211 protein-coding genes (2 of these 211 only partly in view) are annotated in these 228,835 nt (G+C 60.4%); 99 read left to right on the top strand and 112 right to left on the bottom strand.

The features are described from left to right. The 3 genes from clpB to rluD all read right to left on the bottom strand — a co-directional run. Positions 1-157, bottom strand: partial view of an ATP-dependent chaperone ClpB gene (gene clpB / locus BK667_RS02405; RefSeq protein WP_123404908.1) — the beginning only. Its footprint begins 2,408 nt before the window's first position; only the first 157 of its 2,565 coding nucleotides appear in the window; it begins with the start codon at positions 155-157; its stop codon lies off the left edge, out of view. A gap of 131 nt (positions 158-288) precedes the next feature. Then, positions 289-1,014 (bottom strand): peptidoglycan editing factor PgeF, encoded by a 726-nt coding sequence (pgeF, locus tag BK667_RS02410; protein WP_123596702.1) that lies wholly within the window; start codon positions 1,012-1,014, stop codon positions 289-291. After that, positions 1,011-1,973, bottom strand: a complete 963-nt coding sequence (rluD, locus tag BK667_RS02415) for a 23S rRNA pseudouridine(1911/1915/1917) synthase RluD (RefSeq protein WP_007942311.1) — start codon at positions 1,971-1,973, stop codon at positions 1,011-1,013. Before rluD ends, pgeF begins: the two co-directional genes overlap by 4 nt. Positions 1,974-2,124: 151 nt before the next feature. Here rluD and BK667_RS02420 point away from each other — a divergent pair, with 151 nt between their 5' ends. The 4 genes from BK667_RS02420 to BK667_RS02435 all read left to right on the top strand — a co-directional run bounded on the left by BK667_RS02420 (position 2,125) and on the right by BK667_RS02435 (position 6,428). After that, a complete protein-coding gene (locus tag BK667_RS02420; protein ID WP_123514562.1) occupies positions 2,125-3,147 on the top strand; it encodes an outer membrane protein assembly factor BamD in 1,023 nt (340 codons plus the stop codon). A gap of 125 nt (positions 3,148-3,272) precedes the next feature. After that, positions 3,273-3,506, top strand: a complete 234-nt coding sequence (locus BK667_RS02425; RefSeq protein ID WP_123514560.1) for a PP0621 family protein — start codon at positions 3,273-3,275, stop codon at positions 3,504-3,506. After that, positions 3,496-5,085, top strand: coding sequence for a sensor histidine kinase (locus BK667_RS02430; protein WP_123596703.1), 1,590 nt, complete (start codon positions 3,496-3,498; stop codon positions 5,083-5,085). Before BK667_RS02425 ends, BK667_RS02430 begins: the two co-directional genes overlap by 11 nt. A 2-nt stretch (positions 5,086-5,087) precedes the next feature. Next, the gene (locus BK667_RS02435; protein WP_123596704.1) at positions 5,088-6,428 is read left to right on the top strand and encodes a sigma-54-dependent transcriptional regulator; all 1,341 of its coding nucleotides are present in this window, start codon (positions 5,088-5,090) and stop codon (positions 6,426-6,428) included. A gap of 130 nt (positions 6,429-6,558) precedes the next feature. Here BK667_RS02435 and thiO read toward each other — a convergent pair whose 3' ends face one another. Genes thiO through BK667_RS02470 form a run of 7 tightly spaced genes read right to left on the bottom strand, consistent with a single transcriptional unit; the run spans position 6,559 to position 13,350 of the window. Continuing rightward, positions 6,559-7,659 (bottom strand): glycine oxidase ThiO, encoded by a 1,101-nt coding sequence (gene thiO, locus BK667_RS02440; protein WP_123596705.1) that lies wholly within the window; start codon positions 7,657-7,659, stop codon positions 6,559-6,561. A gap of 56 nt (positions 7,660-7,715) precedes the next feature. Next, a complete protein-coding gene (locus BK667_RS02445; RefSeq protein WP_123514552.1) occupies positions 7,716-8,117 on the bottom strand; it encodes a type IV pilin protein in 402 nt (133 codons plus the stop codon). Positions 8,118-8,132: 15 nt separating this feature from the next. Further along, positions 8,133-11,240 carry a pilus assembly protein gene (locus BK667_RS02450; protein ID WP_123596706.1) on the bottom strand — a complete coding sequence of 1,036 codons (3,108 nt, stop codon included), beginning with the start codon at positions 11,238-11,240 and terminating at the stop codon, positions 8,133-8,135. Then, positions 11,227-11,709 (bottom strand): pilus assembly PilX family protein, encoded by a 483-nt coding sequence (locus tag BK667_RS02455; RefSeq protein WP_123514548.1) that lies wholly within the window; start codon positions 11,707-11,709, stop codon positions 11,227-11,229. The genes BK667_RS02450 and BK667_RS02455 overlap by 14 nt, the downstream gene beginning before the upstream one ends. Before the next feature lie 11 nt (positions 11,710-11,720). Then, the gene (locus BK667_RS02460; protein ID WP_123514546.1) at positions 11,721-12,434 is read right to left on the bottom strand and encodes a PilW family protein; all 714 of its coding nucleotides are present in this window, start codon (positions 12,432-12,434) and stop codon (positions 11,721-11,723) included. Beyond that, positions 12,431-12,880: a type IV pilus modification protein PilV gene (gene pilV, locus BK667_RS02465; protein ID WP_123514544.1), complete on the bottom strand. Its 450-nt coding sequence runs from the start codon at positions 12,878-12,880 to the stop codon at positions 12,431-12,433. Before pilV ends, BK667_RS02460 begins: the two co-directional genes overlap by 4 nt. Continuing rightward, positions 12,877-13,350 carry a GspH/FimT family pseudopilin gene (locus BK667_RS02470; RefSeq protein WP_123596707.1) on the bottom strand — a complete coding sequence of 158 codons (474 nt, stop codon included), beginning with the start codon at positions 13,348-13,350 and terminating at the stop codon, positions 12,877-12,879. The genes pilV and BK667_RS02470 overlap by 4 nt, the downstream gene beginning before the upstream one ends. A gap of 130 nt (positions 13,351-13,480) precedes the next feature. On the opposite strand from BK667_RS02470, the gene BK667_RS02475 reads away from it, so the two are divergent. Beyond that, complete coding sequence (locus BK667_RS02475; protein ID WP_123596708.1) at positions 13,481-14,038, top strand: GspH/FimT family pseudopilin; 558 nt, start codon at positions 13,481-13,483, stop codon at positions 14,036-14,038. Here the strand turns inward: BK667_RS02475 and ispH are convergent. The 6 genes from ispH to murJ form a co-directional block, all read right to left on the bottom strand. Beyond that, positions 14,007-14,954 (bottom strand): 4-hydroxy-3-methylbut-2-enyl diphosphate reductase, encoded by a 948-nt coding sequence (gene ispH, locus BK667_RS02480; RefSeq protein WP_123514538.1) that lies wholly within the window; start codon positions 14,952-14,954, stop codon positions 14,007-14,009. The two genes, BK667_RS02475 and ispH, sit on opposite strands and share 32 nt — an antisense overlap. A 140-nt stretch (positions 14,955-15,094) precedes the next feature. Then, the gene (gene fkpB / locus BK667_RS02485; protein ID WP_185058169.1) at positions 15,095-15,532 is read right to left on the bottom strand and encodes an FKBP-type peptidyl-prolyl cis-trans isomerase; all 438 of its coding nucleotides are present in this window, start codon (positions 15,530-15,532) and stop codon (positions 15,095-15,097) included. 7 nt (positions 15,533-15,539) lie between these two features. Then, a complete protein-coding gene (gene lspA, locus BK667_RS02490) occupies positions 15,540-16,052 on the bottom strand; it encodes a signal peptidase II (protein WP_054051366.1) in 513 nt (170 codons plus the stop codon). Further along, positions 16,045-18,876 (bottom strand): isoleucine--tRNA ligase, encoded by a 2,832-nt coding sequence (gene ileS / locus BK667_RS02495; RefSeq protein WP_123596709.1) that lies wholly within the window; start codon positions 18,874-18,876, stop codon positions 16,045-16,047. Before ileS ends, lspA begins: the two co-directional genes overlap by 8 nt. Next, positions 18,877-19,827, bottom strand: coding sequence for a bifunctional riboflavin kinase/FAD synthetase (gene ribF / locus BK667_RS02500; protein WP_123596710.1), 951 nt, complete (start codon positions 19,825-19,827; stop codon positions 18,877-18,879). Positions 19,828-19,956: 129 nt separating this feature from the next. Beyond that, a complete protein-coding gene (gene murJ / locus BK667_RS02505; RefSeq protein WP_123596711.1) occupies positions 19,957-21,495 on the bottom strand; it encodes a murein biosynthesis integral membrane protein MurJ in 1,539 nt (512 codons plus the stop codon). 252 nt (positions 21,496-21,747) lie between these two features. Here murJ and rpsT point away from each other — a divergent pair, with 252 nt between their 5' ends. Further along, positions 21,748-22,026 (top strand): 30S ribosomal protein S20, encoded by a 279-nt coding sequence (gene rpsT / locus BK667_RS02510; RefSeq protein WP_008154937.1) that lies wholly within the window; start codon positions 21,748-21,750, stop codon positions 22,024-22,026. A 178-nt stretch (positions 22,027-22,204) separates the two neighbouring features. On the opposite strand, the gene BK667_RS02515 is transcribed toward rpsT, so the two are convergent. From BK667_RS02515 to rplU, 5 genes are all read right to left on the bottom strand, one after another. Beyond that, a complete protein-coding gene (locus BK667_RS02515) occupies positions 22,205-22,666 on the bottom strand; it encodes a CreA family protein (RefSeq protein WP_123514528.1) in 462 nt (153 codons plus the stop codon). A 12-nt stretch (positions 22,667-22,678) separates the two neighbouring features. Further along, entirely contained in the window at positions 22,679-23,797 is a 1,119-nt protein-coding gene (proB, locus tag BK667_RS02520; RefSeq protein ID WP_123514526.1) for a glutamate 5-kinase, read from the bottom strand. A gap of 137 nt (positions 23,798-23,934) precedes the next feature. Continuing rightward, positions 23,935-25,158, bottom strand: a complete 1,224-nt coding sequence (cgtA, locus tag BK667_RS02525; RefSeq protein WP_123514524.1) for an Obg family GTPase CgtA — start codon at positions 25,156-25,158, stop codon at positions 23,935-23,937. Positions 25,159-25,352: 194 nt separating this feature from the next. After that, entirely contained in the window at positions 25,353-25,628 is a 276-nt protein-coding gene (gene rpmA / locus BK667_RS02530; RefSeq protein ID WP_046048788.1) for a 50S ribosomal protein L27, read from the bottom strand. A 34-nt stretch (positions 25,629-25,662) separates the two neighbouring features. Then, positions 25,663-25,977 carry a 50S ribosomal protein L21 gene (gene rplU / locus BK667_RS02535; protein ID WP_003176051.1) on the bottom strand — a complete coding sequence of 105 codons (315 nt, stop codon included), beginning with the start codon at positions 25,975-25,977 and terminating at the stop codon, positions 25,663-25,665. 240 nt (positions 25,978-26,217) lie between these two features. Between rplU and BK667_RS02540 the strand changes: the two genes are divergently transcribed. The 3 genes from BK667_RS02540 (at position 26,218) to BK667_RS02550 (ending at position 28,171) form a co-directional block, all read left to right on the top strand. Next, positions 26,218-27,186, top strand: coding sequence for a polyprenyl synthetase family protein (locus tag BK667_RS02540; RefSeq protein WP_123514522.1), 969 nt, complete (start codon positions 26,218-26,220; stop codon positions 27,184-27,186). Positions 27,187-27,365: 179 nt separating this feature from the next. Continuing rightward, entirely contained in the window at positions 27,366-27,707 is a 342-nt protein-coding gene (locus tag BK667_RS02545; RefSeq protein WP_010467527.1) for a zinc ribbon domain-containing protein YjdM, read from the top strand. A gap of 206 nt (positions 27,708-27,913) precedes the next feature. After that, positions 27,914-28,171: a PA4570 family protein gene (locus BK667_RS02550; RefSeq protein WP_123514520.1), complete on the top strand. Its 258-nt coding sequence runs from the start codon at positions 27,914-27,916 to the stop codon at positions 28,169-28,171. Positions 28,172-28,296: 125 nt separating this feature from the next. Here the strand turns inward: BK667_RS02550 and bamJ are convergent, their stop codons facing one another. The 3 genes from bamJ to BK667_RS02565 all read right to left on the bottom strand — a co-directional run bounded on the left by bamJ (position 28,297) and on the right by BK667_RS02565 (position 30,046). Then, positions 28,297-28,914, bottom strand: a complete 618-nt coding sequence (gene bamJ, locus BK667_RS02555; RefSeq protein ID WP_123514518.1) for a BamJ family beta-barrel-assembly machinery protein — start codon at positions 28,912-28,914, stop codon at positions 28,297-28,299. Between the two features lie 120 nt (positions 28,915-29,034). Next, positions 29,035-29,346: a DUF6482 family protein gene (locus BK667_RS02560; protein ID WP_123514515.1), complete on the bottom strand. Its 312-nt coding sequence runs from the start codon at positions 29,344-29,346 to the stop codon at positions 29,035-29,037. A gap of 211 nt (positions 29,347-29,557) precedes the next feature. Continuing rightward, positions 29,558-30,046, bottom strand: a complete 489-nt coding sequence (locus BK667_RS02565) for a TIGR00645 family protein (protein WP_020296439.1) — start codon at positions 30,044-30,046, stop codon at positions 29,558-29,560. 160 nt (positions 30,047-30,206) lie between these two features. Here BK667_RS02565 and BK667_RS02570 point away from each other — a divergent pair, with 160 nt between their 5' ends. Beyond that, positions 30,207-32,036 carry a hypothetical protein gene (locus BK667_RS02570; RefSeq protein WP_123596712.1) on the top strand — a complete coding sequence of 610 codons (1,830 nt, stop codon included), beginning with the start codon at positions 30,207-30,209 and terminating at the stop codon, positions 32,034-32,036. Here the strand turns inward: BK667_RS02570 and BK667_RS02575 are convergent. Then, a complete protein-coding gene (locus BK667_RS02575; protein WP_123509165.1) occupies positions 32,030-32,371 on the bottom strand; it encodes a PA4575 family protein in 342 nt (113 codons plus the stop codon). The genes BK667_RS02570 and BK667_RS02575 overlap by 7 nt on opposite strands. Positions 32,372-32,788: 417 nt before the next feature. Then, the gene (locus BK667_RS02585) at positions 32,789-35,227 is read right to left on the bottom strand and encodes a Lon protease family protein (RefSeq protein WP_123596714.1); all 2,439 of its coding nucleotides are present in this window, start codon (positions 35,225-35,227) and stop codon (positions 32,789-32,791) included. A gap of 280 nt (positions 35,228-35,507) precedes the next feature. Between BK667_RS02585 and BK667_RS02590 the strand changes: the two genes are divergently transcribed. The 4 genes from BK667_RS02590 (at position 35,508) to BK667_RS02605 (ending at position 39,054) form a co-directional block, all read left to right on the top strand. Beyond that, complete coding sequence (locus BK667_RS02590) at positions 35,508-35,996, top strand: DUF3015 domain-containing protein (protein WP_054051400.1); 489 nt, start codon at positions 35,508-35,510, stop codon at positions 35,994-35,996. A gap of 93 nt (positions 35,997-36,089) precedes the next feature. After that, entirely contained in the window at positions 36,090-37,943 is a 1,854-nt protein-coding gene (locus BK667_RS02595; RefSeq protein ID WP_123596715.1) for an Lnb N-terminal periplasmic domain-containing protein, read from the top strand. A gap of 189 nt (positions 37,944-38,132) precedes the next feature. After that, entirely contained in the window at positions 38,133-38,489 is a 357-nt protein-coding gene (locus BK667_RS02600; protein ID WP_123596716.1) for a hypothetical protein, read from the top strand. 70 nt (positions 38,490-38,559) lie between these two features. Beyond that, complete coding sequence (locus BK667_RS02605) at positions 38,560-39,054, top strand: GreA/GreB family elongation factor (protein WP_123596717.1); 495 nt, start codon at positions 38,560-38,562, stop codon at positions 39,052-39,054. Positions 39,055-39,243: 189 nt separating this feature from the next. Here BK667_RS02605 and ettA read toward each other — a convergent pair whose 3' ends face one another. Then, complete coding sequence (ettA, locus tag BK667_RS02610) at positions 39,244-40,908, bottom strand: energy-dependent translational throttle protein EttA (RefSeq protein WP_123509171.1); 1,665 nt, start codon at positions 40,906-40,908, stop codon at positions 39,244-39,246. A 286-nt stretch (positions 40,909-41,194) separates the two neighbouring features. On the opposite strand from ettA, the gene BK667_RS02615 reads away from it, so the two are divergent. The 5 genes from BK667_RS02615 (at position 41,195) to BK667_RS02635 (ending at position 49,698) form a co-directional block, all read left to right on the top strand. Beyond that, positions 41,195-45,043 (top strand): bifunctional diguanylate cyclase/phosphodiesterase, encoded by a 3,849-nt coding sequence (locus tag BK667_RS02615; protein ID WP_123596718.1) that lies wholly within the window; start codon positions 41,195-41,197, stop codon positions 45,041-45,043. Positions 45,044-45,383: 340 nt separating this feature from the next. Further along, positions 45,384-46,637 (top strand): serine hydroxymethyltransferase, encoded by a 1,254-nt coding sequence (glyA, locus tag BK667_RS02620; RefSeq protein ID WP_123509173.1) that lies wholly within the window; start codon positions 45,384-45,386, stop codon positions 46,635-46,637. Positions 46,638-46,914: 277 nt separating this feature from the next. Then, positions 46,915-48,228 carry a C4-dicarboxylate transporter DctA gene (locus BK667_RS02625; RefSeq protein ID WP_123509174.1) on the top strand — a complete coding sequence of 438 codons (1,314 nt, stop codon included), beginning with the start codon at positions 46,915-46,917 and terminating at the stop codon, positions 48,226-48,228. Positions 48,229-48,282: 54 nt separating this feature from the next. Next, complete coding sequence (locus tag BK667_RS02630; RefSeq protein ID WP_123509187.1) at positions 48,283-48,987, top strand: FadR/GntR family transcriptional regulator; 705 nt, start codon at positions 48,283-48,285, stop codon at positions 48,985-48,987. 24 nt (positions 48,988-49,011) lie between these two features. Next, positions 49,012-49,698 (top strand): GntR family transcriptional regulator, encoded by a 687-nt coding sequence (locus BK667_RS02635; protein ID WP_123596719.1) that lies wholly within the window; start codon positions 49,012-49,014, stop codon positions 49,696-49,698. A 99-nt stretch (positions 49,699-49,797) separates the two neighbouring features. Here BK667_RS02635 and yjiA read toward each other — a convergent pair whose 3' ends face one another. The 3 genes from yjiA to BK667_RS02655 all read right to left on the bottom strand — a co-directional run bounded on the left by yjiA (position 49,798) and on the right by BK667_RS02655 (position 53,213). Then, positions 49,798-50,769 (bottom strand): GTPase, encoded by a 972-nt coding sequence (gene yjiA / locus BK667_RS02640; RefSeq protein WP_123596720.1) that lies wholly within the window; start codon positions 50,767-50,769, stop codon positions 49,798-49,800. A gap of 164 nt (positions 50,770-50,933) precedes the next feature. Next, on the bottom strand, positions 50,934-51,131 hold the full coding sequence (locus BK667_RS02650; RefSeq protein ID WP_010467494.1) for a YbdD/YjiX family protein: 198 nt from the start codon (positions 51,129-51,131) through the stop codon (positions 50,934-50,936). A 15-nt stretch (positions 51,132-51,146) separates the two neighbouring features. Continuing rightward, positions 51,147-53,213, bottom strand: coding sequence for a carbon starvation CstA family protein (locus BK667_RS02655; RefSeq protein ID WP_123509177.1), 2,067 nt, complete (start codon positions 53,211-53,213; stop codon positions 51,147-51,149). A gap of 160 nt (positions 53,214-53,373) precedes the next feature. On the opposite strand from BK667_RS02655, the gene BK667_RS02660 reads away from it, so the two are divergent. Then, positions 53,374-53,742: a PilZ domain-containing protein gene (locus BK667_RS02660; RefSeq protein WP_123596721.1), complete on the top strand. Its 369-nt coding sequence runs from the start codon at positions 53,374-53,376 to the stop codon at positions 53,740-53,742. A gap of 121 nt (positions 53,743-53,863) precedes the next feature. Here the strand turns inward: BK667_RS02660 and radA are convergent, their stop codons facing one another. From radA to BK667_RS02675, 3 genes are read right to left on the bottom strand one after another with little or no spacing between them, the layout of a single operon-like run. Then, on the bottom strand, positions 53,864-55,231 hold the full coding sequence (gene radA / locus BK667_RS02665) for a DNA repair protein RadA (RefSeq protein ID WP_123404825.1): 1,368 nt from the start codon (positions 55,229-55,231) through the stop codon (positions 53,864-53,866). Positions 55,232-55,276: 45 nt separating this feature from the next. Further along, the gene (locus BK667_RS02670; protein WP_123509179.1) at positions 55,277-55,831 is read right to left on the bottom strand and encodes an ankyrin repeat domain-containing protein; all 555 of its coding nucleotides are present in this window, start codon (positions 55,829-55,831) and stop codon (positions 55,277-55,279) included. A gap of 60 nt (positions 55,832-55,891) precedes the next feature. Beyond that, on the bottom strand, positions 55,892-57,433 hold the full coding sequence (locus BK667_RS02675) for a catalase (protein WP_123596722.1): 1,542 nt from the start codon (positions 57,431-57,433) through the stop codon (positions 55,892-55,894). Between the two features lie 285 nt (positions 57,434-57,718). On the opposite strand from BK667_RS02675, the gene mscL reads away from it, so the two are divergent. Further along, positions 57,719-58,132 carry a large-conductance mechanosensitive channel protein MscL gene (gene mscL, locus BK667_RS02680; protein ID WP_123404819.1) on the top strand — a complete coding sequence of 138 codons (414 nt, stop codon included), beginning with the start codon at positions 57,719-57,721 and terminating at the stop codon, positions 58,130-58,132. 45 nt (positions 58,133-58,177) lie between these two features. Here the strand turns inward: mscL and BK667_RS02685 are convergent, their stop codons facing one another. Then, a complete protein-coding gene (locus BK667_RS02685) occupies positions 58,178-58,954 on the bottom strand; it encodes a ferredoxin--NADP reductase (protein ID WP_123596723.1) in 777 nt (258 codons plus the stop codon). A 335-nt stretch (positions 58,955-59,289) separates the two neighbouring features. Here BK667_RS02685 and BK667_RS02690 point away from each other — a divergent pair, with 335 nt between their 5' ends. Beyond that, positions 59,290-60,003 (top strand): autoinducer binding domain-containing protein, encoded by a 714-nt coding sequence (locus BK667_RS02690; protein WP_123596724.1) that lies wholly within the window; start codon positions 59,290-59,292, stop codon positions 60,001-60,003. Positions 60,004-60,176: 173 nt separating this feature from the next. Then, a complete protein-coding gene (locus BK667_RS02695; RefSeq protein WP_123596725.1) occupies positions 60,177-61,301 on the top strand; it encodes a methyltransferase in 1,125 nt (374 codons plus the stop codon). Positions 61,302-61,376: 75 nt separating this feature from the next. Here BK667_RS02695 and BK667_RS02700 read toward each other — a convergent pair whose 3' ends face one another. The 3 genes from BK667_RS02700 to BK667_RS02710 all read right to left on the bottom strand — a co-directional run bounded on the left by BK667_RS02700 (position 61,377) and on the right by BK667_RS02710 (position 64,068). After that, on the bottom strand, positions 61,377-61,544 hold the full coding sequence (locus BK667_RS02700; protein WP_123404812.1) for a DUF2474 domain-containing protein: 168 nt from the start codon (positions 61,542-61,544) through the stop codon (positions 61,377-61,379). A gap of 76 nt (positions 61,545-61,620) precedes the next feature. Continuing rightward, positions 61,621-62,628, bottom strand: coding sequence for a cytochrome d ubiquinol oxidase subunit II (cydB, locus tag BK667_RS02705; protein ID WP_123509185.1), 1,008 nt, complete (start codon positions 62,626-62,628; stop codon positions 61,621-61,623). Positions 62,629-62,631: 3 nt separating this feature from the next. Continuing rightward, positions 62,632-64,068, bottom strand: a complete 1,437-nt coding sequence (locus BK667_RS02710; protein WP_123509186.1) for a cytochrome ubiquinol oxidase subunit I — start codon at positions 64,066-64,068, stop codon at positions 62,632-62,634. Positions 64,069-64,557: 489 nt separating this feature from the next. On the opposite strand from BK667_RS02710, the gene BK667_RS02715 reads away from it, so the two are divergent. Then, complete coding sequence (locus tag BK667_RS02715) at positions 64,558-65,796, top strand: MFS transporter (RefSeq protein WP_123509830.1); 1,239 nt, start codon at positions 64,558-64,560, stop codon at positions 65,794-65,796. Here BK667_RS02715 and BK667_RS02720 read toward each other — a convergent pair. From BK667_RS02720 to BK667_RS02730, 3 genes are read right to left on the bottom strand one after another with little or no spacing between them, the layout of a single operon-like run. Next, entirely contained in the window at positions 65,793-67,994 is a 2,202-nt protein-coding gene (locus tag BK667_RS02720; RefSeq protein WP_123596726.1) for a xanthine dehydrogenase family protein molybdopterin-binding subunit, read from the bottom strand. The genes BK667_RS02715 and BK667_RS02720 overlap by 4 nt on opposite strands. Continuing rightward, a complete protein-coding gene (locus BK667_RS02725; RefSeq protein ID WP_123596727.1) occupies positions 67,994-68,980 on the bottom strand; it encodes an FAD binding domain-containing protein in 987 nt (328 codons plus the stop codon). The genes BK667_RS02720 and BK667_RS02725 overlap by 1 nt, the downstream gene beginning before the upstream one ends. Continuing rightward, entirely contained in the window at positions 68,977-69,498 is a 522-nt protein-coding gene (locus BK667_RS02730) for a (2Fe-2S)-binding protein (RefSeq protein ID WP_123596728.1), read from the bottom strand. The genes BK667_RS02725 and BK667_RS02730 overlap by 4 nt, the downstream gene beginning before the upstream one ends. 225 nt (positions 69,499-69,723) lie before the next feature. Here BK667_RS02730 and BK667_RS02735 point away from each other — a divergent pair, with 225 nt between their 5' ends. Then, complete coding sequence (locus BK667_RS02735) at positions 69,724-70,011, top strand: HigA family addiction module antitoxin (protein ID WP_123596729.1); 288 nt, start codon at positions 69,724-69,726, stop codon at positions 70,009-70,011. 6 nt (positions 70,012-70,017) lie between these two features. Here BK667_RS02735 and BK667_RS02740 read toward each other — a convergent pair whose 3' ends face one another. Together BK667_RS02740 and BK667_RS02745 are read right to left on the bottom strand one after the other, a co-directional pair. After that, positions 70,018-70,569: a DJ-1 family glyoxalase III gene (locus BK667_RS02740; protein ID WP_123596730.1), complete on the bottom strand. Its 552-nt coding sequence runs from the start codon at positions 70,567-70,569 to the stop codon at positions 70,018-70,020. 66 nt (positions 70,570-70,635) lie between these two features. Continuing rightward, a complete protein-coding gene (locus tag BK667_RS02745) occupies positions 70,636-71,019 on the bottom strand; it encodes a DUF4879 domain-containing protein (protein WP_259697845.1) in 384 nt (127 codons plus the stop codon). Positions 71,020-71,299: 280 nt separating this feature from the next. Here BK667_RS02745 and BK667_RS02750 point away from each other — a divergent pair, with 280 nt between their 5' ends. After that, positions 71,300-72,595: an NCS2 family permease gene (locus tag BK667_RS02750; protein ID WP_123596732.1), complete on the top strand. Its 1,296-nt coding sequence runs from the start codon at positions 71,300-71,302 to the stop codon at positions 72,593-72,595. Then, positions 72,592-73,671, top strand: coding sequence for a tRNA (uridine(54)-C5)-methyltransferase TrmA (gene trmA / locus BK667_RS02755; RefSeq protein WP_123509838.1), 1,080 nt, complete (start codon positions 72,592-72,594; stop codon positions 73,669-73,671). The genes BK667_RS02750 and trmA overlap by 4 nt, the downstream gene beginning before the upstream one ends. 57 nt (positions 73,672-73,728) lie before the next feature. Here the strand turns inward: trmA and BK667_RS02760 are convergent, their stop codons facing one another. Both BK667_RS02760 and BK667_RS02765 read right to left on the bottom strand, forming a co-directional pair. Then, a complete protein-coding gene (locus BK667_RS02760; RefSeq protein WP_123596733.1) occupies positions 73,729-74,175 on the bottom strand; it encodes a DUF2442 domain-containing protein in 447 nt (148 codons plus the stop codon). Beyond that, positions 74,172-74,600 (bottom strand): DUF4160 domain-containing protein, encoded by a 429-nt coding sequence (locus BK667_RS02765; RefSeq protein ID WP_123509840.1) that lies wholly within the window; start codon positions 74,598-74,600, stop codon positions 74,172-74,174. The genes BK667_RS02760 and BK667_RS02765 overlap by 4 nt, the downstream gene beginning before the upstream one ends. A gap of 241 nt (positions 74,601-74,841) precedes the next feature. On the opposite strand from BK667_RS02765, the gene BK667_RS02770 reads away from it, so the two are divergent. From BK667_RS02770 to BK667_RS02780, 3 genes are all read left to right on the top strand, one after another. After that, positions 74,842-75,753, top strand: coding sequence for a LysR family transcriptional regulator (locus BK667_RS02770; RefSeq protein ID WP_123509841.1), 912 nt, complete (start codon positions 74,842-74,844; stop codon positions 75,751-75,753). Positions 75,754-75,893: 140 nt separating this feature from the next. Then, complete coding sequence (gene aroQ, locus BK667_RS02775) at positions 75,894-76,334, top strand: type II 3-dehydroquinate dehydratase (RefSeq protein ID WP_123509842.1); 441 nt, start codon at positions 75,894-75,896, stop codon at positions 76,332-76,334. Between the two features lie 5 nt (positions 76,335-76,339). Then, on the top strand, positions 76,340-77,194 hold the full coding sequence (locus BK667_RS02780; protein ID WP_123596734.1) for a shikimate dehydrogenase: 855 nt from the start codon (positions 76,340-76,342) through the stop codon (positions 77,192-77,194). Positions 77,195-77,294: 100 nt separating this feature from the next. Here the strand turns inward: BK667_RS02780 and BK667_RS02785 are convergent, their stop codons facing one another. Next, positions 77,295-77,972, bottom strand: coding sequence for a TetR/AcrR family transcriptional regulator (locus BK667_RS02785; RefSeq protein WP_123509844.1), 678 nt, complete (start codon positions 77,970-77,972; stop codon positions 77,295-77,297). A gap of 102 nt (positions 77,973-78,074) precedes the next feature. Further along, positions 78,075-79,973, bottom strand: a complete 1,899-nt coding sequence (quiC, locus tag BK667_RS02790) for a 3-dehydroshikimate dehydratase QuiC (RefSeq protein WP_123596735.1) — start codon at positions 79,971-79,973, stop codon at positions 78,075-78,077. Positions 79,974-80,337: 364 nt separating this feature from the next. Between quiC and BK667_RS02800 the strand changes: the two genes are divergently transcribed. Next, entirely contained in the window at positions 80,338-81,654 is a 1,317-nt protein-coding gene (locus BK667_RS02800; protein ID WP_259697820.1) for an MFS transporter, read from the top strand. Between the two features lie 122 nt (positions 81,655-81,776). Here the strand turns inward: BK667_RS02800 and BK667_RS02805 are convergent, their stop codons facing one another. Then, positions 81,777-82,655 carry a DMT family transporter gene (locus BK667_RS02805; protein ID WP_123509848.1) on the bottom strand — a complete coding sequence of 293 codons (879 nt, stop codon included), beginning with the start codon at positions 82,653-82,655 and terminating at the stop codon, positions 81,777-81,779. Between the two features lie 273 nt (positions 82,656-82,928). Here BK667_RS02805 and ypfJ point away from each other — a divergent pair, with 273 nt between their 5' ends. Further along, positions 82,929-83,822, top strand: a complete 894-nt coding sequence (gene ypfJ, locus BK667_RS02810; RefSeq protein WP_123596738.1) for a KPN_02809 family neutral zinc metallopeptidase — start codon at positions 82,929-82,931, stop codon at positions 83,820-83,822. Next, the gene (locus tag BK667_RS02815) at positions 83,823-84,782 is read left to right on the top strand and encodes an alpha/beta hydrolase (RefSeq protein WP_123509850.1); all 960 of its coding nucleotides are present in this window, start codon (positions 83,823-83,825) and stop codon (positions 84,780-84,782) included. It abuts the gene before it with no gap. 104 nt (positions 84,783-84,886) lie between these two features. On the opposite strand, the gene BK667_RS02820 is transcribed toward BK667_RS02815, so the two are convergent. The 3 genes from BK667_RS02820 to BK667_RS02830 form a co-directional block, all read right to left on the bottom strand. Continuing rightward, positions 84,887-85,480 carry an HAD family hydrolase gene (locus BK667_RS02820; protein ID WP_123596739.1) on the bottom strand — a complete coding sequence of 198 codons (594 nt, stop codon included), beginning with the start codon at positions 85,478-85,480 and terminating at the stop codon, positions 84,887-84,889. Further along, complete coding sequence (tesB, locus tag BK667_RS02825) at positions 85,477-86,346, bottom strand: acyl-CoA thioesterase II (protein ID WP_123509852.1); 870 nt, start codon at positions 86,344-86,346, stop codon at positions 85,477-85,479. Before tesB ends, BK667_RS02820 begins: the two co-directional genes overlap by 4 nt. A 106-nt stretch (positions 86,347-86,452) precedes the next feature. After that, positions 86,453-87,022, bottom strand: a complete 570-nt coding sequence (locus BK667_RS02830) for a GNAT family N-acetyltransferase (RefSeq protein ID WP_123596740.1) — start codon at positions 87,020-87,022, stop codon at positions 86,453-86,455. A gap of 85 nt (positions 87,023-87,107) precedes the next feature. Here BK667_RS02830 and BK667_RS02835 point away from each other — a divergent pair, with 85 nt between their 5' ends. Further along, on the top strand, positions 87,108-88,028 hold the full coding sequence (locus BK667_RS02835) for a histone deacetylase family protein (protein WP_123596741.1): 921 nt from the start codon (positions 87,108-87,110) through the stop codon (positions 88,026-88,028). Positions 88,029-88,307: 279 nt separating this feature from the next. Further along, a complete protein-coding gene (locus BK667_RS02840; RefSeq protein ID WP_185058170.1) occupies positions 88,308-89,549 on the top strand; it encodes a TIGR03862 family flavoprotein in 1,242 nt (413 codons plus the stop codon). A 111-nt stretch (positions 89,550-89,660) separates the two neighbouring features. On the opposite strand, the gene rhlE1 is transcribed toward BK667_RS02840, so the two are convergent. The 6 genes from rhlE1 to BK667_RS02875 form a co-directional block, all read right to left on the bottom strand. Beyond that, positions 89,661-90,995 (bottom strand): RNA helicase RhlE1, encoded by a 1,335-nt coding sequence (gene rhlE1 / locus BK667_RS02850; protein ID WP_123404696.1) that lies wholly within the window; start codon positions 90,993-90,995, stop codon positions 89,661-89,663. A gap of 52 nt (positions 90,996-91,047) precedes the next feature. Beyond that, positions 91,048-91,974, bottom strand: coding sequence for a drug/metabolite exporter YedA (gene yedA / locus BK667_RS02855; RefSeq protein WP_123596744.1), 927 nt, complete (start codon positions 91,972-91,974; stop codon positions 91,048-91,050). Between the two features lie 354 nt (positions 91,975-92,328). Then, entirely contained in the window at positions 92,329-92,823 is a 495-nt protein-coding gene (locus BK667_RS02860; RefSeq protein ID WP_123596745.1) for a BRO-N domain-containing protein, read from the bottom strand. A 471-nt stretch (positions 92,824-93,294) separates the two neighbouring features. Next, a complete protein-coding gene (locus BK667_RS02865; protein WP_054052626.1) occupies positions 93,295-93,906 on the bottom strand; it encodes a 3'-5' exonuclease in 612 nt (203 codons plus the stop codon). A gap of 22 nt (positions 93,907-93,928) precedes the next feature. Then, a complete protein-coding gene (locus BK667_RS02870; RefSeq protein ID WP_054052625.1) occupies positions 93,929-94,408 on the bottom strand; it encodes a LabA-like NYN domain-containing protein in 480 nt (159 codons plus the stop codon). A 136-nt stretch (positions 94,409-94,544) separates the two neighbouring features. Beyond that, positions 94,545-95,321, bottom strand: coding sequence for a DUF2076 domain-containing protein (locus BK667_RS02875; RefSeq protein ID WP_123596746.1), 777 nt, complete (start codon positions 95,319-95,321; stop codon positions 94,545-94,547). A gap of 177 nt (positions 95,322-95,498) precedes the next feature. On the opposite strand from BK667_RS02875, the gene BK667_RS02880 reads away from it, so the two are divergent. Both BK667_RS02880 and BK667_RS02885 read left to right on the top strand, forming a co-directional pair. Beyond that, a complete protein-coding gene (locus BK667_RS02880) occupies positions 95,499-96,173 on the top strand; it encodes a YciC family protein (protein ID WP_123509860.1) in 675 nt (224 codons plus the stop codon). A gap of 75 nt (positions 96,174-96,248) precedes the next feature. After that, entirely contained in the window at positions 96,249-97,328 is a 1,080-nt protein-coding gene (locus BK667_RS02885; RefSeq protein WP_123596747.1) for an endonuclease/exonuclease/phosphatase family protein, read from the top strand. Between the two features lie 139 nt (positions 97,329-97,467). On the opposite strand, the gene hrpB is transcribed toward BK667_RS02885, so the two are convergent. Beyond that, complete coding sequence (gene hrpB / locus BK667_RS02890) at positions 97,468-99,984, bottom strand: ATP-dependent helicase HrpB (protein WP_123596748.1); 2,517 nt, start codon at positions 99,982-99,984, stop codon at positions 97,468-97,470. Positions 99,985-100,345: 361 nt separating this feature from the next. Between hrpB and pmcY the strand changes: the two genes are divergently transcribed. Continuing rightward, a complete protein-coding gene (gene pmcY / locus BK667_RS02895) occupies positions 100,346-100,765 on the top strand; it encodes a periplasmic Zn2+ metallochaperone PmcY (RefSeq protein WP_123596749.1) in 420 nt (139 codons plus the stop codon). 30 nt (positions 100,766-100,795) lie between these two features. Continuing rightward, on the top strand, positions 100,796-101,689 hold the full coding sequence (locus BK667_RS02900) for a cation diffusion facilitator family transporter (RefSeq protein WP_123509864.1): 894 nt from the start codon (positions 100,796-100,798) through the stop codon (positions 101,687-101,689). 42 nt (positions 101,690-101,731) lie between these two features. Here the strand turns inward: BK667_RS02900 and BK667_RS02905 are convergent, their stop codons facing one another. Next, positions 101,732-102,817 (bottom strand): DUF6515 family protein, encoded by a 1,086-nt coding sequence (locus BK667_RS02905; protein ID WP_123509865.1) that lies wholly within the window; start codon positions 102,815-102,817, stop codon positions 101,732-101,734. A 415-nt stretch (positions 102,818-103,232) separates the two neighbouring features. Between BK667_RS02905 and BK667_RS02910 the strand changes: the two genes are divergently transcribed. Both BK667_RS02910 and BK667_RS02920 read left to right on the top strand, forming a co-directional pair. Next, positions 103,233-103,712 (top strand): Lrp/AsnC family transcriptional regulator, encoded by a 480-nt coding sequence (locus BK667_RS02910; RefSeq protein ID WP_007937367.1) that lies wholly within the window; start codon positions 103,233-103,235, stop codon positions 103,710-103,712. Positions 103,713-103,948: 236 nt separating this feature from the next. Continuing rightward, positions 103,949-104,155 (top strand): DUF2788 domain-containing protein, encoded by a 207-nt coding sequence (locus tag BK667_RS02920; RefSeq protein ID WP_123404607.1) that lies wholly within the window; start codon positions 103,949-103,951, stop codon positions 104,153-104,155. Here the strand turns inward: BK667_RS02920 and BK667_RS02925 are convergent. From BK667_RS02925 to BK667_RS02940, 4 genes are all read right to left on the bottom strand, one after another. Continuing rightward, positions 104,150-104,785: a pseudouridine synthase gene (locus BK667_RS02925; RefSeq protein WP_123509866.1), complete on the bottom strand. Its 636-nt coding sequence runs from the start codon at positions 104,783-104,785 to the stop codon at positions 104,150-104,152. The two genes, BK667_RS02920 and BK667_RS02925, sit on opposite strands and share 6 nt — an antisense overlap. A gap of 69 nt (positions 104,786-104,854) precedes the next feature. Further along, positions 104,855-106,354: an AMP nucleosidase gene (gene amn, locus BK667_RS02930; RefSeq protein WP_185058164.1), complete on the bottom strand. Its 1,500-nt coding sequence runs from the start codon at positions 106,352-106,354 to the stop codon at positions 104,855-104,857. 177 nt (positions 106,355-106,531) lie between these two features. Continuing rightward, complete coding sequence (locus BK667_RS02935) at positions 106,532-108,178, bottom strand: acyl-CoA dehydrogenase family protein (protein WP_123596751.1); 1,647 nt, start codon at positions 108,176-108,178, stop codon at positions 106,532-106,534. 72 nt (positions 108,179-108,250) lie between these two features. After that, the gene (locus BK667_RS02940) at positions 108,251-110,635 is read right to left on the bottom strand and encodes a hybrid sensor histidine kinase/response regulator (protein WP_123596752.1); all 2,385 of its coding nucleotides are present in this window, start codon (positions 110,633-110,635) and stop codon (positions 108,251-108,253) included. A 428-nt stretch (positions 110,636-111,063) separates the two neighbouring features. Here BK667_RS02940 and BK667_RS02950 point away from each other — a divergent pair, with 428 nt between their 5' ends. The 4 genes from BK667_RS02950 to BK667_RS02965 all read left to right on the top strand — a co-directional run bounded on the left by BK667_RS02950 (position 111,064) and on the right by BK667_RS02965 (position 114,610). After that, positions 111,064-111,861, top strand: a complete 798-nt coding sequence (locus BK667_RS02950) for a hydroxymethylpyrimidine/phosphomethylpyrimidine kinase (protein WP_027924276.1) — start codon at positions 111,064-111,066, stop codon at positions 111,859-111,861. Positions 111,862-111,893: 32 nt separating this feature from the next. Further along, positions 111,894-112,520, top strand: coding sequence for a thiamine phosphate synthase (gene thiE, locus BK667_RS02955; RefSeq protein ID WP_123596754.1), 627 nt, complete (start codon positions 111,894-111,896; stop codon positions 112,518-112,520). 27 nt (positions 112,521-112,547) lie between these two features. Continuing rightward, positions 112,548-113,831, top strand: coding sequence for a glutamate-1-semialdehyde 2,1-aminomutase (gene hemL, locus BK667_RS02960; RefSeq protein WP_123509872.1), 1,284 nt, complete (start codon positions 112,548-112,550; stop codon positions 113,829-113,831). Between the two features lie 224 nt (positions 113,832-114,055). After that, positions 114,056-114,610: a tetratricopeptide repeat protein gene (locus BK667_RS02965; RefSeq protein ID WP_123596755.1), complete on the top strand. Its 555-nt coding sequence runs from the start codon at positions 114,056-114,058 to the stop codon at positions 114,608-114,610. 122 nt (positions 114,611-114,732) lie between these two features. Here BK667_RS02965 and BK667_RS02970 read toward each other — a convergent pair whose 3' ends face one another. Continuing rightward, positions 114,733-115,062, bottom strand: a complete 330-nt coding sequence (locus BK667_RS02970) for a DUF1820 family protein (RefSeq protein ID WP_045062075.1) — start codon at positions 115,060-115,062, stop codon at positions 114,733-114,735. A gap of 134 nt (positions 115,063-115,196) precedes the next feature. On the opposite strand from BK667_RS02970, the gene miaB reads away from it, so the two are divergent. The 5 genes from miaB to lnt all read left to right on the top strand — a co-directional run bounded on the left by miaB (position 115,197) and on the right by lnt (position 120,599). After that, complete coding sequence (gene miaB, locus BK667_RS02975; protein ID WP_185058165.1) at positions 115,197-116,525, top strand: tRNA (N6-isopentenyl adenosine(37)-C2)-methylthiotransferase MiaB; 1,329 nt, start codon at positions 115,197-115,199, stop codon at positions 116,523-116,525. Between the two features lie 205 nt (positions 116,526-116,730). Then, the gene (locus BK667_RS02980; RefSeq protein WP_123596757.1) at positions 116,731-117,735 is read left to right on the top strand and encodes a PhoH family protein; all 1,005 of its coding nucleotides are present in this window, start codon (positions 116,731-116,733) and stop codon (positions 117,733-117,735) included. Beyond that, positions 117,728-118,222, top strand: coding sequence for an rRNA maturation RNase YbeY (gene ybeY, locus BK667_RS02985; RefSeq protein ID WP_123596758.1), 495 nt, complete (start codon positions 117,728-117,730; stop codon positions 118,220-118,222). The genes BK667_RS02980 and ybeY overlap by 8 nt, the downstream gene beginning before the upstream one ends. A 5-nt stretch (positions 118,223-118,227) precedes the next feature. Continuing rightward, positions 118,228-119,067, top strand: a complete 840-nt coding sequence (locus BK667_RS02990; RefSeq protein ID WP_123404581.1) for a CorC family transporter — start codon at positions 118,228-118,230, stop codon at positions 119,065-119,067. A gap of 8 nt (positions 119,068-119,075) precedes the next feature. Next, a complete protein-coding gene (gene lnt, locus BK667_RS02995) occupies positions 119,076-120,599 on the top strand; it encodes an apolipoprotein N-acyltransferase (protein WP_123596759.1) in 1,524 nt (507 codons plus the stop codon). Positions 120,600-120,716: 117 nt separating this feature from the next. On the opposite strand, the gene BK667_RS03000 is transcribed toward lnt, so the two are convergent. Both BK667_RS03000 and BK667_RS03005 read right to left on the bottom strand, forming a co-directional pair. Continuing rightward, positions 120,717-121,478, bottom strand: coding sequence for a YdcF family protein (locus tag BK667_RS03000; RefSeq protein WP_123596760.1), 762 nt, complete (start codon positions 121,476-121,478; stop codon positions 120,717-120,719). Between the two features lie 106 nt (positions 121,479-121,584). Continuing rightward, complete coding sequence (locus BK667_RS03005) at positions 121,585-121,905, bottom strand: hypothetical protein (protein WP_123596761.1); 321 nt, start codon at positions 121,903-121,905, stop codon at positions 121,585-121,587. A gap of 281 nt (positions 121,906-122,186) precedes the next feature. On the opposite strand from BK667_RS03005, the gene leuS reads away from it, so the two are divergent. The 5 genes from leuS (at position 122,187) to BK667_RS03030 (ending at position 128,297) form a co-directional block, all read left to right on the top strand. Then, entirely contained in the window at positions 122,187-124,793 is a 2,607-nt protein-coding gene (leuS, locus tag BK667_RS03010) for a leucine--tRNA ligase (RefSeq protein WP_123596762.1), read from the top strand. An 87-nt stretch (positions 124,794-124,880) separates the two neighbouring features. Beyond that, the gene (locus tag BK667_RS03015) at positions 124,881-125,480 is read left to right on the top strand and encodes an LPS-assembly lipoprotein LptE (RefSeq protein WP_123596820.1); all 600 of its coding nucleotides are present in this window, start codon (positions 124,881-124,883) and stop codon (positions 125,478-125,480) included. 45 nt (positions 125,481-125,525) lie between these two features. Then, on the top strand, positions 125,526-126,563 hold the full coding sequence (gene holA / locus BK667_RS03020; RefSeq protein WP_123596763.1) for a DNA polymerase III subunit delta: 1,038 nt from the start codon (positions 125,526-125,528) through the stop codon (positions 126,561-126,563). 185 nt (positions 126,564-126,748) lie between these two features. Continuing rightward, a complete protein-coding gene (gene arfA / locus BK667_RS03025; protein ID WP_090179482.1) occupies positions 126,749-126,913 on the top strand; it encodes an alternative ribosome rescue factor ArfA in 165 nt (54 codons plus the stop codon). Between the two features lie 61 nt (positions 126,914-126,974). Further along, entirely contained in the window at positions 126,975-128,297 is a 1,323-nt protein-coding gene (locus BK667_RS03030) for a lytic murein transglycosylase (RefSeq protein ID WP_123596764.1), read from the top strand. Between the two features lie 89 nt (positions 128,298-128,386). Here BK667_RS03030 and BK667_RS03035 read toward each other — a convergent pair whose 3' ends face one another. The 13 genes from BK667_RS03035 to BK667_RS03095 form a co-directional block, all read right to left on the bottom strand. Next, positions 128,387-129,337: a S66 peptidase family protein gene (locus BK667_RS03035; RefSeq protein WP_123596765.1), complete on the bottom strand. Its 951-nt coding sequence runs from the start codon at positions 129,335-129,337 to the stop codon at positions 128,387-128,389. A gap of 173 nt (positions 129,338-129,510) precedes the next feature. Next, on the bottom strand, positions 129,511-130,536 hold the full coding sequence (lipA, locus tag BK667_RS03040; RefSeq protein ID WP_123404565.1) for a lipoyl synthase: 1,026 nt from the start codon (positions 130,534-130,536) through the stop codon (positions 129,511-129,513). Position 130,537: 1 nt separating this feature from the next. After that, positions 130,538-131,185 (bottom strand): lipoyl(octanoyl) transferase LipB, encoded by a 648-nt coding sequence (lipB, locus tag BK667_RS03045; RefSeq protein ID WP_123509884.1) that lies wholly within the window; start codon positions 131,183-131,185, stop codon positions 130,538-130,540. After that, the gene (locus BK667_RS03050) at positions 131,185-131,460 is read right to left on the bottom strand and encodes a DUF493 domain-containing protein (protein WP_123509885.1); all 276 of its coding nucleotides are present in this window, start codon (positions 131,458-131,460) and stop codon (positions 131,185-131,187) included. Before BK667_RS03050 ends, lipB begins: the two co-directional genes overlap by 1 nt. An 80-nt stretch (positions 131,461-131,540) precedes the next feature. Beyond that, positions 131,541-132,698: a D-alanyl-D-alanine carboxypeptidase family protein gene (locus tag BK667_RS03055; protein ID WP_123404559.1), complete on the bottom strand. Its 1,158-nt coding sequence runs from the start codon at positions 132,696-132,698 to the stop codon at positions 131,541-131,543. Positions 132,699-132,879: 181 nt separating this feature from the next. After that, on the bottom strand, positions 132,880-133,890 hold the full coding sequence (locus BK667_RS03060; RefSeq protein ID WP_123509886.1) for a septal ring lytic transglycosylase RlpA family protein: 1,011 nt from the start codon (positions 133,888-133,890) through the stop codon (positions 132,880-132,882). Next, the gene (mltB, locus tag BK667_RS03065; RefSeq protein WP_123509887.1) at positions 133,890-134,897 is read right to left on the bottom strand and encodes a lytic murein transglycosylase B; all 1,008 of its coding nucleotides are present in this window, start codon (positions 134,895-134,897) and stop codon (positions 133,890-133,892) included. Before mltB ends, BK667_RS03060 begins: the two co-directional genes overlap by 1 nt. 17 nt (positions 134,898-134,914) lie before the next feature. Beyond that, positions 134,915-136,018: a rod shape-determining protein RodA gene (rodA, locus tag BK667_RS03070; protein ID WP_054052418.1), complete on the bottom strand. Its 1,104-nt coding sequence runs from the start codon at positions 136,016-136,018 to the stop codon at positions 134,915-134,917. Positions 136,019-136,049: 31 nt separating this feature from the next. Continuing rightward, entirely contained in the window at positions 136,050-137,945 is a 1,896-nt protein-coding gene (mrdA, locus tag BK667_RS03075) for a penicillin-binding protein 2 (protein WP_123509889.1), read from the bottom strand. Positions 137,946-137,955: 10 nt separating this feature from the next. Next, the gene (gene rlmH, locus BK667_RS03080) at positions 137,956-138,423 is read right to left on the bottom strand and encodes a 23S rRNA (pseudouridine(1915)-N(3))-methyltransferase RlmH (protein WP_007937439.1); all 468 of its coding nucleotides are present in this window, start codon (positions 138,421-138,423) and stop codon (positions 137,956-137,958) included. A 9-nt stretch (positions 138,424-138,432) separates the two neighbouring features. After that, positions 138,433-138,927 (bottom strand): ribosome silencing factor, encoded by a 495-nt coding sequence (gene rsfS, locus BK667_RS03085; RefSeq protein ID WP_123596766.1) that lies wholly within the window; start codon positions 138,925-138,927, stop codon positions 138,433-138,435. A 74-nt stretch (positions 138,928-139,001) separates the two neighbouring features. After that, positions 139,002-139,724 (bottom strand): nicotinate-nucleotide adenylyltransferase, encoded by a 723-nt coding sequence (gene nadD / locus BK667_RS03090; protein ID WP_123596767.1) that lies wholly within the window; start codon positions 139,722-139,724, stop codon positions 139,002-139,004. Further along, the gene (locus BK667_RS03095; protein ID WP_123596768.1) at positions 139,693-140,964 is read right to left on the bottom strand and encodes a glutamate-5-semialdehyde dehydrogenase; all 1,272 of its coding nucleotides are present in this window, start codon (positions 140,962-140,964) and stop codon (positions 139,693-139,695) included. Before BK667_RS03095 ends, nadD begins: the two co-directional genes overlap by 32 nt. Before the next feature lie 176 nt (positions 140,965-141,140). Between BK667_RS03095 and BK667_RS03100 the strand changes: the two genes are divergently transcribed. Together BK667_RS03100 and BK667_RS03110 are read left to right on the top strand one after the other, a co-directional pair. Next, positions 141,141-141,839, top strand: coding sequence for a DNA-3-methyladenine glycosylase (locus BK667_RS03100; RefSeq protein WP_123596769.1), 699 nt, complete (start codon positions 141,141-141,143; stop codon positions 141,837-141,839). 161 nt (positions 141,840-142,000) lie between these two features. Beyond that, positions 142,001-143,317 (top strand): bifunctional DedA family/phosphatase PAP2 family protein, encoded by a 1,317-nt coding sequence (locus tag BK667_RS03110; protein WP_123596770.1) that lies wholly within the window; start codon positions 142,001-142,003, stop codon positions 143,315-143,317. A gap of 88 nt (positions 143,318-143,405) precedes the next feature. Here BK667_RS03110 and BK667_RS03115 read toward each other — a convergent pair whose 3' ends face one another. Genes BK667_RS03115 through BK667_RS03125 form a run of 3 tightly spaced genes read right to left on the bottom strand, consistent with a single transcriptional unit; the run spans position 143,406 to position 145,082 of the window. Then, complete coding sequence (locus BK667_RS03115) at positions 143,406-143,996, bottom strand: LON peptidase substrate-binding domain-containing protein (RefSeq protein WP_123596771.1); 591 nt, start codon at positions 143,994-143,996, stop codon at positions 143,406-143,408. A 10-nt stretch (positions 143,997-144,006) separates the two neighbouring features. Then, on the bottom strand, positions 144,007-144,723 hold the full coding sequence (locus tag BK667_RS03120) for an LrgB family protein (protein WP_123509895.1): 717 nt from the start codon (positions 144,721-144,723) through the stop codon (positions 144,007-144,009). After that, entirely contained in the window at positions 144,720-145,082 is a 363-nt protein-coding gene (locus BK667_RS03125; protein WP_123509896.1) for a CidA/LrgA family protein, read from the bottom strand. Before BK667_RS03125 ends, BK667_RS03120 begins: the two co-directional genes overlap by 4 nt. A gap of 208 nt (positions 145,083-145,290) precedes the next feature. Here BK667_RS03125 and BK667_RS03130 point away from each other — a divergent pair, with 208 nt between their 5' ends. The 3 genes from BK667_RS03130 to BK667_RS03140 all read left to right on the top strand — a co-directional run bounded on the left by BK667_RS03130 (position 145,291) and on the right by BK667_RS03140 (position 148,236). Then, positions 145,291-145,746, top strand: coding sequence for a MaoC family dehydratase (locus tag BK667_RS03130; RefSeq protein WP_008035756.1), 456 nt, complete (start codon positions 145,291-145,293; stop codon positions 145,744-145,746). Between the two features lie 102 nt (positions 145,747-145,848). Beyond that, complete coding sequence (locus tag BK667_RS03135; RefSeq protein WP_123596772.1) at positions 145,849-147,567, top strand: C13 family peptidase; 1,719 nt, start codon at positions 145,849-145,851, stop codon at positions 147,565-147,567. A 27-nt stretch (positions 147,568-147,594) separates the two neighbouring features. Further along, positions 147,595-148,236, top strand: a complete 642-nt coding sequence (locus BK667_RS03140; protein ID WP_123509898.1) for an oxidoreductase — start codon at positions 147,595-147,597, stop codon at positions 148,234-148,236. A 116-nt stretch (positions 148,237-148,352) separates the two neighbouring features. Here the strand turns inward: BK667_RS03140 and BK667_RS03145 are convergent, their stop codons facing one another. From BK667_RS03145 to BK667_RS03160, 4 genes are all read right to left on the bottom strand, one after another. Beyond that, on the bottom strand, positions 148,353-148,637 hold the full coding sequence (locus tag BK667_RS03145; protein WP_123596773.1) for a YceK/YidQ family lipoprotein: 285 nt from the start codon (positions 148,635-148,637) through the stop codon (positions 148,353-148,355). Continuing rightward, entirely contained in the window at positions 148,630-149,277 is a 648-nt protein-coding gene (gene ubiX / locus BK667_RS03150; RefSeq protein ID WP_123404523.1) for a flavin prenyltransferase UbiX, read from the bottom strand. Before ubiX ends, BK667_RS03145 begins: the two co-directional genes overlap by 8 nt. Then, a complete protein-coding gene (gene mpl / locus BK667_RS03155; RefSeq protein WP_123509962.1) occupies positions 149,274-150,623 on the bottom strand; it encodes a UDP-N-acetylmuramate:L-alanyl-gamma-D-glutamyl-meso-diaminopimelate ligase in 1,350 nt (449 codons plus the stop codon). The genes ubiX and mpl overlap by 4 nt, the downstream gene beginning before the upstream one ends. Before the next feature lie 190 nt (positions 150,624-150,813). Next, the gene (locus tag BK667_RS03160) at positions 150,814-152,733 is read right to left on the bottom strand and encodes a sigma-54-dependent Fis family transcriptional regulator (RefSeq protein ID WP_123596774.1); all 1,920 of its coding nucleotides are present in this window, start codon (positions 152,731-152,733) and stop codon (positions 150,814-150,816) included. Positions 152,734-153,169: 436 nt separating this feature from the next. Here BK667_RS03160 and exaC point away from each other — a divergent pair, with 436 nt between their 5' ends. From exaC to BK667_RS03210, 9 genes are all read left to right on the top strand, one after another. Then, positions 153,170-154,690: an acetaldehyde dehydrogenase ExaC gene (exaC, locus tag BK667_RS03165; RefSeq protein WP_054052388.1), complete on the top strand. Its 1,521-nt coding sequence runs from the start codon at positions 153,170-153,172 to the stop codon at positions 154,688-154,690. Positions 154,691-154,882: 192 nt separating this feature from the next. Further along, positions 154,883-156,253: an ethanolamine permease gene (gene eat, locus BK667_RS03170; RefSeq protein ID WP_123596775.1), complete on the top strand. Its 1,371-nt coding sequence runs from the start codon at positions 154,883-154,885 to the stop codon at positions 156,251-156,253. Between the two features lie 169 nt (positions 156,254-156,422). Continuing rightward, positions 156,423-157,817, top strand: coding sequence for an ethanolamine ammonia-lyase subunit EutB (locus tag BK667_RS03175; protein WP_123596776.1), 1,395 nt, complete (start codon positions 156,423-156,425; stop codon positions 157,815-157,817). 8 nt (positions 157,818-157,825) lie between these two features. Beyond that, complete coding sequence (gene eutC / locus BK667_RS03180; protein WP_185058167.1) at positions 157,826-158,650, top strand: ethanolamine ammonia-lyase subunit EutC; 825 nt, start codon at positions 157,826-157,828, stop codon at positions 158,648-158,650. A gap of 113 nt (positions 158,651-158,763) precedes the next feature. Continuing rightward, positions 158,764-159,225, top strand: a complete 462-nt coding sequence (locus tag BK667_RS03185) for a GNAT family N-acetyltransferase (RefSeq protein WP_034148104.1) — start codon at positions 158,764-158,766, stop codon at positions 159,223-159,225. A gap of 364 nt (positions 159,226-159,589) precedes the next feature. Then, positions 159,590-160,246 (top strand): DedA family protein, encoded by a 657-nt coding sequence (locus BK667_RS03195; RefSeq protein WP_123509904.1) that lies wholly within the window; start codon positions 159,590-159,592, stop codon positions 160,244-160,246. 4 nt (positions 160,247-160,250) lie between these two features. Then, positions 160,251-161,063, top strand: coding sequence for a M90 family metallopeptidase (locus tag BK667_RS03200; RefSeq protein ID WP_123509905.1), 813 nt, complete (start codon positions 160,251-160,253; stop codon positions 161,061-161,063). 113 nt (positions 161,064-161,176) lie between these two features. Then, positions 161,177-161,704 carry an inorganic diphosphatase gene (gene ppa / locus BK667_RS03205; protein WP_054052377.1) on the top strand — a complete coding sequence of 176 codons (528 nt, stop codon included), beginning with the start codon at positions 161,177-161,179 and terminating at the stop codon, positions 161,702-161,704. A 228-nt stretch (positions 161,705-161,932) separates the two neighbouring features. Continuing rightward, positions 161,933-162,679: a S24 family peptidase gene (locus tag BK667_RS03210; RefSeq protein WP_123509906.1), complete on the top strand. Its 747-nt coding sequence runs from the start codon at positions 161,933-161,935 to the stop codon at positions 162,677-162,679. Between the two features lie 703 nt (positions 162,680-163,382). Here the strand turns inward: BK667_RS03210 and BK667_RS03215 are convergent. The 6 genes from BK667_RS03215 to BK667_RS03240 are packed head-to-tail and all read right to left on the bottom strand — an operon-like array spanning position 163,383 to position 173,581. Continuing rightward, a complete protein-coding gene (locus BK667_RS03215; RefSeq protein ID WP_123596778.1) occupies positions 163,383-164,192 on the bottom strand; it encodes a YfaP family protein in 810 nt (269 codons plus the stop codon). A 3-nt stretch (positions 164,193-164,195) separates the two neighbouring features. Continuing rightward, a complete protein-coding gene (locus BK667_RS03220; protein WP_123596779.1) occupies positions 164,196-165,815 on the bottom strand; it encodes a DUF2300 domain-containing protein in 1,620 nt (539 codons plus the stop codon). 1 nt (position 165,816) lies between these two features. Then, positions 165,817-170,382: an alpha-2-macroglobulin family protein gene (locus tag BK667_RS03225; protein ID WP_123596780.1), complete on the bottom strand. Its 4,566-nt coding sequence runs from the start codon at positions 170,380-170,382 to the stop codon at positions 165,817-165,819. Next, a complete protein-coding gene (locus tag BK667_RS03230) occupies positions 170,379-171,017 on the bottom strand; it encodes a DUF1175 domain-containing protein (protein WP_185058168.1) in 639 nt (212 codons plus the stop codon). Before BK667_RS03230 ends, BK667_RS03225 begins: the two co-directional genes overlap by 4 nt. Further along, a complete protein-coding gene (locus BK667_RS03235; protein ID WP_123596782.1) occupies positions 171,014-172,738 on the bottom strand; it encodes a DUF2138 domain-containing protein in 1,725 nt (574 codons plus the stop codon). Before BK667_RS03235 ends, BK667_RS03230 begins: the two co-directional genes overlap by 4 nt. Positions 172,739-172,789: 51 nt before the next feature. After that, positions 172,790-173,581, bottom strand: coding sequence for a YfaP family protein (locus tag BK667_RS03240; RefSeq protein ID WP_123509912.1), 792 nt, complete (start codon positions 173,579-173,581; stop codon positions 172,790-172,792). Positions 173,582-173,858: 277 nt separating this feature from the next. Between BK667_RS03240 and BK667_RS03245 the strand changes: the two genes are divergently transcribed. The 5 genes from BK667_RS03245 to BK667_RS03265 all read left to right on the top strand — a co-directional run bounded on the left by BK667_RS03245 (position 173,859) and on the right by BK667_RS03265 (position 180,361). After that, positions 173,859-174,998 (top strand): Fic family protein, encoded by a 1,140-nt coding sequence (locus tag BK667_RS03245; protein WP_123596783.1) that lies wholly within the window; start codon positions 173,859-173,861, stop codon positions 174,996-174,998. Between the two features lie 223 nt (positions 174,999-175,221). Beyond that, positions 175,222-175,464, top strand: a complete 243-nt coding sequence (locus BK667_RS03250) for an exodeoxyribonuclease VII small subunit (RefSeq protein WP_007894317.1) — start codon at positions 175,222-175,224, stop codon at positions 175,462-175,464. Next, entirely contained in the window at positions 175,461-176,348 is an 888-nt protein-coding gene (gene ispA, locus BK667_RS03255; RefSeq protein WP_123509914.1) for a (2E,6E)-farnesyl diphosphate synthase, read from the top strand. The genes BK667_RS03250 and ispA overlap by 4 nt, the downstream gene beginning before the upstream one ends. A 91-nt stretch (positions 176,349-176,439) precedes the next feature. Next, positions 176,440-178,338, top strand: a complete 1,899-nt coding sequence (gene dxs, locus BK667_RS03260; RefSeq protein ID WP_123596784.1) for a 1-deoxy-D-xylulose-5-phosphate synthase — start codon at positions 176,440-176,442, stop codon at positions 178,336-178,338. 139 nt (positions 178,339-178,477) lie between these two features. After that, a complete protein-coding gene (locus tag BK667_RS03265) occupies positions 178,478-180,361 on the top strand; it encodes a TonB-dependent receptor domain-containing protein (protein ID WP_123596785.1) in 1,884 nt (627 codons plus the stop codon). A 112-nt stretch (positions 180,362-180,473) separates the two neighbouring features. On the opposite strand, the gene BK667_RS03270 is transcribed toward BK667_RS03265, so the two are convergent. From BK667_RS03270 to nrdR, 12 genes are all read right to left on the bottom strand, one after another. Further along, a complete protein-coding gene (locus BK667_RS03270; protein WP_123596786.1) occupies positions 180,474-181,274 on the bottom strand; it encodes a cobalamin-binding protein in 801 nt (266 codons plus the stop codon). After that, positions 181,274-181,693 carry an MFS transporter gene (locus BK667_RS03275; protein ID WP_123509918.1) on the bottom strand — a complete coding sequence of 140 codons (420 nt, stop codon included), beginning with the start codon at positions 181,691-181,693 and terminating at the stop codon, positions 181,274-181,276. The genes BK667_RS03270 and BK667_RS03275 overlap by 1 nt, the downstream gene beginning before the upstream one ends. Then, positions 181,690-182,307 carry a GTP cyclohydrolase II gene (gene ribA / locus BK667_RS03280; RefSeq protein ID WP_054052350.1) on the bottom strand — a complete coding sequence of 206 codons (618 nt, stop codon included), beginning with the start codon at positions 182,305-182,307 and terminating at the stop codon, positions 181,690-181,692. The genes BK667_RS03275 and ribA overlap by 4 nt, the downstream gene beginning before the upstream one ends. 256 nt (positions 182,308-182,563) lie before the next feature. Then, entirely contained in the window at positions 182,564-183,298 is a 735-nt protein-coding gene (locus BK667_RS03285) for a substrate-binding periplasmic protein (protein WP_123596787.1), read from the bottom strand. 22 nt (positions 183,299-183,320) lie between these two features. Then, complete coding sequence (locus BK667_RS03290; RefSeq protein WP_008153532.1) at positions 183,321-183,824, bottom strand: phosphatidylglycerophosphatase A family protein; 504 nt, start codon at positions 183,822-183,824, stop codon at positions 183,321-183,323. Continuing rightward, the gene (gene thiL, locus BK667_RS03295; RefSeq protein WP_123509920.1) at positions 183,821-184,786 is read right to left on the bottom strand and encodes a thiamine-phosphate kinase; all 966 of its coding nucleotides are present in this window, start codon (positions 184,784-184,786) and stop codon (positions 183,821-183,823) included. The genes BK667_RS03290 and thiL overlap by 4 nt, the downstream gene beginning before the upstream one ends. Positions 184,787-184,804: 18 nt before the next feature. Further along, positions 184,805-185,305 carry a transcription antitermination factor NusB gene (nusB, locus tag BK667_RS03300; protein ID WP_123509921.1) on the bottom strand — a complete coding sequence of 167 codons (501 nt, stop codon included), beginning with the start codon at positions 185,303-185,305 and terminating at the stop codon, positions 184,805-184,807. Then, entirely contained in the window at positions 185,302-185,778 is a 477-nt protein-coding gene (gene ribH / locus BK667_RS03305) for a 6,7-dimethyl-8-ribityllumazine synthase (RefSeq protein ID WP_003185938.1), read from the bottom strand. The genes nusB and ribH overlap by 4 nt, the downstream gene beginning before the upstream one ends. Positions 185,779-185,869: 91 nt before the next feature. After that, positions 185,870-186,961: a bifunctional 3,4-dihydroxy-2-butanone-4-phosphate synthase/GTP cyclohydrolase II gene (gene ribBA, locus BK667_RS03310; protein WP_123596788.1), complete on the bottom strand. Its 1,092-nt coding sequence runs from the start codon at positions 186,959-186,961 to the stop codon at positions 185,870-185,872. A gap of 16 nt (positions 186,962-186,977) precedes the next feature. Next, positions 186,978-187,640 carry a riboflavin synthase gene (locus BK667_RS03315; RefSeq protein WP_123596789.1) on the bottom strand — a complete coding sequence of 221 codons (663 nt, stop codon included), beginning with the start codon at positions 187,638-187,640 and terminating at the stop codon, positions 186,978-186,980. A 46-nt stretch (positions 187,641-187,686) separates the two neighbouring features. Next, positions 187,687-188,820, bottom strand: coding sequence for a bifunctional diaminohydroxyphosphoribosylaminopyrimidine deaminase/5-amino-6-(5-phosphoribosylamino)uracil reductase RibD (gene ribD, locus BK667_RS03320; RefSeq protein WP_123596790.1), 1,134 nt, complete (start codon positions 188,818-188,820; stop codon positions 187,687-187,689). After that, positions 188,817-189,281 carry a transcriptional regulator NrdR gene (gene nrdR / locus BK667_RS03325; RefSeq protein ID WP_003228656.1) on the bottom strand — a complete coding sequence of 155 codons (465 nt, stop codon included), beginning with the start codon at positions 189,279-189,281 and terminating at the stop codon, positions 188,817-188,819. The genes ribD and nrdR overlap by 4 nt, the downstream gene beginning before the upstream one ends. A gap of 277 nt (positions 189,282-189,558) precedes the next feature. Between nrdR and BK667_RS03335 the strand changes: the two genes are divergently transcribed. The 3 genes from BK667_RS03335 (at position 189,559) to trxA (ending at position 191,841) form a co-directional block, all read left to right on the top strand. Further along, positions 189,559-190,023, top strand: coding sequence for a hypothetical protein (locus BK667_RS03335; protein ID WP_123509963.1), 465 nt, complete (start codon positions 189,559-189,561; stop codon positions 190,021-190,023). Beyond that, positions 190,020-190,676, top strand: a complete 657-nt coding sequence (locus tag BK667_RS03340) for a class I SAM-dependent methyltransferase (protein WP_123596791.1) — start codon at positions 190,020-190,022, stop codon at positions 190,674-190,676. Before BK667_RS03335 ends, BK667_RS03340 begins: the two co-directional genes overlap by 4 nt. Before the next feature lie 292 nt (positions 190,677-190,968). Then, positions 190,969-191,841 (top strand): thioredoxin, encoded by an 873-nt coding sequence (gene trxA / locus BK667_RS03350; protein ID WP_123596792.1) that lies wholly within the window; start codon positions 190,969-190,971, stop codon positions 191,839-191,841. Positions 191,842-192,156: 315 nt separating this feature from the next. Here trxA and BK667_RS03355 read toward each other — a convergent pair whose 3' ends face one another. Then, entirely contained in the window at positions 192,157-192,507 is a 351-nt protein-coding gene (locus BK667_RS03355) for a hypothetical protein (protein ID WP_123596793.1), read from the bottom strand. Positions 192,508-192,642: 135 nt separating this feature from the next. Here BK667_RS03355 and BK667_RS03360 point away from each other — a divergent pair, with 135 nt between their 5' ends. The 5 genes from BK667_RS03360 to BK667_RS03380 all read left to right on the top strand — a co-directional run bounded on the left by BK667_RS03360 (position 192,643) and on the right by BK667_RS03380 (position 196,802). After that, positions 192,643-193,221, top strand: coding sequence for a DUF2796 domain-containing protein (locus BK667_RS03360; protein ID WP_123596794.1), 579 nt, complete (start codon positions 192,643-192,645; stop codon positions 193,219-193,221). Between the two features lie 135 nt (positions 193,222-193,356). Continuing rightward, positions 193,357-194,067 carry an ABC transporter ATP-binding protein gene (locus BK667_RS03365; RefSeq protein WP_123404426.1) on the top strand — a complete coding sequence of 237 codons (711 nt, stop codon included), beginning with the start codon at positions 193,357-193,359 and terminating at the stop codon, positions 194,065-194,067. 1 nt (position 194,068) lies between these two features. Beyond that, positions 194,069-195,334, top strand: a complete 1,266-nt coding sequence (locus BK667_RS03370; protein ID WP_123404424.1) for an ABC transporter permease — start codon at positions 194,069-194,071, stop codon at positions 195,332-195,334. Between the two features lie 11 nt (positions 195,335-195,345). Continuing rightward, complete coding sequence (locus BK667_RS03375) at positions 195,346-195,858, top strand: DUF3299 domain-containing protein (protein ID WP_123596795.1); 513 nt, start codon at positions 195,346-195,348, stop codon at positions 195,856-195,858. A gap of 245 nt (positions 195,859-196,103) precedes the next feature. Further along, positions 196,104-196,802, top strand: coding sequence for an OmpW/AlkL family protein (locus BK667_RS03380; RefSeq protein WP_123596796.1), 699 nt, complete (start codon positions 196,104-196,106; stop codon positions 196,800-196,802). 147 nt (positions 196,803-196,949) lie between these two features. Here the strand turns inward: BK667_RS03380 and pgnE are convergent, their stop codons facing one another. Beyond that, the gene (pgnE, locus tag BK667_RS03385) at positions 196,950-197,879 is read right to left on the bottom strand and encodes a UDP-N-acetylglucosamine epimerase PgnE (RefSeq protein ID WP_123596797.1); all 930 of its coding nucleotides are present in this window, start codon (positions 197,877-197,879) and stop codon (positions 196,950-196,952) included. Continuing rightward, a complete protein-coding gene (locus BK667_RS03390; RefSeq protein ID WP_123509932.1) occupies positions 197,872-198,756 on the bottom strand; it encodes a sugar nucleotide-binding protein in 885 nt (294 codons plus the stop codon). Before BK667_RS03390 ends, pgnE begins: the two co-directional genes overlap by 8 nt. Before the next feature lie 301 nt (positions 198,757-199,057). Here BK667_RS03390 and BK667_RS03395 point away from each other — a divergent pair, with 301 nt between their 5' ends. Beyond that, the gene (locus tag BK667_RS03395) at positions 199,058-203,383 is read left to right on the top strand and encodes a DEAD/DEAH box helicase (protein WP_123596798.1); all 4,326 of its coding nucleotides are present in this window, start codon (positions 199,058-199,060) and stop codon (positions 203,381-203,383) included. A gap of 218 nt (positions 203,384-203,601) precedes the next feature. Here the strand turns inward: BK667_RS03395 and BK667_RS03400 are convergent, their stop codons facing one another. Then, on the bottom strand, positions 203,602-205,722 hold the full coding sequence (locus BK667_RS03400) for a mechanosensitive ion channel family protein (RefSeq protein ID WP_123596822.1): 2,121 nt from the start codon (positions 205,720-205,722) through the stop codon (positions 203,602-203,604). A 297-nt stretch (positions 205,723-206,019) separates the two neighbouring features. On the opposite strand from BK667_RS03400, the gene BK667_RS03405 reads away from it, so the two are divergent. The 5 genes from BK667_RS03405 to BK667_RS03425 all read left to right on the top strand — a co-directional run bounded on the left by BK667_RS03405 (position 206,020) and on the right by BK667_RS03425 (position 211,402). Continuing rightward, a complete protein-coding gene (locus BK667_RS03405; RefSeq protein ID WP_123596799.1) occupies positions 206,020-207,222 on the top strand; it encodes an MFS transporter in 1,203 nt (400 codons plus the stop codon). 197 nt (positions 207,223-207,419) lie between these two features. Continuing rightward, the gene (locus BK667_RS03410) at positions 207,420-208,346 is read left to right on the top strand and encodes a DUF72 domain-containing protein (protein ID WP_123596800.1); all 927 of its coding nucleotides are present in this window, start codon (positions 207,420-207,422) and stop codon (positions 208,344-208,346) included. Beyond that, positions 208,343-209,140, top strand: a complete 798-nt coding sequence (locus BK667_RS03415) for an endonuclease/exonuclease/phosphatase family protein (RefSeq protein WP_123596801.1) — start codon at positions 208,343-208,345, stop codon at positions 209,138-209,140. The genes BK667_RS03410 and BK667_RS03415 overlap by 4 nt, the downstream gene beginning before the upstream one ends. Beyond that, on the top strand, positions 209,137-210,429 hold the full coding sequence (clsB, locus tag BK667_RS03420) for a cardiolipin synthase ClsB (protein WP_123596802.1): 1,293 nt from the start codon (positions 209,137-209,139) through the stop codon (positions 210,427-210,429). Before BK667_RS03415 ends, clsB begins: the two co-directional genes overlap by 4 nt. Then, positions 210,416-211,402, top strand: a complete 987-nt coding sequence (locus BK667_RS03425; protein WP_123596803.1) for a lysylphosphatidylglycerol synthase domain-containing protein — start codon at positions 210,416-210,418, stop codon at positions 211,400-211,402. The genes clsB and BK667_RS03425 overlap by 14 nt, the downstream gene beginning before the upstream one ends. A gap of 113 nt (positions 211,403-211,515) precedes the next feature. On the opposite strand, the gene BK667_RS03435 is transcribed toward BK667_RS03425, so the two are convergent. From BK667_RS03435 to BK667_RS03445, 3 genes are all read right to left on the bottom strand, one after another. Continuing rightward, on the bottom strand, positions 211,516-212,274 hold the full coding sequence (locus tag BK667_RS03435; protein WP_123509938.1) for an alpha/beta hydrolase family protein: 759 nt from the start codon (positions 212,272-212,274) through the stop codon (positions 211,516-211,518). Next, complete coding sequence (locus BK667_RS03440) at positions 212,264-213,373, bottom strand: DUF3182 family protein (protein ID WP_123596804.1); 1,110 nt, start codon at positions 213,371-213,373, stop codon at positions 212,264-212,266. The genes BK667_RS03435 and BK667_RS03440 overlap by 11 nt, the downstream gene beginning before the upstream one ends. Before the next feature lie 304 nt (positions 213,374-213,677). After that, positions 213,678-214,673, bottom strand: a complete 996-nt coding sequence (locus tag BK667_RS03445; protein WP_123596805.1) for a GlxA family transcriptional regulator — start codon at positions 214,671-214,673, stop codon at positions 213,678-213,680. 101 nt (positions 214,674-214,774) lie between these two features. Here BK667_RS03445 and BK667_RS03450 point away from each other — a divergent pair, with 101 nt between their 5' ends. The 10 genes from BK667_RS03450 to BK667_RS03500 all read left to right on the top strand — a co-directional run bounded on the left by BK667_RS03450 (position 214,775) and on the right by BK667_RS03500 (position 224,156). Next, positions 214,775-215,329, top strand: coding sequence for a cysteine hydrolase family protein (locus BK667_RS03450; protein ID WP_123596806.1), 555 nt, complete (start codon positions 214,775-214,777; stop codon positions 215,327-215,329). Between the two features lie 310 nt (positions 215,330-215,639). Then, positions 215,640-216,221 (top strand): YjfI family protein, encoded by a 582-nt coding sequence (locus BK667_RS03455; RefSeq protein ID WP_123509942.1) that lies wholly within the window; start codon positions 215,640-215,642, stop codon positions 216,219-216,221. 24 nt (positions 216,222-216,245) lie between these two features. Further along, positions 216,246-216,944, top strand: coding sequence for a PspA/IM30 family protein (locus BK667_RS03460; RefSeq protein ID WP_123509943.1), 699 nt, complete (start codon positions 216,246-216,248; stop codon positions 216,942-216,944). A gap of 175 nt (positions 216,945-217,119) precedes the next feature. Next, positions 217,120-217,683, top strand: coding sequence for a rhomboid family intramembrane serine protease (locus tag BK667_RS03470; RefSeq protein ID WP_123596808.1), 564 nt, complete (start codon positions 217,120-217,122; stop codon positions 217,681-217,683). Positions 217,684-217,742: 59 nt separating this feature from the next. Further along, positions 217,743-218,777 (top strand): potassium channel family protein, encoded by a 1,035-nt coding sequence (locus BK667_RS03475; protein ID WP_123596809.1) that lies wholly within the window; start codon positions 217,743-217,745, stop codon positions 218,775-218,777. Then, positions 218,764-219,450, top strand: a complete 687-nt coding sequence (locus tag BK667_RS03480; protein WP_123596810.1) for a DUF2491 family protein — start codon at positions 218,764-218,766, stop codon at positions 219,448-219,450. The genes BK667_RS03475 and BK667_RS03480 overlap by 14 nt, the downstream gene beginning before the upstream one ends. 14 nt (positions 219,451-219,464) lie before the next feature. Then, the gene (locus tag BK667_RS03485; RefSeq protein WP_123509948.1) at positions 219,465-219,893 is read left to right on the top strand and encodes a DUF350 domain-containing protein; all 429 of its coding nucleotides are present in this window, start codon (positions 219,465-219,467) and stop codon (positions 219,891-219,893) included. 19 nt (positions 219,894-219,912) lie between these two features. Then, positions 219,913-220,638 (top strand): DUF1190 domain-containing protein, encoded by a 726-nt coding sequence (locus BK667_RS03490; RefSeq protein ID WP_123509949.1) that lies wholly within the window; start codon positions 219,913-219,915, stop codon positions 220,636-220,638. Positions 220,639-220,649: 11 nt separating this feature from the next. After that, positions 220,650-221,807 carry a glutathionylspermidine synthase family protein gene (locus BK667_RS03495; protein WP_123509950.1) on the top strand — a complete coding sequence of 386 codons (1,158 nt, stop codon included), beginning with the start codon at positions 220,650-220,652 and terminating at the stop codon, positions 221,805-221,807. Between the two features lie 144 nt (positions 221,808-221,951). Continuing rightward, the gene (locus BK667_RS03500) at positions 221,952-224,156 is read left to right on the top strand and encodes an OsmC domain/YcaO domain-containing protein (RefSeq protein ID WP_123596811.1); all 2,205 of its coding nucleotides are present in this window, start codon (positions 221,952-221,954) and stop codon (positions 224,154-224,156) included. 69 nt (positions 224,157-224,225) lie between these two features. On the opposite strand, the gene BK667_RS03505 is transcribed toward BK667_RS03500, so the two are convergent. Next, on the bottom strand, positions 224,226-224,759 hold the full coding sequence (locus BK667_RS03505; protein ID WP_123596812.1) for a single-stranded DNA-binding protein: 534 nt from the start codon (positions 224,757-224,759) through the stop codon (positions 224,226-224,228). A gap of 9 nt (positions 224,760-224,768) precedes the next feature. Next, positions 224,769-226,166 (bottom strand): MFS transporter, encoded by a 1,398-nt coding sequence (locus BK667_RS03510; protein WP_123596813.1) that lies wholly within the window; start codon positions 226,164-226,166, stop codon positions 224,769-224,771. A gap of 191 nt (positions 226,167-226,357) precedes the next feature. On the opposite strand from BK667_RS03510, the gene uvrA reads away from it, so the two are divergent. Further along, positions 226,358-228,835: the 5' portion of an excinuclease ABC subunit UvrA gene (uvrA, locus tag BK667_RS03515; protein ID WP_123509954.1), read on the top strand. Its footprint extends 357 nt past the window's final position; only the first 2,478 of its 2,835 coding nucleotides appear in the window; the start codon lies at positions 226,358-226,360; its stop codon lies off the right edge, out of view.

Below are 228,835 nucleotides of genomic sequence, written 5' to 3' on the forward strand. Positions count from 1 at the left end.
CTTGCATCAACAGGGGTTTGATCGAACCACCCTGTTGTTCAAGCATGGCTTGCATCAAGTGCGCCGGTTCAATGCCCGGATGATCGAGGCCGACAGCCAGAGATTGGGCGTCGGATAGAGCTAACTGCAATTTGCTGGTTAAACGGTCTATACGCATGGGTCACCTTCCTTTTGAGCAGGCCGGACCTAAAAAACCATCCTGAGTGAAGAAACCTGCCAGATACCTCACTAGATGCGGTCGATTCTGGGAGTTTCAAGCGGCAAACAGTTGATGTAGATCAGGCAAGTCTAGCGTTCGAGCCAGACAAGGGAGGCAAACCGACCCGTGCGCGGACTGCGGCGGTAAGAAAAGAAGCGCGGATCGGTCACGGTACAGAAACCGCCACCATAAACAGCGGTGACACCGCGCGCAGCCAGACGCAAACGCGCCAGCTCATAAATGTCGGCCATGAACTTGCCGGCATTCTGACTCGGGACAAAGGCTTTTGCCGCTTCAGGCAGTTGCTGGATAAAGACTTCCCGAACTTCCGGGCCGACTTCGAAGGCTTGCGGGCCAATGGCCGGACCGAGCCAGACCAGCACTTCTTGCGGTGGCACCGCCAGGCTGTCGAGCGTCGCTTCGAGTACCCCCGCGGCCAACCCTCGCCAACCGGCATGGGCGGCGGCCACGCGAGTGCCGGCACGGTCGCAAAACAACGCGGGCAGGCAGTCGGCCGTCATCGCCGCGCAGGCGATACCGGGTGTTTGCGTCCAACTGGCGTCGGCAGTGGCTACCTGACTGGGGTCTGCGTGGGCCACGACAATGCCGTGAACCTGTTGCAGCCAGGCCGGTTGAATAGAGAAATGATCGGTGAGGCGACGGCGATTTTCGGCCACAGCTTCGGGACTGTCGTCGACGTGATCGCCGAGATTGAGGCTGTCGAACGGCGCCAGACTGACGCCGCCCGCACGGGTGGTAACGCAGGCTTTCACCCCGGCAGGCGCAGGCCAGTCGGGAATCAGCCAGTCACTCATCCGATGAACGCCTCACGGTCTTGCTTGAGCAGGGTCAGCAACCAGACGAAATCGTCCGGAAGTGGTGATTCCCAGCTCATGCGTTTACCGGTGGTCGGATGATCCAGCTCCAGGAACCGCGCATGCAGGGCCTGACGCGGGAAAGCCTTCAACGATTCGACCATGGTCACACTGGCTGCCGGCGGGATGCGGAAACGACCGCCGTAGGCAGGATCTCCGACCAACGGGTAGTTGATGTGGGCCATGTGCACACGAATCTGGTGCGTACGACCGGTTTCCAGCTTCACCCGCACATGCGTGTGGGAGCGGAAACGTTCGAGCACGCGGTAGTGGCTGACGGCTTGCTTGCCGCCTTCCATCACCGCCATGCGCTGGCGTTGCTGGCCGTGACGACCGATCGGCGCGTTGATCTTGCCACCGGCCGTTACCACGCCGATCACGATGCACTCGTAGATCCGGCTGACGCTGCGGCTCTGCAACTGTGTAACCAGCTGCGTCTGCGCTTGAATGGTCTTGGCCACCACCATCAGACCGGTGGTGTCCTTGTCCAGGCGATGCACGATACCGGCGCGGGGCACATTGATAATGTCCGGCACATGGTGCAGCAAGGCGTTGAGCAAGGTGCCGTCAGCGTGACCGGCAGCCGGATGCACCACCAGGCCCGCTGGCTTGTTGATGACCAGGATGTCGTCATCTTCGTAGACGATGTCCAGCTCAATGTCCTGAGCGATCCATTCGCCCTGAGCTTCCTGCTCGGCAGTGAGTTCAAGAATGGCACCACCATGAACAATGTCTCGCGGGCGGATAACCGCCCCATCCACAGTCAGGCGGCCGTCTTTGATCCAGGCGGAAAGGCGCGAGCGCGAGTGCTCAGCGAATAATTGTGCGGCGACTTGATCGAGGCGTTGGCCGCCCAATTCGGACGGCACCTCTGCGCGAAGTTCAATTTTATCGGACATGCTCAGACTAGGCGTCGGCACAGCCTTTGGTTTCGGCTGCGCGCTTGTGGTTAAATACGGCGTCTTTTGCCCCGAGGCTATTCAACGGGGCGCTCATCATAACAGGACGGCCCCGCCCAAGACAGCGGCCGTCATAGGGACGCAAGCCGCCATGCAAGTGAAACACCTGCTGCTGATCGCCATCCTCGCATTGACCGCTGCTTGCTCATCGAAGGAAGTCGTAGACGAAAACCTGAGCGAAGTCGAGCTGTACCAGCAGGCTCAGCACGATCTGGACAACAATAGCTACACCGCCGCCACAGCCAAGCTGAAGGCGCTGGAGTCGCGTTATCCGTTCGGGCGCTATGCTGATCAGGCTCAACTCGAGCTCATCTACGCCAACTACAAGAACGCCGAGCCTGAGGCTGCGAAGTCTGCCGCCGAGCGTTTCATTCGTTTGCACCCACAGCATCCGAACGTGGATTACGCGTATTACCTCAAGGGTCTGACTTCCTTTGACCAGGACGTCGGCCTGCTGGCGCGCTTCCTGCCGCTGGACATGACCAAGCGTGACCCGGGCGCTGCCCGCGACTCGTACAACGAGTTCGCCCAGCTCACCAGCCGCTACCCGAACAGCCGCTACTCGCCGGATGCCAAGCAGCGCATGATTTACCTGCGCAACCTACTGGCCTCCTACGAGATTCACGTTGCCGACTACTACCTGACCCGTCAGGCCTATGTCGCCGCCGCGAACCGTGGTCGTTATGTGGTGGAAAACTTCCAGGAAACCCCATCGGTCGGTGACGGTCTGGCGGTGATGGTCGAGGCCTACCAGCGCCTGCACCTGGACGAACTGGCCAACACCAGCCTCGAAACCCTGAAGCTCAACTACCCGAACCACCCAAGCCTGGTGGACGGTCAGTTCAAGCCATCGGTCGACGAAGCGGACAACCGTTCGTGGCTGAGCAAGGCCACCTTGGGCCTGATCGAATCCCGTCCGCCGCTGCCGCCGGGTGAAACCCGCGCCAACCAGGACGTGCAGAAGCAATTCCAGGACGCCAAAGACGCGATTCCGAACGATCTCAAGCCTAGAGACAGCAACGGCGACGTGATCGAAGAAGAGCAACACGAAGCGGAAGGCAACAACAGCGACCGTTCGTGGTTCAGCTACATGACCTTCGGTGTGTTCGACTGACACCACAGGCTGTGCAAAAAGGGAGACTCTCGAGTCTCCCTTTTTTATTGTCGCGATTTATTACGCTGTGCGCCTGACATGTCCTTGGCTAAACTGCCTGATCATCATTCGAAAAGCAGCCCACCATGGTTCGTTTACTGTTCTGGATCGCCCTGATTGCCGCAGCGGTATGGTTTTGGCGCAAGTTCAAGGGTTCGGCTTCCGTCTCCCGGCCCAATGCCGAACTGGAAGCGGCGCCAATGGTTCGCTGTGCCCACTGCGGCGTGCACCTGCCCCGTGATCGTGCGCTGAGCCTTCAACAACAGTGGTATTGCAGCCAGGCTCACCTTGAGCAAGGCCCGGGCTCCAGTGATCGCTGAGGCTTCCAGCCCCGGCAGCAAACAGGCCCAGCGACTGCTGCGCCTCTATCATCTTTACCGTTTAAGCGTCGGCATCACCTTGGTGCTGTTGATCTCCAGCAACATGGACAACCAGCTGCTGACGTTCGCCAATAACGACCTGCTGCGCAGCGGCAGTTGGTTGTACCTGGTGCTGAACATCTTGTTGGTGGTGTTCCTGGAGAACACCCGGCGTCCGGCGCAATTGTTCAGCCTGACGCTGGTCGACGTCTTGCTGCTATGCGGTCTGTTCTACGCCGCTGGCGGTGTGGCCAGCGCCATTGGCAATTTATTGATCGTGTCGGTGGCCATCGGCAACACCCTGTTGCGCGGGCGGATCGGCCTGTTGATTGCCGCGGTCGCAGCCCTGGGCATCGTCGGTTTGAGTTTCCTGCAGAGCTTCTCCCGCCCCACCAGCCCCAGCGACTACCTGCAAGCCGGCACCCTTGGCGCCCTGTGTTTTGCTGCGGCGTTGCTGGTGCAGGGGTTGATCCGGCGCCTGGAAGTCAGCGAACACCTGGCCGAGCAGCGGGCCAGTGAAGTCATCGGCCTGGAGGCGCTCAACGCACTGATCCTGCAACGCATGCGCACCGGCATTCTGGTACTCGACGACCAGCGGCGGGTGCAACTGGCCAACCACAGCGCCCTGTCCCTGCTGGGTCAGGAACGTCTCGACGGCGAGTTGATCGATGATTACTCACCGACCTTGGTTGAACGCCTGCAACTGTGGCTCAACAACCCGACCTTGCGACCGCAAAGCCTGAAAATCGCCCGTTCCGGCCTGGAGCTGCAACCGAGCTTCATTGCCCTGGACCAAAGCCCGCACCATCAGACCCTGATCTTTCTTGAAGACCTCGCCCAGATCGCCCAGCAGGCGCAGCAACTGAAACTCGCTGCCCTGGGTCGCTTGACCGCCGGTATCGCCCACGAGATCCGCAATCCGCTGGGCGCCGTTAGTCATGCCGCGCAGTTGCTGCAGGAATCCGAGGAACTGAACGGCGCGGATCGGCGTCTGACCCAGATTATCCAAGACCACTCTCAGAGAATGAATCGGGTTATCGAAAACGTCCTGCAACTGTCCCGCCGCCAGCAAACCACCCCGCAACGACTCGATCTGAAGCCGTGGCTCGAGCAGTTCGTCGCCGAAACCCGTGAGGCCGCGACCGAACGCCAGCAGATTCACCTGCGCATCGGCATGGGCTACTTCAAAACGCTGATGGACCCGAATCAGTTGACGCAGGTTCTCGACAACTTATTGCGCAATGCCTGGCGTCACAGCGGCTTGACCCATGAAACCGCCGAGGTCTGGCTGGAGCTGTTTGTCGACGCTGACAGCCAGCTGCCGGTCCTCGAAGTGCTGGACAACGGCCCCGGTGTGGCGCCGGACCAGCAGGCCCATTTGTTCGAACCCTTCTTCACCACCAGTAGCCAAGGCACTGGCCTGGGGCTTTATCTGTCCCGTGAGCTGTGCGAAAGCAACCAGGCCCGCCTAGACTTCAAACCACGCCAAGGCGGCGGCTGCTTTCGCATCACCTTTGCACACGGACGGAAACAAAGTTGAACATGAGCCCACGGCAAAAAGTCCTGATCGTCGACGACGAACCGGATATCCGCGAACTCCTGGAAATCACCCTGGGACGGATGAAACTCGACACTTTCAGTGCCCGCAACCTCGGCGAAGCCCAGGCCCTGCTGGGCCGGGAAACATTCGATCTGTGCCTGACCGACATGCGCCTGCCCGATGGCACGGGTCTGGAACTGGTGCAACACATCCAGCAACGTTATCCCCAAGTGCCGGTGGCCATGATCACGGCCTATGGCAGCCTGGAAACCGCCATCAACGCCCTCAAGGCCGGCGCCTTCGATTTCCTGACCAAACCGGTGGACCTCGCCCGCTTGCGGGAGCTGGTCACCAGCGCCTTGCGCCTGCCTGCTCCGGGTGGCGCCGGTACCGCCATCGATCGCCGGTTGCTGGGCGATTCACTGCCGATGCGCAGCCTGCGCAAGCAAATAGACAAACTGGCCCGCAGCCAGGCCCCGGTGTACATCAGTGGCGAATCCGGCAGCGGCAAGGAGTTGGTCGCCCGCCTGATCCACGAACAAGGCCCACGCGCCAACCGGCCTTTCGTACCGGTCAACTGCGGGGCGATACCGTCGGAATTGATGGAAAGCGAATTCTTCGGCCATCGCAAGGGCAGTTTCAGCGGTGCCATCGAAGACAAACCCGGATTGTTCCAGGCAGCCCATGGCGGCACGTTATTCCTCGACGAAGTAGCGGATTTGCCGCTGGCGATGCAGGTCAAACTGCTGCGGGCGATTCAGGAAAAAGCCGTGCGTAGCGTCGGCGGCCAGCAGGAAATCGTGGTCGATGTGCGCATCCTCTGCGCCACCCACAAAGACCTCGACGCGGAAGTCAGCGCCGAACGTTTTCGCCAGGATTTGTACTACCGGCTCAACGTGATCGAGCTGCGTGTCCCGCCCTTGCGCGAACGCCGGGACGATATCGAGACACTGGCCAGTCATGTGCTCAAGCGACTGGCGGCCGGCACTGGCCACCCCGCCACCAAACTGCACCCGCAAGCCCTTGAAGCGCTGAAAGGCTACCGCTTCCCGGGCAATGTGCGGGAACTGGAGAACATGCTCGAGCGTGCTCACACCTTGTGCGAGAACAAACAAATCGAAGCTGGCGACTTGCGCCTGGCCGAAGGCAACTGCGCCGCTGAAACGGGCGTGCCGGACCTGACGCGGATCGACAATCTGGAAGATTATCTGGAAAACGTCGAGCGCAAACTCATCCTCCAGGCTTTGGAGGAAACCCGCTGGAACCGCACGGCAGCGGCACAGCGGTTGAATTTGTCGTTTCGATCGATGCGCTACAGGCTCAAGAAGTTAGGCCTGGATTGAAGGCCCCTTCGCGAGCAGGCTCGCTCCCACAGTTGATCTGAGGTGTTCTCAGATTATGTGTTCATCGCTGAACCCTGTGGGAGCGAGCCTGCTCGCGAAGACAATCTGACAGGCGCGGAAAACTCTGCGGTTAAATCCGCCCCTCTGGCGCATACGGCGCCGGATCAATAATCGGCGCCCTGCCCAGCATCACATCCGCAAACAACTGACACGACGCCGGCGCCAGCACCAGCCCATTGCGGTAATGCCCGCAGTTGAGCCAGAGACCGGCGAAACCCGGCACCCGGCCGATATACGGGATGCCTTCCGGCGAACCCGGCCGCAAACCGGCCCAGTGCCCCACCACCTCGGCATCGGCCAACGCCGGAATCAACTCCACGGCCGAGGCTTTCAGGCTTTCCAGCGCCGACTCGGTCGGGGTCTTGTCGAATCCTTCGTGCTCCAGCGTACTGCCGATCAGGATATGCCCGTCACGCCGCGGGATCGCATAGCGCCCCTTGGCCAGCACCATGCTCGGCAAAAAGTCCGCCGCGCACTTGTAGAGAATCATCTGCCCTTTGACCGGTTCGACTGGCAGCTCCAACCCGAGACTCTTGAGCAGATCACCGCTCCAGGCGCCCGCCGTCAGGACCACCTGATCGCCGTGAATAGCGCCCGTAGACGTCTGCACTCCGACCACCGTGTCGCCTTCACGGATAAACCCGCTGACTTCACACTGCTCATGGATCGTCACGTTCGGCAGGGCCAACAGCGCCGCTTTCAGGGACTTGACCAGCCGCGGATTCCGCACATTGGCCACATCGGCCATGTAGATCGCCCGGGAAAAACCACCACCCAGCACGGGCACCGCGTCATGGGCCGCCGAGATATCCACAGCCCGCAACGGACGGTTTTCCCGTTTGGCCCAGGCAAGCGCTTCGGCCTCGTCATCCAGATCCAGCCAGTACAGCCCAGTGGTATGCACTTCAGGGTCGACACCGGTGGCAGCAAACAGCCGCGCGCCCAGCTGTGGATAAAAATCCTGGGACCAGTGAGCCAGCGCCGTGACCGCCGGGCTGTAACGCCACGGGTAAAGCGGCGAAACAATGCCTCCGCCGGCCCAGGAGGACTCCTGGCCAACGTTCGAGCGATCCAGCAACACAACGCTCTGCACTTCGGACGCGAGATTGAACGCGGTCAGCAGGCCAATCACCCCGCCGCCGACAATCACCACTTGCTGTTGCCTGCTCATGTTCTGATCCAACCGTTCAATAGACAGAGGGCGCAAAAGGCGCCCGAAAAAGAAACTCAGCGGCCCCAGCAATCCTTGGTGGTGGCCGTGGCGTTAACCATGTTTCTGACGCCGGTGTTGGTAATGGTGAAATCCCCGCACTTGTCAGTCGCCATGGAGGAACCGGGCTTGCGCACTGCCGTCAGCAGGAAGGTCTGATCGGTGATGGTCGGGGTGAGGGTGTAGAAATCGGTACCCGTACTCAAGACGGCTGGGATGGCGGCGGTATACGCATTGTTCTTGGAATAGAACCGCTCAAGAATCTGCGCCTGCTCGGTAAGCAGCCCGGCGACTTCGGTGCGCCGGCCTTTTTTCACATATTCGGTGAGGCTCGGATAGCCAATGGTGATGATGATCCCGATGATCGCAATCACGATCATGATTTCGATCAGGGTAAAACCTCGGTTGGATCTGCGCATTGCCTCAACTCTCACTTACTGTATTTGTCGCCACATGATGCGACGGCTGCCGCCACCGCCGGTTTTTCCCACCAGGGAACTGACATTGCCACTGGAGTCGTTCACGATCAGACGAGCCCCATTGTTGACGATTGCATTCAGCGTCGGAATCCCCCCGGTGAAAATCACCCCGCTGGAGATCGAATCCGCGCTATCGACCACCCCGTCGCCAGTGGTGTCGAGCAGCGCATAGTTGAGCATCTTACCGTTGAACGCATCCAGTTCGACCAGTTTGCCGGTGCCGAAACTGGCGCACGGGTCGGTGGTGTCGACGCTGGCAGTGGTAAACAAGACCCGTCCGGCCAGCAGGTTTGCCTGATTGATCACCCGCTCACCGGTCAGCACGTTGTTGTACACCAGCGGCAGGTACCAGCCCTTCTCGGTCGGGTAGGTCGTGTCATTCTGGCTCGTGGTGATGAACTGCCCGCCGGCACTGCCGGTGGTCACCCCCGTCACCGACTGGGCCTGCAAACTCGCCACGGTAATCTGGCCGGCCCCACCATCGGCATCCCACACTGAGTAAAACGCCTGAAGGTCCTTGTTGGTCTTATCCGCCGTCTCATTGAATTTCCCGGTGCCGAAAAACACTTGCTTGCCGCCCAGGGAATTGTCCGCCAGCAGTGGTTGCGCGGTAATCGGTTGCGTGGCGCCACCCGGGGTCGTGAACAACGGTTTGCCTGAAAACGCTACACCCCAGGTGTCGGTCGTGGCACCGCTCAGGTCAAACTTCCACAGACGTCCCTTCAAGTCGCCACCATAAGCGGCCTGCACTACGTTCTGCGAGTTGACCTTAAGCTTTACCGAGGACAGACCATTGGTGGTTTCCGTACTGTCGACGACAATTTTCTTGATCAACGAGCCGTCACGAATATCCACCACATACAACGCCGCCACACCCGAATTGCTTCCGTAGCCATTGGAAATGAACGCCGCCCAGCGCCCATCGGCCAAGCGTGCCACTTCGGGGCGAGCGTAGGCATAACCCAGATCATTGAAAACGTTCGCCGTGTTTGCCGTGGCCGGTGCGCTGAATTCCCACAACGCCTTGAAAACATTACCCGCCGATGCGTCGAACAATTGCACCGCGTAAAAAGTTCTGCCGCCCGCCCCTACCCCGCCCAGCGCCAGGGTTTTCCACGCAGTACCGAGTTGGGCATCGAACACACCGACCTGACCGTCCACCAAAAACTTGTGGCTCACGCCGTTGATGTAGGTGGGATCGGCAATGTAGCGCAACGACGGCAACACGCTGGACGGCATGTAGGCATAACGCCGGGCACCGTTGGCAGCGTTGATGACATTAAGGAAGCCGTCGTTGGCGTTGACCACCAGGCTGGCGCTCATGTTGGCGGCTTTGGTCGCCAGATAGGTGGTGTAGGTGGAATCGCCCACCAGGTCCGACGCAGTCTGGTCCGCCGGAGAGGCCGACGCGAGGGGCGAGTTGATGATGTCGCCCAGCAACACCGTACGCACTTTTAGCCCGGCCTTGTTGGTGCCCTTGCTCCACTCCACCAGATCATTGCCGACAATCCCGGTGGGCAGACTCAGGCCGAGGGATGTTTGCTGGGCCGGAGAAAAGTTGCTGTAGGCCAGGGTTATCGCAGCGTTGGTCAGGGTGTTCCAGGACTGATAGATCGGCGCGGTGGCGCCGGGCACGATGGCCGTGTCGGTAGTCCATAACACCGCCGCAGTGTTGACCGCGCCGCTGCTCGTGAAACCGAAGGCCTTGATTGTCCCGCGCCAGTCCTTGGGGTCGTAAGTGGTCTGGAAGTAACTCGACCCGCTGCTCAACGTACTGCTGCTGGTGACACCGCCACCGCCCGAGCCAGCCTTGGAGGTAATGTTGCTCAATGCCGAAGACAGCGCCGTGTTCAGGCCGGCGGCGTCGTTCGCCTGGTAATACAGGCCCTGGCCGTAGGCGGCGGCATCCGACAACATCTGGTTGGCCGAGGTAAAGCCCACGGTGTAAGTGTTCATGTACTGCTTGGGGAAATCCGCGGCGCTCCAGTTTTTGCCCGCCAGATCCGTACCGGTCGAACGCATGTCGATGTCGAAGGCGAACTTGGCGATGTCGTCCAGGTAGAGGGTGTCACCCTCGTCATCGCCACCGAGATTATTACCGTCGTTATTGATGCCGTCCCAGTTGGGCAAATGCGAGCCGCCCAGCGGATCGTTGGTCGGAAACGTTCGGTCGTAGGTCGGCAAGCCGTCGGTGATCGCCACGCCGTAGTTCTTCTGGCAGCGGTATTGGATCGGGCTGGTGTAGGTCGTCGGCGTCGAGTTGTAGTACGGCGCCATGCCGCGAAAGTACCGGGTGATTTCGTAGTAGGTTTCGGCCAGCGGCGTGTTGGCCACCGCGCCAAGCCCGTTAATTGCGCTGATCAGGGCGTTGTAGTTGGTGTCCGCCTGGGCTTGGGTCACGCTGCCCGTGACGACCGCCAGGTCGCTGACGGAACGCGCGATATAGCCGCCATTGGCGGAGTTGTTGCTGGTAGGCGGATTGAACGTCGCCAGACCGATCCGCAAGCCGCGGTTGCTGGCGACCAATGAGGTAGAGACGTTGCGCGCCACGTTGATGCGGTAATCGTTGGGAATCGAGCCGTTTGTAAAATCCCGGTTACTGCCGTTTGCCAATCCCACCAGGTACGAGAGGTAGTCGTCGGTGTAGCGGGTATTTTCATTGCCGACAGGATCCGGGAGCTTGATGCATTGCGGGGTCAGGCTGTTGTTGTAGAACGCGTAGGCGCCACCGGAGCAACCGGACGTCGGCAGGCTGGAGAGGAAGATCGAACTGCCGACGATGTCCGAAGAACTCAGGCACAGGCCGATAAAGGCGTTGCACTGCCGGGCCGGCGTGCGATTGACCGTCGGATCGAATCCCGCCGCGTAGATGATGGTGTTCATGCTGCCCGAGTCGTCGATCAGCAGCATCACATTCGGCGGCACTGCGGCGGCGCTCAGCAACGGTGAGTCCGATGGCGCGAAGGCATAGGCCGGCGCCATCAGGTACAGGCTCAGCAACGCGCCGAAAAGCATCTGCGCCCATCGTCGGCGCCAGCCACCGCGAGCATCAATACTTGGCATAGATGCTCTCCACCACACTACGAACGTTGTTGCCGACGATGCCGACTGCCGTGATCCGGTACAGCGTTGCCGAAGTGTTGCTTGGCACATTCACGGCAGTCAGCGTGGTGCCGATGTTCTGCACCCCGTAAAACCCGCCACCGGCAGCGACCCAGTTGACCCCCGACGAGGAATTGAGCCCCGCGCCGGACACCGTTGCCGATTCCACTGGCGGCGCGCATTGAGCCGTGGTGCCGCACACCGCCAGCGTGTAGGCCGGCAGTTGCACGGCACTTTCACCCATGCGCAAAGTCGCCTCGGCCAATTGGAAGGATTGATTACGCAGTGTCACGCTGCCAGCCATTTTTTCCTGGAGGGTCGCGTTCTGCATGGATGAAATGCCAATCAGGGTCAGCAGCAATAGAAACACCAGGCTGATCAACAAGGCCATTCCCTGTTGGTTTTTTGGTTTGTTTGTCTGGGTTCTCATCCGGCACTCACCTACTGAAGCCGGTTGCGCAAAGCGGCAACGACGGTGAAGGTTTGGTTGCGCACGCGATTGTTTGGATCGAATAGCGTCAGGGTCAGGCGCACACTGCGTATCAACGCGGGATTGGCTGGATTGGCGGTGTAACTGGACGCCACCACATCACTGGTGCTCGTGGCCACGCCGAACAACACCCCGAATGCGCTGACGTTATTGACCAGCACCGCCTGAGTTGGCGTGCCATGTCCGGATCCCATCAACAGCTGGTTGTTGCTGAAGCTGTAAATCAACCGACGAATCGGAAAAGCCATTTGCCCGGAGGCCGGGGTCCGTAAGTCCGTATAGGCCGTCGCGCTGTTTCGACAGTCGGAAAGCACGGTCCAGGTGGGCGTACCGCCGTTGCTGCCTACGTCCGCCGTCACCAGGGTGAGTTTGAGATTGGCGTTATCCCAACTGATCGGCGCGATCTGACTGGCATTGAAGTCGCTGGTAGAACTGGCATCCGTCACCGTCCCCAAACAACCAAACATGCCCACCATACGAATTTCCTGAATCATCTTGCTCAACACGAACCGCGCATCTTCCTGCATCCCGGCGGCGGTGTTCTGGCTGACGTAGGTGTTCTTGGCCGAGATGAACACCTGCGCCACACCCAGCACAACGATCAGGCTCAATGCCAGGGCGATCAGCAATTCGATCAGGCCGAAACCTCGGTTGGAGTGCTTCATGGTGTCGCCACCGGATCGACGGCGGCACGACTGGTCAGGACAAAGCTGCGGCGTGAATTGGCAGCCTTGGCGGCTCGAGAATCATCCCAGTTGATGGTGATGGTGTAGACCCGCTGATTCAGCGCCACGCTACCGGTGGCGGTGGCACCGCCGAAGTTGATGATATTGGTGGTGAAATCGTAGAGGTCCTGGTCCCGGGCGACGCTCAGGTTAGGTGACGTTGGAGGCGTGACGGTGTAATCGGCACCGGAGTTGGCGCGGATGCGATCCATCATGTCGTAGGCGATAAAACTCGCCTGGCTGGTCATCCGCGCGCTGTCGGTGTACTTGAGCGCATTGAGCTGAATCGCCGCCGCCCCCAACAGCCCCACGGTCAGAATCAACAACGCGACCAATACCTCGATCAGCGTCATGCCCTCCTGTGCTCGCCTGCTCCGTTCCCTCATCCGCAATTTCCACCCAATAGAATCCGTCCGTTCAAACACACATTCAGCGTCCTGCTTTGCGCCCCCAGGCTATACGTGATCACCACCGCCGTGGACGGGGACGACAAACCACCCAGATTGTTGAAATCGATGGCGGTCACTCCTGAGGTTAGCGCTAGAGTCGCACCGGTGCTCAGCGCTGGAACAACCCGCAATACATTGGCTGGATTGCCAGTACCGTCGTAGACCGTCAACTCCCCGGTCCAGACGCTGCCGCCGGCGGTCGGCCGCAGTCGCGTGGTAATGCCCCGGTCGATGGCCTCCAGCCGGGCGAAATTAAGCGCGCGTTGCAGGTCGCCAATCTCGGTATCGGCCCGGGTGCCTTGCACCGAACGGGTAAACATCGGCACCGCCATCGTGATCAAAACCAGAAAAACCGCGAGCGTGATCAGCACCTCGACCAGCGTGAAACCTTTTGTACGATGATCCATCGGTGCCCTCCGTTGCCGTCGGCTATACCTGCTTCTACACGCTAGAACATTCGACCGGCAGATGTACGGTTGTTTTGCCATTACTCGCGCATGGATTGCGCGAACCGCACCGTTCCACGGAGGGAAAAACATGCATCAGCGAGGCTTCAGCCTGATCGAACTGCTTGTGGGACTGGCAATTACCGGGATTGTTCTGCTGTTGGTCAGTCCGGCGTTCGTCGCGCTGACTGAATCGAACCATCGGGAGGTGGCAGCGCAGTCGCTGATCAGTGGCATACGTAATGCCCGGACCGCAGCGCTTACGCATAACCAGAACGTGGTCATTCACGGCATTGACGGGGACTGGAGCCAGGGTTGGCGGATTATTCTGGATATCAGTGGCAAAGGACCGGAGGACAGCACTAATCCGCTGCTGGTCGAGCGCGCGAGTGGTGCTCGAGTACCGATTGTCGGCAATTGGCATGTTCAGCGGTATGTACGCTTCAGCCATCTAGGCCAACCGTTGACGCCGGGGGGAGCCTTTCAAGCGGGAACATTGCACCTCTGCGCGGCTCGCGAACCGGTCAGCCATCTACAAGTGGTACTGGCCCGGTCCGGCCGTGTGCGCCTGCAAAACCAGAAGGTCGAACAGGCGCTGTGTGCGCAGGAGAAAAGATTTAAAGCAAAGAGCGCACGCGCAATTCTTTAGGCATGGAGAACGTGATGTTCTCCTCGCGACCGGACAGTTCATCGGCACCGGTAGCGCCCCAGGCCTGCAACTGCTGGATCACACCACGCACCAGTACTTCAGGTGCGGAGGCGCCAGCGGTGATGCCGATACGCTCGACGCCATCGAACCAGCTCTTTTGCAGGTCTTCGGCACCGTCGATCAGGTAGGCCGGGGTAGCCATGCGTTCGGCCAGTTCCCGCAGGCGATTGGAGTTGGAGCTGTTCGGGCTGCCGACCACCAGCACCACGTCGCATTCGTCGGCCAGTTGCTTGACCGCGTCCTGGCGGTTTTGCGTGGCGTAGCAGATGTCGTCCTTGCGCGGACCACCGATGGCCGGGAAGCGCGCACGCAGGGCGTCAATAACGCGGCTGGTGTCGTCCATGGACAGGGTGGTCTGGGTCACGAACGCCAGTTTGTCGGGGTTGTGCACTTGCAGCGTGGCGACGTCTTTTTCGTCCTCAACCAGGTAAATCGCGCCGCCATTGGTGCCATCGTACTGGCCCATGGTGCCTTCGACTTCCGGGTGACCGGCGTGGCCGATCAGGATGCATTCACGACCGTCACGGCTGTAGCGCGCGACTTCGATGTGCACTTTGGTCACCAGCGGGCAGGTGGCGTCGAACACCTTCAGGCCTCGGCCAGCCGCTTCGGTGCGCACGGCCTGGGAAACGCCGTGGGCACTGAAGATCACGATGACGTCGTCCGGCACCTGATCCAGTTCCTCAACGAAGATCGCCCCGCGGGAACGCAGGTCTTCGACGACGAATTTGTTGTGGACCACTTCGTGGCGCACATAGATCGGCGGCCCGAAGACTTCCAGGGCGCGGTTGACGATTTCGATCGCCCGGTCCACGCCGGCGCAGAAGCCACGGGGGTTGGCGAGTTTGATTTGCATGCTGTGCCTCGTGTCTTGCGCGCAAGAAGTTAGATCATTACAACCTTGTAGGAGCAAAGCTTGCTCGCGATGGCGGTGTGTCAGTCAACATTGATGTTGAATGTGATGACGCCATCGCGAGCAAGCTATGCTCCTACGAGTTAAAGCCCTACGACGCTGATGATCTCGACGTCAAAGGTCAATGTCTTGCCAGCCAGCGGGTGATTGAAGTCGATGGTGACCTGGTCGTCATCGAATTCTTTCACGATACCGGGCAATTCAGTATTGGCCGCATCGTTGAAGATCACCAGCAAACCCGGCGACAGGTCCATGTCCTTGAACTGCGAACGCGGGATGATCTGCACGTTTTGCGGGTTGGGCTGGCCAAAAGCGTTTTCCGGCGCAATGGTCAGCGTACGTTTGTCGCCCGCCTTGAAGCCGAACAGCGCCGCTTCGAAACCTGGCAACAGGTTGCCGTCGCCGACCTTGAAGGTCGCCGGGGCTTTGTCGAAGGTGCTGTCGACCGTGTCGCCGTTCTCCAGGCGCAATGCAAAGTGCAAGGTGACTTCCGTGTTCTGGCGGATGCGTTGCTCAGCCAATACCTGTTCAGTCATGAACGGTTTCTCCGGTTTTCTTACTTTTGAACATATCCAGCGCAAGCATTACAGCACCGACGGAAATCGCACTGTCGGCAAAGTTGAACGCCGGGAAATACCAGCGGTTCTGCCAATGCACCAGAATGAAATCGATCACATGGCCCAGGGCTATGCGGTCATACAGATTGCCCAGCGCACCACCCAGCACCAGCGCCAATGCGATGGCCAGCCAGGTTTCGTTGCGGCCCAGGCGTTTAAGCCAGACCACCAGCACCGCACTGACCACCACCGCGATCAGGGCAAACAACCAGCGCTGCCAGCCAGAGCTGTCGGCCAGGAAGCTGAACGCCGCACCGGTGTTGTAGGCCAGGGTCCAGCTGAACAAATCGGGGATCACCACGATTTGCTGGTACATCTCGAGCTTGCCTTCGAAGTAGAACTTGCTGGCCTGGTCAATGACCAGGACCAGCAGGCTCAACCAAAGCCAGCTCAGCCGTCCAAAACGGCCAGCCGCGTTAGGCATAGTGACGAACCTCGCCCGCGCCGCTGATGTTGTCGACGCAACGACCGCAGATTTCCGGATGCTCCGGGTTCACGCCGACGTCTTCACGGCAGTGCCAGCAACGGGCGCACTTGGCGAAGGCCGACTTGACGATCTTCAGCTTCAGGCCGCTGACTTCGGTAACGACTGCGTCGGCCGGAGCCTGCACGAATGGTGCAACGCTGGCGGTAGAAGTGATTAATACAAAGCGCAGCTCGTTGCTCAGTTTGGCCAGGTCGGCGCTCAGCGCCTCTTCGGCAAACAGCGTCACTTCGGCTTGCAGGTTGCCACCGACAGCCTTGGCCGCGCGCTGGATTTCCATTTCCTTGTTGACCGCGACCTTCACCGCCATGATCCGCTCCCAGTAGGCGCGGCCCAGTTCGACGTTTTCCGGCAGTTCGGTCAGGCCTTCGTACCAGGTGTTGAGCATCACCGATTCGTTACGCTCGCCCGGCAGGTATTCCCACAATTCGTCGGCGGTGAACGCCAGGATCGGCGCGATCCAGCGCACCAGCGCTTCGCTGATGTGGTACAGCGCGGTTTGCGCCGAACGACGGGCCTTGCTGTTGGCGCCAGTGGTGTACTGGCGGTCCTTGATGATGTCGAGATAGAAACCGCCCAGCTCCTGCACGCAGAAGTTGTGGATCTTGGAGTAGACGTTCCAGAAGCGGTATTCACCGTAGTGCTCTTGCAGCTCGCGTTGCAGCAGCAGGGTGCGATCCACGGCCCAACGGTCCAGCGCGAGCATCTCTTCGGCCGGCAGGATGTCGGTGGCCGGGTTGAAACCGGTCAGGTTGGAGAGCAGGAAACGCGCGGTGTTACGGATGCGCCGGTAGGCGTCCGCACTGCGTTGCAGGATCTGCTCGGAAACCGCCATTTCACCCGAGTAATCGGTGGAAGCCACCCACAGGCGCATGATGTCGGCGCCCAAGGTGTCGTTGACCTTTTGCGGCGCGATCACGTTGCCCAACGATTTGGACATCTTGCGACCGGACTCATCCACGGTGAAGCCGTGGGTCAGCAGCTCGCGGTACGGCGCGTGATTGTCGATGGCGCAACCGGTCAGCAGCGACGAGTGGAACCAGCCACGGTGTTGGTCCGAGCCTTCCAGGTACAGGTCGGCGCGTGGGCCGGTCTCGTGACCCATCGGGTGCGAACCGCGCAGGACGTGCCAGTGCGTGGTGCCCGAATCGAACCAGACGTCCAGGGTGTCGCTGATCTTGTCGTACAGCGGCGCTTCGTCACCGAGCAGTTCGGCGGCGTCCATCTTGAACCAGGCTTCGATGCCTTCGACTTCGACGCGCTTGGCAACGATTTCCATCAGTTCGGTGGTACGTGGGTGCAGCTCGCCGCTTTCCTTGTTTAGGAAGAACGGGATTGGCACGCCCCAGTTGCGCTGGCGAGAGATGCACCAGTCCGGACGGTTGGCGATCATCGAATGCAGACGCGCCTGGCCCCAGGCCGGGACGAACTTGGTTTCTTCGATGGCTTTGATCGCGCGCTTGCGCAGGGTTTCGCCCGACGTCGGCTCTTTGTCCATGCCGATGAACCACTGCGCGGTAGCGCGGTAGATCAGCGGGGTCTTGTGACGCCAGCAGTGCATGTAGCTGTGTTCGATGATGGCGGTGTGCAGCAGCGCACCGACTTCGGTCAGTTTGTCGACGATGGCCGGGTTGGCTTTCCAGATGAACTGGCCGCCAAAGAATTCCAGCGATGGCACGTAAACGCCATTGCTCTGGACCGGGTTGAGGATGTCATCGTTGACCATGCCATAAGCTTTGCAGGTCACGAAGTCGTCCACGCCGTAGGCCGGGGCGGAGTGAACCACGCCAGTGCCAGCGCCCAGTTCCACGTACTCGGCCAGGTAAACCGGCGACAGGCGATCATAGAACGGGTGACGGAAATTGATCAGCTCCAGCTCTTTACCGGTGGTGGTCGCGATGACCGAACCTTCCAGGTTGTAACGGGCCAGGCACGACTCGACCAGCTCTTCAGCCAATACCAGCAGTTTGTCGCCGACATCGACCAGGGCGTAGTTGAATTCCGGGTGAACGTTCAGCGCCTGGTTGGCCGGGATGGTCCACGGGGTGGTGGTCCAGATCACGATCGAAGCAGGTTTGGCCAGCGATGCCAGACCGAAAGCGGCAGCCAGTTTGGCTTCATCGGCAATCGGGAAGGCGACGTCGATGGTCGAGGATTTTTTGTTCTCGTACTCGACTTCCGCTTCAGCCAGGGCCGAACCGCAGTCAAAGCACCAGTTCACAGGCTTGAGGCCCTTGAACACGAAACCGCCCTTGACGATTTCGGCCAAGGCGCGGATTTCACCGGCCTCGTTTTTGAAGTCCATGGTCTTGTACGGGTTGGCGAAGTCGCCCAACACGCCCAGACGGATGAATTCGGATTTCTGGCCTTCGATCTGCTCGGTGGCGTAGGCACGGCACAGTTCGCGGGTTTTGTCCGCGCCCAGGTTCTTGCCGTGGGTCACTTCGACTTTGTGCTCGATCGGCAGGCCATGGCAGTCCCAGCCCGGAACATAAGGCGCGTCGAAGCCCGACAGGGTCTTCGAGCGGATGATCATGTCCTTGAGAATCTTGTTCAGTGCGTGACCGATGTGAATCGTGCCGTTGGCGTACGGAGGGCCGTCGTGCAGAACGAACTTCGGACGATCCTTGCCAATTTCGCGCAACTTACCGTACAGGCCAATACTGTCCCAGCGCTGCAGAATCTGCGGTTCGCGCTGTGGCAGGCCGGCCTTCATTGGGAAGGCGGTGTCCGGAAGGTTTAGCGTGGCTTTATAGTCGGTCATTTAAGGCTCTTCATTAGCGATTGGCGCTAGGTGCGACAGGGCACGGGCGGCGGCGACATCCGCATTGATCGCCGTCTTAAGCGCCTCCAGAGAGGCGAAACGCTGCTCTTCACGCAGCTTGTGGTGGAAAACCACCGTCAAACGCCGGTCATACAGATCGCCGGCAAAATCTAAAAGATGGACTTCGAGGTGGGCTTTGCCATCCCCTTGGACCGTGGGGCGCACGCCGATATTAGCGACGCCGGGCCAGGTCTTGCCGTCGATGTCGACGTTGACCAGGAAAACCCCGGACAACGGCACCCGACGACGCTTGAGCTGGATGTTGGCGGTCGGCGTTCCGAGCTGGCGCGCCAGCTTCTGGCCATGCAGCACCCGCCCGGTAATCTGGAACGGCCGCCCGAGCAAGCGTTCGGCCAAGGCAAAGTCGGCAGCGGCCAATGCATTACGCACTTGGGTGCTGCTGACGCGAATACCATCCAGTTCGACGGTTTGCGCCGCTTCGACGGTAAAGCCTTGCAGGACGCCGGCCTGTTGCAGGAAATCGAAATCCCCGACCCGGTCGCAACCGAAACGGAAGTCGTCACCGACCTCCAGATGCTGCACGCCCAGGCCGTCCACCAGAATCGTATCGACGAATTCGGCGGCGCTGAGTTTGCTCAGTCGCTGGTTGAACGCCAGGCACAAGACCCGGTCGACGCCCTCTTCGGCCAGCAGTTGCAGTTTGTCCCGCAGCCGGGCCAGACGCGCCGGCGCGGTGTCGGGGGCAAAGAATTCCCGCGGCTGTGGCTCGAAAATCACCACGCAGCTGGGCACGCCCAACTCGAGCGCACGCTCACGCAGCCTGACCAGGATTGCCTGGTGACCACGGTGAACACCGTCAAAGTTGCCAATAGTGGCGACACAGCCCCGATGCTGGGGGCGCAGATTGTGGAGGCCTCGAACCAGCTGCATAACGCGCTTCTTGCTCATAAAGTGGTCGATTATAACCACACCCGGCGGCCGACGACAGGCAACACCGTAACCCAAAGTGATCGAGCCGACAAAACTGCCGACCCGCCCGTGTTTATCCAGGCAAACGCCTCAGCTCAACGCCTTGCGATTGAAGTCGCGCAAACGGAAGCCCATCAACAGCAACATGCCGAAATAAGCGACGACACCGGCCACCACCAAGGCGCCCAGACGCAGGAATCGCTCAAGCATATGCCCCTGATCCCAGGCCGGCATGAAATGCATCCCCGCCAACAACACCGCCGACATCACCAACACGGCAATCACCAGTTTGAGCCCAAACTTCGCCCAGCCCGGTTGCGGCTGGTACATCTGCTGTTTGCGCAGTTGGTAGAACAGCAAACTGGCGTTAATGCAGGCTCCAATGCTGATGGCCAGCGCCAGGCCGGCGTGGGCCAGCGGACCGATAAGCACCAGGTTGAACAGCTGAGTAACAATCAGGGTGAAAATCGCGATTTTCACCGGCGTGCGGATGTTTTGTTGCGCATAAAAGCCCGGCGCCAGCACTTTGATCACGATAATCCCGAGCAAACCGACCGAATAAGCGATCAGCGCCCGTTGAGTCATCGAGGCATCAAACGCGCTGAACTGGCCGTACTGAAACAGCGAAACCGTCAGCGGCTCGGCCAGAATCCCCAGCGCCAGGGAGCACGGCAACACCAGCACGAAGCACAGGCGCAGGCCCCAATCGAGGATTCGCGAATATTCCTGGCGATCCTTGCTGGCGTAGGTCTTGGCCAGGGTTGGCAGCAAAATCGTGCCCAGCGCCACGCCCAGCACACCGGATGGCAATTCCATCAAACGGTCGGCGTAATACATCCAGGACACAGAGCCGGCCACCAGGAATGAAGCGAAAATCGTATTGATGATCAGGGAAATCTGACTCACCGAAACCCCGAGAATCGCTGGCAGCATCTGCTTCATCACGCGCCAGACGCCGGTGTCCCGCAGGTTCAGCCGTGGCAACACCAGCATGCCGATCTTTTTCAGATGCGGCAGCTGATACAGCAATTGCGCCAGGCCACCGACCAGCACGGCCCAGCCCAGGGCCATGACCGGCGGATTGAAATACGGCGTCAGGAACAATGAAAAGATGATCATGCTGACGTTGAGCAGCGTCGGCACGAACGCCGGCACCGAGAAGCGGTTATAGGTGTTGAGGATCGCCCCGGCCAATGAAGACAGGGAGATCAGCAATATATAAGGGAACGTCACCCGCAACAGACTGGACGTCAGCTCGAATTTCTCCGGGGTATCGGTGAAACCCGGCGCCGTGGCCCAGATCACCCAGGGCGCGGCAATCATCCCCAGCGTTGTGACCAGCGCCAGCACCAATGTGAGCAGGCCCGAGACGTAGGCAATGAAGGTTTGCGTCGCCTCCTCGCCCTTCTGGCTTTTATATTCGGCAAGAATCGGCACAAAGGCTTGGGAAAAAGCCCCTTCGGCAAAGATCCGCCGCAGCAGATTGGGCAGTTTGAAGGCGATAAAGAAGGCGTCGGTCGCCATCCCTGCGCCAAATGTACGTGCGATAAGCGTGTCACGAACGAACCCCAAAATGCGGGAAAGCATCGTGATAGAGCTGACGGCGGCCAACGATTTGAGCAGATTCATTAAAAGAGTTTGTGCCTGTCGATAAACAGCAGGCGAACAAAGCGCCTACTTATGCGATACTCCGCGCCGCAGCAGCACAGAGCCAAAGCTCGCGAGTTTACAGGTCAAGCGCCGGAAATAAATATCCCGCCTCTTTATACCTACCACTTAGCGGAACGTCTCAACCGCCCTTGACAAGACATCAACTCATCGGCATGATTCGCGGCCTATTTTGTTTGCTATTTCCTAAAAAGTCTTTCGAGGAGCTCGACGGTGGCCAACACACCTTCCGCCAAAAAACGTGCAAAACAGGCTGAGAAGCGTCGCAGCCACAACGCCAGCCTGCGTTCCATGGTTCGTACCTACATCAAGAATGTAGTTAAGGCCATCGACGCAAAAGACGCTGAAAAAGCTCAAGCTGCTTACGTTCTGGCCGTGCCAGTTATCGACCGTATGGCCGATAAAGGCATCATCCACAAGAACAAGGCTGCTCGTCATAAGAGCCGCCTGAACGGTCACGTCAAGGCTCTGAACCTTGCTGTTGCCGCTTAAGCGATAAGCTTGTTGAAAAACCGACCTCAGGGTCGGTTTTTTATTGCCTGCGATTTGGCTTTATTTCAGTGAGCACGGTAGTGCCTGACCCGACGCTTTCGCGGGCAAGCCTCGCTCCTACGGGATATACGACACAACCCTGTAGGAGCGAGGCTTGCCCGCGAAAGCGATCTTCAAATCACTGATGAGTCCACGGCAAAATCGGAATCGCCGTCACCGCATTCTGCGGACTACCCTCGATCAAGCGATCGCTGTAGACCAGATAAACCAGCGTATTGCGCTTCTTGTCGAGGAACCGCACCACCTGCATGGTCTTGAACACCAGCGATGTGCGTTCCTTGAATACCTCATCACCATCCTTCAATTCACCCTTGAAGCTGATCGGCCCGACCTGACGACAGGCAATGGACGCCTCGGCGCGGTCTTCAGCCAGGCCCAAACCACCCTTCACGCCACCAGTCTTGGCGCGCGACAGGTAGCAGGTCACACCCTCAACTTTGGGATCGTCGAACGCCTCCACCACAATGCGGTCATTCGGCCCGACGAATTTGAACACCGTCGACACCTGGCCAATTTCCTCGGCCGAGGCCAGCAGCGGCATCGCCAGCAACAAGCCCAATAATCCCTTTGCTACGCGCATTCCAGTTTTCCTTCAGACCAGGATCAGGTTATCGCGGTGAACCAGTTCCGGCTCCGCCATGTAACCCAACAGACCGACAATCGCCTCAGACGACTGACCAATGATTTTTTGCGCCTCAAGCGCGCTGTAGTTAGCCAGGCCGCGGGCGATTTCTCGACCGTCCGGTGCCACGCAAACCACCATTTCGCCACGACGGAAACTGCCCTGGACCAGTTTGACACCCACCGGCAGCAAACTTTTATTGCCCTTGGACAATGCCGTCACCGCCCCCGCATCCAGCACTAGGGTGCCGCGGGTTTGCAGGTGCCCCGCCAGCCATTGCTTGCGTGCAGCCAGCAGGCCACGCTCAGGCGATAGCAACGTACCGATGCGTTCGCCAGCCTTGAGGCGATCCAGCACGCGCTCAATGCGCCCACCGACGATGATGGTGTGCGCACCCGAACGCGCGGCCAGTCGCGCCGCACGCAACTTGGTCTGCATCCCGCCACGACCCAGCGCGCCACCGGTGCCGCCCGCCACCGCATCCAGCGCCGGATCATCGGCGCGAGCTTCGTAAATCAGGTTGGCGTCAGGGTTGTTGCGCGGATCGGCATCGAACATGCCATCGCGATCGGTCAGGATCACCAGCAAATCAGCTTCGACCAGATTGGCCACCAGCGCTGCCAGGGTATCGTTGTCGCCGAAACGGATTTCATCGGTGACCACGGTGTCGTTTTCGTTGATCACCGGAATGACCTTGAGCTCGACCAGCGCGCGCAAGGTGCTGCGGGCGTTCAGGTAGCGCTTGCGGTCAGACAGGTCGTCGTGGGTCAGGAGAATCTGCGCGGTATGCCGACCATGCTCGGCAAAGCTCGACTCCCAGGCCTGCACCAGCCCCATCTGACCGATGGCGGCAGCCGCCTGCAATTCGTGCATGGCACTGGGTCGCACGGTCCAGCCCAAACGGCTCATGCCGGCCGCCACCGCCCCAGAGGACACCAGCACCAGCTCGACGCCCGCCTCATGCAAGGCCACCATCTGTTCAACCCAGACACCCATTGCCGCGCGATCCAGGCCCTTGCCGTCCGCCGTCAGCAAAGCGCTGCCGATCTTCACGACCCAACGCTGCGCACCTGTCACCTTGCTCCGCATCATCTTCAACCTTAGTTTGAGGGCAGCGCGACCTGGCACTGCCCGTAACGTTATTCGTGGTTATTCGTGACCAACTATCGATTTCCAGATACTAAAACGCCGCTCTTGTGAGCGGCGCTTAAGTTTATCGCAACGAATCAGTCACGCACGTAAATGATTTCCGGACCGTCTTCGTCATCCACATCTTCTTCGTCCCAATCATCGTCACCGATGTCGTGGACCGACTTCACGCCGCTACGGCGCAAGGCACGCTGGTCATCCAGGGCCTGCAACTGAGCACGGGCTTCGTCTTCGATGCGCTGATCGAGTTCGGCCAGTTCTTCCTTGTAGGCCGGGTCGGCAGCCAGACGATCAGCACGATCTTCCAGATAACGCATGATGTCGTGGCAAAGGCGCTCGGTGCCCAGCTTGGAGATCGCAGAGATCACGTAGACCGGACCGGTCCATTCCAGGCGATCAACGATTTCCTTGACGCGCTCATCGTGCTCTTCTTCAAGGATCTGGTCGCACTTGTTCAGCACCAACCAACGATCACGCTCAGCCAGGGACGGGCTGAATTTGGTCAGCTCGCTGACGATCACTTCCGCAGCATCCGGGGCACTGGTGTCATCCAGCGGTGCCATGTCCACGAGGTGCAGCAGCAGACGGGTACGCGACAAGTGCTTGAGGAAGCGAATCCCCAGGCCCGCGCCGTCGGAAGCACCTTCGATCAGACCAGGAATGTCCGCAACCACGAAGCTTTTCCAGCGATCGACGCTGACCACACCCAGGTTCGGCACCAGCGTGGTGAACGGGTAGTCAGCGACTTTCGGCTTGGCGGCCGATACTGCGCGGATCAGGGTACTTTTACCGGCGTTCGGCAAACCGAGCAGGCCGACGTCAGCCAATACTTTCATTTCCAGCTTGAGATCGCGCGCCTCACCCGGCTTGCCCGGAGTGGTCTGGCGTGGAGCCCGGTTGGTACTGGATTTGAAACGGGTGTTGCCCAGACCGTGCCAGCCGCCATGCGCCACCAGCAAACGCTGGCCAGCCTTGGTCAGGTCGCCGATGATTTCCTGGGTCGCAGAGTCGATAACAGTCGTACCGACTGGAACGCGCAGCACCAGCTCTTCACCTTTCTTGCCGGTGCAGTCGGTGCTGCCGCCGTTGGAGCCACGCTCGGCATCGAAGTGCCGGGTGTAACGGTAGTCCACCAGAGTGTTGAGGTTTTCGTCGGCGACCATGTAGACCGAGCCGCCATCACCACCATCACCGCCGTTCGGGCCACCGTTTTCAATAAACTTTTCGCGACGGAAGCTCATGCAACCGTTGCCGCCGTCACCGGCCTTTACTCGAATCGATACTTCATCAACAAACTTCATAACAAAACGCCTCTCGTCATACGGACGAGCCGAAAAACACTAAGACATAAGACTCTTGCAAAAATGAGCGCAGCGACCTCAATCAACGACCGCAAATACAGCGCCGGAGCCCATCACAAACAGCTTTGCAAGAGACTCACCCCACAAACGAAAAAGCCCCGTCGCGAGACAGGGCTTTTCCAGCAACTACGTAATTATGCCGCGACGACTGCAGTCTTCGGAACAATGCTTACGTAACGGCGATTGAAAGCGCCTTTTACTTCGAACTTGATCACGCCGTCGATTTTAGCGAACAGAGTGTGATCTTTACCCATGCCAACACCGTAACCGGCGTGGAATTGGGTGCCGCGCTGACGCACGATGATGTTGCCCGGAATGATAACCTGGCCGCCATACATCTTCACGCCAAGGCGTTTGGCTTCTGAGTCGCGACCGTTACGGGTACTACCACCAGCTTTTTTGTGTGCCATGAGTCAATTCTCCTAGTGAGGAATTAGGCTGAAATTAAGCCTGAATACCGGTGATTTTGATCTCGGTGTACCACTGGCGGTGGCCCATACGCTTCATGTGGTGCTTACGACGACGGAACTTGATGATGCGGACTTTATCGTGACGACCTTGGGAGATCACTTCAGCCACAACGGTAGCGCCTGCAACAACTGGAGCGCCGATGTTCACGTCATCGCCATTGGCGACCAACAGAACGCGATCAAAAGTAACGGATTCGCCAGTAGCGATTTCCAGTTTTTCGATCTTCAGGTATTCACCTGGGGCGACCTTGTATTGCTTGCCACCAGTAACAATTACTGCGTACGACATGGTATTTCTCCGATAATCCTGCTCACCCAGCTCTTTATAAGAAGAGGTATTGGCTGGCATGGCTGCATAAGGCTGGAAGGCCTGATTGCAATTGCGTAAGGCAGGTGCTGCCCAGGAAGTTCAGGGTGCGCGATTGTACGCAAGCTGACTTGGCGATGCAAGAGGCCGTCCATCGTACCTTGACACCTGCGGACGTGGGTCCTAGCATGCCGCGCAACCCTTCTGGAGCAACTGTCGCTGATGCAACCCCAAGCTTTCTACCGCGCGGTGGCGGACGATTTTAACGCCGTCGACGGCATCATCAAGAAGCAGCTGACTTCCCGAGTGCCGCTGGTATCGAAAATCGGCGACTACATTACCTCGGCCGGCGGTAAACGCCTGCGTCCTCTATTGGTGCTGCTGTGCGGCAAGGCACTGGGTCGCGAAGGCGATGACCTGCGCCTGCTGGCCGCCACGATCGAGTTCCTGCACACCGCCACCCTGCTGCATGACGACGTGGTCGACATGTCCGGCATGCGCCGTGGCCGCTCGACTGCCAATGCCATGTGGGGCAATGCGCCAAGCGTGCTGGTGGGCGATTTCCTGTATTCGCGCTCTTTCGAAATGATGGTCGAACTCGGCTCCATGCCAGTGATGAAGATCCTTTCTCAGGCCACGCGAATCATCGCCGAAGGTGAAGTGCTGCAGCTGTCGAAGATCCGTGACGCCAGCACCACCGAGGAAACCTACATGGAAGTCATCCGCGGCAAGACCGCGATGCTCTTCGAAGCCTCGACCCACAGCGCCGCCGCCCTGTGCGAAGCCACAGCGGAACAGTCTGAAGCCTTGCGCACGTTTGGCGATCATCTGGGCGTGGCCTTCCAACTGGTCGACGACCTGCTGGACTACAAAGGCGACGCGCAAACCCTGGGCAAGAACGTCGGCGACGATCTGGCCGAAGGCAAACCGACCCTGCCGCTGATCTACACCATGCGCGAAGGCACCCCGGAACAGGCCGCTCTGGTACGCCAGGCGATCCAGAAAGGTGGCATCGAAGACCTGGAAAGCATCCGCGGCGCCGTGGAAGCTTCCGGTTCGCTGGACTACACCGCGCAATTGGCCCGTGATTACGTGGCCCGCGCGATCAAATGCCTCGACGTTTTGCCGGCCAGCGAGTATCGCGATGCGCTGGTTGAGTTGAGTGAGTTTGCAGTAGCCCGCACGCACTAAAACGCTACCTGTAGGAGCGAGGCTTGCCCGCGAAGGCGTCGTGTCAGGCGACATTTATTTCGACTGACACACCGCCTTCGCGGGCAAGCCTCGCTCCTACAAAATCATGCGCTGTCCCCTCCCCGGATAAACCCTATACAATGTGCGACTTTTAGCGATCCTCAATCCAAGGAGCCTTAGTGAGCACGTTGCCACCCTGCCCGAAATGCAATTCCGAATACACCTACGAAGACGGCGCACAGCTGATCTGCCCGGAGTGCGCCCACGAATGGTCCGCCAGCGGCGAAGCTGAAGCGGCGTCCGATGACACCGTGAAAAAGGATTCGGTAGGCAACGTCCTGCAGGACGGCGACACCATCACCGTGATCAAGGACCTGAAGGTCAAGGGCACTTCCCTGGTGGTCAAGGTCGGTACCAAGGTCAAGAACATCCGCCTGTGCGACGGCGATCACGACATCGACTGCAAGATCGACGGCATCGGCCCGATGAAGCTCAAATCCGAGTTCGTCAGAAAAGTCTGAACCTGCTGTCATCCATCCCGCGCCCGGCGTGGGATGGTGCTTACCCTCCCCCCGCTTCACCCAGCAATTCCTCGCAGTAGCCAAACGCCAGCCGTTTTGACTTCACGCAACCTTCACCCTGAAAAAAACACAAAGTGCCAATAGGCCCTTGCTATTTGATGAATAAGAATTATTCTCATTGAAACCCATCAATGGAGATGAGACCCATGACTTATTTGATCGATGCCTGGCTGGACCGCCCACACCCTTACCTCAGGATCCTGCATCGGGAAACCGGGGAAGTCTGTGCGGTGCTTGAAGAAGAAGCCTTGAACGAATTGCAGGATCAGGGGGATCTGGACGTCAACGGCTTGAGTTCCAGCGAGCCGGTGGTGCTCAAGGAACTGGTGCGCAATCTGTTTCTATTCTGCTATGCCCGGGCGTTGCGCCCGTCGCATGAACTGCATCATAAGATCGAACTATGAAACACGCCGCAAAACCTTGTAGGAGCAAAGCTTGCTCGCGATGGCGATGTATCAGTGACATCAAAGTGACTGACACACCGCCATCGCGGGCAAGCCTTGCTCCTACAGGTTTACAGGGCCAGGTTTTACAGAACGTCGAGCAGCTCGACGTCGAACACCAGTACGCTGTGCGGCGCAATGCTGCCAACGCCTTGGGCGCCGTAAGCCAGTTCGCTCGGCACGTACAGGCGCCATTTGCTGCCGGCATTCATCAGTTGCAGGGCTTCGGTCCAGCCAGCGATCACGCCGCCAACCGGGAATTCAGCAGGCTCGCCGCGCTCGTAGGAGCTGTCGAACACAGTGCCGTCGATCAGGGTGCCGTGGTAGTGGGTGCGCACTTGATCTTCACGGGTCGGCTTGGCGCCTTCACCTTGAGTCAGTACTTCGAATTGCAGGCCGGAAGCCAGGGTGGTGATGCCGTCACGCTTGGCGTTTTCAGCCAGGAAGGCCAGGCCTTCGCCAGCAGCGGCTTCAGCTTTGGCAGCCGCTTCGGCTTGCATGATCTCGCGGATCACTTTGAAGCTGGCGGACATTTCTTCCTGACCCACACGGCTTGGCTTGCCGGCGAACGCGTCGGTCAGGCCAGCCAGGATGGCGTCCAGGTTAACGCCTGGTGGTGGATTGTCGCGCAGTTGGTCGCCCAACTGACGGCCGATACCGTAGCTGACGCGGGTTTCGTCGGTGGACAGATTTACTTCGGACATGACACTGCTCCGCTGTGCGGACAGCCCTGGAACTTGCCGTGCGAGCACAGCGCATCCCGGAGCGCCCGGAACCAAAAGGGCGAGCAGACTAGCACAGATGCCGTGGCGTTGATCAGGGGGTCAGCTCTGCCAGGTTGACCGGAAGGCAATCGGCACCTTCAGGCTTTCTTCGACACTGGCGCCGAGCCCGCACATTTCGTCATGCACCGAGGTGTGCACCAGGTTGAATTGCAGCTTGGGAAACGCATGCAGCACTTCCCGGGCATGTTCGACTGAGCGCAGATGAAACATCTGACCGCGGGTATCGCTCAACGGATACGCCGCACCGTGCATCCGCGCTTCCAGCAGATAGATCCCGCCTTCCAGCGAAATCAGATTCAGCTCATCGATCTTCCCGGCGATGGCGTAAGCATTCAGTTCTTGCAGGTTCATGAGCGCACCTCAGAGTAGTGGCGAACCAAGACCCTTACAGGCATATGCCTCGACGCCTTAAAGCACAACCCACAAACCACACCGCCCGTCTGTTTCACATCAACCCTGTAGGAGCGAGGCTTGCCCGCGAAAGCGTCGTGTCAGGCGATATATGTTTCGACTGACACACCGCCTTCGCGGGCAAGCCTCGCTCCTACAGGGATCGTGCAAATCAGTGCTTGGTCAGCTTATCCAGGTACCCCATCGCAAACGCCGAGATCACGAAGGTCATGTGAATGATCACATACCACTTCAAATGCTCGGGATCGACGTTCTTGGCGTCCATGAAAATCCGCAGCAGGTGGATCGAAGAAATCGCCACGATCGAGGCCGCCACTTTCATCTTCAGCGAAGACGAATCCATGGTACCCAGCCAGTTGAGCTTCTCTTTGCTCTCATCGATGTCCAGTTGCGACACGAAGTTCTCGTAACCGGAGATCATCACCATCACCAGCAGGCCGCCCACCAGCGCCATGTCGATCAGCGACAGCAACACCAGAATCAGGTCCGATTCCGCCATCGAGAAGACGTTGGGGATGACATGGAAGACTTCCTGGAAAAATTTCAGCGCCAGTGCCAGCAAGCCCAGGGACAAGCCAAAGTAGATCGGCGCCAGCAGCCAGCGGGAGGCGTACATTGCATTTTCGATAAAGCGTTCCATTGAATCTCACACAAGGGCTGGTAAATGGCGGCGAGTATACCAGCCGCTTGTAACACCCAGAAACCGCCCGGAAATCCGCAACCTGCGCGTATGTGACAAAGTTTTTCTGCTAGTGTCCAAACCATTGACAGGTTAGCGACACCGGACAGGAAGACAGGAAATGGATGTGCGATTGCCTTTAACGAGTGCCGGACTGTGCCTCGCGCTACTGCTCGGCGGTTGTTCACCCAGCGATGAGAAGCGCACGGTCAGCCTCGAAGAAAAAACCGCGCAGTTCGAGAAGTCCCTGGATGCCATTACCGACCCGAAACTCAAGGATGCCGTCGCCGAGCTCGGCGGTTCGCTGCTGTTGCTGGAACGGGCGCAACTCAAGCTCGACAGCAAACCGCTGCAAACCGAGTACAGCGAAGATGCCCTGGCCGTGCTCAAGCACTACCCCACGCCCCAGGCGTTGGTGGACACCTACATCAATGGCCTGTTCGTGCTGCACAAAGACTCCAGCTCCGATTACCTGACGGATCTGCAACCGGTGTTCCCCTTCAACTTCAGCATCCCGGCAGCGTTCCTCTTCCCCCATGGCCTGGAATGGCAATCGGTGACCCTGAGCAACAAACGCGTCATCCCCTTCCAGCCGGAATGGTCGGAAACCGATCCCGGCATCCAGTTGAGCCCTTCCAGCTCGAACCTGACCAACCCCGACGACCTGACGGTGACCTACCCGTTCATCGACGGCCTGGACGTGGAAAACAAAAACCAGCCGCAACCGGTGAGTTTGCAAGGCAAGGTCGAGGTCATCGCGCCGCGCCGGCTCTATAGCTTCAACCTGACGAAAAAGGACGTCGGCCAGACGCGTACCAACGACAACCTCAGCGTCACCCTGCTGAACCTCGCGAACAACTATGCCGAAGTCGAATTCACCAACAACTTGCCGCTGGCACCCGAAGTCAGCGAAACGCCGCTCAACCCGCTGATCGTGCAAGCCAAGGACAGCACCGGGCAATTTCTCTCCCGCTCAGGCTCGATCAACGAAACCGCCGCGCAAATCGCCTTCTACCAAAAACAACTGGCGCAAATGCAACTGCAGAAAGCCTGGAGCGAGACATTCGAAAAGCAACTGGATGAAGACCAGCGAGCATTTGAAAAGCAACAGACCCGGCATTACACCAAGGTGTATTTCAACGGCCCGATTGAAACGCTTGAAGTCAGCGTGCTGGATTTCTCCACCGCCACCGTGACCCGCAAGGACTTGAACTTGCCGGTACGCCGCTTTGATCACGACACCACCGAGAAAACCATCCAGCCGCTGAATCTGCCGGTGGTGGTCTACGACGATCAGGCCCCGATCTGGCTTAAAGGCGCGACGCTGACCGAGGAACAACTGAAAAAAAGCGTCAGCATCACCCAAGCGGTGGACGACCCGAGCGCCGCGCGCATCGAGTTCGATCACCCGCACAGCTTCAATGATGAACTGCTCGGCACCTCTTTCAGCCCCGGCGACAGCCCGGTCACGTTCTTTACTGCGGATGACAGCGGCAAGCGCGATGAACCGATCGAACTGCCGCCCGAGGCTTATCAGGTCGATCCGTTGCGCGGAGTCATCACGTACGATTTGAACCTGTTCCCGGAAACCCCGGCCTTCGCGGTGGGCTCGATGCCGCTGTTCCTGGCCACGGTCGAGCAGAAAACCCTCGACGCACACCAACTGCCCAAGGGCCTGGAACTCAAAGGCAATGCGCTGGTGGTGGATCTGAAGCTGTTTCCCGCCCAGGACTGGCGCTTTTTCGCCACGGACGACAGCGGCAACTATCTGAAGGAGATTCTTTCGGTCACCCATGACGCGAGCGCAGAAGGTCCCGCGCTATTTGGCGTGCATTACTTCTACGGCCAGCCGACCCGACTGGAAACCTACCAGCGAACCGACCTCTCCACCGTGCAATATGGTTTTGAGGTCAAACTCGATAAAACCGAGATGCCCAATGCTGATCAGTGATCAGGACGAAACTCGAAGCCACCCAGGCTTCGACAACGACCACCATTGATTTCCCGCAGTTGGGCTTGCAGGTGCAGGCTCCAGATTTGCGGATCATCGGCCAGCTCATAGCCATGCAGGGTCAGGCTTTCAACGATGGTATCGAGAATGGATTCAGCCACGAACGGGCCATGGAACGGGCCTTGCGCCTTGATGGCGGAAGGTTGTTCACCGGCCATTCCGGCGGCGAAGAGCAAGGTCCACATGCCCGTATCTCCCGCCAAAGGGCGGATGGCGCACTCGATACGGGTCACAAGACCCAAGCATTGACGGGTGAGGCAGAGGTTGCGCGACATGGCGGCGACCCTCGGTAGATCCGGTATTCAGCCCCCATGGGAAGGCTGTTTCGATCCAGTGATTACTGTCCTTATCCTTGAGCTGAGAATAGAAGAAAAGTTCGCCCCGCAAGCAAAGCGAGACCAGAAGGCGCCGAGCGGTCATTGTGTGAATATTGACGTCAGAGTGATGGCACTGATCGTTCCCACGCTCTGCGTGGGAATGCAGCCCCAGGACGCTCCTCGTCCCTTAAAAGCGTGACGCGGAGCGTCACAGGAGGCATTCCCACGCGGAGCGTGGGAACGATCAAAAAACGCACAAAACCCTGTAGGAGCGAGGCTTGCCCGCGAAGGCGGTGTATCAGCCAACATCAATGTCGGCTGATAGATTGCCTTCGCGGGCAAGCCTCGCTCCTACAGGGGTTGTGTGGCTTCAGGTTAAGCCGGTTTGGCTTCGACCAACGCCTCCAGTGCGATTTCCTTCTCGGCTTCCTTGAGATCTTCTTCGCTGATCATTTCCGCGATCACCCGCAGGCGCTCCACCACCCGTGCATTGACGCTGCCTTCAGGGAATTCGCCGTTCTCGTCCGGTGCACCCGCCGGCTCGCCCACCAACAGGCTCAGGGCCTCGTCAGCCTGGCGCACGGCGTAAACATGGAACTGCCCCGCCCGCACCGCCGACAGCACCTTCTCATCGAGCATCAGCGTCGCGACGTTGGCCTGGGGAATGATCGCCCCCTGCTCACCGGTCAGCCCACGGGCTTCACAGAGCCGGAAGAAGCCTTCGATCTTCTCGTTGACCCCGCCCACCGCCTGCACTTCACCGAACTGGTTGATCGAACCGGTAATCGCAAAACACTGCTTGAGCGGCGTTTTCGACAAAGCCGAGATCAGCGTGCACGCCTCGCCCAGCGACGCACTGTCGCCATCAACGTAACCGTAGGATTGCTCCAACGCGATGCTCGCCGAGATCGCCAACGGGAATTCCTGCGCATAACGACTGCCCAGATACCCGGTCAGGATCATCACGCCTTTGGAGTGAATCGGCTGGCCAAGGTTGACCTCGCGCTCGATGTCGACAATCCCGCTGCCGCCCGGATACACCGTGGCGGAAATCCGCGCCGGCACACCGAACGCCGAGTCGCCGACTTCCAGCACCGTCAGCCCGTTGCACTTGCCGACCGCCGCGCCATCGGTGTCGATCAGGATGATCCCCGCCAGCATGTCATCGAGAATCCGCGCCGAGACGCGCCCGGTGCGAGTCGCTTTGGCTTTCAGCGCACGCTCGATGTGCCCGGCGTCGGTCATCTCGTCGCCGGCCAGGTGACGAATGAAATCCGCCTCGCTGACCAGCTGGAACAGGTCGCCGATCCGCGCCGACAAACGCCCCTGATGTTCCGCCAGACGCGCGCTGTAGGTTGCCAGACGCGCTACCGCGTCGGCAGTCAGCGGTGCCATGCCTTCTTCCGAGGTGCGGGTTTTGAGCAACTGGGCGAACTGCTCCAGGCTCTCATCGACCATCGGGATGTCTTCGTCGAAATCCACCAGGACGCGGAACATCTCCTGGAAGTCCGGATCGAGGTCTTGCAGCGTGTAGTAGAGCTGCCGGGCGCCGATGATGATGACTTTGACCTGCAACGGAATGTGTTGCGGGGTCAGGGTCACGGTGGCCAGTCGGCCGAGCTCACCGAGGGGCGATTCCATTTTCAGTTTGCGCGATTGCAGGGCGCGCTTGAGCGCATCCCACACGAACGGCTCGCTGAGCATTTTTTCCGCTTCAAGAATCAGGAAGCCGCCGTTGGCACGGTGCAACGCACCCGGGCGCAGTTGCCGATACGTCGTGTAGAGCGCGCCCTGATCGGTGCTGTATTCGATACGACCAAACAGGTTTTCGTAAGTCGGGTGCGGCTCAAATACCACCGGTGCACCGCCGCTGGCCGAATGACCGACCACCAGGCTTGGCGCGTATTGTTCTTCGAGCATCTTGCGCGCAACGGCGTCGACCTTGCTGTCATCGACCAATTGCTCGACCACGGTTTTCAGCAGGTACACCTGCATCGCTTGCAAATAACCGCACACCGCGGCGTTCTCGGCGTATTTCTCCGACAACGGTGACAGCAACGGCTGCAAGGCCAGGGTGATGGTTTCTTCGTTGAGCTGGCGCAGTTGATTGCTCGACTCGCGCTTCCATTGCGGCAGGCTGGCGAGTTCTTCGTTCAGGCGCTCTTCCAGACCCGAGATGTCCTCGTGAAAACGCTCGCGATCAGCTTCCGGCAACTGGGCGAATTCCGCTTCGTCCAGCGCCTTGCCTTCGCTCATCGGGGTGAACGCGATGTTGCTGGCGTCACGGTACAGCGCGACTTCCTTCTCCAGCGCCAGGCGCTCGATGATGTCCAGTGCCTTGTCGTAGCGCTGGTTGAAGGCGCGGTCGATCGCACTTTTCTTTTGTTGGTAGGACGGGTGCTCGAACACCGCTGGAAACGTTGCCAGCAGATTGTCGATCAAGCCGTTGATGTCACCGATGAACGCACCGGCGGTGCCCGATGGCAATTCCAGGGCGCGGGGTTCGCGTGGCTCATCGAAATTATTGACGTAGACCCAGTCCGCCGGGGTCTGCAGGCGCTTGCCTTCGGCTTTCAGGTAGCGTTTGACGAACGAGAACCGGCCAGTGCCGGGCTCACCCATGACAAATACGTTGTAACCGGGGCGTGGCATGGCCACACCGAATTGCAGGGCTTCAACAGCACGTTCCTGGCCAAGCACACCGCGGAAGGGCTCCAGATCATTGGTGGTAGAGAAGCTGAACTGTTCAGCGGAAAACGGACGGGTCAGCGCTTCGGGCGCTAGACGCAAGCTGGCAGCAACAGGATCAGGCATCGGGCTTCCTTACATCAGGCGGGGCAGATAGCGGCATTCTGGCGCTGCCCATACCCGACTGGCAAGGCGCGCCTCAAGCCAAAGCATAGACAAACCGCCATCCCCACGCGGGGCGGGGCCAAATCAATGTTTTACAGCGAATGTTTTGCAAAAAAACACGGAACCCTTGGAACGTGCCTAAACTCCAAACTGCGCGGCTGGAACTAATAACCGGCCCACTGGTGTCGAGATGGCACCAGAACCCCTTGTCCATTGGTATGCACACAAAGAGAACAAAGCTATGAAACGGATTCTTCTCGGTACTCTCTTCACCGTTGTATCCCTCAATGCTATGGCTCAAGCGCCAGGCGGCCCGGATTGTGGTTGGGGCAACATGCTGTTCGAAGGGCAGCGTGGCACCCCGGCTCACTTCCTGGCATCCACCACCAACGGCACCTCCGGCAACGCAACATTTGGTATGACTTCCGGCACCAACGGTTGCTCGACCAATGCAGCGCTGACTTATGGCGGTAAATCCTGGATTGCCATGAATGGCATGATGAACGAGTTGTCCGAAGACATGGCCAAAGGTAACGGCGAAGCGCTGACTACCTATGCCGTGGTACTGGGCGTGGCGCCGGAAGACCGTGCGCACTTCGCCGCCGTGACTCACGAGCACTTTCAGCAGATCTTCAGCAAGGCTGATGTGACCGCTGACGACGTGCATACCAACACCCTGGCCGTCCTGAAGAGCGATCCTCGTCTGGCCAAGTACGCCACTCAAGCTTAAGCTCGACCCAACCGCTCCTTTCGGGGAGCGGCTTTTGTTTTTTGGACCTGCCCCTCTTTGGGTCTTTGTTTCTTTCGACTTAAGTTGCCCACTATGCTCAAACGCCTTGCCTGGCTGGCGCTCTGTGTCTGCGCCCCGCTGTCCGCCGCGCCACACATCGACAATCAACGTTTGCAGCAACTGGCCAACGACCCTTTCTGGATTTCCCTGGGCCATTACGAAACCGCCAAGCTCGGCGGCTGGCGCAGCTATGTCAGCGACAAGAAATTCTTCCTCGCCCCTGATGGCAATGAACACCCGGACCGCGAACTGGCCGCGACGGTACAGGCGCTGTACGCCCCGGCCAGCGCCGGCGAAAAACATGCGCAATGCGTCTATCCGGCGCGCACTCGCTGGCTCAAGGCACAACTCAACCTGACCGACCTGCCGAAGCTGGACTGCGCCGAATTCACCCAATGGTTCAAGGATGTCGCGCCCCACAGCGCGGTGATGATTTTCCCGGCGGCGTACCTCAACAGTCCCTCATCGATGTTCGGCCACACCCTGCTGCGCATCGACCAGGCCAATGTGCAGAGCGACCAAACCGCCCTGCTCAGTTATGCGATCAACTTCGGCGCCTACATCGAAGGCTCGGACAACAGCATTCTGTATGCCTGGAAAGGTTTGATGGGCGGCTATCCGGGTTTGTTTGCGCTGGTGCCTTATCAGGAAAAACTCTCGGAATACCGCAGCCTGGAAAACCGTGACCTATGGGAATACCGGTTAAACCTGACCCAGCAAGAAACCGAGCGCATGGTCGAGCACGTCTGGGAGCTCAAGCAGATCCAGTTCGACTATTTCTTCTTCGACGAAAATTGCTCCTATCGCCTGCTCGAACTGCTGCAAGTGGCTCGGCCAAGCCTGCGCCTGACCGAACAATTCCCGCTCACGGCGATCCCCACCGATACCGTCAAAGCCGTGAAAGAGGCCGGGTTAGTGGAATCGATCCAGTATCGCCCCTCCCGTGAGCGTGAATTGCTGAGCCGCGCCCAGCCGTTGAATCCTGAAGAACAGCAATGGGTACTGAAAGTCAGCGCCGATCAGAAGCAATTGCAGGCACCTGAATTCAAAGCCCAGCCGCGCGACCGGCAAGCACTGATCGTCGACGCCGCTTACCGCTTGGAACGCTACCGCGCCAACGGCCAGGAGCGCGACCCGGCGCGGGCCCAGCGCAGTTTCGAGCTGTTGCGGGCGATCAACCAGAACCCGCCGCCAGAACTGGACATCCCCCGCCCAGGTTTGCCTGAAGACGGCCACGAATCCCGCACCTGGCAGGCCGGTCTCGGCACCCGGGGCGATAAGGCGTTTGGCGAGTACGGCTTGCGCATGGCCTATCACGACCTCAATGACAACGCCGAGAGCTTCCCGCTGGGCGCGCAGATCGAAATCCTGCAGATGAAACTGCGCCAGTACGAAGGCAATCACTGGCAATTGCAGCAACTGGATTTGGCGACCATTCGCTCCCTGACCCCGCGCAATGAGCTGTTGCAGCCGTTGTCATGGCAGGTTACCGGGGGGTTGGAACGGGTGCCGGGCAAACATGACGATGAAACCCTGGTCAGCCACGTCAACGGTGGTGCCGGCGGGACCTGGCAACTGGGCGAGGACATGCTCGGCTTTGCCCTGGGCACGGTGCGCATCGAACATAACAACGACTTCGCCGGGTTCGTCGCTCCGGCGGCGGGTTTCAACAGCGGTGTGCTGTGGAAAAACCCGCTGGGCAATTTCAGCCTGGAAACCAAGGGTGATTTCTTCACCAATGGCGAAGTGCGACGCAGCGTGAGCCTGAACCAGCAGTGGGAATTGTCGCGCAACCTGGGCCTGCGCCTGAGCGCCCAGCGCGAATTCAGCCACCTCGCCTCCCCCGAGAACGAAGTGATGCTTGAAGTGAAGTGGTATCACTACTGACCAACACCCGCCCCTGTAGGAGCAAAGCTTGCTCGCGAAGGCATCACCTCGGTCTTCCTGAATAACCGCGGTGATGCCATCGCGAGCAAGCTTTGCTCCTACGGATCTTTTGATCTTTCTTTCACATCCCGCTGACGAATCGACTTCTAGACTTCCCTGTATAGGCCGTCAACCGGCCAGGAGTCTGAGATGTGGCGTTGCGTGGGTGTATTGGGATTGCTGCTGTTGTGCGCGGGTTGCCAGTCGACCCACGAAGATCTGATTGCCAAGGGTTACCCGCCGGCCTTCGCCGATGGATTCGATGACGGTTGCGTCAGTGGTCGTCAGGCGGCCGGGGCGATGACCGGTGAATTCCGCAAAAACGTGCCGCGCTATCTCAAGGACAAGCAGTACGCCGAGGGTTGGAGCGATGGCTTTCGCCAGTGCCAGGCAATGCTGGAAAACCACGATCGCGAGGACTACCGCAGCCACCATTGGGACGACCGCGAAAGAGCCTGGCAGCAGCAGAAAGATCAGGACGCCGCCCGGGCGTTTCGCTCGCCATAAGTCGCTGGCAGACATTCATCGAAACTTAAACCCTGCAAGCATGGCCCAAACCCTATAACGGGAGAAAACCATGAGCCGTGCCTTCGTCAATGAAGATAACGCCGCCGCGCAAGCCGACCAGCCAGTGGAACGGCAGGTCAGCACGCAGCCCAACTACGTCACCCCCGCCGGGCTCGCCCAGCTTCAGGTGAAACTCGCCGAGGTGCAAAACCTGCTCAATGAGCAAAGTGCGAAAGGTGAACTGGCCGACAAACAGCGCCAGGCCGACCTTGAGCGTGACTGGCGGTATTTCAATCAGCGGCTGCAAAGTGCGCAGTTAGTGGTCCCCGCTTCTTCCACCGACAAAGTGCAGATTGGCGCTTGGGTGACCTTTGCCGATGAGCAGGGCAATGAGCAGCGGGTGCAACTGGTGGGTGAGGATCAGGCGGATGCCGCTAGCGGGTTGATTAACTGGGGGTCGCCGTTAGGCCGGGCGTTGCTCGGGGCGCAGGTTGGGGATGAGGTGCTGTGGAAGCGGCCGGCGGGGGATTTGGTGATTGAGGTGTTGGGCATCGATATTCAGTAACCATTCGGCCGCCTTCGCGAGCAGGCTCGCTCCCACAATTGATTTTCAGTGAACTTAAGATTTTGAGCCAATGCAAATCCCCTGTGGGAGCGAGCCTGCTCGCGAAGGCCGCGCCGCGATTTACCTGAATCACACCCATAAAAAAACGGAGCCCCTGAAGGCTCCGTTTTTTATGCAACCAACCCGATATCAGGCCAGTTTCTTATGCCGTACACGGTGCGGCTGGGCCGCCGCTTCGCCAAGGCGCTTCTTGCGATCGGCTTCGTACTCGGAGTAATTGCCTTCGAAGAAGATCGCTTGCGAGTCGTCTTCGTACGCCAGGATGTGCGTCGCGACGCGGTCAAGGAACCACCGATCGTGAGAGATCACAATCGCGGCGCCCGGGAAGTCCAGCAGGGCTTCTTCCAGGGAACGCAGGGTTTCAACGTCGAGGTCGTTGGACGGTTCGTCGAGCAGGAGGACGTTGCCACCCTCCTTCAGGGTCAGGGCCAGGTGCAAGCGACCACGCTCACCACCGGACAGGTCCTTGACGAACTTCTGCTGATCGCCGCCCTTGAAGTTGAAGCGACCGACGTAGGTACGCGACGGGATCTCGTAGTTGCCGATGCGGATCTGATCGGAACCGTCGGAGATTTGCTGGAACACAGTCTTGCTGCCGTCCAGGTCATCGCGGCTCTGGTCGACGCAGGCCAGTTGCACGGTTTCGCCGACTTCGATGCTGCCCGAATCCGGTTGTTCCTTGCCCATCAACATGCGGAACAGCGTGGATTTACCCGCACCGTTACCGCCGATCACGCCAACGATGGCGCCTTTCGGCATGGAGAACGACAGGTTGTCGATCAACACGCGATCGCCGTAGCCCTTGGAAACGTTCTTGAACTCGATGACCTTGTCGCCCAGGCGTGGACCGGCCGGGATGTAGATCTCGTTGGTTTCGCTGCGCTTCTGGAATTCCTGCGATTGCATTTCTTCGAAGCGTTGCAGACGAGCCTTGGATTTGGACTGGCGGGCCTTGGCGCCTTTGCGCACCCACTCCAGTTCTTCCTTCATGGCTTTTTCGTGGGCCGACTGCTGCTTGGATTCGGCAGCCAGACGATCGGACTTGGCTTCAAGCCAACCCGAATAGTTGCCCTCGTACGGGATACCCGCGCCGCGGTCGAGTTCGAGGATCCAGCCAGCGACGTTGTCCAGGAAGTAACGGTCGTGCGTGATCGCTACCACAGTGCCCGGGAAGTCGTGCAGGAAGTGCTCCAGCCACGCGACGGAATCGGCGTCCAAGTGGTTGGTCGGTTCGTCGAGCAGCAGCATGTCAGGGGCGGACAGCAGCAGGCGGCACAGGGCCACACGACGCTTTTCACCACCGGACAGGAATTCGACCTTGGCGTCCCACGCCGGCAGACGCAGCGCATCGGCGGCGACTTCCAGTTGGCGATCCAGGTTGTGACCGTCGCTGGCTTGCAGGATGGCTTCGAGCTTGGCTTGTTCAGCGGCCAGTTTGTCGAAGTCGGCGTCTTCATCAGCGTAAGCCGCATAGACCTCGTCCAGGCGCGCCTGGGCGTTCTTGATCACGCTGACCGCTTCCTCGACCACTTCACGCACGGTCTTGGTCGGATCCAGGATCGGTTCCTGCGGCAGGTAGCCGATGTTCAGCTCCGGCATCGGACGGGCTTCGCCCTCGAACTCGGTGTCGACGCCGGCCATGATTTTCAGCAGCGTGGACTTACCCGAACCGTTGAGGCCGAGTACGCCGATCTTGGCGCCGGGGAAGAACGACAGCGAAATGTTTTTCAGGATTTCCCGCTTCGGCGGAACAACTTTGCCCAGCCGATGCATGGTGAAGACGTATTGAGCCATGGAGAACCTTGGGTCAGTGACAGATGAATGATTGGAGCGCAGGCGAAGCCCGGGCCAGACTGTGCGCGTCTTCCGATTGATAACTATCAATAGGTGCACGCTGAAAAAGTCTGATTCTAGGAGCTGGAACGCCCCCACGTAACCGGCAAAGCTACCTGAATGACCGATGGCAGTCCAGCCGGGAGGGGCTGGCACTTCGCCACAACTCAAGGCATGCTAGCCGCCCTCCGGGCGTCCGGCTTATAGTGCACGTCGCGCCAGTCCAGCCAAACCGCAGGATTTCAGTTTGTCTAATGTCACGCCGCCTCTTTCTACCCGTGCACCGGCTGCCGCGCTCGGCTCCCCCCTGCGCGGAACCCTGAAGGGCGCACTGGCGACACTCGTGCTGTTGCTGCTCGCGCTGCTGTTTTGGCAGCTGCTGGATCAACTGAGCGAAACCCAGAAAAACCAGCGCCAGTACACCATCGACTACACCGCCGACCTGGCCTCGCAAGTCAGTCTGAACATGGCGCTCAACGCGCAGATCGCCCTTAACCTGCTACCGATCGTCGAGCAACCGCAATCCGCCGACGAACAGCAGGCGCTGCTGCGCAAATTGCAGCAGTCGCTGCCCGACCTGCGCAGCCTGGCATTATTGAGCCCCTCCGGCAAAATCCTCAGCGACAGTGCCGCCGACAGCCAGGACGCCGACTACCTCAGCGATCTGGTGCGCCGCAGCCGAGCCCAGGCCCACTATTTCAGCAACGCCGACGATGGCTCCGTGGTGCACCTGCTGCTGCATCAGGCCAGCGGCAGCAGTCGCGGTTATTGGGCCTTGCGCCTGACCCCGACGTTTTTCTCCTCACTGACCAAACAGGGCGAAGCCGGCATCCGTCCGCTGTGGCTGGTGGAAAACCGCATCAATCATCAAATCGTCAGCCGCGATGAAGCCCTGCCCGCCACCCGTCAGGGCACGCTGAGCGACGATGACCTGGCCAACAGCGTACTGACCGTGCCGCTCAGCAGCAGCGACTGGCAACTGCGCGGGCTGTTCGACCGTCAACAGGTACTCGAACAACTGCTGCCGGCGTTTATCGGCAAATGCCTGCTGGGCCTGGCCTTCTCCCTGCTGCCGTTTATCGCCCTGTTGAGCATGCGTCGACGTCAGCGACAGCTGCATGAAGGGCGCCGCCGCTATCAGGACATTTTCGAAGGCACCGGGGTTGCGCTTTGCGTGCTCGACCTGTCTGGGCTGCAAAGTTTTTTCGATAAGACACAGCTCACCAGCAGCGAACAACTGAAGGCCTGGCTCGACGTCCCTGAGCAACGCCAGCAACTGCTGCAAGAATTGCGCATCACCGAGGTCAACCAGGTCGCCCTGCAACTGCTCAACGTCAACTCCTGCGAGCAGGCCTGGAAACTGCTGATCGATGGCAGTCCGCTGGACGGCACCTCCATCGGCAACCCGATGCTGGAAGCCATGCTCAACCAGCAGAAACAACTCGAACTGGAAATCAAACTCCAGGACACCCACGGCCGCGACCAGCACTTGTGGCTGGTGCTGCGCCTGCCGGAAGAGCAACACGACTACAAAGCGGTGATCCTGAGCATCAACGACATCACCAGCCGCAAGCTCGTCGAGCTGTCGCTGCTGGAGCGCGAAGGCTTCTGGTCTGACGTGGTGCGCACCGTGCCGGATCACCTGTATGTGCAGGACGTGATCAGCCAGCGGATGATTTTCAGCAACCACCATTTGGGGCAGACCCTGGGCTACAACCGCACCGAACTGCACCAGATGGGCGAGTATTTCTGGGAAATCCTGCTGCATCCCGAAGATGCCGACTACTACCACCGTTCGCGCCAGAACCAGCGTCAGGCCGGTTTCTCGCAATTGCTGCAATGCCAGCTGCGCTTCCGTCACCGCGACGGCAAATGGCGGCGTTTTGACATTCGCGAACAGGCCCTGGCGCGGGACAAGCATGACCAGGTGACGCGCATCATCGGTGTGGCCAAAGACATCACCGAGCAGATCGAGGCCAGCGAATCCCTGCGTGACAGTGAGCAGCGCTACCGCATGCTCGCCGAAAGCATCAGCGACGTGATTTTCTCCACCGATAACAAACTGTCGCTCAATTACGTCAGCCCGTCGGTGCAAGCGGTACTCGGTTATGACGTGGACTGGATTTTCCAGAACGGCTGGCAATCGACCATCGCCAACCCGCAACAACTGACCGGCATCTACGCGTTGATGGACCGGGTCAGCAAAGCCCTGGATAAACCCGATCAACTGGCGTTATTGCGCAGTCAGGTGCAAACCCAGTTGTTCCTGTTCGACTGCCTGCGGGCCGACGGCCGCAAGATCCCGATCGAGTTGCGACTGGTGCTGGTCTGGGACGAACACGGTGCCTTCGAAGGCGTGCTCGGGGTCGGTCGCGACATCAGCCAGCAGCGCCGCGCCGAGAAAGACCTGCGCATGGCGGCCACGGTATTCGAGCATTCGACTTCGGCGATCCTGATCACCGACCCGGCCGGCTACATCGTCCAGGCCAACGAGGCGTTCAGTCGCGTCAGCGGGTATGCGGTGTCGCAGGTCCTCGATCAGTTGCCGAACATGCTCACCGTCGATGAGCAGCAGGAAGCGCATCTGCGTTATGTGCTCAAGCAATTGCACCAGCACAGCACCTGGGAAGGCGAAGTCTGGCTCAAGCGCCGAAACGGCGAGCATTACCCGGCGTGGGTCGGCATCACGGCGGTGCTCGACGACGAAGGCGATCTGGCCAGTTACGTGTGCTTCTTCAGCGACATCAGCGAGCGCAAGGCCAGTGAACAGCGGATTCACCGTCTCGCTTACTACGACGCCCTGACCCACCTGCCCAACCGCACGCTGTTCCAGGATCGCCTGCACACCGCGCTGCAATCGGCGGAACGGCAGAAGTCGTGGGTGGTGCTGATGTTCCTCGACCTGGACCGTTTCAAACCGATCAACGACTCCCTGGGCCACGCCGCCGGCGACCGCATGCTCAAGGAAATGGCCACGCGCCTGCTCGGTTGCGTCGACGATGACGACACCGTGGCGCGCATGGGCGGCGATGAGTTCACGTTGTTGCTGCAACCGCGGATCAACCGAGAAGTGGCGCTGAATCGGGCGATTCATGTGGCGGAACAGATTCTCGCCAGCCTGGTGAAACCGTTTGTGCTGGAAGGTCGCGAGTTCTTTGTCACGGCCAGTATCGGCATCGCCCTGAGCCCGCAGGACGGCAACGAACTCAGCCAGTTGATGAAGAACGCCGACACCGCGATGTATCACGCCAAGGAACGCGGCAAGAACAACTTCCAGTTCTATCAGGCTGACATGAACGCCAGCGCCCTGGAGCGTCTGGAGCTGGAAAGCGACTTGCGCCATGCCCTGGAGCAGGACGAATTCGTGCTGTATTACCAGCCGCAATTCAGCGGCGACGGCAAACGCCTGACCGGCGCTGAAGCCCTGCTGCGTTGGCGCCATCCGCGTCGCGGGCTGGTGCCGCCGGGGGATTTCATCCCGGTGCTCGAAGAACTCGGGTTGGTGGTGGATGTCGGCGACTGGGTGATCAGCGAGGCCTGCCGTCAGCTCAAGACCTGGCATCAGGCCAAGGTGCGGGTGCCGAAGGTGTCGGTGAACATCTCGGCGCGGCAGTTCTCCGATGGTCAGCTCGGCACGCGCATCGCCAACATCCTCAAGGACACCGGCCTGCCACCGGCGTGTCTGGAGTTGGAGCTGACCGAAAGTATCCTGATGCGCGAAGTCAGCGAGGCGATGCAGATTCTCGCCGGGTTGAAAAACCTGGGCCTGAGCATCGCAGTCGATGACTTCGGCACCGGTTATTCATCGCTCAACTACCTCAAGCAATTCCCGATCGATGTGCTGAAAATCGACCGCACCTTCGTTGATGGCCTGCCGTCGGGCGAGCAGGATGCGCAGATTGCCCGGGCGATTATCGCCATGGCCCACAGCCTGAACCTGGCGGTGATCGCCGAGGGCGTGGAAACCCACGAGCAACTCGACTTCCTGCGTGAGCATGGTTGCGATGAGGTTCAGGGGTATCTGTTCGGGCGGCCGATGCCGGCGAGCCGGTTTGAGGCGCAGTTCAGCAATGATGCGCTGTTCATGTTCGATTGATCGGAGCTGTTGGCTCCAATCAATCGAACATGAACAGAGCTGCAAGCTTCAAGTGGCAAGCTACAAGTAAGAGCAAATCGGCTTTTTCTTGATCGTTCCCACGCTCTGCGTGGGAATGCAGCCCGTGACGCTCCGCGTCACATGCCGAAGCGGACGCAGAGCGTCCAGTGAGGCATTCCCACGCAGAGCGTGGGAACGATCACTGGTTATCGGCCAGCATGATCACCGCTGATCCCGTCATGAAGCCCACTTGTCTGCGACATGATGTCCTTTCATATGCCATCTAAAACCCATTGGGTTAGAATGCCCCCCTTTTCTGCCCCGATCCTTGAGGACCGCCATGTTCAGCCGTGATTTGACTATTGCCAAGTACGACGCCGATCTCTTTGCCGCCATGGAGCAAGAAGCTCAGCGCCAGGAAGAACACATTGAGCTGATCGCTTCGGAAAACTACACCAGCCCTGCGGTGATGGAAGCTCAAGGCTCGGTACTGACCAACAAGTACGCCGAAGGCTACCCGGGCAAGCGCTACTACGGTGGTTGCGAGTTCGTCGACGTGGTCGAGCAACTGGCCATCGACCGTGCAAAAGAACTGTTCGGCGCCGATTACGCCAACGTTCAGCCGCACGCCGGTTCCCAAGCCAACAGCGCCGTTTACCTGGCCCTGCTGCAAGCTGGTGACACCATCCTGGGCATGAGCCTGGCCCACGGCGGTCACCTGACCCACGGCGCCAGCGTTTCCTCCTCCGGCAAGCTGTACAACGCCGTTCAGTACGGTATCGATGCCAATGGCCTGATCGACTACGACGAAGTTGAGCGTCTGGCCGTTGAGCACAAGCCAAAAATGATCGTGGCCGGTTTCTCTGCCTACTCGCAGATCCTCGACTTCCCGCGTTTCCGTGAAATCGCTGACAAGGTTGGCGCCTACCTGTTCGTTGACATGGCCCACGTGGCCGGTCTGGTCGCCGCTGGCGTCTACCCGAACCCGGTTCCATTCGCTGACGTCGTGACCACCACCACCCACAAGACCCTGCGCGGTCCACGTGGCGGTTTGATCCTGGCTCGCGCCAACGCCGACATCGAGAAGAAGCTGAACTCCGCCGTATTCCCGGGCGCCCAGGGTGGCCCGCTGGAGCACGTGATCGCCGCTAAAGCGATCTGCTTCAAAGAAGCGCTGCAGCCTGAGTTCAAGACTTACCAGCAACAAGTGGTGAAGAACGCCAAGGCCATGGCCGGCGTGTTCATCGAGCGCGGTTTCGACGTGGTTTCGGGCGGTACTGAAAACCACCTGTTCCTGCTGTCGCTGATCAAGCAGGAAATCTCCGGTAAAGACGCCGACGCCGCTCTGGGCAAAGCGTTCATCACCGTGAACAAGAACTCCGTGCCAAACGACCCACGCTCCCCGTTCGTGACCTCCGGTCTGCGTTTCGGTACTCCGGCCGTGACCACTCGTGGCTTCAAAGAAGCAGAGTGCAAAGAGCTGGCTGGCTGGATCTGCGACATCCTGGCTGACCTGAACAACGAAGCGGTGATCGACGCCGTTCGTGAGAAGGTCAAGACCATCTGCAAGAAACTGCCGGTGTACGGCGCTTAATTGCACCGCTAAACCGCAGCGATAAAAAAACCGGTCAGTGATGGCCGGTTTTTTTTCGCCTGCATTTTTTCCGAATGGCGAAAAGGCTCAAGGCCGGGCTCTTGGGCTTAACTGGTAAGACCGGTCATGCCAATAGATGAATTTTCACTTGCGATCAGTTTAAAACAGCGCCTAGACTGCGCCTGCACTGGACATACCGGTAAGACCACAATAATTAAGTCCTGAATCTGATGCGCTTTAGCGTACGGCAGCCAGGACACCGACCAGGATTCCTCCCATGCTCAGATGGTGCTCGCGTTCAATCTTCCTTCAAGTGGTTCTCGGACTGGTGCTCGGCATCGTCTGCGGGCTGACCCTTCCCGAATACTCCGCACAGCTCAAACCCCTGGGCGACGGCTTCATCAAACTGATCAAGATGCTCATCGGCCTGATCGTGTTCTGCGTGGTAGTCAGCGGCATCAGTGGCGCGGGCGATCTGAAGAAGGTCGGGCGCATCGGCCTCAAATCGGTCATCTACTTTGAAGTGCTGACCACCATCGCCCTGGTGATCGGCCTGGTGTTCGCCTTCAGCACCGGGATCGGCAGCGGCGCGAACATTCATCTGGACCAACTGGCCAAAGCCGACATGGGCGATCTGGCCCAGCGCGGCCAGCAAATGCACACCACCACGCAGTTTCTGATGGATCTGATTCCAACGTCTGTGATTGGCGCCTTTGCCGACAACAATATCCTCCAGGTCCTACTGTTCTCGGTGCTGTTTGGCAGCGCGCTGAATCTGGTGGGCGAAGCGGCCTCGGGTATTTCCCGGCTGATCAACGAACTCAGCCACGTGATCTTTCGCATCATGGGCATGATCGTGCGCCTGGCGCCGATCGGCGTATTCGGCGCCATCGCCTTCACCACCAGTAAATATGGCCTGGATTCCCTGCAACACCTGGGCAGCTTGGTTGGCCTGTTTTACCTGACCTGCGCCGCGTTCGTGTCGCTGATTCTCGGCCTGGTGATGCGCCTGTCCGGCCTGCGCATGTGGCCGCTGCTCAAGTACCTGCGTGAAGAGTTGCTGATCGTGATGGGCACCGCCTCGTCCGACGCCGTGCTGCCACAGATCATGCGCAAACTCGAGCATCTGGGCATCGGCAGTTCCACGGTCGGGCTGGTGATTCCGACCGGTTACTCGTTCAACCTCGACGGCTTCTCGATTTACCTGACCCTGGCCATCGTTTTCATCGCCAACGCCACCGGCACGCCGCTGGCCATGACCGACTTGCTGACGATTCTGCTGGTGTCGCTGATCACCTCCAAAGGTGCCCACGGTATCCCCGGTTCGGCGCTGGTGATTCTGGCGGCAACCCTCACGGCGATTCCGGCGATTCCGGTGGTCGGCCTGGTGCTGGTGCTGGCGGTGGACTGGTTCATGGGCATCGGCCGGGCGCTGACCAACCTGATCGGTAACTGCGTCGCCACGGTGGCCATTGCCCGATGGGAAAAAGACATCGATGTGCAACGGGCGAACAAGGTGCTTTCCGGCCAGGTGGGGTATACCTTCCAGCCGAGAAAACCGGTGGCCCCGGCCCATCAACAGGAATTTTGAATCGGCGCGAGCCTGCCACGAGGCAGGCTCCCAGCCTTATCCATGGAGCAAACCGTGATTACCACTTCAACGGTCGTCAATTCAGTCGTAGAAAAACTCCGGGCCGCGCTGGCCCGTGGTCAGTGGCGCTCCGGCGAAATGCTGCCGGGCCAGCGTGAACTGGCCGAACAACTGGGCATCAGCCGCCCGAGCCTGCGCGAAGCCGTGATCGTGCTGGAAACCCTCGGCCTGGTGCGCTCGATGCCGGGCAAAGGCGTGGTAGTACTGGAGGCCAACCTCAGCGACAGCCAACGCCACGACAGCGCAGTGGCCGGCGCGAGCCTGGAAGACGTGCTGCAACTGCGCTACACCCTGGAGCCGTTCATCGTCGGGCTGGTGGCGCAATCGATCAGCAGCAAGGAAGTCGGGCAACTGCGCCTGACCCTGATGGACATGCGCGAAGCCCTGGAGGCCAACGACAGCGAAGCCGGGGTCAACGCTTACATTGCGTTCCACGAAGAGCTGTTCACCCTGACCTCGAACCCGATCTTCCAGAGCGTGGTGCAACAAACCAGCAACGCCCTCAAGCAAAGCGCCGAGGTGCTGCGCAATTCGCCGGAGCATCTGGCCGAACGCCTGGAAGAAAACGAAGCCGTGGTGCGCGCCATCCGCAGCAAGAACAGCGCCCAGGCCAGCGCCGAAATGCGTCGGCACATCCTGCGTGAAGGCCAGCGCATGGGCATCGAACTGAACATTCCGGACGACAACCTCGGCAGTTGAATCCGCTTGAACTGGAGACAAGCCATGAACAGCTTCGCCTCACCGCCAACACTCGGCGCCCTGCCCTTTCCTCGGCGGGCGGATGATCTCTATTCGCGGGTTTTCGACGCGATTCTCGAACAGCGCATCGATGTGACCAGTCGCTTTACCGAAGAAAGCCTGGCGCAAATGTTCAGCGCCCGGCGCAGTGACATTCGCGGTGTGCTGATGCAGTTGTCTCATCAACAAGTCATCGTGCTGCGTGCGAACCATCGGCCCCGGGTTGCCGCCCTTGACTGCGAGCAAACCCGGCAGATGTTGCATGCGCGGCGGCTGACGGAAATCACCTTGGTACGCCTGGCCTGCCAATCGCGCTCACAGGATTTGAAACCGCTGCGGGCCTTGATCGAAAGCGAACGCCACTGCACGGCCGGCGGGTCGGCCATTCGCTTATCTGGAGAATTTCATTTGCGCTTGGCGGAAATGGCCGGGAATGCACCGTTGGCGCATTTTCTGGGCAGTCTGGTGCCGCTGACCTCATTGGCGATTGCGCAGTTTGGGGTGCATTTGGAGGGTTATTGCGTTTGGCATCAGCATCAGGCGATTCTGGAAGCGGTGGAACGCGGTAATGCAGTGAAGGCTGAGGACTTGCTGGGCCAGCACCTGGATTATTTGGAGGGGATTTTGCTGAACTCCGAATCATCGATCAGTCGAAATCGTGTTGCCGGTTAGATCGTCTTCGCGGGCAAGCCTCGCTCCTACAGGTATATCGCCGTCCTTGTAGGAGCGAGGCTTGCCCGCGAAGGCGTCATCACTGACACACGAAAGGCTTCAATCCGCCGCCACCCGCGCAAACCCCTCGCGAATTTTCTCTTCCGGCAAATCATCGGCAATAAACACAATCACACTCTCTCGCGCCTCGCCCTCGGCCCATTCGGTATCCCAGTCGAAGCCATACAACTTCAGCACCCCCTGAAACACCATGCGTCGCGGCTCGCCAACGATGCTCAACACACCTTTGTAGCGCAGCAGTTGCTTGCCGTGGTCTTCCAGCAGTTCGTTCATGAACTCGCTGAGCTTGTCGAGATCCAGCGGCTGATCAGTACGCAGCACCAGGCTGGAAATACGGTCGATGGACGGCGCCTTGCTCACTGGCCGCAAACTCATGCCACCGCCGAGGTCGGCGTTGAGGTTGAAACCGCGTACATCGAGCAATTCAGCCAGGTCGATTTTGCCGTGTTCGACTACGCGAATCGGCGCGCGACGGTTGATGCGGGTCAGGCGTTCACTCAACGCGGTGAAGGTTGGCTCGTCCACCAGATCCCGCTTGCTCACCAGCAGCCGATCAGCAAAACCAATCTGCGCCTGGGCGATGGTCTGGGTCAGGTGGGTGTCGGCGTGGGCCGCGTCCACCAGGGTGATGATGCCGTCGAGAATGTAGCGCTCGCGCAGTTCTTCATCGATAAAAAAGGTTTGCGCCACGGGGGCCGGGTCGGCCAGGCCAGTGCATTCGATCACCAGACGATCGAAGGCGATTTCACCGCTGTCCAGGCGTTCGAGCAGCAGGTACAGGGCTTTGGTCAGGTCGGTGTGAATGGTGCAGCAGACGCAGCCGTTGGACAGCGTCATCACTTGCACCGGCTCGTCGCCCAACAGTTGGGTGTCGATACCGGCGTCGCTGAATTCGTTTTCGATGACGGCGATTTTCAGGCCGTGCTCGGCTTTGAGCAGATGGCGCAGCAGCGTGGTTTTACCCGCGCCGAGGAAACCGCTGAGGATCGTTACCGGGATGGGAGAGGACAACTCAAACCTCCTGTTTCAAACATTTTAGAAAACAACACAAAAACAAATGTGGGAGCGGGCTTGCTCGCGAAGGCAGTGTGTCAGTCAGCATAAATGTTGAATGACACACCGCTTTCGCGAGCAAGCCCGCTCCCACAGGGGGATTGCATCAACCTGAGATCAGGTTAACAACACTTCGGCCCACCCTTGCCACCGTAACGCGCTTCCTGACGTTCCCGGAAGAACATCTCGTAGCTCATCATCGGTTTGTCCGGGTGTTTGGTCTGCATATGCTCGACGTAATTGTCGTAGTCGGGCATGCCGACCATCAGGCGCGCAGCCTGACCGAGGTATTTACCGAGGCGACTCAGGTCATTGAACATGTTTGCAATCCTCAGTTACGCGTCCGGCACAGCCTGGAACGGTGCTTCTTTATCCGTGCGCTCTTTTGTACCCCAGGCTGAGATACCGACCTTGAGCGCATAGAACAGGATGCTGAACACCACGAACAGGAACAGCGCGGTCAGCGTTGCGTTGGTGTAGGCGTTGAAGATCACGTGCTGCATCTGCGTAATGTCCTTGGCCGGGGCGAGGATCTGGCCGTTGGCCAGGGCATCGCTGTATTTTTTCGCAAGCGACAGGAAGCCGATCGCCGGGTTAGCGTCGAACAGCTTGATGAAACCGGCGGTGGTGGTGCAGATCAGCAGCCACGCGGCAGGCATCAGGGTCACCCAGATGTAGCGTTGGCGTTTCATTTTGATCAGCACAACCGTGGCAAGCATCAGCGCGATACCGGCGAGCATCTGGTTGGAGATACCGAACAGCGGCCACAAAGTGTTGATCCCGCCCAACGGGTCGATCACGCCTTGGTACAGCAACCAACCCCACATCGCCACACAACCGGCAGTGGCGATCAGGTTGGCGGTCCAGGACTCGGTGCGCTTGAGCGACGGCACGAACGAGCCGAGCAAATCCTGGAGCATGAAACGTCCGGCCCGGGTGCCGGCATCGACGGCGGTCAGGATGAACAGCGCTTCAAACAGGATCGCGAAGTGGTACCAGAACGCCATGGTGTTTTCACCCGGCAGCACGCTGTGCAGGATCTGCGCGATACCGACCGCCAGGGTCGGTGCACCGCCGGCGCGGGCGAGGATGGTGGTTTCGCCAATATCATGAGCCACCGCTTGCAGCGCTTCCGGGGTAATTGCGAAACCCCAACTGCTGACGGTTTGCGCCACGGCCATCACGTCACCGCCGACCACCGCGGCCGGGCTGTTCATGGCGAAGTACACGCCTGGCTCGATCACCGAGGCGGCAACCATGGCCATGATGGCGACGAAGGATTCCATCAACATCGCGCCGTAGCCGATGTAGCGGGAATTGACTTCGTTATCCAGCAGCTTCGGCGTAGTGCCGGAAGAGATCAGCGCATGGAAACCCGAGACCGCACCGCACGCAATGGTGATGAACAGGAACGGGAACAACCCGCCCTTCCACACCGGACCGGTGCCGTCGATGAACTGGGTCAGGGCCGGCATTTTCAGCTCGGGCATGGTCACCAAAATGCCGATCGCCAAGGCAATGATGGTGCCGATTTTCAGGAAGGTAGAGAGGTAGTCACGCGGTGCCAGGATCAGCCAGACCGGTAACGAGGCGGCTACGAAACCATAACCGACCAGCATCCAGGTGATCTGCACGCCGGTGAAGCTGAACGCCTTGGCCCAGTACGGGTCGGCGGCAATCTGCCCGCCCAGCCAGATCGAACCCAACAGCAACAACACGCCGACCACGGAGATTTCACCGATGCGGCCCGGGCGGATGTAGCGCATATAGATGCCCATGAACATCGCGATCGGGATAGTCGCCATCACCGTGAAAATACCCCATGGGCTCTCGGCCAGGGCTTTCACCACGATCAGCGCCAGCACCGCGAGGATGATGATCATGATCAGGAAGCAGCCAAACAGTGCGATGGTGCCGGGGATGCGGCCCATTTCCTCACGAACCATGTCGCCGAGGGAGCGACCGTTGCGGCGCGTGGACATGAACAGGACCATGAAGTCCTGCACCGCACCGGCCAGCACTACGCCAGCAATCAGCCACAGCGTACCGGGCAGGTAACCCATCTGCGCCGCCAGCACCGGACCGACCAACGGCCCCGCGCCAGCGATGGCCGCGAAGTGGTGACCGAACAGGATGTGTTTGTTGGTCGGGACGTAGTCCAGGCCATCATTGTTGAGCACGGCGGGGGTGGCCCGGCGCGGGTCGAGCTGCATCACATTGTTTGCGATAAACAGACTGTAGTAACGATAAGCAACCAGATAAATGGCCACGGCAGCGACCACAATCCACAAGGCGTTGATCGCCTCGCCTCGGCGCAATGCCACTACGCCCAGGGCGCACGCTCCTACGATTGCCAGCAGCAGCCAGGGTAGATGGCGTAGCAGGCTATTATTATTTTTCATTTTTTTATTCCAGCCAGGGTGGACAAGAAAGACAGCCACCCCGAGTTTAGCTCTACTGGCGCCAAAGACCATAGTCCGACATTGGTCGAGCGCCATCACTGTGCTGGCAGCGTCTGGCGATGCAGGTCTATAGTCAGCCAACCTTCACGAGGATTGCGCCATGAGCGAGCACCCTGCCGATCGCCGCCGCTTCAAACGTATCGCGTTCGATGCCAAAACCGACCTGAGCCAGGGGGAACTTACCTGGCCGGTGAAGCTGATCGACCTCTCGCTCAAGGGGGCGTTGATCGAAAAGCCCGAGCCGTGGCTGGGCAATCCGGATTGGCATTTCCTGCTCGATATTCATCTGAATACAGATGTCGAGATCAAGATGGATGTGACGTTGACCCACGACGATCATGGTCAGCTCGGCTTCGTCTGCAAACACATCAGCCTGGAGTCCATCGAGCGTTTGCGGCGGTTGATTGAGTTCAACCTGGGCGATCCCGAGGAGCTGGAGCGCGAACTGGGTGCCTTGATCGAAGTCTGAAGCCACCCGCAATTCCACTGTGGGAGCGAGCCTGCTCGCGAATGCGGTCGTGCATTCAACATTTAAGTCGACTGACAGACCGCTTTCGCGAGCAGGCTCGCTCCCACAAGGGATTGGAGGGTTATTCGAAGAGTGCGTCGAGCGCCTGTTCCAGGCGGGTCACGGCAATAATCTGCAACCCCGGCGGTGCTTCTTTCGGCGCGTTGCCCTTGGGCACGATGGCGCGCTTGAAGCCGTGCTTGGCTGCTTCTTTAAGGCGTTCCTGACCACTCGGCACCGGGCGCACTTCACCGGACAACCCGACTTCGCCAAACACCAGCAAATCATGGGGCAGCGGCTTGTTGCGCAGGCTCGACATCACCGCCGCCATCAGCGCCAGGTCCGAAGCGGTTTCCAGCACTTTCACCCCGCCGACCACGTTGAGGAACACGTCCTGATCGTGGGTCGGAATGCCACCGTGACGGTGCAACACCGCCAGCAACATGGCCAAGCGGTTCTGGTCCAGGCCCAACGTGACCCGGCGCGGGTTGGCCAGGTGACTGTCATCCACCAGCGCCTGCACCTCGACCAGCATCGGCCGCGTGCCTTCCCACGTCGCCATGACCACACTGCCCGGGACTTCTTCCTGAGCACGCGTAAGAAAAATCGCCGAAGGATTGGAGACTTCTTTCAAGCCCTTGTCAGTCATGCCGAACACGCCGAGTTCGTTCACCGCACCGAAACGGTTTTTCACCGCCCGCAGCAGACGCAAACGCCCATCGGATTCGCCTTCGAAATACAGCACGGTATCGACCATGTGTTCCAGAACACGCGGGCCGGCCAACGCACCTTCCTTGGTCACGTGGCCCACCAGGAAAATCGCCGTGCCGCTCTGCTTGGCGTAGCGCACCAGCAACGCCGCGCTTTCGCGGACCTGGGAGACGCCGCCGGGAGCCGATTGCAGTTGCTCGGTGAAAATCGTCTGGATCGAGTCGATCACCATGACCTTGGGCTTTTCCTGCCGGGCCGTGGCGATGATGGTTTCGATGCAGGTTTCGGTCATCACCCGCAGCTTGTCCTGGGGCAAACCGAGGCGACGGGCGCGCATGGCCACCTGTTGCTGGGATTCTTCACCGGTGACGTACAGCGCCGGCATGCTCTTGGCGAGGTTGCACAAGGTTTGCAACAAAATGGTCGACTTGCCGATGCCGGGATCACCACCGATCAACACCACCGAGCCGTCCACCAGACCACCACCCAGCACGCGATCGAGTTCGCTGGAGGCCGTGGAAAAGCGTGGAATCTCTTCGACACTGACTTCGGCCAGGGTCCGGATTTGTGCCTGCTGGCCGGTCCATCCGGTACGACCGCTGGGGGCCGCCGCCCCGCCGCTCTCGACCATGGTTTCGGTCAACGTGTTCCAGGCCCCGCACTCGCCGCACTGGCCGGCCCACTTGGGGAAGGTTGAGCCGCACTCGGTGCAGCCGTACATGCGCTTGGCCTTGGCCATCTGAACTCCCGGCAAAAACCGCGATGATAGCGCAGCCGGACGGGATCAGCGCGGCGCAGCGTTTCGGATTTCACCGCTGGCCAGACGCGCGGCGCTGTTGCCCTGCGGATCTTCGGCATTCAGGTCGGCGCCCTTGGCCTTGAGCGCATCCAGCAACTCGACACGGTTGAACAACCCGGCATACATCGCCGCCGTCTGCCCGGCACCGTTGCGCTGATCGGGGCTGCAATTGGCCGCTAACAGGGTCCGGGCAATCTGCACTTCGCCTTTGAAAATGGCGCCCATCAGCGCCGTGTTGCCACGCTGATCCTGAGCGCAAGCATCGGCGCCAGCGGCGAGCAAACGGTCCACGGCGGCAGTCTGGCCGTGATAGGCGGCCAGAATCAGTGCGGTGTAACCCTTGCCATCACGGGTATCGAGGGAGTAACCAGCCTCGATAAAAGTCTCGAGCATCGGCACATCGCCACGCCGGGCAGCATCGAAGTAGTAGTCCTGCAATTGGGCTTTCAGCGCGGCGGGGTCTTGCGAGACATCCGCCGTCGGCCCGGCAAACACGCTGAACGACAAACCGCTCAGCAACATACAAAAGAACAAACGCATGACAGGCTCCCCAGGTTTGACGGGGCCCCGGATGAGGCCCCGTGTTTCAGGCAAACGGGATCAGTCGACCAGTTTGGCCGCCAGTGCCTTGACCCGCGCCAGGTCACCCTTGGCGACCTTGGTCACGCCGGTGCCATATTCCGGGTCGGCCTTATAGAGGAACGACAGCATGATGTGCTTGCTCTCGTCGTCCGTGGTGGCGAGCGAGCCGCCGAAGCTGTCGATCAGGTCCTGGCGTTCTTTCTGGCTGAACGAGCGATACAGATCGCCGGCCTGCTTGAAGTTCTGCTCACGCTGGATCTTCGCCTGCTGGGTGCTGCCCGACAGGGCCGACTGGCTGTAGCGCGCGGTTTGCGGTTCTTCACGCGACAGCAAACGGCTTGGCTGGTAATTCACGCCGGTGCTACTGGCGCCGCTGTTCATTGCGCCGTCCTGATTACCGTTGTTCACGGCAACCTTTGGCGCATTGATCGGCAGTTGCAGGGCATTGGCGCCCAGGCGATACATTTGCGTATCGGCATACGAGAACACTCGGCCCTGTAATAAACGGTCTTCCGAAGGCTCAATGCCGGGAACAAGATTGGCAGGCGCCATGGCAACTTGTTCGGTTTCCTGGAACACATTGGCCGGATTACGATTCAAGACCATTTGTCCAACTTTTCGCTCAGGTATACCGGGCCAAATCTTGGTTGCATCCAAAGGATCGAAATCAAATTTGGACAAATCTTGCGGATTTACAACCTGAATGTACAAGTCCCACTTCGGGAAGTCGCCCTTGTTTATATGAGTAACCAAGTCATTAGTCATATGACTGTAGTCTTTACCTTGAACTTGGGTAACAGCCTGTGGATCGAGATTATTAATGCCCTGCAAACTTTTCCAATGGAACTTTACATAGCGAACTTCACCTTTGGCATTCACCAACTTATAGGCGTGAACGCCATTACCGTCCATTTCCCGATAACTGGCAGGCGTACCGGAGTTGGAATACAACTCGGTCAAAGTACGCGTGGCTTCCGGCACATGGGAAAAGAAATCGAAACGACGGGAATCGTCGTCGAGGTTGGTGCGCGGATCAGGTTTGAAAGCGTGGACCATGTCCGGGAACTTGATGGCGTCACGGATGAAAAAGGTCGGGAAATTGTTTCCCACCAGGTCCCAGTTGCCGTCCGCGGTGTAGAACTTGGTGGCAAAGCCCCGGGGGTCGCGCAGGGTTTCCGGGGAGTGGTTGCCATGCACCACCGCTGAAAAGCGCACAAACACCGGCGTGCTCTGGCCGCCGGCGAACACTGTGGCTTTGGTCAGGTCGCTGAGATCGTCGGTCACGGTGAAGGTGCCATGGGCGCCAGTCCCACGGGCATGCACCACGCGTTCAGGAATCCGTTCGCGGTCGAAACGCTGAAGTTTCTGGATCAGTTGCACGTCTTGCAGCAGCACCGGGCCCGTGGCGCCGGCGGTTTGCGAGTTCTGGTTGTCGCCGACGGCAGCACCGTTATCCCGGGTCAGGGTGGCGGCACTCACGGAAAAGGACAGCAGGCCGGCGCTCAAAACGCCCAGGGCGCGACGATGGGAATAAGCCCCAAGGCCAAGGGAAGTTGTCATAGGAGTTTCCTCTGATTTTATAAAGCGCATCCAGGTGCGCTCAACAGAGGCTAGTGACCGCCAGCCCAAAACCTAAATAGAAATGCCACACCGGGGCGATAGGCAAAAGATGCTGGAAGGGCCGGTCTAGAGGGGGTAACCGCGCGCGAATGATGGCCTTTTGTAAACTTTCCGGCGTCGGGCCGGTCGATAGCAGGCAAACCATGTAAGCAGTTGTGTCGAGCGAGATGCGTTTTGCTGATTTACACTGCGTTCACCAACCTCATCTGTAACAAGGAATAACCTATGGGCGTGCTTAACGAGTTCAAGGCCTTCGCGGTCAAAGGCAATGTGGTCGACATGGCCGTCGGTATCATCATCGGCGCCGCGTTCGGCAAGATCGTTTCGTCGTTTGTCGGCGACGTGGTCATGCCGCCAATCGGCCTGTTGATCGGTGGGGTGGATTTCAGTGACCTGGCTATCACGCTCAAGGCCGCCGATGGCAACATCCCGGCGGTCGTGTTGGCGTATGGCAAGTTCATCCAGAGCATGATCGACTTCGTGATCGTCGCGTTCGCGATCTTCATGGGCGTCAAGGCCATCAATCGCCTGAAGCGCGAAGAGGCCGTCGCACCGACCCTGCCGCCAGTGCCGACCAAGGAAGAAGAGCTGTTGAGCGAGATCCGCGATCTGCTCAAGGCCCAGAACGACCGGCCTTGAAGACTGTATAGCAATGAAAAACGGCGCCTTCGGGGCGCCGTTTTTTTACCAATAGTTTTCGACCGCCACCTGGCCGGGTCGCCGGCTAAGGCTGAGATTCATATCGCGCAGCTTGAGCAATTTGCGCGTGTCATCGATCATTTGCGGGTTGCCACAGATCATCACTCGCGAGTGCTCCGGCGTCAGCGCCACCCCGGCGGCCCGCTCCAGCTCGCCATTCTCAATCAGGGTGGTGATCCGTCCACTCAGGACACCTGGAACCTGCTCGCGGGTGACCGTCGGGATAAATTGCAGTTTGTGCGCATGCTCTGCCAGGTAGTCACGCTGCGCCAGCCCTGCGATCAGCTCCTGATAAGCCAGTTCCCGGCCTTCGCGCGCGCTGTAGACCAGGATGATGCGTTCGAATTTTTCCCATACCTCGAAATCCTGCAGGATCGACAGGAACGGCGCCACCCCGGTGCCTGTGGATAACAGCCAGAGATCACGACCATCGACGAACCGATCCAGGGTCAGATAGCCCGTGGCCTGCCGTTCCACCATCAGCGTATCCCCCACTTCCAGGCGACTCAGCTCACCGGTGAACTCGCCTCCCGGCACGACAATGGAGAAGAACTCGAGAAACTCGTCATAGGGCGAAGAGACCATGGAATAGGCGCGCCACACCGTGCTGCCATCCGTTTTGGTCACACCCAGACGAGCGAATTGCCCGGCGCGAAAACGAAAACCCGAGTCCCTGGTGGTGCGCAAGGTGAACAGGCTCGGGGTCAGTGGCTGAACGTCGAGCAGGGTCTGGCGCGTGAATTTTTCTGCACTGGCGGTCATGGGGCACTCCATTGAACAGGTGAAGCCAGTGTCCCGCAAAGCTGACGACTTAAACACCGGTGGTTTGTAGTGGCTTTAGCCAATGCCTCTTATTCTTATTAACTAAAACCCAACTAACGACATTAATATGCCAGCACCGCGCACATGATATTGATATCGCGGTTCTAATGTCTCATCCGTTACGCCTGTGTTACATAAGAACCAGTTAGACACTTAGCGGCTTTATCAAGATCAAAAAAATCCGAGCGCCTTAGTAGGAAGAGTCCTACAATCGTGACGTGCCGGATCCTGGATCCAAGTGGCACCCCAGAGGAACACGCGGATGGAGAAATCAAATGGAAATGTGGAAGGAGTCACAGTTAAACCAACTGTCTTACACAAACGAAATCGATGTCGCATACCAGCTTTCACTGAACTTCATAAAAAATATCGGCTTTAAATTCTGTGCATTTTCAATAACTTCCAAAACCCTTGGTGCCCACGACCACACCCTTAATCGAAACAACTACCCCAAAGACTGGAACAGTCAATATGAACAAGATGAATTTAGCGCCATCGACCCAATAGTGGCCCACTGCAATCAATCCATGCTACCGATCCTGTGGACTGAAGACGTCTTTTCCAAGACGCCCCGGGTGTGGCAAGCCTTGAAACAGCAAGGCCTGCAGCATGGCTGGTCGCAATCGGTCCATGATGAGGAAAACGGCTTGTACAGCATTCTGAGTCTGGCCAGAAGCCACTGCCCGATTACACCTTTTGAACTGTATGAAAATCTTGGTTTTACGGTTTTTATCAGCCGTCATCTACACGCTTTGGCCACCCAGCATCTGCCCAAAAGAGCAGCAAAACCCAGCGCACCGCATCTATCACCACGAGAAGTCGAGGTATTGAAACTGTCGGCCGACGGCAAGACCGCATACGAGATCGCCAGGATCCTCAGCCTCAGCGAGCGGACGGTGAATTTCCATGTGCACCGGGCCATCGAGAAACTGGGGGTGTGTAACAAGACCGCTGCCGTGATCCAGGCGGTCAGGGCTGGCGCCTTCTGAAACGGGTGAGTTCAAAGAAAACCTGCGGGTAATCGAACAGAAAAAAACGTACCATTTGCGATCCTTCCTGAGTGTTGACGTAAAACTTTACGCCGAAGTCCACTCGGTCGGTTCCGCCCGCCACATCGCCCCTGGGCCGCGGGACACTCGTTGATTATCCAGAGCCCCGCCCCATGCCTTTGCTCGAAACATCGTTCGCCCAACTCGACCTGATCCGCCAGCCCGAACAGCAGAACGAACCGCTACAAGCGTTCGATGCTGCCGACGAATACCTGCTCAATCATCTGGCGCAGCAGCAACCGACAGCCGATGCGCGGGTATTGGTACTCAACGACAGTTTTGGCGCACTGGCCGCCAGCCTGGCGGGCAAGGTCCGGGTCACCAGCAGCGGCGACTCGTTCCTGGCGTTCCAGGGACTGGAAAAGAATCTGATCCGCAATGGCCTGGCGTTCGACGCGGTGCCAAGCGTGCCAGCCAATGAAGCCTTCGTCGGGCCGTTTGACCGGGTGTTGATCCGGGTGCCAAAAACCCTCGCGTTGCTGGAAGAACAGCTGATTCGCCTGCAAGACCAGCTGGCGCCGGGCGCCCAGGTGATTGCGGCGGCAATGGTCAAGCATCTGCCGCGCGCCGCCGGAGATTTGCTGGAGCGCTACATCGGACCGGTACAAGCCTCGTTGGCGGTGAAGAAGGCGCGGTTGCTGATTGCAACCTTTGAACCCAAAGCGCCGGCCGTCTCCCCTTACCCGTCCCGCTACCAACTCGACGAACCCGCGATCGAACTGCTCAACCACGCCAACGTGTTTTGCCGCGAAGGGCTGGATATCGGTACGCGCGCGTTTCTACCGCATTTGCCAAAAAACCTGGGCATGGCAAGGGTAGCCGACCTCGGTTGCGGTAACGGCGTGTTGGCCATCGCCAGTGCCCTGCAAAACCCTGATGCCCAATACACGCTGGTGGACGAGTCGTTCATGGCCGTGCAATCGGCCCGCGAAAACTGGCGCGCTGCGTTGAGTGAGCGCGAGGTCATCGTACGGGCCGGCGACGGCCTGGCCGGTCAGGAACCGCAGTCACTGGACGTGGTGCTGTGCAATCCGCCGTTTCACCAGCAACAGGTGGTCGGCGATTTTCTCGCCTGGCGGATGTTCCAGCAGGCCCGGGAAGCGCTGGTAGTCGGCGGCGCGTTGTACATCGTCGGCAACCGTCACTTGGGTTATCACAGCAAGCTGGCGCGGTTGTTCCGCGGCGTCGAGCAAGTGGCGGCCACGCCGAAATTCGTCATTCTCAAAGCCCGCAAATAACCCGGACAAAAAAAACCCTCCGTCAGGAGGGTTGAGGCCGTGCCACAAGGCATCGGGATGGGAATCTCGAGTGTTTCAGTGGGTGGTCAGACCCGCGGCATTCATGAACATGCGCATCAGGCTGGCCACGATAAACAGGGCCACGACGCTGCCGGTCCAGATCATCGCCAGCCATCCGAGCCGCTGCCACAGCGGTTTTTTTTCGGCCTGTTCAATGTCGTGCAGGGTGGGTTTGGTGGACATGTTTTCGATCCTCTCTTGAAGGGGATGGCGTCTGTGAGGACGCCTTCGCGAGCAAGCTTCGCTCCTACAGGGGTTCCTAGTGGTAACCGTCTTCATGGGTGACCTTGCCGCGGAACACGTAGTAGCTCCAGAAGGTGTAGCCCAGGATGAACGGGATGATGAACAGCGTACCCACCAGCATGAAGCCCTGGCTTTGCGGTGGTGCGGCGGCGTCCCAGATCGAGATCGACGGCGGCACGATGTTCGGCCAAAGGCTGATGCCCAAGCCACTGTAGCCAAGGAAGATCAACACCAGGGTCAGCAGGAACGGCGTGTAATGCGCGTTGCGGGCCACCGCGCGGATCAGACCGTACATGGTCACCAACACCAGGATTGGCACCGGCAGGAACCAGAACAGGTTCGGCAGAGTGAACCAGCGCGCCGCGATTTCGGCATGGGCCAGCGGGGTCCAGATGCTGACGATACCGATCACTGCCAACACCACGAACGCCAATGGCCGCGCCAGATCGTGCATCTGTTCCTGCAACTTGCCTTCAGTCTTCATGATCAGCCAGGTGCAGCCGAGCAGCGCATAAGCCACCACCAGCGCCAAGCCGCAGAACAGGGTGAACGGCGTCAGCCAGTCCAGTGAACCACCGGCAAATTGACGGTTAACCACCGGCAACCCATCGATAAACGCCCCCAGCGCCACACCCTGGAAGAAAGTTGCAGCCACCGAACCACCGATGAAGGCCTTGTCCCACAGATGACGCTTGTCGTCCTTGGCCTTGAAGCGGAACTCGAACGCCACGCCGCGGAAGATCAGGCCGATCAGCATGAATATCAGCGGCAGGTACAACGCCGACAACACCACCGAGTAAGCCAGCGGGAAAGCGCCAAACAACGCCGCGCCACCGAGTACCAGCCAGGTTTCGTTACCGTCCCACACCGGTGCGACGGTGTTCATCATCACGTCGCGGTCGGTCTTGCCGGGGATGAACGGGAAGAGAATCCCGATGCCCAGGTCGAAACCGTCCATGACCACGTACATCATGATGCCGAAGATGATGATCACGGCCCAGATCAGCGGAAGATCAATACCCATGATTCAAATCTCCTTGGTCACGGTGTGGTCGGCATCGGCGTGATCGTCGTCGGCTGCGGACAGCGGACGAGCCGGCGTACGTTTCTGGCCAGGACCACCGTGGTTGGTTTCCTTGCCTTCGTCGATCTTCGGCCCTTTGCGCACCAGGCGCATCATGTAGCCCAGACCGGTGCCGAACAGCGCGAAATACACCACCACGAACAACACCAGCGTAATGCTCATCTGCATGAAGCTATGGTTGGAGGACGCATCCGCCGTGCGCATCAACCCATAGACCACCCACGGCTGACGCCCGATTTCAGTGGTGAACCAACCGGCGAGGATCGCGATCAGGCCGGACGGCCCCATCCACAGCGCCAGGTACAGGAACGGCCGCGAGGTATACAGCTTGTCGCTCTTGCGCAGCCACAGGCTCCACAAACCGGTGAAGATCATCAGGAAGCCCAGGCCGACCATGATCCGGAACGACCAGAACACGATGGTCGAATTCGGCCGGTCTTCCGGCGGGAATTCCTTGAGCGCCGGCACCTGTTTATCCAGGGAGTGCGTGAGGATCAGGCTGCCGAGGTACGGAATCTCGACCGCGAATTTGGTCTTCTCGGCTTTCATGTCCGGCCAGCCGAACAGGATCAGCGGGGTCGGTTCATCCCCGACGTTTTCCCAGTGGCCTTCGATCGCCGCGATTTTCGCTGGCTGATGCTCGAGTGTATTGAGGCCGTGGAAGTCGCCGATAACGGCTTGAATGGGCGCAACGATCAACGCCATCCACATGGCCATCGAGAGCATGGTGCGAATCGCCGGGTTGTCTTTGCCGCGCAGCAAGTGCCACGCCGCCGAGGAACCGACGAAAAACGCGGTCGCGACGAACGCGGCTGTCGACATGTGCAGCAGACGGTACGGGAACGACGGGTTGAAGATCACCGCCAGCCAGTCCACCGGAATGACCTGGCCATTGACGATTTCGTAACCCTGCGGGGTCTGCATCCAGCTGTTGGAGGCGAGAATCCAGAAGGTCGAGATCAGCGTGCCGATGGCCACCATGACCGTGGCGAAGAAGTGCAGCTTGCGTCCGACCTTGTTCCAGCCGAACAGCATGACGCCGAGGAAACCGGCTTCAAGGAAGAATGCGGTGAGCACTTCATAGGTCAGCAGCGGCCCGGTGACGGAACCGGCGAAGTCCGAGAAGCGACTCCAGTTGGTGCCGAACTGATAGGCCATGACGAGGCCGGAGACCACGCCCATGCCGAAGTTCACGGCAAAGATCTTCGACCAGAAGTGGTACAGATCGCGGTAGGTATCGTTGTGGGTTTTGAGCCACAGGCCTTCGAGTACCGCCAGGTAACTCGCCAGGCCAATGGTGATGGCCGGGAACAGGATGTGGAACGAGATGGTGAACGCGAACTGCATCCGGGCGAGATCAAGTGCCTCCAAACCGAACATAAGTCTTCCTCTGTCAGGTAATACCGGCTGTAGGGCTTATGACCCTGCACCCACTCTGCCCCCACGGATATGGAGTGTGGCGAATTCCAATTCGTTCTTTTTTTACAAACATCACAACGTAGGGAGTCTGGCCGTCTGGCCGCCAGATCAATTCCTTGTGGGGTATTGATCTGGATCAAGCAACGTTGAAAGAGTAGTCCCATTTTTAACGATGGACGGTGTGGTCTTTTGCCGCGTGACAGGTTGCCTCATAGGTTTTGCAATCAGCCGCAACACATCCCCTGTGGGAGCGGGCTTGCTCGCGAAAGCGGTGTGTCAGTCGATATCAATTTGCCTGACCCACCGCTTTCGCGAGCAAGCCCGCTCCCACAGGGGGATGTCGGGGTTTTGGAGATCGGTGTCTAGCTACCTAAATTTTTTGTCAGCGCAACTTCTTGTTACAGCTTGGTGATAGTCTCAACCCTCCCCTCGCTCAAGACCTGCCTTCAGATGCCCAGCCAAGCGCCCCTGCTGTTACGTCATCACCGCCCTTTCATTGCGTTCTGGCTGGCTCGGGTGTTCACCGCCAGCGGTTTTCAGATGCTCACCGTGGCCATCGGCTGGAATCTCTACCAATTGACCGGCAATGTGCTGGATCTGGGTCTGGTGGGTTTGGTCGAATTCGCCCCGCGGGTGCTGTTCATGCTGCACACCGGGCATGTCGCGGATCGTTACGACCGGCGCAAGGTCGCGGCGATCTGTCAGTCCCTGCAAGCCTTGATCGCCTTGTCCCTGGCCATCGGCAGCGCCACCGACCATGTCACCCGGGAAATGATCTTCATCCTCGCGTTCCTGCTCGGTGCCGCGCGCTCGTTCGAAATGCCGACCACCCAGGCCCTGCTGCCAAGCATCGTGCCTAGCGCATTGTTTCCCCGGGCCGTAGCCGCTGCACAATCGGCGCAGCAATCGGCGACCATCGTCGCCCCGGCCCTCGGCGGTTTGCTCTACGCCTTCGGCAGCGTCTGGGTCTACGGCCCGACGGTCATTCTGTACATCATCGCTTGCTGCTTGATGCTCAACCTGCCCGCGCGGCAAACGCCGCTGAACAAGGGCAAGGCGACCATGGATTCGCTGCTGGCCGGTATCCGTTTCATCCGCAGCCGTCCGGACATCCTCGGGGCGATTTCCCTGGATCTGTTCGCCGTGCTGCTGGGCGGCGCGACGGCGCTGCTGCCGGTGTTCGCCAAGGACATTCTGCTCACCGGCCCTTGGGGCCTGGGCCTGCTGCGTTCGGCGCCTGCAGTGGGCGCGTTGTTGATGTCGTTGTACCTGGCGCGATTTGCCGTGGAGCGCAAGGTCGGACGGGTGATGTTCACCGCCGTCGGCGTGTTCGGCGTGGCCACCATCGCCTTCGGCCTGTCCACTTCGTTCTGGTTCTCCTTGGCGGTGCTGGTGGTGCTGGGCGCGGCGGACATGATCAGCATGGTGATCCGCGCCTCCTTCGTGCAACTGGAAACCCCGGACGAAATGCGCGGCAGGGTCAGCGCCGTGAACGGACTGTTCATCGGCGCCTCGAACCAGTTGGGCGAGTTCGAATCCGGCCTCACCGCCCACTGGTTCGGCACCGTGCCGGCGGTGGTCATGGGCGGCATCGGCACCCTGGTGGTCACCGGCACCTGGATCAAACTGTTCCCGACCCTGGCCAACCGCGACCGCATGCACGTGGCCAAGGAAGAAGCCAAGGTCTAAAGCAACTTATCGAGGGTGATGGGAAAGTCCCGCACCCGTTTGCCGGTGGCGTGATAAATCGCATTGGCCACCGCCGCCGCCACCCCGACAATGCCGATTTCACCCACGCCTTTGGAACCGAGGGCATTGACGATGTCGTCGTGTTCTTCGACAAACAGCACGTCAATGTCGCCGATATCGGCGTTTACCGGGATGTGGTACTCGGCCAGGCTGTGGTTCATGTGACGGCCCAGCGCATGGTCGGTTTGCGTCTCTTCGTGCAACGCCATGCCGATGCCCCACACCACGCCGCCGAGAATCTGGCTGCGAGCCATTTTCGGATTGACCACTCGACCGGCAGCGATCGCGCTGACCACTCGATTGACCTTCACCGTGCCCAAATCCTCATCGACCAACACCTCGACGAACACCGCAGAATGGGTTGCGGTGGCATAGGCTTCGCGTTTTTTGTCCGGCTCGGCGTCGACTTGAGCCTCAATCACGTCTTCGCCGCTGTCCCGGGCCAGATCAGCCAACGGGATACGCGCCGCACCGAATGACAGCTGCCCGTCTTCAAAAACCGCCTGCTCCGAGGTCACGCCACTGAAGGCCGGGGACGTTTGCCGCGCCACGGCGAGCAGTTTTTCCTTCAGGGCTTCGCAGGCCTGCTGCACCGCCGTGCCGACCGACGAAACCGTGAACGATCCGCCCTGCAACGGTGCGGTGGGTAATGAAGAGTCACCCAGGACAAAAGTGACATCCTTCAGCGAAACGCCTGACGCCTGCGCGGCGATTTGCGTCATCACGGTGTAGGTGCCCGTGCCGATGTCGGTGGTCGCGCTGCTTACCGTGAGTTTGCCGTTGTGATCGAGGGATGCCTTGGCGCTGGCCTTCATTTGCATGGCCTCCCAGACACCACCAGCCATGCCCCATCCGACCAACTGCCGATCCTGGCGCATGCTGCGCGGTTCAGGATTGCGCTTTTCCCAACCAAATCGCTTCGCACCTTGGGCGTAGCATTCGCGCAATTGCTTGCTGGAATAGGGTTTGTCTTCGTTCTGGTTGCGATCGGAATAGTTGATCAGGCGCAGTTGCAACGGATCGATGGCCAACGCACAGGCCAGTTCATCCATCGCACACTCCAGACCAATCAACCCCAGCGCCGCCCCTGGTGCGCGCATATCCAGCGGCGTGAATACGTCGAGGGGCACCAATTTGTAGGTCAGTTGCACGTTGTCACAGTGATAGAGCATGCCGCTCCACTCCACCACATGCTCGGTGAAATCCTCGAATCGCGAGGTCTGACCGATGGCGGTGTGCGCCACCGCGAGCAAGCGCCCATTGGCCGCCGCGCCCAATTGCAGACGCTGCAAGGTGCGTGGCCGATAGCCGAAAGTGAACATCTGCTGGCGCGTCAGTGTCACGCGCACTGAACGCCTGAGATGCAGCGCGGCCATCACCGCCAGCGGCAGCTGATACTGCGGGCGCAAACCGGAACCGAAGGCTCCACCGACATACGCAGCGAAAATCCTGACCTGCTCTTTCTCAAGGCCAAAGACCTTCTGCACGTAGGACTGACAATTCTGCGGGCCTTGGGTCTTGTCGTGGATGTGCAGACTGCCATCGGCCTGGTACAGCACCGTACTGGCATGGGGCTCCATCGGGTTGTGGTGTTCAATCGGGGTGCTGTAGTTCAGATCCAGGCTGATGGCCGCGCCAGCGAACTCGGCCTGAAAATTCCCACGGGGTTTGGGCGGTTCGGCGGGTGCCGGGTGGGCTTCGCCTTGCAGGCTTAACAGATTGGTCTGATGTTCCTCGACGTCGTACTCAATCTCTATCAACGAACCGGCATAGCGCGCCAGTTCAAGGTTATCGGCGACGACAAGTGCCAGCGGCTGGCCGCTGTACAACACGCGGTCGTTGTACAACGGGCGAAACGGCGAGCCGTCCGCCGAGTCGGCGTCTTCATAGTCTTTGTCATAACTGGCGATTTTCGGGCGGTTGGTGTGATCGATCACGGCGACCACGCCGGGTAGTGCGAGGGCTTTGGACACGTCAATGCTGATCACTCGAGCGCAGGCCACGCGACTGGAGACAACACTGCCGTGAAGCAGGCCGTCCTCGGGAAACTCTCCGGCATAGCGCGCCTGGCCGGTGACTTTGAGATGACCGTCGACACGGTCCAGCGGTTGGCCCATCGGTTGGGTGAACGTATTCATCAGGCTTGCCCTCCCTGCGCGGCATCACTCAGAGCGCGGATGATCGCCCGGCGTGCCAGGGTGACTTTGAAAGCGTTGTGTTCGAGGGGCTGCGCGTTTTGCAACAAGGCGTCGGCGGCAGTGGTAAATGTTTCGCGGCTGGCCGCTTTGCCCACCAACCAGTTCTCCACAGCTTCGTCACGCCACGGCTTGTGGGCCACGCCGCCGAGGGCGAGACGTGCGTCGCAAATCACCGGCCCGGTAAAATCCAGTGCGGCGGCCACCGAAACCAGCGCAAACGCATAGGACGCCCGGTCGCGAATCTTCAGGTAATGGCTGTGTTCGGCAAAACCGGTGGCGGGCAATTCAATGGCGGTGATCAGCTCATCGTCGGCCAATTGGTTGTCGCGCTCCGGGGCATCGCCCGGCAGACGGTGAAAGTCGGCAAACTCGATGATCCTGGCGCCATTGCGACCTTGCACATGAACCACCGCTTCCAGAGCAGCCAGTGCCACGCACATATCGGAGGGATGCGTGGCGACGCATTGCGCACTGGCGCCGAAGATCGCATGAATCCGGTTCAGTCCGTCCCGCGCCGGGCAACCGCTGCCGGGTTCGCGCTTGTTGCACGGCACATTGGCGTCATAGAAGTAATAGCAGCGCGTGCGTTGCAGCAGATTGCCGCCGGTACTTGCCATGTTGCGCAATTGCGGTGATGCGCCGGCCAGAATGGCTTGGGACAACAGTGGATAACGCTGCTCGATCAACGGGTGCCAGGCCAGGTCGGCGTTACTCACCAGCGCACCGATCATCAGCCCGCCCTTCGCCGTCTCTTTGACCTCACGCAACGGCAGTCCGGTGATGTCGATCAGATGCTCGGGCCGCGTAAGGTTTTCCTTCATCAAATCCAGAAGATTCGTACCGCCGGCAATGAAGCGCGATGCGGGACCGGCGAGATGGACGGCGTCCTGCACCGAAGCTGGTTTGCTGTAGTGGAAAGGATTCATTGACCACCTCCTTGCTGAGAAAGGGGCAAGGCTTCTTCAATGGCATCGCGAATATTGCTGTAGGCGCCGCAACGGCAGAGGTTGCCGCTCATCAGTTCCTTGATCTGCTCGATGTTCTGAGCGCGTCCCTCATTCGCCAACCCCACCGCCGAGCAAATCTGCCCCGGCGTGCAATAGCCGCATTGAAAGGCATCGTGCTTGATGAAGGCTTGCTGCATCGGGTGCAGCGCTTCACCGTCGGCCAGGCCTTCGATGGTGGTCAACTTGGCACCGTCGCACATCACCGCCAACGTCAGACAGGCATTTACCCGCTTACCGTTGAGCAATACCGTGCACGCGCCACACTGACCGTGATCGCAGCCTTTTTTGGTACCGACCAGGTCCAGTTGCTCGCGCAGCAGGTCCAGCAACGTGGTCCACGGCAAGACCTCAAGCAGACGATCCTCGCCATTAAGGGTCAGGCGTAACGGATGACGGGTGAATAACGCCGGCGCAGCGTCGGGAGTGGTCGCGCTCATAAACACCTCACGGTTGGTCGTACATTCGCGGCGTTTTGGCAAACCGCCGTCATAAGGGGTACGACTTCGGGGGTGGGATGGGCGTTCAAAGGAATTGATCTGTGGCGCAATACCACTCAAAGCACAAATGTGCCGACCAAGTGCGATACATAGATACCGCATCGAGTGTAATGTATCGCCTTACACTTTCCCGATGATTGACTATCACTGACAGGAGGCAGGACCATGCCCATGCACAACCCGCCACACCCTGGTGAAACGCTCTTGATGGATGTGTTGCCCGAAATTGGCATCAGCGTCACAGAACTGGCCCGCCATCTCGGATTTGCGCGGCCACACCTTTCCAGGGTGCTGCATGGCCACGCACCGATCAGCCCAGACCTGGCGGTTCGTCTTGAACGAGCGGGCATCGGTAAGGCCCGGATGTGGCTGGGGGTTCAAACCGACTATGACCTCTGGCAGGCCGAACATCGTGAGCAACCGGCCATCGAGCCCATTGCCGTCCACGCCTGATCGGTTCTAAGCCAACAACTCCCCCGCCACCGCCGCGCGCGTGGCTTTACCGCAGAGTTGTTCCACCAGCGCCAGCGCAAAGGGCAGCGCAGCACCCGAACCTTGGGCGGTGATGCAGTTGCCATCGACCACCACCGGTTGATCGACGAAGGTGCAGCCTGACAATTGATGGCTGGCGGAAGGCAGGCAAGTCATGCGCCGTTGACGCAACACACCAAAGGCTTGCAGCGCCAGGGCCGGGGCTTCGGCAATGCCGGCGAACAGGCGTCCGGCGGCGGCCTGGTCCTTGATCAATTGCTCCAAGGGTTGATGCGCCGCCAGGTGTTGCGCGCCGATGGCACCGCCCGGCAGGGCAATCAGGTCGAACGGCTGGGCCAGCAGGTCCACCAGCATCGCGTCGGCGGTCAAACGGGTGCCGCGAGCACAGGTCAGCATGCGCCGGCCCTCAATGCTGGCCACCACCACTTCGACTTGCGCGCGGCGCAGCACGTCGACCAGGGTCACGCATTGCAGGTCATCGATGCCCTCGGCGAGGGTAATCAGGGCTCTAAAGGTCATGGGCACGGTCCACGGGATGATCCTTAAAGCGTAGTCACCTTTAGTGTCCCTTGTTCGCGCAGGCCGTTACTTGATGTAAAGCTGCGTCGAAACCGCGTCGCCCCCGCCGTTGATCGACCGGTTACTGAAGGTGAATGTCCCTTCCTGCCTGTCGCCCAGATCAAAGATGTACAACTTGCCGACAACCCTCGTCTGGGTGCTGGTGCATTGTGTCGGGTTGCCGTTGTCGTAGGCGCAGACATTGGTTTGCGCCCCGTTGAGATTGAAACCGTCGAGCTGGACGGTCGGCTTGCGGCCATACCCCATCTCCAGCACGTACACCTTGATGTTCGCCCCGCCGTGATTGCAGGTCGTCTGTGTTTGCCCGGCCGAGATGTTTTCAATGCCACACGCTGCCGACTGCACCTTGAGCACCTGGACGTTGCTCAACGGCGGTGCCGATGCCGCCATCACCGCCGGCACACTGGCCAGCAACGCGCAAAACAGACCCGCAGACCGCACGATATTGCCCTTGATGCTCACCATGACCCCTCCCCAAAACAGGCGCGCAGTATGGCTCAGTTCAACGAACGGCAAAACATCGCCGACGATCGCAGCCATTACCCCACGCTGCTGGTATGATGCGCGGCTTTTTCCGACCCACAGAAAATTCCCGGGTGCCTTGGGCAGTCTGTGCTTTGCTGTTGAGGTCGATACATTCACGGCGCACTGCGCGCCACGGGGAGCAGACATGCTGGAAAGGCTGTTTCAACTCAAGGCACACAACACCAACGTGCGCACCGAGATTCTTGCGGGCGTCACGACCTTCCTGGCCATGGCCTACATTCTGTTCGTCAACCCGAGCATTCTCGGCGAGACCGGCATGGACAAGGGCGCGGTGTTTGTCGCCACGTGCCTGGCCGCGGCCTTCGGCTCGACGGTGATGGGCCTGATCGCCAACTACCCGATCGCCCTCGCGCCGGGCATGGGCCTGAACGCGTTCTTCACTTACACCGTGGTCCTGCACATGGGCCATACCTGGCAAGTGGCGCTGGGTGCAGTGTTCATTTCGGCCGTGTGCTTCTTCCTGTTGTCGATCTTCCGCATCCGTGAATGGATCATCAACAGCATCCCGCTGCCCCTGCGTTCGGCGATTGCCGCCGGTATCGGCCTGTTCCTGGCACTGATCGCCCTGCACAACGCCGGCATCGTGGTCAGCAATCCGGCGACCATGGTCGGCCTCGGTGACCTGAAACAACCGGCACCGATCCTCGCGACCCTCGGTTTTGCCTTGATCGTCGCCCTCGAAGCCCTGAAGGTTCGCGGCGCGGTACTGATCGGCATTCTGGTGGTGACCATTGTCTCGATCGCGCTGGGCTTCACCGCGTTCGGCGGCGTGATGTCGATGCCGCCATCGCTGGCCCCGACCTTCCTGCAACTGGACATCAAGGGCGCCCTGGACATCGGTCTGGTCAGCGTGATTTTCGCCTTCCTGTTCGTTGACCTGTTCGACAACTCCGGCACCCTGATCGGCGTCGCCAAGCGCGCCGGCCTGATGGGCAAGGACGGCCATATGCCGAAAATGGGCCGGGCCCTGATCGCCGACAGCACCGCGGCCATGGCCGGTTCGCTGCTGGGCACCTCGACCACCACCAGCTACATCGAATCCGCTGCTGGTGTCAGTGCGGGTGGCCGCACCGGCCTGACCGCCGTCGTCGTGGCGATTCTGTTTTTGCTGGCGCTGTTCTTCTCGCCATTGGCCGCCAGCGTTCCAGCGTTCGCCACCGCACCGGCGCTGCTGTTCGTCGCCGTGCTGATGACATCCGGCCTGGCCGAAATAGACTGGGACGACATCACCGTGGCCGCACCGGTCGTGGTCACCGCCCTGGCCATGCCATTCACGTATTCCATCGCCAACGGCATCGCCTTCGGTTTCATTTCCTGGACCGTGATCAAGTTGCTGTCCGGCCGCGCCCGTGAGTTGAATCCGGCGCTGGTGATTCTGTCGATTCTGTTTGTGATCAAGTTGGGTTGGTTCAACGCATGACTTTTGATTCCCAGGCCTACGCCGTACAGCTCGAAGAAAAGGTCACGCGCTTGCGTGACCTGCTGGCCCCGTTCGGTGCGCCAGAACCTGAAGTGTTCGACTCACCACTGCAAAACTTTCGCCTGCGCGCGGAGTTTCGCCTGTGGCGCGAAGGCGGCGACCGTCACTACGCGATGTTTGCCCAGGATGACAAACGCACGCCGATCCTGATCGAAGAGTTCCCGATCGCCAGCCTGCGCATCAATGAGCTGATGCCCAAGCTCAAAGCGGCGTGGCAAGCGAGCGCGGCACTGAGCCACAAGTTGTTCCAGGTGGAGTTTCTGACCACATTGGCCGGCGATGCGATGATCACCCTGTGCTATCACCGCCCGCTGGACGAGCACTGGCACACCGCGGCGTCGAAACTGGCGGCCGAGCTGAACGTCAGCATCATCGGTCGCTCCAAGGGCAAGCGCGACGTCATTGGCCAGGATTATGTCGTCGAGCAGATGGAAGTCGGCGGCCGCACCTTCAGCTACCGCCAACCCGAAGGCGCGTTCACCCAACCCAACGGCACCGTGAACCAGAAGATGCTCAACTGGGCTTACGACGCCATGGGTGATCGCACGGACGATTTGCTGGAGCTGTATTGCGGCAACGGCAACTTCACCCTGCCCCTGGCCACCCGCGCGCGCAAAGCACTGGCCACCGAAATCAGCAAGAGCTCGGTCAACGCGGCGTTGAGCAACCTCAGCGAAAACGCTGTGGATAACGTCACCCTGGTGCGTCTGTCCGCCGAAGAGCTGACCGAAGCCTTGAACGAAGTGCGGCCGTTCCGTCGCCTGCACGGCATCGACCTCAAGAGCTACGAGTTCGGCAGCGTGTTCGTCGACCCGCCGCGCGCCGGCATGGACCCGGACACCTGTGAACTGACCCGACGCTTCGACAACATCCTGTACATCTCCTGCAACCCGGAAACCCTGGCGGCCAACATCGCCCAGTTGCACGACACCCATCGCATTACTCAATGCGCGATGTTTGACCAGTTTCCGTGGACCCATCACATGGAATCCGGGGTGCTGTTGACCCGGCGTTGATCGCAGATGCCAGTTACAAATCAGCCGTCTTGATGACGGCTTTTTTGTGGGCGCTGTTTACTGGATGACTTCGACCTTGCGCGGGCGACCGCCCTTTTTACCGTTAGCCCGGGCAGCTTCAGCCTTCGCGGCGCTGCTTTGCCGACCATTGCGCGAGGAGATGACCGAAGCGGCCATATTCATCAGGGGCTTGCTGACGGAAATCATCCCGGCGATGGAGACGTGCAGGTCCTTTTCTTCATTGCACAGAGCAGTGCCGGAGAGGCCTACTTTCAGATCGGCATAATCCTTGGCTTCAAAACCATCAAATTCCGGGTAGTGCTTCACGGGCAGTAACACGCCAGTGCCATCTTCGAAGCGGACCGTAAGGCATCCCTCCTGAAACGTCACCGCTGTCGCCTGCAGGGCACTTCTATGGCGAATTTTCCCCCGCTCAATGGCCTCATCCAGTACTGCTTCAGTGACTGGCCGGTCTAACAGCATCTTTGCCCTAATCGTTTTCATAGTTCGATCTCCACACCCTCCGGCGCGCCCATCAGGGCCAGTAGGGTCTTGTTCTTATCGGGCTCGTAACACGCTGAGCCAATTACGTAGGTTGTGCTTGTGATCCTTTTCATCACCACGACTTCGTTGTCCTGCGAATCCCAAAGCTGATTGTCGAGGCATGCCGTTTGCAACTTGTTCCACCAGATACTGCGTGCACGGCGCAGGTGTGCAGGTTGTCTGAGCCCGTGACGCAAGCCCTCCAGCACGGCGCTAGGTGGCCGGCGTGACTGCTGAACAACATCCCAAAGCTCGACACTGTTGTGCCAAAAGCTGAACTTGAAACGCGCACTCCATGTCCCACCGTCCACATGGGCATGCGGCGGGCAGTGTTCGTCACGCAAGTTGATCAACATCGGAAACCCTTTGTAGCTGAACAATCTCATACCAACCCATCCGTTAGGTTTAATAAGCCGTAAGGCTCAACATTCCTTGAAATTCCGATAACTGGCACTGACTCCCCAAATCAGCCACCTGAACTGAGCCTAGCCTTCGAGACCAAGCCTGCCCTGCCCACGATGCGGGAAAATGGTAAGCAATCCTTTCCTGGTAACAGGCTGTATTAATGCGCGGGCATTTGATAAATACAGTGTTCGATCTTCCATTTGATCCCCGGTGTAACCAATCATGCAGCGACACTTCGACGATCTTCAGCTCGGCAGCATCGAGCTGTTTTGCCTCGCCGCCGAGGCGGGCAGCTTTACCGCCGCCGCGCTGGTGGCCGGGGTCACACCGGCGGCGGTCAGCCGTTCGGTGTCGCGCATGGAGGAACGCCTTGCCGTGCGGTTGTTCGCTCGCACCACCCGCAGCGTCAAGTTGACCGACAGTGGTCGTCGTTATTACGAGGAATGCCGTCAGGCGCTGGCGCAATTGGTTGAAGCGCAAAGGGAGGTCATGGGCCAGCAACAGGAACCGTCCGGCACCTTGCGTATCAGTATTCCTACGACCTATGCCCACCACCGGATCCTGCCGTTGCTGCCGGCGTTTCGTATGCGGTTTCCGGCGGTGAAGGTCGAGACGCACATCAGCAATCGCAACATCGATTTCGTTGGCGAAGGCTATGACATGGCGATTCGCGTGCGGGCGATTCCGGATTCCGGTTTGATCGCGCGGCCATTGGAAGATGCGGCGCTGGTGATGATCGCCAGCCCCGATTATTTGAAACGTGCCGGCGTGCCGCAAACCCTGGATGACCTGCAACACCACGAATGCATCCAGTACGAACTGCCCAGCAGCGGGCGGCGGATTGCCTGGTTGTTTAATGAGAACGGCGTGGAGCGGGAGATTCTGGCCGAAGGTAGCCTCAGTTGCTCCGATGATGTGCTGGGTGGCGTGACCCTGGCAAAACATGGCGCGGGGTTGTTTCAGACCTATCGTTTTATCGTCGAAAACGAATTGGCCGATGGTTCGTTGGTGGAGGTGCTCAAGCCGTATGGCGGACGTTCGCGACCCTTCACCCTGCTCTATCCGCAGAGTCGGCATGTGCCGTTGCGGTTGCGGGCGTTTATTGATTTTCTGGTTGAGCATTTGCCGCGCTGAAAGTCGTAACCGTCCGATCACCGAACACAAAACACCGCCAAACCCTCTCTTCAATTGACCAAAGTAACTGCCTGGTACAATTTATCTCCACAGGTTGAGACCATCAGCCAATGTCAAAAAACAATAAGTGGAGAAACACGATGCCCCCTATCGTTCTGGTGCTCAACGGCCCGAACCTGAACCTGCTCGGCACCCGTGAGCCGGCGACCTACGGCCACGAAACCCTGGCCGATATTTCCGCGTTGTGCGGGCGCGCCGCCGAGGAATTCGGCCTCACGGTTGAGTTTCGCCAGACCAACCATGAAGGCGAATTGCTCGACTGGATTCACGCCGCTCGCGGCCGTTGTGCCGGGATCGTGATTAACCCGGCGGCCTGGACTCACACCTCCGTGGCGATCCGCGATGCGCTGGTGGCCAGCGAGTTGCCGGTGATCGAAGTTCACCTGTCCAACGTCCACGCCCGTGAACCGTTCCGCCACCACTCCTTCGTCTCGGCCATCGCCACCGCAGTGATGGCCGGTTTCGGCAGCCACGGCTATCGTCTGGCGCTGGAGCATTTCAGTCATCGTTTGCAGGGGTGAGCGCCATGTTCAAGAACGACGTCGTACTGGCCGGGCTGATCGGTGCCGGCATCCAGGCCTCGCGCACGCCGGCGCTGCACGAGCATGAGGGCGATGCCCAAGGCCTGCGATATCTCTATCGCTTGATCGACCTCGACCCGTTGCAACTCGACATCAATGCCCTGCCCGACCTGCTGATGGCCGCCGAGCGCATGAACTTCACCGGGCTGAACATCACCTTCCCGTGCAAGCAGGCGATCATCCCGTTGCTCGACCAACTGTCCCCGGAAGCCCGGGGCATCGGCGCGGTGAACACCGTTGTGCTGAAGGATGGGAAACGCATCGGCCACAACACCGATTGCCTGGGTTTTGCCGAAGGATTTCGTCGGGGCTTGCAGGACGTTGCCCGTGAGCGCGTCGTCCAAATGGGCGCCGGTGGCGCAGGCGCGGCGGTGGCCCACGCGTTGCTCAGCGAAGGCGTACGGCAGTTGAGTATTTTCGACGTGGACGGCAGCCGGGCGCTGGCGTTGGCCAACAACCTCAATCAGCATTTCGGCGCGGGTCGGGCCGTGGCCGGGCATGTTCTGGAGAGCGCCCTGGCGGTGGCGGACGGTCTGGTGAACACCACGCCCATGGGCATGAAAAAATTGCCGGGCATGCCGGTGCCGCTTGAGTTGCTGAGGAGTGAATTATGGGTGGCGGAGATTGTTTATTTCCCGCTGGAAACCGAACTGTTGCGCAACGCCCGGGCCTTGGGTTGCCGCACGCTGGATGGCGGCACCATGGCGGTGTTTCAGGCGGTGAAGGCGTTTGAATTATTCAGTGGGGTGGTGCCGGATGCGTCGCGGATGTTGGCGCATTTTCAGAGTTTGAATGGTTGAAAAGCTTCGCGGGCAAGCCTCGCTCCTACAGGATTTTTGTCGTGCCCAAATCGTGCGGCACACATCGAACGTGTAGGAGCGAGGCTTGCCCGCGAAGGCGTCAGGCCTGCAAATACCGCAAAACCGACTCGCAAATCATCTGCCGATGACGCTGCTTGACGCTTTCATCCGGCAGATCCACCTGGAAAATCTCCCCCAGCGTATGGCGGTTCGACACGCGATAGAAGCAGAACGAACTGATCAACAAGTGCACATCCAGCGGCTCCAGGCCTGCCCGGAACACACCCTCTTCGACGCCGCGACGCAGGATTTCGCCGAGTGAATCGAGGATCGTATTGTTCATTGCCTTGATCGCATCGGAGCGCTTCACATACTCGGCGTTGTGAATGTTTTCGATACTGACGATGCGCACGAAATCGACATTGCGGTCATGGTGATCAAACGTGAATTCCACCAGCCGCCGAATCGCCTCCACCGGCGCCAGCTCGGCCAAGTGCAGACGGTTTTCAGTGCTGCGAATATCCCCGTAGAGTTTCTCCAGCACCTCGACGTACAGCTGCTCCTTACTGCCGAAGTAGTAATAGATCATGCGTTTGGAGGTGTGGATGCGCTCGGCGATTGCATCGACGCGGGCACCGGAAAGCCCTTGCTGGACGAACTCGACAATCGCCTCTTGCAGGATGTTCTCGCGGGTCTTTTCCGGGTTGTTCTTGCGACTCTTGCGAGGCTCCACAAGCGGTTCGACGGAGGCTACGGGGAGTTCTGAAGTTATTGTCATTGCGGGCTCACGGCCATCACTGCACAGGCTGGCGATTATGGGCCGCGCTGCACAGTGAAGGAAGGCGCGCGGCCGCGGTTTCATCCCGTGTTTACGATTTTCCTACAACTTTGCCTGACGTACGCCACCACTTCGGGATTTGGCCATGGCCGCCAGGCGCACCGCGACATTGGCCGCCCCGTAGCCGGCGTAAGCGTTCTTACGCTGGATGATTTCAAAGAAAAACCGCCCTTCGAACGGTTCGGTATAAACGTGGAACAGTTCACCACCCTGGGCATCGCGGTCGTAGAGCACATTGAAATACGCCAGTTCGCTGAGGAACTCGTCATCGAAATCAAACCGCGCGGCGAGGTCATCGTAGTAGTTGAGCGGGATATCCAGCAGCGGCACGCCCGCCTCTTTCGCGCGGCTGACTTCGGCAAAGATGTCGTCGCAGTCGAAGGCGATGTGATGCACCCCGGAGCCGCGATAACTCGACAGCGCGTGTGAGATCGCGGTGTTGCGGTTCTCGGAAATGTTCAGCGGCAAGCGGATCGAACTGTCTCGACTGCGCAGCGCCCGGCTCTTCACCAGACCGTAGGGATCGGGCAACACCACCTCATCATCCGCCTCGAAATCCAACAGGCTTTTATAGAACAGCACCCAACTGTCGAGGCTGTCCGCTGGCAGCGCCATGGCCATGTGATCAATGCGCTTGAGGCCGCCGCTGGCTGTCGTCGGTAGCAGATTGAAATCGGTGCCGTAGACACCAGCGTCCTGGTCCACCAGATAAATCAGGCTGCCGTCCGGCGCGCGCACCGCCGCCAGTTCCAGTTCGTTGGGGCCGACCAGCCCGCGATAAGGCTGGCCTTTGTAAGCCACGGCGCGCGCCAGGGCACTGGCGCTGTCGTTGACCCGCACGGCGGTGGCGCACAGCGACGGGCCGTGGGCCTCGAAAAAGCTATGGGCGAACGAGTAAGGTTCGGAGTTGAGGATCAGGTTGATATCGCCCTGGCGCAGCAGGCTGACACTCTTGGAACGATGTTGCCCGGCCTTGACGAAACCCAGGCGCTCCAGCCAGTGCGAGAGCTTGGCGCCGAGGCTTTCATCCACCGCAAACTCAAGAAACTCGATGCCGTTGTACTCGCTGGCCTTGGGGGTTTCGAACAGGATGTCGACATTGGCCGCAAGCTTGGCGTTTTGGGCCAGACGCTGACGGGTCTTCTCCTCCAGGTACAGCAGCGAGCGCAAGCCGTCGGCAGCATTGGCCCGTGGCGGCGCGGCGCGAAAGCCGTCGTTGAAGATTTCCAGCGACAACGGCCCGGTGTAGCCGCTCTTGATGATCGGTGCGAGGAACCCCGCCAGGTCGAATTCGCCCTGGCCCGGGAAGCAGCGGAAATGCCGACTCCACTCCAGCACGTCCATGGCCAGGATCGGCGCGTCGGCCATTTGCACGAAGAAGATTTTGTCGCCAGGAATCTCGGCGATAGCGCTCGGGTCACCTTTGAGCGACAGCGTGTGAAAGCTGTCCAGCAACACACCGAGGCTTGGGTGATCGGCCTGACGAACGATGTTCCACACCTGTTGATAAGTGTTCACATGCCGGCCCCAGGCCAAGGCTTCGTAGCCGATGCGCAAACCGCGAGCGCCGGCCCGCTCCGCCAGCAGCCGCAAATCATCGATCAGGGTCTGTTCATCGCCAATCGAGTCGGCCGAAGCGTTGCTGCACACCAGCACCAGGTCGGTGCCGAGTTCCTGCATCAAATCGAATTTACGTTCCGCCCGTTCCAGGTTGCGCGGCAAGCGATCACGGCGACAGCCCTCGAAATCGCGAAAGGGTTGAAACAGCGTGATGGCGATTCCGAGATCGGCGCACATCTGTCTGATTTCCCGGGGACTGCCGTCGTAATAGAGCAGGTCATTCTCGAAAATCTCCACCCCGTCGAACCCGGCGGCGGCAATGGCTTCGAGTTTTTCCGGCAGGGTACCGCTCAAGGAAACAGTGGCAATGGAACGCAACATGGGTCGACTCCCGGTGGTGGAGATCATCTTGTTAGAGGCTTCACACGCGGTCCCTGTAGGAGCAAGGCTTGCTCGCGATAGCGATCTTGAGGACGCCATCGCGGGCAAGCCTTGCGCCTACAAGGACGGCGTTTTTGTTGGGGGGAATTATTGGCCGCACAGCTCTCGAAGTGTACTAGCCAGTTAGTTTTATGTGCGATTATCGAACACTATGGCCCTTGGCGAATTGACGATTTTTCGTCCACTGCCCAACATCGGCTGCACATTGAGTCCGGGCATAAACCTCGCGGCTCGGTTACCCAAGACCCAGAACACCACATAAAAATAATCGGTGGCCTACATGATTCCTTCTCGAAGCTCTCCCATGGAGCGTTCCTCCATGACTCCTGCCACCGGCGGCATCGGCGACAAGATCCGCGGCGCCCTGGCGGTCGGCACAACCCGTTGGGGCATGCTGGCCCTGGTGTTTTTTGCCACCACCCTGAACTACATCGACCGCGCCGCCCTCGGCGTCATGCAGCCGATCCTGGCCAAGGAAATGAGCTGGACGGCGATGGATTACGCCAACATCAACTTCTGGTTTCAGGTCGGCTACGCCATCGGCTTCGTGCTGCAAGGCCGGTTGATCGACCGGGTTGGCGTCAAGCGTGTGTTCTTCTGCGCGGTACTACTCTGGAGCCTGGCCACCGGCGCCCACGGCCTGGCGACGTCAGCCGCAGGCTTTATGGTCTGTCGGTTTATTCTCGGTTTGACCGAAGCCGCGAACTACCCGGCGTGTGTGAAAACCACCCGCTTGTGGTTCCCGGCCGGCGAACGCGCCGTGGCCACCGGTATCTTCAACGCCGGGACCAACGTTGGCGCGATGTTCACGCCGATGCTGTTGCCACTGATCCTCCACGCATGGGGCTGGCAGGCAGCCTTCCTGTGCATGTCGGCACTGGGCGGGATCTGGTTGCTGTTCTGGGGTTTGAAGTACTTCAACCCGGAAGATCACCCGAGCGTCAAACAATCAGAACTGGACTACATCCAGAAGGAAGTCGAGCCGGAACAATCCCGCGTGTCTTTTTCAACCATCCTGCGCATGCGCGGCACCTGGGCGTTTGCCCTGGCTTATTCGATGACCGCGCCGGTGTTCTGGTTCTACCTTTACTGGTTGCCACCGTTCCTCAATCAGCAATACAACCTGGGCATCAACGTGACCCAGATGGGCATCCCGCTGATCATCATTTACCTGACGGCGGACTTCGGCAGCGTCGGCGGCGGGATTCTGTCCTCGTTCCTGATCGGCCGCGGGATCAACCCGATCAAGGCGCGGCTGATGTCCATGTTGCTGTTCGCCTGCTGCATCATCGGCGTGATCATGGCGGCGGGCTCCAGCAATCTGTGGGTCGCGGTGGCGGCGATTTCCCTGGCCATCGGTGCCCACCAGGCCTGGACCGCGAACATCTGGAGCCTGGTGATGGACTACACGCCTAAACACATGATGAGCACGGTGTTTGGTTTCGGCGGGATGTGCGCGGCGATTGGCGGGATGTTCATGACGCAACTGGTCGGGCACATTCTGACGGCCACCAACAACAACTACACCGTGCTGTTCACCATGATTCCGGCGATGTACTTCATCGCGCTGATCTGGATGTACTTCATGGCACCGCGCAAAATCCCGTCCATTACTGACTAAAGAACACCGCTATCCCTGTGGGAGCGAGCTTGCTCGCGATAGCGATCTACCAGTCGATATCTATGCTGACTGATATACCGCCATCGCGAGCAAGCTCGCTCCCACAGGGTTCTTCACCGCTTCTACCGGCGGCTCTGCTGCCACGCCGCCGCCAACCCGCTGCAACAAATCACCGCGATCCCGACCACCGTGGTCATCGTCGGCGTATGGGAAAACAGCAACCAGCCCAGCAGCCCGGCAAACACAATCTGGCAATACCCAAACGGCGCCAGCAGTGCGGGGGCGGCGTAGCGGAACGCCTGGGTCAGAAACAAATGCGCGGTCATCCCGCAACTCCCCAGCGCCAACATCAACAAGCCATGGCCCAGCGTCGGCACCTGCCAGAAGAACGGCACCAGCGCGCTCATCACCAGGGTGTTGCACAAACCGGCGAAGAAGTTGCTGGTGGTCGGGCTGTCGATCTGGCTGAGCTTGCGGGTGAGCAGCTGATAGAAGCAGAAAAACATCGCCGAGCAGAACGGCAGCAACACCGCCGGGGTGAACAGTTCGCCGCCGGGGTGGACGATGATCAGCACGCCGATAAAGCCGCAAATCACCGCGATCCATTGGCCACGGGTGACGTGCTCTTTCAGCAACGGCACCGACAACGCGGTGACCAGCACCGGCGCGAGAAAGTTGACGGCCGTGGCTTCGGCCAAGGGGATGTACAACAGACCGGTGGTGAAAAACAGACTGGTCCCCAGCAGACACAACGCCCGCGCCAATTGGAGTAAAGGTCGCTTGGTGCGTAGGACGCGTAACCCGGATTGCGGCAGAAAAATCCCGGCCATCAACAGGGTGTGAACCAGATAACGAGCCCAAACCACCATGATGATCGGGTAGAACCCGGAGAGGTATTTCGATATCGCGTCATGGCTGGAGAACAGGAAGGTCGCGGCGACGATCAGCAGAATCCCTTTGAAGGGTTTGTTTACACCGGAGAGGGGGGTGCTGAGGGTCATGGCAATCCTTTGGAATTTTAATTCCAACAATTTAGAACCTGGTTCCAGATTCTTACACAGGGTAGCGAAAAAAGTGTGCGAACAACGCCCTGCTTCCGCCTCTGGGACAAATACCCGGCGCCTGACGGAATTTGCCGGGGGATTCACGTTCAATACAACGCTGAAGTTTTCTGGTTTACGTTGAAATATGGACGACCGGACTGGCGCGGCGTCTACCCAGCAACAACACTCATCACCACGCATCTTCACCCGGTAAACAAAGAGGATTCCCACATGCTATGGAAAAAAGGCCGACGCAGCGACAACGTGGTCGATGCCCGGGATGATGATGGCGGCGGTGGTGGCGGCGGGATGCGCTTTGGTGGCGGCAAGGGCCTGAGCCTGACGGCGATCCTGTTGATTGTCGGGATCGGCTGGATCACCGGCCAGGACCCGATGCAAATCCTCGGGCAACTGACCGGACAAATGACCGAGCAATCGGCACCGGCCACGACCCAAACCCGCAAGGCGCCACCGGCCAATGATGAACAGGCCGAATTCGTGCGCTCGATCCTCGGTGATACCGAGGACACCTGGGGTCAGATTTTCCAACAGGCCGGCAAGCAATATAAAAACCCGACGCTGGTGCTGTTCAGCAACCGAGTGAACTCGGCATGCGGCCTGGCCACTTCAGCGACCGGGCCGTTCTACTGCCCGGCCGACCAGAAGGTTTATTTGGACATGGCGTTCTTCCAGGAAATGTCGCAACGCTTTTCCGCTGCCGGCGACTTCGCTCAGGCCTACGTGATCGCTCACGAAGTCGGACACCACGTTCAGACATTGCTCGGTGTTTCAGCGAAAATTCAGACCGCTCGCCAGCAAGGTCGGCAGATGGAAGGCGATGGTGGTTTACTGGTGCGTCAGGAACTCCAGGCCGATTGCCTCGCCGGGGTCTGGGCCAACAATGCGCAGAAGCGTCTGAACTGGCTGGAACCCGGTGACATCGAGGAAGCCCTGAACGCCGCCAATGCCATTGGCGACGACCGTTTGCAGCAACAAGGTCAGGGCCGGGTAGTACCGGATTCCTTTACCCATGGAACGTCAGCGCAAAGGGTGCGCTGGTTCAAAACCGGTTTCGCCCAGGGCCAGGTCGGCCAGTGCGATACCTTTGCGGCGAAAAATCTGTAAATGCATAGATGGTTATTGGTGTTGTTGATCGCCTGCGCAACTGCCCAGGCTGACGAGCACGGGGTCAAAGAGATCAGCCCCGGGCGCCTATTGTTGAAAGAAGGTGAGATGGCGGTGGGCATGGGCCCGGCGCCAGCGAAAATCGAACGGGTGCTGATCATCATCCACGGTCGATTGCGCAATGCCGAAACCTACCGGCGCAGTGCCGAGAAAGCGGCTGAAGCGGCCGGGCAAAGCGCGAACACACTGGTGATCGCCCCGCAGTTTCTCAATGAAACCGACGCCGTGCGCCATCCTCTGGCTGACACGGTGTTGCGCTGGAAGGGCAATGACTGGATGGCCGGGGGTTTATCCACCGCGCCGTTTGCGGTGAGTTCTTTCGCGGCCCTCGACCAGATCATCGAGCGCATCGCCGACCGTCGACAGTTTCCGGACGTGAAGCAAATCGTCATCGCCGGTCACTCCGGGGGCGGCCAGGTGGTTCAGCGCTACGCACTGCTGGCGCACGATCAACCAGCACTCACGGCGGCCGGGGTGAAAATCCGTTATGTGGTGGCCAACCCGTCGTCCTATGCCTACTTCAATGAACAGCGGCCAGTGGCGTTCGATCATGCGCGGTGCACCGGTTTCAATCGCTGGAAGTACGGTATGACCGACATGCCCATCTATGCCGGTGGGCAAACGTCCTCGCAGATTGAAGGCGTTTACATCAAGCGTGATGTTACCTATCTGCTGGGCCAGCAGGACACCGACCCGCAACATCCGGCGCTGGACAAGGGTTGCGAAGCGGAGGCCCAAGGGGCTTATCGTTTGGTGCGCGGGCATAACTTTTTTGATTATCTGCTGCGGCGTAATCCACAGGGCGTGAATCAGCGCCTGGTCGAAGTGCCTGGGGTCGGGCATAACGGGGATGGGATGTTTACATCGCCGGAGGGGCAGAAGGTGTTGTTCAGTCAGTGAGATTTGTATTGGTCGGGCTGACGCCATCGCGGGCAAGCCTTGCTCCTACAGGTCGTGAGAACGACACATCATTGTAGGAGCATGGCTTGCCCGCGATGAGGCCCTCAAGCCAACAACATCTGCCGCAACTCAACACAATCCGCCGCATGCCAATCCGCCAACTCCGGCCACGGATTCTCCGGCAGATTCACCAGCACCGTCCGCGCCCCCGCCGCTCGCCCACAATCCAGGTCAAAGCGGTAATCACCGACCATCACCAGCTCGCTCGCCGGCACATTCCAGGCTTCGGCCAATTTCAGCAAACCACCGGGATGCGGCTTGGGCGGCGCTTCGTCACGGCCCAACACATCCTCCACCGCGAAGCAGTCAGCCAGGCCGATCGCCTCAAGGGTCACGTGCGCCAGTTCCCGCGCATTGCGGGTGAGGATGCCGAGGCGATAACCGCGCCCGGCCAGTTCACGCACTAATTCCACCGCACCGGGTGCCGGTTTCGAACCCAGTGCCAGGTCCCGCTCATGCTCCAGCAACCACGCATGTTTGGCGGCGGCTTCGGCGGCTGGCAACGCGGCGAGGTGGGTCAGGATGTCGTCTTCGGCGGGGATCGCCAATGCCACGCGGATCGCCGCGAAATCATGCACGGCCACCGTCAGGGTGCCGTCCATGTCGAACACCCAGTGCCGCACTTCGGCCAGGCTCATGCCCAATCCTTGCGATGACGAATCAGGCCTTCTTGAGTGACCGAGGCCACCAATTGCCCGGCGCGATTGAACACGCTGCCGCGGGAGAAACCACGAGAGTTGCCGGCCCACGGACTGTCCATGGCGTAGAGCAACCAGTCATCGGCGCGCAGGTCCGAGTGGAACCACAACGCGTGGTCGAGGCTGGCGACCTGCATGTCTTTCTGCCACACCGATTTGCCGTGGGGCAGCAGCGACGTGGTCAACAGCCCGAAGTCCGAAGCGTAGGCCAACAGGTATTTGTGCAGCGCCGGCGAGTCGGCCAAGGCACCGTCGGCGCGAAACCACACGTACTTGATCGGGTCAGTCGCTTGCGGGTTGTAGGGATCTGTCTCGGTCACCGGGCGGAATTCGATCGGCTTCGGGCAGAGCAATTTTTCGCGCATGTGTTCCGGGATCAAATGCGCGCGTTGCTGCGCCAGTTCCAGTTCCGACGGCAGGTTTTCCGGGCCGACCACTTGCGGCATTTCGGTCTGGTGCTGGAAGCCTTCTTCGTCGTACTGGAAGGACGCGCTGCAGGTGAAGATCGGATGGCCCTTCTGGATCGCCGTCACTCGACGAGTACTGAAACTGCCGCCATCGCGCACCCGATCAACCTGATACACCACCGGCAACTTGGCATCGCCCGGACGCAGGAAATAGCCGTGCATCGAGTGCACATGCCGCGTCTCTTCGACGGTCTGACTGGCCGCCGACAGGGACTGGCCGAGCACCTGGCCGCCGAACAACTGACGGAAACCCAGGTCCTGGCTGCGGCCGCGGAACAGGTTTTCTTCAATCGGTTCCAGGGTCAGCAGGTCTACCAGATCTTCCAATACTTGGCTCATTCAGGCTCTCCTCACACAAAGCAATGCCGCGCAGTCTTGGCTGCGGCGGTCGATTCAGTTAATGGCCCAGGCCAACATGGCGACCATTGTAAACGTCCGCGCGGGCTTATCCATGCAAGGTTTGCAGCCATTGTTCACGGGTGATGCGGTACAGGACATGGTGCCGCAGCGGATGGTCAGGCGCGAGCTTCGGGTGGTCAAAGTCATCGGCTGAATCATGCTGCATGCCGATGGCCTGCATGACTTTCTCCGACGGCAGATTGGCTTGCGTAGTGAAGGCCACCACCTCGCTCAGCGCCAACCGGTCAAAGCCGCAGCGCAGAGCGGTCCACGCGGCCTCACTGGCGTAACCCAGGCCCCAGTGTTCGCGGGCCAGGCGCCAGCCGATTTCCGTAGCCGGGGTGAAAGGCGCGTCGAAACTGACCACGCCCAACCCGGTAAACCCGATAAAGGCGCCAGTGTCCTTGCGCTCCAGTGCCCAGAGACCGAAACCGTGCTCGGCAAAATGCCCGCGAATCCGTCCGATCAACGAAGCACTTTCCAATCGACTCAAGGGCTCGGGGAAATAACGCATCACCTGTGGATCGGCACACATCGCCGCAAACTCCGGCAAATCCTCGTCACTCCATTGCCGCAACAGCAAGCGTGCGCTTTCGAGTTCCAGTATCGGCTCCATCGTGCCCCTCCAATTCCATACTTCGAGTCTACATCGCTGGTAGGATCCTTCACTCCTCCTACCTGCATTCCTACACAAATCAGCCATGCCCCTGCCCTTGATCTACCACGAAGACTACAGCCCCGAGTTCCCGGCGGAGCACCGCTTCCCCATGGACAAGTTCCGCCTGCTGCGCGATCACCTGGTGGACAGCGGCCTGGTCCGGGACGCTGACCTGCTGCGCCCGGAACTGTGTCCGGCAGAGATTCTCGCCCTCGCACATGACCCTGCGTATATCGAACGCTACATGAGTGGCGAGTTGTCCCGCGAAGACCAGCGGCGCCTCGGCCTGCCGTGGAACGAAGCCCTGGCGCGGCGCACGGTGCGGGCGGTCGGCGGTTCGTTGCTGGCGGCTGAGCAGGCGCTGGAACATGGACTGGCCTGTCACCTGGCGGGCGGCACCCACCATGCTCACTACGACTACCCGGCCGGATTCTGCATCTTCAACGACCTGGCGGTGATCAGCCATTACCTGCTGGAAAGCGGTCGGGTAAATCGCGTGCTGATCTTCGATTGCGACGTGCACCAGGGCGACGGGACTGCACGGATCCTGCACAACACCCCGGACGCGATCACCGTTTCCCTGCACTGTGAGAAGAATTTTCCTGCACGCAAAGCCGAAAGTGATTGGGACATTCCATTGCCCAAAGGCATGGGCGATGCCGATTATTTGAAGGTGGTAGACGACGCGCTCAACTACTTGCTGCCGCTCTACCAACCGGACCTGGTGCTGTATGACGCCGGGGTCGATGTGCACAAGGACGACGCGCTGGGTTACCTGAAACTGACCGACGAAGGCGTCGCCGCCCGGGATGAAAGCGTGATGCGCCACTGCCTGGGCCGCGACATCCCGGTGGTCGGGGTGATCGGCGGCGGCTACAGCAAGGACCGCCATGCCCTGGCCCGCCGCCACGGCATCCTCCATCACAGCGCACAACGAGTGTGGCAGTCATCAGGTTGTCATTGAGCTGTGAATCTTTACCCACAATGCCTGTGGAACTGCCTGTGGATAACCTGAGTGAAAGCGCCTGCAGGCTATGTTGTATATAGCTTGTAGAGCACTGGTTGTTTTTTGATCACCTTTTGAACGCCCCGGATCTAATGTGGGAGCGAGCTTGCTCGCGATGAGGCCATCCCATCCAACATCAATTTTGAATGACAGACCGCTTTCGCGAGCAGGCTCGCTCCCACAGGGAATGGTGCTGATAGAATGCGCCGCTTATCCAGCCATACCGCAGCGCATTCCATGACCCAGCCCTCGACTTCCCTCCCCGCCCACGTCGCCATCATCGGCGGCGGCCCCGCCGGCCTGATGGCTGCAGAGGTATTGAGCCAGGCCGGAATCAAAGTCGATCTGTACGACGGCATGCCCTCCGTAGGCCGAAAATTCCTGCTGGCCGGTGTCGGCGGCATGAACATCACCCACTCCGAAGCCTACCCGGCGTTCCTCTCGCGCTACGCCGAACGGGCGCCACACATCGCACCGCTGCTGCGCTCCTTTGGCGCCGAAGCGCTGTGCCAGTGGATTCATGACTTGGGCATCGAAACCTTTGTCGGCAGCTCCGGCCGGGTGTTTCCTACAGACATGAAAGCCGCTCCCCTACTCCGCGCCTGGCTCAAACGCCTGCGCGATGCGGGTGTAGTTATCCACACCCGCCATCGCTGGCTCGGTTGGAATGAGCACGGTGATTTGCGAATCGCTGGCCCCACCGGCGAAATCACCGTCAAACCCGACGCCACCCTGCTCGCCCTCGGTGGCGGCAGTTGGTCGCGCCTGGGCTCGGACGGCGCCTGGATGCTGCCGCTGGAACAACGCGGCGTAGGACTGGCGCCGCTGCAACCGAGCAATTGCGGCTTCGAAGTGCAGGCCTGGAGCGAATTGATGGTCAGCAAATTCGCTGGCGCACCGCTGAAAAATATCGCCATCGGGTTGAATGATGACATTCCGCGCCTCGGGGAATGTGTGATAACCGCCACGGGGATTGAAGGCAGTTTGATCTACGCGTTGTCCGCGCCGATCCGTGAAGCCATCAACCTGCAGGGCTCGGCGACCATTCATATCGACCTGTTGCCGGGCCGGCCTGTGGATAAAGTCGAGGCTGCGTTGCGCAAACCCCGAGGCTCGCGCTCCATGTCCAAGCACCTGCATAGCCAACTCGGAATCGATGGGGTGAAAGCGGCGTTGCTACGCGAACTGACCGGCGCCGACTGCTTTGCCGATCCGGCCTTGCTGGCCAAAGCGATCAAGGCATTGCCACTGACGCTGATGAAAACCCGGCCATTGGACGAAGCGATCAGCAGTGCGGGCGGGGTGAAGTTCGAGTCGATGGATGAACGCTTGATGCTCAAGCAACTGCCTGGGGTGTTTTGTGCGGGGGAAATGCTGGACTGGGAAGCGCCGACTGGCGGCTATTTGCTGACCGGGTGTTTTGCCAGTGGGCGGGCGGCGGGGTTCGGAATAGCAGACTGGCTGAAACACCGACACTGATCGTTCCCACGCTCCGCGTGGGAATGCAGCCCGGGACGCTCCGCGTCCCAACAGCGGACGCAGAGCGTCCATTGAGGCATTCCCACGCAGAGCGTGGGAACGATCACTGGATCAAGGCTTCTTCTTACGCGGCCCAGTGTTAAACACCGGCACTTTGCGCACAGGCTTGATCGAAGGCTCCACCGCCGAAGCATCCCCGCTCTCTACCCACTTACCCAAATTGCGCTTGCCGCCACCGGAGGTCTTTGGCTTCTTTGGTTTTTTCGGCTTCTTTACCACCTGACCGCTGGAATCCGTATCCGGTACCCGATGCTCAGGTTCGAAGTCCTGCTCGGTCTGGCGAGTCAGTGTCTGACGGGTCAACATCTCGATGGCCGACAGCTGATTCACTTCATCGGCGCACACCAACGAAATCGCCTCGCCGGTAGCACCCGCACGCCCGGTACGACCGATGCGGTGGATGTAGTCTTCGGCCACGATCGGCAGGTCAAAGTTGACCACCAGCGGCAAGTCTTCGATATCCAGACCACGGGCCGCGACGTCGGTGGCCACCAGAATCTGAATCTCACTGGCCTTGAACCGATCCAGCGCCCGCTGACGGGTTGCCTGGGGTTTGTCGCCATGGATGCCGTCGGCGTTGATGCCCAGCCCTTGGAGTTTTTCCACCAGCGCGTCCACACCGTTGCGGGTCTTGGCGAACACCAGCACCTGTTTCCACTTGCCCTTGCGCAGCAAATGAATGAACAGCTCCGGCTTGCGCTTCTTGTCCACCACCACAACCCACTGCTTGACGGTGTTGGCGGCCACGTTGCGCGGGCTGACTTCGATGCTCAGCGGATCGTTGAGCATTTGCCCGGCGAGCAAGCGGATCGCGTCGGAGAAGGTCGCGGAGAACAACAGCGTCTGACGCTGTTTCGGCAACACGCGGTAGATGTTCCCCAGTTCCTCGGAGAAACCCAGGTCGAGCATGCGATCAGCTTCGTCGAGGATCAGGGTTTGCAGTTGATTGAACTTGAGCGCCTTCTGGCGATACAGATCGAGCAAACGCCCCGGCGTCGCCACCAGCACATCAACCCCTTTGCGCAGCTTCATCATCTGCGGGTTGATGCTGACGCCGCCGTACACCGCGTAGGTGCTCAACGGCAGGTTCTCGGCGTACTGGCGCACGGCTTCGTGAACCTGTTCAGCCAGTTCGCGGGTCGGCACCAGGATCAGCGCGCGAACAGAATTGGACGCGACTTTCGGCCCTTCCATGGCCAGCAACTGCAGCAGCGGTAACGCGAAACCGGCGGTCTTGCCGGTGCCGGTCTGGGCCGCAGCCATCAGGTCGCGACCGGCCAGCACCGCCGGAATGGCTTGCGCCTGGACCGGCGTAGGTGTCTGGTAGCCGAGCGTCTCAAGAGAGCGCAGCAAGGGTTCGATCAGGCCAAGGGAGGCGAAAGTCATGGGATTACCGTAGGAAAAATCAGAGCGGATAGGCGATGGCGCGCAGTTTACCCTAATTCACACGGGATTCTGTCGGCGCCACCGCCGCAGGTCGCACCGGAGCCCGTCGCCACTGCGGCAAACCGATCAACACCACAGCGCTGATGATCACCGCCATGGCAATCGCTTCCTCGATCCCGATGCTCTCGCCGACAAACACAATCCCCAGCAACACCGCCACCGCCGGGTTGACGTAGGCATAACTGGTGGCCGCCGCCGGACGCACGTTTTTCAACAGGTACATGTAGGCGTTGAAGGCGATGATCGAACCGAAGCCGATCAGGTAAGCCAATGCGGCCCAGCCTTCAATCGGCGGCAAGCTGTCCAGATGTTCGCCACTGACCGCACTGCCGATCAGCAACACCACGCCACCCACCAGCATTTCCACGGCACTGGCCATCGCGCCTTGGGGCAACGGCAAGTGTTTGCTCCACACCGAACCGAAAGCCCAGGACGCGGCGGCGAACACCAACAGCGCCGCGCCCAACGGACTCGATTGCAGATTGGAACCGAGGTTGAGCATCGCGATGCCGATCAGCCCGAGCACAATCCCGGCCCATTCAAGACGGGTATTACGCGCGCCCCAGAAATAGCCGCACAGCAAGGTAAACAACGGCACCGTCGCCACCGCCAACGCGGCAACGCCCGACGCCACCCCGGTGTGTTCGGCCACGCTTACCGCGCCGTTACCGAAACTGAGCAGCAAAATCCCGATGATCCCCGCCGCTTTCCACTGCGCCCAAGTGGGTGCCGGCGCCCCGCGCCAGCGCAGGAACGCGTACATCAACGTCCCGGCAATCACAAAGCGAATCCCGCCGAGCATCAACGGCGGCCAATACTGCACGCCGATGCGAATGACCAGATAGGTCGAGCCCCAAATCACGTACAACGCGAAAAAAGCGGCGATTAACGGCAAGGGGAAGCGACGTAAGCCAGGCATTGGGCAGCTCGTAGGCAAGACAAGGAGACTGGATATTCTAGAAAGGCCAAGCCGTAAAAATAAGTTACAAAACCTGTTTATCGCACCGGTACACTTTTCAAAGCACAGATTCCTGTAGGAGCCGAGCTTGCTCGCGATAGCGGTGTGTCAGTCGACTTCAATGATGACTGACACGCAGCCATCGCGAGCAAGCTCGGCTCCTACCGGATTTAGTGGTGTTGTCAGAATCCGCGTCACAGGAGATCCAATGTGGGAGCGGGCTTGCTCGCGAAGGCGGTTTGTCAGTCACATAGATGTTGGATGTGCCGAGGCTTTCGCGAGCAAGCCCGCTCCCACAGGGGATTTGCGGTGTGGTCAGAATCCGCGTGCGCCGCTATATCCGGCGCCCAGCAAACACGGCATATCCTTCAGGCGAACCCAGGGTTCGGTCCGCCAATGCAACAGGCTCAAGGTTCCACCCGCCCATTCCATCAAGCGCAAACTCGGGGCCTGATTCGAGGCTACCCCGCCACCGTCGCGCAGCATCGGCACTACGTGATGGGTCAACCAACGGCGCAGATTCCGGTTCTCCGGGCAGTAGTGATAGACCAGCATCGCGTACACGCCGGACTCGCTCAGCATCAACGTTTCCTGGGGGGCGTCGCTGCCAGACAAACACATCATCCGGCGTTGATCGGCGTCGAGCTTGAGTGCGTGTCGGCCGTTGATATCCACGCCCATTAATCGGCCGATATCCCGGGCGCAAAACCAGGCTTCTGCGTGCAGCAAGAGTGCTCGCAATTGGATGTGATGGCGGATGAAGGTTTGGGGGATGAAAGGAACTGGGGGATTAGGGGTGATTTTGACCATGGCAAATTTCCTACCGAGAAGTTGGAGATGCCAGCATCACTTGCAGGTGATGGGTGGCAGCTGTGTACGGGTCTGCAAGACCGAGTCGGTAGGGAACCCCGGTAGACCCGAAGGTCACCCCGCACACAGCCACCATGAATCGATGGTCGCCAAGTAAAGCGACGCGATTATAGGTGCGACTGTAGGTATCTACCAAACTATAGGCAGGCTTGCAGGCCCGATCACTGCATTGGCAGCGACGCTCAAAAGGTTATCGATGCCCCAGATGAGGGGCAAGACAGACATTCCCTAAAATTCGGTAGGACCGATCATCAAATCTGTGGCGGCGTTAAACACAAATCTGACGTAGATCGTTCCCACGCTCCGCGTGGGAATGCAGCCAGGGACGCTCCGCGTCCCCAGAGCGGACGCAGAGCGTCCGGTGAGGCATTCCCACGCGGAGCGTGGGAACGATCATAGGTAGGGTGTCAGTCAGAACCCGCGATGGCGCTTCAGGTGTTCATTGATCTTCGCCGCCGGCACTTTCTGCAAGCTGACCAGCAGATCATGGGACAACTCCCGCAACCCGTGCTGCTGACGCAGTTGCTCAGCCAAATGCGTCGTCAGGTTCGCCGCCATTTCCGCATCCGCCATCGCCCGGTGAGCCTTGCCGGTATTCGGCAAACTGGCAAACGTGGTAAGCGTCCCGAGCTTGTGATTCGGCGCCGCCGGCATCAACCGGCGAGCCAGCAGCAAGGAGCAGGCAAAGTTCTGCAACCGCGTGCGCTTGATCCGCCCCAGTTCAAAATCCCAGAACTTCTGGTCGAACGCCGCGTTGTGCGCCAGCAGCGGCGTAATCCCGACAAACTCGTTCACCTCGTTCATCACCTGCTCGGCCGACGGTGCGGTGCGCAGCATGGCGTTGCTGATGCCGGTGAGTTGTTCGATGAAGGCCGGCACGCGCACGCCAGCGTTCATCAGGCTTTGGTAACGCTCGACGATGCGCCCCTGTTCAAGGATCACCACAGCAATTTCCGTGGCCCGGCAGCTGCTGCTCGGGGAGATCCCGGTGGTTTCAAAGTCGATGACTGCTATGCGTTCCAAACCTGTTTGAACTCCGTATAAATCAATTCTTGAGCAGCAAGGCGCCTTCGATCGGCACGTAGCGGCTGGCCGCGCGGATCAGCGAGTTGGCGGTCAAACCCGGCACGCCGTAAGCCACCGCTTGCACGCCGTGCTTGCTGATGATGCGTTCCAGCAGCATGTCGAAATCACCGTCGCCGGAGGCCAGCACCACTTCGTCGACGTGATCGGCGGCGTCCATGATGTCGAGGGTGATGCCCACGTCCCAGTCGCCCTTGGCCGAGCCGTCGCTGCGCTGGATGTAAGGCTTGAGCTTCACGATGAAGCCCAGGTTGCGCAGGATCTGCTGGAACTGCTGCTGTTTGCTGTCACCGCGATCGATGGCGTAGGCATAGGCCTCGACGATCTCGCCCTGTTTGCTGATGTCAGCCCACAGCGCAGCATAGTTGAAGTGGCAACCATAGGCCTGGCGCACGGTGTAATAGAGGTTTTGGACGTCGGCGAACACTGCGATTTTCTTCATCGCATTTCCCTCATGGCGCACAGGCGCAGGCTTGAATCCGGCACGAGGCCCGAAAAGTTGCCCAGTATGCCAGCCCGAAGGATTGTTCCGCGAATAATCGGACCGGGGCGCTTATGCGCCCCGGACGAGTGGAGGGTCAGACGAAGGAGTCGTCGTCATCGCCGCCGAAGAATGACGAGCTGTCATCGCTGTAGTCGGCGTCGGTGAAATTGCCCTGGTCGTTGGAATCGTTACCGGCCACGTTCTGGTCGTTGTTCCAGTCATTGCCGCTGTGGTCGTTGACCTGGGCGGGCTCTTCCTTGATGACTTCGACCACTTCCTGGGGCTGCTGATTGCTGTGGAACAAGCTGCTGATGCCTTGCGCCAGCATCACGCCACCGGCCACGCCGGCCGCAGTTTTCAGTGCGCCACCGAGGAAACCGCTACCGACCGGCGCCTGCTGTTGCGGCGCATAGTTTTGCTGCGGGGCGCCGTAGTTCTGTTGCGGCTGTTGCGGCGCACCGAAGTTTTGCTGTGGCGGCTGCGAATTGAACGACGGCCGCGCCGGTTCACGCCAGCCACCGGTCGCGGGTGGAGGACTTTGAGTGGGCTGCGGATCGCGGGAACCGCCGCCGAAGATGCTCGACAGGAATCCGCCACCGCTCGGGGCCGGGGCCGACGCCTTGGCCTGTTGCAGTTCAGCCTGCAATTGCTGGATTTGCTGGGCCTGTTGCTTGTTCTGCTCGTCGAGGCTTTTGATCGCAGCCTCTTGCACCAGAATCGCCTGGGTCATGAAATAGCTTGCGGCGGGCTGGCGAGTCAGGTGTTCCTTGATCCGCGCCTCGGCCTGGGCGTCACGCGGGGCTGAATCCGTTTCGGCCTGTTGCAGCCGGGAAAACAGTCCATCGATCAGGGTTTGTTCTTCGCTGTTCATGGCGACCTCGTAGATTGCCGGGAATATCGTCGCCCTCATCCACGCTGGATAAGGTGCCTACCAGTAATGGGGCTGATACAGGATGTTTCAATGACCTTTACCGAACGTTTACGTTTGCGCCCCCCGGCGCTTCATCGGTTAAAGTGTGGGACTGCTTTTAACCTGCGATACCGACTGATGAATCCGTTCGAAGTGCTGCGTGACTCCTTGTATTTTTTCAAGCGCAATCTGGGCCAGATCGTGCAACTGTGCCTGCCGCTGGTGATTTTTGAAGCGTTCTTGCAACAGCTGGTGGACAACACCGCCGGCCCGGATGGTTTCCCCGGTTACAGCGTGATCGTCGGTTTGCTGGTGTATCCGCTGTACACCGCCGCGTTGATTCTGTTTCTCGATGCCCGCAGCCGTGGCGAATCGCCGCGCATCCGCGACCTGCTGGCCATGTCCGCCACCCTGTGGCCGCGCTTCGCCCTGCTCACGGCCCTCAACACGCTGCTGATCCTGCTTGGCCTGTCGCTGTATTTCCTGCCGGGCATCTGGCTGATGGTGACCCTGGCCTTCGCCGAATACCTGTTGGTACTGCGCGGCATGGCCCCGCTGGCGGCGATGAAAGAAAGCCTGCGCCTGACTCGCGGGCATTTCCTGCGCATTCTGGTGTGTATTCTGGCGGTGATGGCGCCGTTGTGGCTGCTCAAGGGTGCCAGTCTGGAGATGTACCCGGAGCCCCAAAACCCGGTACTCGGCCTGCTGATCGACAGCGCCCACAGCTTCTTGCAACTGTTCACCAGCGTGGTGCTGTTCCGCCTGTTCATGTTGATCGGCGAAGCGCCTGACAAAACCGATAAACCCGTCTGACCGCTCTACCCTTGGGCGCGGACGCCGCTCTCGGGTATGCTCGGGGTCATCTTTGTAACGCTATAAGCCGAGCCAATGACCCGTCTACTGCGCTACACCCTGCTGGGCCTGCTGATTATCCTCGGCCTGGCGGGCCTGTTGATCTACAGCGCCACCTGGCGGCCCGAAGCCAGGGAAGTGTTGCCCGTCAGTTGCAACCCCAAGGCGCCGACCCTGGCGCCCGGTCAAGCCTTGAAGGTGATGACCTGGAACGTCCAGTACCTGGCGGGTAAACGCTACGTGTTCTGGAACGACCTGGCCCAGGGCGACGACGAAAGCCCCACCCTCGAAGACATGGCCTTCAGCCTCGACGAAGTGGCGCGGGTGATTCGCGATGAACAACCGGACATCGTGCTGCTGCAAGAGCTCGATAACGGCGCCAAGGCCAGCGATTATCAGGATCAGTTCAAACTCTTGCAGGAACGGGTTGCCGACCTGTATCCCTGCAGCGCCCATACCTTCGACTGGAAGGCCAACTTCGTCCCCGAGCCGCATATCTTCGGCAGCGTCGGCCGACAACTGGCAACCCTCAGCCGTTACCAGGTCGAACATGCCGAACGCCTGCAATTGCCGGTGGCGCCCGCCAACTTCATCAGCCGTCAGTTCAAACCGAAAAATGCCTTGCTGGTGACGTATCTGCCGTTGAGCGATGGTGGGCAGATCGCGGTGCTCAATACCCATCTGGACCGCGTCCTCCAACCCGACGACACCCTGCAGGCGCAGGTGACGGCAGTGGCCAAGGTCCTCGACAAATACGAAAGTCGCGGCACACCGTGGTTGATCGGCGGCGACTTCAATCTCTTGCCTCTGGGCCAGTACCGACGCCTGCCCGCCGAGCAACGCACGCCCTACTCCGCCGACAGCGCGCTGCATGTGCTGTGGGACAAATACCCGATGATCCCCACCAACAACGAAGCCAGCGGTGTCGATCGGGCGCAGTGGCTGACCCACTATCCGAACGACCCCGGCCTGAACGGCCCGGACCGGACGGTGGATTACCTGTTTTACAGCCCACGGATCAAACGGGTGGAGGCGACGGTGCGGCAGGACGATACGTTGCGGATCTCCGATCATTTGCCGGTGATTGCGCGGTTTTTGTTGCCGGCGGCACCGTAGAACAATTGTGGCGAGGGGGCTTGCCCCCGTTGGGCTGCGAAGCGGCCCCCGCTTATCCCCAGGAAACAGGGGACTGCTGCGCAGTCCAACGCGGGCAAGCCCCCTCGCCACAAAAAACCTCACCCTTAAAAAATCATCATTACTTACGCGGTTTGATCCGCGCAGTCGCCTCGGCCACCAGCGGATCATCCGGCCAATAATGCTTCGGATACCGCCCTTTCAAATCCTTCTTCACCTCGGCATAGGTGCTGCGCCAGAAGTTCGCCAGATCCTGGGTCACCTGCACCGGCCGCCGCGCCGGGGACAACAGGTGCAACTTGACCACTTGCCGACCACCAGCGATTCGCGGGGTTTCAGCCAGGCCAAACAGTTCCTGCAAACGCACCGCCAGAATCGGCGGCTGCTCGCTGTAGTCCAGGCGAATCGATGACCCGGACGGCACGCTCAGATGATGCGGTGCCAGCTCATCGAGCCGTTGCGGCAATGGCCACGGCAGCAGGTTATGCACGATGCTCGACAGGTCCAGGTTGGCGAAGTGACTGAGTCGTGAGACTTTGCCCAGGTACGGCATCAGCCAATGTTCCAGGTTTTTGAGTAGCGCAGCGTCGCTGACATCCGGCCATTCACTTTCACCCTTGGCCGCAAGGTCAAGCTGCCGCAACAACGCCACCCGCGCCTGCCACTGGCGCAACTCCGGTGTCCACGGCAACAGCTCCAGACCTTTGCGCCGCACCAGATTGACCAGCGCCTGGCTGCGGGCGGTTTCGTCGAGACCGGTCAGGGGTTCACGGCTGAGGATCAATTCACCGACCTTGCGCTGGCGCTCGGCCCGCAGCACGCCTTCACGTTCATCCCAATCCAGTTGATCGACGTTGCGCACCTGCTCGGCCAATACCGAATCGAACAGCGCCGGATCAAAATCCGCCGCCAGATAAATCCGTTCTTCACGCTGGCCCTGGCGACTGCCGAGATCGGCGATCACCAGCCAGGGTTGTTTCATCAAACTGTCAGCCTCGGCAAACAACGCCGCCCGACCATTGGCCAGACGATATTCCGCGCCACCAGCCCGGCGCTGTTGCGCGACCCGATCCGGATAGGCCAACGCCAGCAACGCGCCGAGCCAGCGCGGATGATCGGGATCGCTGACCGGTTCCGAGGCTGTACCGCGCAAGTAGCCGCGATACTGACGCGCCAATTGCCGGGCCCGTTGCACACCGCCCTGGGCACCACGCGCGGCGCGCTCTTCGCCGGACAACAGCACCAGGCGACTGTGCAGGTCCGCCCCGGCGCCACGCAAGATATCGCGCTCGCCCAACAGCGCCGCGACGTCGCACGCCATGTCCGCCAGCCCCAGCGCCTGCCCGCGCAACAGCAAATGGCCGATACGCGGATGCGCCGGCAGTTCGGCCATGGCCTGGCCGTGACGGGTCAACGCTTCGCCGTCCAGTGCGCCGAGGCGCTCCAGCAAATCCTGAGCCTGTGCATAAGCCGCGGCAGGCGGCACGTCGAGCCAGACCAACTGACCCGGTGTCACGCCCCAACGCCCCAGTTGCAAGGCCAACCCGGCGAGGTCCGCCGAAAGAATTTCCGCACTGGCGTAGGCCGCCAGTTGTTCATGCTGATCCTGCGACCACAACCGATAACACACCCCCGGCTCCAGGCGTCCGGCCCGGCCGGCACGCTGAGTGGCGCTGGCCCGAGAGATGCGCTGGGTGTCGAGACGGGTCATGCCGCTGCCTGGGTCGAAACGCGGCACCCGCGCCAACCCGGCATCGATCACCACCCGCACACCGTCGATGGTCAGGCTGGTCTCAGCGATATTGGTGGCCAGCACCACTTTGCGAAAGCCTGCCGGTGCCGGATCAATCGCGGCGCGTTGTGCGGCCAGATCCAGTTCACCGTGCAACGGGCAAAGCAGAACCTGCGTGCTCGCACCCAACGCATCGGCCAATTGTTGATGTACGCGACGGATTTCAGCCTGCCCCGGCAGGAACACCAGGACGCTGCCGGTTTCATCATTCAAAGCTTCGAGAATGGTTTGCACCACGCGCGGTTCGATAAATTCACCGGGCTGGAACGGCCGGCCCCAGCGCATCGCCACGGGGTACATGCGGCCCTCGCTGCGCAGGATCGGCGCGTCATCGAGCAACCCGGCCAGGCGTTCGCCTTCGAGGGTGGCCGACATCAAGAGGATTTTCAGTGGCTGGTCTTCGCGAAACAGCTCCCGACCGTTGAGGCTCAGGGCCAACGCCAGATCCGCGTCGAGGCTGCGCTCATGGAATTCATCGAAGATCAGCAGCCCCACGCCGTCCAGCGCCGGATCATCCTGCAAACGCCGGGTGAGAATGCCTTCGGTGACCACTTCGATGCGGGTGTTGGGGCCGACTTTGCTGTCGAGGCGAATGCGATAGCCAACGGTTTCGCCGACCTTTTCGCCCAACTCACTGGCCAGACGCTCCGCCGCCGCCCGCGCCGCCAGCCGACGGGGTTCGAGCATCAGAATCGTCTGCCCGGCCAGCCACGGCTCGTGGAGCAAGGCCAACGGCACGCGGGTGGTTTTACCGGCGCCGGGCGGTGCTTCGAGCACGGCTTCGTGACGTGTCGCCAAGGCTTCACGCATGGCCGGTAAAACTTCATCGATCGGCAAAGAAATCATGCTGGCTCCCCAGGGCGTGCCCACAGTAAATTGCGAGTCGCGTTGAAACTGTGGGCGTGCCAGGCAAGGCGCGGGACGCAGGTAAGGGTCGTTTCCTTGCCAAGTCCTGCAACGCAGCATGGCACGTCCACAGTTTCAGCCCGGAGGGCCGAACCCCCAAAAAATTCATTAGCCGTTACACGTTGTCGATCTGGAAAAAACAACATCAATCCTCAGCTATTCCAGTGGGGGTGAGACGCGGCCGCAATTTACTGTGGGCACGCCCTGCCGGCGCGAGTATAACGGCGAACTGCCCAGTGTTTGTCGCGGTCCTAATTCATATCGACAACGCTTCGTTTCTAGATGACCCAGGAGATTTCATATGCGTATCCCCTTTCGCCTGATTGGCGGTGTTCTGGTCGCCACCCTGCTGACCCAGGTGACCGCCTGCGGTTCGATTTTCTACCCTGACCGTCGCGGCCAGATCGACGGCAAGGTCGACCCGGCGATCGCGGTGCTCGATGCCGTGGGCCTGCTGTTCTACATCGTCCCCGGCCTGATCGCGTTTGCCGTCGACTTCGCAACCGGCGCAATTTATTTCGAGCCGGGCAAGACTGCCCAGGTCGCGCCGGAAAAACTCAAGCAAGCGATCGGCCCGGATGGCCAGGTCGATAACCGCAAGTTGCAGACTATTCTGGAAACCGAATTGGGCCGCAGCTTCCCGCTCGACGACCCACGCCTGATCCAGCACAAGGGCAGCAGCCAGCAACTGGCCATGTTCGGTCTGCAACCTGCCGCGTAATCCGTGCACTAAAAAGGAAAAGCCGCACCTATGACCACCAGCCTCGAACACGCTCGCCTGCTGCGGTTGGCGACCCGCGCCTCCGTGGCGGTGGCCTGCACGTTGATCATCGCCAAAGCAATTGCCTGGTGGCTGAGCGGTTCGGTGAGCATGCTCGCCGGGTTGACCGACTCGGCCCTCGACGGCATCACGTCATTGCTCAACCTGCTGGCGGTGCATTACGCCTTGCGCCCGGCCGATGACGATCATCGTTATGGTCACGGCAAGGCCGAATCGCTGTCGGGCATGGCCCAGGCGCTGTTTATCGGTGGCAGTGCGGTGCTGATTTCGTTGCAGGCGATTGAGCGACTCAAGCATCCGGAACCGGTGGGCGCGCCGTGGATTAGCATCGGGGTGATCATCTTTTCCCTCGCACTGACCGTGGCGTTGCTGATGTTGCAGCATCGGGTGATCAAGGCCACCGGCTCCAATGCCGTGCGCGCCGACTCCCTGCATTACCGTTCCGACCTGATGCTCAACGGCAGCATCCTGGTGGCGTTGGTGCTGGCCGGGTTCGGCTGGCATTCGCTGGATGCCTGGTTCGGTCTGGGGATTGCGGTGTACATCCTCTGGAGCGCGGTGCAGATCGCCCGGGAAAGTTTTGCGGTGCTGATGGATGAAGAACTGCCGCCGGATGTCAGCCAGCACATGCTGGAACTGGCCTGCGGTGTTCCGGGCGTGTTGGGCGCGCATGATTTGCGCACGCGGATTTCCGGTAACCATTGGTTTGTGCAGCTGCACCTGGAATTACCGGGGGAGCTGACGCTGTCAGTCGCCCACGGCATCAGCGATCAAGCCGCCGATGCGATTCACGCCGCTTACCCGCGAGCCGAAGTGCTGGTGCACGCAGATCCGATAAGAGCAGCGGCAAGCGGCAAGCTTTAAGCTCCAAGCTTGCGGCTCAAAGCTTGGAACTTGCAGCTGCCTCTATTCCACCCGATAACCGCGACTGCTCAGGCAGTTGCCCTGGGCCTGGCGGTAGGCTTGCACCACCGACGGATCCGGTTGGTAGGTCGCGGTTTGCGGATTGAAGCCACTTTGCTGCACCGCGTATTGCGAGCACTCGTAACCGTCCTGGGCGACCTGCTCCGGCGACTGGCCGTTGGCCGGATATGCCGTCACATCAATGCCATTACTGGTCGGTTGCGGTTGTGGGGCGCCCGTCGGCGGTTCGACCACGACGTAATCCTGAGTACTTTCTTCGTAGGCGTAGTAAGAGCCGGCGGCGAGAAATAGCAGCGCCCCGCCGATCCACACTTCACGGGCGTAATCGGGCATGTAGTGCACGCGAATCCCACGCGGAGGCTGAACCACTACGTAGCGCGGACCTTGCGGACGATACCAGTAGCCGCCGGAATAGAAGTAGTCCTGCCCGCGATACGGCACGCGGAAGTTGCGATCCGGGAAGCGATCGACCATCTGGCCGGGACGATACTGCGGGCCGGGGCCCCAACCGTTGCCATGCCCGTTCGGGCGACCTTCCCAGCGATGGTCATTGGGATGTGAACCCTGGTTGCCGGCCTGCCAGTGCTGGTTGTTGTCGTTGCGCCGCGGCTCGTCACGATAGTAACCCTGCCGGGGTTCCTGGGTCTGGCGCACGGTGTCGGGCCGGCCCTGGATTGGCAAACTGTTGGCAGGTAATTGCGGCGGAGGCGGTGCAGGTCGAACCTGCGTGTTGGCATCGCGGGGCTGGCGGTTCTGCCACTGGCCGTTTTGATTCTGGCCGTTGTGCTCGAACTGACGACTGTTGTCGCCACGAATCACTTCGTTGTTCTGCGGGCGCGGTTGATTCTGCTGCGGGTTGTTCTGCGGCCGCGGCTGATTATTCTGTTGTGGGTTGTTCTGCGGGCGTGGCTGGTTGTTGCCACCATGGCCCTGATCATTTCGCTCATGATCCCGCCCGTGCGGTACGCCTTCGGGACCACGGTTCTGCGGCTCATCGGCCAGCGATTGCGCAGTGACACTTACACACAGCAAACCAACACCGGCCAAACGCCAGATGCGCGACTTCATGCTTTTCCTCACTGCGGGTTAGGGCCTGTACGTAAGACTGGAAAAGCACAGGCCGGTTCTGCAACAGGTTATCAGTCACGCAACTTATTTATTGAGCAATAAAAAAGGGAGACCCGTCGGCCTCCCTTTGAGAACTTCGTCCGTGCTCGACGCTTATGACGTCGGCTCACCTCACGCCGTCTTCTGGACAGTGTGTAGCTCGGGGGCCGGCACATCCCCGGTGGGGGTGGCGGCCGCGACTGGCCTGGTTGGGCGAGTCGCTGTGGACTGTTTGTCCGAGCAGTGATTCTGGTAATAAGAATAGGCCTGGGGCGCCAGCAGAGGATTGCGAAGATTGCTCAAATAAACATCACTTGCGCAATTTTTAACCCTGGATAGATAATCCACCGCAATAGTTACGACAAAGGACTGATTGATGAGCAAACTCGACCGTTACGACCTGAGCATTTTGGCGGAATTGCAGCGCGACGCGCGCATCTCCAACCAGGAGCTGGCCGAACGCATCGGCCTGTCACCTTCGCCTTGCTCGCGCCGCGTCAAACAGCTGGAAGACGACGGCTACATCTCACGCCAGGTGGCCTTGCTGGACCGTAAGATGCTCGGCCTGAGCCTCACGGCTTACGTGTTGATCGGCATGGACCGCCACACGCCCGAGCGTTTCGAGAATTTCGAAGCGGCGATCCGGACCTTGCCGCAGGTGCTGGAATGCAGCCTGGTGACGGGGATGGATGCGGATTATCAGCTGAAGGTGGTGGTGCCGGACATGGATCACTATCAAAAGCTGCTGCTGGGGCATTTGACCCGGATTGAAGGGGTGACCAGCGTGCGCTCGAGTTTTGTGTTGAATCAGGTATTGAACAGCACTGAATTGCCGCTGACTCATCTGCGCAGTTGATCGAGTTGCTGATCGTTCCCACGCTCCGCGTGGGAATGCCTCCCGGGACGCTCCGCGTTCCGCTCTTGAATCGTGACGCAGAGCGTCACTGGCTGCATTCCCACGCAGAGCGTGGGAACGATCAGTGTCCGGGCGACCAATGACCGCGACACACCGACGCAGGTCAATGCCCAGCCATTGCCCATAGGCGTATACTCGCCCGGCCCTTTTAGCCCCGCCCGCGCTGGAGATGTTCGATGGATCCTGCAGTATTCGAAGAGTGGATGATGACTGGCCTGGTCAGCATCCTGATCATTTTCATGGGTTTCATCGTCTGGGATTTGGCGAAGAAATCCAAGGCCGGCAAGTTCGGCACCATGATTCTGTTCTTCGTGCTGGGCCTGGGGATCTTCGCGTTCATCATCAAAAGCGTGGTCATCGCTTACATCGAAAACCAGTCATAACCGCGCCGGCACTTCCTTCCACTGGCCCTGATCGAGCCCTTCGATCGTCCAGTCGCCGATCCTGACCCGCACCAGACGCAACGTCGGCAAGCCAACTGCCGCTGTCATGCGCCGCACCTGCCGATTGCGACCTTCGCGAATCACCAGTTCCAGCCAACTCGTGGGCACGCTTTTGCGAAAGCGCACCGGCGGGTTGCGCGGCCACAGTTGCGGCTCTTCAAGTTGCCGCGCCTCGGCGGGCAAGGTCATGCCATCGTTCAACTCGACGCCATCACGTAAGCGCTGCAATTGCTCGGCGCTAGGCTCACCTTCGACTTGCACCCAATAGGTCTTGGCCAGTTTGTGTTTCGGGTCGGCGATTCGTGCCTGAAGCTGGCCGTCGTTGGTCAGCAGCAACAAGCCTTCGCTGTCACGGTCCAGTCGTCCGGCCGGGTAGATACCGGGAATCTCGATGTAATCCTTGAGCGTCGCCCGCCCCTCACCGTCACTGAATTGCGTCAGTACATCGAACGGTTTATTGAACAGAATCAATTTCGGCTCAGCCGGCGGCGCTTTGGCGACACGGCGCGGGGCGGATTGCGGAGGATTCGCGCCAGGGCGGCGGGAAACGGGACGTGGAGGACGCGACATGAGGAAAGGAACATCTAACGGTCAGGGCTGACAATGCTAGTGCCCTGACCGTCAAATGACCATCGCGAATCAGCGGAACGGCGGCTCGTCGAAGCTGCGCAGTTTGCGCGAGTGCAACGAGTTGAGTTCGGTGCGCAACAAATCCACCGCCTCGATGCCGATCTTCAAGTGCTGGCTGACCGCGCGTTCATAGAAGGCATTGGCCGAACCCGGCAGCTTGATTTCGCTGTGCAGCGGTTTGTCCGAAACACAAAGCAACGTGCCATACGGCACCCGCAGGCGATAACCCTGGGCGGCGATGGTGCCGCTTTCCATGTCTACGGCGACGGCGCGAGACAGGTTGATCAGCGGGCGTTCCTGGGCCCAGCGCAATTCCCAGTTCCGGTCGTCGTAGGTCAGCACGGTGCCGGTGCGCAGGCGTTTTTTCAGCTCGTCGCCCTTCTCGCCGGTGATGTTGGCTGCTGCTTGCTGCAACGCCATCTGCACTTCGGCCAGGGCCGGGATCGGAATGTTCGGCGGCACCACCCGGTCGAGAATCCCGTCGCGGCGCATATACGCGTGAGCCAGCACGTAGTCGCCAATGGTCTGGGACTGACGCAGGCCGCCGCAGTGGCCGATCATCAGCCAGCAATGCGGACGCAGCACCGCCAAGTGGTCGGTGATGTTCTTCGCGTTGGACGGGCCGACGCCGATGTTCACCAACGTCACGCCGTGGCCATCGCTGGCGATCAGGTGATAGGCCGGCATCTGGTAACGGTGCCAGACCACGCCGGCGGCAATCGCCGAGGCTTCGCCGTGGTCCATGCTCTTTTCGATGATCACGTTGCCCGGAAGCACCATGCGCACAAAACGCGGGTCGCTGCGCAACTGCTCCAGGCCATGGACGATGAACTGGTCAACATAGCGGTGGTAGTTGGTCAGCAGAATCCACGGCTGCACATGGCGCCAGTCGCTGCCGGTGTAATGCACCAAACGGCGAAGGGAGAAATCCACCCGCGCCGCATCGAACAGCGCCAACGGCAGCGGATCGGTGTTTTCCCAGTCGTACAAGCCATCGGCGATGCCGTCGGTGGCGGCGGACAGATCGGTACTCGGAAACACCCGCGCCAGCGTGGCGGCGGTGACGCCGGAACCGGCCAATTCATCGCCCTGCTCGACCACGTACGGATACGGAATGTTTTGTTTGCTGACGCCCACTTCTACCGTGACGGTGAAGTCGTGCATCAATGGCACCAGTTGTTCCAGCAGGTATTTACGAAACGCCGCCGGATGGGTGACGGTGACGCTGTAGGTCCCTGGCAACTGAACCTTGGCGTAGGCGCGGGTGGTCTGCGGGACTTCGCCCTGGCAGAGGTAGGTCAAGCGCAATTCGGGATAACGAAACATCGCCCGCTGTTCGGCGGTCGGTTCGACTCGATCCTTGAGGTAACGCTTGAGCGCTTGATTCAGCGCAGAAGTAGCCTGCTCATGCAGGACGGCGAGCCGGTCTACGGCTTGTTCGGCGGTTTGAACAACAATAAACGCTTCGGTCACGATCAGCTTCCTGTGTTCTGACTTGCAGACCTTCATCTTGCCTGCATCGTCGTCTGACGGGAACAGTGGTGTGCTGATACACAAATATCGTGATCACCCGGGACTCAAATGTGGGAGCGAGCCTGCTCGCGAAGAGGGTGTGTCAGTCGACCTTAATGTGGCTGACCTACCGCATTCGCGAGCAGGCTCGCTCCCACAGGGGATCTGGGTCGTTTATACAATCGGGGTCGAGCGGGCGACTATCGCCTCGACATCCAGCCCACGCGGCAACGCGCCATACACCCGACCGGCGGAGCCGAGGCGACTGGCAATAAAGGCATCACTCACCGCCGCATTCCCCGCCTCCAGCAGCAACTTGGCCTGAAGCCCCAGCGCAATATCCTCGGTCAGCTGCCGCGCACGATACTGAATGTCGCTGGTGTCCTTGAACGCCGCCTGCAATTGAGTGATGTGCGCGGCCAAGCGTTTGTCGCCGTGCCCATCGCCCAATTCGCTGAACAGCACATCCAGCACACCCGGTTCTTTCGACAAGGCCCGCAGCACATCGAGGCATTGCACGTTGCCGGAACCTTCCCACGTCGAATTCACCGGCGCCTCCCGGTACAGACGCGGCAGGATGCTTTCTTCGACATAACCGGCACCGCCCATGCATTCGGCAGCTTCGTTGATCATTCCCGGCGCGCGTTTGCAGATCCAGTATTTGCCCACCGCCGTGACCAACCGGGCGAATTTGGCTTCATGGCTGTCATCGAGATGATCCAGCGCCTTGCCCATGCGCAGGCTCAGCGCCAGGGCCGCTTCGCTTTCCAGGGCCAGGTCGGCCAGAACGTTCTGCATCAACGGTTGTTCGCTGAGCAACTTGCCGCCCACCGTGCGGTGGGCGCAGTGATGGCTGGCCTGGGTCAGGGCCTGGCGCATCAGCGCGCTGGAACCGACCATGCAATCGAAGCGGGTCATGGCGACCATTTCGATGATGGTCGGCACGCCCCGGCCTTCTTCGCCGATCATCCACGCCAGCGCACCACGGAACTCCACTTCGCTGGAGGCGTTGGAGCAATTGCCGAGTTTGTTTTTCAGACGCTGGATGTAGAACTGATTGCGCGTGTCGTCCGGGCGATGGCGCGGCAGCAGGAAACAGGTCAAACCCTTGTCCGTCTGGGCCAGGGTCAGGAACGCATCGCACATCGGCGCCGAACAAAACCACTTGTGCCCCACCAGCTCATAGGCCTGGCCCGGACCGCTGGCGCCCACCGGATAGGCCTTGGTGGTGTTGGCCCGGACGTCGGTGCCGCCCTGTTTCTCGGTCATCGCCATGCCGATGGTGACACCGGCCTTGTGGGCCATGCCGACGTTGCGCGGATCGTATTCGGTGGCGAGGATTTTCGGCAGCCACTGTTCGGCCAGATCCGGTTGCAGGCGCATCGCCGGGACGCTGGCGAAGGTCATGGTCAGCGGGCAACCGCTGCCGGCCTCGGCCTGACTGTGCAGGTAACTCATGGAGGCTCGCGCAACGTGGGCGCCGGATTGCGGATGTGCCCAAGGCAATGAGGTCAACCCGTGTTCGACCGCCGTGCGCATCAGCTCGTGATAGGCCGGGTGAAATTCCACCAGGTCGATGCGATGACCATAACGGTCGTGACTGACAAACACCGGTTTGTTCTGATTGGCCAGGAACCCGGCTTCCATCAGCGGCCCGCCGGCCAGTGCGCCGTACGCGTCGATCCGCGACTCGGCCCAACCGGCGCCAAAGCGTCGCGACCACTCCTGCAATGGCAGGTCGATGCGATAGAGGTTGGTGCCGTCCAGGGACGGTGGCTGGTTGGTGACTTCGTGGGTTTCGGCGAACTGATGCAGGTTCATGACGGGGCTCCTTTGGTCAGCCAGGGCATCAGTTAAGCACCGGCCCTTGGCTGAACAAAGTGTCATACCTGCCTAAATGTCGGCGCTTTCACCTTGTTTCGGACAGAGCACGCGACGATAGAGCGCCGCCTGCAAATCCTCGAATTTCACCGGTTTGCTCAGGTAATCGATCAGCGCGCCGGTCGGGCAGTGCTCTCGATCAACGCTCAGGGCAACCATGAACACGGGCAACTCGGCGCACCCTGGCAAGCCTCGGATCTGGCAGCAGAGGGACGCGCCGTCCTGAGCCGGCAGCTGACAATCGAGCACCACCGCATCGAAAGTCTCGCGCTGCAAATGATCGAGTGCGGCCGCGCCGCTGTCGGCGGATCGCACCCGGAACCCGAGCTTGAGCAACATCCCGCGCATCACCAGTTGATTGATGCTGTTGTCATCCACCAACAACACGGTGCAGTCTTGAGGCCGGCGCAGACGCGAGGCATCCCGGGTCATCGAGGGCGCAGGCGCCGGTTCCACCACCGGCAATTCAACCTCGACATCCAGTTGAAAACGACTGCCGCGCCCCGGTTCGGAGCGATGGGTCAGGCGTCCACCGAGCAATTCCACCAGTTGCCGACAAATCGCCAGACCAACCCCCAGGCCACCGTATTCGCGGGTCATCGAGCCGTCGAGCTGGAAGAAACGCTGATACATCGTCGCCTCCCCCAGGTCGGTAAAGCCGATGCCGGTGTCGATCACCGCAAAGGACAGCGCCAGCCGTCCCTTCTCCATCGTCTGACCGGTCACCCGCAGCGCAACACCGCCGACCCGAGTGAACTTGATCGCGTTGTCCAGCAGGCATTCCAGGCATTGCGCCAGTTTGCTGCTGTCGCCGAGCAGGCGATCGGGCAGCCCCGGTGTCACTTCGACCTTGAGGTCCAGCGACTTGCTCGACGCATTGCCTTCGAACTGCACGCGCAATGCCTCGACCACGCCGCGCAGGCTGAAGGTGTCCGGGTAAGCCTTGAGCTTGCCGGCCTGCAACTCGGTCAGGGTGAGAATGCCGTTGACCATGCGCATCATGTCCCGGGCCGAGCCGGCGGCGGTTTGCTGGTATTGCTCCAGCTCCGGGTCCATCTCGACGGTCTGCATCAACTCCAACGAACCGATTACCCCGTTCATCGGCGTGCGCAGCTCATGGGTCAGCGTCGCGAGGAATTCGTCCTTGAGCTTGTTACTGCGGGCCAGTTGCTGGTTGAGCACTTCCAGCTTCTGCCCGGCGTCGAACAAGGTTTGCGCTTGTTGCTCGCGCATGGCGTTGATGCGATCGGCCAGGGCCAGGGACAGCAGCGCCACTTCAATCGCCGAACCGATCTGGCTGGCGTACATGGTCAGGAACACGTTCGGCACATAACCCAGCACCATCAGCGTATTGACGACGCCACCGAGCAAAAACGCCGACCAAGCGATGATGAAATAACGCGCCACCCTCAGGCCGCGTGCCCAGGCGAAGATCCCGGCGGCAAAAATCACCACGGTAAAGATCAGCGCCAGGGCCGTTGCCAGGCGCAGGGCCAGGGCATAACTGGTCATCAGCGACAAGCCGATCACCACCGCACCAAACGCGATCAACCCCAGCAACAGGCGATCAAGCCAGCGACTGTGTTGCGCGGTTTGCAGGAAGCTGCGGGCAAACTGGCTGCCGAACAGCCCGGCGCAACCGATGAAGAACGGTGTCGCCGCGTTGGCCCACCAAGGGTTGTTCGGCCAGAAATACTCCACCGCCGCGCCATTCACCGACAGCTGATACAAACCGAACGAGGCGATATAGAAGATGTAATAGAGGTAACTGGTGTCGCGCACGCTGAGGTAGATGAACAGGTTGTAGACCACCATCCCCAGCAACACGCCATAGATCAGCCCCAGTACATAAAGACGCACCGGCTGTTCTTCCAGGTAAGCGGTGCTCGACCACAAGGTCACCGGCGCCTGAATCGAGCCTTCGCTTTGCAGGCGCAGGTACACGGTTTGCGCCTGGTCGGGTTTGAAGTTCAGGTTGAACAGGTAGTTGTTCTGGCGGATCTCGCGACTGGCGAACGGCAGCGCATCGCCCGTGCGGCGGATCAGTTGATAGTCGCCGCCGGCATCGGGCAGGTACAGATCAAGGTGATCGAGGGGCGGATAAGCCAGTTCCAGCAACCAGGTCCGTTGCGCCTGCGCATTGGTCGGGCGGTAGTGCAGGTCGATTTTCAGCCAGAACACCGAACGCGAATAGCCGGCGTTGAGGGTGGCTTTATCGTGGGTCTTGAAGTTGCCGGCGGCGGCTTGCGCACGGACATCGGCGATGCTCGCCTGACCGCCCGCGTCTTCGTACACCTGCAGGGTTCGACCCAGGGGAAGGCTTTGGGTGGATTCGTCAAATTCAACGGCGCTCGCCAGGAGGGGCAAGCACAACAGCAACATCAGCAAATAGCGCATTTAAGCCCCAGCGTGGCCTGTCCGGTTCTGTCAGGAAGCCCCCCATTCCCTTTGAGTAGACGTAAAACCGGTATTACCTGTTATTGGTTTGGATCCACTCTAGCATAGCCGTTGATGGCCATTGAGCACCATTGAAATTTTTCCTGTAGAGGCTCTAGAACGGGCGTTCCAGCGCCACGCATTGAGATAGAGCTGTTTGCCTGGTCAGAATGTGACAATGATCCCGAGCCACTGAACCTTTGTGGCGAGGGGGCTTGCCCCCGTTGGGGTGCGAAGCGCCCCCATTTGCCTTCTGCCTGGAACACCGCGTCTGCAGGTTTGCGACTGCTTCGCAGCCGAACGGGGGCAAGCCCCCTCGCCACACGGTATCGGCAATTCCTGATGTCACTGCACCCGAAAAAACAGCTTTGGTGGTAAGCTCGCGCACCATGAATATCTACAGCTCTCGCCCCGTTGTCCTCTGTCTCTCCGGCCACGACCCAAGTGGTGGCGCCGGCTTGCAGGCAGATATCGAAGCCCTGCTCGCCCAGGGTTGTCATGCGGCCCCGGCCGTCACTGCCCTGACCGTGCAAGACACGGTCAACGTCACGGATTTCCGCGTCCTCGACCGTGAGTGGGTGTTGGCCCAGGCCAACGCGGTGCTCAACGACTCCGAAGTCGCGGCCGTCAAACTGGGCATGCTCGGTTCCCTGGAGATGGTCGACACCGTGGTCGAACTGCTCTCGGCGCACCCGCACTTGCCAGTGGTCTGCGACCCGGTGCTGCGTGCCGGTGGCGGCGGACGCCTGGGCAAGGACGAAGTCGGCTACGCCATGCGCGAACGCCTGCTGCCGCTGTCGATCATTGCCACCCCGAACCTTCCTGAAGCCCGCATCCTCGCCGAACTGCCCGAAGGCACCGCGGACGAGTGCGCTGAAAAACTCCTGCCCTTCGTCAAACACCTGCTGATCACCGGCGGCCATGGCGACGAACACGAAATCCACAATCGCCTGTACAGCCGTGATGGTCGCCGCGAAACCTTTACCTGCCAGCGTTTGCCCGGTAGCTATCACGGTTCCGGTTGCACCCTGGCCAGCGCGTTGGCCGGTCGTCTGGCCCAGGGCGAAAACCTCGCCAGCGCCGTGCAGACCGCGCTTAACTACACGTGGCGTACCCTGCGGGATGCCGAGCAACTGGGCAAAGGCCAGTTCGTGCCGCGCCGCCTGCCGCTGGATTTCTGTTCCTGACTTTTGATGCGTAACGCGCCGAGGCTTGTCCGATGAAACTACGTGGCCTGTACGCCATTACCGATAGCCAGTTGCTGGCCGGTAAATTTCTTTCGTACGTGGAGGCGGCGCTGGAAGGCGGCGTCACCCTGCTGCAATACCGCGACAAGAGCAGCGACGAGGCCCGACGTTTGCGCGAGGCCGAAGCCTTGCGGGATTTGTGTGAGCGCTACAAGACTCAGCTGATTATCAACGACGACGCCGAACTGGCTGCGCGCCTGAACGTCGGCGTGCACTTGGGCCAGACCGACGGCCCGCTGACCCCGGCCCGCGCGCTGCTTGGTCGCCAGGCAATTATCGGTTCGACGTGCCACGCGCAACTCGAACTCGCCGAACAAGCCGCCAAGGAAGGCGCGAGTTACGTCGCCTTCGGCCGCTTCTTCAATTCCAATACCAAACCCGGCGCCCCGACCTGCAGCCTCGATCTGCTCGACCAGGCCCGCAGCAAATTGCACTTGCCGATCTGCGCGATTGGCGGCATCACCCTGGACAACGCCGCGCCACTGGTGGCCCACGGCGTCGATCTGCTGGCGGTGGTGCATGGCCTGTTTGGCGCCGAGAGCACGGCTGAAGTCACCCGCCGCGCCCGCGCCTTCAACGAACTGCTTTCTATTAAGTAGCTTAAAATCCGATTTGAGAGCCCGATCATGTCTCGTTCCGAAACCCTGTTTGCCGATGCCCAAAAACACATTCCCGGTGGCGTGAACTCGCCGGTTCGCGCGTTCAAGAGCGTGGGCGGCACGCCGTTGTTCTTCAAACACGCGGAAGGTGCCTACGTCACCGACGAAGACGACAAGCGCTATGTCGATTACGTCGGCTCCTGGGGCCCGATGATCCTCGGCCACAGCCACCCGGACGTGCTCGACGCCGTGCGTAAACAGCTGGAACACGGCTTGTCCTACGGCGCTCCGACCGCGATGGAAACCGAAATGGCCGACCTCGTCTGCTCGATCGTGCCGTCGATGGAAATGGTGCGCATGGTCAGCTCCGGCACCGAAGCGACCATGAGTGCGATTCGCCTGGCCCGAGGTTTCACCGGCCGCGACGCCATCATCAAGTTCGAAGGCTGCTACCACGGTCACTCCGACAGCCTGCTGGTCAAGGCCGGTTCCGGCCTGCTGACTCAGGGCGTACCGAGTTCGGCGGGTGTCCCTGCCGACTTCGCCAAACACACCCTGACCCTGCCGTTCAACGACATCGACGCCGTAGAAACCATGCTCGCCGAAGTCGGCCAGACCGTGGCCTGCATCATCGTCGAGCCAGTGGCCGGCAACATGAACTGCGTACCGCCGGCGCCGGGTTTCCTCGAAGGCCTGCGGACCCTGTGCGACAAGCATGGCGTGGTGCTGATCTTTGACGAAGTGATGACCGGTTTCCGCGTGGCACTCGGTGGCGCCCAGGCGCACTTCGGCGTGACGCCGGACTTGAGCACCTTCGGCAAGATCATCGGTGGCGGTATGCCAGTCGGCTGCTTCGGCGGCAAACGCGAAATCATGTCGCACATCGCGCCGTTGGGTCCGGTGTATCAGGCAGGCACCTTGTCGGGTAACCCGCTGGCCATGGCCGCCGGCCTGACCACTCTGCGCCTGATCAGCCGTCCGGGCTTCCATGCCGAGTTGAGCGATTACACCGCTCGCCTGCTCGACGGCCTGCAACAGCGCGCCGACGCCGCAGGTATTCCATTCGTGACCACTCAGGCGGGCGGGATGTTCGGCCTGTACTTCAGCGGTGCCGACGACATCGTGACCTTTGATGACGTGATGTCCAGCGACGCCAACCTGTTCAAGCGCTTCTTCCACCTAATGCTGGAAGGTGGCGTGTACCTGGCGCCGAGCGCTTTCGAAGCCGGTTTCACCTCGATCGCTCACGGCGAAACCGAGTTGAAACTGACTTTGGATGCCGCTGAACGCGCTTTCGCCGCGCTGAAATAATGCTGTGCCGCTGACGTTGGCGATTGCCAGCGTCAGCTTTTACCTACATTCCTGCGTCTTTTCCTACCCTTGTGCCAATAATCCCCCCCAAAGTGGGCGATATATTCCCCGCGCAGCAGAAAAACGAGTAAAGACTTTGTAAGGTTGGCCCTGCTTATTTCATAATGCGCGCTTATTGGATCCCTCGATGGGTCCGCGCGCCCTTCAGAGGTAAGTCGATTCCCATGAACCGCACCGGCCGCACCCTTGCATTGGGCTGCCTGTTGCTCCTTCAGCCCCTGCTCGCGCACGCACAAGCAGGCGGCAACTCGTTGTTGATCCCAGCGATGGGTCGCTGCACCCTCAATACTCAGCCGCAAGACCTGACGCAAGCGCTTGCCGCCTGCCAGAAAGCGTCGGATGAAGGGGATGCGCAAGCGCAATACGAGTTGGGTGAGTTCTACTACGACGGCAAAAACACGCCGCGCGATCTCGATAAAGCCTTGAAATTCTTCGAAAAAGCCTCGCTGCAAGGCCATGCCCAGGCGCAATTCAAACTCGGCACCATGTTCTTCCACGGCGAAGGCGTGCCGGCCAATAACGTTCAGGCGTACATTGTGCTGAAAATGGCCGCGGTCAACGGCGCAGAAGATGCGTTGGACACTGCCGACGAAGTCGCCGAAAAAATGCCCCGCGAAGATCTGGAAGTCGCTACCCAGGTGCTGGGGCAAATCTTCCGTAAATATCTGATGGAATTGCAGAGCGCGGATGGGCGTACGCCTTTCTCGCCACTGCCTTAAATCTCCTTCGCCTCTTCTGACGCTTTCGCGGGCAAGCCTCGCTCCTACAGGTTTGATGTACGCCGTGAAAACGACACGTATCTGTAGGAGCGAGGCTTGCCCGCGAAGGGAGCGACGTGGTCTTACTTATCAGGCATCGGCATCGGAAACGGCATCACATTGCCGACCGCGCCACGGGCTTCGCTGATTTTCGGTGTGCCCAGGCGTTCGACTTCGTCGATGCGCACAATCGAATGCATCGGCACAAAACTGCGCACCACGCCCTCGAACTGAGCCTTGAGTTTCTCTTCGCTCGGATCGACGACCACTTGCGTGCGCTCGCCAAAGACGAACTCTTCCACTTCCAGGAAGCCCCACAGATCACTTTGATAGATCTGCTTGGCGTACATTTCGTACACCTGGCCCTGGTTGAGGAAAATCACCTTGTAGATTGGGGCTTCACGTTTGGTCATGGTGGGCGGGCAACACATTGGGGATAAAAATGAGGGCGCGAACTATAGCATAGCCGCCGGACGCACAACGGTAGGAACCTTGGGACATGTTCCCTATAATGCGCGGTTCTTTGAATCACGTGATGACTCTGTCCATGGCCAAGAAGCTTTACATCGAAACCCACGGTTGCCAGATGAACGAGTACGACAGCTCGCGCATGGTCGACTTGCTGGGTGAACACCAGGCCCTGGAAGTCACCGCTCGCGCTGAAGATGCCGACGTGATCCTGCTCAACACCTGCTCGATCCGCGAACGCGCCCAGGACCGGGTGTATTCCCAGCTCGGCCGCTGGCGTGAACTGAAACTCGCCAACCCGGACATGGTGATCGCCGTCGGCGGTTGCGTGGCCAGCCAGGAAGGCGCGGCCATCCGCGATCGCGCGCCGTACGTGGATGTGGTGTTCGGCCCGCAGACCTTGCACCGCCTGCCGGAAATGATCGACGCCGCCCGCGCTACCAAGCTGCCGCAAGTGGACGTCTCGTTCCCGGAAATCGAAAAATTCGACCACTTGCCCGAGCCGCGCATCGACGGGCCGAGCGCCTATGTGCCGGTGATGGAAGGCTGCAGCAAGTACTGCACCTTCTGCGTGGTGCCCTACACCCGCGGTGAAGAAGTCAGCCGTCCGTTCGACGACGTGATCGCCGAGATCATCCACCTCGCCGAAAACGGCGTGCGTGAAGTGACCCTGCTGGGGCAGAACGTCAACGGTTATCGCGGCACCACTCACGATGGGCGCCTGGCGGATCTCGCCGAACTGATCCGCGTGGTCGCGGCTGTCGATGGCATCGACCGGATTCGCTACACCACCTCGCATCCGCTGGAGTTCTCCGACAGCCTGATCCAGGCCCACGCCGATGTACCGGAGCTGGTGAAACACCTGCACTTGCCGGTGCAGTCGGGTTCGGACCGGATTCTGTCGGCGATGAAGCGCAACCACACCGCGCTGGAGTACAAATCCAAACTGCGCAAGCTGCGCGCCGCCGTGCCGGGGATCTGCATCAGCTCGGACTTTATCGTCGGCTTCCCGGGCGAGACCGAGAAAGACTTCGAACAGACCATGAAGCTGATCGAAGACGTCGGCTTCGACTTCTCCTACTCGTTCGTTTATAGCCAACGCCCGGGCACTCCGGCCGCCGACCTGGCTGACGAGACGCCGGAAGCGTTGAAAAAAGAACGTCTGAACGCGCTGCAACATCGCCTGAACCAGCAGGGTTTCGAGATCAGCCGACAAATGGTCGGTTCGACCCAGCGCATTTTGGTTACCGATTATTCGAAAAAAGACCCCGGCGAGCTACAAGGCCGGACCGAGAATAATCGTATCGTCAACTTCCGCTGCGACAATCCAACCCTGATCGGCCAGTTCGCCGATGTGCACATTGATGCCGCACAACCGCACTCGTTGCGGGGCTCGCTGATCCAATAACACCCGATTACCTGTAGGAGCAAAGCTTGCTCGCGAAGGCGTCATGACAGACAACTCATCTGGTGAATGTCAGTCAGCCTTCGCGGGCAAGCCTCGCTCCTACAAGGGCGGTGTCAGACGTTGGTTATTTAAGAGCTTTCGCACCCAGCCCTCTGGCGTTATCCTTGATTTCATCTTAATTGCCCCAGGGCGGCTAAATACGACCTTGAACGCACCCATCGAACCACATCGTTTCATCCTCGAGCCCTTTGAGGCTCGCCGCTTCGCCAATCTGTGCGGGCAATTCGACGAGCATCTGCGCTTGATCGAACAGCGCCTGACCATCGAGATCCGCAATCGCGGAAACCAGTTCGAGCTGATCGGCGAACCCAAGCACACCACTTCCGCAGAAAACCTGATCCGCCGTCTGTACCGGGAAACCAAAGGTACCGATTTGTCGCCGGATACGGTTCACCTGTTCCTGCAGGAATCTGCCGTCGAAGAGCTGGACAACGTCTCCCCCGGCGAACCCTCCGTCACCCTGCGCACCAAAAAAGGCACGATTCGCCCTCGCGGCTTGAATCAACTGCGCTACGTGAAGGAAATCCTCGGTAACGACATCAATTTCGGCATCGGCCCCGCCGGTACCGGCAAGACCTATCTGGCCGTTGCCTGCGCGGTAGACGCGCTGGAACGCGAGCAGATTCGCCGCATCCTGTTGGTGCGCCCAGCGGTTGAGGCCGGTGAAAAGCTCGGTTTCCTGCCCGGCGACCTGTCGCAGAAGATCGACCCGTACTTGCGCCCTCTCTATGACGCGCTCTATGAAATGCTCGGCTTCGAACACGTGGCCAAGCTCATTGAGCGCCAGGTCATCGAGGTTGCGCCGCTGGCCTACATGCGCGGTCGCACGTTGAACAATAGCTTCATCATCCTCGACGAAAGCCAGAACACCACCGTCGAGCAGATGAAGATGTTCCTGACCCGGATCGGCTTCGGCTCCACCGCCGTCATCACCGGTGACATCACCCAGGTTGACCTGCCGAAAGGCACCAAGTCCGGGCTGCACCATGTGATCGAAGTGCTCAAGGACGTGCCGGGCATCAGCTTCACCCACTTCAAGCCCAAGGACGTCGTGCGCCATCCGCTGGTGCAACGCATTGTCGAAGCCTACGAGCGTTTCGAAAATCGCGTCGCCGATGAAGCGCCCAAGGATAAACGCCACGATGCTTGAGCTTGATCTGCAACTGGCCACCGAAGCACCTGCGCCAAGCGAAGCCGAGTTTCGCCACTGGTGCGAACTGGCCCTGCGCCAGCGCACTGCCGATTCCGAGATGACCATCCGTTTGGTCGATGAAGAAGAAGCTCGCGAACTCAACTTCACTTGGCGGCAGAAAGACTACGCCACCAACGTTTTGTCGTTCCCGGCCGATGTCCCCGATGAGTTTCTCGACATTCCACTGCTGGGCGATCTGGTGATCTGCGTGGCAGTGGTCGAGCGCGAAGCCGCGGAACAAGGCAAGGAACTAAAGGCCCACTGGGCGCATCTGGTCATTCACGGTTGCTTGCATCTGCTTGGTTACGACCATATAGATGACGAGGAAGCCGAGGAAATGGAAGCACTGGAACGAACGTTGCTTGCCGAGTTGGGCTATCCCGACCCTTACGCGGACGACGAAACCGAAACATCCCCTATCGTTACAACAAAGGATTCAGAGTAATCGCTATGAGCGAAGATCGATCGAGCAACGGGCAGAAGTCATGGCTGGGTAAGCTCACCCAGGCTTTTGCCCACGAGCCGAAGAACCGCCAGGAGCTGCTGGAGCTGCTGCGCGACGCACACCAGAACAAACTGTTGGACAGCGAAGCGCTGGCCATCGTCGAAGGCGCCATCCAGGTTGCAGACCTGCAAGTACGGGACATCATGGTCCCGCGCTCGCAAATGGTCAGCATCAAGGCGACTCAGACACCCCGCGAGTTCCTGCCCGCCGTGGTCGACTCGGCCCACTCCCGCTACCCGGTGATCGGCGAAAGCCACGATGACGTGATGGGCGTGTTGCTGGCCAAGGACTTGCTGCCGTTGATCCTCAAGGAGAACGGCGACAGCTTCAACATCAAGGACCTGCTGCGCCCGGCCACCTTCGTGCCGGAGTCCAAGCGCCTGAATGTGCTGCTGCGCGAGTTCCGCGCCAACCACAACCACATGGCCATCGTCATCGACGAATACGGCGGTGTGGCCGGTCTGGTCACCATCGAAGACGTGCTGGAACAAATCGTCGGCGACATCGAAGACGAGCATGACGTCGAAGAAGACAGCTACATCAAGCCACTGCCCAGCGGTGACTTCCTGATCAAGGCGCTGACACCGATCGAAAACTTCAACGAGTTTTTCGACAGCACATTCTCCGACGACGAGTTCGACACGGTGGGCGGCCTGGTGATGAGCGCGTTCGGGCACTTGCCAAAACGCAACGAAATCACTGAAATCGGGCCGTATCGTTTCCGCATCTTGAATGCTGACAGCCGTCGGATTCACTTGTTGCGCCTGACTCCAATTGCCCGCTAAGGATTGACATGCTCCGCGTAACCCGCCCCGGCTGGCCCGGTAATCTGCTGGCCGTGGTGGCCGGCGCAATCACTACCCTGGCGTTGGCGCCGTACGATATCTGGCCGCTGGCATTGCTGGCGGTCGGCTTCTTCTATGCCGGTTTACGTGAACTGAGCCCACGTCAGGCTCTGGGTCGTGGCTGGTGTTTCGGTTTCGGCCTGTTTGGCGCCGGCACCAGTTGGATCTACTACAGCATTCACAACTTCGGCGGCGCTTCGGTGCTGCTGGCCGGTTTCCTGATGCTGATCTTCACGGCGGCGATTGCCTGGTTCTTTGCCCTGCCCGCCTGGATCTGGGCGCGTTGGTTGCGCCGAAACGAAGCGCCGCTGGCCGATGCCTTGGCATTTGCCGCGTTGTGGGTCGGCCAGGAAGCGTTTCGCGGCTGGTTCCTCACCGGTTTCCCGTGGCTCTACTCCGGTTATAGCCAACTCAACGGCCCCTTGGCCGGGCTCGCGCCAGTTGGCGGGATGTGGCTGATTTCCTTCGCGCTGGCTCTGACGGCAGCGCTGATCTGGAACGCTCCTCGGCTGATCCGCACGGGTCGCAAAGGGTTTATTGCCGCTGGCGTTGTGCTGCTGGCCGGACCGTGGATCGCGGGCATTGCACTCAAGGACCACGCTTGGACCAGTCCGGCCGGCCCAGCCCTGAGTGTCGCGGCGATCCAAGGCAATATCGAACAAAGCATGAAATGGGACCCGGCGCAGCTCAACGCGCAGTTGGCGCTGTACCGCGACATGAGCTTCAGCTCCAAGCGGGTCGACTTGCTGATCTGGCCGGAAACGGCGGTACCGGTGCTCAAGGAGTCCGCCGAGGGCTACCTGAGCATGATGGGAAACTTCGCCGCAGAACGTAAGACTGCGCTGATTACCGGCGTACCGATTCGCCAGGAAGTCCGTCACGAACGACGCTTCTTCAACGGCATCACCGTGGTCGGTGAAGGTGATGGCACGTACCTCAAGCAGAAGTTGGTGCCATTCGGTGAATACGTTCCGTTGCAGGATGTGTTGCGCGGGCTGATTGCGTTCTTCGATCTGCCGATGTCGGACTTTGCCCGCGGGCCGGCCGATCAGGCCATGCTGCAAGCCAAGGGTTATCAGATTGCACCGTTCATTTGCTATGAAGTGGTCTACCCGGAATTCGCCGCCAGCCTGGCCGCTCGCAGCGATTTGCTGCTGACCATCAGCAACGACACCTGGTTTGGCAAATCCATCGGCCCGCTGCAACATTTGCAGATGGCGCAGATGCGCGCACTGGAGGCCGGTCGCTGGATGATCCGCGCCACCAATAACGGCGTGACCGGTTTGATCAACCCGTTCGGGCAGATCACGGCGCAGATTCCGCAGTTCGAACGCGGGATTCTGTATGGCGAAGTGGTGCCGATGCACAACCTGACGCCGTATCTGCGATGGCGTTCGTGGCCGTTGATTATTGTGTGTGTGTTGTTGTTTGGCTGGGCGCTGATCGCCAGCCGGATGGCCAAGACAGTCTGAATGATCGTTCCCACGCTCTGCGTGGGAATGTCGCCAGGGACGCTCCGCGTTCCGCTTGCGATGTGACGCGGAGCGTCACGGGATGCATTCCCACGCGGAGCGTGGGAACGATCATCGTCAGCGATAGAACATTGAATACCCAATCTGCCCCACCGCCTCATTCACCAACTGCCCGCTCTGCCAGATCGACTTGAACTCAGGCATCCAGCCGCCCAGCGGCCGGGCATTGTCGACACCCAGAAACCCCACGGGCGCGGGCACCACCTCAAATCCTGCCTGCCTGAAACTCCATACCGCCCGCGGCATATGCCAGGCCTGCGTCACCACCACTACGCGTTTAATACCTTCCGGCAGCAACACTTGGGCACTGAACTGCGCATTCTCCCAAGTCGTGCGGCTGCGCCCTTCCTGCCAGCGCACGGTCACGCCGAAGTCATCGAGCAGCGAATCCGCCATCAATTTGGCTTCCGTGGGCGGTGTGTCGTAGTGCAGGCCGCCACTGGTCAGGATCGGCAACCCGGACGCCTTGGCCAATCGAGCGGCATATCGCTGACGTTCCAGGCCAATGCCGGTCGGCTGGTCGGCGCCCCAGGCTGAGTCACCCCGCTCGCGCCCAGACCCCAGCACCACGATCGCATCGGCGCGCTGACTCAGGGTCGCCCATGCATCAAGCGCCAGCGGCGGCTCCCGTTCCAGCGCCTTGGCGCTCCATTGCACCACCACCGGCAGGCTCATTAACCAGAACCCGCCAAGCCCCAGCGCAAAGCACAATCCGGCCAGTCGCGGCCTTGAGCGGCGCAACCACCAGGCAAGCGCGAGCAACAGCAGAAGAATGCCGGGCGGCAACAGAAGTTGTTTCACGAAATAACGAAAAGGCATCGAGCATCTCCAGAGATGCCCGAAGCCTAAGTGGGTTGACGCAATGCGACAACTAATGCGGAAGGACTATGCTTCAAAAAACCATGTCTAATGGCTTCAAGTGCCCTTACTTGAATTGCAGAGACCGGACCTTTACCGCGTCCCTGCAGGGTGCCTTGTCCTTGAGCCAGATGATCTTGGCCGAACGTGGTGCGTCGAGTTGCTTCACTGCTTCTGACAAGCATCCGTGTGTTTCACGTTCACTGCGATCCAGATACGCCTTGACCAATGCAAACTCTGCGGGGCTCAGGCCACGCAACTCCAGCTCCAGGGGACGTTCATCACGCAACCGACCGGCGGTTTTCGCCGCGTCCAGGGCCATCCCCAGACGATCGATCAGTCGTTCATACAGCTCCGGTTTTGTAACTTTGCGCTGTGACTCAACCATCCCTCACCTCATTGAAGATAAGACTCACTCCCCAATTAGGAGCTTAGCTTCCATGAACAAACCGGCTGAACCCAGCGACCAACGGCCCTCGCGGCAGGTTTTGAGCGACCTTGCGCCTGTAATCAGGGTTTCCCTCGATAGAGCGCGGTCATGTATGCTACGGCGCTTCCTGTAACTCCACTTCCAGCTCGCCTGGACACCGAAACGCCAATTTGGCGTGATCACCGTCCGGCGTTGCATTGAAGAGGATTAGGCCACCCCTATTCAGTTCAAAAGTAGCCATGCACGAACAATATCAGCCCCGTGAAATCGAAGCCGCCGCCCAGTCGTTCTGGGACGAGCAAAAGTCCTTTGAAGTCAGTGAACAGCCAGGCAAGGAGACTTTCTACTGCCTGTCGATGTTCCCTTACCCCAGCGGCAAGCTACACATGGGGCACGTGCGCAACTACACCATCGGCGACGTGATCTCCCGCTACCAGCGCATGCAAGGCAAGAACGTCCTGCAACCCATGGGTTGGGACGCCTTCGGCATGCCGGCGGAAAACGCCGCGATGAAGAACAACGTAGCGCCCGCCAAGTGGACCTACGAAAACATCGCCTACATGAAAAACCAGCTGCGCAGCCTGGGCCTGGCGGTGGACTGGTCCCGCGAAGTCACTACCTGCAAGCCGGATTACTACCGCTGGGAACAATGGCTGTTCACTCGCCTGTTCGAAAAAGGTGTGATCTACAAAAAGAGCGGCACCGTGAACTGGGACCCGGTCGACCTGACCGTCCTGGCCAACGAACAGGTGATCGACGGTCGCGGCTGGCGTTCCGGCGCGCTGATCGAAAAGCGCGAAATCCCGATGTACTACTTCAAGATCACCGCTTACGCGGATGAGCTGCTGTCGAGCCTCGACGATCTGCCGGGCTGGCCTGAACAGGTCAAGACCATGCAGCGCAACTGGATCGGCAAGTCCCGGGGCATGGAAGTGCAGTTCCCGTACAACGTCGATTCCATCGGCGAAAGCGGCGTACTGAAAGTCTTCACCACCCGTCCAGACACCCTGATGGGCGCGACCTACGTAGCGGTCGCCGCCGAACACCCTCTGGCGACCCTGGCCGCGAAGAACAGCCCAGAGCTGCAAGCGTTCATCGCTGAATGCAAGGGCGGCAGCGTTGCTGAAGCCGACGTCGCCACTCAAGAGAAAAAAGGCCTGCCGACCTCGCTGTTCGTCGAGCACCCGCTGACCGGTGAGAAACTCCCGGTGTGGGTCGCTAACTACGTACTCATGCATTACGGCGATGGCGCGGTAATGGCGGTTCCGGCCCACGACGAACGTGATTTCGAGTTCGCCACCAAGTACAACCTGCCGATCAAATCGGTCGTGCGCACCAGCTCTGGCGACACCAACCCGGCGCCATGGCAAGACGCCTACGGCGAGCACGGCACGCTGATCAATTCCGGCGAGTTCGACGGCCTCGACTTCGAAGGCGCCTTCGACGCCATGGAAGTCACGCTGATCAAGAAAGAACTCGGCGCCTCGCGCACCCAGTTCCGCCTGCGCGACTGGGGCATCAGCCGTCAGCGCTACTGGGGCTGCCCGATCCCGATCATCCACTGCGAGACTTGCGGTGATGTGCCGGTCCCGGAAGATCAACTGCCGGTCGTACTGCCGGAAGACGTTGTGCCGGACGGCGCCGGTTCGCCACTGGCGCGCATGCCCGAGTTCTACGAGTGCAGCTGCCCGAAATGCGGTCAGCCTGCCAAGCGTGAAACCGACACCATGGACACCTTCGTCGAGTCCTCGTGGTACTACGCTCGCTACGCCTCGCCGCACTATGAAGGCGGCCTGGTGCAAAAATCGGCGGCCGACCACTGGTTGCCGGTGGATCAGTACATCGGCGGCATCGAACACGCGATTCTTCACCTGCTGTATGCGCGCTTCTTCCACAAACTGATGCGTGACGAAGGCCTGGTGAGTTCCAACGAGCCGTTCAAGAACCTGCTGACCCAAGGCATGGTGATCGCCGAGACTTACTATCGTCGCGAAGCCAATGGTGCTTACACCTGGTTCAACCCGGCGGACGTGGAACTCGTGCGCGACAGCAAAGCCAAGGTCATCAGCGCCAAGCTGATCGCAGACGGCCTGCCGGTAGAAATCGGCGGCACCGAGAAGATGGCCAAGTCGAAGAACAACGGCGTCGATCCACAGTCGATGATTGACCAGTTCGGCGCAGACACCTGCCGTCTGTTCATGATGTTTGCTTCGCCACCCGACATGAGCGCGGAATGGTCGGACTCCGGCGTCGAAGGTTCGCACCGCTTCCTCAAGCGCGTCTGGCGTCTGGCTCAAGCCCACGTGACACAAGGCCTGCCGGGCAAACTGGACATCGCCAGCCTGAACGACGAGCAGAAAGTCATTCGCCGTTCGATCCACCAAGCCATCAAGCAGGCCAGCCATGACGTCGGCCAGAACCACAAATTCAACACCGCCATCGCCCAGGTGATGACGCTGATGAACGTGCTGGAAAAAGCCCCGCAAGGCACCGCACAGGATCGCGCGCTGATTCACGAAGGCCTCGAAACCGTGGTCCTGCTGCTGGCGCCGATTACGCCGCACATCAGCCACGAACTGTGGAATCAACTGGGTCACGCTGACCCGGTGATCGATGCAGCCTGGCCTGTACTGGACGAGAACGCGTTGGTGCAGGACAGCCTGCAACTGGTTATTCAGGTCAACGGCAAGCTGCGCGGCCATATTGAAATGCCGGCCAGCGCCACCCGCGAAGAAGTCGAAGCGGCGGCACGAGCCAATGAAAACGTGCTGCGCTTCGTCGACGGCCTGACTATTCGTAAAGTGATCGTAGTGCCCGGGAAACTGGTCAATATCGTCGCCAGCTAATTGGATCAGGCGCCAGGTGAGCCTGGCGCCGAGTTAAACCTTTCGGGCCGCACGGTCGGCCCACATGGTTTCAAGGGGAGCAACAAGATGATCAAACGCAATCTGCTGGTGATGGGCCTCGCAGTCCTGTTGAGCGCCTGCGGTTTCCAGCTGCGCGGCACCGGCACCACTGAACTGGCAATCAAGGAACTCGACGTGAGCGCCCGCAATGCCTACGGCGAAACCGTGACGCAATTGCGTCAGGTGCTGTCGAGCAGCGGCGTCAAGGTTTACACCGGCGCACCGTACAAGCTGATCCTGACCGATGAGCAGGAAAGCCAGCGCATCCTCAGCTACGCCGGTGCCGGTCGTACGGGTGAGTATCAGGTGACTACCGTGCTGAACTACGACATCCGTGGTGAGCACGACCTGGCGCTGATGAGCGATAAGCTCGAAGTGGAGAAGATCTTTATCCACGACGGCAACAACCTGGTGGGTTCCGACCAGGAAGCGGCCACTGCCCGCGTAGAAACCCGTCGTGAACTGGTTCAACGCATGATTCTGCGCCTGCAGCAGATCACGCCGACTCAGCTGGATCAGTTGCAACAGACCGCGAACGCCCGTGCCAAGGCTGAAGCCGACGCACTGAAAGCGGCGCAGAAGGCTGAAGCGGAAACGCCGCGCCAGTCGCCTGTCGAAATCCCGTAGCAGTAAGACTTACGGGGCGCTCAGGCGCCCCGTTTGCCCTCTCTTATGAAACTCGCCCCCGCCCAACTCGCCAAACACCTGCAAGGTGCCCTCGCGCCGGTCTACATCATCAGTGGCGATGACCCACTGTTGTGTCAGGAAGCCGCCGACGCGATTCGCGCTGCTGCTCGCCAACAGGGTTTTGACGAACGCCAGGTCTTCGCCGCCGACGCCAGTTTCGACTGGGGAACGCTGCTGCAGGCCGGCGCCAGCATGTCGTTGTTCGCCGAAAAGCGTCTTCTGGAACTGCGTTTGCCCTCCGGCAAGCCCGGTGACAAAGGTGCCGCCGCGTTCATCGAGTACTGCGCGCGCCCGGCCGAAGACACAATCTTGCTGATCAGCCTGCCCAAGCTCGATGGCGCGGCGCAGAAGACCAAATGGGGTAAGGCGCTGGTCGAAGGTGCGCAAACTCAGTTCGTGCAGATCTGGCCGGTGGATGCCAATCAGCTGCCGAGCTGGATTCGCCAGCGGTTGTCCCAGGCCGGGCTGTCTGCCAGTCAGGACGCCGTCGAGCTGATCGCCGCACGGGTTGAGGGCAACCTGTTGGCCGCCGCCCAGGAAATCGAAAAGCTCAAGCTGATGGCCGAAGGTGGCCAGATTACCGTCGAAACCGTGCAAGCGGCCGTTGCCGACAGTGCGCGTTTCGACGTGTTCGGCCTGACCGATGCGATTCTCAACGGCGAAGCCGCCCATGCCCTGCGCATGCTCGAAGGACTGCGCGGCGAAGGCGTCGAACCACCGGTGATTCTCTGGGCCTTGGCCCGTGAATTGCGCCTGCTGGCCAGCCTTGCACTGCAATACAGCCAGGGTGTGCCGCTGGACAAAGCCTTCAGCTCGGCCCGACCGCCGGTCTGGGACAAGCGCAAACCGCTGATGAGCAAAGCCCTGCAACGCTACTCGGCGCAACGCTGGGCGCAGTTGTTGCTGGAAGCGCAGCGCATTGATGCGCAGATCAAAGGCCAGGCCGCGGGTTCGCCGTGGATGAGTTTGAGTCGGTTGTCGTTGTTGATGGCTGGGCAGCGCCTGACGTTGCCTGCTGAGTAAGACCTGCGACCGCATAACGGCTATTCGCGGGCAAGCCTCGCTCCTACAAATCCTACGCAGACCTGTAGGAGCGAGGCTTGCCCGCGAAAGCGCCCGAAAGGTCCTACACAACGTAGGGCTGGACAGACCCCAAACTTCGGCAGATTATTTTCCCCGCAAAACCCACCTATCTGTGAGATCCGATCATGAGCAAAAAGCCATCTAAAAGTGGCCCCAACAAGGCCAAATCCATCATCGCCCAGCCACTGTTCCGCAGCCGTCAGGAACGAGCCGGCAAGGGCAAAGGCAGCTACCGCCGCGAAGCCTTCCAGTCTAATAGCTGGGAGGCTTCTTACTTTCTGGCCGCTTAAAGCGCAGCCCCCCTTCTCCATGTTAAGGTCTGCACCTGATTCGTATTCCCTGGACCTGTGCATGCCCCTTTGTCTTTCCCGTCGTTGGCACTTTCGCCAACTGATTGCTGCCTCCAGCCTCATATTGCTTGTCGCCTGCGCGGAAAAACCGACCGCCGCCGACGCCCAACCGCTTCAGACTGCCCCCGTCGCGACCGCCCCTGCGGTGATCCCGCCCGTGGTGCCGAGCGGTGACAACCTCGATATCCAGCCGACCCAGACCTTTGCCGAATGGCAGGCCGGTTTCCGCAAGGACGCCCTGGCCGCCGGGATTCGTGCCGATCTGTTCGACCGCGCCTTCGCGAATGTCAGCTTCGATGACAGCGTGATCCGCGCCGACCGCAGCCAGCCAGAGTTTTCCCGCCCGGTGTGGGAATACCTCGACGGTGCGCTGTCGCCGCTGCGGGTGCGCAAGGGTCAGGCGCTGGTCAGCCAGTACGCCGACATCCTGCAAAGCATTGAGCAGCGCTACGGCGTCGATCGCCAGGCGCTGGTCGCGGTGTGGGGCATGGAGAGTAATTTCGGCCAGTTCCAGGGCACCAAGTCGGTGATCAATTCTCTGGCGACCCTGGCCTACGAAGGCCGGCGCCCGGGCTTTGCCCATGCGCAACTGATCGCCGCCCTGCAGATTCTGCAACAGGGTGATATCACGCCGGAGAAAATGCTCGGCTCCTGGGCCGGCGCCATGGGTCAGACCCAATTCATTCCGACCACCTATAACACCCACGCCGTGGACTTCGATGGCGACGGTCGCCGCGATATCTGGGGCAGTCCCGCCGATGCCCTGGCCTCGACCGCGCATTACCTGCAAAGCTCCGGCTGGCAGAAAGGCCAGCCGTGGGGTTTCGAGGCGCAACTGCCTGGCAATTTCAATTACGTTCTGGCCGACGGCACGATTCGCAAGAGCGTCGCCGAATGGCTGCAACTGGGTGTGACCCTGCCCAATGGCGCGCAAGTCCCGGCAGGCGCCGAACACTTGTCCGCCGCACTGCTGCTGCCGGCCGGTTATCGTGGCCCGGCGTTCCTGGTCCTCGACAACTTCCGCGCGATCCTCAAGTACAACAACTCGTCGTCCTATGCGTTGGCAGTCAGCCTGTTGTCCGAGCGCTTCACCGGTGCGGGCCTGATCAATGGTTCGTGGCCCAAGGATGACTTGCCGCTGAGCCGTAGCGAGCGGATCGAGCTGCAGAACCTGTTGAGCACGCAGAACTACGATGCGGGCACCGCCGACGGCATCATCGGCGCCAATACCCGCAAGGCGATCCGTAGCGCACAGCAGTCGTTTGGCTGGCCGGCGGATGGGTATCCGACGCACAAATTGTTGGAAGGTTTGCGTAGCCGTTAAAAGCATCGCGAGCAAGCTTTGCTCCTACAGTGTTGCGCTCTGTAGGAGCGAGGCTTGCCCGCGAAGACTGACTAACTGGCGACAACGTTCTAACGCTTGACCACCACATCCTGCTCCAACACCAACACCTTGTTTCCCGCATCCAGCTTGACCAGCGCGCCCATGGGCAACGTCAGGTTCGGATCACAATGCCCGCTGCGCCACCCGGCCAGTACCGGAATCCGCAACGGTTCGAAGGTTTGCTTGAGCAACCGCGCCAGCGCGGCCGCGTCCACTCCCGCCACATCCCCCACCAGAACCCCACGCAACTTGCCCAGCGTACCCGCCAGGCGCAGATGGGTCAGCAGCCGGTCAATGCGATACAACGGCTCGTTGATGTCCTCGATGAACAGGATCACCCCTTCAGCATCGATTTCGTAAGGTGTGCCCATGGTCGAGGCAATCATCGACAGATTGCCCCCCAGCAAACGCCCGTGAGCGATGCCAGGCTCGATGGTGCTCAACGGGTAGGCCACCGGGTGCGTCAACGCGCTGCCCGCCTTCACCTGCCCACGCAGCATGTTGAAGAACGATGATTCCGTGGGCTTCTGCTTGCCACCCAGCAGATCGGCGTTGAGCAGCGGACCATGAAACGTCACGAAGCCTGCATAGCGAGCGATGGCCAGATGCAGTGCGGTGATGTCGCTGTAGCCAATAAAGGGCTTGGCGTTGGCACGCAACAAATCGAAGTCGATGCGATCCAGCAGTCGCGGCGTACCATAGCCACCGCGCAGGCAAATGATCGCGGCAACGTCTGTGTCGGCGAATGCCCCGTGCAGGTCATTGAGCCGCACCTCATCGCTACCGGCCAGGTAGCCATCGTTTTCGTAGACGCCGGGAAACACCCGCAGCGAATAGCCCCGGGCGCGCATCCACTGCACAGCCTTGTCGGTGTCCAGCGATGCGGGGCCGGCAGGCGCAATCACGCCGATCACGCCTTCCGACGGCAAGGCCGGTACAGGTGCGTAAGGAAAAAGGGTGTGGGTCGGTCGAACGGTCATCCATGAATCTCCCTGCATGAAATCTTCAGCACACAGTAGTCAGGAACGGGCATAAACAGAAGGGGGTCAATCGCGCCGCGCGTTGCGGGAAAAGACCGCCGTGGATGTAGGCCAGGCAAAAAAACGCCCGCATGGCCAGAACCGTGCGGGCGTTTTTATCTTTCAGCCGTGAATCACAAGGACGCGATCAGCTCGGCCTTAACCAGCTTCGCCTGCTCGTCAGCGTGGTACGAGGAACGTACCAGCGGGCCGGAAGCGACGTTCTTGAAGCCCATCTTGTAACCTTCCTCGGCAAACCAGGCGAACACGTCCGGGTGCACGAAACGCTGCACCGGCAAGTGGCTGCGGGACGGTTGCAGGTATTGACCCAGGGTCAGCATGTCGATGTCGTGTTCGCGCATGCGCTTCATGACTTCGATGACTTCTTCGTCGGTTTCGCCCAGGCCCAGCATCAGGCCGGATTTGGTCGGAATGTGCGGCATCATCTGCTTGAAGCGTTGCAGCAGGGTCAGCGACCACTGGTAATCCGAACCCGGACGCGCGGCCTTGTACAGGCGCGGCACGGTTTCCAGGTTGTGGTTGAACACATCCGGCGGCTCGGCAGCGGTGATTTCCAACGCTACGTCCATACGACCACGGTAGTCCGGAACCAGGGTTTCGAGCTGCACGTTCGGGGACAGCTTGCGGATCTCGCGGATGCAGTCGGCAAAGTGCTGGGCACCGCCGTCACGCAGGTCGTCGCGGTCAACCGAAGTGATCACCACGTACTTGAGTTTCAGGTCGGCGATGGCGATGGCCAGGCTTTGCGGCTCGTTGGTGTCCAGAGGCTTCGGACGACCGTGGCCGACGTCGCAGAACGGGCAGCGACGGGTACAGATGTCGCCCATGATCATGAACGTCGCGGTGCCGCCGGAGAAGCATTCGCCCAGGTTCGGGCAGGACGCTTCTTCGCAGACGCTGTGCAGCTTGTGTTTGCGCAGCAGGGCCTTGATGCGGTCGACTTCCGGGGACACCGGGATACGCACGCGGATCCAGTCGGGTTTCTTCGGCAGTTCGGTGGTCGGAATGATCTTTACCGGGATGCGTGCAACCTTCTCGGCGCCGCGCAGCTTGACGCCGGCTTCAACCTTGGCACGTGGGGCCGGGCGCTCGGTAACATCCAGCGTCGGGATCATGGTTTGCACTGCATCAGTAGTCATATCAGTCGATTCCGCCCGTAAGGGTCGTCTGCTCAGCATAGTCGAGGTGTTTGACGAGCTGCGCGCGCAGCCGGGCACTTACCTCGGCATATTCAATCGATCCTGCGTGATCGCTCAGCTGGGTCATCGCCAGCCCGGCGTAGCCGCAGGGATTAATCCGTCGAAACGGTTCCAGGTTCATGTCCACGTTCAGGGCCAGGCCGTGAAAGGAACAGCCGTGGCGGATCCGCAGGCCCAGTGAAGCGATTTTCGCCCCATCGACGTAGACACCTGGCGCGTCTGGCTTGGCTGCGGCGGTGACGCCATAGCTGGCCAGTAACTCGATCAGGCAGTGTTCCATGCGGGTGACCAGGTCACGCACGCCGAAACCCAGTTTGCGCACATCCAGCAACAGGTAGGCCACCAACTGGCCGGGACCATGGTAAGTCACCTGGCCGCCGCGATCGACCTGCACCACCGGAATATCTCCGGGAAGCAGCAGGTGCTCGGCCTTGCCGGCCTGACCCTGGGTGAACACCGGTGGGTGTTCTACCAGCCAGATCTCGTCCGCGGCGTCAGTGCCGCGTTCGTTGGTGAAGCGCTGCATGGCATGCCAGACCGGCTCGTAAGCCATCTGGCCGAGCTCGCGAAAGCCCAGCGTGCCCGGCATCACAGCACCATGTGCACGAAACCGGTAGCCCGCAGTTCGCTGTTGATGTCGTACAGCTGGTCTTGACCGGTGGCGATGATGTGCAGCTGGATCGTGGTGTACTTGCCGTTGGTGCTCTGGCGCTCGTCCACACGGTCATGGTTGATCGTCGCGTGTTTCTTGACGATCTCGATGATCTTGTCTCTGTTGCCCACACCGGTATCGCTGATCACCTTAACCGGGTAATCAACGTTGGGGAATTCGATCTTTGGCGCCTTTACTTCGGTATCTGTCATGGCGTAACGGCCTCGTAAGCCGTGGCAACGGACATGGCCCCGTTCCGGGTTGGAACGGAGCCATGCAGGTCCACACTAATTCAGTTGAACAAGCCGTAGAAGAATAGACGGATGCTATCCCACATGCGGCGGAAGATACCACCCTCCTCGACCGCGTCCAGAGCGATCAGGTCGGCGCTGTGCACTACCTTGTCGTCCAGTTTCACTTCGACTTTACCGATTACGTCGCCCTTGGCGATTGGCGCAACCAGTTGCGGGTTCATGGTCATGCTGGCGGCGAGCTTTTTCAGCTGGCCTTTTGGCAAGGTCATGGTCAGGTCTTCAGCCAGGCCAGCCTTGACTTGATTGGTAGTGCCTTTCCAGACAGGGGCCTGAGCCAGCTCGGCGCCTTTCTGATAGAAGGTCTGGGTTTCGAAGAAGCGGAAACCGTAGGTCAGCAGTTTTTGGGTTTCGGAGGCACGAGCCACTTCGCTGTTGGTGCCGAACACCACGGCGATCAGGCGCATGCCATCACGGACGGCCGAAGACACCATGCAGTAGCCGGCTTCGTCGGTGTGACCGGTTTTCAGGCCGTCAACAGTCTTGTCGCGCCACAGCAGCAGGTTGCGGTTAGGCTGCTTGATGCCGTTCCAGAAGAACTCTTTCTGCGAGTAGATCGCGTAGTGAGCCGGGTCTTCGTGGATGATTGCGCGAGCCAGCAGCGACATGTCGTGAGCCGACGAGTAGTGCTCCGGGTTCGGCAGACCGGTCGGGTTCATGAAGTGGCTGTTGGTCATGCCCAGGTCGCCGGCCGTCTTGTTCATCATGTCAGCGAACGCGTCTTCGCTGCCGGCGATGTGCTCGGAGAGCGCAACACTGGCGTCGTTACCCGACTGAATGATGATGCCGTGCAGCAGGTCGCTGACCGTCACCTGCGAGCCAACCTTGATGAACATCCGCGAACCGCCGGTACGCCAGGCGTTTTCGCTGACGGTCACCGGGTCGTTTTCACCGATCTGGCCACGACGGATTTCCAGCGTCGCAATGTACGCGGTCATCAGTTTGGTCAGACTGGCGGGTGGCAGGCGCTGGTCACCGTTGTTCTCCACCAGCACGTTGCCGCTGCTGGCGTCCATGAGCACGTAGGATTTGGCGGCCAGTTGCGGTGGCGACGGCATCATTTCTACCGCAAAAGCGGCAGGCGTGATGAACAGCGGGACTAACAGGCACAGGCGTTTGGCAAAGGTGGTGATGTTCATCCGTCTCTCGAAATCGCTAATGGAAACTGCCCAAAGGCAAAACTAATCAGACAACCGTCTAAAGGGTTGTCGCGTGTTCAGTTGCTCACTCAGTAACCCTTGCCGGGCTTTTGTTCTTAACGAGCCAACAACCCGGTCCGCCCCCCAAACCGCAAGCGAACCGTCAATCAAGTCCTACGTGTTACTCGGCGGTGACCAGGCTCGGCGAACCGAGATTGGCCATTCGCACACTGTTCTGCACTTGCTGGATTTCACCCGGCGAACCCATTGGCCCCAGGCGTACCCGATGCAATGTCTGCTGGTTGCGCACGATCGAACTGATGAACACCGGAGCGCTCACCATCCCGCTCAACTTCGATCTCAGGAGTTCTGCAGCGTCCGGGTTGGCGAACGCGCCCACCTGCAGATACTGGCCAGAGGCTGGTACAGAAGCGTTTTTTTTTGCGGCAACCTGCACAGGCACAGTGTCCGTGGCGTGCTGCTGCGGCGGTGGTGTCCACTGCTCGACCGTCCCCGCCGAAGCGGTAATAGTCGGCGCGGCATTTTGCGCTACTTGCGGCTCGTTGAGCATCAAAGGCGCCGGACGGCCTTTCGCTGCCCACCACTGTTGCGGGTCGATGCCTTCGACCTTGACCCGCGCCGTGCCAATTTCGGCATAGCCGAGCTTTTTCGCGGCGGCGTAGGACAAGTCGATGATGCGGTCCGAATAGAACGGCCCACGGTCGTTGACGCGCAGGACCACGCTCTTGTTGTTGTCCAGGTTGGTCACCCGAACGTAACTTGGCAGCGGTAGGGTCTTGTGTGCGGCACTCATGCCGTACAGGTCATACACCTCGCCGTTGGCGGTGTTCTGGCCGTGGAACTTGGTGCCATACCACGACGCCGTGCCCGAGGCGACGTAGGTCTTGGAGTCTTGCAGCGGGAAGTAGGTCTTGCCCAACACGGTGTAGGGGTTGGCTTTATAAGGGCCACTGTGCAGGGTCGGTGTGGCATCCGGGATGCGCGAAACATCCACGTCCCACCACGGCGCGCCATCTTTGTGGGCGCGGTTGATGTCCAGCCCCGGCGTAGCGCGCACGGCGGTGTTGGTCTTCTGCACCGGCGCGCGGCTGGTCGAACAACTGGCGACCAGCACCGCCAACGCGGCGAATGCCATCAGCTTCAGGGGTTTATTCATAGGCAATGCCCGCATTACTTGACGCCCCGTGCTTGGACCAGCTGTTCAGACAGTTGATGTACGGCCATGGCGTACATCACGCTGCGGTTATAACGCGTGATCGCGTAAAAATTCTTCAGGCCCATCCAGTATTCGGGGCCATTGTCACCTTCCAGGCGGAAAGCGGTGACCGGCATATCATCGCGCAGCGCATCATGACTCGACCAGCCCAACGCCCGCAACTCCCCGACGGTTTTCGTCGGCTCGATGCCGGTGGTCAAACCGTCGTCCACCTGATCGCCCCGCACATCGGCACGGCTGACCACAGGTTCGCCGGCGACCCAGCCGTGACGCTTGAAATAGCTGGCAACGCTGCCGATGGCATCGTCCGGGTTGGTCCAGATATTAATGTGGCCGTCACCGTCGAAGTCCACCGCATAGGCGCGAAAACTGCTCGGCATGAATTGCGGCAAGCCCATCGCACCGGCGTAGGAACCCTTGAGGGTGAGCGGATCGACCTGCTCTTCCCGGGCCAGCAGCAGGAATTCACGCAACTCCTTGCGGAAGAATTCGGCACGGGGAGGATAGTCGAAACCCAGGGTCGACAACGCGTCGATCACCCGGTAATTGCCGGTATTGCGGCCGAAAAAGGTTTCAACGCCGATGATCGAGACAATCACCTGGGCCGGCACGCCGTATTCCTGCTCGGCACGGGCCAGTACCGCCTCGTGCTGACGCCAGAAGTCCACACCACGGGCAATACGCGCATCGGTGATGAACATCGGGCGATATTCGTTCCACTGTTTAACCCGCTCGGCAGGTTTGGAAATGGCGTCCAGAATCGTCTGTTTGCGCTCGGCTTCGCGGAACACGCCCATCAGCTGTTCACCGGCAAAGCCGTAGTCGCGGGTCATTTCACCGACGAATTCAGCCACCTGGGGTGAGCCTTCGTAATCGCCGGCCCGCGTTTCTGCGGTACCAAGGATGCCTACCAGGCCGACCCACGGCGCGTATCGAGTCGCCCAGCCATGCATTGCTTGCATTGAAATCTTCACCTTATTCAAACCTGTGCGATCCACTTACGATGGGTATGGATCGACATCAAAACCCCAAACGCTGACAGCAGCGTCACCAGCGAAGTTCCTCCGTAGCTAATGAACGGCAACGGCACCCCCACAACCGGCAACAGGCCACTGACCATACCGATGTTGACGAAAACGTAAACAAAAAACGTCATGGTCAGGCTGCCCGCGAGCAATTTGCCGAACAATGTCTGGGCCTGTGCAGTAATCACCAGCCCGCGACCGATCAACAACAGGTAAATCAGCAGCAGTGCACAAATGCCCACCAGGCCGAATTCCTCGCCCAGCACCGCAATAATGAAGTCGGTGTGGCTTTCCGGCAGGAAGTCCAGGTGCGACTGGGTGCCCAGCAGCCAGCCTTTACCGAACACACCACCGGAACCGATGGCCGCCTTGGACTGGATGATGTTCCAGCCAGTGCCCAACGGATCGCTTTCCGGGTCGAGGAAGGTCAGGATTCGCTGCTTCTGGTAGTCGTGCATGATGAAGAACCACATCGCCACCGCCACCGGCACTGCCGCGGCGATTACGCTGAGGATCCAGCGCCAGCGCAGGCCACCCATGAACAGCACGAACGCGCCGCCGGCGAGGATCAGCAGCGAAGTGCCGAGGTCAGGCTGGCGCACGATCAGGATAAACGGCAAGCCGATCAGGAACAGACTGACGCCCACATGCTTGAGCTGCGGTGGCAAGGTGCGCTTGGACAGGTACCAGGCGATGGTCGCCGGCATCAGGATCTTCATGAATTCCGAGGGCTGGAAGCGGATCACCCCGGGAATGTTGATCCAGCGCGTGGCGCCCATGGCGTTGTGGCCCATGACGTCCACCACCACCAGCAACAACACGCCGAGCACATAACCGATCGGCACCCAACGGGCCATGAAACGCGGCTCGAACTGGGCGATAACGATCATCGACACCAGGCCGATGCCGAACGAAGTGGCTTGCTTGGCCAGCAGGTCCCAGCTCTTGCCACTGGCCGAATACAGCACAAACAGGCTGCCGGCGGCGAGGGTCAGCAGCAGGATCAACAACGGGCCGTCGATGTGCATGCGTTGCAGCAGCGTCGCACGGCGACGCATCACGTCCTCACTGGAGAGGATGCGATCGAAATTACTCTTCACGGGCCGTAGCCTCCGCACTGATAGGGCCGGCGTACTCAGGTTTGAGTCGTCCATCCTGGTCCAGGAGCCAGGCATCCATGACTTGTCGCACAACAGGGGCGGCAACACCGGAACCGGACTCGCCGTTCTCGACCATCACCGACACGACGATTTTCGGGTTATCCGCCGGCGCGAAGCCGACAAACAAGGCGTGGTCGCGGTGGCGCTCCTGCACCTTGGAGCGGTCGTATTTCTCGCCCTGCTTGATCGCGACCACCTGGGCCGTACCACTTTTACCGGCAATCCGGTATTGCGAACCGATGGCGGCTTTGCGCGCCGTACCGCGAGCGCCGTGCATTACTTGCTGCATGCCGTGGTTGACCTTGGTCCAGTCGGACGGATCGCGCAGAACGATGTCCGGCATCGGATTTTCATCTTTCGGTCGCTCGCCCTCGACGGTCTTGGCCAGGTGCGGACGGTTCCATACGCCTTTGTTGGCCACCAGTGCCGTGGCTTGCGCCAGTTGCAGCGGCGTGGATTGCATGTAGCCCTGGCCGATCCCCAGAATCAGGGTTTCACCCGGGAACCAGGCCTGACGTCGGGTTGCGCGCTTCCACTCCCGGGACGGCATCAGCCCCGGCGATTCTTCGAACATGTCCAGCGAGACCTTCTGGCCAATGCCGAATTTGCCCAGATACGAGGACAAGCGATCGATGCCCAGCTTGTGGGCCAGGTCATAGAAGTAGGTGTCGTTGGAACGCATGATCGCCGTGTCCAGGTCCACGTAGCCGTCGCCGGTACGGTTCCAGTTGCGGTATTTGTGATCGTAGTTGGGCAGCATGTAGTAGCCGGGGTCGAAGACCCGGGTCGAGGCCGTCACTACGCCCGAGTCCAGGCCGGCAATCGCCACCGCAGGCTTGATGGTCGATCCCGGCGGGTACAGACCGCGCAGCACACGGTTGAACAGCGGCCGGTCGATGGAATCCCGCAGCTCGGCATAGGCCTTGAAGCTAATGCCGGTAACGAACAGGTTCGGGTCGAAGCTCGGCGCACTGACCATCGCCAGGACTTCGCCGGTGTTCGGGTCCAGCGCCACCACCGCACCACGGCGACCGCCGAGTGCCGCTTCGGCGGCTTCCTGCAATTTGATGTCCAGGCTCAGGACAATGTCCTTGCCGGGAATCGGATCGGTACGCTTGAGCACGCGCAATACGCGGCCCCGAGCGTTGGTCTCGACTTCTTCGTAACCCACCTGACCGTGCAGCTCGGGCTCGTAGAAGCGCTCGATGCCGGTCTTGCCAATTTGATGAGTACCGCTGTAACCGACCGGGTCCAGAGTCTTGAGCTCTTTCTCGTTGATCCGGCCCATGTAGCCCACGGAGTGCGCGAAGTGCGCGCCCTGCGGGTAATGCCGCACCAACTGCGCGACCACTTCCACACCCGGCAGCCGGAACTGATTCACCGCGATCCGGGCGATTTGTTCTTCGGTCAGCTCGAACAGGATCGGTACCGGCTCGAATGGTCGGCGCCCCTGCTTCATGCGTTTCTCGAAGATTCCCCGGTCCTCGGGGGTCAGTTCCAGCACCTGGACGATCACGTCGAGCACTTGCTGCCAGTCGCCGGAGCGCTCGCGGGTCATGCTCAGGCTGAAGCTGGGCCGGTTGTCGGCCACCACCACGCCATTACGGTCGAAGATCAGCCCGCGAGTCGGCGGAATCGGCTGTACGTGGACGCGGTTGTTTTCCGACAGGGTCGAGTGGTACTCGTACTGAATCACCTGAAGGTAATACAGCCGCGCGATCAGCACGCAAATCAGCGCCACCACCGCAATTGCCCCGAACACGACGCGGCCACGCACCAGACGGGCGTCTTTTTCGTGGTCCTTGATGCGGATCGGCTGGGACATGAGGGCAGAACTACTTGTGGTAAGGGTGGCCGGACAGGACTGTCCAGGCACGATACAACTGTTCGCCGATCAGAATCCGCACCAGCGGGTGCGGCAACGTCAACGGCGACAACGACCAACGCTGATCAGCCCGGGCACAGACTTCCGGCGCCAGCCCTTCGGGGCCGCCGACCATGAAATTCACCGTGCGCGAGTCCAGCCGCCAGCGATCGAGTTCGACCGCCAGTTGCTCGGTGCTCCAGGGCTTGCCGTGGACTTCGAGGGTGACAACCCGCTCGTTCGGCCCGACCTTGGCCAGCATGGCTTCGCCTTCCTGACGGATGAAGCGCGCCACGTCGGCGTTCTTGCCACGGGTGTTGAGCGGTATTTCCACCAGTTCCAGCGCCAGCTCGGACGGAAGACGCTTGGCATATTCATGCCAGCCTTCTTCCACCCACTTGGGCATGCGTGAACCGACGGCGATCAGTCGCAGTCGCACAGCGGTCCCTTACTGCTGGTCTTTGTTGAGCTTGATGAAATGCTCGTGGGTGTTTTCCGGGCTGTGGTGAGCCGCGTTCAGCGCACGGCTCTGCTCGGCACCAGACCACAGACGCTCGAGGTCGTAAAACTGACGCGCCGAAGCGGTCATCATGTGCACGATCACGTCGTCCATATCCAGCAGAACCCAGTCGCTGTCGCCCTTGCCTTCTTCACCCAATGGCTTGACGCCCAGGGCTTTGACGGCTTCGCGGACCTTGTCCAGCATCGCGCCGATCTGGCGGTTCGAAGTACCGGTAGCGATGATCATGTAGTCAGTGATGCTCTGCTTTTCACGAACGTCGATGACCTGGATGTCCTGGCCCTTCACGTCTTCCAGAGCAGCTACGGCAATTTTGACCAGCTCATCACCCTTCAGCGGCTCGGTGGTGAGAACCGTCTCAGGCAGCGGGGCGCTCTTGAACGTGCCTTTGCGCTTTACTTTAGTTACGTCTTTGTTCGTCATATAAAACTCGTTTTGCTCGTATGTTCGGGCGTTTCAATACACGTCATATCGTGCCTTGAAACGTGCCCTTTTTTTCAGTTCGACGCACGGTACAGACCGTGCGCATCGATGTAGGCCAGGACCGCGTCGGGCACCAGGAAACGTACCGACTTACCGCTGGCCAGCAGTTGACGGATCTGGGTGGCGGATACCGCGAGCGGTGTCTGCCAGACGAATGCAATCTGTCCGCTCGGCCCTTTGAGGGCCAGCGGGTCGCTCACCGAGCGTGCCGCCAACAGATTGCGCAAGGCATCCGGCGGTTCGCTGTCGGCATCCGGGCGTTGCAGCACCAGGATGTGGCAATGCTGGAGCAACTCTTCCCAGCGGTGCCAAGTGGGCAGGCCGCAAAATGCGTCCCAGCCCAAAAGTAGAAAAACCTGGGTATCCGCGGCCATTTCGGCACGCATCAATTCCAGGGTATCGATAGTGTAGGACGGTTTGTCCCGCTGCAATTCGCGGGCGTCCACCACCAACGGCGCCACACCGGCCACCGCGCACTCGACCATCGCCAGACGGTCCTGCGCCGACACTTGCGGCGTGTTCCGATGGGGCGGCCTGGCACTGGGTGTCAGGCGCAGCTCATCGAGGCCCAGTGATTCGGCGACTTCCAGTGCACCGCGCAAATGGCCGATGTGCACCGGGTCGAACGTTCCGCCCAGCACGCCAATGCGTCGAGGCTCAGCCTTGCCGGCAGTGACCGGGGCTGACGGGTCGAGGTCGCCCAAGTCAGACCGACTCCTGTCCGCGCAACTGGCCATCACCGACCACGATGTACTTCTCGCAGGTCAGACCTTCAAGGCCCACCGGGCCGCGGGCGTGCAGCTTATCAGTAGAAATGCCAATCTCGGCACCCAATCCGTATTCAAAGCCATCGGCGAAGCAGGTCGGGGTGTTGATCATCACTGACGACGAGTCGACTTCGGCCACGAAACGCCGGGTGTCAGCGAGGTTTTCGCTGACGATCGAATCGGTGTGATGGGAGCCGTACTTGTTGATGTGCTCGATAGCCTGGTCCAGACCATCGACGACGCGGATCGACAGAATCGGCGCCAGGTATTCGGTGGACCAGTCTTCTTCAGTCGCGGCAACAGCGTCGATGATCGCCCGGGTCCGCTCGCAACCGCGCAGCTCGACGCCTTTTTCGCGGAACTGGGTAGCCATCGGTGGCAGGAAATCTTTGGCAACGCTTTGATCCACCAGCAGCGTTTCCATCGCGCCGCAGATGCCATAACGGTAAGTCTTGGCGTTGAACGCAATGCGCTGGGCTTTCGGCAGATCGGCGTGGGCACTGACGTAGACGTGGCAGATGCCGTCCAGGTGCTTGATCACTGGCACACGGGCGTCACGGCTGACCCGCTCGATCAGGCCTTTGCCACCGCGCGGCACGATCACGTCAACGTACTCAGGCATGGTGATCAGTGCGCCGACGGCGGCACGGTCGGTGGTTTCTACCACTTGCACCACGGCGGCCGGCAGCTCGGCCTCGGCCAGGCCGCGCTGGATGCAGGCGGCAATGGCTCGGTTGGAATGAATGGCTTCGGAGCCGCCGCGCAGGATGGTCGCGTTGCCGGACTTCAGGCACAGGCTGGCGGCGTCGATGGTCACGTTCGGCCGGGATTCGTAGATGATCCCGATCACACCCAACGGCACGCGCATCTTGCCGACCTGAATGCCGGATGGGCGAAAGCTCATGTCACGGATCGCGCCCACCGGATCCGGCAGGGCCGCGACCTGGCGCAGGCCGACGATCATGCCGTCGATGCGCGCCGGGGTCAGTGCCAGGCGTTCCAGCAAGGCCGGCTCAAGCCCATTGGCCCGACCCGCGGCCAGATCCAGCTCATTGGCGGCCGTCAACTCGCCGCGGGCGGCGTCCAGCGCATTGGCGGCAGCCTGCAAGGCGCGGTTTTTCTGCGCAGTGCTGGCACGGCCGATAATGCGCGACGCTTCGCGGGCAGCGCGACCCAGGCGGGTCATGTAGTCGAGGACGGACTCAGTCATGTCTGATGGGGTCTTGGCAAAGATGAAAGCGGCAGATTATAGCTGTCGCGTCCTAGGACTAACAGCGGTGACGGGCGGATGGTCGAAATGGAGGGCAATTTGCCGACGTTCAGCCGTGATTAAGCTGCAAATTGTTATCATCACCGCTCAATCAGCCCTGATAAACGCCGTTCATCATGTCCAACCTGACTGTTCGCGCCCCTCTTGCGACCGTGCCCACGGCGCTGCCGGACGCTTTTTTCGACAGAGACGCACAAATTCTGGCCCGGGAGTTACTGGGCAAAGTCATCCGTCACCGGGTCGGCAATCTGTGGCTCAGCGCCCGGATCATCGAGACCGAAGCCTATTACTGCGAAGAAAAAGGCAGCCATGCGTCCCTCGGCTACACAGAAAAACGTAAGGCTTTGTTTCTGGATGGCGGCCACATCTATATGTATTACGCCCGGGGCGGTGATTCCTTGAACTTCAGCGCCCAAGGGCCAGGCAACGCGGTGCTGATCAAATCCGCTTATCCGTGGGTCGATGAATTGAGCGGGCCGGCGAGCCTGGCGCAGATGCTGGTGAATAACCCCGACGCTCAAGGCCGCCCTCGCCCATCGCAAAAGCTCTGCGCCGGCCAGACGTTGCTGTGCAAGTCGCTGGGCTTGAAGGTGCCAGTCTGGGACGCCAAGCGTTTTGATCATGAAGTGCTGCTGGTGCAAGACATCGGCCCGGCGCCCGCCCACATCATTCAAACCACCCGTTTGGGGATTCCCCATGGCCGTGACGAACACCTGATGTACCGCTTCGTGGATGCGGCGTACGCGCCGTATTGCACGCGGAACCCGCTGCGCCGGGGGCAGGTCGAAGGTCGCGATTATTTTTTGTTGCCCTGAATCACAGCTAATCCCTGTGGGAGCGAGCTTGCTCGCGATGGCGGACTGGCATTCAACATCTATGTTGACTGATGTGACGCCATCGCGAGCAAGCTCGCTCCCACACGGGGCTGTGGTGTGTTGAAGGTTGTGTTTGTTCTTTATTGGATGGAGTTGTAGGTATGGGCCCATGGCTCGATAGCATCACCGGCTGGTTGACGGTCAATCCACAGTGGCTGGCCGCCGCTGTGTTTATCGTGGCCTGTGTGGAATGCCTGGCGATTGCCGGGTTGATCGTGCCGGGCACCGTTTTGCTGTTTGCCGTGGCGGTGCTGGCGGGCAGTGGCGCGTTGTCGCTGGGTGAAACGCTGTTGCTGGGGTTTCTCGGTGGCTTGCTGGGTGACGTGGTTTCCTACTTCCTTGGGCGACATTTCCACCAGAACATCCGGCGCCTGCCTGGCTTGCGCCATCACCCGGAATGGATCGCCGGGGCCGAGTCCTACTTCCAGCGCTATGGGATCGCCAGCCTTCTGGTCGGACGCTTCATCGGCCCATTGCGGCCGATGCTGCCGATGGTCGCCGGGATGTTCGACATGCCCTTCCCGCGCTTCGCCGCCGTCAGCCTGTTGGCCGCTGCAGGCTGGAGCGTCGCTTACTTGCTGCCGGGTTGGGCCACGGGGGCGGCGATTCGCCTGCCGTTGCCAGAAGGTTTCTGGCCCGAGGCAGGCATTGTCGCCGGCAGCATCGCGGTGATGATCGGTTTGAGTGTCACCAGCAGCTTGCGTCGTCATCGCCACGCGACTGCTTATATCGCCGGCCTGGGCCTGGTGATTCTGATCGGGCTGTTTATCGGCTACCCCCACCTGACCGCCCTCGACCAGGGCTTGATGACTCTGGTGCAAGAACACCGCAGCCCGATGCTCGATGAAGTGGCGGTCACCTTCACGTTGATCGGTGAATTTCGCAACATGCTGGTGTTCAGCGCCCTGCTGACGGGTTTGCTGTTGCTCACCCGGCAATGGCGCCAGGCAATTTTCGCGGGCGGCGCGCTGCTGTTCACCGCGCTGGGCAACACCGTGACCAAACACTTTTTCGCCCGAATGCGCCCGGAAGTGTTGAGCGACCCACTGACCAGTTACAGCATGCCCAGCGGTCACGCCTCCGGTTCCTTCGCGCTATTCCTGGCCATTGCCGTCCTGGCCGGGCGCGGGCAACCGCCGCGCATGCGCCTGACCTGGCTGCTGCTGGGCTGCTTGCCGGCGCTGGCGATTGCGTTGTCGCGAGTGTATTTGGGGGCGCATTGGCCGACAGACGTGCTGGCCGGCGCGATGCTGGCGGCCGGTGTCTGCGCGGCGAGCCTGTGGCTGAGTCAACGCCAGACGCCGCTCAACCCCATGCCACCCAAGGTCTGGTGGCTGGTGCTGCCATCGCTATTGGCGTTGTTTGCGTTTTTCGCGCTGCGGCATCTGCCGCATATGATGTTGCGCTACGCGTATTGAAGATCAAAAGATCGCAGCCTTCGGCAGTTCCTACGGGTCGTACGCCGATCCTATGTAGGAGATGCCGCCGGCTGCGATCTTTTAGCGATCACGCAAACAATTCGCCCTGCAACTCATCCAGCAACGCCTGAATCGCATCCAGCCGTTGCTGCGGATCATCGAGTTGCAGCAGGTCGATCTTGTCCACCTCGGCAAATGGCAGCAGGTACGCCAATTGATTGGCCAATGATTGCTGCCCGGTCGCTTCGGTGCCCATATTCAGCGCCTCAACCATCGGGTGCTCGGCCAGGGCCTTGAGCAACGCGACGAGGTCGGCGTCTTCATCCTGCAGCGGCTGTTCCGGTTCGTCTTCCAGCCACTCGACCTCGGCGATGGTCAGGTGATCGCGCTGCACTTCGGAGCGCAACACGTGGAAACGTCGCCCACCCTGCACCCGAATCCCCAACAAACCGTTGTCCTGCTGCTTGAAATCGGTGATCAAGGCTTCACACCCCACCAGCGCATAACCCGCCGGGGCGATGCCGACTTCTTCGCCATCAAGGATGCACACCACGCCGAAGCCGCTGCCTTGTTTCATGCAGCGGCTGATCATGTCCAGGTAGCGCGCCTCGAAAATCTGCAAGTCGAGGATGCAACCGGGGAACAGCACCGTATTCAGCGGAAAAAGCGGCAAGCTCATAGACATTTCCTTACACCACCATCGACACCGCCAACGGCAGGAATACCGCCGTGGCCACGCCCATCAGACTCATCGCCAGCGCCGCAAAGGCGCCGCATTCTTCACTTTCCTGCAACGCCACCGACGTGCCGACCGCATGGGCGGTCATTCCCAGCGCCATGCCCCGGGCCTCAGGGCTGTGGACGCCGAGCCGGGTCAACAGGCTCGGGCCAAAAATCGCACCGATCACACCGGTAATCAACACGAACACCGCCGCCAGCGCCGCGACGCCTCCGATCTGCTCGGCCACCAACATGGCAATCGGCGACGTCACGGATTTGGGCGCCATGGTCATCAGGATCATGTGTTCGGCACCGAACCACCAGCCCAGCAGCACGCCCATGCCCGTGGCGACCACGCCGCCTATCACCAGCGTAGTAAATATCGGCCAGAACAACTGCCGAATCCGTCGCAGATTCAAGTACAGCGGCACCGCCAAGGCAACCGTCGCGGGTCCCAGCAGGATACTGAGAATCTCGGTGCTCTTGCGGTACTCGGCGTACGTCAGGCCACAGACCACCAGCACGCCGATCACCAGCAGCATCGAAACCAGCACCGGTTGCAGGAAGATCCAGCGGGTTTTCTCGAACGCCGCGAGCACCAGTTGATAGGCACCCAGCGTAATGCCGATGCCGAACAGCGGATGGTGAATCACTGAATTCAGGGCGCCCTGCCAATCGAGGATCATTGGCCGTCACCGCGATGCGCGTGGCGCTTGACCAGACGCTGCATCAGCACCCCGGCAAAGGCCATGGACAGCAGCAGCGACAAGACCAGTGCGCCGGTGATGGCCCAGAAGTCCGCGGCAATATCCTTGGCGTAAACCATCACGCCCACCGCCGGCGGCACCAGGAGCAACGGCAGATAACGCAGCAAACTGCCGGCGGCCAGGTTCAGTGGCTCACCGACCTCGCCACGACAAATCAGAAACACCAGCAACAGCAGCAGGCCGACAATCGGCCCCGGCAGCACCGGTAAAAACAGGTGATTGATGGCTGTGCCCAGCAATTGGAACAGCACCAGCCAGGTCAGGCCACGTAACAACATCCAGCATCTCCCACGCTTTTCCCCATGCTTTTCCCCACCAAGAAGGGGCCGGGCATTATAAGCATGCCGACGCTATACACCGGCATTCGCCAAAAGCATGGTCAGTTGACCGGAGCAATTTGCCATGTTGATCTAAAGTGGTTCGCAGGGAGGTCAAATCCCCCCACCCGAAAAACTATAAATCCGATGAAACCCAAGGAGAGTCTCAATGCCCTATGTTCCCGTTGCAGAGCTCAAAGATTATGTCGGCAAGGAACTTGGACGTTCCGAATGGCTCACCATCGATCAGGAGCGCATCAACCTGTTCGCCGAAGCCACCGGGGATTATCAGTTCATTCACGTCGACCCGGTCAAAGCCGCGCAAACGCCATTTGGCAGCACCATTGCCCACGGTTTTCTGTCGCTGTCGCTGATCCCGAAACTGATGGAAGACATCCTGATCCTGCCGGAAGGCTTGAAGATGGTGGTCAATTACGGCCTCGACAGCGTGCGTTTCATTCAGCCGGTCAAGGTCAACTCGAAAGTGCGGCTCAAGGTCGACCTGACCGAAGTCACCGAGAAAAAACCCGGCCAATGGTTGCTCAAGGCCACCGCGACCCTTGAGATAGAAGGCTCGGACAAACCGGCGTACATCGCTGAACCGCTGTCCCTCTGTTTCGTGTAAACCATCCCGAATGCGAAGCAGCACACGCTGTTTCGCGACCTTCTCTATATATGCGACGCATAGCTGCGGCATACTCGGTCGCCTAATTGCCCGGATCCCGCTATGCGCTCACTTGCACTCCTCGCTTTGACCCTGATGCTCACCGCTTGCGGCGATGGTGAATCACTGTTGTCCCCTGACGCCCGTCTGCCGGACGGCGGACGCTATCGTGGGGATCTGGTCAACGGGTTGTTGCAGGGCCAGGGCCGCATCGACTACCCGAACGGCAGTTGGTATGCCGGGCAGTTCGACAAGGGCCAATGGCATGGCCAGGGTGAATGGCATGGCAGCAACGGCGAGGTCTATCGCGGGGTGTTCCAGCAGGGGCTGTTCGACGGCCAGGGCACCCTGACCACCAATGGCAGCAGCTACACCGGCGGCTTCAAGCTTGGCCGGCGCGACGGTGAAGGCACTCTCAAAGAAAACGGCATGACTTACCGCGGTGAGTTCAAGGCTGATCAATATTCAGGGCTCGGTCGTCTCGAACTCGATGACGGCAGCACCTATCAAGGCCAGTTCGCCCACGGCAAGCCCAACGGCGAGGGCCAGCGCGGCGATGCCAGCGGCAATCAGTTCAGCGGGCATTTCGTCGATGGTCAGCTGGAAGGCAACGGCACATTCAACAGCGCCGACGGTGACATCTATGTCGGCAGCTTCAAGGACAACCAGCTCAACGGCAAGGGTCGCTACGAGAACGCCGATGGCGATGTCTGGATCGGTCAGTTCAAGGAAGGCGTGCTCAGCGGCAAGGGTGAATTGATCGGCGCCGACGGCAGCCATTACGTCGGCCAGTTCAGCGACTGGCGCTTCACCGGCCCGGGTCGCTTGAACCTGGCCGATGGCAGTTTCTACGTTGGCGGCTTCGACAGTGACAGCTATTCGGGTCGCGGCACCCTGGTGCTGACCGATGGCACCGTGCTCAGCGGCACCTGGATCAATGGCCAGCGCGTGCGCGATGCCGACGGCAAGTTGCTGCCCGACACGCTGGAACTCGGCTTACTGGCCCAGGGCCGCTTGCTCGACGAAGCGCTGGCCAACGTCCCCGCCTCGACCTCGGCGGTCGAGTTGTACACCCTGACCCTCGGCGGCGACGGCAAGCAAAGCGTATTCCTGCGCGAATCCGACTACGTGGCCAACATGCTCGCCAGCCGCTTCGGCGCTTACGGCCAGATCCGCCTGGTCAACCATCGCGAGCACCTCGCCGACCGGCCGATGGCCACCCGGGAGAACCTGCGCCGCGCCGTCCAGACCCTGGCCGAACGCAGTGGTCCCGAAGACTTGCTGTTTATCTACCTGACCAGCCACGGCACCAGCGAACATGAATTGGTGCTCGACCAGCCGCGCATGGAACTGGCCGACCTGCCGGCCGACGAACTGGCGGCGGTCCTCGCCCCACTGAAGAATCGCGACAAGATTATTGTCATCTCTTCTTGCTATTCCGGTGGTTTCATCCCGGCATTGAAAGACGAACGCACCCTGATCATGACCGCGTCCCGGGCCGACCGGGTGTCCTTCGGATGTTCGGAGGAAGCCAACTTCACCTACTTCGGCGACGCACTGTTCGCCCAGGCGCTGAACCAGACCGACGATCTGGAGCAAGCCTTCAAACTGGCCAAGGCCACCGTGGCCGAGCGTGAGTTGGCGGATAACTTCGAAGCCTCTGAACCGCAGATCTGGGCGCCGAAAACCGTCCTCTCCCACTGGCAACTGCTGCGCAAGCAACAAGCGCGAAAAGCATTACAAAGTGCTGCTATCAGCAGCAAGGACGCCAAGCTCAACTAAGCTGAATAGTATCAAGGGGGAAACACTATGTACTTGACGCCTCAGCATGTATTGCTTGCCGGAGCTACCGGATTAACCGGCGAACATTTGCTTGATCGCTTGCTCAATGAGCCAACGATTACGCGGGTATTGGCACCTTCACGCCGGCCACTGGCCGAGCACCCCCACCTGGAAAACCCCGTCGGCGACCCGGCGGTGTTTCTGCCGCAATTGAACGGTCGCGTCGACATCGCCTACTGCTGCCTCGGCACCACGATTAAACAGGCCGGTTCCGAGCAGGCGTTTCGCGCGGTGGACCTGGACATGGTGGTGGCATTTTCCAAACGTGCTCGGGAAATGGGCGCGCGGCACCTGATTGTAATCAGTGCCTTGGGGGCTGATCGCAGATCCTCGATTTTCTACAACAAGGTGAAAGGCGAGATGGAGCACGCATTGCGCGCGCAGGACTGGCCGCAACTGACCATTTGCCGCCCCTCGCTGCTGCTGGGCGAACGCCTTGAACCACGCATGGCCGAGCAATTCGCCGGTCCGTTTTCGCGCTTGATCCCGGGCAAATACCGCGGCATCGAAGCCTGCCAACTGGCCCGCGCCATGTGGCGACTGGCGCTGGAAGAGCAGGATGGCGTGCGGGTGGTTGAGTCGGATGAGTTGCGTAAGCTCGGCAAGTAACCCCACATAGATCGTTCCCACGCTCTGCGTGGGAATGCCTCAATGGACGCTCTGCATCCGCTTTGGGACGCGGAGCGTCCCGGGCTGCATTCCCACGCAGAGCGTGGGAACGATCATCAGAGCCCGCCAGTCGCCTGAAAGCTCACGCCAATCACCGTCAGTAACGACAACGGCAACAATAGCGTATCCAGCAACGCACTCCCCGGCAGGTCCACCCCAGGATAGCTCGGCGCCTCTGCACCAAACCGATCCTTGGCACAGCACCCGCCATTCATCGCATACAAATCCAGCCGCGTCCCCGAATACACTACCGGCGCCCCCGGTTTGGCGGCATCGAGGGTGCGCGCTGTGGCGCAACCGGCCAGTTGTAACGCCAGCAGGACTATCAGCAGTTTATTCATCGCTGCTCAAATGGTGCTCGCCCCAACGCGGCAGCATGTCCTGAGGAATGTTCAGCAGGTTCAGGATCCGCGCGACGACGAAGTCGATCAGGTCATCGATGGTCTGCGGCTGGTGATAGAAACCCGGCGAGGCCGGCAGAATCGTCACGCCCATGTTCGACAACTTGAGCATGTGCTCCAGATGAATGCTCGAATACGGCGCCTCGCGCGGCACCAGAATCAATTGGCGGCGCTCCTTCAAAGTGACATCGGCGGCGCGTTCGATCAGGTTGTTGCAGGCACCAGTGGCGATGGCCGACAAGGTCCCGGTCGAACATGGCACCACCACCATCGCCGCTGGCGCACCAGAGCCCGAGGCCACCGGCGACATCCAGTCTTCCTTGCCATACACCTTGATCTGTCCGGCAGCGGCGCCAGTGTATTCGGTGAGGAAGGCCTGCATGGTCTGGGGCTTGGGCGGCAGCGTGACGTCCGTCTCGGTGGCCATCACCAGTTGCGCAGCCTTGGAGATCAGGAAATGCACCTCGCGGTCTTCGCGGATCAGGCAATCCAGCAGGCGCAAACCGTACTGGGCGCCGGACGCACCGGTCATGGCCAGCGTGATGCGTTCCGGGCCGCCGCTCTGAGCAAAAGTGTTCATTGCAGCGCCTCAGCGAGTTTGCCGTGCAGGCCGCCGAAGCCGCCGTTGCTCATGATCACCACGTGAGTACCGGGTTGGGCCTGGCTCTTCACGCGTTCGATGATGCCTTCCAGGGAATCGCTGACGATCGACGGCACGGTGCACAGCGCCGCCGTGCCGGCCAGGTCCCAGCCGAGGTTGGCCGGCGCGTACCAGATCACTTGGTCGGCATCCACGACGCTTTCCGGCAAGCCGTCACGGTGCGCGCCGAGTTTCATGGAGTTGGAGCGTGGCTCGATGATCGCAATCAACGGCGCATCGCCGATCTTCTTGCGCAAGCCGTCGAGAGTGGTGGCGATGGCGGTCGGGTGGTGGGCGAAGTCGTCGTAGATGGTGATGCCGTTGACCTGCGCCACCACTTCCATCCGCCGCTTCACGCTTTTGAATGCGCTCAACGCGGCGATGCCCATCGAAGGCACGACGCCGACATGGCGTGCGGCGGCCAATGTGGCCAAGGCGTTGGCGACGTTGTGCTGGCCGGTCATGTCCCACTCGACCACACCTTGGGCGACGCCTTCGAACATCACTTCAAACTTCGATCCATCTTCGCTCAGCAGTTTGACTTGCCACTGGCCGCCGACACCCGTGGTTTGCACCGGGGTCCAGCAACCCATTTCGATCACCCGTTGCAGCGCGGGCTCAGTGGTCGGATGGATCACCAGGCCTTCGCTCGGGATGGTCCGCACCAAATGGTGGAACTGCCGCTCGATCGCAGGAAGATCGGGGAAGATGTCGGCGTGATCGAACTCAAGATTGTTCAGGATCGCCGTGCGCGGGCCGTAGTGAACGAACTTGGAGCGTTTGTCGAAGAACGCGCTGTCGTATTCATCGGCTTCGATCACGAAAAACGGTGTGCCGCCCAAGCGAGCGGACACCGAGAAATTCTGCGGCACACCGCCGATCAGGAAACCCGGGCTCATGCCCGCGTGTTCCAGCACCCAGGCGAGCATGCTGCTGGTGGTGGTCTTGCCGTGGGTCCCGGCGACGGCCAGTACCCAGCGGCCCCGCAGTACGTGTTCGGCCAGCCATTGCGGGCCGGAAACGTAAGGCAGGCCTTTGTTCAGGACGTACTCGACCGCCGGGTTACCGCGGGACATGGCATTGCCGATCACCACCAGGTCCGGGGCCGGATCGAGCTGCGCCGGGTCGTAGCCCTGGGTCAACTGAATGCCCTGAGCCTCAAGCTGAGTGCTCATCGGCGGATAGACGTTGGCATCGGAGCCGGTCACGTGATGGCCCAGCTCTTTGGCCAGAACCGCCATCGAACCCATGAAAGTGCCGCAGATACCAAGAATATGAATGTGCATAGTCGACCTCGTAAAACATGGCCGCAGGTTAGCGTAGGGTGGGAAAATTCGCACCTTTGTTTCAGGTGCGTGCACATGATCGTTCCCACGCTCTGCGTGGGAATGCAGCCCGGGACGCTCCGCGACCCTTCCAGAGCCGAACGCGGAGCGTCCGTTGAGGCATTCCCACGCAGAGCGTGGGAACGATCAGTCAGGCAGAGCGGGCGATGCCGTGTTTACGCAGTTTTCGATAGAGGGTATTACGACTGACACCGAGTTGTTCTGCCGTGTGCGTCATATGCCACCGCTGTTGCTCCAGGGCATTAAGCAACGCCAACCGCTCGGCATCCTCCAGCGGATGCTCGGACGGCTCGTCCACCACCAACGCAATCACCGGCCGGGCCTGACGAATCATCGCCGGCAAATCCTCCAGCCCGATCCGTCCGCCATCACACAACGCCGCCAGCGTACGCAGCACATTGCGCAACTGTCGCACGTTCCCCGGCCAGGCGAAGCCGAGCAGGGCTTCCCGCGCCGGTTGATCAATCAGCACCGTTTCCCCACCCGCCTCTTCGGCCAGCAAGAAATCCAGCAACTGCGATTTATCGCTGCGGTCGCGCAGGGCCGGCAACGCCACTTCCAGGCCATTGAGCCGGTAGTACAAATCCTCACGGAAGCTGCCGTCCTGCACCCGATCCAGCAAATTCCGGTGAGTGGCGCTGATAATTCTGACGTTCACCGATTCCGGCTCCCCACCAATCGGCACCACCTGGCGATCTTCCAGCACCCTTAATAGTCGGGTCTGCAACGCCAGCGGCATGTCGCCGATTTCATCGAGGAACAACGTGCCTCCATCCGCCTGCTGCAACTTGCCGCGCATGCCTTCCTTGCGCGCGCCGGTGAAACTGCCGCCGCGATAGCCGAACAGTTCGCTTTCGATCAGGCTTTCAGGGATGGCCGCGCAGTTGAGGGCGACGAAAGATTTATTGGCCCGTTGACTGGCCTGGTGCACGGCTTTGGCGAAGGCTTCCTTGCCGGAGCCGGTTTCGCCATTGATCAGCAGCGGCACGTCCCGTTCGAACACCCGCAGGGACTTGCGGAAATCCTCCTGCAACGCCGCATCGCCCAGGCAAATGCCGGACAGGCGCGGACGCTCGACAATCACCGGGCTGGGTGCCACCGGCACCGGAATACTGCGCGGCTGGCCCCGCAGCAGCGCAAACAGACTGCGACCGTCACGGGTGCGCAGCGGCCAACTAGCGCTGGCATTCACGCTCGCTCGGCCGAGCAACTCATCCAGCGAGCAATCGAAAAACGCTTCCACCGGTTTGCCCAGCAACCCGCCGCGAATGTGCCCCAACAGGTTCAGTGCGCTCTGGTTGACCGCGCTGATCCGCCCTTCCCCATCGAACGCCAGCAGCCCTTCGCTGAACAGCCCGACGGATTCGGCCTGCAAGTGAAAACGCAGCAGCCATTGATTGTCGAAGTAACGCAGGAAATAGCAGCTCTCGATCATTTTCGCCGAGAGGTTGACCAGGGCCATGGTGTGGAACTGGCTCTGGCGCGAGACTTCATGGCGGGCCGAGGACACGTCGAGCACTGCCAGCAGTTCGCCGTGGGGGTCGAATACGGGGCTCGCCGAGCAGGTCAGGCCGGTGTGGCGGCCGCGAAAGTGTTCGTCCTGGTGAATCGTCAGCGCCTGGCGTTCCACCAGACAGGTGCCGATGCCGTTGGTGCCTTCGCAGGCTTCGCTCCAGTCAGCACCAAGCCAAAGCCCGGCGCGCTCGAAAATCTTGCGTTCGGCAGGGGCGGTGACGCAATTGAGGATCACCCCTCGGGCATCGGTCAGCAGCACCGCGTGGCCGGCACCGGAGAGTTGCTGGTGCAGGCTGGTCATTTCGTTGCCGGCGATCTGCAGCACTTGTTGCAAGCGTTCGCGACTTTCCAGCACGCGACCATGCTCCAGCACCGTCGGCGCCATGGTCAGGGCCGGGTCGAGGTGATAGTCCTCAAGACAGCGCAGCCAGGAGCGGGCAATCGACGGATCGCTGCCGGGACCGTGCAAGTGCGATTTGCCCTGGGTGACAGTCAGGACTTGCTGGGCATGGCGACTCAAATGGTTGTCGTGCATTTCTTATTATTCTCCCCGAACCGCTTACACGCCCCTGTAGGAGCTGAACTTGCTCGCGATGGCGTCCGGACATTCAACGTTGATGTTGGCTGTACAGGCGTCATCGCGAGCAAGCTCAGCTCCTACAGGTTATGCAGCAGCCATCAAAGGTGCGTAGATCGCTATAACTGAGTCATATGGGTTCCGAGCATCCTCCAGCCTAGCCTTCATTGCAATGCTGGCAAGACCACCCGGTCACAGCCTGTGCCACAAGCGGTACAAACTGTCACCCAGGCTGTACCGAAACCGTCACAGACGCCGCCCGCTGGTCCGACAAAATCCGCGCAAGGCCTTGATTTACCTGCCCTGCAAGGCAGTGGCCCAACCTTTGCTCTACGCTTATAGCAGGCGCACATGCGCTCTCCCTTATAAGCACAAAAGCCAAGGAGAAATCACCATGCGTTACGCTCACCCCGGTACTGAAGGCGCTATCGTTTCGTTCAAGAGCAAATACGGTAACTACATCGGCGGCGAGTTCGTCGCGCCTGTCAAAGGTCAGTACTTCACCAATACCTCGCCAGTGAATGGCCAACCGATTGCCGAATTCCCGCGCTCCACGGCCGAAGACATCGACAAAGCCCTGGACGCCGCCCACGCGGCTGCAGATGCCTGGGGCGCCACGTCCGCCCAGGCGCGTTCGCTGGTGCTGCTGAAAATCGCCGACCGCATCGAGCAGAACCTGGAACTGCTGGCCATCACCGAATCCTGGGACAACGGCAAAGCCGTTCGCGAAACCCTCAACGCCGACATCCCGCTGGCGGCGGATCACTTCCGCTACTTCGCCGGTTGCATCCGCGCCCAGGAAGGCAGCGCCGCCGAGATCGACGGCAACACCGTGGCTTATCACATCCATGAACCGCTGGGCGTGGTCGGGCAGATCATCCCGTGGAACTTCCCGATCCTGATGGCCGCGTGGAAACTCGCCCCGGCCCTGGCCGCCGGTAACTGCGTGGTGCTCAAGCCCGCCGAGCAAACTCCGCTGGGCATCACCGTACTGATGGAACTGATCGGCGACCTGCTGCCACCCGGCGTACTGAACGTGGTGCAAGGGTTCGGCAAAGAAGCCGGCGAAGCCCTGGCCACCAGCAAACGCATCGCCAAGATCGCGTTTACAGGTTCGACCCCGGTTGGCTCGCACATCATGCACGCCGCCGCCGAAAACATTATTCCGTCCACCGTGGAGCTGGGTGGCAAGTCGCCGAACATCTTCTTCGCCGACATCATGCAAGCCGAAGAAACCTTCATCGAAAAAGCCGCTGAAGGCCTGGTGCTCGCATTCTTCAACCAGGGCGAAGTCTGCACCTGCCCGTCCCGCGCACTGGTGCAGGAATCGATCTACGACGACTTCATGAAAGTGGTGATGAAGAAAGTCCTGTCGATCAAACGTGGCGACCCGCTGGACACCGACACCATGGTCGGCGCCCAGGCATCCGAGCAGCAATTCGACAAAATCCTTTCGTACTTGGAAATTGCCAAGGGCGAAGGCGCCGAGCTGCTGACCGGCGGCAAAGTAGAAAAACTTGAGGGCAACCTGGCGACCGGGTATTACATCCAGCCGACCCTGCTCAAGGGCACCAACAAAATGCGCGTGTTCCAGGAAGAAATCTTTGGCCCGGTGGTGAGCATCACCACGTTCAAGGACGAAGCCGAAGCCCTGGCCATCGCCAACGACACCGAGTTCGGCCTGGGCGCCGGTCTCTGGACCCGCGACATTAACCGCGCCTATCGCATGGGCCGCGCCATCAAGGCCGGTCGTGTGTGGACCAACTGCTACCACCTGTACCCGGCGCATGCCGCGTTCGGTGGTTACAAAAAGTCCGGCGTCGGGCGTGAAACCCACAAGATGATGCTCGACCACTATCAGCAGACCAAAAACCTGCTGGTGAGCTACGACATCAATCCGTTGGGCTTCTTCTAAACCCGTCGCGGGACCGCGTAACGGCCATCGCGGGCAAGCCTTGCTCCTACGGGAGCATGGCTTGCCAACGAAGGCGTCCTCAATCACACCGAAAAACAGCGCCCTGCCCCTCTGGCACGGGCTTTGCGTGCCCGCTGTAACCGCCACACCTGAAAGTCCAACCGATCAAACAATAAAAAATAGAGAGGACTTATGACTTCTACTACACAGCTCAAACCCACACTCGGCACCCTGCACTTATGGGGCATTGCCGTCGGCCTGGTGATTTCCGGCGAGTACTTCGGCTGGAGCTACGGCTGGGGCACCGCAGGCACATTGGGTTTCCTCGTCACCGCATTGATGGTGGCGACGATGTACACCTGCTTCATCTTCAGTTTCACCGAACTGACCACCGCGATTCCCCACGCGGGCGGGCCGTTTGCCTACAGCCGACGGGCGTTTGGCGAGAAAGGCGGACTGATCGCCGGCATCGCCACCCTGATCGAATTCGTCTTTGCGCCACCGGCGATTGCCATGGCCATCGGCGCCTATCTCAACGTGCAGTATCCGGAACTGGACCCGAAGATCGCAGCGGTCGGCGCCTACTTCGTGTTCATGGGCCTGAACATTCTCGGTGTCAGCATTGCCGCGACGTTTGAACTGGTGGTCACCGTGCTTGCAGTCGCTGAATTGCTGGTGTTCATGGGCGTGGTCGCGCCGGGCTTCAGCTTCAGTAACTTCGTGCTCAACGGCTGGTCAGGTTCCAACGAATTCACCATGGCTTCGATCCCGGGCATCTTTGCGGCGATCCCCTTTGCGATCTGGTTCTTCCTGGCCATTGAAGGCGCGGCCATGGCGGCCGAGGAAGCCAAGGACCCGAAACGCACGATTCCCAAGGCTTACGTCAGCGGCATTCTGACCCTGGTGTTCCTCGCTATCGGCGTGATGGTGATGGCCGGCGGCGTCGGCGACTGGCGCCAACTGTCGAACATCAACGACCCGCTGCCTCAGGCGATGAAAGCGGTAGTCGGCAACAATTCGAGCTGGATGCATATGTTGGTCTGGATCGGTCTGTTCGGTCTGGTAGCGAGTTTCCACGGGATCATCCTGGGTTACTCGCGGCAGTTCTTCGCCCTGGCCCGCGCCGGTTATCTGCCTAAAGGCCTGGCCAAACTCTCGCGTTTCCAGACCCCGCACCGGGCGATCCTGGCCGGCGGCGTGATCGGCATCGCGGCGATCTACAGCGACGGTCTGGTCAACCTGCAAGGCATGACCCTGACAGCGGCGATGATCACCATGTCGGTGTTCGGCGCCATCGTGATGTACATCATCAGCATGCTCAGCCTGTTCAAACTGCGTAAAACCGAGCCGAACCTGGAACGCACCTTCCGCGCGCCGGGCTACCCGATCGTGCCGGGGATTGCGCTGTTCCTGGCGGTGGTGTGTTTGGTGGCGATGGCGTGGTTCAACACGGTGATTGGCTTGGTGTTCCTTGGTTTCATGGCGACGGGTTATCTGTACTTCCAGTTGACCGCCAAGCAGCGCGCCGACGCGCCGGCAGACGCTATGCTCGAAGGTATCTGAGTTGCACCGGTGCCGGGCTCAGCGCCCTATTTGAGAGCACCCCTGCCCTGTAGGAGCAAGGCTTGCCCGCGATGGCATCACCGCAGTGCATCTGTAAAACCGCGGCGTTTTCATCGCGGGCAAGCCTCGCTCCTACGGGCCACACTTTTAATCAGGAGGACTCCGTCCCATGGCCGCATTTGCCCATTCCGTCGGCGCCCAGACCTACCGTTTCGACAGCCTCAAGGAAGTCATGGCCAAGGCCAGCCCGGCGCGTTCCGGGGACTTCCTGGCCGGTGTTGCCGCCCTCAACGATGGCGAGCGCGTGGCCGCGCAAATGGCGCTGGCCGACATTCCGCTGAGCCATTTCCTACAGGAAGTACTGATTCCCTACGAGGCCGATGAAGTCACCCGACTAATCATCGACACTCACGACAAACAAGCCTTCGCCGTGGTCAGCCACCTCACCGTCGGCGGGTTTCGCGACTGGCTGCTCAGCGACGCCGCCGACGAACAGAGCCTGCGCGACCTCGCCCCCGGCCTGACCCCGGAAATGGCCGCCGCCGTGTCGAAAATCATGCGCGTGCAGGACTTGGTGCTGGTGGCGCAGAAAATCCGCGTGGTCACCGAGTTTCGCGGCACCATGGGCCTGCGCGGGCGCTTATCCACACGCCTGCAACCGAATCACCCGACCGACGAACCCGCCGGCATCGCCGCGAGTATTCTCGACGGTCTGCTGTACGGCAACGGCGACGCGATGATCGGCATCAACCCGGCCACCGACAGCATCGCCTCGATCTGCGCCATGCTGGAAATGCTCGACGCGATCATCCAGCGCTACGACATCCCGACCCAGGCCTGCGTGCTGACCCACGTCACCACCTCCATCGAGGCGGTCAACCGTGGCGTGCCACTGGACCTGGTGTTCCAGTCGATTGCCGGTACTGAAGCAGCCAACGCCAGTTTCGGCATTAACCTGAACGTATTGCAGGAAGGCTACGACGCTGGGTTGAGCCTGAATCGCGGCACCCTCGGGCAAAACCTGATGTATTTCGAAACCGGCCAGGGTAGCGCTTTGTCAGCCAACGCCCACCACGGCATTGATCAGCAGACCTGCGAGACCCGGGCCTACGCCGTGGCGCGACATTTCAAACCGTTTTTGGTGAACACCGTCGTAGGATTTATCGGCCCGGAATACCTCTACAACGGCAAACAGATCATCCGCGCCGGCCTCGAAGATCACTTCTGCGGCAAGTTATTGGGCGTGCCGATGGGTTGCGACATCTGCTATACCAACCACGCCGAAGCCGACCAGGACGACATGGACACCTTGCTGACCCTGCTGGGCGTGGCCGGGATCAACTTCATCATGGGCATTCCCGGCTCCGACGACATCATGCTCAACTACCAGACCACTTCGTTCCACGACGCCCTCTACGCCCGGCAAACCCTGGGCTTGAAACCGGCGCCGGAGTTCGAGCAGTGGCTGGCGAAGATGGGGATTTTCACCCAGGCGGACGGCAAGGTTCACTTCGGTAACAACCTGCCGCCGGCCTTTCGCCAGGCCCTGGCGCAATTGGGATGAGTGTTGATATGGATAAACCACCCGTTGATCCGCAGAACCCGTGGCTGGAACTGCGGCGCCTGACCCCGGCGCGCATTGCCCTCGGCCGCACAGGCACCAGCATGCCCACCAGCGCACAACTGGATTTTCAGTACGCCCACGCCCAGGCCCGGGACGCGGTGCACTTGCCATTCGATCACGCGGGACTCAGCGCACAATTGGCCGAGCGCGGGCGCGAGAGTTTGCTGCTGCACAGCGCCGCCACAGACCGGAACAGCTATTTGCAACGTCCCGATCTGGGACGCAAGTTGAGCGACGAGTCGGCGCAAATCCTGCGTGATTACGCCTCGGCCCATCCGGGCGGCGTGGATTTGGTGATCGTGGTCGCCGATGGTCTGTCGGCGTTGGCCGTTCATCGCCATACGTTGCCGTTTCTCACGCGCATGGAAGAACAGGCCTCAGAGGATGGCTGGTCCGTGTCACCGGTGATTCTGGTGGAACAGGGCCGGGTGGCCGTGGCCGACGAGATCGGCGAGTTGCTGGGCGCGAAAATGGTGGTCATTTTGATAGGTGAACGCCCGGGTCTCAGTTCACCTGATAGCCTGGGTTTATATTTCACCTACAATCCAAAGATTGGCCTCACAGATGCTTATCGCAACTGCATCTCCAACGTTCGGCTCGAAGGCCTCAGCTATGGCATGGCGGCCCACCGCTTGTTGTACCTGATGCGCGAAGCGTGTCGGCGGCAGTTGTCGGGAGTCAATTTGAAGGACGAAGCCCAGGTTCAGACACTGGAGTCGGAAACTGGAGCGGACATGAAAGGTAATTTCCTACTCAGTCCGCCGGATGCCTGAACCGTTTCCGCATTGCGTTTCTGATTCGGTTTCAGGCACGATCGACGCACGGCCGCCAGGGGTTTCCCATCGCCGTCACGCACGTATGACAGCCACTTGAAGCGAGACCTACCATGCGGATTATTCAAGCGACCCTCGAACACCTGGACCTGCTGACCCCGTTATTCGTCAAATATCGCGAGTTTTATGGCTCCCTGCCGTATCCGGACTCGTCCCGGGCGTTCCTCGAAAAACGCCTGCGCCGCAAGGAATCGGTGATCTACCTGGCCCTGTCCGATGACGACAACAACAAGTTGATGGGTTTTTGTCAGCTCTACCCGAGCTTTTCGTCGCTATCGCTTAAACGCGTGTGGATCCTCAACGACATCTACGTCGCCGAAGACGCCCGCCGCCAACTGGTCGCCGACAACCTGATTCGCACCGCGAAGAAAATGGCCAAGGAAACCAACGCCGTGCGCATGCGTGTGTCCACCAGCAGCAATAATGAAGTGGCGCAGAAGACTTACGAGTCGATCGGGTTCAAGGAAGACACCGAATTCAAGAACTACGTGTTGCCGATTAGCGACGAATTATAACGGCGCTACGGCGGGCGGGCTTTTGTGGCGAGGGAGCTTTTGTGGCGAGGGGGCTTGCCCCCGTTCGGCTGCGAAGCAGTCGTAAAACCAGACAACGCGGTGTAACTGCCTGAAATGCAGGGGGCCGCTTCGCGCCCCAACGGGGGCAAGCCCCCTCGCCACAAAAGCTCAAACCAACAAAGATCGGCGTGAGCCACCGGTCTCACCGTGACATCCCCCGCTACAATCTCGACGCGCTTTTCACTATTCCCACCGTATAATCCCGAGCTTCCCGGCTTGTAAGAAAAACTACATTCATTTGTAGGCTTACATGAAGTCATATGCACAGGTCTGCTGAGTCGGACCATCACCACAGGTGCCCCCCATGGATTTCAACCCGATCGACCTTATCCTGCATCTCGATGTGTATCTCGACTTGCTGGTGAATAACTACGGGCCATGGATCTACGCCATCCTGTTTCTGGTGATTTTCTGCGAGACCGGTCTGGTGGTGATGCCCTTCCTGCCGGGCGACTCCCTGCTTTTCATCGCCGGTGCTGTTGCGGCCGGCGGCGGTATGGACCCGGTGTTGCTGGGCGGCCTGTTGATGCTGGCGGCGATCCTCGGTGACAGCACCAACTACGTGATCGGACGAACGGCGGGCGAGAAACTCTTCAGCAACCCGAACTCGAAAATCTTCCGCCGCGATTATCTGCAACAAACCCACGACTTCTACGACAAGCACGGCGGCAAAACCGTGACCTTGGCGCGCTTCCTGCCGATCATCCGCACCTTTGCACCGTTCGTCGCCGGCCTCGGCAAAATGCCTTATCCGCGTTTCTTCTTCTTTAGTGTGCTCGGCACGATCCTGTGGGTCGGCGGCCTGGTGACCCTCGGTTACTTCTTCGGCAACGTACCGTTCATCAAGAAAAACCTGTCGTTGCTGGTGGTGGGCATCATCCTGCTGTCGCTGGTGCCGATGATCATCGGTTTCGTGCGCAGCCGCTTCGGCGGTTCGAGTTCCAAAGCCGAAACCCGCTGAGCCCATGTGGTCACTGAGCGCCTGGCGTCGCCGGCGCATCCTGGCCAGGCACCCGATTGCCGACGACATGTGGCAGCGGGTGCGCCATCACTTGAGCTTCCTGGACGGCCTCAGCGCCGCTGAAGACCAGTGGCTGCGTGAAGCCAGCGTGTTGTTCCTGGAAGACAAACACCTGACCGCGCTACCCGGCGTCGAACTCCATCAGGAGCAACGCCTGCTGCTCGCTGCCCAGGCGCAATTGCCGCTACTGAACCTCGGTGACTTGAACTGGTATCAGGGCTTCCACGAAATCGTCCTCTACCCCGACGACTTCCTCAGCCCCCAGCGCCATCGTGATGCCAGCGGCGTCGAACACGAATGGGACGGCGAACACAGCGGCGAAGCCTGGCAACAAGGCCCGATCATCCTCGCCTGGCCCGGCGTCATGGCCAGCGGCGGCTGGGAAGGCTACAACCTGGTGATCCACGAACTGGCGCACAAACTCGACATGCTCAACGGCGACGCCAACGGCTTGCCACCGCTGCATCCGCACATGCGCGTCAGCGACTGGGCCAAGGTCATGCAAGAAGCCTACGATGACCTCAACCGCCATCTGGACCGCAACCCGGACGCCGACACCGCCATCGACCCCTACGCCGCCGAGAACCCGGCCGAATTCTTCGCGGTCACCAGCGAATACTTCTTCAGCGCCCCGGATTTGCTGCACGAGGCGTATCCACAGGTCTACGAGCAGTTGCAACTGTTTTACCGGCAAGACCCGCTGGCACGGCTGCGGCAACTTCAAGCCTCAAGCCCTGTCTATCAGGGACACGACTAAGGTCTACACGACCCAAGGCGCATGGCATCGGCGGCGGAATATGCCTATAATCGCCGCCACTTTTTGGTCAATCCGGCCAAGTGTTTTTGGTCAACTAACGGGGGCACCGCCCAATGAGCTACAGCAAGATTCCGGCTGGCAAAGACCTGCCGAACGACATCTACGTCGCGATCGAGATCCCGGCCAACCACGCGCCGATCAAGTACGAAATCGACAAAGACAGCGATTGCCTGTTCGTTGACCGTTTCATGGCCACCCCGATGTTCTACCCGGCCAACTACGGTTTCATCCCTAACACCCTGGCTGACGACGGTGATCCCCTCGACGTGCTGGTCGTGACCCCTTACCCGGTTGCCCCAGGCTCCGTGATCCGCGCTCGCCCGATCGGCATCTTGCACATGACCGACGACGGCGGCGGCGATGCCAAAGTCATCGCAGTCCCACACGACAAGCTGTCCCAGCTGTACGTCGACGTGAAGGAATGCAGCGACCTGCCACAACTGCTGATCCAGCAGATCGAGCACTTCTTCGCGAACTACAAAGACCTCGAAAAAGGCAAATGGGTGAAGATCGAAGGTTGGGGCGATTCAGAAGCCGCTCGCACCGAGATCATGAAGTCGGTTGCTGCTTACAAGGGCTAAAGCCAGCGTTTAGCTGCAAGCTTTAAGCTTCAAGAAGAACCCCGGTTGATCCGGGGTTTTTTGTGGGCGTAGATAATGGCTTTAAACGTAGCGTTTAATGATTTTTGCTTCTGGTTTTTTCTTGTTTAAAACCGGCGTAAGACGTCTTACATCCGGTCTTAAAATTCCCGCGTAATTTGAACAGGTGGTTTATTCAAACCCCCATTCCTCGCCAGTAAACTCGCGTTTATGAAAAAGAACACGAGCGGTCCACGATTCAAAGCACTCCTGGAAGAGGCGAAGATCACGACAACGGGATTCGCCGCTTTCTGGGACACCGAAGCCCAAAACATCCACAACTGGTACACCCGAGGTGTGCCCGCCTACCGCATGGAAGAGGTGGCGAGAATACTGTCCGTCAACAGTCACTGGCTGAAAACCGGCGAAGGCCCACAAGACCTCGCCCCACTGCGCGTGGTCGACGAATCCGGCAACACCTTCAACGCCCAGGCCATCCGCGGCATTTACACCGTCATCGAACCTGTCGACGTCGAACTGCCCTTTTACAAGGAAACCGCCAAAGCCCCCGGCTCCTACAAAACCCACGTCGTCGAGGACCCCAACCAATCCATCCGCCTGCCCCGCAGCCACCTCGACGCCCTTGAGGTTAATCCCAGAGACGCTATCTGCACCCACATGATCGGCAACAGCATGGGCGAGAAAATTGAAGACGGCTCCACCCTCGCGATTGATCGCGGGCTGACGCAGATTATTGATGGGGAAATTTACGCCATCGAGCATGACGGGATGTTGCGGATCAAGTATCTGCACCGCATGCCGGGGAATGCGTTGCGGCTGCGTAGCCATAACAAGGCCGAATACCCGGATGAAATCTTCCGGGCCGAGCAGATTGAAGATCAGAACATCAGGATATTGGGCTGGGTGTTCTGGTGGTCGACCCTGAATAAACGGCGGCCGTCGGTGCCGTTCCTGTAAACCGTGCCGCGCCCTTCGCGAGCAAGCCCCCTCCCACAGGTACTAAGTAATCCTTGTGGGAGCGGGCTTGCTCGCGAAAGCGGTGGAACAGTCACCCCGAAAACCCGGACAGGCTACCCACACCCTGGCACACGAAAGCTCTAACCCGTACATCAAGCTGGGAATTCCCCAAAATAATCAGTATGCTGCGCCCCACATTTGCGCATCACCCCGCCCCGCGGCGCTGATCGCACCGACGAAGCAGATGATTTTCTCGCCGAGTCCCACAGCCGGACGCAAGATCCGGGTGTACGTTTTGAAGGCTGGCGCGGTTTACCAAAAATGAACCAAGCCAGTCCCCGAGAAGCCGGCCACAAGCCGGCTTTTTAATGTCTGAAGAAAAGTCATTATCGGAGGTAGTTCATCATCGCCCCCACCAAATCCCCGGCCGAAGAAGACCCAAGTCAGCGTTCACCAGTAAAAAAGTCGTCCATCGAAGCAGAGGTAGTGCTTGTGAGGGTGGTTACTGAGAGGCTCTCAGCGCCTCAGCGAGTAAAGGTCAACCTGGATGATCTCGACTCTTCAGACTCAGTCTCAGAAAACGCCTGAACGTCCGGAGATTGGTCAGTAACCTGCTGACCAAACCGGTCTGCCATCATTCAAGCAATTGGGCAGCAAGCTGCTGCACAATTCAATTGTGCAAGAGCTGCTTGCACAATCCCCCTCACGGATAACTAAACCCCTTAACCAACGTCAACTCCCCCACCGCCCGCATCGGCACCAGGAACGTCTCCATCTTCTCATTCGGCGTCCCTTCCTCCGTTATCACCGTCACCTGCGCCGTCGTCAGCGCCTGAGCCGCATCTTCCTGCCCGTCCTCATCACTCCGATACCCACCACCGAAGTAGTTCACATAAACCAAATACTGCCCCTTGATCGGCGCCGGCATGGAGAAGATTTCCGGCCCATACCCTGTGGTCACGTCCACATCGAGCGCCGCACCATTCGGTGCAATCCGGTCGCCGTACCAGATATGTGCACCGTCGGGGGTGACGAGGTGCAAATCCAGATCCGTGTTGTCGCTATCCCACGACAGCAATACCCGCAACTTGGCCGGCGTAGCCCCACCACTGGTGTGAAGAAACTGCGTGCGATGCCGTTGCTGTCCATCCGGGCTGCGCACTTCAACGCTGTTGCTGCCGTTGGGAAACGAGTACGGCCGATCAAAGCGTCCGGCGTCATCGATTTTCAGCGGCATGCTGATGCCGTTGACGATCAAGCGACCCGGCTCATTCGATTTGGGCGTGGCTTTGATCTGGCCGCTGATGCGCGCGGTGTTGGCCTGGCCGGCCGGTGTGTTCACCGAGGAGGCCGGGTAGTTGACGGTCTGGCGGTAGTTTTCGCCTTCGCCTTCAACCGCGCCTGTGCGCCAACCACCCACGGGGGTATCAAGGTCAACGGCGGCGGCGAAGGTCGTCGGCAGTGCGCAAAAGGTACAGAGGAACAGGAAGACCTGTGGATAACGGAGTTTCATGGCCTATTCCAGCAAGAGGTGGCGGGCGAGCCCTTCGATGTAGGTTTCATCCTGGCCGTTGGGGTGTGCTTCGAAGGCCAGGTGCAGGTATTCGTGGGTCAGGTCGAGGCGGTCTTGTAGCGACAGCACGCCGCGCACGTAGATGCGCTGGCGTTCGCGGTCGACGTAGGGGCGGCCGAAGGCCAGGCGGCAGACGGCGAAGGTGTTGACTTCGTTGTAGCCGACTTCGCTTTCCAATCGCGCTCGCCAGCCGCGACGTTGGGTTTGTAGCCAGTCTTGTGCGGCGGGCAACGCTTCGCAGGAGGCGACGGGGTTGTCCCAGCGGCTGAGGCTGGCGCGCGGGTAGGCGTGCAGCAGGATGGCGTCGTAGCGCTGGCCGGCGTTGGCTTGTTCGACGGCTTGTTGCCAGGACAGTTTGTCCGGGCCGGGTTGGTCGGAATGGTAGGTGACGGTGCTGCCGGCCAGGACCAAATCGGTGGTCCATGCGGCGATGTTGCGCGATTCAGCGGTGGCCGGGCGAGGGGCGACGCGCTGGCGACTGCTGCTGTCGTCGATGCTCAGGCAGTCACCGTTGCGGGTGGCGTTTTGCAGCAGGTAGGTTCTGATGGCGATGGCCAGTGCTTTCGCGGCTTCTGCAGGTTCGGATTTGGCTTCCCGTTGCAGGACGCGAGCGACGTATTCTTCACGATCCAGGCGAGCAACAACCTTGTCCTTCAGCAAAAACAACTCGCCGTCGCTGTGGATATCCAGCTGATTGCCATTGGCGAACTCGACGCGATAGTCGCCCTGCAACGGACCCGAGCCAACAACCCGATCCCCCGCCAGAACGCGCCCAATCGGGTAACGAGAAAACAGCCCCACCTCGACGCAACGCCCCGCATCCACCGGCCATTCAACCGGCACCACCGACGCCAACGCCGCACCGTAATTACGTAAAACCATCTGACTGGTCCCCCGCCCACCGGCCCAGATCGGCGTGCCATCCACCGTCCAACCAGCGAACCCGCCCTGACGCGAAGAAGGATCCTGATCCCCCAACCAGCTCCAGGTTTTCACCCGCAACCGGCCACCGAGTTCGCCCACGACATTGCCGTCCGCAGCGCTCAACATCACATCCAGCAACACTCGCCGGGCCTGATCCTGCGCGGGCATTACGGCTAACATGCGAAGCAACTCAACCACCGAGACCCGCGTCGCAGGCTGCAACGACGGCAAGTTCAGCAACCATTCCGGCGCCTGTCGTGCCTGCCAATACTTACGCCAGTCACCATCGTCAATGCCCAGCCGCGCGGGCTCAAAGTACAACCCGCACGACTTCACCAACGCCTGATCACGCCCAATCTTGCCGCCAGCCGAGCAGCAATAAACTTCTTCTTTCGACTGCCCGCGACACTCATACGCAGATTCCCGCGCACCGGTATCCACCAGCCAGCCGTAGACAAACAACTTCCACAGGCTACCCAGCGGCGTTTGCACGTCAGCGGATAGCGGCTCGCGGGACATCACCTGAGTCCGGCTCAGCGACAACAATTCGCCCTTGAAGCCCAGCCGCAGCGGTTCGTCCTGCGCGGTAGCCAGCGCAGGGAGCAAACACAGCAGCAACCAGACCAGAGGCCGGGTCATGTCAGTTGACCGTGACCTGGCCGAGCGCCGGTTTCTGTTCCTGGGCCTGGTGCTGTGGCGCATAGACCTGAGTGAAGCGCACCGGCGGCAGGTTGAACTGGCCTTTCTGCGAGAAGCGCACCAGATGCCGTACGCGCAATTCGCCGCTCAAGGCATCCACCGGAATCGCGTAAGCCAGTTGACCCGGTTCGAAGCGCGCCTTTTCCAGCGCCGTCGGTTCGGTGCCAGCCTTGCCCATCAACTTGATACCCCAAGTGGTGCGCTCGACATCGGCGCCCGGTGGCAGCGGCACTTCGATCATGCCGTAGCGCAGCGGTTTCGCGGCTTTGCTGGTGATGATCACTTCGTCCAGATACAAACTGTCGCTGGACAACGGTTTGGTGCCGACCGCTTCGAGTTTGAATTCGAAGGCTTCGTCACCCGGCACCAGACGCGACAGGCGACGGGTGATGGTCACCGCCATCGGGTCGATGGCCGGTTGCTTGGTCTGGTAGCTCAGCGCGGCACGCAGCGGACGTTCCTGAGTGCCGGTCAACGACAAGGCTGCCGGTACCGGCGTAGCACCCTGCCACGTCCAGTACATCTCGCCGGAATTACCGTAGTTTTTCTTCCAGCCTTCACCCGGTGCCAGGGCGATGGTCGGCGACGCCTGTTCGATGCTGTGTTGCAACCAGCTCAGGGCCAGAGCGCGTTCGAGGGTCGATTGCTGTGGCAGCAGACGTTGCAACAACTGTTGCGCGTGAGCCTGATCGAAGGCTTGCAGCGACAGGTTCAAGGCTTCGGCAAACGGCTGCGAACTCACGGCCAGACGCTGTTGCGCATCCGGCAATTGACGATTGAACGCATCCGGCAACGTGACCTTGGACTGCTTGGCCAACGAAGCCGTCAGTGCACGCGCCGCCGCCAGGCCCAGCGCCGAATCCGGATCGCTCATGACCAGGCTGTCTTCGCCATCGTCCATCAGGTTCGCTGCGTTGCCGTCGCCAGCCTTCGCCAGGTCGTCCATCAAACCGCTGAGCAAGGTGTTCACCGGCAATTGCATCTGCTTGGCGAACGACAGGATCAGCGCCCGTTGCAACAGCGGCGTGTTTTTCGCCTGCTTGGAATAGACCTCCAACACCCGCTGCCAATGCTCCGGCGGCAAGCTCAGTTCCAGCGCTTTGCTGGCGTACCAGTCGGCGTAATAAGCGTAAGCGGTGAGGAACGCGTCCGGCTCGCCGTCCATGCCCCACCAGGTGAAGCTCGCCGATGGTCCGGCCATTTGCACCAGGCGCAAACGGCTGTTTTGCATAATCAGGCGCAGGCGATCGCGGATCTGTGGGCTCGACGACAGCGATGGATAAGCGATGCTCAGCGGCAGCAAACGACTGGCGGTCTGCTCGACGCCGCCGTACGGATAGCTCAGCAAATCATCGAGGGCCGAGCGGAACAACGCTTGCGGGCTGTCATCCAGACGCAGGCGAATGTCCGTCGCGTCCGCCGGCAAGGTCAGCGCTGTATCGCCACTGACCGCGTCCACCACTTGGCTTTGCGTCACCTGCCAGCCTTCACCGGTCGCGGTCAAGCGCACGGCCAGGGCATCGGCGGTCTTGCCGTCCTGTACTAGCTCCGCGGTCCAGTCGCCACTCGCCAAGGCAAATGCTGGCAGGGCGATGTAGTTGATGCCGCTGTTCAGGGTCACTGGCAGGCGCTGATCGGCGCCGCCGTAATGGATCACCAGCTCTGCCTTGACCGGTTTTTCAGCCTGGCTGAAAGCAAACACGCCGAGGGCCGGTTTGTCGCCATTGCGGAACTTGGTCGGGCCGCTCCACTTCAGGTACAGCGGTTTTTCCGAGCGCACGAATTGCTTCTTCTGCCCGACCTGGCCGTCATCGGCGATGGCCCGCGCGGTGATGCGCCAGCGGGTCAGCGAGTCCGGCATCTTGAAGGTGAAGCGGGTTTTGCCGTTGGCGTCGGTGATCAATTCCGGCTGCCAAGCGGCGGTATCGACATCTTCACGACGCGGCCGCTCCAGCACTTTCACGCCACGTTCGCTGCGGTTGGCTTTGCCCGGCGCGCCAGGGCTGCCCGGCAACGCCACGTCGTAGCTGATGAACGACAGGCTGGCGCTGGTGCGTACGTTGTTGCGGCGCGGGTGGTAGAAGAACTGGTCGATGGTCGGCGCGACTTCCGGTTGCAGCGCGTAGATCATTTCATCCACGACGCTGACCGTCAGGTGCGCTGGAATCGGCTTGCCGGCGAACTGTGTGGTCAGATCCACCGACACGGTGTCGCCCGGCTGGTACGACTCTTTATCCGTAGCAATCGCCACGTCGATTTGCGGCGCCACTACTTTGATGCCGGCGTTCTGGAAGCTGTACTGACCGCCCTTGGTGTAGAGCACGGAGAAGGTCAGGTTCGGCGCGAAGTTATCCTTCACCGCAATGCGTGCGCGGTATTGGGTGTCGCTGAGTTTTTCCATCTTCAGCCAGTCGCTGCCCTTGGACAGCAACGCCGTGGCCTCGACCTTGTCCCGCTCCAGGGACAGCAGCGCATCGCTGACCGGTTCCGGGAAGGTGATCAGGGCCATGGCTTCGTCGCCGGCCTTGTACTCGGGTTTGTCGAGAACGATTTCCACGGTGCCCGGCACGGCTTTGACGCCCTCGCCGGTGACCGAATGCCCGGTCGCGCCGACCACGCGGCCATGGTCATCCTTCAACGTCAGGTTGTAGGTGCCCGGCCGCGCGAACGCCACGCTGAAGCCTTTGTCTTTCGCGGTGAGCTTGCCGTCGCCGGTGGTCTGGTCTTCCAGACGCACCCAACTGTAGCTGCTCGGGGTGACCGCTTTGCTCTGCTCACTACCGCCTTCATTCAAATAGCTGAACGCAACTTTGTCGCCCACGGCACTGAAGCGTTGAGGGGCGCGCAGGCTGAAACTGGCGGCACCACGGTCAATGAGGATTTCCTTGGTGGTCTTGACCCGATACGCCGCACCATCGCTGGCGAACACGGTGAGCATGTAGCGGCTCGGTTTGTCGGCGGCCGGCAGGTCGAGGGTCGCGTTGCCCTTGGCGTCGGTGGTCAGTTCGGTGCTGGTCAGCTCCACCGGGAATTGCCCGAGGTATTGCAGCTCGTTATCGACCATCGACAGTTGCTGGGCGCGCAGGCTCAGGGTCAATTTGGCGTCGGCCACCGGTTTGCCGTCCGGGTACAACAGCACAAGGCTGCCCTTCACCGGTTCGCCGGTGCGGTAGTCCTGCTTGGCCAGGTTCAGCGAGATTTCGAAGTGCGGCTTGATGTATTCGGCGACGCGGAAGGCGCTGCTGTAGGCCTGATCCTTGTAGCTGAAGCGCAGTTCATAACCGCCCGCCACCGCGTTGTCCGGCAACTGGAAACGGCCCTGGGTGCCGGACTTGGAATCCAGTTTCAGCGCCAACGATTGCAGCGCGGTGCCCGTGGCATCGAGCACGGTCACGTTGACGTCGGCAGCGGTCGGCGCCACCGAATCCCGTGCGTTCTTGAACTCGCGACCGACGATTTTCAGCGACACCCAATCCCCCGGCCGGTACAGCGGCCGGTCGGTGAAGGCATAGAGTTTGGTGTCGTAGATTTCGCTGTCGTAATAGAAGTTCTCGGAGACAAACACCCCGCCCTCTTCATCCTCGCCAATCACGAACGAACGCTCGGGGCTGACGTGTTTCAGGCGCAGCAAGCCATCGGCATCGGTCGCGCCGCTGCTCATCACACCCAGGCCATCGGTCCACAGTACATTCACTTTCGGCACCGAACTGCCTTCGTGTTTGCGCGCGGCCCACACCAGCAGTTCATCACCGGCAATCTTGCTCACGGCCACGGTATTGGAGACGAAGACCATGGTGGTCGCACGGTACTTGCCGATCAGCGCTTCCACCAGGTACAGACCCGGTTTCAGGTGACCCAACGGAATGTACACATTGCCCGGCGCAACGCTGACGAATTCACTGGAAGAACCGGCCAGGTTCACGCCGGCGGGCGGCTGGATCGGTTTGGCTTCCCACAGCGGATAACGGAATTGGCTGACAACCGGCAGGCCTGGAATCAGTGCGAATTGGGGCTGAGCGTCGTAGGGCGTTGGCGCCGCAATCGCGGTGCCCATCTTCAGCTCCGGCACTTCTTCGGTGACTTGTTTCCGGGACTCGTAGGAAAACGCCCGCTGCATCACACGACGGGATTTGCGGTACCAGTTGTCCCACAGGTACGCGAGGGTGTTCGACAGGCCTTCGCCCTTGAACTGGCCGTCACTGACCACGCGGTGCAGGTTCTTCTGACGCTTGAGGAAATCCAGCGGTTTGTCGATGCGATACACGCGAATGTCGGCGCCACCATAAGGCTCCATGCGGAACCGGCGATAGTCACGACCCGGTGCTTCGAGACGCACCATCGCCTGCTCATCGGCGGCGAAACTGCTGTCGGCCAGCAGGAAAAAGCTTTCACCGGCCACCGGCGTGTAGCCGCTTGGCTCGACGGTGTCTTCGGCGTTGACCGCCGAAAACGGCAGCACTAAAACCAACAGCAGAGGCAGTAAACGCAGCATGCGGGCACCGATCATTGGGAGAGAAAGTTCAGTCGATAGACGCCGATGAAGTTGGGGTTGGCTGCGTCGGGTATCCATCGGGTGTCCTTCCATGTCATGAGTTGCTGCAGGCTCGCGGATCGCATGCCGTTGTCAGTGGGGGTGGTGGTGCCGGTGTGATAGGCGATGTAGCGGCCCATCCAGATCATCAGGTGCTGGTCGTCGCCCTGATCGAAAAACATCAAATCGCCGGGCCGTGCCTGGGACACGTCGCGGCTGACCAGATGGCTGTTGAACTGAATCAACTTGATCGCGTTGACGTACGGTCCGACCTTGCCACCGCCCTGCTGCCATTGCTGGGCGAGACCGCGCTGGGCCTCGCTCAATTGCAGTTCCGGCGGCAGGTAGCGATTGGACAGGCCATTGCTGCGCAGCCATTTGTCGTCATGGACTTTCAGCGCTTCGTTGGCGGCGAAACGCACCAGGCCCGCGCAGTCCTGCTGAAACCAGCGCGGGCTCGGGCCTTGGGTCAGTTGTTCCTGGGCGATGCGCACGAACCAGGCGCGAAACACCTGGGATTGCTGCGCATCCAGCGGCGCGGCTTCAGTGGCAAACGCCCGACTGCCCAGCAATATCGCCAGCAGGCCGAGGCCTCGGATAAGGGCTGTCACAGGGCTTTCCACTCCAGCGGCAGCCACTGCCAGTGGCCGTCGGGCTCGCTGCCTTTTGGCAGGGTCAACGCGTACTTGCCGTAACCGCCGAGCTTGCGCAGTTTCGGGATCAGGTAGGTTTGCGCGGCGTTGTAGAACACCGGCTCCATGTCCTGGGGCAGGCTGTCGAGGGTTTCCTGTTGCATCAGTTGCGCCATGGAATCCGGGCCGAAGTAGACCGGCATCAGCAGGTCTTTCGGCACCACGTCGGCCATCGGTGGGAAGCGTTTGTCGAGGGTGCCGAGGGCCTTGTCCACGAGTTTATCGTCGAGGGAAAACAGCAGCGTCGAACCGTGACGGGCCAGGCTGACTTTCATGAACGCCTTGCCGGTAATTGCGTCCGGGTTCTCGGCATCCTTGGCCGCGTACGGGCCGAAGTTGGAGCTGACCTGACGCTGCCACTGATGGTTTTCGCCCTCCTTCTTCTCGACGACCGGGAACGCGTGCTCTTCGACGTTGCCTTCGTAAGCACCGACCATCGAACCGAACAGGTTACCCAGATCACCGTCGAGTTTGGCGCTGTCACTGTCGTTCAGGCTGGCCACCAGCAGCGGCGTGTACAGCCGCGAATCGGCGTACCAGCAAAGGCCCGCCGCGCCGGCCATGTGGTCGGTCAGGGCCTGGGCGACTTTTTCTTCGGCGCCGAGTTTGACCAGCAGCGGTTTTTGTTGCTCAGCCGCCAGCGGCAAGGCGACGCAAGCACTGGCGCCCATCGGCATGGCTTGCCAGATCGGTTTGAAATCGAAGTCCGGTTGGTTGTCCAGTTCGTCCATGGCGAGGAAGCTGTGCCAGCCCTTGTCGTCCATGTCGAAACGCAGGCCGGAGAAGTTCGGAATAAAGCGCTGGTACCCCATGGCCAACACGCTGGCGTTGACCGACAGGCGTTGCTTCACCTCAGGCGCCCGGGGTTGCAGGCCGAAGGCTTCAGGGAACAGTTTGTCGCCGTTGAGCAGCGCGGCGATGGACTTGGTGGAAACGCTGCCCGACTCTTCAGCCGCACTCGTCTCCGCATCGTAGAGCTTGGTCGGGTTGGACAGCACCACCAGTTTGTCGCCGTGGGAGGCGAACAGCAGCGCTTTGGTGGCGTTGTAGGTCAGTTGATAGAGCGCCACGTCGTCGGCGCCGACTTTCACGGTGCCGACCTGAGTCAGTTGCGTGTCGTCCAATGCGACCTTGGCCAGCGGCTCCAGCAGTTTGGCCAGGCCACCGCGATCCATCACCAACAAGAAGTCTTTGAGGCGACCATCCGCCCCACGCCACAACGCCACGTCCGCCGGTTGATCGAAGAGCTGCTCGATCAGGCTGTCCTGCAGCTTCAGGTCATGTTCGTAAATGATCCGGCGCAAGCTGCCGATCAGGCCGAGACGATCAGCGTGAGCTTCGTAATAGAAGACGAAATCTTCGGTCAGGGTTTCCTTGAGGAACGGCACGGCCAGCAAGTCCTTGGGCAATTGGCTCAAGGAATTGGTTTCCAGCAGACCGTCCGGGCGGCTCATGCCCAGTTTGTCACTGGCCAATTGCGCCAGCGGCACCTTGGGTTTGTGCATGAACCAGCCCAACCCGCCCGCGACACCGGCCACCAGGCACAGCCCGATCAGCACGGCTGGCCAGCGACGCGGCGTTTTGGCGGCAGGCGTTTCGGCGGCCGGGGAAACCGCTGGTGAAATCGTGTTATCGCTCATGTTCACGCTCATGTTCCCAAAGCTCAGCAGTTCATCCGTGGAGCGGGATGTTTAATAGTTGAAAGTCTTGACCAGCAACAGGTCACCGATGGCCCGCAGGGGCACGATGAAGGTCTCGCGTTTTTCGTCGACGGTGTTTTCGTTGAGCACCAGGTTGATTTGCGAGGTGATGACCTCGTTCTGGTTGCTGGTCTCATCGAAGTTATAGCCTTCGCTGCCGAAGTTGCCCCAATAGTTCACGTAAACCAGATAGGTGCCGTGCATCGGCGCGGTCATGGTGAACATTTCCGGGCCGGGGCCATCGACGCCGTCCGGGTCCAGGCCACCGCCGTTGGTCAACGCCGTGTGGGCGAAGAACGCGTGCTGGCCGTCGGGGGTAATGATGTGCAGGTCGAGTTCGGCTTTCGGATCGTCCCAACCCAACACCACGCGAATCCGCGCCGGGGTGCGCAGGTTGTTGGCTTCATAGAATTGAACACGCTTGAGGGATTTGCCTTCGGCACTGCGCACTTCGACGCTGTTGGAGCCGGCGCCAAACGCATACGGCCGGGCAAAACGCCCTTCGTCGTCGGTGTACAGATTCAGCGGATTGCCGTTGACTGCCAAGGTATGCGGCCCACGCTGGGTGCCGATAGCCTTGAGCTGGCCTTCGATCATCGTGCGATTGCGCTGCACGCCCCGGTCGATAGGCGGTGTGGGATAAGCGACTTGAGGGTTTTCACTGCGATCGAGCAAGCCGTTATAGCGCCAGCCGCCCACGGGCTCCGACAACTCGGCCGTCGGCTCGGCCCAGGCTGCGGTAGCCCAGACCAGCATCGTCAGCAGTGAAAGAAAACAACGCATGTGACGCCTCCTGCCATGCACAACGAAACCCTGCGCCCGATCCTCGGCGCGTTACAGATGCAAAAACTGTGTTTCGTCAGAAAGACCCGTGACTATTGGGTCGTAGAAGGCGCGAAGGTTAGCCATTCGGCAGTTTTTTAACAATCAGATACACCTTAAATTGTGGCGAAAATCACGATGATTGTTAGGTGTGAGCCGAATAGCGCGGTTATTCGGCTCACGAAATGAGCCGAATAGGATTATTATTCGGCTCATTGACCCCGGAGCAACGGAATTCATGACGCTTCACTGGATCTGGCAACAGCCCGACTGGCCGAGTTTCAACTGGCAGGCCGAACGCTTGGCGCCGTTATTGCGCGAGTGTGTCCAAGCCCAAGGTCAGTTGATGGGCATGGCCAGTTCCGTGGGCATTCCGCTCAGCGCCCAGAGCGAACTGGATGCACTGTTGCAGAACATCGTGACCTCTTCGGCTATTGAAGGCGAAACCCTCAATGTGGGCTCGGTGCGTTCCTCACTGGCCCGACGCTTGGGGCTGGAACAACTCGATGGCGATCACGTCAGTCAACGCAGTGAAGGGCTGGCGCAGTTGCTGCTCGACGCCACCCAGCATTTTGCGCAGCCTCTGACGCTGGAGCGATTGCTGGAATGGCATGAGTGGCTGTTTCCGGATCAGGAATCGGACCTCGCCGCGCGGTCGATTCATGTCGGCGCATTGCGCGGTGATGAGCCGATGCAGGTGGTTTCAGGGCGTCTCGACAGGCCGACCGTTCACTTCGAAGCCCCGCCTCGCCTTGGCCTTGAGCAACAACTGGAGACGTTCCTTGTCTGGTTTGAAGCCAGCCAAGCTCAGGAAGGGCTCGATCCATTGCTGCGGGCTGGCATTGCACACTTCTGGTTTGTCACCTTGCACCCTTTCGATGACGGCAATGGGCGATTGACGCGCACCATCACCGATTTGGCGCTGGCCCAAGGCGAAGCGCAGGCTATCCGTTTCTATGCAATGTCGGCGAGCATTCTTGAGGATCGCGCTGGTTATTATCGAGTGCTGGAAGCCAGCCAGAAGGCGACGACGGATATCACCGAGTGGCTGGAATGGTTCCTGAAAACCTTGTTGCGCAGCCTGCAGCAAGCCATGACCCGGATTGAATCCGTACTGGGCAAGGCGCGATTCTGGCAGGCGCATCGGGAGTCAGGTTTGACCGCGGAACAGAACAAGGTACTGAATCGCTTGCTGGATGGCGGGGAACGCGGGTTCGAGGAGGGCATTAGCGCGGCGCAATATCAGGCTGTGGCGAAGGTGTCCAAGGCGACGGCCACTCGTCATCTGGCTGAACTGCTGGAAAAGGGCTGCCTTAAACGCCTTCCCGGGGGCGGGCGCAGTACGCGCTACGCAATTAACCATCCTGGCGTTGATTGATGCCACAACACGATCCGTAGCAGCCTGCGTTCGACCTGTAGGAGCAAGGCTTGCCCGCGATGGCGGTCTTGAGGTCGCTATCGCGGGCAAGCCTTGCTCCTACAAAACGAACGCAGGCTTCGCCAGCGGCTACAAAGGCTGCGTCAAAACCCCCGCTCATTTGCCCATACCCCCCATGTCTGCTAGTGTCGCGCCGGTTTAACGTCAACCGGAAATAGCCGCCATGGCCCGCAAAAAAGCTGCACTGGATTTCGAACAATCCCTCGCTGACCTGCAAACGCTGGTGGAGCGACTGGAGAACGGCGAGTTGTCGCTGGAAGATTCGCTGACGGCTTTCGAGCAAGGCATCGGTCTGACCCGCGATTGCCAGGCGGCGCTGGCCCAGGCTGAACAAAAGGTTCAAGTGCTGCTCGAGCGTGATGGCGAGCTGGCCGAGGAACCCTTCGACGCGGATCAGCCAGAATGATTGCAGCGTATTCGGCGACCAGCCAGGCCCGCGTTAACGCTGCACTGGACACCCTGTTCACCCCGCCAAGCCCCGAGCTCGCTCGCCTTTATGACGCCATGCGCTACAGCGTGATGAATGGCGGCAAGCGCGTGCGTCCGCTGCTGGCTTACGCTGCGTGCGAAGCGTTGGGCGGCAAGGCTGAGCAGGCCAACGGTGCGGCGTGTGCGGTGGAGCTAATCCACGCCTATTCCCTGGTGCACGACGATTTGCCGGCCATGGACGACGACGATCTGCGTCGCGGCCAGCCCACAACCCACAAGAAATTCGATGAAGCCTGCGCGATCCTCGCCGGTGACGGCTTGCAGAGCCTGGCCTTCAGCGCCCTGCTCGATCCGCGTCTGAGCACGTCGGATGCCGAGATTCGTCTGCAAATGGTCAGCGCTTTGGCGTTGGCGGCAGGCCCGGCAGGCATGGTCGGCGGTCAAGCCATCGACCTTGGCTCGGTCGGCTTGAAGCTGGATCAGAAAGCCCTCGAATACATGCATCGGCACAAGACCGGCGCGTTGATCGAGGTCAGCGTCAAGCTTGGCGCCCTGGCCAGCGGTCGGGCCGAGAAGGACGAACTGAAGTCGTTGCAGACCTATGCACAGGCCATCGGCCTGGCGTTCCAGGTCCAGGACGACATTCTCGACGTCGAAAGTGACACCGAGACCCTCGGCAAACGCCAAGGCGCCGATATCGCTCGCGACAAGCCGACCTATCCGGCCCTGCTCGGTCTCGACGCGGCCAAGGTCTACGCCCTGGAATTGCGCGATCAGGCCCTGCATGCGCTGCGACCGTTTGACGCGGCAGCCGAGCCTTTACGCGATCTGGCCCGCTATATCGTCGAACGGCGCAGCTGACAGCGTATCCGCCAAAAAAGAGCAACGCGTGGGCAGGGGCCGATGCATCAGGTAAACTGCCGCCTCTTCTATACCTATAACGATTCGCCTGATGCCCACGACGTTTCATGAGATTCCCCGCAAGCGCCCGACCACGCCCCTGCTCGACCGTGCCAACACGCCGGACGGCCTGCGCCGGTTAGGCGAAGCCGAGCTGGAAACCCTGGCCGATGAATTGCGCCTGGAATTGCTCTACACGGTCGGTCAGACCGGCGGGCATTTCGGTGCCGGCCTGGGCGTCATCGAGCTGACCATCGCGTTGCATTACGTGTTCGACACCCCGGACGACCGGTTGGTGTGGGACGTGGGTCATCAGGCCTATCCGCACAAAATCCTCACCGGCCGACGCGAGCGCATGGGCACTTTGCGCCAGAAGGACGGCGTTGCAGCCTTCCCGCGTCGTTCCGAGAGCGAGTACGACACCTTTGGCGTCGGCCACTCCAGCACCTCGATCAGCGCAGCGCTGGGCATGGCCATTGCCGCCCGCCTGCAGAACAGTGATCGCAAGGCAATTGCGGTGATCGGCGACGGCGCACTGACTGCCGGCATGGCCTTCGAGGCACTGAACCACGCGCCGGAAGTGAACGCCAACATGTTGGTGATCCTGAACGACAACGACATGTCGATCTCGCGCAACGTTGGCGGGCTGTCGAATTACCTGGCGAAAATCCTCTCCAGCCGCACTTACGCGAGCATGCGCGAAGGCAGCAAAAAGGTCCTGTCGCGCCTGCCCGGCGCCTGGGAAATCGCCCGGCGTACCGAAGAATACGCCAAGGGTATGCTGGTCCCGGGCACGCTGTTCGAAGAGTTGGGCTGGAACTACATCGGCCCAATCGACGGCCACGACCTGCCGACCCTGATCGCCACCCTGCGCAACATGCGCGATCTCAAAGGCCCGCAATTCCTCCACGTGGTCACCAAGAAAGGCAAAGGCTTCGCCCCGGCGGAAGTCGACCCGATCGGTTACCACGCCATCACCAAACTCGAACCGGTGGATGCGCCGGCCGCTGCGCCGAAGAAATCCGGCGGGCCGAAGTACTCCGGCGTGTTCGGTGAATGGCTGTGCGACATGGCCGCGATCGATCCGCGTCTGGTCGGGATCACCCCGGCGATGAAGGAAGGCTCCGATCTGGTGGCCTTCAGCGAGCGTTTCCCGCTGCGCTACTTCGACGTGGCGATTGCCGAGCAGCACGCCGTCACGTTCGCCGCCGGCATGGCCTGCGAAGGCGCGAAACCGGTGGTGGCGATCTATTCGACCTTCCTGCAACGCGGTTACGACCAACTGATCCACGACGTCGCGGTGCAAAACCTCGACGTGCTGTTCGCCATCGACCGCGCAGGTTTAGTGGGCGAAGACGGCCCGACCCACGCGGGCAGCTTCGACCTGTCGTTCCTGCGCTGCATCCCCGGCATGCTTGTGATGACCCCGAGCGACGAAAACGAACTGCGCAAAATGCTCACCACCGGCCACCTGTACAACGGCCCGGCGGCGGTGCGTTATCCGCGCGGCAATGGCCCGAACGCAACCATCGAGAAAGACCTGCAACCGATCGAAATCGGCAAGGGCGTGGTTCGCCGCCAGGGCAGCAAAGTCGCCCTGCTGGTGTTCGGCGTGCAACTGGCCGAGGCGCTGAAAGTCGCCGAGACGCTGGATGCGACCGTGGTTGATATGCGCTTCGTCAAACCTTTGGACGAAGCACTGGTTCGTGAAATTGCCGCCGGCCATGAATTGCTGGTGACCATCGAAGAGAACGCGATCATGGGCGGCGCCGGTGGCGCGGTCAGCGAGTTCCTGGCGCGGGAAAACATCCTCAAGTCGATGCTGCACCTGGGCTTGCCGGACAGCTATGTCGAACACGCCAAGCCCGCGCAGATGCTGGCGGAGTGTGGGCTGGACGAGGCCGGGATTGAAGCGTCGGTGCGTGAGCGCCTGCAACTGCTTGCCAAGTAATTCCCTATCCCTGTAGGAGCGAGGCTTGCCCGCGAAGAGGCCATAACATTCAACATCATTGTTGCCTGTTAAGACGCTTTCGCGGGCAAGCCTCGCTCCTACAGGGACCGCGCTTTTTTTCGATTTTTACGAATACATCATGAATCTCTCCCACCTCGCCCTGACGCTGACCTTGCTGCCAGCCGGCCACCTCCTGGCCGACACTTTCGAACGCGATCAAGCCCTCAAACTCCCCGACGTGTTGATCAGCGCCAACCGCCAGGTCGAAGCGCGCAACGACAGCAGCGCCGCCAACACCGTGTTCACCCGCGACGACATCGACCGCCTGCAACCGAGCAGCGTCACCGACCTTCTGCGCCGTGTGCCGGGCGTGCAAGTCGGGCAAACCGGCGGGCGCGGCAGTTTGCCGGGGATTTACATTCGCGGCACCAAATCGGCCCAGAGCCTGGTGCTGGTGGACGGCCAGCGTATCGGCAGCACCACGTCCGGCGACAGCAACCTGCAGCACCTGAACATCGAACAGGTCGAGCGCGTGGAAGTGCTGCGTGGCTCCCGGTCGGTGATTTATGGCAGCGATGCGATTGGCGGGGTGATCCAGATTTTTACTCGACGTGGCAGCGAACAAGGCCTGCAACCACGGCTGCATGTGGGGTTTGGCAGCAACCAGACGTGGGAACGTAGCCTTGGGCTGTCCGGTGGTGATGAGAAAACCCGCTTCAACCTGGGCGCCAGTCTTGATGAAACGGCCGGTATCAATCGCACCCACGAGTCGTATCCCAGCGATGGCGATCACGATGAGTACCGCAATAAATCGGTGAGTTTGAGCCTGAGCCATGCCCTCACCGATGACATCGAAATCGGTGCGAACGTGTTGGATAACCGTGGCAAAAGCGAGTTCGACAACCCGTTCGGCCGCTTCGACATGAACACCTTCGAATCCTTCCAGCAGCAGCCATACAGCGATTTTGACGTCAGCAGCGTCAGCAGTTACATCGACGCGCGCATCAACGATGCCTGGAAAACCCGCCTTGAATTCGGCCACAGCGAAAACCGCGAGAAGACCCTCGACAAGCTCAGCGACGAGCGCACGCTGTTCAACACCTACCGCGATTCGGTGAATTGGCAAAACGACCTGACCCTTGATGATCGCAACAGCCTGATCCTCGGCGGCGACTGGTACGAAGACCGGATCAACAGCAGCACGCCGTTCGACGAGGACAGCCGCTGGAACCGCGCCGCGTTTATCCAGCATCGCTATCAGACAGACAGTTTCTCCACGGAACTGGGCCTGCGCCGCGACCAGAACCAACAGTTCGGCGGCCAAAATAGCTGGAGCGGCACCTTCACCCTGCCGCTGAACCCGGACAACGACGTATTGCTGACCTACAGCGAAGGCTTCCGCGCGCCGACTTTCAACGACTTGTATTACCCGAATTACAGCAACCCGGACCTCAAGCCTGAAACTTCGAAAAGCTATGAGCTGCAATGGCGCAGCCAGCTAACCGATACCAGCCGACTTGAAGCGTCGCTGTACCGCACGGACCTGCAAGACGCGATCATCGTCGGCAGTAACAACCTTCCGCAAAACGTCGCCTCAGCGCGCATCAACGGTTTCGAAGCCGCGCTGAAACAGGAACTGTTCGGCTGGCAGAGCAACCTCGGCGTGGCGATCATCGATCCACGGGACCGCGACAACGGTCACACCCTGGCCCGGCGTGCGCGGCGCACATTGAGTCTGGATCTGGATCGACAGTTTGATCGGCTGGGGCTGGGTGCCAGTTGGCAAGCGGTCAGCAGCAGCTATGACGATGAGAAGAATCTACAGCCGCTGGGTGGTTATGCCTTGCTTGGGCTGCGCAGCAGTTGGGCGTTGAATCGGGAAGTGAAGCTGGAGTTGAAGGTCGATAACCTGCTGGACAAGGGCTATAGCCGGGCGTTGTACAGTTATGACGGTGGTCAGTATGGGTATCGCGAGGAAGGACGGGCGTGGATGTTTGGGGTGACCTGGACCCCGGAGTTCTGATCCCAGATTAACGGCGCCTGGGCCGGCCTCTTCGCGGGCAAGCCTCGCTCCTACAGGGGCGCCACCGATCCCTGTAGGAGCGAGGCTTGCCCGCGAAGGCCGCACCTCGGTCTCAGCGGTCCGGCGCAATCACTCGGCACAGTTTGGCCGTCGCCTCGATCATCTGCCCACTCGGCCGTTCCAAGCCCTTATCCGTCACCAACAACAATTGCCCGCGAGCCACTGCCGTCACTTGCGGCCAGGCCTTCCAGGCATCCAGCTGCGCCTGATCACCGGCGAGAATCACCTCGGGATTGCGCTGTAAAACTGCCTCGACACTGACTTGGGGTGCGGGCAAGGTGAGGTCGGCAAACACATTGCGCGCGCCACACACTTCCAACGCATCGCTGATGATCTGCCCACCGCCCACGGTATACAGCGGTCGATCCCAGACTTGATAGAACACCTGTAACGGCTGATCCCGGTGATAGCGCTGGCGCAGGCTGCCCAGTTTCTGCCGCAGGTCAGCCGCCAACGTGACGCCCCGCTCCGGCCGGCCGAGTTGCGTGGCGATGGCTTCTATCTGCGCAGTGAGCTGTTCGAGGTTGTGGGGTTCAGCGACGTAGGTGGGAATATTCAGGCGTTTTAGCTGTTCACGCTGGGCCGAGCCGACGCTGCCGGGCCAGAGCAACAACAGATTGGGTTTGAGACTAAGCAATCGTTCCATGTCCAACTGGCCATAGCGGCCAACGGACGGAAGATTCCTCAGTTCGGCCGGACGCTCACCGGCATCCAGCACTCCGACCAATAAATCGGCGGAGCCCAGTTCAACAACGATTTCAGTAAGGGACGGCGCGAGGCTGACCACCCGCTCGACCGCAACCGCCGAGCCGCTGACGGCCAACAGCAAAACCGCCAGCCAGATGCGAAGCATCAGCCGAGTTGACGCGGGATACGGTAGAGGTAGAACAGCACCGCAGTCGATAGCGCCAGCAGCATCAGCGGCACGGCTTCGAGGCCGACGAACACGGCCAGCGCACCGATCCACGCCGGTAGACCAGCAACAAGAAACGCCGTGCGGCGCTTGGCGGCCAGGGCAATCCAGGCGGCGGGTTCGTCAGGGGTATCGAGGGCTTTCTGGGTGGCAATCAGCGCGTGTTTGTAGCCGTTGAAAAACTTCAGGCTGACAAACATCGAGGCCACACCGGCGATGAACAGCGGCATCGCCAGCACTGGCAAGATCGCCTCGCCCCGGCCAAACACGCCGTTGATCACGAACAGCGGCACTAACGCCAGCGCCAGGTACTGCCACCAGTTGAAGGCCAGTCGGCGCCGCACCTGACCGCGAGTCACGCCCGGTCTGCCTCGCCCTGATGCTCGTTGCCCATCATGTGGTCGAGCTTGCTGGCCTTGGTCGCCAGGTAGAGTTTGTTGTGCGGGTTGTGGCCGGTGTGCAGCGGCACGCGCTCGGCGACCACGATGCCCATGTCGGTCAAGGCTTTGACCTTGCGTGGGTTGTTGGTCATCAGTCGCAGGGATTTCACGCCCAGGTGCTGCAGCATCGGCAGGCACATGGCGTAGTCACGCTGGTCGGCAGCAAAGCCCAGACGCTCGTTGGCTTCAACGGTATCGGCACCGCCATCCTGCAACTCGTAGGCGCGGATTTTGTTCAGCAGGCCTATGCCACGGCCTTCCTGACGCAGGTAAAGCAACACGCCACGGCCTTCACGGGCGATGGCTTGCAATGCCGCTTCAAGTTGCGAACCACAGTCGCAGCGCTGGCTGAACAAGGCGTCGCCAGTCAGGCATTCGGAGTGCAAACGGCCGAGAACCGGGGCGCCATCGGCGAAGTCGCCCAGGCTGAGCACCACATGCTCACGCCCGTTCTCTTCATCGAGAAAGCCGTGCATGGTGAATTGCGCAAAAGGCGTTGGCAGCTTCGAAGCGGCGACAAAAACGACAGGCACCGGTGTGCTCCTGATCAATAAGTACTGGAGTTTCGCAGAGGCCGCATTGTAACAGCAGCTTTCTTCAGACGCTTAGGCTGAATTATGGGGCATAACGATCAAAAAGTTTGATCACTGCGTCAACAACGGCATTCTCCTGTGGGAGCGAGCCTGCTCGCGAAAGCGTCGGCACATTCAACATCTGTGTGACTGAGCCACCGCATTCGCGAGCAGGCTCGCTCCCACAGGGGATTTTTATCTGCCAATGGATTCGTGTTCAGTCTGTACTAAACGGATACGGCTGCTTCCACTTGGCAAAGATCGGCTTCAACTGGCCGCTTTTCACCAGAGACTCCATGCGCTGGTCGAACAACGCCATCAACGCACGCCCCTTGGGGTTATCGGCAAAGCACAGGAACAGCGGCAACTCGGCGATATGGGTTCGGCGAAATTGCGACGGATCCTTGGCTCGAGCGACCAAGTAATTGATTTCGGTCAGGGCATCGATGTAATAGTCGGCGCGGTTGTGGGTCAGCATCGACAGGATTCCGGTGCGCCGCACCACTTCGTTATAACGCTGCACGTTGGGCAGGTAATCCTGATACTTGTAGCCGCGCACCCAGGCCAGTCGATAGTTGCCGAGGGTGTCCGGGGTTGGTGGCGGGTTGCTCGCCAAGCCCAGGGCATAGATGTGATCGGTGTCGAAGTTCCAGTGCGGATAGAGCACGTCACTGGTTTCATTGCGATAGGCGCCGACGCAGGCGTCCACTTCGCCGCGCTGGGCCAGGCCAACGGCGCGGGTGTAGGGTTCGGTGCGGATATCCAGTTTGACCCCGGCGGGCTCGAAGATGGCGCGCAACACGTCCCAGCCCAGGCCATGACCGTCAGCGGCGGTGTAGTCTTCCCAGTCTTCGCTGGCCAGATGAATCACGGACGGCGTCGGCGCGGCATCCCCCGCCTGGGCGAGGGAGCAAAACAGTGCAAAAACCACCATCAACCAGCGTCGAGCCATCCCTAGTCCCCTGCTTCACCACTCAGGCGAAAAACCACACCAGGCCCTGCATTCCCAGCCACGCAAAGACCCCGGCCAACACGTCGTCGAGCATGATCCCGACGCCGCCATGCACATGGCGGTCGATCCAGCGAATCGGCCACGGCTTGAGGATGTCGAAGAAGCGGAACATCAGGAATCCCGCCAGCAACCAATACCAACCTTCCGGTACCAGCCACAGGGTGATCCACATCCCGACCATCTCGTCCCAGACGATGCCTTCGTGGTCGTGTACCCGCAAATCGTCGGCCACTTTGCCGCACAGCCAGAAGCCGAACAGCATGGTGATGCCGAGCATCAGCCAGTAACCCCAGTCCGGCAACATCTGCCACAACGGGATAAAGGGTAGCGCAACTAATGAACCCCAGGTGCCGGGAGCCTTTGGCAAGGTGCCCGAGCCGAAGCCGAACGCCAGGAAATGCCACGGATTGCGCCAGACTGAAGGCGGTACGAATTCCGCCGGGACCTGTTTGGGATGATCTGTCACGGTGTCTCCCGAAAATGTTGATAGCCCCGGGTTTGCGGGGTGATGTCGTGTCCATCGGCGTCCAGCAGTACAACGCCCTGCCCGCTCACGACCCGGCCGACTACATGGATCGGCCAGCCGTCCGCCAGCAGTTTGGGCAATTCGACGGGCGGCAAGGTGAACGCCAGCACGTAGTCATCGCCACCGCTCAGGGCGGCGTCTTCGGCGCCTGTCTGACCGAGGAAGGTCACCAGCGCTTGCGATACCGGCAGCTTACTCCGCTCAACCTGAATGCCGACCTTCGACGCGAGCGCTATGTGCCCGCAATCAGCAAGTAGCCCATCAGAGATATCGAGTGCCGCACTGGCTTTGCCGCGCAATGCCTGACCGAGGGCCAGCTGCGGTTGCGGCGACCAGTAATGGCGCAGCAGCGGATCGGCGATGGCCTCGTCCGCGGTCCGTTGGCCTAGCACCAGCGGCAAGGCACCAGCCGCATTGCCCAGCTCACCGCCGACGCACAGCCAGTCACCCGGCTGCGCACCGCTGCGAGTCAACGCCTGACCGGCCGGCACACGGCCAAACACGGTCATGGTCAAACTCAGCGGCCCACGGGTGGTGTCGCCGCCGACCAGCGCCACCCCACAGCTTTGGGCCATCACATTCAAACCACGGGCGTAGGCATCCAGCCAATCGGCGGTCACCGTCGGCAAGGTCAGGGCAAGGGTAAAGGCAACGGGAGTGGCGCCCATGGCGGCCAGGTCGCTGACCGCTACAGCCAGCGAGCGCTGACCGAGCAAAAACGGGTCGCAGGGATCTGCGAAATGCACACCGGCAACGAGGGTGTCGGTGGAAATCGCCAGCTGCTCCCCAAGGGGCACAGCCAGCAAGGCGCAGTCATCGCCGATCCCAAGGGCAACGCCCTCGCCGCCCTGCGCACAAGGCGCGGCGGCGAAGAAATTGCGGATCAGCTCAAACTCACCCATAGCGATTACAAGCGCCGATTAGCGCTTGAACGCCTTCACTTCAGCTTCACGCAGACGCGGGGCCAGCTTGTCGAGTACACCGTTGACGAACTTGTGGCCGTCGGTGGAACCGAAGACTTTCGCCAGCTCGATACCTTCGTTGATCACAACGCGGTACGGCACGTCGACGCGCTTGAGCAGCTCCCAGGTGGACAGGCGCAGAACCGCCAGTTCAACCGGGTCGAGCTCTTCGATGGTGATGTCCAGGCACGGCGACAGTGCAGCGTCGATCTCAGGCTTGTGGGCCGGAACGCCGTGCAGGATGTCGTGGAAGTAGGCGGCATCGACATCGCTGAAATCGTTATCGACCCGGAACTGCGCTTCGATCTCGTTCAGCGACTGCTTGGCCATGTGCCATTGGTATAGCGCTTGAGTCGCGAGCTGACGGGCTTCGCGACGCTTGACGCTTTTCGATGGCTTGCCGGCATCCGCAGGCTTTGGATCGCGCGGGTTGAACTGATCGCTGTCGTCGCTAATCACTTGGCCTCCAACTGTGCCAGCAGGCTGACCATTTCCAGAGCGGACAGGGCAGCTTCAGCACCTTTGTTGCCGGCCTTGGTGCCGGAACGTTCGATGGCTTGCTCGATGGAATCAACGGTCAGGACGCCGAAAGCGACCGGCACGCCGAACTCCATGGACACCTGGGCCAGGCCCTTGGTGCATTCGCCAGCCACGTATTCGAAGTGCGGAGTACCGCCACGAATGACCGCGCCCAGAGCGATGATTGCCGCGTATTCGCCTTTCTGGGCGACTTTCTGCGCAACCAGCGGGATTTCGAAGGCGCCAGGGGCACGGATGATGGTGATGTCGCTTTCGCTCACGCCATGGCGAACCAGGGCATCAACTGCACCGCTAACCAGGCTTTCAACGACGAAGCTGTTGAAACGGCCTACTACCAAAGCGTAGCGGCCTTTAGGGGCGATGAAGGTACCTTCGATGGTCTTCAGGGTCATTCGTTAGATCTCTTAAAGAGCCGGGACGCGTTTTCTACGCGTCCCTCAGTGATGTGTTAACCGCGAATCAAGGCCCGGAAACAACCGGTCATTATTCGGAGGGCACGTATTCTACAACTTCCAGATCGAAACCGGATATCGCATTAAATTTCATTGGCGCACTCATCAGGCGCATTTTGCGCACGCCCAGGTCCCGGAGGATCTGCGAACCGGCACCGACGATGCTGTAGGTGGTCGGTTTTTTCGCCGGGACGTGTTCCGCGGTTTCGCGGATGTGTGCCAGCAATACGTCGCCATCGAGCGGGTGACCGAGCAACAGAACCACGCCGCTGCCGGCCTCGGCAACCGCGGCCATGGCGGCGCGCAGGCTCCAGCGGCCCGGTTGCTTGACCATCAGCAGATCGCGCAATGGGTCCATGTTGTGCACGCGAACCAGGGTCGGCTCTTCAGCGCACACGGTGCCCAGGGTCAGCGCCATGTGCACGTCGCCTTCCACGGAATCACGATAGGTCACCAGGTTGAATTGGCCCAGTTCGCTGTCCAGCGGCTGCTCGGCAATCCGCTGAACGGTACGTTCGTGGATCATCCGGTAGTGAATCAGGTCGGCGATGGTGCCGATCTTGATGTTGTGTTCGGCAGCGAAGGTTTCCAATTCGGCGCGGCGGGACATGGTGCCGTCGTCGTTCATCACTTCGCAGATCACGCCGCTCGGCTCGAAACCGGCCATGCGCGCCAGGTCGCAGGCGGCTTCGGTGTGACCGGCGCGAGCGAGGGTGCCGCCCGGTTGGGCCATCAGCGGGAAGATGTGGCCCGGGCTGACGATGTCTTCAGCCTTGGCATCCTTGGCGGCGGCGGCCTGCACAGTGCGGGCGCGGTCGGCGGCGGAGATGCCGGTGGTCACGCCGGTGGTGGCTTCGATCGATACAGTGAACTTGGTACCGAAACCCGAACCGTTGCGCGGCGCCATCAGCGGCAGCTTCAGCAATTCGCAGCGCTCGCGGCTCATCGGCATGCAGATCAGACCACGGGCGTGCTTGGCCATGAAGTTGATGTGTTCAGGCTGGCAGCACTCGGCGGCCATGATCAGGTCGCCTTCGTTCTCGCGGTCTTCGTCATCCATGAGGATGACCATCTTGCCTTGGCGGATGTCTTCAACCAGTTCTTCGATGCTATTGAGCGCCACAAGGCACCCCCTTGAGTCAGGATTTGAGGTAGCCGTTGGCGGCCAGAAAGCTTTCAGTGATGTTCCCGGATGTCGGCTCTGCGGCCTTATCGCCCAGCAACAGGCGCTCCAGATAACGTGCCAGCAAGTCCACTTCCAGATTCACCCGGCGACCTGGCTGATAAGACGCCATGATGGTTTCGCTCAGGGTGTGGGGAATGATCGTCAGCAAGAACTCGGCGCCATCCACTGCGTTCACGGTCAGGCTGGTGCCATCGACGGTGATCGAGCCTTTATGGGCGATGTACTTGGCGAGGTCTTTTGGCGCGCGGATACAGAATTCCACGGCGCGTGCATTCTCGGTGCGGGCAACCACTTCGCCCACGCCATCGACATGGCCGCTGACCAGGTGACCGCCCAATCGCGTGGTCGGGGTCAGGGCTTTTTCCAGGTTGACCGGGCTGCCGCTTTTCAAGTCATTCATGGCGGTGCAGTCGAGGGTTTCGCGACTGACATCCGCCGCAAAGCCATTGCCGGGCAGTTCAACCGCGGTCAGGCACACGCCGTTGACCGCGATGCTGTCGCCCAGTTTGACGTCGCTCAGGTCGAGCTTGCCGGTTTCTACGTAAACCCGCACATCTCCGCCTTTTGGGGTCAATGCACGAATACTGCCGATGGATTCGATGATGCCGGTAAACATGGAGTCCTCCTCGAGAACAAAGCCGTCGCGTGGCGCAGGCCGGGAATTATACGCTCGCTGCCGGCACAGGAATGGCGATGACTCGCCAGTCATCGCCAACCGCGCGGATTTCGGTGATTTTGAGCTCGGGCGCGTCTTTCATTTGCGCCAGCGGCCAGTCCAGCAACGGGCGGGCCAAGGAGCCGAGGAACTTGCCGGCGATGAAGATCTGGAATTCATCCACCAGACCTTGCTGGGCGAAAGCCCCCGCCAGGCGCGGCCCGGCTTCGACCAACACTTCGTTGACCCCACGGTTGGCCAGTTCGACCAGTAACTTGCGTAGGTCCACCAGACCATCGTCGCCAGCCACGATCAGGCATTCCGGGCCGTTGGCGTACTGCTCTTCAATCGCCATGCAGGTGGCGACCAACACCGGGCCAGCCTTGAAGAACGGCGCATCCAGCGGCACTCGCAAACGGCCGTCGATCAGCACGCGCAGCGGCGGACGGCTCATGGCCAATGCAGTTTGTTCAGCGTCCAGGCCCAGTTCAGCGGCGCGCACGGTCAAACGCGCATTGTCCGCCAGCACCGTGTCAGCGCCGGTCAGCACCACACTGGCCTGGGCACGCAGGCGTTGCACTGCCGAACGCGCAGCAGGGCCGGTGATCCATTGGCTTTCGCCGCTTTCCATCGCCGTGCGACCGTCGAGGCTCATGGCCAACTTGACCCGCACAAACGGCAAGCCGTACTCCATGCGCTTCAAGAAGCCTTCGTTGAGCTTGCGCGCTTCACCTTCCAGCACGCCGCTTTCGATGGCGATGCCGGCCTGGGCCAGACGCTGCATGCCGCGACCGGCCACCGACGGGTTCGGGTCCTGCATCGCCGCCACCACACGGGCGAGGCCGGCATTCACCAGCGCATCGGCGCAGGGCGGCGTGCGGCCGTGATGGCTGCAGGGTTCGAGGGTCACGTAAGCGGTGGCGCCCCGGGCCTGGTCGCCCGCGTCGCGCAGGGCGTGGACTTCGGCGTGGGGTTCGCCGGTGCGCACGTGCCAGCCTTCGCCGACGATCTGCCCGTCCTTGACGATCACACAGCCAACACGCGGGTTGGGGTGGGTCGTGTAGTGACCTTTGCGCGCCAGTTCCAGGGCGCGGGCCATGTAATGGGCGTCGAGGACGGCAAGTTCTGCGGAGGTGGTCATTCTTTCACCGGCTCACGGGCCAGGCGATCGATCTCTTCGCGGAACTCGTTCAAGTCCTGGAAGCGCCGATACACGGAGGCGAAACGAATGTAGGCGACTTCGTCGAGCTTTTGCAGCTCGGCCATCACCAGTTCACCGACCACGAGGGATTTGACCTCTCGCTCACCGGTGGCGCGCAGTTTGTGTTTGATGTGCACCAGCGACGATTCGAGGCGCTCGACACTCACCGGGCGCTTCTCCAGCGCCCGCTGCATGCCGGCACGGAGTTTTTCTTCGTCGAACGGCTGACGGCTGCCGTCGGTTTTGATCAGGCGCGGCAACACCAGTTCGGCGGTCTCGAACGTCGTGAAACGCTCGCCGCAGGCCAGGCATTCACGCCGGCGGCGCACCTGTTCGCCCTCGGCGACCAGACGCGAGTCGATGACCTTGGTGTCGTTGGCACCGCAGAAGGGACAGTGCATGGTGGCAGGCAACAAAAAAAGGGAGGGCCATGGTAGCGCATCCCCGTGGCAAGACAAGCCATAGGGTTTGCGGTATACAGACGAGCTAGTGTCCTGTTTGGCGAATAATGTTCCTTTTTGACGCGTGGCTGTTGTTGTCAGGCAAGGCGCCGCGACGAGTCATAGCCCGCTATGGCGAGGAGCGGCAACGCAGCATGACGGCAACAGACGCCGTCAAAAATGAACAGTATTCGTGAAACAGGACACCTTTATGGATTTCATGTTGCTGGAGCCAAAAATGTCGTTACGACCGCTCGTCCTGCTCAGTGTTTTAAGCCTGTTGGTGGCCTGCGGCAGCGATGCGCCCAAGCCCCAGCCGCCGACCCCAGGCCCCGCGCCACAAGCGGCGCAGAAGAAAGCCAAGGAATCGGCCGACCTCGGCCCGCTGCCGGCCTATCAGCGTGAGTTGAGCGGCACATTGCAAGGCGTGCCGGCCGGTGCCGAAGTGGAACTGGCGCTGCTGGTGATCGATGACAAATCCCGCCCGCAACAATTGCTGGCCAGTTCCAGCCTGATCGGCACCAATCAAATCCTGCCGTTTCATCTGCGTTTCAATCCAGAATCCTTTCCGGTCGGCGCCCGGGTTGAACTGCGTGGCCGCGCCAGTCAGTCCGGTCAGCTGATTTTGCACTTGCCATCGCAAACCATCACTCAGCCGACGACCCAGGCCCTGGGTCAGCTGCAATTCGTCAAAGCCCCATGATTGCACCGCTCGACCTGCAACAGGCGTTAGGTGAATTGCTCGGTGATGCGCAGCTCGTTGCCTGTGATTTGCCGAACACCGACCTGAAGCTCTGGCTGATCGACGGCGACAACATGGACCGCGCCTTCAGCCAGGACGAAATCCAACGGATTCTGCATGAGCCGCCCTATTGGAGTTTTTGCTGGGCCAGTGGCTTGGCGGTGGCGCGGTATCTCGCTGAGTTTCCCGAGTGGGTCAAAGGCAAGCGCGTGCTGGATTTCGGCGCGGGTTCCGGGGTGGCCGGGATTGCCGCGGTGAAGGCCGGCGCACTGGAAGTGGTGGCCTGTGACCTGGACCCGCTGGCGATTGCGGCGTGTCGGGCGAATGCTGAACTCAATGACGTAGAACTCAATTATTCGACGGATTTCTTTGCCGAGGCGGATCGGTTTGATCTGATTCTGGTCGCCGACGTGCTGTATGACCGGGCGAATCTGCCGCTGCTTGATGAGTTTTTGAGTCGTGGCCGGGAAGCCTTGGTCGCAGATTCGCGGGTCAGGGATTTTCGTCATCCGTTGTACCGGCGCATTGAAATGCTGGAGGCGATGACCTTGCCGGATCTGGCCGAGCCGGAAGAGTTTCGGCATGTGAGCCTTTATCACGCCTCTCGCCCATGATCGTTCCCACGTTCTGCGTGGGAATGCAGCCCGGGACGCTCCGCGTCCCATTCAAAGCCGAACGCGGACCGTCCGTAGAGGCATTCCCACGACCAGAGCGTGGGAACGATCAGTGCAGGTTCAGCGTCGCTCTCGAAATCGGCGCGCTCCCGGGTTGTGTTGATTTCGAAATCGGCGCGAACCCGTAGGAGCGAGGCTTGCCCGCGAAAGCTATCTCTCAGACCGCCCAGACTTCCGGCCACACCCCGCCAAGCCGTATAGTTGCCTCATTCACGCTTCCAAGAGATCCCCCATGAGTCAGGAAATGCCGTACATCTTCGACGCCACGACTGCCGATTTCGACCAGTCGGTGATCGAGAACTCTTTTCACAAACCGGTGCTGGTGGATTTCTGGGCCGAATGGTGTGCGCCGTGCAAGGCATTGATGCCGATGCTGCAAACCATCGCCGAGAGCTATCAGGGCGAGTTGTTGCTGGCCAAGGTCAACTGCGACATCGAGCCGGACATCGTCTCGCGCTTCGGCATTCGCAGCCTGCCGACCGTGGTGCTGTTCAAGGACGGTCAGCCGGTGGACGGTTTTGCCGGTGCGCAACCGGAATCTGCCGTACGCGCCATGCTTGAACCGCATGTGCAAATGCCGCCGCCGGCCGCTGCCGATCCGTTCGAACAGGCTCAGGCGTTGTTCGATGAAGGCCGTTTTGCCGACGCCGAAGCCATCCTCAAAGTACTGCTGGGCGAAGACAACACCAACGCCAAAGCGCTGATCCTGTACGCCCGCTGCCTCACCGAGCGCGGTGAACTGGGCGAAGCGCAAACCGTGCTCGACGCGGTCAAGACCGATGAGCACAAGGCTGCACTGGCTGGGGCCAAGGCGCAGATCCAGTTTTTGGGTCAGGCCAAGGATTTGCCGGATGCCGCCGATTTGAAGGCGCGCCTGGCGAAAGATCCGCAGGACGATGAAGCGGTTTATCAACTGGCGATCCAGCAATTGGCCCGCCAGCAATACGAACCGGCGCTGGATTCGCTTCTGAAGCTGTTCATCCGCAACCGCAGCTACAGCGAAGGCCTGCCGCACAAGACCTTGCTGCAAGTGTTCGAATTGCTGGGCAACGATCACCCGCTGGTGACCACGTACCGTCGCAAGCTGTTCGCCGCGCTTTATTGATTCTGTAGGAGCGAGGCTTGCCCGCGAAAGCGTCCGTGAGATCGCCATCGCTGTAGGAGCGAGGCTTGCCCGCGAAGGCGTCCGTAAGATCGCCATCGCTGTAGGAGCAAGGCTTGCCCGCGATGGCGTCCGTAAGATCGCCATCGCTGTAGGAGCAAGGCTTGCCCGCGATGGCGTCCGTAAGATCGCCGTCGCTGTAGGAGCAAGGCTTGCCCGCGATGGCGTCCGTAAGATCGCCATCGCTGTAGGAGCAAGGCTTGCCCGCGATGGCGTCCGTAAGATCGCCATCGCGAGCAAGCTTTGCTCCTACGGGTCCTACTCTGGCTCTTGCCAGCAATAGAGCGGCGTATCCCCGCCGCTCACCACTTTCACATCCGCGCTATGGCGCAGGCGCACCAACAACCGCTTGCCCGACGCCGCGCTTCCCGTCAGCCCTTCCAACTGCTCCAGCAAATCCGGCCCACTCAATTGCCCGGCCTTGCGCAGCAGGTCTTTGGCGATCTGCCACAGCGCGTCATCCTGATTCAGCGGTTTGGCCGCCGGGGCGCTGACGTCCTCGGTTTTGCTGACCTGCAACTGCGCGCCGAGCCGTGCCCAGTCGCCGTCGTCCATCTCCAGGGTCAAATCCACCGGCCAGTCGCCGATGCTTCCGCGTATTCGCAACATGAGTCTGCTCCTGCACATTTCTGACCTGCATGCTCCCATGGGTCTTGTGCAACGCCAAGCGGGCGGTCAAACTCTCCGCACTTTCGTTATAAGATTACATAACAAACCTTTCACTTTACTTTCCGGAGACCCGCCATGCGTCGTCTGCTGCTCGCTCTGCCGTTTGCCCTGTTGCCGCTGGCCGTCGCCTATGCGGCCAATGAACCTGAACACGGCAGCCTCGGCGCCCACGAACATGGCGTCGGTCGCTTGAACGCAGCGCTGGACGGCCAGACCCTGGAGCTGGAGCTGGAAAGCCCGGCGATGAACCTGGTGGGGTTCGAACACGTCGCCACCACCGACGCGGATAAAGCCAAAGTCGCCGCCGCCAAGGCGAAGCTGGAAAACCCGTTGGCGCTGTTCAACCTGCCGAAAGCCGCCGGTTGCAAAGTCGCGACCCAGGAACTGGAAAGTCCGCTGTTCGGTGACAAGCCGGACGCCGACGATGACCACGACGAAGCGGACAAGGACGGTCACGAGCATCACCACGACCACAGCGAAATCCACGCCCACTACCAATTCAGCTGTTCGGCACCCGGTGCGTTGAAAACATTGGACCTGACGACGATCTTCAACACCTTCCCGGCGACCCAGAAGATTCAGGTACAACTGATCAGCCCGAGCGGCCAGCAAGGGGTTGAAGTGACGTCCAAGGCGGCCGCCCTGAAATTCTGACCCACCCCGATCCTGTAGGAGCGAGGCTTGCCCGCGAAGAGGCCGTCACATTCAACAGAGATGTCGACTGATAGATCGCCTTCGCGGGCAAGCCTCGCTCCTACAAGGGCTCACCACCTCCCTGACCGGTTTCACATGACCCAAGCACTCATCGAACTGTCCGACCTGGGCTTCAGCTGGCCCGGTCACCCGCCGCTGCTGGATATCCCGGCGTTTCGCCTGGAACCGGGCGAAACCCTGTTCCTCAAGGGCCCCAGCGGCAGTGGCAAAACCACCCTGCTTGGCCTGCTCGGCGGTGTGCAGAAGCCCGATCGAGGCAGTATCCGTTTGCTCGGCCAGGAACTGACCGAACTCGGCGCCGGCGCTCGCGACCGTTTTCGCGTCGATCACACCGGTTACATCTTTCAACAGTTCAACCTACTGCCGTTTCTCTCAGTGCGCGAGAACGTCGAGTTGCCTTGTCACTTCTCCAAATTACGCGCCGAACGGGCGAAGCAGCGTCACGGCAGCGTCGATCAAGCTGCCGCTACTTTGCTCGCGCATTTGGGTCTGAAGGATGAAAGCATCCTCAGCCGCCGCGCCGATTCGCTGTCCATCGGCCAGCAACAACGGGTCGCCGCCGCACGGGCGCTGATCGGCCAGCCGGAACTGGTGATCGCCGACGAACCGACCTCGGCCCTGGATTACGACGCCCGGGAAAACTTCATTCGCCTGCTGTTCGCCGAATGCCGCGAAGCCGGGTCGAGCCTGTTGTTTGTCAGCCATGACCAGAGCCTCGCGCCGCTGTTCGACCGCAACCTGTCGCTGGCCGAGCTCAATCGCGCCGCCACCCCGTTCGAGGTCTGAGATGTATTTGTTTCGTCTAGCCCTGGCCAGCCTGGCTAACCGCCGCTTCACCGCGATCCTCACCGCGTTCGCCATTGCCCTGTCGGTCTGCCTGTTGCTGGCCGTGGAGCGGGTGCGCACCGAGGCCAAGGCCAGTTTCGCCAGCACCATCAGCGGCACCGACCTGATCGTCGGCGCCCGTTCCGGTTCGGTGAACCTGTTGCTGTACTCGGTGTTCCGCATCGGCAACGCCACCAACAACATCCGTTGGGACAGCTTTGAACACTTCGCCAACAACCCGAAAGTGAAGTGGGCGATCCCGATGTCCCTCGGCGATTCCCATCGCGGTTATCGGGTGATGGGCACCACCGAGGCGTACTTCGAGCATTACCAGTACGGTCATCAACAACACCTGGAAATCGCCGACGGCCGCGCCTTCGCCACCGACCCGTTCGAAGTGGTGCTCGGTGCCGAAGTGGCGGATGCACTGCACTACAAACTCGGCGACAAACTGGTGCTGGCCCACGGCGTGGCGGTGATCAGCCTGGTCAAGCACGACGACAAACCGTTCACCGTGGTCGGCATCCTCAAGCGCACCGGCACTCCGGTGGACCGCACGTTGCACATCAGCCTCGGCGGCATGGAGGCGATCCACATCGACTGGCACAACGGCGTGCCCGCTCAAGGCCAGGGCCGGATCAGTGCCGATCAAGCACGCAATATGGACCTGACGCCGCAAGCGATCACCGCGTTCATGCTCGGCCTCAACAGCAAGATTTCGACCTTCGCGGTCCAGCGTGAGATCAACGAATTCCGTGGCGAACCGATGCTGGCGATCCTGCCCGGCGTGGCGTTGCAGGAGTTGTGGAGTTTGATGAGCACGGCGGAAAAAGCCCTGTTCGTGGTCTCGCTGTTTGTGGTGTTGACCGGGTTGATCGGCATGCTCACCGCGATTCTCACCAGCCTCAATGAACGGCGGCGCGAGATGGCGATCCTGCGTTCGGTGGGTGCGCGGCCGTGGCACATCGCGACGCTGCTGGTGCTGGAAGCCTTCGCCCTGGCGCTGTCCGGGGTGATTGCCGGCGTGGCGCTGCTGTATGTGTGCATCGCCGCTGCGCAAGGTTATGTGCAGGCCAATTACGGTTTGTACCTGCCGCTGGCCTGGCCGAGCGAATATGAATGGACGCTGCTCGGTGGCATCCTGATCGCCGCGCTGCTGATGGGCAGCGTGCCGGCCTGGCGTGCATATCGCCAATCATTGGCCGATGGCCTGTCGATCCGTTTATGAGGACGTTAAAGATGCCCCGCGCTCTGCTCGCGCTGTTGATGCTGGTCGCCCTGCCGCTGTGGGCGGCTGAACCTGCGGATTTGACCTGGTCGGAAATGATCCCGCCGGATGCCCCGGCGGAAGTGCCGAACATGACGCCGCTGCACGACCTGTCGCAAATGAGCAGCACGCTGGAGTCGGCCCCGGCCGCCAAGCAGGACCTGCCGAATGCGCCGGTGGTGAAGAGTCTCGATGGCAAGAACATTCGCTTGCCGGGTTACATCGTGCCACTGGAAGTGAGCGAAGAAGGTCGCACCACGGAGTTTCTGCTGGTGCCGTATTTCGGCGCCTGCATCCACGTGCCGCCACCGCCGTCGAACCAGATCGTGCATGTGAAAAGCGAAGTCGGCGTGAAGCTGGATGAGTTGTATCAGCCGTACTGGATCGAGGGTTCGTTGCAGGTCAAAGCGTCCACCAGCGAATTGGCGGATGCCGGGTATCAGATGGAAGCGGACAAGATTTATGTGTATGAATTGCCGGAGTGAATCCGGGGGTTCTGTGTTGTTTGTGAGGACGCCTTCGCGGACAAGCCGCTCCTACAGGGTTTGTCGCGTTCGCGGTATTGCGGCAAACACAAACCCTGTAGGAGCGAGGCTTGCCCGCGAAGGGGCCCGCAAAGGTTCCACAAAAAACCATCCCATCACTGTTTCATTGAGCTGAATCAAAAGACCGTATCAGATGGCTCTTTACCATTGGACATCGAACATTTTTAACGTCCTTTGGAGCCCCCATGAACAAGTCCTTGCTCAGCGCCTCGCTATTTGCCCTCGCGCTTGCAGCCCCGCTCGCCCACGCCCACGAGGCTGGCGACATCATCGTTCGCGCCGGTGCGATCACCGTCAACCCGAAAGCCGACAGTTCCAGCGTCAAGGTTGACCAGGGTCCGTTAGCCGGTGCCAATCTGGGTGGCAAGGCCACCATGAGCAGCGACACGCAACTGGGTCTGAACTTCGCCTACATGATCGACAGCCACTGGGGCATCGAGCTGCTCGCTGCTTCGCCATTCGAACATGACGTGAAGATCAAAGGTACCGCCCTGGGCGCGGCCAACGGCAAACTCGGCACCCTGAAACACCTGCCACCGACCCTCAGCGTCGTCTACTACCCGCTCGACGCCAAGTCTGCGTTCCAGCCGTATGTCGGCGCCGGTATCAACTACACCTGGATCTACGACGAACACGTCGGCAGCGAAGCCCAGTCCAATGGCTTCAGCAACTTCAAGGCGAAAAACTCCTGGGGCATGGCGTTCCAGGTTGGCGCCGACTACATGATCACCGACAACATCATGATCAACGCCCAGATGCGCTACATCGACATCGACACCCGCGCGACCGTGGAAAACGACGCCGTGGCGCCGGGGACCCGGGCCAAGGTCAATGTGGACGTGGATCCGTTCATCTACATGGTCGGGCTTGGTTACAAATTCTAAATCCCACGCACAAAAAAAGGCGCCTAACCAGGCGCCTTGATCGTTCCCACGCTCCGCGTGGGAATGCAGCCCGGGACGCTCCGCGTCCCATCCAATGCCGAACGCAGAGCGTCCGTTGAGGCATTCCTTTGCTGCGCGTGGGAACGATCAGCGACCCAGCAAGCGCGCCAGACCGACGTTCATCGGCGTCTGTTCTGGATAAGTAAACCGCTCCAGCAACCGCCGGTTGTTCGCCCGCGAGTGGCGGATATCACCGGACCGTGCCGGGCCGTAGGTGATGGGCGGCAATTCACCGACCACTTGTTCCAACGCTTCGAGCATCTGCTTAAGAGTTGTGGCCTGATTCCAACCGACATTCACCGCCCCCACGTCGATCTGCGGTTTCTCAATCGCCTGCACCAGCAAATCCACCAGGTCTTCAACGTAGACAAAATCCCGGGTCTGTTCGCCATCGCCAAACACGGTGATCGGCAACCCTTTCTGCGCCCGTTCGCTGAAGATGCTGATGACCCCGGAGTACGGCGAGGACGGGTCCTGGCGCGGGCCGAAGATGTTGAAGAAGCGGAACACCACCGGCTCCAGACCGTGCTGGCGACGATAGAAATCGAAGTAGTACTCGCCGGCCAGTTTGTCCGAGGCATAAGGCGTCAGCGGCGCCTTGGCGGTTTCTTCGTCAATCGACTCGCCTTCGCCGTTGTTGCCATACACCGCGGCACTGGAGGCGAACAACACTCGCTTGACCCCGGCCTGACGCATCGCCTCGCAGACATTCAAGGTGCCGATGAAGTTGCTCTGGTGAGTCTTCACCGGATCGTCTACCGACGCCTGCACCGAGGCCACGGCGGCCAGGTGCGCGACGGCGCTGCAACCGATCATCGAGCGAGCGACCAATGCCGCATCGGCGACGTCGCCGACAATCAGCTCGACCTTGGGATTGTCCAGTGGCAGGTTGCTGCGTTTGCCGGTGGACAGGTCATCGAGAATCCGCACCGAATGACCCTTGGCGAGCAAGGCATCGGTGAGGTGTGAACCGATGAAACCGGCACCGCCGGTGATGAAAACTGGGCCGTCAGCCATGGCGATAGAACCTATCCAGTAAGCCCGGGAGCGCCGCGCGCCAGGCGCGGGGCTTGATCCCGAAGGTGTGCAGAATTTTCTTGCAAGCCAGCACCGCGTGTTGCGGCTCTTCGGCAGCGTCGGGCCGTGCGGCGTGAGCCTGGGCGGTCGGCGCGTCGATGGCCAGTTCATGCAGGTTGCGCGCTTCGGTGATGATCGCCTGCCCCAATGCCAGCGGCGTGGTCGCCTCATGTCCGGCGTAATGATAGGTGCCCCAAAGCGGCGCTGCACAATCGAGTTGCTTGAGCACCGAGATGATCACCCGGGCCGCGTCGTCCACGGGCGTCGGATTGCCCCGGCGGTCGTCAGCCATCAGCAATTCTTCCGGGGTCTCGGCCCGGGCGAGGAAACGCCCGAGGGTGCCGTCGGGGCTGTCGTCGAGCAGCCAGCCGAAGCGCAACAACACGTGTTGCGGGCAGGTAGCGCGTACGCTTTGTTCGATCCGCCATAAGGCCTGACCGCGCAGGCCCAAGGGCACCGGCTCGTCTTTTTCGCTGTAGGCCGTGGCCCGGGAGCCGTCGAACACGCGATAGCTCGAGGGTTGCAGCAAAACGATGTTGTGATGCTGGCACAGTTCAGCCAGACGCTCGACCGCCCGTTCCTGCCCGGCCAGACGCTGTTCGCTGACTGTCTCCGCCTGGAACCAGTCGAAATAATAGGCGAGGTTGATCAGCGCGTCCGGGCGGGTGTCGTCGAGCAGTTGCGTCAGGCTCGCGGCATCCCAGCCGTCTTGTGGTGGGCGGGGGGCGAGGAAACCGATGTCTTCCTCCGCACCGAGGCGAATCAGCGCCTGCCCAAGGGCATTTCCGCCGCCCAGTAACATAAGGCGCATTCGCATAGAGTCAGCAGGCCCAGTCTGATTGGAACAATGGCTTAATCGACACCGCCCGCAGGCAATATCGTCGATAGATGCCGGAATCGTTGCATTTTGCGGGTTTAGTGCGCAACCGTCATCCGTAAAGTGTAGATCGCCGGGTTTTGCGCTGCCTGTTCTGGCCTCTTCGCGGGCAAGCCTCGCTCCTACAGGGGGCGGTGGCGCTTTTGTAGGAGCGAGGCTTGCCCGCGAGGAGGCCATCAGCATCGACACAGATCCCCAGCGGTACTTGCATCTTCCCCACCCCGCCCGCATAAATTACTGCATGAACCTGCCCATCCCCGCCGACAGCGCCCTGGCCGGCTTCCATCCCGCCGTCAGTGCCTGGTTCAGCCATACCTTCCCGACGGTCACCGCCGCCCAGGCCCGGGCGTGGCCGTTGATTCGTCAGCGCCGCTCGACGCTGATCGCCGCGCCCACCGGTTCCGGCAAAACCCTCACCGCATTCCTCGCCGTGCTGGATGACCTGTTTCATCAGGGCCTGGAAAACGGCGGTCACCTGCCCGACGAAACCCTGGTGGTCTATGTCTCGCCGCTCAAGGCGTTATCCAACGACATCCAGATCAACCTGCAAAACCCGCTGGCCGGCATCACCGAGCAATTGCGCGTGATGGGGCTGCCCGAATTGCAGATCAACACCGCCGTGCGCACCGGCGACACGCCGCAAAAAGACCGCTCGGCGATGCGCAAGAACGCGCCGCACATTCTGGTGACCACCCCGGAATCCCTTTACGTGCTGCTCGGTTCCGACTCCGGGCGAAAAATGCTCGGCACCACCCGCACGGTGATCGTCGACGAAATCCACGCCATCGCCGCCAGCAAACGCGGCAGTCACCTGGCGTTGAGTCTGGAGCGCTTGCAGGCGTTGTGTGCCGAGCCGTTGATGCGTATCGGCCTGTCCGCCACGCAAAAACCCATCGAAGCGGTGTCGCGCTTTCTGGTTGGCCGAGACCGTGAATGCGACATCATCGACATCGGCCACGCCCGCCCACGGGACCTGGGCATCGAAGTGCCGCCGGTGCCGCTCTCGGCAGTGATGGCCAACGACGTCTGGGAACTGGTCTACGACCGCCTCGCCGCCCTCGCCCGCGAACACCGCACCACGCTGATTTTCGTCAACACCCGGCGTCTGGCTGAACGCCTGAGCCGACACCTGAGCGAGCGCCTCGGTAAAGAAGCCGTGGCCGCACACCACGGCAGTCTGGCCAAGGAATTTCGCCTCGACGCCGAACAGCGGCTCAAGCGCGGCGACCTGCAAGTGTTGATCGCCACGGCCTCGCTGGAATTGGGTATCGATATCGGTGACGTTGATCTGGTGTGCCAGATTGCCTCGCCGCGCTCGATTGCCGGGTTTCTGCAACGGGTTGGCCGGTCCGGGCATCAGGTCGGCGGCACGCCCAAGGGCCGGTTGTTCGCTACCACCCGCGACGATTTGATCGAATGCGCCGCGTTGCTCGACTGCGTGCGCCGGGGCGAACTCGACACTTTGCTGATCCCGGTCGCACCGCTGGACGTGCTGGCCCAGCAAATCATCGCCGAGGTCAGTTGCCAGGAGTGGCAGGAAGACGCGCTGCTGGAACTGTTCCGCCGCGCCTCGCCCTACGCCAACCTCGATGAAAAACACTACCAGGCGCTGCTGAAAATGCTCGCCGAGGGCTACAACGGTCGCCAGGGCATGCGTAGCGCTTATCTGCACCGTGACGCCGTCAGTCGCACTTTGCGCGGGCGCCGAGGCGCCAAACTGACGGCAGTCACCAGCGGCGGCACCATCCCGGACAACGCCGACTACAGCGTGGTGCTGGAACCCCAAGGGCTGAACATCGGCAGCGTCAACGAAGACTTTGCGGTGGAAAGCATTGCTGGGGATATCTTTCAACTCGGCAACACCTCGTACCGCATCCTGCGGGTCGACACCGGCAAGGTCCGGGTCGAGGATGCCCAGGGCCAGCCGCCGACCATTCCATTCTGGCTCGGCGAAGCACCGGGGCGTAGCGCGGAACTGTCGTTCGCCGTGGCGCGTCTGCAAGCGCAACTCGATGACCTGCTTGGCGCCACACCCGGCAACCTGCAACCGGCGATTGACTGGCTCACCGACACCCTCGGCCTCAACCTCGCCAGCGCCGATCAACTGGTGGATTACCTGGCCCGCGCGCGCCTGACACTCGGTGCATTGCCATCTCAAGACACGTTGCTGATGGAGCGGTTTTTCGACGAGTCCGGCGGCACGCAACTGATCATTCACACGCCGTTCGGCAGCCGCATCAATCGCGCCTGGGGCCTGGCCCTGCGCAAGCGCTTCTGCCGCACCTTCAACTTCGAATTGCAGGCCGCCGCCAGCGAAGACGCGATCGTGCTGTCGCTGTCCACCAGCCACAGTTTCGAACTGGATGACGTCTGGCGCTACCTGCACAGCAACAGCGCCGAGCACCTGCTGATTCAAGCCGTACTGGAGGCGCCGCTGTTCGGCGTACGCTGGCGCTGGAATGCCGGGGTCGCCCTGGCGTTGCCGCGCTACACCGGCGGGCGCAAAGTCGCGCCGCAGATCCAGCGCATGAAAAGTGAAGACCTGATCGCCAGCGTGTTTCCCGATCAGATTGCCTGCGTGGAAAACCTCGCCGGTGAACGGGAGGTTCCCGAGCATCCGCTGGTGGAGCAGACCCTCGACGACTGCTTACATGAAGCCATGGACGCGGAAGGTTGGCTCGCGCTGTTGCGCCGCATGGAAAGCGGCGACGTCCGCCTGATCAGCCGCGACCTGCCGGCGCCGTCGCCGCTGGCAGCGGAAATCCTCAGCGCCCGGCCCTACACCTTTCTCGACGACGCGCCGCTGGAAGAACGCCGCACCCAAGCGGTGCTCAATCGGCGCTGGAGCGATCCGCAATCCACCGACGACCTCGGCGCGCTGGATGCCGAAGCGATTCAAGCGGTGCGCGACGAAGCCTGGCCGGCGCCCACCGGTGTGGATGAAATGCATGAAGCGTTGATGAGTCTTTCGTGCATTGCCGACGCCGAAGCTCAAGCCAATCCGCATTGGCTCGAATGGCTGAACGCCCTGGCCGACAGTGGGCGCGCCAGCCGTTTGCAGATCGATCACGGGCAATCCCTGTGGTTGGCGCTGGAGCGACTGACGTGCTTGCAGGCGATTTATCCACAGGCGATTTTGCTGCCGCCACTGGAAGCGTTGCCCGGTTTCAATGAGCCCTGGGAAACCGATGACGCGGTGCTGGAAATGATTCGTGCGCGGCTCAGCGGGTTTGGTCCGCTGCCGTTGCAGGCGATTGCCGAACCGCTGGGATTACCGGCGGCTCAGGTCACTCAAGCCCTGGCGCAACTGGAGCGCGAAGGCTACGTGCTGCGTGGCCTGTTTACGCCGGGCATTGATCAAGACGAATGGTGCGAACGGCATCTGCTGGCGCGGATTCATCGCTACACGGTCAAGCGTCTGCGCCGGGAAATCGAACCGGTGGCGCTGCAGGATTTCATGCGGTTTCTGTTCGACTGGCAGCATCTGTCCCCTGCAACCCAAGGTCAGGGCAGCGCGGTGTTGCCATCGATTGTCAGTCAGTTCGAGGGCTACCCCGCCGCCGCATCGGCGTGGGACAGCGACATCCTGCCGGCGCGGCTCAAGGACTATTCGCCGAGTTGGCTGGATGACCTGTGCCGCAGCGGCAAACTGGTGTGGACGCGCCTGACCGCGCACAACAAAAGCGCCAGCACGGCGTTGCGCAGTACGCCAATTGTGTTGCTGCCGCGCAGTCAGGTCGGGTTGTGGAGCGGCTTGACCGAGCAGACACCAGTCAACGAACTGTCGCCGAAGACGCAAAAAGTGTTCGAAGCGCTGAGCCAGCACGGCGCGTTGTTTTTCGATGAGTTGATTCACGAAGCGCATCTGTTGCGCGCAGAACTGGAAATCGCCTTGCAGGAGCTGGTGGGCGCCGGGCTGGTGAATGCCGACAGCTTTGCGGGGCTGCGAGCGCTGATCACGCCTGCGAGCAAACGCCAGCAACGCAGCAGTCGTCGCGGGCGCGGCGCATTTGTCGGTGGCATGGACGATGCCGGGCGCTGGGCCTTATTGCGACGCGGGCCGCCGGCGCCGGTTGTGGATAACAAACGTCCGCCGCCAACGCCCAGCGACACCCTGGAACACATCGCCATGACCCTGCTGCGCCGCTACGGCGTGGTGTTCTGGCGCTTGCTGGAACGCGAGGCGGACTGGCTGCCGAGCTGGCGCGAATTGCTCCGCACCTTTCATCGGCTGGAGGCGCGGGGCGAGATCCGTGGCGGGCGGTTTGTCAGTGGTCTGGCGGGTGAACAATTTGCGTTGCCGGAGGCAATTCCCTTACTGCGAGAAGTGCGGCGCCGGCCCCATGACGGGAGTCTGGTGGCGGTGTGTGGGGTTGATCCGCTGAACCTGGCGGGCACGTTGTTGCCAGGGGTGAAAGTGCCGGCGTTGGCGAGTAATCGGTTGGTGTATCGGGATGGGGTTCCTGTGGCGGCGGAGATTGCCGGCAAGCAGGTTTTTTGGTTGGAGCTGGATCAATTGGGGTCTACCGAACTACACAACAAACTCACCCGACACCATTACCTGTAGGAGCGAGGCTTGCCCGCGAAGGCAATCTGTCAGTCAACATCTTTATTGGCTGTGACGACCTCTTCGCGGGCAAGCCTCGCTCCTACAGATGACCGCGATCGTTCCCACGCTCCGCGTGGTAACGCCTCCCCGGACGCTCTGCGTCCGCTTTGGGACGCGGAGCGTCCCGGGCTGCATTCCCACGCAGAGCGTGGGAACGATCAACGATCAGTGGGGGGTTATTGGGTACGCGGCTGATCCGGCAACAACACCGGCGAATTCTCCGGCGTTGGGCCCTCCTCTTCCACTCCATCCACCACCCGATGCGGCATCAAAACCTGCTGTGGATAAGTCTGTGCGAAGTGCACCCACGGGCTGTTATCCACAAGCTTTTTCAAGCGCTGGTTGAATGCCCGGCTCACCGCATATTGCCCGCCCGACACCGTGCGGAACTGCGCCGTCAGCACCACACCGTTGAGGTCCATTTTGTCGACGCCGAAGACGTCCAGCGGCCCTTGCAGGTTGTACTTGAGGAACGCATCGTCGCGGATCGAATCCCCGGCCTCACGGATCAGCTCGATGGCCTTGTCCACATCAGTGTCATAGGTGAACTGCACCGAGAAGAACGCATAGGCAAATTGCCGTGATTGGTTGGTCACAGCCTTGATCTGCCCGAATGGCACCGAATGCACAAACCCCTTGCCGTCGCGCAGGCGCAAGGTGCGAATGGTCAGCCCTTCGACAGTACCGGCGTGGCCGGAGTCGAGCACCACCCAGTCGCCGATCGACAGGGTGTCTTCGATGATGATGAACAGCCCGGTGATCACGTCCTGCACCAGTTGCTGCGAACCGAAACCGATAGCCAAACCGACCACCCCGGCACCGGCCAGCAACGGCGCGACGTTGATCCCGAGGTTAGCCATGGTGGTGATCGCGCAGATCACCACCAGGATGATTTTGATCGCGTTGCGCAGCAGCGGCAGGATGGTTTTTACCCGCGTACTCGGTTGCCGTGCCGAGCGTTTGCTGACCGGCGGCTTCAGCGCTTCCTGAATCGCCGTATCGAGCACCACCCACAACAGCCAGGTCACCAGGAAGATCAGGCCAATGCTGCTCAGCGCATTACCGATCGCTCGCCCCACCGAGTTTTGCTCGGCGAACTCGAACAGCGAAACGCCCCAGATGCGACCAAGGATTTCGATGAACGCCACCGCCATGACGATCCGCAACAAGGCATGCAGCAAGCTGAGAAAGCGATCCTTATAGGCACTGCTGCGCTGGAATTTTTCGATTTTCCGGGACTTGAACAGGTGCTGGAAAATCGTGCTCAGGAACACCGTGGCGATCAACAGGATCGTGGTGAACAGCGCGCAGCGCAGGGCTTTTTGATTGTCCTCGCCGACACCGATCAGGTTGATCGCCGAGACCATCACCATCAGCAAAATCGGCCAGTACCAGAGCCCGGAAAAAATGCGCAGGGATTCTTGCAGCGACGGTTGTTTGAGGCGCTGGGCCAAGGGGCGATTGCGGATCAGATGCGCCACCGGGCGTCTCAGGCGGATGACCAGATAACCGAAGATGATCGAGGCAAACAGCCCGGTGAATACTGCGACGCTGCTGGTGATATTGCCGCCCAATTGCCGGGCGATCTGTGGACTGGTCAACGCATCGCTGAGCGCCGCCAGAAAGCCGATCAGGAACAGCGGTTTGGGGCAGTAGTCGCGAATGATCTGCACCGCCGGGCGCTTGTGGCCGGTGTTGAACATGACGACCACGCAAAGCAGCATCGAGGTCGAGAAAATGCCGCTGCTGGTGGCGTAGGCAAAACACAGTGCCAACGCCCGCCCCGCCGAGGCTTGCAGGAAGTGACTGACGTAGAGGGTCAACGGCAGGCAGATCACGGCGGGCAGCGTGTAGGGCAGCAAATATCCGAGCAGGTCCTGGCTGCGTTGGCGGGTACGCAACCAACGGTTTTGGCTCAGGCGTTTGGCGGCAATGCCGCCGAGCACGGTGAGCAAGGCAAAAGTGCCGAGCCAGACGCCGGACAGCATCAGGAAATCGCCGGTCACGCTCCAGCCGGAACGCGCCGAGGGCTGGTTGACCAGTTTGTCGACTTCATCGGCCGCCCGATCCGCCCGCACGCGCCAGGCGTCCACCAGGTTATCGTTGAGGTCGAGTTTGTCCTGCACGTCGTCGATGCTGGAACTGATGGCCCCCAACAACCCGCCCTGGACGATGGGTTCAGGCTTGGCCGGCGCCTCGGCTGTAGCGGGAACACCCGGCAGCGTGGCGGCTTCAAGCTCGCTGCTGCCCAGAATCAGCAACGCCCCCAGTAGTATCGCGGTCTTGAACTTGAACAAAACGCGGAGCTCCTTGCGAAGGGTCTGTAAGGAACTGATCGGCAAATGGCCGGCAAGTTCGGTTTTGGCCGCGAGATAACTCCACAACCCGATCGTTCCCACGCTCTGCGTGGTAACGCCTCCCCGGACGCTCTGCGTCCGCTTTGGGACGCGGAGCGTCCCGGGCTGCATTCCCACGCAGAGCGTGGGAACGATCTTTGCGCACAGATCAAATATCAAATGCCCATCCCTGTATTTTTCCGTACAACCCAATCCTCGACACTGCGCTCCATCAAATAACCCACCGGAGTTGCAGTCATGCCCATTGCCTTGCTCGCGCTGACCCTCAGCGCCTTTGCCATCGGGACGACCGAGTTCGTCATCGTAGGCCTGTTACCCACCATCGGCGCCGACCTCGGGGTCAGCCTGCCGTCCGCCGGCCTGCTGGTCAGCCTCTACGCCCTGGGCGTGGCCATCGGCGCGCCGGTGCTGACCGCCCTCACCGGCAAAGTCCCGCGCAAATTGTTGCTGCTGTCGCTGATGGTGCTGTTTACCCTCGGCAACTTGCTGGCCTGGAAAGCGCCGAGTTATGAATCGCTGATCATTGCGCGGATCGTCACCGGCCTGGCCCACGGGGTGTTTTTCTCGATTGGCTCGACCATCGCCACCAGCCTGGTGCCGAAGGAAAAAGCCGCCAGCGCGATTGCGATCATGTTCACCGGCCTCACCGTGGCGCTGGTCACCGGCGTGCCGTTGGGGACGTTTATCGGTCAGCATTTCGGCTGGCGTGAAACCTTCCTCGCCGTATCGGCGCTGGGTGTGATCGCGTTTATCGGCAGCCTGATTTATGTGCCGAAAAACATTACCCACAGCAAACCCGCGTCCTTGCTGGAACAACTGCAAGTGCTCAAACAACCGCGCCTGCTGCTGGTGTATGCCATGACGGCGGTCGGTTACGGCGGCTCGTTCATCGCTTTCACGTTCCTGGCACCGATTCTTCAGGACATCTCCGGCTTCAGCGCCAGCACTGTCAGCCTGGTGCTGCTGGTCTACGGCATCTCGGTAGCGGTGGGTAACATCTGGGGCGGCAAACTGGCGGACAAACGCGGGCCGATCAGCGCGTTGAAAATCATCTTCGCCCTGCTCGCCGCCGTGCTGTTTGTGTTGACCTTCACCGCCGGTAATCCATGGCTGGCCCTGGCCACTGTGCTGGTGTGGGGTGCGGTGGCCTTCGGCAACGTGCCGGGCCTGCAGGTGTATGTGGTGCGTCAAGCCGAGCATCACACCCCGAATGCGGTGGACGTGGCCTCGGGCCTGAACATCGCGGCGTTTAACCTGGGGATTGCCGGGGGTGCGTGGGGCGGTGGTTTGATCGTGGCGAATATGGGGTTGATTCATACCACTTGGATCGGTGGGTTGGTGGTGTTGGTGGCCCTGGCGTTGACCATGTGGAGTGGGCGGCTTGATCGACTGGGTCCTGTCTACGCCGAAAGCTCAACACGCGTCGTCGCCGGTCACTGATTGCTTTTGTAGGAGCGAGGCTTGCCCGCGAAGACGGCGGCACATACAGCATAGATGTGACCGGTGGACCGCTATCGCGAGCAAGCTTTGCTCCTACAGGTGTGATGCGTTGCGTATGTACCGTCCGTAGCCCCGTCGAAACTTTCTCGTTTGCCCGACAGTCATCCAAAAATGGCGGGCAAACGACGGGAGGACACATGGCGGCGATTCATATCGGTATTTCCGGCTGGCGCTACACACCATGGCGCGGGGGGTTCTACCCGAAGGGGCTGACCCAGAAGCGCGAATTGCAATTCGCCTCACGAGCGGTCAACAGCATCGAAATCAATGGATCGTTCTACGCCCTGCAACGGCCTGCACGCTATCTTCAGTGGTACGACGAAACCCCACAGGGCTTCGTCTTCAGCGTCAAGGCCCCGCGTTTCATCACCCACATCCGGCGCCTGCGGGACATCCACATTCCCTTGGCTAATTTCTTTGCCTCCGGGGTGCTGGAGCTCAAGGAAAAACTCGGCCCGATCCTCTGGCAATTCCCGCCGAGCTTCAAATTCGACGCCGAGCTGTTCGAACACTTCCTCGAACAATTGCCCCACAACACCGAGCAAGCCGCCGCCCTCGCCCGCCAGCATGATTCGCACTTGCACGGCCACGCCAGCCTGAAGGCCCACGGTAAAAAAACCCTGCGCCACGCCGTGGAAATTCGCCATGAAAGTTTCGTCGATCCGGTCTTCACCCGCCTGCTACGACGCTACAACACCGCTCTGGTGATCGCCGACACCGCCGGTAAATGGCCGTACCGCGAAGACCTCACCAGCGATTTCGTCTACTTGCGCCTGCACGGTGCCGAAGAGTTGTACGCCAGCGGCTACACACCCCAGGCGCTGAAACGCTGGGGCGACCGGATCGAGGCCTGGAACCACGGCCAACAACCGACTGACCCGCATCTGATCGCGCCACGCCAAAAACCCAAAGTGCGCAAATCCCGGGAAGTGTTCTGCTATTTCGACAACGACATCAAAGTCCGCGCGCCCTTCGACGCCCGCAGCCTGCTTGAACGCTTTGATCTCGACAAAGACCTCGCCACCCGCCCCGGCGAACCCGCCGCCGAAGGAGTGCTGTCATGAGCATTTCCGAACCGCTCGGCAGCACCGATGAGCAGCAAACCATCATCACCGCGGTGCGCCGCTTTACCGTGCTGACGGTCAACACCCATAAGGGTTTCACCGCGCTCAATCGGCGCTTCATCCTGCCCGAACTGCGCGAAGCGGTGCGCAGTGTCTCCGCCGACGTGGTGTTTTTGCAGGAAGTCCACGGCACCCACGAGCAGCATCCCCAGCGCTACAGCAACTGGCCGACCATGCCGCAATACGAATTCCTCGCCGACAGCCTGTGGCCGCAGTTCGCCTACGGCCGCAACGCGGTGTACCCGGCGGGCGATCACGGCAATGCGTTGCTGTCGAAATTCCAGATCATTCGTCACGACAACCTCGACGTGTCCATCAGCGGCCACGAGAACCGCGGCATCCTGCATTGCGTGCTGCGCCTGCCCGGTGACGGTCAGGAAGTGCACGCGATTTGCGTCCACCTCGGGCTGCATGAAGCTCACCGCACAGCACAACTGAAACTGCTGGCCCGCCGCCTCGCAGAGCTGCCAGACGACGCGCCGGTGATCGTCGCCGGTGACTTCAACGACTGGCGCCAGCGCGCCGATGCGCTGCTTAAACCCTCGGGTTTGCGCGAAGTCTTTGCCGAACACCATGGCAAACCGGCCCGCAGCTTTCCGGCGCGCTGGCCGGCGCTGCGCCTGGATCGCATCTACATACGCAACCTCAAGGCCAGCCGTCCGCAAGTGTTGGCGGCCCGGCCCTGGTCACACCTTTCTGACCATGCACCGCTTTCGGTGGAGATCGAGCTATGAACCCTCCCTCGATGGAAAAAACCACCGTGGAACAGATCTCCGCGCCGCCGATGGGCGAGCCCGCAGCGGTGGACGTCGAATATGCCTGGCAAGGCAACAACCGGGTCGTGCTGCTGGAAAACGGCGAAGCCTATTTCCCCAGGGTGTTTGAGGCCATGCGCCAGGCCAGGACGGAAATCCTCCTGGAAACCTTCATTGTGTTCGAAGACAAGGTCGGCAATGAGCTGCAGCAAGTGCTCATCGAAGCGGCCCGCAGGGGCGTGCGTGTCACCGTCAGCTTCGACGGTTTTGGTTGCGGCGAGCTAAGCACCGGCTATCTCGCGGCATTGAATGAGGCCGGCGTGCACATTCAGATATTCGACCCGGCGCCCAAGCACCTGGGCTTTCGCACCAACTGGTTCCGCCGCCTGCACCGCAAGATTGTGGTGGTCGATGGCACGATTGCGTTTCTCGGCGGGATCAACTTTTCCGCCGACCATCTGGCCGACTTCGGCCCCGAAGCCAAGCAGGATTACTCCGTGGAAGTGCAAGGCCCGGCGGTGGCGGACATTCATCACTTCGCGCTGCTGCAAAGTGGTCGTCCGGCCCGGGCCAAGTATTGGTGGCAACGGCGCCGGCAGCGGCGTTCGGAGTTGGCCTTCAGTGATCATGACGGCCAGGTTCGGCTGGTGTACCGCGACAACGGCGACCACCGCACGGACATCGAAGAGGTTTATCGCCAGGTGCTGCGCAGCGCCCAGCGCCGCGTGGTGATCGCCAACGCCTACTTCTTTCCCGGTTATCGCCTGCTGCGGGAGATCCGCAACGCCGCGCGCCGTGGCGTGGAGGTGCGCCTGATCCTGCAAGGTCAGCCAGACATGCTGGTGGCCAAACTGGCCGCGCGCATGACCTACGACTACCTGCTCAAGTCCGGCGTACAGATTCACGAATATTGCGAGCGGCCGCTGCACGGCAAAGTCGCCCTGGTGGACGAAGACTGGTGCACCGTCGGTTCGAGCAACCTCGACCCGTTGAGCCTGTCGATGAACCTGGAAGCCAACGTGCTGATCCGCGATCGCGCCTTCAACCGCGAACTGTTCGAGCGTCTTGAAGACCTGAGCGCCAACCATTGCAAGGCGATGTCGCCGGATAAAGCCCCGCGCGGGCGGGTCTGGCATATGACCGTCGGGTTTCTGGTGTTCCACTTCCTGCGGCACTTTCCTGCGTGGGCGGGTTGGCTGCCGGCGCACAAGCCGCGTCTGAAAGCCTTCATCCATCCGGCCGGGAGCGATCATCATGAGCCACTCTGACGCACAACCGGCCACCCACGCCGCAAGCCCTGCAAAGTCCCGTTGGAGCCGCTGGAAAAAACCGCTGACGATCCTGTTTTTCCTGGCGCTGATTGTGTTGTTCACGATGCTGGCCCAGCGCATCGAATGGAACGAAGTGTTCGACACCCTGGCCGATTTCAAGGTGCGCACGCTGATCATTGCATCGGCGATAACGCTGCTCAGCTTCCTGGTCTACGCCTGCTTCGATCTGATCGGCCGCACCTACATCCGCCAGGACCTGACCTGGAAACAGATCTTGCCGGTGGGGATCATCAGCTACGCCTTCAACCTCAACCTGAGCGCCTGGGTCGGCGGCATCGCCATGCGCTATCGGCTGTATTCGCGGCTCGGCGTGAGCAAAAGCAACATCGCGAAAATCCTCGGGCTGAGCCTGGCGACGAACTGGTTTGGGTACATGGTGATCGCTGGCGCCATCTTCAGCAGCGGATTGGTCAGGATGCCGCCGGGCTGGAAGCTGAGCAGCGATGCGCTACAAGGCGTCGGGGTGTTGCTGCTGGTGGTGAGCGCCGGGTATCTGGTGGCGTGCCGGTTTTCCAAACGCCGGGAATGGGCGATACGCGGGGTGGAAATCGACTTGCCATCGCTGCGCATGGCGGTGCTGCAATTGGCGCTCGGGGCGTTGAACTGGTCGTTGATGGCGGCGGTGATTTTCACCCTGCTGCCGAGCAAGCTCGATTATCCATTGGTGCTGGGGGTGTTGCTGATCAGCGCGATTGCCGGGGTCATCACCCACATCCCGGCGGGGCTTGGGGTGTTGGAGGCGGTATTCGTGGCGTTGCTGCAACATGAGGTGTCGCGGGGCAGTCTGGTGGCGGGGTTGTTGGCGTATCGGGCGATTTATTTCATCTTGCCGCTGTTGATTGCGTTGGTGATGTATCTGGTGGTGGAGGCCAAGGCCAAGTCGTTGCGGATTGCCAAGAAACCTTCTTGAGCGTTGTGGTGAGGCGCAGGACGCCTTCGCGGGCAAGCCTCGCTCCTACAGGTTTTGCGCAAGACCTGTAGGAGCGAGGCTTGCCCGCGAAGGGTCTCAAGAACACCGCAAATTCAACTGGACTGAATAATGCTCAACCGCTCACCCACCACCATTTCCGTGATCCAGTCCACCAGGATCGAGGTGTAGGCCTGCTGAGCAACCGGGTCGGTCAAGGCGTGGTCGGCGCCGTCGATGATGCGGTGGGTCAGGGAGTGCGTCTGCTGGCACGCCGCGCGGTAACTCATGATGGTCGCGTGGGGGATGTGGTCGTCAGTCTCGGATTCCACCAACAACACATCCCCGGTAAACGCCGCGCAGGCATGCAGCGCCCGATTGTTCTCGGAATGCACCAGCGTGCTGCGGTAATCGAGCAAATCCACCTTGTCCAGATCGCGCTTGGGCGTGTGCCATTGCTCGTCGCGATACAGCGCCGGCACCCGCAACGCCAGCCAGCGCACCGGGCGCAAGGACGTGAGAATCGCCGCCAGGTAACCGCCGTAACTGGTGCCGACCACTGCAATCGCCGACGTGTCGAGGGCCGGATGCGCGAGTAAGCGATCGTAGGCCGCCAACAGGTCGCGCAGGTTGTCTTCGCGGGTCACCTGGGACAAGGCAATGCCGGTGCCGCCCGTGTGCCCGCGCAGGTCGAAGGTCAAACAGACACAGCCCAAACCGGCGATGCCTTTGGCCCGTTCCAGGTCCCGTTCCTGACTGCCACCCCAGCCGTGCACAAACAACACGCCCGGGACTTTCGATTTGGGGCTGAGAAAATGCCCGGTCATCTGTTCGCCGTCGATGTCGATTTCAATGGTTTCGCTTCTAGCCGTCATAGGATTTGACCGTTACGTACTTGAGAAGAAAGTCACTGTCTTGCGCGGGGCCACGGTACACCTCAATGGCGTCCGCCGGCAGCGGCTGGGCGATGTAGGTTTCCACCGAAGACACCCGAATGGCGCGCATCCCGGGGTCGTTGACGAAGCTCTGCAGCGCGGCGACTTCAGCGCTGCTGGCACCGCCCATGCGCCAGGATTGTTCGAGCACGCCACTGCGTTGCTTACCGTTACTGTCCAGGCCCTGGGCGATGTCGTAATTGCGGCGCGAGGCGTAGAAACCGGGGTAAGCCTCGTCCGCCGCGTTGTCGAACACCTGGGCTTGCTCAATCGCCAGACGCACATCGTCGGGCAGTTCCAGTTCCAGCAAATCCTCGTAGTAACCCTGGACCACCAACAGGTTCGAACCTCCATAAACCTGCTCGCCTTGAGCGTCTTCGGTCAAGTATTGATCCCCGCAATAGCTCAGCACTTTGTCGCCGATAAACGCCTGACCGACACTGTGGGTAATGACTTGGTCGAGGTCCTGTTCCAGCACCACACCTTCAGTAAATAGCTGTTCGGCGTCGGGCCGAGCAAGGATGGCATCGAACTGGTCGAGGCTCTTGATCACTTCCTGACCGCGCCCGGCGCAGGCGTGAATCGGTTTGAGGCGGATCGGGCCGCTGTAGAGCAAGTGTTCCGCCGCTGGCCGCGCATCCTCCAGGGCAAACACACTGAGGCCATCGAGCACGACGTTGCGCACCCGTTCGGAAAACAGCGGCGACCAGCCTTCCGGCGCATGGGCATTTCGATTGAGTAAACCGTGGCTGATGGCTTTGGTGCAGATGAAGTCGTAGTCGACATAACCGCCCCACAGGTCTTCCGGCCCCTTGACGCCGAACTGAAGCGCGGCGGCGGCACCGACCAGCGTCTGGGTCGGCAACAGGTACAGGTCACGGCCACTGTGCAGTTCAGGATCGTAGCTGCCGCCGTATTTGAGCCCGAGGATCTGCGCCAGCCACCGGGCCAGCGCGCGGTTGGTTTCGACTTCGTGCAGCGGGGCTTCGGGCCGCACGGAATGGGCGACGACCAGTTTTTTGCGATTTGTTGGGGTCATGCATCCCCCTTCAATCTGCGCTGATGGGTGTGGCTGGATGGGTGCAGAGATCAAGCCAAGGCTCGCCGAAAAGAAACGGCTTTCGGATCAATCGTTTGGGTAAACGGTGATGGCTTTAGGCCCGTTTTAATCTGCACGACTTACTTCAAGCCTAGAGCATTTTGCACGATCCGAAGACTTACACCGTTCCCCCTGTGGGAGCGGGCTTGCTCGCGAATGCGATATATCAGCCAACATTAGTGTCGACTAACAGACCGCATTCGCGAGCAGGCTCGCTCCCACATGGGAATAGTGGTGAGGCGGGTTAGCGAGCCACGCTTACGGGCGGTGTCACCCCAAACCTCGCCCGATAATCACTCGGCACCAGCCCGGTGATTTTCTTGAATGTGGCGCGAAACGCGCTCGGGTCCTGGTAACCCACGGTCCAGGCGATGTGGTCGATGGTGCCGTTGGTGAACTCCAGCATTTCCCGGGCCTTGCCGACTCGCAGATGCTGGCAGTACTCGGTGGGTTTCAACCCGGTGGCCGCGCGGAAACGGCGCAGGAAGGTGCGCTCTTCCAGCCCGGCTCGCTCGGCCATCGCCGTCAGCGAAACATCGGTGGCCCCGGTGCTTTGCAGCCAATGTTGGACCTTGAGAATCGACGCATCACCATGGCTGAGAATCGGTGCGAAATTGCTGCCGCACTGGCTCGCACTGTCGCTGTGCTCCACCACCAGAAACCGTGCGGTGCCGCTGGCGATGCTCGGCCCGAGCAAACGGTCGACCATGCGCAAGCCCAGCTCGGACCAGGCCATCAGTCCGGCGGTGGTAATCAGGTCACCGTCATCGACGATGGGTGTATCGGCCAGGAGCTTGATCGTCGGGTAACGTTCGGCAAAGGTTTTGGCGGAGGTCCAGTGGGTGGTGGCGCTGCGACCGTCGAGCAAGCCGCTCTCGGCCATCAGGATCGACCCCACGCAAACGCCGCCCAGGGTCGCGCCTTGGGCATGTTGCTGGCGAATCCAGCGAATCAATCCCTGGGGTGCCTGGCTTTCGGAGAACCCGCCAATCGATGGCGGAATCATCACCGCCACCAACCCGCCGTCCGCGCCGGGATGACTGTCATACACCCGCTCGGGCACCTGATCGCCCTCGCCCTGCCAATGACTGACCCGCAACAACGGCAACTGCGCCGTCTGATGCTCGGCGGCGATTCGGTTGGCCACCCCGAACAAGTCCGTCAACCCATGCACCGCCGCCATCTGCGCGCCGGGATAGATCAACACGCCCAGTTCGGCGACTGCCCTTTCTACGCCCATTGTCAGTTTTCCCCCTTCTATTGTCGGTGCGGCCAATCCTCGAATGGTCGGCCAGCGCCAATACTTCATTCCACACCCACTCACACTTCGAGGAAACACCCATGGCCAAGCAAGCGCTCATCGTAGTTGATATCCAGAACGACTACTTCCCCCAAGGCAAGTGGCCGTTGGTCGGCGCCGACGCTGCGGCGGACAACGCGGTACGTCTGATCACAGCCTTCCGCGAGGCCGGTGATCCGGTGGTGCATATCCGCCACGAATTTACCTCCGACGCCGCGCCGTTCTTCACCCCGGGCTCCGACGGCGCGAAGCTGCACCCCAAAGTCCTCAACCGCGCTGACGAACCGGTGGTGCTCAAGCACTTCGTCAACTCGTTCCGCGAAACCGAACTGGAAGCCATCCTCGATGAGCAAGGCATCGAAAACCTGGTGGTCGTCGGCAGCATGAGCCACATGTGCGTCGATGGCATCACCCGCGCCGCCGCCGACCTGGGCTACAGCGTGACGGTGATCCACGACGCCTGCGCCACCCGCGACCTGGAGTTCAATGGCGTCACGGTGCCGGCGGTCCAGGTGCATGCGGCGTTTATGGCGTCGCTGGCGTTTGCTTATGCCAGCGTGGTGTCGGCTGGTGAATTCCTTGGAGCTGGGCGCTAACGGCGTTACCTGAAACGGATCAACATCAAAAGATCGCAGCCTTCGGCAGCTCCAACAGAAGGCAATTAGAGGCCCGTAGCGTTTTTGCGCTGCGGGCCTTCGTGTTTGTGTTGCAAAAAATCTCACGCGTGAGCTATTGAGGGCATCCAAAAATCACTGTAGTGTTTCTCACGCGTGAGATTTTCACAACGGAGTCACCAGTATGAAAAGTAGCTCTCCAACAGGTCCGCCTGCCGAGCCTGTTACCGATACAGCGAGCCGCAAGGGAGAGCGCTCGAAACCGTCCGCGAAAAAACCATCGAGCTTTTATATGAAGCAGATGCGCGCGGGCCTGGGTGCCGCCGGTTATGTGAAACACGAGACTTGGGTGCTTCCCGAAAACCGAAGCCTGCTCAAGCAGATGGAGAAACAGCTACGCCAACCGATCCTGGCTGGCTCATTCATGTCGGAGAATTACATGAGCGCAGGTACTAACTGGAACATCGACCGCCTCTTCAGCGCCTTCCAGGCCTTGGATGAAGTGGTTTCCAACGACATCACTCTGTCCCTCGTTCAGGGCTCCGAGTCGAGCATCAAGCTGGAAATGAATGACTTCGGCGGCTTGCCGATCTACATCGCGGTGGTGGGCGAACAGATCATTGTCGACACCGTGCTGGTGGACGTCGAATCGATCAAGGACGTGCCAGCCTTCAACGATGCCGTGCTGCGCAGCCGCGAACTGTTCCCGCTGTCCTCGATTGGTATCGAGTCGATGCCGAACGGGCAGATCGTCTACAACATGTTCGGCGCATTGAGCTCCGACTCGAGCCTGACCAACGTCGTGACCGAGGTCAAAACCCTCGTCGACAATGTGCAGCGCGCCAGCGAAGCCTTTGAACGTTTCTTCCATTAATTTTTCAGGAATAGGGATTACCCAATGACTCAGTCCATTTGGAGCAAATTGTTCACGGCGCTGCGCGGCGGCGCCAGTGAAGTCGGCGAGTCCATCGTTGACCAACAGGCCCTGCGTATCCTCGACCAGGAAATTCGCGATGCTGACAGCGCCCTGGCTAACGCCAAGCGTGAGCTGGTCACCATCATGGCCAAGCACAAACTGTCGGCAGATCGCGTGGCCGAGTACAACGCCAAGATCAAGGACCTGGAATCCAAGGCCATGGCCGCGATCCAGGCCAACCGCGAAGACTTGGCGATGGAAGTGGCCGAAGCCATTTCGACCCTGACCAACGAACTCGATGTCGAGCAGAAGCAGGCCACCGAATTCGGCGGTTACGCGGACAACATGCGCAAAGACATCACCAAGGCCGAAAACCGCATCAAAAGCCTGCGCCAGCAAGTGGACATGGCCAAGGCTCGCGAAAGCGTACAGAAAGCCCAGGTCAGCGCTTCGATCGCCAGTGGCGGCGCCAACGGCAAGCTGGAAACCGCCGTCGGTACGTTGAATCGCCTGCAAGCCAAACAGCAGCAACGCGCCGCTGAACTGGAAGCCCAGGACCAACTGGCCGACGCATCGACCGGCACTGATCTGGAACGCAAACTGCGCGAAGCAGGGATTACCCCTGACACCGGCAGCGCCAATGCGATCCTGGAGCGCCTGAAGCAGAAATCGGCTGAGTAACTAACCCAGGCATTTCTTGCATGATGCAATAACCTGTGGGAGCGAGCCTGCTCGCGAATAGGGAGAGTCAGTCGACATCGTTGTTGCCTGACACACTGCCTTCGCGAGCAGGCTCGCTCCCACATGGATTGCGCTGAAGTGATTGCTTTCTCTTTTGTTGGAGTCGAGGTCAAGGATGGATGCCCTGAAGGGTTTCAAGATAATCGCCGGCCTGGCGATTTTCATGGTCGCGCTGCAAGTGCTCAACGCCGTCACCGGCTACAGCCTTCTCGCATTTGGCCTGGTCCCGCGAACCCTCTACGGACTGCCCGGCATCCTCACTTCGCCTTTCCTCCACGCGTCTTTTTCGCACCTGAGCGCCAACCTGATTCCGTTTTTGATCCTCGGCATCCTGGTCATCATCGACGGGCTCAACCGCTTTATCGCCGTCAGCGCAATCATCATCGGGCTGGGCGGTTTGCTGGTGTGGCTGTTCGGGTTTTCCGGCGTGCACATCGGCGCCAGCAGCTGGGTGTTCGGGCTGTGGGCGTATATCCTGTCCCGCGCCTGGTTCCAGCACAGTTGGGGCAATTTGATCACCGCCGTTGTGGTCGCCTTGTTGTATGGCGGTCTGGTCTTTGGCTTTCTGCCTCGCCACGGGGTTTCCTTCGAAGGGCATCTCGCCGGAGCCTTCGCCGGATTTATTGCAGCCAAGGTACTTCTCTCGGCGCCCGGCAACAGGTTTAATGCCGCCCGGTAATGCAGATTCGGGCCGCGCGCATTACCTGGAACGAGTATTCCCACGGAGTCAGGGACGTCATGTCGATTTTTCTTTTATTACGCGTGTACGCCTCGACCTTCTTCCACCGTTTCGGCTGGGCAGGATTGGCGATTGCCTTGGGCATCCACCTGAGCACGGCTTATCTCGGCCTGGTGCTTCTGGGCGAACAACACCTCACCGCCCCCGCCACGTTTACCTACTTCTATCTCACCACCACGCTGACTGTCGGCTACGGCGATCTCGCGCCGCAAACCTCGGCCGGGCGCGTGTTTGTGGCTACCTGGGTCATGCTCGGGGGCATTGCGCTGCTGACCGCAGCCATCGGCAAAACTACCAGCAGCGTCATCGATGTATGGAGAAAAGGCATGAAGGGCAAAGGCGATTTCACCGGCAAGTCCGGCCATACGGTGCTCATCGGCTGGGAAGGCGCGTCCAGCGAGCGGGTCATCGAGTTGCTGCTGGAGGATGAAACCTCCAACGATAACCTGATCGTCATTTGCGACTGCGACCTTGAAGAAAACCCCATGCCGGGCAAAGCGGCCTTCATCAAAGGCGAAAGCCTGTCCTCCAGCGCATTGCTGCTGCGCGCCGGCGTCCCCGGGGCCGAACGCGTGCTGGTGCGCACCCATTCCGACGACCTGACCCTGGCCACCGTGCTGGCGGTCAATCAACTGAATCCGGTCGGACACGTGGTCGCGCACTTCAATGAAAGCGAAATCGCCGCCCTCGCCAGCTCTTACGCGCCCAGCCTGGAATGCACCTCAAGCATGGCCATCGAAATGCTGGTGCGCGCCTCCCAGGATCCGGGCTCCTCTGTCGTCATCAACGAGTTACTGTGTGTGGGCCAGGGCGCCACGCAATATCTGATGAAACTGCCCGAAGCCTATATGGCAACATTCGGTGAGCTGTATACGCAGATGAAAGAACGCCACAACGCCACCCTCATCGGCTACCGCGCCAAGGGTGCGCAACAACCTTCGATCAATCCGCCCAACGCCACGCGCATTGAGGGCGGTGAACTCTTCTACATCGCCTCCACTCGCCTCAAGGAAATCTCCAATGGGATGGTTTAAACAGTTGATGGGGCTTGAGGCCCCGGCCCCGAGTTCCAACTCAAACCCGAACTCGAAGTGGACAGACAATCACACCGCGCCGGTTGTCGGCCCGCTGGGTCTGGCCCAAGGCAAGGGCGTGATGTTCGACAGCACCCTGAAATTGCTGCTCGACGAAAAAACCACCGTGACCATCCCCGGCTCCCAGCAGATCTGGAGCGTCGGCCATGTCGATCTCGGCCAGTCGACCTGGCTGTCGCGCTATTACATGAACGATGAAGACTACTGGCTGCAAGTGCACACCACCGGCGAGATCGATGGGCAGGTCGAGTCGGTGATCCTGTTCAATTACCTCAGTTATGTGACCATCACCAGCGAAGCGGAATTGCGTCGGCTGGCAGGTCCGCAAAGCCTGATCGGCATGCCGACCTACACCCACAACGGCGTCGAATACACCCGTGAATGGGGCACCGAGGAGGGTCAAACGGAACTGGTTCCCCTCAGCGAACACGTGAGCAATCCGGACGACTCCTACACCATCGAGCACCGTTCGATGCTGTATGCCCGCGACACCGGCCTGACCGATCGCCGCGAGTTGCTGCTGTTTTCCGTGGAGGAAGACGCGCAAGGCACCATCAGCCTGAGCACCTCGCTGGGTATTTCGCTGTACACCACCGACTTGAACTCTCTTTAAAAAGGAAGATTCCCATGCTTGAAGCGCTCTCCATTTCCTTGAACAAGGCCGCCGTCCTCGGGTTTGTTTCGTACATCCTCGGCGCCGCCGTGTTGTTCGCGCTGTTCCAGTTCATCTACACCCGCATTACGCCGCACAAGGAGTTCGAACTGATTCGCTCCGGCAACGTCGCGGCGGCGATTGCCCTGGGTGGCGCGATCATCGGTTTCGCCATTCCCGCGAGTAATGTGATTGCCTATTCGATCAACATCCTCGACTTCGTGGTCTGGGCCGTGATTGCAGCCTTCGTCCAGTTGCTGGCATTCCTGATGACCAGCCTGGTGCTCAAGGGCACGTCCGAGCGCATCCGCAATGGTGAAATCGCTGCCGGCATCTATGTGGCAGCCGTGGCCATCAGCGTCGGCATGCTCAACGCCGCGTGCATGACCCCTTCCCAGAACTGAGCGCGACACGGAGATTGTGATGAAACGAAGCAAGTACGTTCAGCTCTCGCTGGCCGCGTCGGTCGCCATGGCGATCTCAGGCTGCGGGCCGACGGAAAAAACCTACCCGGTGCAGAAGAAATACAACTTCCAGTCCGTTCAGCAGTGTGCCGATGAGAAGCTGCCGGTAGACGTCTGCTCCGACGCCTACATGAAGGCCATGGCCGAACATCGCCGCATTGCGCCGGTGTACGACAACCAGGCCGACTGCGACGCTGACTTTGTCCCCGACTGGTGCCAGCAGGATTCCGCCGGCAAGTTCATCCCCAAGCTCGGCGGTTTCGAACTGAACGCCGAAGGCGAAGTGACGCAATCCCAAGTGGACGCCGCGAAGGCTCAATTGCCAGCCTCGGAAGCGAGCGCGGCCGGTTCGGGCTTCTCCGGCAGCAGCCTGCTGACCGGTTTGCTGATCGGCAACATGCTGAGCAGCAACCGCAACAGCTACTACTCCGAGCCGGTGTATCGCTACCGTGATGATCGCGGCGGTTACTCGAACTCAACGCTCGCCCAGCGGGTCTCGACCGGCTCGACCTTTAACCGGTCCAATCAGGCGCGCTACGGCAGCAGCAACTACAGCGACACCATCACCCGCAGCAAGGCGGCGACGGTTGCCTCGGCCACCTCTCGCGGCGGCTTCGGCAGCCAGGCCAGTGCACGCAGTGGCTGGGGCGGATCGAGCAAGAGTTCTGGCGGCTCGAGCAGTTAAGGAGCAGGGCCATGAAGAAAATCCTCTGCGCCGAGCGTCATGACTGGAAACAGACTGCCGAAAGCCTCGGCTTTATGTTCCACACCATCGACGACGAACCCTATTGGGACGAGAGCGCGTATTACCAGTTCACGCTCAAGCAGATCGAGAACGATCTGGAAGACCCGACCACCGAGCTGCATGACATGTGCATGGACCTGGTGGCCCGCGTGGTGCAGAGCGAGGAATTGCTGGAGCGCTTGAGCATTCCCGCGCCGTTCTTCGACCTGGTTCGCACTTCATGGCTCGAAGGCCACCCGCATTTGTACGGGCGCATGGATTTCTCCTACAACGGCACGGGGCCGGCCAAGTTGCTGGAACTCAACTACGACACGCCGACCAGTCTGTATGAAGCGGCGGCGTTTCAGTGGGGCTGGCTGGAACAATGCATCGAACGCGGTCTGCTGCCCAAGCACGCCGACCAGTTCAACAGCATCGACACCAAGCTGCATCAGGCTTTTGCTCAGTTGCAGCTGACGAAGCCGTTCTACTTCGCCTCGATGAAAGACTCGGTCGAAGACAAAGGCACCACCGATTACTTGCGCCTGATCGCAGAAAAGGTCGGTATCGAATCCCGCCACATCGATCTCGAAGACATTGGCCTGACCAGTGACGGACGTTTCGTCGATCTGGAAGATCGCTGGATCCCGCACCTGTTCAAGCTGCACGCCTGGGAATTCATCTTCCACGAACCGTTTGGTGCCGCGATCGCTCAGAGCGATACGCAGTTTTTCGAACCCGCCTGGAAATCGATCATCTCCAACAAGGGCATCCTGCCGTTGCTGTGGGAGTTCAACAAAGGTCACCCGAACCTGCTCGCGGCGCACGTGGATACCGACCCGAATAAAGCCGTGCCAAAAGGTTGGGTACGCAAACCCTACTTCTCCCGGGAAGGCGCCAACATCGAGCTGCAAACCGCCGATGGTCTGATCGTGAAAGAGGACGGGCCCTACACGGATGCGCCGTTTATCCTTCAAGAGTTTGCCCCGTTGCCCCGGTTTGGCGACAGCTTCACGCTGGTGGGCTCGTGGGTGATTGGCGACCAAGCCGCCGGCATCGGCGTACGGGAAGACAACAGCTTGATCACCAAGGATTCAAGCCGGTTTTTGCCGCACCTGATCCTCGATTGATCGGTACTTCACTTATAAAAACGCCCGGTGCCGTGCATCGGGCTTTCGGGTGAAACAGGTTCTGGACCCGACAACGACAAGACATACGTCTGAAAAGCCGGATAATGGCGGCCAATTCGTCTGCCGTTATGCTGGTAATCCCCCATGGAAATCAAGGTCAACTTTCTCGACAACCTTCGACTTGAAGCCAAGTTCGACGACTTCACGGTGGTGGCCGATCAACCTATCCGCTACAAGGGCGATGGTTCGGCACCGGGTCCGTTCGATTATTTCCTGGCTTCGTCGGCGTTGTGTGCGGCTTATTTCGTGAAGTTGTACTGCGACACTCGCAGTATTCCCACCGAAAACATCCGCCTGTCGCAGAACAACATTGTTGATCCGGAAAACCGCTACAACCAGATTTTCAAGATTCAGGTCGAGTTGCCGGCGGATATCTCCGACAAGGACCGCCAGGGCATCCTGCGCTCCATCGACCGCTGCACCGTGAAAAAAGTGGTGCAAGCCGGGCCTGAGTTTGTGATCGGGGAAGTCGATAACCTCGACGCCGACGCCCAGGCGTTGTTGATGCCGGCGTCCAGTTCAGAGGCGAGCACCTTTATCGCCGGCAAGGACCTGCCGCTGGAGCAGACCATCGCCAACATGTCAGCCATTCTGGCTGACTTGGGCATGAAGATTGAAATCGCTTCGTGGCGCAATATCGTACCCAACGTGTGGTCGCTGCACATCCGCGATGCGCACTCGCCGATGTGTTTCACCAACGGCAAGGGCGCGACCAAAGAAGGCGCGTTGGCATCGGCACTGGGCGAGTTTATCGAGCGCCTGAACTGCAACTTCTTCTACAACGACCAGTTCTGGGGCGAAGACATCGCCAACGCGCCGTTTGTGCATTACCCGGACGAACGCTGGTTCAAGCCTGGCCGCAAAAACGCGCTGCCAACTGAAATTCTCGACGAGTACTGCCTGAAGATTTACAACCGCGACGGCGAGCTGCGTGGTTCCCATCTGATCGACACCAACTCGGGCAACGAAGAGCGCGGCATCTGCTCGCTGCCGTATGTGCGCCAGTCCGACGGCGAGGTGGTGTATTTCCCGTCCAACCTGATCGAAAACCTGTTCCTGAGCAACGGCATGAGTGCCGGTAATACGCTGGCCGAAGCTCAGGTGCAGTGCCTGTCGGAGATCTTCGAGCGCGCGGTCAAACGCGAAATCATCGAAGGCGAATTCGCCCTGCCAGATGTGCCGGCCGAGGTGCTGGCGAAATACCCAGGGATCCTGGCCGGGATCCAGGCGCTGGAAGAACAAGGCTTCCCCGTATTGGTGAAGGATGCGTCCCTGGGCGGTGAGTTCCCGGTGATGTGCGTCACGTTGATGAACCCGCGCACTGGCGGTGTGTTCGCCTCGTTCGGCGCACACCCGAGTCTGGAAGTGGCGCTGGAACGCAGCCTCACCGAATTGTTGCAGGGCCGCAGCTTCGAAGGCCTCAACGACCTGCCGCAGCCGACCTTTGAAGGTCATGCGGTGACCGAGCCGAACAACTTCGTCGAGCACTTTATCGACTCCAGCGGCGTGGTGTCGTGGCGCTTCTTCAGCGCCAAGTCGGATTACGAATTCGTGGAGTGGGACTTCTCCGGCCAGGGTGAAAACTCGAACGCCGAGGAAGCCGCGACCTTGTTCGGCATTCTCAAAGGCATGGGCAAAGAATCGTACATGGCGGTCTACGAGCACATCGGCGCAACGGCGTGCCGCATCCTGGTGCCGGACTACTCGGAAATCTATCCCGCCGACGATCTGATCTGGGACAACACCAACAAGGCACTGTTCTTCCGCGCCGACATCCTCAACCTGCATCGCCTGGACGAAGACGAACTGCAAGCGCTGGTTGAGCGCCTGGTGGAAAGCGAGCTGGACGACTACACCGACATCACCTCGTTGATCGGCATCGAATTTGACGACAACACGGCGTGGGGTCAGCTGACGATCCTGGAGTTGAAGCTGCTGATCTATCTCGCCCTGCAGCAATATGAAGAGGCGAAAGAAGCGGTGGAAATGTTCCTGCAGTACAACGACAACACGGTGGAACGTGGTTTGTTCTACCAGGCGGTCAATGTGGTGCTGGAGATGAAACTGGACGAAGACCTGGAACTGGAAGACTACGAGGCCAATTTCCGACGGATGTTTGGCAACGAGCGCACGGAAGCAGCGATCGGCTCGGTGGACGGCAGCGTGCGCTTCCACGGCTTGACGCCGACCAGCATGAAACTGGAGGGGCTCGACCGGCACCTGCGGTTGATCGACAGCTACAAGAAGCTGCACACGGCACGGGCCAATGTGACCGCTTCAGCCCGTTAAACAGCGCCCACAAAAAAGCGAAGCCAGATGGCTTCGCTTTTTTGTTTACGGTTCTGAAAAAGCTGCGGATCAGAACGGGATATCGTCATCAAAGCTGTCGAAATCCGGAGCCGGCTGTGGCGCTGCCTGCTGTGGAGGCGGAGCCTGGCGCGACTGCTGCGGTGCCGACGACTGCTGCGGGCGCGGAGCCTGCTGCTGGCGTGGGGCTGGAGCGGACTGCTGGTAGTTATTGCCCCCGCCTTGTTGGTCGCCCTGCTGTGGACGGCCGCCCAGCAATTGCATGGTGCCTTGCATGTCGACCACGATTTCAGTGGTGTAACGCTTGATACCGTCTTTTTCCCACTCGCGGGTTTGCAGCTTGCCTTCGATGTAGACCTGCGAACCTTTACGCAGGTATTCGCCGGCGATTTCGGCAACCTTGCCGAACATCGACACACGGTGCCATTCGGTCTTCTCGACCTTCTGACCGGTTTGCTTGTCGGTCCACTGTTCGCTGGTCGCCAGACTCAGGTTGGTCACGGCGTTACCGTTAGGCAAGTAGCGAACTTCGGGATCCTGGCCGCAAGTGCCGACCAATATGACTTTGTTAACCCCACGGGCCATAACGTTCTCCTAGGCTACGCACGCTGCCTCGGCCGGGTTGTTCACCAGGCGCTCAAGGGTCGTGCGATCCAATAGTTCTGTGTCCAATTTGATGTAAATCGCCGCTTCGTCTGCGACGACCACTGCATCTGTTACCCCTACGACGGCCTTCAGGCGCTCAACCAGACCCGCTTCGCGGATCGCCTCGGGCGACAACGGCAAGCGCAGGCTCGTGACATAAGGTGGTTCGCGCATGGTAACAGCAAAGGCCAGCCAGAGGGCAGCCAGGCCGGCGCATCCGAGGAAGACAACCGACAAACCGCCATGCTGGAACATCCAGCCGCCGAGGATCCCGCCCAGCGCCGAACCAAGGAACTGGCTGGTGGAATAAACCCCCATCGCCGTGCCTTTGCCGCCCGCCGGTGAAACCTTACTGATCAGCGAAGGCAAGGAAGCTTCCAGCAAGTTGAACGCGGTAAAGAACACCACCGTCCCGATCACCAGAGCCCGCAAGCTGTCGCCGAACTGCCAGAAGAATAGCTCAGTGAGCATCAGCGTCGCGACGGCGCCCAATAAAACTCGTTTCATTTTGCGTTTCTTCTCGCCGTAAATGATGAACGGGATCATGGCGAAGAAGGAGATCAGCAACGCAGTCAGGTAGACCCACCAGTGCTGCTCTTTGGGCAGCCCGGCTTTTTCCACCAGGGCCAGGGGCAGTGCAACGAAGCTCGACATCAACATTGCATGTAACACAAAAATGCCCAGGTCCAGGCGTAGCAGGTCCGGGTGCTTGAGGGTCGGGATCAGCGCCTGGCGCGCCATACCGGACTCGCGATGCTGCAACGGACCCGTGGCGCGCGGCACCATGAACATCACGATCACGATACCGAACAACGCCATGCCGCCGGTGGCGAGGAACAGCCCGGACAGCCCGAACGCGCGGGTCAGCAACGGCCCGACCACCATGGCGATAGCAAACGACAGACCGATCGTCATGCCGATCATGGCCATGGCTTTGGTCCGGTGCTGCTCGCGGGTCAGATCTGAAAGCAAGGCCATGACCGCCGCGGAAATCGCCCCGGCGCCTTGCAGGACGCGACCGGCAATGACGCCCCATATCGAATCGGCATTGGCTGCCAGCACGCTGCCCAGGGCGAAAACGATCAGCCCCAGATAAATCACCGGGCGCCGGCCGATGCGATCGGAAATGAAGCCGAACGGAATCTGGAACAGCGCCTGGGTCAGGCCGTAAGCGCCAATCGCCAGCCCGATGAGGGCCGGGGTCGCTCCCGCCAGATCCATGCCATAGGTCGCCAGTACCGGCAACACCATGAACATGCCAAGCATACGGAAGGCGAACACCAGGGCCAGACCGCTGGCTGCGCGGGTCTCACTGCCACTCATGCGTTCGCTGTGGGGATCGTGCATGGAAAAACCTCATGTGAACCGGCGGCGATTCTACCAGTCCCATCGATTGACGGGGTATATCGCGACGCTATGACGCGCATAGATGACGCAGTCTTCATGTAAGCCTGCGCGCCCTGCATTTGATAGTGTGCATCCATCCAGTATTTGGCCGTATACTCCTACGTTTTCGACGCCCGCCGAGCGAGGCCACTTTGGACAAGATCCTGATTCGTGGGGCCCGAACCCACAACCTGAAGAACATCGACCTGACCCTGCCACGGGACAAACTGATCGTCATCACCGGCCTGTCCGGATCCGGCAAGTCGTCCCTGGCGTTCGACACGCTGTACGCCGAAGGCCAGCGCCGCTACGTCGAATCGCTGTCGGCCTACGCCCGGCAGTTCCTGTCGATGATGGAAAAGCCTGACGTCGACACCATCGAAGGCCTGTCGCCGGCGATCTCCATCGAACAGAAGTCGACCTCGCACAACCCGCGTTCGACCGTCGGCACCATCACCGAAATCTACGACTACCTGCGCCTGCTGTACGCCCGCGTCGGTATTCCGCGCTGCCCGGATCACGACATTCCGCTGGAAGCCCAGACCGTCAGCCAGATGGTCGACCTGGTTCTCGCGCAACCGGAAGGCAGCAAATTGATGCTGCTGGCCCCGGTGATTCGCGAGCGCAAAGGCGAGCATCTGTCGGTTTTCGAAGAACTGCGCGCCCAGGGTTTTGTACGCGCCCGGGTCAACGGCCGGCTCTGCGAGCTGGACGAGTTGCCGAAACTGGATAAACAGAAGAAGCATTCGATTGATGTCGTGGTCGACCGCTTCAAGGTCCGCGCCGATCTTCAACAGCGTCTGGCCGAATCCTTCGAGACTGCGCTGAAACTGGCGGACGGCATTGCGCTGGTAGCACCGATGGACGACGAGCCCGGCGAAGAGATCATCTTCTCCGCCCGCTTCGCCTGCCCGATTTGCGGTCACGCGATCAGCGAGCTGGAACCCAAGCTGTTTTCCTTCAACAACCCGGCGGGCGCCTGCCCGACGTGCGATGGCCTGGGCGTTAAGCAGTTCTTCGACATCAAACGCCTGGTGAATGGCGAACTGACCCTGGCCGAAGGCGCGATTCGCGGCTGGGACAGGCGTAACGTCTATTACTTCCAGATGCTGGGTTCGCTGGCGTCCCATTACAAGTTCAGCCTCGAAGTGCCGTTTAACGACCTGCCGGCCGATCAGCAGAAATTCATCCTGCACGGCAGCGGTTCGCAGAACGTTGACTTCAAATACCTGAACGACCGTGGCGACATCGTCAAGCGTTCGCATCCGTTCGAAGGCATCGTGCCGAACCTGGAACGCCGCTACCGCGAAACCGAGTCCGCCTCGGTCCGTGAAGAACTGGCCAAGTTCCTCAGCACCCAGCCTTGCCCGGATTGCCGTGGCACGCGTCTGCGCCGAGAGGCGCGGCACGTGTGGGTTGGCGAGAAGACCTTGCCGGCGGTGACCAATCTGCCGATTGGCGATGCTTGCGAATATTTCGGCGTGCTGAAACTTACCGGCCGCCGTGGCGAAATTGCCGACAAGATTCTCAAGGAAATCCGCGAGCGCCTGCAGTTCCTGGTTAACGTGGGTCTCGATTATCTGTCGCTGGATCGCAGTGCCGACACCTTGTCTGGCGGTGAGGCTCAGCGAATTCGCTTGGCCAGTCAGATCGGCGCCGGTTTGGTGGGGGTTCTGTACATCCTCGATGAACCGTCGATTGGCTTGCACCAGCGGGACAACGATCGTTTGCTCGGCACCCTCAAGCACCTGCGGGACATCGGCAACACGGTGATTGTGGTCGAGCACGACGAAGATGCGATTCGTCTGGCGGACTATGTGGTGGACATCGGCCCGGGGGCCGGCGTGCATGGCGGCCACATTGTTGCTGAAGGCACCCCAGCCGAAGTCATGGCTCACCCGGATTCGTTGACCGGCAAGTACCTGTCAGGCCGGGTGAAGATTGCCGTGCCGGCCAAACGTACACCGCGCAACAAGAAGATGACCTTGTCGCTCAAGGGCGCCCGTGGCAACAACTTGCGCAATGTCGATCTGGAAATTCCGCTGGGTCTGCTGACCTGTGTGACTGGCGTGTCCGGTTCAGGCAAATCGACGCTGATCAACAACACCCTGTTCCCGTTGAGCGCCACGGCACTCAACGGCGCCACGACCCTTGAAGCGGCCGCTCACGACAGCATCAAGGGCCTGGAGCATCTGGACAAGGTTGTGGACATCGACCAGAGCCCGATCGGTCGGACGCCTCGCTCCAACCCGGCGACTTACACCGGGCTGTTCACGCCGATTCGTGAATTGTTCGCTGGCGTGCCTGAGTCCCGCTCCCGTGGCTACGGCCCGGGGCGCTTCTCCTTCAACGTGAAGGGCGGGCGCTGCGAAGCCTGTCAGGGCGATGGCCTGATCAAGGTGGAAATGCACTTCCTGCCGGACATCTATGTCCCGTGCGACGTCTGCAAGAGCAAGCGCTACAACCGCGAAACCCTTGAGATCAAGTACAAGGGCAAGAACATCCACGAAACCCTCGAGATGACGATCGAGGAAGCGCGGGTGTTCTTCGACGCGGTGCCGGCGCTGGCGCGCAAGCTCCAAACGTTGATGGATGTCGGCTTGTCGTACATCAAGCTGGGTCAATCGGCG

Source organism: Pseudomonas frederiksbergensis, assembly GCF_003732705.1.
GTDB lineage: Bacteria > Pseudomonadota > Gammaproteobacteria > Pseudomonadales > Pseudomonadaceae > Aquipseudomonas > Aquipseudomonas frederiksbergensis_F.

What these genes read in the sequence shown, in the direction of transcription:
- pgeF (WP_123596702.1), bottom strand. Translation starts at nt 1,014, where the DNA reads ATGAGTGACTGGCTGATTCCCGACTGGCCTGCGCCTGCCGGGGTGAAA.
- rluD (WP_007942311.1), bottom strand. Translation starts at nt 1,973, where the DNA reads ATGTCCGATAAAATTGAACTTCGCGCAGAGGTGCCGTCCGAATTGGGC.
- BK667_RS02420 (WP_123514562.1), top strand. Translation starts at nt 2,125, where the DNA reads ATGCAAGTGAAACACCTGCTGCTGATCGCCATCCTCGCATTGACCGCT.
- BK667_RS02425 (WP_123514560.1), top strand. Translation starts at nt 3,273, where the DNA reads ATGGTTCGTTTACTGTTCTGGATCGCCCTGATTGCCGCAGCGGTATGG.
- BK667_RS02435 (WP_123596704.1), top strand. Translation starts at nt 5,088, where the DNA reads ATGAGCCCACGGCAAAAAGTCCTGATCGTCGACGACGAACCGGATATC.
- thiO (WP_123596705.1), bottom strand. Translation starts at nt 7,659, where the DNA reads ATGAGCAGGCAACAGCAAGTGGTGATTGTCGGCGGCGGGGTGATTGGC.
- BK667_RS02445 (WP_123514552.1), bottom strand. Translation starts at nt 8,117, where the DNA reads ATGCGCAGATCCAACCGAGGTTTTACCCTGATCGAAATCATGATCGTG.
- BK667_RS02450 (WP_123596706.1), bottom strand. Translation starts at nt 11,240, where the DNA reads ATGCCAAGTATTGATGCTCGCGGTGGCTGGCGCCGACGATGGGCGCAG.
- BK667_RS02455 (WP_123514548.1), bottom strand. Translation starts at nt 11,709, where the DNA reads ATGAGAACCCAGACAAACAAACCAAAAAACCAACAGGGAATGGCCTTG.
- BK667_RS02460 (WP_123514546.1), bottom strand. Translation starts at nt 12,434, where the DNA reads ATGAAGCACTCCAACCGAGGTTTCGGCCTGATCGAATTGCTGATCGCC.
- pilV (WP_123514544.1), bottom strand. Translation starts at nt 12,880, where the DNA reads ATGAGGGAACGGAGCAGGCGAGCACAGGAGGGCATGACGCTGATCGAG.
- BK667_RS02470 (WP_123596707.1), bottom strand. Translation starts at nt 13,350, where the DNA reads ATGGATCATCGTACAAAAGGTTTCACGCTGGTCGAGGTGCTGATCACG.
- BK667_RS02475 (WP_123596708.1), top strand. Translation starts at nt 13,481, where the DNA reads ATGCATCAGCGAGGCTTCAGCCTGATCGAACTGCTTGTGGGACTGGCA.
- ispH (WP_123514538.1), bottom strand. Translation starts at nt 14,954, where the DNA reads ATGCAAATCAAACTCGCCAACCCCCGTGGCTTCTGCGCCGGCGTGGAC.
- lspA (WP_054051366.1), bottom strand. Translation starts at nt 16,052, where the DNA reads ATGCCTAACGCGGCTGGCCGTTTTGGACGGCTGAGCTGGCTTTGGTTG.
- ileS (WP_123596709.1), bottom strand. Translation starts at nt 18,876, where the DNA reads ATGACCGACTATAAAGCCACGCTAAACCTTCCGGACACCGCCTTCCCA.
- ribF (WP_123596710.1), bottom strand. Translation starts at nt 19,827, where the DNA reads ATGCAGCTGGTTCGAGGCCTCCACAATCTGCGCCCCCAGCATCGGGGC.
- murJ (WP_123596711.1), bottom strand. Translation starts at nt 21,495, where the DNA reads ATGAATCTGCTCAAATCGTTGGCCGCCGTCAGCTCTATCACGATGCTT.
- BK667_RS02515 (WP_123514528.1), bottom strand. Translation starts at nt 22,666, where the DNA reads ATGCGCGTAGCAAAGGGATTATTGGGCTTGTTGCTGGCGATGCCGCTG.
- proB (WP_123514526.1), bottom strand. Translation starts at nt 23,797, where the DNA reads ATGCGGAGCAAGGTGACAGGTGCGCAGCGTTGGGTCGTGAAGATCGGC.
- cgtA (WP_123514524.1), bottom strand. Translation starts at nt 25,158, where the DNA reads ATGAAGTTTGTTGATGAAGTATCGATTCGAGTAAAGGCCGGTGACGGC.
- rpmA (WP_046048788.1), bottom strand. Translation starts at nt 25,628, where the DNA reads ATGGCACACAAAAAAGCTGGTGGTAGTACCCGTAACGGTCGCGACTCA.
- rplU (WP_003176051.1), bottom strand. Translation starts at nt 25,977, where the DNA reads ATGTCGTACGCAGTAATTGTTACTGGTGGCAAGCAATACAAGGTCGCC.
- BK667_RS02540 (WP_123514522.1), top strand. Translation starts at nt 26,218, where the DNA reads ATGCAACCCCAAGCTTTCTACCGCGCGGTGGCGGACGATTTTAACGCC.
- BK667_RS02550 (WP_123514520.1), top strand. Translation starts at nt 27,914, where the DNA reads ATGACTTATTTGATCGATGCCTGGCTGGACCGCCCACACCCTTACCTC.
- bamJ (WP_123514518.1), bottom strand. Translation starts at nt 28,914, where the DNA reads ATGTCCGAAGTAAATCTGTCCACCGACGAAACCCGCGTCAGCTACGGT.
- BK667_RS02560 (WP_123514515.1), bottom strand. Translation starts at nt 29,346, where the DNA reads ATGAACCTGCAAGAACTGAATGCTTACGCCATCGCCGGGAAGATCGAT.
- BK667_RS02565 (WP_020296439.1), bottom strand. Translation starts at nt 30,046, where the DNA reads ATGGAACGCTTTATCGAAAATGCAATGTACGCCTCCCGCTGGCTGCTG.
- BK667_RS02570 (WP_123596712.1), top strand. Translation starts at nt 30,207, where the DNA reads ATGGATGTGCGATTGCCTTTAACGAGTGCCGGACTGTGCCTCGCGCTA.
- BK667_RS02575 (WP_123509165.1), bottom strand. Translation starts at nt 32,371, where the DNA reads ATGTCGCGCAACCTCTGCCTCACCCGTCAATGCTTGGGTCTTGTGACC.
- BK667_RS02585 (WP_123596714.1), bottom strand. Translation starts at nt 35,227, where the DNA reads ATGCCTGATCCTGTTGCTGCCAGCTTGCGTCTAGCGCCCGAAGCGCTG.
- BK667_RS02590 (WP_054051400.1), top strand. Translation starts at nt 35,508, where the DNA reads ATGAAACGGATTCTTCTCGGTACTCTCTTCACCGTTGTATCCCTCAAT.
- BK667_RS02595 (WP_123596715.1), top strand. Translation starts at nt 36,090, where the DNA reads ATGCTCAAACGCCTTGCCTGGCTGGCGCTCTGTGTCTGCGCCCCGCTG.
- BK667_RS02600 (WP_123596716.1), top strand. Translation starts at nt 38,133, where the DNA reads ATGTGGCGTTGCGTGGGTGTATTGGGATTGCTGCTGTTGTGCGCGGGT.
- BK667_RS02605 (WP_123596717.1), top strand. Translation starts at nt 38,560, where the DNA reads ATGAGCCGTGCCTTCGTCAATGAAGATAACGCCGCCGCGCAAGCCGAC.
- ettA (WP_123509171.1), bottom strand. Translation starts at nt 40,908, where the DNA reads ATGGCTCAATACGTCTTCACCATGCATCGGCTGGGCAAAGTTGTTCCG.
- glyA (WP_123509173.1), top strand. Translation starts at nt 45,384, where the DNA reads ATGTTCAGCCGTGATTTGACTATTGCCAAGTACGACGCCGATCTCTTT.
- BK667_RS02625 (WP_123509174.1), top strand. Translation starts at nt 46,915, where the DNA reads ATGCTCAGATGGTGCTCGCGTTCAATCTTCCTTCAAGTGGTTCTCGGA.
- BK667_RS02635 (WP_123596719.1), top strand. Translation starts at nt 49,012, where the DNA reads ATGAACAGCTTCGCCTCACCGCCAACACTCGGCGCCCTGCCCTTTCCT.
- BK667_RS02650 (WP_010467494.1), bottom strand. Translation starts at nt 51,131, where the DNA reads ATGTTCAATGACCTGAGTCGCCTCGGTAAATACCTCGGTCAGGCTGCG.
- BK667_RS02655 (WP_123509177.1), bottom strand. Translation starts at nt 53,213, where the DNA reads ATGAAAAATAATAATAGCCTGCTACGCCATCTACCCTGGCTGCTGCTG.
- BK667_RS02660 (WP_123596721.1), top strand. Translation starts at nt 53,374, where the DNA reads ATGAGCGAGCACCCTGCCGATCGCCGCCGCTTCAAACGTATCGCGTTC.
- radA (WP_123404825.1), bottom strand. Translation starts at nt 55,231, where the DNA reads ATGGCCAAGGCCAAGCGCATGTACGGCTGCACCGAGTGCGGCTCAACC.
- BK667_RS02670 (WP_123509179.1), bottom strand. Translation starts at nt 55,831, where the DNA reads ATGCGTTTGTTCTTTTGTATGTTGCTGAGCGGTTTGTCGTTCAGCGTG.
- BK667_RS02675 (WP_123596722.1), bottom strand. Translation starts at nt 57,433, where the DNA reads ATGACAACTTCCCTTGGCCTTGGGGCTTATTCCCATCGTCGCGCCCTG.
- mscL (WP_123404819.1), top strand. Translation starts at nt 57,719, where the DNA reads ATGGGCGTGCTTAACGAGTTCAAGGCCTTCGCGGTCAAAGGCAATGTG.
- BK667_RS02685 (WP_123596723.1), bottom strand. Translation starts at nt 58,954, where the DNA reads ATGACCGCCAGTGCAGAAAAATTCACGCGCCAGACCCTGCTCGACGTT.
- BK667_RS02690 (WP_123596724.1), top strand. Translation starts at nt 59,290, where the DNA reads ATGGAAATGTGGAAGGAGTCACAGTTAAACCAACTGTCTTACACAAAC.
- BK667_RS02695 (WP_123596725.1), top strand. Translation starts at nt 60,177, where the DNA reads ATGCCTTTGCTCGAAACATCGTTCGCCCAACTCGACCTGATCCGCCAG.
- BK667_RS02700 (WP_123404812.1), bottom strand. Translation starts at nt 61,544, where the DNA reads ATGTCCACCAAACCCACCCTGCACGACATTGAACAGGCCGAAAAAAAA.
- cydB (WP_123509185.1), bottom strand. Translation starts at nt 62,628, where the DNA reads ATGGGTATTGATCTTCCGCTGATCTGGGCCGTGATCATCATCTTCGGC.
- BK667_RS02710 (WP_123509186.1), bottom strand. Translation starts at nt 64,068, where the DNA reads ATGTTCGGTTTGGAGGCACTTGATCTCGCCCGGATGCAGTTCGCGTTC.
- BK667_RS02715 (WP_123509830.1), top strand. Translation starts at nt 64,558, where the DNA reads ATGCCCAGCCAAGCGCCCCTGCTGTTACGTCATCACCGCCCTTTCATT.
- BK667_RS02720 (WP_123596726.1), bottom strand. Translation starts at nt 67,994, where the DNA reads ATGAATACGTTCACCCAACCGATGGGCCAACCGCTGGACCGTGTCGAC.
- BK667_RS02725 (WP_123596727.1), bottom strand. Translation starts at nt 68,980, where the DNA reads ATGAATCCTTTCCACTACAGCAAACCAGCTTCGGTGCAGGACGCCGTC.
- BK667_RS02730 (WP_123596728.1), bottom strand. Translation starts at nt 69,498, where the DNA reads ATGAGCGCGACCACTCCCGACGCTGCGCCGGCGTTATTCACCCGTCAT.
- BK667_RS02735 (WP_123596729.1), top strand. Translation starts at nt 69,724, where the DNA reads ATGCCCATGCACAACCCGCCACACCCTGGTGAAACGCTCTTGATGGAT.
- BK667_RS02740 (WP_123596730.1), bottom strand. Translation starts at nt 70,569, where the DNA reads ATGACCTTTAGAGCCCTGATTACCCTCGCCGAGGGCATCGATGACCTG.
- BK667_RS02745 (WP_259697845.1), bottom strand. Translation starts at nt 71,019, where the DNA reads ATGGCGGCATCGGCACCGCCGTTGAGCAACGTCCAGGTGCTCAAGGTG.
- BK667_RS02750 (WP_123596732.1), top strand. Translation starts at nt 71,300, where the DNA reads ATGCTGGAAAGGCTGTTTCAACTCAAGGCACACAACACCAACGTGCGC.
- trmA (WP_123509838.1), top strand. Translation starts at nt 72,592, where the DNA reads ATGACTTTTGATTCCCAGGCCTACGCCGTACAGCTCGAAGAAAAGGTC.
- BK667_RS02760 (WP_123596733.1), bottom strand. Translation starts at nt 74,175, where the DNA reads ATGAAAACGATTAGGGCAAAGATGCTGTTAGACCGGCCAGTCACTGAA.
- BK667_RS02765 (WP_123509840.1), bottom strand. Translation starts at nt 74,600, where the DNA reads ATGAGATTGTTCAGCTACAAAGGGTTTCCGATGTTGATCAACTTGCGT.
- BK667_RS02770 (WP_123509841.1), top strand. Translation starts at nt 74,842, where the DNA reads ATGCAGCGACACTTCGACGATCTTCAGCTCGGCAGCATCGAGCTGTTT.
- aroQ (WP_123509842.1), top strand. Translation starts at nt 75,894, where the DNA reads ATGCCCCCTATCGTTCTGGTGCTCAACGGCCCGAACCTGAACCTGCTC.
- BK667_RS02780 (WP_123596734.1), top strand. Translation starts at nt 76,340, where the DNA reads ATGTTCAAGAACGACGTCGTACTGGCCGGGCTGATCGGTGCCGGCATC.
- BK667_RS02785 (WP_123509844.1), bottom strand. Translation starts at nt 77,972, where the DNA reads ATGACAATAACTTCAGAACTCCCCGTAGCCTCCGTCGAACCGCTTGTG.
- quiC (WP_123596735.1), bottom strand. Translation starts at nt 79,973, where the DNA reads ATGTTGCGTTCCATTGCCACTGTTTCCTTGAGCGGTACCCTGCCGGAA.
- BK667_RS02800 (WP_259697820.1), top strand. Translation starts at nt 80,338, where the DNA reads ATGGAGCGTTCCTCCATGACTCCTGCCACCGGCGGCATCGGCGACAAG.
- BK667_RS02805 (WP_123509848.1), bottom strand. Translation starts at nt 82,655, where the DNA reads ATGACCCTCAGCACCCCCCTCTCCGGTGTAAACAAACCCTTCAAAGGG.
- ypfJ (WP_123596738.1), top strand. Translation starts at nt 82,929, where the DNA reads ATGCTATGGAAAAAAGGCCGACGCAGCGACAACGTGGTCGATGCCCGG.
- BK667_RS02815 (WP_123509850.1), top strand. Translation starts at nt 83,823, where the DNA reads ATGCATAGATGGTTATTGGTGTTGTTGATCGCCTGCGCAACTGCCCAG.
- BK667_RS02820 (WP_123596739.1), bottom strand. Translation starts at nt 85,480, where the DNA reads ATGAGCCTGGCCGAAGTGCGGCACTGGGTGTTCGACATGGACGGCACC.
- tesB (WP_123509852.1), bottom strand. Translation starts at nt 86,346, where the DNA reads ATGAGCCAAGTATTGGAAGATCTGGTAGACCTGCTGACCCTGGAACCG.
- BK667_RS02830 (WP_123596740.1), bottom strand. Translation starts at nt 87,022, where the DNA reads ATGGAGCCGATACTGGAACTCGAAAGCGCACGCTTGCTGTTGCGGCAA.
- BK667_RS02835 (WP_123596741.1), top strand. Translation starts at nt 87,108, where the DNA reads ATGCCCCTGCCCTTGATCTACCACGAAGACTACAGCCCCGAGTTCCCG.
- BK667_RS02840 (WP_185058170.1), top strand. Translation starts at nt 88,308, where the DNA reads ATGACCCAGCCCTCGACTTCCCTCCCCGCCCACGTCGCCATCATCGGC.
- rhlE1 (WP_123404696.1), bottom strand. Translation starts at nt 90,995, where the DNA reads ATGACTTTCGCCTCCCTTGGCCTGATCGAACCCTTGCTGCGCTCTCTT.
- yedA (WP_123596744.1), bottom strand. Translation starts at nt 91,974, where the DNA reads ATGCCTGGCTTACGTCGCTTCCCCTTGCCGTTAATCGCCGCTTTTTTC.
- BK667_RS02860 (WP_123596745.1), bottom strand. Translation starts at nt 92,823, where the DNA reads ATGGTCAAAATCACCCCTAATCCCCCAGTTCCTTTCATCCCCCAAACC.
- BK667_RS02870 (WP_054052625.1), bottom strand. Translation starts at nt 94,408, where the DNA reads ATGAAGAAAATCGCAGTGTTCGCCGACGTCCAAAACCTCTATTACACC.
- BK667_RS02875 (WP_123596746.1), bottom strand. Translation starts at nt 95,321, where the DNA reads ATGAACAGCGAAGAACAAACCCTGATCGATGGACTGTTTTCCCGGCTG.
- BK667_RS02880 (WP_123509860.1), top strand. Translation starts at nt 95,499, where the DNA reads ATGAATCCGTTCGAAGTGCTGCGTGACTCCTTGTATTTTTTCAAGCGC.
- BK667_RS02885 (WP_123596747.1), top strand. Translation starts at nt 96,249, where the DNA reads ATGACCCGTCTACTGCGCTACACCCTGCTGGGCCTGCTGATTATCCTC.
- hrpB (WP_123596748.1), bottom strand. Translation starts at nt 99,984, where the DNA reads ATGATTTCTTTGCCGATCGATGAAGTTTTACCGGCCATGCGTGAAGCC.
- pmcY (WP_123596749.1), top strand. Translation starts at nt 100,346, where the DNA reads ATGCGTATCCCCTTTCGCCTGATTGGCGGTGTTCTGGTCGCCACCCTG.
- BK667_RS02900 (WP_123509864.1), top strand. Translation starts at nt 100,796, where the DNA reads ATGACCACCAGCCTCGAACACGCTCGCCTGCTGCGGTTGGCGACCCGC.
- BK667_RS02905 (WP_123509865.1), bottom strand. Translation starts at nt 102,817, where the DNA reads ATGAAGTCGCGCATCTGGCGTTTGGCCGGTGTTGGTTTGCTGTGTGTA.
- BK667_RS02910 (WP_007937367.1), top strand. Translation starts at nt 103,233, where the DNA reads ATGAGCAAACTCGACCGTTACGACCTGAGCATTTTGGCGGAATTGCAG.
- BK667_RS02920 (WP_123404607.1), top strand. Translation starts at nt 103,949, where the DNA reads ATGGATCCTGCAGTATTCGAAGAGTGGATGATGACTGGCCTGGTCAGC.
- BK667_RS02925 (WP_123509866.1), bottom strand. Translation starts at nt 104,785, where the DNA reads ATGTCGCGTCCTCCACGTCCCGTTTCCCGCCGCCCTGGCGCGAATCCT.
- amn (WP_185058164.1), bottom strand. Translation starts at nt 106,354, where the DNA reads ATGAAGGTCTGCAAGTCAGAACACAGGAAGCTGATCGTGACCGAAGCG.
- BK667_RS02935 (WP_123596751.1), bottom strand. Translation starts at nt 108,178, where the DNA reads ATGAACCTGCATCAGTTCGCCGAAACCCACGAAGTCACCAACCAGCCA.
- BK667_RS02940 (WP_123596752.1), bottom strand. Translation starts at nt 110,635, where the DNA reads ATGCGCTATTTGCTGATGTTGCTGTTGTGCTTGCCCCTCCTGGCGAGC.
- BK667_RS02950 (WP_027924276.1), top strand. Translation starts at nt 111,064, where the DNA reads ATGAATATCTACAGCTCTCGCCCCGTTGTCCTCTGTCTCTCCGGCCAC.
- thiE (WP_123596754.1), top strand. Translation starts at nt 111,894, where the DNA reads ATGAAACTACGTGGCCTGTACGCCATTACCGATAGCCAGTTGCTGGCC.
- hemL (WP_123509872.1), top strand. Translation starts at nt 112,548, where the DNA reads ATGTCTCGTTCCGAAACCCTGTTTGCCGATGCCCAAAAACACATTCCC.
- BK667_RS02965 (WP_123596755.1), top strand. Translation starts at nt 114,056, where the DNA reads ATGAACCGCACCGGCCGCACCCTTGCATTGGGCTGCCTGTTGCTCCTT.
- BK667_RS02970 (WP_045062075.1), bottom strand. Translation starts at nt 115,062, where the DNA reads ATGACCAAACGTGAAGCCCCAATCTACAAGGTGATTTTCCTCAACCAG.
- miaB (WP_185058165.1), top strand. Translation starts at nt 115,197, where the DNA reads ATGGCCAAGAAGCTTTACATCGAAACCCACGGTTGCCAGATGAACGAG.
- ybeY (WP_123596758.1), top strand. Translation starts at nt 117,728, where the DNA reads ATGCTTGAGCTTGATCTGCAACTGGCCACCGAAGCACCTGCGCCAAGC.
- BK667_RS02990 (WP_123404581.1), top strand. Translation starts at nt 118,228, where the DNA reads ATGAGCGAAGATCGATCGAGCAACGGGCAGAAGTCATGGCTGGGTAAG.
- lnt (WP_123596759.1), top strand. Translation starts at nt 119,076, where the DNA reads ATGCTCCGCGTAACCCGCCCCGGCTGGCCCGGTAATCTGCTGGCCGTG.
- BK667_RS03000 (WP_123596760.1), bottom strand. Translation starts at nt 121,478, where the DNA reads ATGCCTTTTCGTTATTTCGTGAAACAACTTCTGTTGCCGCCCGGCATT.
- BK667_RS03005 (WP_123596761.1), bottom strand. Translation starts at nt 121,905, where the DNA reads ATGGTTGAGTCACAGCGCAAAGTTACAAAACCGGAGCTGTATGAACGA.
- leuS (WP_123596762.1), top strand. Translation starts at nt 122,187, where the DNA reads ATGCACGAACAATATCAGCCCCGTGAAATCGAAGCCGCCGCCCAGTCG.
- BK667_RS03015 (WP_123596820.1), top strand. Translation starts at nt 124,881, where the DNA reads ATGATCAAACGCAATCTGCTGGTGATGGGCCTCGCAGTCCTGTTGAGC.
- holA (WP_123596763.1), top strand. Translation starts at nt 125,526, where the DNA reads ATGAAACTCGCCCCCGCCCAACTCGCCAAACACCTGCAAGGTGCCCTC.
- arfA (WP_090179482.1), top strand. Translation starts at nt 126,749, where the DNA reads ATGAGCAAAAAGCCATCTAAAAGTGGCCCCAACAAGGCCAAATCCATC.
- BK667_RS03030 (WP_123596764.1), top strand. Translation starts at nt 126,975, where the DNA reads ATGCCCCTTTGTCTTTCCCGTCGTTGGCACTTTCGCCAACTGATTGCT.
- BK667_RS03035 (WP_123596765.1), bottom strand. Translation starts at nt 129,337, where the DNA reads ATGACCGTTCGACCGACCCACACCCTTTTTCCTTACGCACCTGTACCG.
- lipA (WP_123404565.1), bottom strand. Translation starts at nt 130,536, where the DNA reads ATGACTACTGATGCAGTGCAAACCATGATCCCGACGCTGGATGTTACC.
- lipB (WP_123509884.1), bottom strand. Translation starts at nt 131,185, where the DNA reads ATGCCGGGCACGCTGGGCTTTCGCGAGCTCGGCCAGATGGCTTACGAG.
- BK667_RS03050 (WP_123509885.1), bottom strand. Translation starts at nt 131,460, where the DNA reads ATGACAGATACCGAAGTAAAGGCGCCAAAGATCGAATTCCCCAACGTT.
- BK667_RS03055 (WP_123404559.1), bottom strand. Translation starts at nt 132,698, where the DNA reads ATGAACATCACCACCTTTGCCAAACGCCTGTGCCTGTTAGTCCCGCTG.
- BK667_RS03060 (WP_123509886.1), bottom strand. Translation starts at nt 133,890, where the DNA reads ATGCGGGCATTGCCTATGAATAAACCCCTGAAGCTGATGGCATTCGCC.
- mltB (WP_123509887.1), bottom strand. Translation starts at nt 134,897, where the DNA reads ATGCAAGCAATGCATGGCTGGGCGACTCGATACGCGCCGTGGGTCGGC.
- rodA (WP_054052418.1), bottom strand. Translation starts at nt 136,018, where the DNA reads ATGCGTCGCCGTGCGACGCTGCTGCAACGCATGCACATCGACGGCCCG.
- mrdA (WP_123509889.1), bottom strand. Translation starts at nt 137,945, where the DNA reads ATGTCCCAGCCGATCCGCATCAAGGACCACGAAAAAGACGCCCGTCTG.
- rsfS (WP_123596766.1), bottom strand. Translation starts at nt 138,927, where the DNA reads ATGACGAACAAAGACGTAACTAAAGTAAAGCGCAAAGGCACGTTCAAG.
- nadD (WP_123596767.1), bottom strand. Translation starts at nt 139,724, where the DNA reads ATGGCCAGTTGCGCGGACAGGAGTCGGTCTGACTTGGGCGACCTCGAC.
- BK667_RS03095 (WP_123596768.1), bottom strand. Translation starts at nt 140,964, where the DNA reads ATGACTGAGTCCGTCCTCGACTACATGACCCGCCTGGGTCGCGCTGCC.
- BK667_RS03100 (WP_123596769.1), top strand. Translation starts at nt 141,141, where the DNA reads ATGTCCAACCTGACTGTTCGCGCCCCTCTTGCGACCGTGCCCACGGCG.
- BK667_RS03110 (WP_123596770.1), top strand. Translation starts at nt 142,001, where the DNA reads ATGGGCCCATGGCTCGATAGCATCACCGGCTGGTTGACGGTCAATCCA.
- BK667_RS03115 (WP_123596771.1), bottom strand. Translation starts at nt 143,996, where the DNA reads ATGAGCTTGCCGCTTTTTCCGCTGAATACGGTGCTGTTCCCCGGTTGC.
- BK667_RS03120 (WP_123509895.1), bottom strand. Translation starts at nt 144,723, where the DNA reads ATGATCCTCGATTGGCAGGGCGCCCTGAATTCAGTGATTCACCATCCG.
- BK667_RS03125 (WP_123509896.1), bottom strand. Translation starts at nt 145,082, where the DNA reads ATGTTGTTACGTGGCCTGACCTGGCTGGTGCTGTTCCAATTGCTGGGC.
- BK667_RS03130 (WP_008035756.1), top strand. Translation starts at nt 145,291, where the DNA reads ATGCCCTATGTTCCCGTTGCAGAGCTCAAAGATTATGTCGGCAAGGAA.
- BK667_RS03135 (WP_123596772.1), top strand. Translation starts at nt 145,849, where the DNA reads ATGCGCTCACTTGCACTCCTCGCTTTGACCCTGATGCTCACCGCTTGC.
- BK667_RS03140 (WP_123509898.1), top strand. Translation starts at nt 147,595, where the DNA reads ATGTACTTGACGCCTCAGCATGTATTGCTTGCCGGAGCTACCGGATTA.
- BK667_RS03145 (WP_123596773.1), bottom strand. Translation starts at nt 148,637, where the DNA reads ATGAATAAACTGCTGATAGTCCTGCTGGCGTTACAACTGGCCGGTTGC.
- ubiX (WP_123404523.1), bottom strand. Translation starts at nt 149,277, where the DNA reads ATGAACACTTTTGCTCAGAGCGGCGGCCCGGAACGCATCACGCTGGCC.
- mpl (WP_123509962.1), bottom strand. Translation starts at nt 150,623, where the DNA reads ATGCACATTCATATTCTTGGTATCTGCGGCACTTTCATGGGTTCGATG.
- BK667_RS03160 (WP_123596774.1), bottom strand. Translation starts at nt 152,733, where the DNA reads ATGCACGACAACCATTTGAGTCGCCATGCCCAGCAAGTCCTGACTGTC.
- exaC (WP_054052388.1), top strand. Translation starts at nt 153,170, where the DNA reads ATGCGTTACGCTCACCCCGGTACTGAAGGCGCTATCGTTTCGTTCAAG.
- eat (WP_123596775.1), top strand. Translation starts at nt 154,883, where the DNA reads ATGACTTCTACTACACAGCTCAAACCCACACTCGGCACCCTGCACTTA.
- BK667_RS03175 (WP_123596776.1), top strand. Translation starts at nt 156,423, where the DNA reads ATGGCCGCATTTGCCCATTCCGTCGGCGCCCAGACCTACCGTTTCGAC.
- eutC (WP_185058167.1), top strand. Translation starts at nt 157,826, where the DNA reads ATGGATAAACCACCCGTTGATCCGCAGAACCCGTGGCTGGAACTGCGG.
- BK667_RS03185 (WP_034148104.1), top strand. Translation starts at nt 158,764, where the DNA reads ATGCGGATTATTCAAGCGACCCTCGAACACCTGGACCTGCTGACCCCG.
- BK667_RS03195 (WP_123509904.1), top strand. Translation starts at nt 159,590, where the DNA reads ATGGATTTCAACCCGATCGACCTTATCCTGCATCTCGATGTGTATCTC.
- BK667_RS03200 (WP_123509905.1), top strand. Translation starts at nt 160,251, where the DNA reads ATGTGGTCACTGAGCGCCTGGCGTCGCCGGCGCATCCTGGCCAGGCAC.
- ppa (WP_054052377.1), top strand. Translation starts at nt 161,177, where the DNA reads ATGAGCTACAGCAAGATTCCGGCTGGCAAAGACCTGCCGAACGACATC.
- BK667_RS03210 (WP_123509906.1), top strand. Translation starts at nt 161,933, where the DNA reads ATGAAAAAGAACACGAGCGGTCCACGATTCAAAGCACTCCTGGAAGAG.
- BK667_RS03215 (WP_123596778.1), bottom strand. Translation starts at nt 164,192, where the DNA reads ATGAAACTCCGTTATCCACAGGTCTTCCTGTTCCTCTGTACCTTTTGC.
- BK667_RS03220 (WP_123596779.1), bottom strand. Translation starts at nt 165,815, where the DNA reads ATGACCCGGCCTCTGGTCTGGTTGCTGCTGTGTTTGCTCCCTGCGCTG.
- BK667_RS03225 (WP_123596780.1), bottom strand. Translation starts at nt 170,382, where the DNA reads ATGATCGGTGCCCGCATGCTGCGTTTACTGCCTCTGCTGTTGGTTTTA.
- BK667_RS03235 (WP_123596782.1), bottom strand. Translation starts at nt 172,738, where the DNA reads ATGAGCGATAACACGATTTCACCAGCGGTTTCCCCGGCCGCCGAAACG.
- BK667_RS03240 (WP_123509912.1), bottom strand. Translation starts at nt 173,581, where the DNA reads ATGCGTTGTTTTCTTTCACTGCTGACGATGCTGGTCTGGGCTACCGCA.
- BK667_RS03245 (WP_123596783.1), top strand. Translation starts at nt 173,859, where the DNA reads ATGACGCTTCACTGGATCTGGCAACAGCCCGACTGGCCGAGTTTCAAC.
- BK667_RS03250 (WP_007894317.1), top strand. Translation starts at nt 175,222, where the DNA reads ATGGCCCGCAAAAAAGCTGCACTGGATTTCGAACAATCCCTCGCTGAC.
- ispA (WP_123509914.1), top strand. Translation starts at nt 175,461, where the DNA reads ATGATTGCAGCGTATTCGGCGACCAGCCAGGCCCGCGTTAACGCTGCA.
- dxs (WP_123596784.1), top strand. Translation starts at nt 176,440, where the DNA reads ATGCCCACGACGTTTCATGAGATTCCCCGCAAGCGCCCGACCACGCCC.
- BK667_RS03265 (WP_123596785.1), top strand. Translation starts at nt 178,478, where the DNA reads ATGAATCTCTCCCACCTCGCCCTGACGCTGACCTTGCTGCCAGCCGGC.
- BK667_RS03270 (WP_123596786.1), bottom strand. Translation starts at nt 181,274, where the DNA reads ATGCTTCGCATCTGGCTGGCGGTTTTGCTGTTGGCCGTCAGCGGCTCG.
- BK667_RS03285 (WP_123596787.1), bottom strand. Translation starts at nt 183,298, where the DNA reads ATGGCTCGACGCTGGTTGATGGTGGTTTTTGCACTGTTTTGCTCCCTC.
- thiL (WP_123509920.1), bottom strand. Translation starts at nt 184,786, where the DNA reads ATGGGTGAGTTTGAGCTGATCCGCAATTTCTTCGCCGCCGCGCCTTGT.
- ribH (WP_003185938.1), bottom strand. Translation starts at nt 185,778, where the DNA reads ATGACCCTGAAGACCATCGAAGGTACCTTCATCGCCCCTAAAGGCCGC.
- BK667_RS03315 (WP_123596789.1), bottom strand. Translation starts at nt 187,640, where the DNA reads ATGTTTACCGGCATCATCGAATCCATCGGCAGTATTCGTGCATTGACC.
- ribD (WP_123596790.1), bottom strand. Translation starts at nt 188,820, where the DNA reads ATGACCACCTCCGCAGAACTTGCCGTCCTCGACGCCCATTACATGGCC.
- nrdR (WP_003228656.1), bottom strand. Translation starts at nt 189,281, where the DNA reads ATGCACTGTCCCTTCTGCGGTGCCAACGACACCAAGGTCATCGACTCG.
- BK667_RS03335 (WP_123509963.1), top strand. Translation starts at nt 189,559, where the DNA reads ATGTCGTTACGACCGCTCGTCCTGCTCAGTGTTTTAAGCCTGTTGGTG.
- BK667_RS03340 (WP_123596791.1), top strand. Translation starts at nt 190,020, where the DNA reads ATGATTGCACCGCTCGACCTGCAACAGGCGTTAGGTGAATTGCTCGGT.
- trxA (WP_123596792.1), top strand. Translation starts at nt 190,969, where the DNA reads ATGAGTCAGGAAATGCCGTACATCTTCGACGCCACGACTGCCGATTTC.
- BK667_RS03355 (WP_123596793.1), bottom strand. Translation starts at nt 192,507, where the DNA reads ATGTTGCGAATACGCGGAAGCATCGGCGACTGGCCGGTGGATTTGACC.
- BK667_RS03360 (WP_123596794.1), top strand. Translation starts at nt 192,643, where the DNA reads ATGCGTCGTCTGCTGCTCGCTCTGCCGTTTGCCCTGTTGCCGCTGGCC.
- BK667_RS03365 (WP_123404426.1), top strand. Translation starts at nt 193,357, where the DNA reads ATGACCCAAGCACTCATCGAACTGTCCGACCTGGGCTTCAGCTGGCCC.
- BK667_RS03370 (WP_123404424.1), top strand. Translation starts at nt 194,069, where the DNA reads ATGTATTTGTTTCGTCTAGCCCTGGCCAGCCTGGCTAACCGCCGCTTC.
- BK667_RS03375 (WP_123596795.1), top strand. Translation starts at nt 195,346, where the DNA reads ATGCCCCGCGCTCTGCTCGCGCTGTTGATGCTGGTCGCCCTGCCGCTG.
- BK667_RS03380 (WP_123596796.1), top strand. Translation starts at nt 196,104, where the DNA reads ATGAACAAGTCCTTGCTCAGCGCCTCGCTATTTGCCCTCGCGCTTGCA.
- pgnE (WP_123596797.1), bottom strand. Translation starts at nt 197,879, where the DNA reads ATGGCTGACGGCCCAGTTTTCATCACCGGCGGTGCCGGTTTCATCGGT.
- BK667_RS03390 (WP_123509932.1), bottom strand. Translation starts at nt 198,756, where the DNA reads ATGCGAATGCGCCTTATGTTACTGGGCGGCGGAAATGCCCTTGGGCAG.
- BK667_RS03395 (WP_123596798.1), top strand. Translation starts at nt 199,058, where the DNA reads ATGAACCTGCCCATCCCCGCCGACAGCGCCCTGGCCGGCTTCCATCCC.
- BK667_RS03405 (WP_123596799.1), top strand. Translation starts at nt 206,020, where the DNA reads ATGCCCATTGCCTTGCTCGCGCTGACCCTCAGCGCCTTTGCCATCGGG.
- BK667_RS03410 (WP_123596800.1), top strand. Translation starts at nt 207,420, where the DNA reads ATGGCGGCGATTCATATCGGTATTTCCGGCTGGCGCTACACACCATGG.
- BK667_RS03415 (WP_123596801.1), top strand. Translation starts at nt 208,343, where the DNA reads ATGAGCATTTCCGAACCGCTCGGCAGCACCGATGAGCAGCAAACCATC.
- clsB (WP_123596802.1), top strand. Translation starts at nt 209,137, where the DNA reads ATGAACCCTCCCTCGATGGAAAAAACCACCGTGGAACAGATCTCCGCG.
- BK667_RS03425 (WP_123596803.1), top strand. Translation starts at nt 210,416, where the DNA reads ATGAGCCACTCTGACGCACAACCGGCCACCCACGCCGCAAGCCCTGCA.
- BK667_RS03435 (WP_123509938.1), bottom strand. Translation starts at nt 212,274, where the DNA reads ATGACGGCTAGAAGCGAAACCATTGAAATCGACATCGACGGCGAACAG.
- BK667_RS03440 (WP_123596804.1), bottom strand. Translation starts at nt 213,373, where the DNA reads ATGACCCCAACAAATCGCAAAAAACTGGTCGTCGCCCATTCCGTGCGG.
- BK667_RS03445 (WP_123596805.1), bottom strand. Translation starts at nt 214,673, where the DNA reads ATGGGCGTAGAAAGGGCAGTCGCCGAACTGGGCGTGTTGATCTATCCC.
- BK667_RS03450 (WP_123596806.1), top strand. Translation starts at nt 214,775, where the DNA reads ATGGCCAAGCAAGCGCTCATCGTAGTTGATATCCAGAACGACTACTTC.
- BK667_RS03455 (WP_123509942.1), top strand. Translation starts at nt 215,640, where the DNA reads ATGAAGCAGATGCGCGCGGGCCTGGGTGCCGCCGGTTATGTGAAACAC.
- BK667_RS03460 (WP_123509943.1), top strand. Translation starts at nt 216,246, where the DNA reads ATGACTCAGTCCATTTGGAGCAAATTGTTCACGGCGCTGCGCGGCGGC.
- BK667_RS03470 (WP_123596808.1), top strand. Translation starts at nt 217,120, where the DNA reads ATGGATGCCCTGAAGGGTTTCAAGATAATCGCCGGCCTGGCGATTTTC.
- BK667_RS03475 (WP_123596809.1), top strand. Translation starts at nt 217,743, where the DNA reads ATGTCGATTTTTCTTTTATTACGCGTGTACGCCTCGACCTTCTTCCAC.
- BK667_RS03480 (WP_123596810.1), top strand. Translation starts at nt 218,764, where the DNA reads ATGGGATGGTTTAAACAGTTGATGGGGCTTGAGGCCCCGGCCCCGAGT.
- BK667_RS03485 (WP_123509948.1), top strand. Translation starts at nt 219,465, where the DNA reads ATGCTTGAAGCGCTCTCCATTTCCTTGAACAAGGCCGCCGTCCTCGGG.
- BK667_RS03490 (WP_123509949.1), top strand. Translation starts at nt 219,913, where the DNA reads ATGAAACGAAGCAAGTACGTTCAGCTCTCGCTGGCCGCGTCGGTCGCC.
- BK667_RS03495 (WP_123509950.1), top strand. Translation starts at nt 220,650, where the DNA reads ATGAAGAAAATCCTCTGCGCCGAGCGTCATGACTGGAAACAGACTGCC.
- BK667_RS03500 (WP_123596811.1), top strand. Translation starts at nt 221,952, where the DNA reads ATGGAAATCAAGGTCAACTTTCTCGACAACCTTCGACTTGAAGCCAAG.
- BK667_RS03505 (WP_123596812.1), bottom strand. Translation starts at nt 224,759, where the DNA reads ATGGCCCGTGGGGTTAACAAAGTCATATTGGTCGGCACTTGCGGCCAG.
- BK667_RS03510 (WP_123596813.1), bottom strand. Translation starts at nt 226,166, where the DNA reads ATGCACGATCCCCACAGCGAACGCATGAGTGGCAGTGAGACCCGCGCA.